Origin of the sequence: Siccibacter colletis (assembly GCF_025914095.1) — a bacterium.
In the GTDB taxonomy this organism is placed as follows: domain Bacteria; phylum Pseudomonadota; class Gammaproteobacteria; order Enterobacterales; family Enterobacteriaceae; genus Siccibacter; species Siccibacter colletis.
Genome location: NZ_CP074352.1, coordinates 1,380,421 through 1,609,945, shown reverse-complemented (window position 1 = coordinate 1,609,945; position 229,525 = coordinate 1,380,421). Strand labels below are relative to the sequence as shown.

General features: G+C 57.0%; 209 protein-coding genes, 3 tRNA genes and 3 pseudogenes (2 of these 215 running past the window's edge). 86 read left to right on the top strand and 129 right to left on the bottom strand.

Annotation, left to right across the window (positions count from 1 at the left end; all coding sequences use genetic code 11):
- The 3 genes in view from KFZ77_RS07665 to opgC are tightly spaced (at most 12 nt apart) and all read right to left on the bottom strand, a layout consistent with a single transcriptional unit that may run on beyond the window.
- Nucleotides 1-851 carry the 5' portion of a PP2C family protein-serine/threonine phosphatase gene (locus tag KFZ77_RS07665; protein ID WP_264385893.1) on the bottom strand. 373 nt of this gene lie to the left of the window's left edge, so 851 of the gene's 1,224 nt are visible here — the first part of the coding sequence; its start codon is at nt 849-851; its stop codon lies beyond the left edge, outside the window.
- A gap of 10 nt (nt 852-861) precedes the next feature.
- Nucleotides 862-1,776 carry a hypothetical protein gene (locus KFZ77_RS07660; RefSeq protein ID WP_264385892.1) on the bottom strand — a complete coding sequence of 305 codons (915 nt, stop codon included), beginning with the start codon at nt 1,774-1,776 and terminating at the stop codon, nt 862-864.
- Nucleotides 1,777-1,788: 12 nt separating this feature from the next.
- The gene (opgC, locus tag KFZ77_RS07655; protein ID WP_264385891.1) at nt 1,789-3,009 is read right to left on the bottom strand and encodes an OpgC domain-containing protein; all 1,221 of its coding nucleotides are present in this window, start codon (nt 3,007-3,009) and stop codon (nt 1,789-1,791) included.
- A 318-nt stretch (nt 3,010-3,327) separates the two neighbouring features.
- Between opgC and KFZ77_RS07650 the strand changes: the two genes are divergently transcribed.
- The 7 genes from KFZ77_RS07650 (at nt 3,328) to KFZ77_RS07620 (ending at nt 14,690) form a co-directional block, all read left to right on the top strand.
- Complete coding sequence (locus KFZ77_RS07650) at nt 3,328-5,151, top strand: glycosyltransferase family 2 protein (RefSeq protein WP_031519887.1); 1,824 nt, start codon at nt 3,328-3,330, stop codon at nt 5,149-5,151.
- The gene (locus KFZ77_RS07645; protein WP_264385890.1) at nt 5,148-6,515 is read left to right on the top strand and encodes a DUF3131 domain-containing protein; all 1,368 of its coding nucleotides are present in this window, start codon (nt 5,148-5,150) and stop codon (nt 6,513-6,515) included. The genes KFZ77_RS07650 and KFZ77_RS07645 overlap by 4 nt, the downstream gene beginning before the upstream one ends.
- Nucleotides 6,512-8,062 (top strand): DUF3131 domain-containing protein, encoded by a 1,551-nt coding sequence (locus KFZ77_RS07640; protein WP_264385889.1) that lies wholly within the window; start codon nt 6,512-6,514, stop codon nt 8,060-8,062. Before KFZ77_RS07645 ends, KFZ77_RS07640 begins: the two co-directional genes overlap by 4 nt.
- Nucleotides 8,047-9,441 (top strand): DUF3131 domain-containing protein, encoded by a 1,395-nt coding sequence (locus KFZ77_RS07635; RefSeq protein ID WP_264385888.1) that lies wholly within the window; start codon nt 8,047-8,049, stop codon nt 9,439-9,441. The genes KFZ77_RS07640 and KFZ77_RS07635 overlap by 16 nt, the downstream gene beginning before the upstream one ends.
- 18 nt (nt 9,442-9,459) lie before the next feature.
- Nucleotides 9,460-12,159, top strand: coding sequence for a hybrid sensor histidine kinase/response regulator (locus KFZ77_RS07630; protein WP_406678802.1), 2,700 nt, complete (start codon nt 9,460-9,462; stop codon nt 12,157-12,159).
- On the top strand, nt 12,156-14,354 hold the full coding sequence (locus KFZ77_RS07625; protein WP_264385887.1) for a glycoside hydrolase family 2 protein: 2,199 nt from the start codon (nt 12,156-12,158) through the stop codon (nt 14,352-14,354). Before KFZ77_RS07630 ends, KFZ77_RS07625 begins: the two co-directional genes overlap by 4 nt.
- Before the next feature lie 90 nt (nt 14,355-14,444).
- Entirely contained in the window at nt 14,445-14,690 is a 246-nt protein-coding gene (locus KFZ77_RS07620; protein ID WP_031519898.1) for a DinI-like family protein, read from the top strand.
- Nucleotides 14,691-14,716: 26 nt separating this feature from the next.
- Here KFZ77_RS07620 and KFZ77_RS07615 read toward each other — a convergent pair whose 3' ends face one another.
- A complete protein-coding gene (locus KFZ77_RS07615; RefSeq protein ID WP_031519900.1) occupies nt 14,717-14,911 on the bottom strand; it encodes a hypothetical protein in 195 nt (64 codons plus the stop codon).
- Nucleotides 14,912-15,139: 228 nt separating this feature from the next.
- Here KFZ77_RS07615 and KFZ77_RS07610 point away from each other — a divergent pair, with 228 nt between their 5' ends.
- Entirely contained in the window at nt 15,140-16,099 is a 960-nt protein-coding gene (locus KFZ77_RS07610; RefSeq protein ID WP_264385886.1) for a GGDEF domain-containing protein, read from the top strand.
- A 46-nt stretch (nt 16,100-16,145) separates the two neighbouring features.
- On the opposite strand, the gene KFZ77_RS07605 is transcribed toward KFZ77_RS07610, so the two are convergent.
- The gene (locus KFZ77_RS07605) at nt 16,146-17,606 is read right to left on the bottom strand and encodes a sugar porter family MFS transporter (RefSeq protein WP_264385885.1); all 1,461 of its coding nucleotides are present in this window, start codon (nt 17,604-17,606) and stop codon (nt 16,146-16,148) included.
- A 295-nt stretch (nt 17,607-17,901) separates the two neighbouring features.
- Between KFZ77_RS07605 and KFZ77_RS07600 the strand changes: the two genes are divergently transcribed.
- Nucleotides 17,902-19,866 (top strand): methyl-accepting chemotaxis protein, encoded by a 1,965-nt coding sequence (locus KFZ77_RS07600; RefSeq protein WP_264385884.1) that lies wholly within the window; start codon nt 17,902-17,904, stop codon nt 19,864-19,866.
- A 221-nt stretch (nt 19,867-20,087) separates the two neighbouring features.
- Here the strand turns inward: KFZ77_RS07600 and KFZ77_RS07595 are convergent, their stop codons facing one another.
- Nucleotides 20,088-20,591 (bottom strand): hypothetical protein, encoded by a 504-nt coding sequence (locus KFZ77_RS07595; RefSeq protein ID WP_264385883.1) that lies wholly within the window; start codon nt 20,589-20,591, stop codon nt 20,088-20,090.
- 109 nt (nt 20,592-20,700) lie between these two features.
- Nucleotides 20,701-21,951, bottom strand: coding sequence for an NADP-dependent isocitrate dehydrogenase (gene icd, locus KFZ77_RS07590; protein ID WP_031519918.1), 1,251 nt, complete (start codon nt 21,949-21,951; stop codon nt 20,701-20,703).
- 218 nt (nt 21,952-22,169) lie between these two features.
- On the opposite strand from icd, the gene rluE reads away from it, so the two are divergent.
- From rluE to KFZ77_RS07545, 9 genes are all read left to right on the top strand, one after another.
- Nucleotides 22,170-22,832, top strand: a complete 663-nt coding sequence (rluE, locus tag KFZ77_RS07585; RefSeq protein WP_264385882.1) for a 23S rRNA pseudouridine(2457) synthase RluE — start codon at nt 22,170-22,172, stop codon at nt 22,830-22,832.
- Between the two features lie 2 nt (nt 22,833-22,834).
- A complete protein-coding gene (locus KFZ77_RS07580) occupies nt 22,835-23,290 on the top strand; it encodes an NUDIX domain-containing protein (protein ID WP_031519922.1) in 456 nt (151 codons plus the stop codon).
- 271 nt (nt 23,291-23,561) lie between these two features.
- Nucleotides 23,562-25,511: a methyl-accepting chemotaxis protein gene (locus KFZ77_RS07575; RefSeq protein WP_264385881.1), complete on the top strand. Its 1,950-nt coding sequence runs from the start codon at nt 23,562-23,564 to the stop codon at nt 25,509-25,511.
- Between the two features lie 168 nt (nt 25,512-25,679).
- Nucleotides 25,680-26,801 carry a tRNA 2-thiouridine(34) synthase MnmA gene (mnmA, locus tag KFZ77_RS07570; protein ID WP_264385880.1) on the top strand — a complete coding sequence of 374 codons (1,122 nt, stop codon included), beginning with the start codon at nt 25,680-25,682 and terminating at the stop codon, nt 26,799-26,801.
- Nucleotides 26,802-26,877: 76 nt separating this feature from the next.
- Entirely contained in the window at nt 26,878-27,507 is a 630-nt protein-coding gene (gene hflD, locus KFZ77_RS07565; RefSeq protein WP_031519927.1) for a high frequency lysogenization protein HflD, read from the top strand.
- An 18-nt stretch (nt 27,508-27,525) separates the two neighbouring features.
- Nucleotides 27,526-28,896 (top strand): adenylosuccinate lyase, encoded by a 1,371-nt coding sequence (gene purB, locus KFZ77_RS07560; protein WP_264385879.1) that lies wholly within the window; start codon nt 27,526-27,528, stop codon nt 28,894-28,896.
- Between the two features lie 133 nt (nt 28,897-29,029).
- A complete protein-coding gene (gene phoP, locus KFZ77_RS07555) occupies nt 29,030-29,704 on the top strand; it encodes a two-component system response regulator PhoP (RefSeq protein WP_031519931.1) in 675 nt (224 codons plus the stop codon).
- Nucleotides 29,701-31,164, top strand: a complete 1,464-nt coding sequence (phoQ, locus tag KFZ77_RS07550; RefSeq protein ID WP_031519933.1) for a two-component system sensor histidine kinase PhoQ — start codon at nt 29,701-29,703, stop codon at nt 31,162-31,164. Before phoP ends, phoQ begins: the two co-directional genes overlap by 4 nt.
- A 135-nt stretch (nt 31,165-31,299) precedes the next feature.
- A complete protein-coding gene (locus KFZ77_RS07545) occupies nt 31,300-32,421 on the top strand; it encodes a ribosomal protein uL16 3-hydroxylase (protein ID WP_031519935.1) in 1,122 nt (373 codons plus the stop codon).
- A gap of 52 nt (nt 32,422-32,473) precedes the next feature.
- Here KFZ77_RS07545 and pepT read toward each other — a convergent pair whose 3' ends face one another.
- On the bottom strand, nt 32,474-33,697 hold the full coding sequence (gene pepT, locus KFZ77_RS07540; protein ID WP_031519936.1) for a peptidase T: 1,224 nt from the start codon (nt 33,695-33,697) through the stop codon (nt 32,474-32,476).
- A gap of 246 nt (nt 33,698-33,943) precedes the next feature.
- Between pepT and potA the strand changes: the two genes are divergently transcribed.
- From potA to potD, 4 genes are read left to right on the top strand one after another with little or no spacing between them, the layout of a single operon-like run.
- On the top strand, nt 33,944-35,122 hold the full coding sequence (gene potA, locus KFZ77_RS07535) for a spermidine/putrescine ABC transporter ATP-binding protein PotA (protein WP_152548357.1): 1,179 nt from the start codon (nt 33,944-33,946) through the stop codon (nt 35,120-35,122).
- On the top strand, nt 35,106-35,963 hold the full coding sequence (potB, locus tag KFZ77_RS07530; RefSeq protein ID WP_031519940.1) for a spermidine/putrescine ABC transporter permease PotB: 858 nt from the start codon (nt 35,106-35,108) through the stop codon (nt 35,961-35,963). Before potA ends, potB begins: the two co-directional genes overlap by 17 nt.
- Nucleotides 35,960-36,751, top strand: coding sequence for a spermidine/putrescine ABC transporter permease PotC (gene potC, locus KFZ77_RS07525; protein ID WP_031519941.1), 792 nt, complete (start codon nt 35,960-35,962; stop codon nt 36,749-36,751). The genes potB and potC overlap by 4 nt, the downstream gene beginning before the upstream one ends.
- Entirely contained in the window at nt 36,748-37,794 is a 1,047-nt protein-coding gene (gene potD, locus KFZ77_RS07520; RefSeq protein ID WP_264385878.1) for a spermidine/putrescine ABC transporter substrate-binding protein PotD, read from the top strand. The genes potC and potD overlap by 4 nt, the downstream gene beginning before the upstream one ends.
- Before the next feature lie 165 nt (nt 37,795-37,959).
- Here potD and KFZ77_RS07515 read toward each other — a convergent pair whose 3' ends face one another.
- Nucleotides 37,960-38,442 carry a hypothetical protein gene (locus tag KFZ77_RS07515; protein WP_264385877.1) on the bottom strand — a complete coding sequence of 161 codons (483 nt, stop codon included), beginning with the start codon at nt 38,440-38,442 and terminating at the stop codon, nt 37,960-37,962.
- A 216-nt stretch (nt 38,443-38,658) separates the two neighbouring features.
- Nucleotides 38,659-39,216, bottom strand: coding sequence for a histidine phosphatase family protein (locus KFZ77_RS07510; RefSeq protein WP_264385876.1), 558 nt, complete (start codon nt 39,214-39,216; stop codon nt 38,659-38,661).
- Nucleotides 39,217-39,265: 49 nt separating this feature from the next.
- Between KFZ77_RS07510 and KFZ77_RS07505 the strand changes: the two genes are divergently transcribed.
- A complete protein-coding gene (locus KFZ77_RS07505; RefSeq protein WP_264386159.1) occupies nt 39,266-39,745 on the top strand; it encodes a carbon-nitrogen hydrolase family protein in 480 nt (159 codons plus the stop codon).
- Between the two features lie 270 nt (nt 39,746-40,015).
- Here the strand turns inward: KFZ77_RS07505 and KFZ77_RS07500 are convergent, their stop codons facing one another.
- Together KFZ77_RS07500 and KFZ77_RS07495 are read right to left on the bottom strand one after the other, a co-directional pair.
- Nucleotides 40,016-40,558, bottom strand: a complete 543-nt coding sequence (locus KFZ77_RS07500; protein WP_264385875.1) for a DUF3916 domain-containing protein — start codon at nt 40,556-40,558, stop codon at nt 40,016-40,018.
- Nucleotides 40,559-40,789: 231 nt separating this feature from the next.
- Nucleotides 40,790-41,131, bottom strand: a complete 342-nt coding sequence (locus KFZ77_RS07495) for a DHCW motif cupin fold protein (RefSeq protein WP_264385874.1) — start codon at nt 41,129-41,131, stop codon at nt 40,790-40,792.
- Nucleotides 41,132-41,534: 403 nt separating this feature from the next.
- Between KFZ77_RS07495 and KFZ77_RS07490 the strand changes: the two genes are divergently transcribed.
- The gene (locus KFZ77_RS07490) at nt 41,535-42,194 is read left to right on the top strand and encodes a hypothetical protein (RefSeq protein WP_264385873.1); all 660 of its coding nucleotides are present in this window, start codon (nt 41,535-41,537) and stop codon (nt 42,192-42,194) included.
- A gap of 287 nt (nt 42,195-42,481) precedes the next feature.
- Here the strand turns inward: KFZ77_RS07490 and KFZ77_RS07485 are convergent, their stop codons facing one another.
- Nucleotides 42,482-44,146 carry a hypothetical protein gene (locus tag KFZ77_RS07485; protein ID WP_264385872.1) on the bottom strand — a complete coding sequence of 555 codons (1,665 nt, stop codon included), beginning with the start codon at nt 44,144-44,146 and terminating at the stop codon, nt 42,482-42,484.
- A gap of 258 nt (nt 44,147-44,404) precedes the next feature.
- On the opposite strand from KFZ77_RS07485, the pseudogene KFZ77_RS07480 reads away from it, so the two are divergent.
- Nucleotides 44,405-44,683: pseudogene (locus KFZ77_RS07480) on the top strand (transposase); the annotation flags it as partial.
- Nucleotides 44,684-44,860: 177 nt separating this feature from the next.
- Here the strand turns inward: KFZ77_RS07480 and KFZ77_RS07475 are convergent.
- From KFZ77_RS07475 to lolC, 6 genes are all read right to left on the bottom strand, one after another.
- Nucleotides 44,861-45,718: an alpha/beta hydrolase family protein gene (locus KFZ77_RS07475; RefSeq protein WP_264385871.1), complete on the bottom strand. Its 858-nt coding sequence runs from the start codon at nt 45,716-45,718 to the stop codon at nt 44,861-44,863.
- Between the two features lie 194 nt (nt 45,719-45,912).
- Complete coding sequence (gene cobB, locus KFZ77_RS07470) at nt 45,913-46,734, bottom strand: Sir2 family NAD+-dependent deacetylase (protein WP_031519951.1); 822 nt, start codon at nt 46,732-46,734, stop codon at nt 45,913-45,915.
- Between the two features lie 12 nt (nt 46,735-46,746).
- Entirely contained in the window at nt 46,747-47,658 is a 912-nt protein-coding gene (gene nagK / locus KFZ77_RS07465; protein ID WP_264385870.1) for an N-acetylglucosamine kinase, read from the bottom strand.
- Nucleotides 47,659-47,672: 14 nt separating this feature from the next.
- Nucleotides 47,673-48,920, bottom strand: a complete 1,248-nt coding sequence (gene lolE / locus KFZ77_RS07460) for a lipoprotein-releasing ABC transporter permease subunit LolE (RefSeq protein ID WP_264385869.1) — start codon at nt 48,918-48,920, stop codon at nt 47,673-47,675.
- A complete protein-coding gene (gene lolD, locus KFZ77_RS07455; RefSeq protein WP_264385868.1) occupies nt 48,920-49,618 on the bottom strand; it encodes a lipoprotein-releasing ABC transporter ATP-binding protein LolD in 699 nt (232 codons plus the stop codon). Before lolD ends, lolE begins: the two co-directional genes overlap by 1 nt.
- Complete coding sequence (gene lolC / locus KFZ77_RS07450; RefSeq protein WP_264385867.1) at nt 49,611-50,810, bottom strand: lipoprotein-releasing ABC transporter permease subunit LolC; 1,200 nt, start codon at nt 50,808-50,810, stop codon at nt 49,611-49,613. The genes lolD and lolC overlap by 8 nt, the downstream gene beginning before the upstream one ends.
- Before the next feature lie 64 nt (nt 50,811-50,874).
- On the opposite strand from lolC, the gene KFZ77_RS07445 reads away from it, so the two are divergent.
- The 4 genes from KFZ77_RS07445 to ldtC all read left to right on the top strand — a co-directional run bounded on the left by KFZ77_RS07445 (nt 50,875) and on the right by ldtC (nt 56,919).
- On the top strand, nt 50,875-51,141 hold the full coding sequence (locus KFZ77_RS07445; RefSeq protein WP_264385866.1) for a hypothetical protein: 267 nt from the start codon (nt 50,875-50,877) through the stop codon (nt 51,139-51,141).
- Nucleotides 51,107-52,186 carry an acyltransferase family protein gene (locus KFZ77_RS07440; RefSeq protein ID WP_264385865.1) on the top strand — a complete coding sequence of 360 codons (1,080 nt, stop codon included), beginning with the start codon at nt 51,107-51,109 and terminating at the stop codon, nt 52,184-52,186. The genes KFZ77_RS07445 and KFZ77_RS07440 overlap by 35 nt, the downstream gene beginning before the upstream one ends.
- A gap of 171 nt (nt 52,187-52,357) precedes the next feature.
- Nucleotides 52,358-55,804: a transcription-repair coupling factor gene (mfd, locus tag KFZ77_RS07435; protein WP_264385864.1), complete on the top strand. Its 3,447-nt coding sequence runs from the start codon at nt 52,358-52,360 to the stop codon at nt 55,802-55,804.
- A 143-nt stretch (nt 55,805-55,947) separates the two neighbouring features.
- Nucleotides 55,948-56,919 (top strand): L,D-transpeptidase LdtC, encoded by a 972-nt coding sequence (gene ldtC / locus KFZ77_RS07430; protein WP_264385863.1) that lies wholly within the window; start codon nt 55,948-55,950, stop codon nt 56,917-56,919.
- 66 nt (nt 56,920-56,985) lie between these two features.
- Here ldtC and bhsA read toward each other — a convergent pair whose 3' ends face one another.
- Entirely contained in the window at nt 56,986-57,243 is a 258-nt protein-coding gene (gene bhsA / locus KFZ77_RS07425) for a multiple stress resistance protein BhsA (protein WP_031519963.1), read from the bottom strand.
- Nucleotides 57,244-57,486: 243 nt separating this feature from the next.
- On the opposite strand from bhsA, the gene KFZ77_RS07420 reads away from it, so the two are divergent.
- Nucleotides 57,487-58,134, top strand: a complete 648-nt coding sequence (locus KFZ77_RS07420) for a TetR/AcrR family transcriptional regulator (RefSeq protein ID WP_264385862.1) — start codon at nt 57,487-57,489, stop codon at nt 58,132-58,134.
- A 667-nt stretch (nt 58,135-58,801) separates the two neighbouring features.
- Here the strand turns inward: KFZ77_RS07420 and KFZ77_RS07415 are convergent.
- The 8 genes from KFZ77_RS07415 to hinT form a co-directional block, all read right to left on the bottom strand.
- Nucleotides 58,802-59,341 carry a glycine zipper 2TM domain-containing protein gene (locus tag KFZ77_RS07415; RefSeq protein WP_031519967.1) on the bottom strand — a complete coding sequence of 180 codons (540 nt, stop codon included), beginning with the start codon at nt 59,339-59,341 and terminating at the stop codon, nt 58,802-58,804.
- A 191-nt stretch (nt 59,342-59,532) separates the two neighbouring features.
- Nucleotides 59,533-60,837: an NAD(P)/FAD-dependent oxidoreductase gene (locus KFZ77_RS07410; protein ID WP_264385861.1), complete on the bottom strand. Its 1,305-nt coding sequence runs from the start codon at nt 60,835-60,837 to the stop codon at nt 59,533-59,535.
- Between the two features lie 253 nt (nt 60,838-61,090).
- Entirely contained in the window at nt 61,091-61,633 is a 543-nt protein-coding gene (ycfP, locus tag KFZ77_RS07405) for an alpha/beta hydrolase YcfP (protein ID WP_264385860.1), read from the bottom strand.
- Nucleotides 61,634-61,671: 38 nt separating this feature from the next.
- On the bottom strand, nt 61,672-62,697 hold the full coding sequence (nagZ, locus tag KFZ77_RS07400; RefSeq protein WP_264385859.1) for a beta-N-acetylhexosaminidase: 1,026 nt from the start codon (nt 62,695-62,697) through the stop codon (nt 61,672-61,674).
- A 15-nt stretch (nt 62,698-62,712) separates the two neighbouring features.
- Entirely contained in the window at nt 62,713-63,537 is an 825-nt protein-coding gene (gene thiK / locus KFZ77_RS07395) for a thiamine kinase (protein ID WP_031519974.1), read from the bottom strand.
- A complete protein-coding gene (gene lpoB / locus KFZ77_RS07390; RefSeq protein WP_390901335.1) occupies nt 63,515-64,123 on the bottom strand; it encodes a penicillin-binding protein activator LpoB in 609 nt (202 codons plus the stop codon). Before lpoB ends, thiK begins: the two co-directional genes overlap by 23 nt.
- A 55-nt stretch (nt 64,124-64,178) precedes the next feature.
- A complete protein-coding gene (locus KFZ77_RS07385; RefSeq protein ID WP_035890898.1) occupies nt 64,179-64,553 on the bottom strand; it encodes a YcfL family protein in 375 nt (124 codons plus the stop codon).
- Nucleotide 64,554: 1 nt separating this feature from the next.
- Nucleotides 64,555-64,914, bottom strand: coding sequence for a purine nucleoside phosphoramidase (gene hinT, locus KFZ77_RS07380; protein ID WP_031519979.1), 360 nt, complete (start codon nt 64,912-64,914; stop codon nt 64,555-64,557).
- A gap of 339 nt (nt 64,915-65,253) precedes the next feature.
- On the opposite strand from hinT, the gene fhuE reads away from it, so the two are divergent.
- Nucleotides 65,254-67,428, top strand: a complete 2,175-nt coding sequence (gene fhuE, locus KFZ77_RS07375) for a ferric-rhodotorulic acid/ferric-coprogen receptor FhuE (RefSeq protein ID WP_264385858.1) — start codon at nt 65,254-65,256, stop codon at nt 67,426-67,428.
- A 196-nt stretch (nt 67,429-67,624) separates the two neighbouring features.
- Here fhuE and ptsG read toward each other — a convergent pair whose 3' ends face one another.
- The 14 genes from ptsG to yceD all read right to left on the bottom strand — a co-directional run bounded on the left by ptsG (nt 67,625) and on the right by yceD (nt 80,085).
- Entirely contained in the window at nt 67,625-69,058 is a 1,434-nt protein-coding gene (ptsG, locus tag KFZ77_RS07370) for a PTS glucose transporter subunit IIBC (RefSeq protein ID WP_031519983.1), read from the bottom strand.
- Nucleotides 69,059-69,353: 295 nt separating this feature from the next.
- The gene (locus tag KFZ77_RS07365) at nt 69,354-70,151 is read right to left on the bottom strand and encodes a metal-dependent hydrolase (protein ID WP_031519985.1); all 798 of its coding nucleotides are present in this window, start codon (nt 70,149-70,151) and stop codon (nt 69,354-69,356) included.
- 9 nt (nt 70,152-70,160) lie between these two features.
- Nucleotides 70,161-71,168 (bottom strand): DNA polymerase III subunit delta', encoded by a 1,008-nt coding sequence (gene holB, locus KFZ77_RS07360; RefSeq protein ID WP_031519987.1) that lies wholly within the window; start codon nt 71,166-71,168, stop codon nt 70,161-70,163.
- Nucleotides 71,168-71,806, bottom strand: a complete 639-nt coding sequence (gene tmk, locus KFZ77_RS07355; RefSeq protein ID WP_031519990.1) for a dTMP kinase — start codon at nt 71,804-71,806, stop codon at nt 71,168-71,170. Before tmk ends, holB begins: the two co-directional genes overlap by 1 nt.
- The gene (gene yceG, locus KFZ77_RS07350; RefSeq protein WP_031519992.1) at nt 71,796-72,818 is read right to left on the bottom strand and encodes a cell division protein YceG; all 1,023 of its coding nucleotides are present in this window, start codon (nt 72,816-72,818) and stop codon (nt 71,796-71,798) included. The genes tmk and yceG overlap by 11 nt, the downstream gene beginning before the upstream one ends.
- An 11-nt stretch (nt 72,819-72,829) precedes the next feature.
- Nucleotides 72,830-73,630 (bottom strand): aminodeoxychorismate lyase, encoded by an 801-nt coding sequence (pabC, locus tag KFZ77_RS07345; protein WP_031519994.1) that lies wholly within the window; start codon nt 73,628-73,630, stop codon nt 72,830-72,832.
- A gap of 105 nt (nt 73,631-73,735) precedes the next feature.
- Nucleotides 73,736-74,977, bottom strand: coding sequence for a beta-ketoacyl-ACP synthase II (fabF, locus tag KFZ77_RS07340; RefSeq protein ID WP_031519996.1), 1,242 nt, complete (start codon nt 74,975-74,977; stop codon nt 73,736-73,738).
- A gap of 86 nt (nt 74,978-75,063) precedes the next feature.
- A complete protein-coding gene (gene acpP / locus KFZ77_RS07335) occupies nt 75,064-75,300 on the bottom strand; it encodes an acyl carrier protein (protein ID WP_024549485.1) in 237 nt (78 codons plus the stop codon).
- A gap of 277 nt (nt 75,301-75,577) precedes the next feature.
- The gene (fabG, locus tag KFZ77_RS07330; RefSeq protein ID WP_031519998.1) at nt 75,578-76,312 is read right to left on the bottom strand and encodes a 3-oxoacyl-ACP reductase FabG; all 735 of its coding nucleotides are present in this window, start codon (nt 76,310-76,312) and stop codon (nt 75,578-75,580) included.
- A 13-nt stretch (nt 76,313-76,325) separates the two neighbouring features.
- Nucleotides 76,326-77,255: an ACP S-malonyltransferase gene (gene fabD / locus KFZ77_RS07325; RefSeq protein WP_031520000.1), complete on the bottom strand. Its 930-nt coding sequence runs from the start codon at nt 77,253-77,255 to the stop codon at nt 76,326-76,328.
- 18 nt (nt 77,256-77,273) lie between these two features.
- Entirely contained in the window at nt 77,274-78,227 is a 954-nt protein-coding gene (locus KFZ77_RS07320; RefSeq protein WP_031520001.1) for a beta-ketoacyl-ACP synthase III, read from the bottom strand.
- 10 nt (nt 78,228-78,237) lie between these two features.
- Nucleotides 78,238-79,305 (bottom strand): phosphate acyltransferase PlsX, encoded by a 1,068-nt coding sequence (gene plsX, locus KFZ77_RS07315; RefSeq protein ID WP_201770420.1) that lies wholly within the window; start codon nt 79,303-79,305, stop codon nt 78,238-78,240.
- Nucleotides 79,306-79,373: 68 nt separating this feature from the next.
- A complete protein-coding gene (gene rpmF, locus KFZ77_RS07310) occupies nt 79,374-79,547 on the bottom strand; it encodes a 50S ribosomal protein L32 (RefSeq protein ID WP_024549480.1) in 174 nt (57 codons plus the stop codon).
- 16 nt (nt 79,548-79,563) lie between these two features.
- Nucleotides 79,564-80,085 (bottom strand): 23S rRNA accumulation protein YceD, encoded by a 522-nt coding sequence (yceD, locus tag KFZ77_RS07305; protein WP_031520005.1) that lies wholly within the window; start codon nt 80,083-80,085, stop codon nt 79,564-79,566.
- A gap of 141 nt (nt 80,086-80,226) precedes the next feature.
- On the opposite strand from yceD, the gene KFZ77_RS07300 reads away from it, so the two are divergent.
- Entirely contained in the window at nt 80,227-80,811 is a 585-nt protein-coding gene (locus tag KFZ77_RS07300; RefSeq protein ID WP_264385857.1) for a Maf family protein, read from the top strand.
- Between the two features lie 27 nt (nt 80,812-80,838).
- Here the strand turns inward: KFZ77_RS07300 and rluC are convergent, their stop codons facing one another.
- Nucleotides 80,839-81,792, bottom strand: coding sequence for a 23S rRNA pseudouridine(955/2504/2580) synthase RluC (rluC, locus tag KFZ77_RS07295; RefSeq protein ID WP_264386158.1), 954 nt, complete (start codon nt 81,790-81,792; stop codon nt 80,839-80,841).
- Nucleotides 81,793-82,361: 569 nt separating this feature from the next.
- Here rluC and rne point away from each other — a divergent pair.
- Nucleotides 82,362-85,613, top strand: coding sequence for a ribonuclease E (rne, locus tag KFZ77_RS07290; RefSeq protein ID WP_264385856.1), 3,252 nt, complete (start codon nt 82,362-82,364; stop codon nt 85,611-85,613).
- 25 nt (nt 85,614-85,638) lie between these two features.
- Here rne and KFZ77_RS07285 read toward each other — a convergent pair whose 3' ends face one another.
- Nucleotides 85,639-86,580 (bottom strand): LysR family transcriptional regulator, encoded by a 942-nt coding sequence (locus tag KFZ77_RS07285; RefSeq protein ID WP_031520012.1) that lies wholly within the window; start codon nt 86,578-86,580, stop codon nt 85,639-85,641.
- A 110-nt stretch (nt 86,581-86,690) separates the two neighbouring features.
- On the opposite strand from KFZ77_RS07285, the gene KFZ77_RS07280 reads away from it, so the two are divergent.
- A complete protein-coding gene (locus KFZ77_RS07280; RefSeq protein ID WP_264385855.1) occupies nt 86,691-87,911 on the top strand; it encodes an MFS transporter in 1,221 nt (406 codons plus the stop codon).
- Nucleotides 87,912-87,989: 78 nt separating this feature from the next.
- On the opposite strand, the gene flgL is transcribed toward KFZ77_RS07280, so the two are convergent.
- The 11 genes from flgL to flgB form a co-directional block, all read right to left on the bottom strand.
- Nucleotides 87,990-88,952 (bottom strand): flagellar hook-associated protein FlgL, encoded by a 963-nt coding sequence (gene flgL / locus KFZ77_RS07275; protein WP_031520015.1) that lies wholly within the window; start codon nt 88,950-88,952, stop codon nt 87,990-87,992.
- 14 nt (nt 88,953-88,966) lie between these two features.
- Nucleotides 88,967-90,622 (bottom strand): flagellar hook-associated protein FlgK, encoded by a 1,656-nt coding sequence (gene flgK, locus KFZ77_RS07270; protein ID WP_264385854.1) that lies wholly within the window; start codon nt 90,620-90,622, stop codon nt 88,967-88,969.
- 76 nt (nt 90,623-90,698) lie between these two features.
- The gene (flgJ, locus tag KFZ77_RS07265) at nt 90,699-91,646 is read right to left on the bottom strand and encodes a flagellar assembly peptidoglycan hydrolase FlgJ (protein WP_031520019.1); all 948 of its coding nucleotides are present in this window, start codon (nt 91,644-91,646) and stop codon (nt 90,699-90,701) included.
- Nucleotides 91,646-92,743, bottom strand: coding sequence for a flagellar basal body P-ring protein FlgI (locus KFZ77_RS07260; RefSeq protein WP_031520021.1), 1,098 nt, complete (start codon nt 92,741-92,743; stop codon nt 91,646-91,648). Before KFZ77_RS07260 ends, flgJ begins: the two co-directional genes overlap by 1 nt.
- 12 nt (nt 92,744-92,755) lie before the next feature.
- Complete coding sequence (gene flgH / locus KFZ77_RS07255) at nt 92,756-93,454, bottom strand: flagellar basal body L-ring protein FlgH (RefSeq protein WP_201770421.1); 699 nt, start codon at nt 93,452-93,454, stop codon at nt 92,756-92,758.
- Nucleotides 93,455-93,513: 59 nt separating this feature from the next.
- Nucleotides 93,514-94,296 carry a flagellar basal-body rod protein FlgG gene (gene flgG, locus KFZ77_RS07250; protein WP_031520025.1) on the bottom strand — a complete coding sequence of 261 codons (783 nt, stop codon included), beginning with the start codon at nt 94,294-94,296 and terminating at the stop codon, nt 93,514-93,516.
- 15 nt (nt 94,297-94,311) lie between these two features.
- The gene (locus tag KFZ77_RS07245) at nt 94,312-95,067 is read right to left on the bottom strand and encodes a flagellar basal body rod protein FlgF (RefSeq protein WP_031520026.1); all 756 of its coding nucleotides are present in this window, start codon (nt 95,065-95,067) and stop codon (nt 94,312-94,314) included.
- Between the two features lie 20 nt (nt 95,068-95,087).
- Entirely contained in the window at nt 95,088-96,320 is a 1,233-nt protein-coding gene (gene flgE / locus KFZ77_RS07240) for a flagellar hook protein FlgE (protein ID WP_264385853.1), read from the bottom strand.
- 26 nt (nt 96,321-96,346) lie between these two features.
- The gene (gene flgD / locus KFZ77_RS07235; protein ID WP_031520029.1) at nt 96,347-97,024 is read right to left on the bottom strand and encodes a flagellar hook assembly protein FlgD; all 678 of its coding nucleotides are present in this window, start codon (nt 97,022-97,024) and stop codon (nt 96,347-96,349) included.
- A gap of 11 nt (nt 97,025-97,035) precedes the next feature.
- Entirely contained in the window at nt 97,036-97,440 is a 405-nt protein-coding gene (gene flgC, locus KFZ77_RS07230) for a flagellar basal body rod protein FlgC (protein WP_031520030.1), read from the bottom strand.
- A 3-nt stretch (nt 97,441-97,443) separates the two neighbouring features.
- Nucleotides 97,444-97,860 (bottom strand): flagellar basal body rod protein FlgB, encoded by a 417-nt coding sequence (gene flgB / locus KFZ77_RS07225; protein ID WP_031520032.1) that lies wholly within the window; start codon nt 97,858-97,860, stop codon nt 97,444-97,446.
- A 155-nt stretch (nt 97,861-98,015) separates the two neighbouring features.
- Between flgB and flgA the strand changes: the two genes are divergently transcribed.
- The 3 genes from flgA to flgN all read left to right on the top strand — a co-directional run bounded on the left by flgA (nt 98,016) and on the right by flgN (nt 99,494).
- Nucleotides 98,016-98,675, top strand: coding sequence for a flagellar basal body P-ring formation chaperone FlgA (gene flgA / locus KFZ77_RS07220; protein ID WP_264385852.1), 660 nt, complete (start codon nt 98,016-98,018; stop codon nt 98,673-98,675).
- 98 nt (nt 98,676-98,773) lie between these two features.
- Nucleotides 98,774-99,067 (top strand): flagellar biosynthesis anti-sigma factor FlgM, encoded by a 294-nt coding sequence (gene flgM, locus KFZ77_RS07215; protein WP_031520036.1) that lies wholly within the window; start codon nt 98,774-98,776, stop codon nt 99,065-99,067.
- Nucleotides 99,068-99,071: 4 nt separating this feature from the next.
- Entirely contained in the window at nt 99,072-99,494 is a 423-nt protein-coding gene (gene flgN, locus KFZ77_RS07210) for a flagella biosynthesis chaperone FlgN (protein ID WP_031520038.1), read from the top strand.
- 66 nt (nt 99,495-99,560) lie between these two features.
- Here the strand turns inward: flgN and murJ are convergent, their stop codons facing one another.
- The 4 genes from murJ to rimJ all read right to left on the bottom strand — a co-directional run bounded on the left by murJ (nt 99,561) and on the right by rimJ (nt 103,437).
- Nucleotides 99,561-101,096: a murein biosynthesis integral membrane protein MurJ gene (murJ, locus tag KFZ77_RS07205; protein ID WP_264385851.1), complete on the bottom strand. Its 1,536-nt coding sequence runs from the start codon at nt 101,094-101,096 to the stop codon at nt 99,561-99,563.
- Nucleotides 101,097-101,268: 172 nt separating this feature from the next.
- Nucleotides 101,269-102,192, bottom strand: a complete 924-nt coding sequence (locus KFZ77_RS07200; RefSeq protein ID WP_031520041.1) for a Gfo/Idh/MocA family protein — start codon at nt 102,190-102,192, stop codon at nt 101,269-101,271.
- A gap of 3 nt (nt 102,193-102,195) precedes the next feature.
- Nucleotides 102,196-102,843, bottom strand: coding sequence for a DUF480 domain-containing protein (locus KFZ77_RS07195; protein WP_031520042.1), 648 nt, complete (start codon nt 102,841-102,843; stop codon nt 102,196-102,198).
- Between the two features lie 9 nt (nt 102,844-102,852).
- Entirely contained in the window at nt 102,853-103,437 is a 585-nt protein-coding gene (gene rimJ, locus KFZ77_RS07190) for a ribosomal protein S5-alanine N-acetyltransferase (RefSeq protein ID WP_031520044.1), read from the bottom strand.
- A 265-nt stretch (nt 103,438-103,702) separates the two neighbouring features.
- Between rimJ and mdtH the strand changes: the two genes are divergently transcribed.
- From mdtH to KFZ77_RS07140, 10 genes are all read left to right on the top strand, one after another.
- Entirely contained in the window at nt 103,703-104,911 is a 1,209-nt protein-coding gene (mdtH, locus tag KFZ77_RS07185) for a multidrug efflux MFS transporter MdtH (protein WP_264385850.1), read from the top strand.
- A 63-nt stretch (nt 104,912-104,974) separates the two neighbouring features.
- Nucleotides 104,975-105,622, top strand: coding sequence for a glutaredoxin 2 (gene grxB, locus KFZ77_RS07180; protein WP_031520047.1), 648 nt, complete (start codon nt 104,975-104,977; stop codon nt 105,620-105,622).
- A gap of 114 nt (nt 105,623-105,736) precedes the next feature.
- Nucleotides 105,737-106,297, top strand: a complete 561-nt coding sequence (locus tag KFZ77_RS07175; RefSeq protein ID WP_031520049.1) for a lipoprotein — start codon at nt 105,737-105,739, stop codon at nt 106,295-106,297.
- Nucleotides 106,298-106,432: 135 nt separating this feature from the next.
- Complete coding sequence (gene pyrC / locus KFZ77_RS07170; protein ID WP_264385849.1) at nt 106,433-107,479, top strand: dihydroorotase; 1,047 nt, start codon at nt 106,433-106,435, stop codon at nt 107,477-107,479.
- An 81-nt stretch (nt 107,480-107,560) separates the two neighbouring features.
- Entirely contained in the window at nt 107,561-107,806 is a 246-nt protein-coding gene (gene dinI, locus KFZ77_RS07165) for a DNA damage-inducible protein I (protein ID WP_031520053.1), read from the top strand.
- A 397-nt stretch (nt 107,807-108,203) separates the two neighbouring features.
- The gene (gene bssS / locus KFZ77_RS07160) at nt 108,204-108,458 is read left to right on the top strand and encodes a biofilm formation regulator BssS (protein WP_029696377.1); all 255 of its coding nucleotides are present in this window, start codon (nt 108,204-108,206) and stop codon (nt 108,456-108,458) included.
- A 271-nt stretch (nt 108,459-108,729) separates the two neighbouring features.
- A complete protein-coding gene (gene solA / locus KFZ77_RS07155; RefSeq protein WP_264385848.1) occupies nt 108,730-109,845 on the top strand; it encodes an N-methyl-L-tryptophan oxidase in 1,116 nt (371 codons plus the stop codon).
- A 78-nt stretch (nt 109,846-109,923) separates the two neighbouring features.
- Nucleotides 109,924-110,037, top strand: a complete 114-nt coding sequence (locus tag KFZ77_RS07150; protein WP_072001966.1) for a DUF2770 family protein — start codon at nt 109,924-109,926, stop codon at nt 110,035-110,037.
- A gap of 319 nt (nt 110,038-110,356) precedes the next feature.
- Nucleotides 110,357-110,911 carry a cytochrome b gene (locus tag KFZ77_RS07145; protein ID WP_264385847.1) on the top strand — a complete coding sequence of 185 codons (555 nt, stop codon included), beginning with the start codon at nt 110,357-110,359 and terminating at the stop codon, nt 110,909-110,911.
- A 14-nt stretch (nt 110,912-110,925) separates the two neighbouring features.
- Nucleotides 110,926-111,501 carry a YceI family protein gene (locus tag KFZ77_RS07140; protein WP_264385846.1) on the top strand — a complete coding sequence of 192 codons (576 nt, stop codon included), beginning with the start codon at nt 110,926-110,928 and terminating at the stop codon, nt 111,499-111,501.
- 63 nt (nt 111,502-111,564) lie between these two features.
- Here KFZ77_RS07140 and trhO read toward each other — a convergent pair whose 3' ends face one another.
- Nucleotides 111,565-112,614 (bottom strand): oxygen-dependent tRNA uridine(34) hydroxylase TrhO, encoded by a 1,050-nt coding sequence (gene trhO / locus KFZ77_RS07135; protein WP_031520057.1) that lies wholly within the window; start codon nt 112,612-112,614, stop codon nt 111,565-111,567.
- Between the two features lie 226 nt (nt 112,615-112,840).
- On the opposite strand from trhO, the gene KFZ77_RS07130 reads away from it, so the two are divergent.
- Nucleotides 112,841-113,761 carry a Kdo(2)-lipid IV(A) acyltransferase gene (locus KFZ77_RS07130; protein ID WP_031520059.1) on the top strand — a complete coding sequence of 307 codons (921 nt, stop codon included), beginning with the start codon at nt 112,841-112,843 and terminating at the stop codon, nt 113,759-113,761.
- Between the two features lie 164 nt (nt 113,762-113,925).
- The gene (locus tag KFZ77_RS07125) at nt 113,926-114,300 is read left to right on the top strand and encodes a MysB family protein (protein ID WP_031520061.1); all 375 of its coding nucleotides are present in this window, start codon (nt 113,926-113,928) and stop codon (nt 114,298-114,300) included.
- A 3-nt stretch (nt 114,301-114,303) separates the two neighbouring features.
- On the opposite strand, the gene KFZ77_RS07120 is transcribed toward KFZ77_RS07125, so the two are convergent.
- From KFZ77_RS07120 to mdoG, 3 genes are all read right to left on the bottom strand, one after another.
- Nucleotides 114,304-114,531, bottom strand: coding sequence for a YceK/YidQ family lipoprotein (locus KFZ77_RS07120; RefSeq protein WP_031520063.1), 228 nt, complete (start codon nt 114,529-114,531; stop codon nt 114,304-114,306).
- A 91-nt stretch (nt 114,532-114,622) separates the two neighbouring features.
- Nucleotides 114,623-117,154, bottom strand: coding sequence for a glucans biosynthesis glucosyltransferase MdoH (gene mdoH, locus KFZ77_RS07115; protein WP_264385845.1), 2,532 nt, complete (start codon nt 117,152-117,154; stop codon nt 114,623-114,625).
- A complete protein-coding gene (gene mdoG, locus KFZ77_RS07110) occupies nt 117,147-118,682 on the bottom strand; it encodes a glucans biosynthesis protein MdoG (RefSeq protein ID WP_152548358.1) in 1,536 nt (511 codons plus the stop codon). Before mdoG ends, mdoH begins: the two co-directional genes overlap by 8 nt.
- Before the next feature lie 281 nt (nt 118,683-118,963).
- Between mdoG and mdoC the strand changes: the two genes are divergently transcribed.
- Nucleotides 118,964-120,121, top strand: coding sequence for a glucans biosynthesis protein MdoC (mdoC, locus tag KFZ77_RS07105; protein WP_264385844.1), 1,158 nt, complete (start codon nt 118,964-118,966; stop codon nt 120,119-120,121).
- Between the two features lie 39 nt (nt 120,122-120,160).
- Here the strand turns inward: mdoC and KFZ77_RS07100 are convergent, their stop codons facing one another.
- From KFZ77_RS07100 to ghrA, 8 genes are all read right to left on the bottom strand, one after another.
- Nucleotides 120,161-121,648 (bottom strand): phospholipase D family protein, encoded by a 1,488-nt coding sequence (locus KFZ77_RS07100; protein WP_264385843.1) that lies wholly within the window; start codon nt 121,646-121,648, stop codon nt 120,161-120,163.
- Nucleotides 121,593-122,123, bottom strand: a complete 531-nt coding sequence (gene ymdB / locus KFZ77_RS07095; RefSeq protein ID WP_031520072.1) for an O-acetyl-ADP-ribose deacetylase — start codon at nt 122,121-122,123, stop codon at nt 121,593-121,595. The genes KFZ77_RS07100 and ymdB overlap by 56 nt, the downstream gene beginning before the upstream one ends.
- A gap of 96 nt (nt 122,124-122,219) precedes the next feature.
- Nucleotides 122,220-124,403, bottom strand: a complete 2,184-nt coding sequence (locus KFZ77_RS07090) for a TonB-dependent receptor (RefSeq protein ID WP_264385842.1) — start codon at nt 124,401-124,403, stop codon at nt 122,220-122,222.
- A gap of 140 nt (nt 124,404-124,543) precedes the next feature.
- Nucleotides 124,544-124,837: a hypothetical protein gene (locus KFZ77_RS07085; RefSeq protein ID WP_264385841.1), complete on the bottom strand. Its 294-nt coding sequence runs from the start codon at nt 124,835-124,837 to the stop codon at nt 124,544-124,546.
- Nucleotides 124,838-125,019: 182 nt separating this feature from the next.
- Nucleotides 125,020-125,508, bottom strand: a complete 489-nt coding sequence (locus KFZ77_RS07080; RefSeq protein ID WP_031520078.1) for a DUF1097 domain-containing protein — start codon at nt 125,506-125,508, stop codon at nt 125,020-125,022.
- A gap of 97 nt (nt 125,509-125,605) precedes the next feature.
- The gene (locus KFZ77_RS07075; protein ID WP_264385840.1) at nt 125,606-126,175 is read right to left on the bottom strand and encodes a TorD/DmsD family molecular chaperone; all 570 of its coding nucleotides are present in this window, start codon (nt 126,173-126,175) and stop codon (nt 125,606-125,608) included.
- Nucleotides 126,176-126,198: 23 nt separating this feature from the next.
- A complete protein-coding gene (locus KFZ77_RS07070; RefSeq protein ID WP_031520082.1) occupies nt 126,199-126,936 on the bottom strand; it encodes a phosphatase in 738 nt (245 codons plus the stop codon).
- A gap of 63 nt (nt 126,937-126,999) precedes the next feature.
- Nucleotides 127,000-127,941, bottom strand: coding sequence for a glyoxylate/hydroxypyruvate reductase GhrA (gene ghrA / locus KFZ77_RS07065; RefSeq protein ID WP_264385839.1), 942 nt, complete (start codon nt 127,939-127,941; stop codon nt 127,000-127,002).
- A 201-nt stretch (nt 127,942-128,142) separates the two neighbouring features.
- Here ghrA and KFZ77_RS07060 point away from each other — a divergent pair.
- Together KFZ77_RS07060 and KFZ77_RS07055 are read left to right on the top strand one after the other, a co-directional pair.
- Nucleotides 128,143-128,230, top strand: a tRNA-Ser gene (locus KFZ77_RS07060).
- 814 nt (nt 128,231-129,044) lie between these two features.
- Nucleotides 129,045-129,132: transfer RNA gene (locus KFZ77_RS07055), tRNA-Ser, on the top strand.
- Between the two features lie 402 nt (nt 129,133-129,534).
- Here KFZ77_RS07055 and phoH read toward each other — a convergent pair.
- The 4 genes from phoH to efeU all read right to left on the bottom strand — a co-directional run bounded on the left by phoH (nt 129,535) and on the right by efeU (nt 134,164).
- Nucleotides 129,535-130,323: a phosphate starvation-inducible protein PhoH gene (phoH, locus tag KFZ77_RS07050; RefSeq protein WP_035890904.1), complete on the bottom strand. Its 789-nt coding sequence runs from the start codon at nt 130,321-130,323 to the stop codon at nt 129,535-129,537.
- 541 nt (nt 130,324-130,864) lie between these two features.
- Nucleotides 130,865-132,151 (bottom strand): iron uptake transporter deferrochelatase/peroxidase subunit, encoded by a 1,287-nt coding sequence (gene efeB / locus KFZ77_RS07045; protein ID WP_264385838.1) that lies wholly within the window; start codon nt 132,149-132,151, stop codon nt 130,865-130,867.
- 5 nt (nt 132,152-132,156) lie between these two features.
- On the bottom strand, nt 132,157-133,278 hold the full coding sequence (gene efeO / locus KFZ77_RS07040; protein ID WP_264385837.1) for an iron uptake system protein EfeO: 1,122 nt from the start codon (nt 133,276-133,278) through the stop codon (nt 132,157-132,159).
- A 55-nt stretch (nt 133,279-133,333) separates the two neighbouring features.
- Nucleotides 133,334-134,164 carry an iron uptake transporter permease EfeU gene (gene efeU / locus KFZ77_RS07035; protein ID WP_264385836.1) on the bottom strand — a complete coding sequence of 277 codons (831 nt, stop codon included), beginning with the start codon at nt 134,162-134,164 and terminating at the stop codon, nt 133,334-133,336.
- 241 nt (nt 134,165-134,405) lie between these two features.
- Here efeU and KFZ77_RS07030 point away from each other — a divergent pair, with 241 nt between their 5' ends.
- Nucleotides 134,406-135,590: a NupC/NupG family nucleoside CNT transporter gene (locus tag KFZ77_RS07030; RefSeq protein WP_264385835.1), complete on the top strand. Its 1,185-nt coding sequence runs from the start codon at nt 134,406-134,408 to the stop codon at nt 135,588-135,590.
- Nucleotides 135,591-135,620: 30 nt separating this feature from the next.
- Here the strand turns inward: KFZ77_RS07030 and KFZ77_RS07025 are convergent, their stop codons facing one another.
- From KFZ77_RS07025 to putP, 3 genes are all read right to left on the bottom strand, one after another.
- The gene (locus KFZ77_RS07025; protein ID WP_264385834.1) at nt 135,621-136,043 is read right to left on the bottom strand and encodes a DUF3574 domain-containing protein; all 423 of its coding nucleotides are present in this window, start codon (nt 136,041-136,043) and stop codon (nt 135,621-135,623) included.
- Between the two features lie 57 nt (nt 136,044-136,100).
- Nucleotides 136,101-137,366, bottom strand: a complete 1,266-nt coding sequence (locus tag KFZ77_RS07020) for a glycosyltransferase (RefSeq protein ID WP_264385833.1) — start codon at nt 137,364-137,366, stop codon at nt 136,101-136,103.
- A 142-nt stretch (nt 137,367-137,508) separates the two neighbouring features.
- A complete protein-coding gene (putP, locus tag KFZ77_RS07015; RefSeq protein ID WP_031520099.1) occupies nt 137,509-139,017 on the bottom strand; it encodes a sodium/proline symporter PutP in 1,509 nt (502 codons plus the stop codon).
- A gap of 433 nt (nt 139,018-139,450) precedes the next feature.
- Here putP and putA point away from each other — a divergent pair, with 433 nt between their 5' ends.
- Nucleotides 139,451-143,416, top strand: a complete 3,966-nt coding sequence (gene putA / locus KFZ77_RS07010; RefSeq protein WP_264385832.1) for a trifunctional transcriptional regulator/proline dehydrogenase/L-glutamate gamma-semialdehyde dehydrogenase — start codon at nt 139,451-139,453, stop codon at nt 143,414-143,416.
- 57 nt (nt 143,417-143,473) lie between these two features.
- Nucleotides 143,474-143,872 (top strand): lysozyme inhibitor LprI family protein, encoded by a 399-nt coding sequence (locus KFZ77_RS07005; protein WP_264385831.1) that lies wholly within the window; start codon nt 143,474-143,476, stop codon nt 143,870-143,872.
- Here KFZ77_RS07005 and rutR read toward each other — a convergent pair whose 3' ends face one another.
- Entirely contained in the window at nt 143,873-144,511 is a 639-nt protein-coding gene (gene rutR, locus KFZ77_RS07000; RefSeq protein WP_031520105.1) for an HTH-type transcriptional regulator RutR, read from the bottom strand.
- 231 nt (nt 144,512-144,742) lie between these two features.
- Complete coding sequence (locus tag KFZ77_RS06995; protein WP_031520107.1) at nt 144,743-144,916, bottom strand: con-10 family general stress protein; 174 nt, start codon at nt 144,914-144,916, stop codon at nt 144,743-144,745.
- Between the two features lie 392 nt (nt 144,917-145,308).
- Between KFZ77_RS06995 and wrbA the strand changes: the two genes are divergently transcribed.
- Nucleotides 145,309-145,905: an NAD(P)H:quinone oxidoreductase gene (gene wrbA, locus KFZ77_RS06990; protein WP_264385830.1), complete on the top strand. Its 597-nt coding sequence runs from the start codon at nt 145,309-145,311 to the stop codon at nt 145,903-145,905.
- Nucleotides 145,906-145,926: 21 nt separating this feature from the next.
- On the top strand, nt 145,927-146,154 hold the full coding sequence (locus tag KFZ77_RS06985) for a YccJ family protein (protein ID WP_031520111.1): 228 nt from the start codon (nt 145,927-145,929) through the stop codon (nt 146,152-146,154).
- Between the two features lie 37 nt (nt 146,155-146,191).
- Here KFZ77_RS06985 and KFZ77_RS06980 read toward each other — a convergent pair whose 3' ends face one another.
- The 7 genes from KFZ77_RS06980 to arsH all read right to left on the bottom strand — a co-directional run bounded on the left by KFZ77_RS06980 (nt 146,192) and on the right by arsH (nt 155,038).
- The gene (locus KFZ77_RS06980) at nt 146,192-149,296 is read right to left on the bottom strand and encodes an FKBP-type peptidyl-prolyl cis-trans isomerase N-terminal domain-containing protein (protein ID WP_264385829.1); all 3,105 of its coding nucleotides are present in this window, start codon (nt 149,294-149,296) and stop codon (nt 146,192-146,194) included.
- A gap of 47 nt (nt 149,297-149,343) precedes the next feature.
- Nucleotides 149,344-149,844: a hypothetical protein gene (locus KFZ77_RS06975; RefSeq protein ID WP_264385828.1), complete on the bottom strand. Its 501-nt coding sequence runs from the start codon at nt 149,842-149,844 to the stop codon at nt 149,344-149,346.
- 733 nt (nt 149,845-150,577) lie between these two features.
- Entirely contained in the window at nt 150,578-151,225 is a 648-nt protein-coding gene (locus KFZ77_RS06970) for a hypothetical protein (protein ID WP_264385827.1), read from the bottom strand.
- A gap of 77 nt (nt 151,226-151,302) precedes the next feature.
- On the bottom strand, nt 151,303-152,568 hold the full coding sequence (locus KFZ77_RS06965) for a Y-family DNA polymerase (protein ID WP_264385826.1): 1,266 nt from the start codon (nt 152,566-152,568) through the stop codon (nt 151,303-151,305).
- Complete coding sequence (locus KFZ77_RS19805; protein ID WP_455431293.1) at nt 152,568-152,954, bottom strand: HumD family translesion DNA polymerase; 387 nt, start codon at nt 152,952-152,954, stop codon at nt 152,568-152,570. The genes KFZ77_RS06965 and KFZ77_RS19805 overlap by 1 nt, the downstream gene beginning before the upstream one ends.
- A gap of 1 nt (nt 152,955) precedes the next feature.
- A complete protein-coding gene (locus KFZ77_RS06960; RefSeq protein WP_264384078.1) occupies nt 152,956-153,195 on the bottom strand; it encodes a DNA polymerase V in 240 nt (79 codons plus the stop codon).
- A gap of 1,144 nt (nt 153,196-154,339) precedes the next feature.
- Nucleotides 154,340-155,038: an arsenical resistance protein ArsH gene (arsH, locus tag KFZ77_RS06955; RefSeq protein ID WP_031523426.1), complete on the bottom strand. Its 699-nt coding sequence runs from the start codon at nt 155,036-155,038 to the stop codon at nt 154,340-154,342.
- Nucleotides 155,039-155,123: 85 nt separating this feature from the next.
- On the opposite strand from arsH, the gene KFZ77_RS06950 reads away from it, so the two are divergent.
- The 3 genes from KFZ77_RS06950 to arsC are packed head-to-tail and all read left to right on the top strand — an operon-like array spanning nt 155,124 to nt 157,216.
- Nucleotides 155,124-155,444, top strand: a complete 321-nt coding sequence (locus KFZ77_RS06950) for a transcriptional regulator (protein ID WP_072002037.1) — start codon at nt 155,124-155,126, stop codon at nt 155,442-155,444.
- A gap of 44 nt (nt 155,445-155,488) precedes the next feature.
- Entirely contained in the window at nt 155,489-156,778 is a 1,290-nt protein-coding gene (locus KFZ77_RS06945; protein ID WP_031523424.1) for an arsenic transporter, read from the top strand.
- Nucleotides 156,779-156,790: 12 nt separating this feature from the next.
- Entirely contained in the window at nt 156,791-157,216 is a 426-nt protein-coding gene (arsC, locus tag KFZ77_RS06940; RefSeq protein WP_031523422.1) for a glutaredoxin-dependent arsenate reductase, read from the top strand.
- Between the two features lie 102 nt (nt 157,217-157,318).
- On the opposite strand, the gene KFZ77_RS06935 is transcribed toward arsC, so the two are convergent.
- From KFZ77_RS06935 to KFZ77_RS06900, 8 genes and pseudogenes are all read right to left on the bottom strand, one after another.
- Nucleotides 157,319-157,543, bottom strand: coding sequence for a tail fiber assembly protein (locus tag KFZ77_RS06935; RefSeq protein ID WP_031523421.1), 225 nt, complete (start codon nt 157,541-157,543; stop codon nt 157,319-157,321).
- Complete coding sequence (locus KFZ77_RS06930; protein WP_051640552.1) at nt 157,536-157,772, bottom strand: hypothetical protein; 237 nt, start codon at nt 157,770-157,772, stop codon at nt 157,536-157,538. The genes KFZ77_RS06935 and KFZ77_RS06930 overlap by 8 nt, the downstream gene beginning before the upstream one ends.
- Before the next feature lie 60 nt (nt 157,773-157,832).
- Nucleotides 157,833-158,003 (bottom strand): annotated as a pseudogene (locus KFZ77_RS06925) (HNH endonuclease); the annotation flags it as partial.
- 193 nt (nt 158,004-158,196) lie between these two features.
- On the bottom strand, nt 158,197-158,454 hold the full coding sequence (locus KFZ77_RS06920; protein WP_264385825.1) for a hypothetical protein: 258 nt from the start codon (nt 158,452-158,454) through the stop codon (nt 158,197-158,199).
- Between the two features lie 69 nt (nt 158,455-158,523).
- A complete protein-coding gene (locus KFZ77_RS06915) occupies nt 158,524-158,697 on the bottom strand; it encodes a GnsA/GnsB family addiction module toxin (protein WP_264386157.1) in 174 nt (57 codons plus the stop codon).
- A 435-nt stretch (nt 158,698-159,132) separates the two neighbouring features.
- A complete protein-coding gene (locus KFZ77_RS06910; protein ID WP_264385824.1) occupies nt 159,133-159,360 on the bottom strand; it encodes a hypothetical protein in 228 nt (75 codons plus the stop codon).
- A 436-nt stretch (nt 159,361-159,796) separates the two neighbouring features.
- Nucleotides 159,797-160,267 (bottom strand): lysis protein, encoded by a 471-nt coding sequence (locus KFZ77_RS06905; RefSeq protein ID WP_264385823.1) that lies wholly within the window; start codon nt 160,265-160,267, stop codon nt 159,797-159,799.
- Nucleotides 160,257-160,598 (bottom strand): annotated as a pseudogene (locus KFZ77_RS06900) (lysozyme); the annotation flags it as partial. The gene KFZ77_RS06905 and the pseudogene KFZ77_RS06900, both read right to left, overlap by 11 nt.
- A 167-nt stretch (nt 160,599-160,765) precedes the next feature.
- Between KFZ77_RS06900 and KFZ77_RS06895 the strand changes: the two are divergent.
- The 4 genes from KFZ77_RS06895 to KFZ77_RS06880 all read left to right on the top strand — a co-directional run bounded on the left by KFZ77_RS06895 (nt 160,766) and on the right by KFZ77_RS06880 (nt 163,976).
- Nucleotides 160,766-161,413, top strand: coding sequence for a LexA family protein (locus KFZ77_RS06895; RefSeq protein ID WP_264385822.1), 648 nt, complete (start codon nt 160,766-160,768; stop codon nt 161,411-161,413).
- A 450-nt stretch (nt 161,414-161,863) separates the two neighbouring features.
- Nucleotides 161,864-162,691, top strand: coding sequence for a chromosome partitioning protein ParB (locus tag KFZ77_RS06890; RefSeq protein WP_264385821.1), 828 nt, complete (start codon nt 161,864-161,866; stop codon nt 162,689-162,691).
- Between the two features lie 38 nt (nt 162,692-162,729).
- Nucleotides 162,730-162,936 (top strand): DUF4224 domain-containing protein, encoded by a 207-nt coding sequence (locus KFZ77_RS06885; RefSeq protein WP_130099260.1) that lies wholly within the window; start codon nt 162,730-162,732, stop codon nt 162,934-162,936.
- Nucleotides 162,936-163,976, top strand: a complete 1,041-nt coding sequence (locus KFZ77_RS06880; RefSeq protein ID WP_264385820.1) for a tyrosine-type recombinase/integrase — start codon at nt 162,936-162,938, stop codon at nt 163,974-163,976. Before KFZ77_RS06885 ends, KFZ77_RS06880 begins: the two co-directional genes overlap by 1 nt.
- Before the next feature lie 55 nt (nt 163,977-164,031).
- On the opposite strand, the gene KFZ77_RS06875 is transcribed toward KFZ77_RS06880, so the two are convergent.
- Together KFZ77_RS06875 and KFZ77_RS06870 are read right to left on the bottom strand one after the other, a co-directional pair.
- Nucleotides 164,032-164,119: transfer RNA gene (locus KFZ77_RS06875), tRNA-Ser, on the bottom strand.
- 158 nt (nt 164,120-164,277) lie between these two features.
- A complete protein-coding gene (locus KFZ77_RS06870; RefSeq protein ID WP_406678806.1) occupies nt 164,278-165,846 on the bottom strand; it encodes an ABC transporter substrate-binding protein in 1,569 nt (522 codons plus the stop codon).
- 306 nt (nt 165,847-166,152) lie between these two features.
- Here KFZ77_RS06870 and yccA point away from each other — a divergent pair, with 306 nt between their 5' ends.
- A complete protein-coding gene (gene yccA, locus KFZ77_RS06865; RefSeq protein ID WP_031520118.1) occupies nt 166,153-166,812 on the top strand; it encodes an FtsH protease modulator YccA in 660 nt (219 codons plus the stop codon).
- A 138-nt stretch (nt 166,813-166,950) separates the two neighbouring features.
- Entirely contained in the window at nt 166,951-167,280 is a 330-nt protein-coding gene (gene tusE / locus KFZ77_RS06860; RefSeq protein ID WP_031520120.1) for a sulfurtransferase TusE, read from the top strand.
- Here tusE and yccX read toward each other — a convergent pair.
- On the bottom strand, nt 167,277-167,558 hold the full coding sequence (yccX, locus tag KFZ77_RS06855; protein WP_031520121.1) for an acylphosphatase: 282 nt from the start codon (nt 167,556-167,558) through the stop codon (nt 167,277-167,279). The two genes, tusE and yccX, sit on opposite strands and share 4 nt — an antisense overlap.
- Before the next feature lie 94 nt (nt 167,559-167,652).
- Between yccX and rlmI the strand changes: the two genes are divergently transcribed.
- Together rlmI and hspQ are read left to right on the top strand one after the other, a co-directional pair.
- Nucleotides 167,653-168,843 carry a 23S rRNA (cytosine(1962)-C(5))-methyltransferase RlmI gene (rlmI, locus tag KFZ77_RS06850; RefSeq protein ID WP_264385818.1) on the top strand — a complete coding sequence of 397 codons (1,191 nt, stop codon included), beginning with the start codon at nt 167,653-167,655 and terminating at the stop codon, nt 168,841-168,843.
- Nucleotides 168,844-168,904: 61 nt separating this feature from the next.
- Nucleotides 168,905-169,222 (top strand): heat shock protein HspQ, encoded by a 318-nt coding sequence (hspQ, locus tag KFZ77_RS06845; RefSeq protein WP_031520126.1) that lies wholly within the window; start codon nt 168,905-168,907, stop codon nt 169,220-169,222.
- Nucleotides 169,223-169,250: 28 nt separating this feature from the next.
- On the opposite strand, the gene KFZ77_RS06840 is transcribed toward hspQ, so the two are convergent.
- Nucleotides 169,251-169,664, bottom strand: coding sequence for a CoA-binding protein (locus KFZ77_RS06840; RefSeq protein ID WP_031520128.1), 414 nt, complete (start codon nt 169,662-169,664; stop codon nt 169,251-169,253).
- A 155-nt stretch (nt 169,665-169,819) separates the two neighbouring features.
- Between KFZ77_RS06840 and mgsA the strand changes: the two genes are divergently transcribed.
- Entirely contained in the window at nt 169,820-170,278 is a 459-nt protein-coding gene (mgsA, locus tag KFZ77_RS06835; protein WP_031520130.1) for a methylglyoxal synthase, read from the top strand.
- 15 nt (nt 170,279-170,293) lie between these two features.
- On the opposite strand, the gene helD is transcribed toward mgsA, so the two are convergent.
- Nucleotides 170,294-172,348, bottom strand: coding sequence for a DNA helicase IV (gene helD / locus KFZ77_RS06830; protein WP_264385817.1), 2,055 nt, complete (start codon nt 172,346-172,348; stop codon nt 170,294-170,296).
- A 128-nt stretch (nt 172,349-172,476) separates the two neighbouring features.
- Between helD and KFZ77_RS06825 the strand changes: the two genes are divergently transcribed.
- Nucleotides 172,477-172,923 (top strand): YccF domain-containing protein, encoded by a 447-nt coding sequence (locus KFZ77_RS06825; RefSeq protein ID WP_264385816.1) that lies wholly within the window; start codon nt 172,477-172,479, stop codon nt 172,921-172,923.
- Nucleotides 172,924-172,941: 18 nt separating this feature from the next.
- A complete protein-coding gene (gene yccS, locus KFZ77_RS06820) occupies nt 172,942-175,077 on the top strand; it encodes a YccS family putative transporter (RefSeq protein WP_264385815.1) in 2,136 nt (711 codons plus the stop codon).
- On the opposite strand, the gene KFZ77_RS06815 is transcribed toward yccS, so the two are convergent.
- Nucleotides 175,062-175,712, bottom strand: coding sequence for a TfoX/Sxy family DNA transformation protein (locus tag KFZ77_RS06815; protein ID WP_406678801.1), 651 nt, complete (start codon nt 175,710-175,712; stop codon nt 175,062-175,064). The genes yccS and KFZ77_RS06815 overlap by 16 nt on opposite strands.
- A gap of 194 nt (nt 175,713-175,906) precedes the next feature.
- On the opposite strand from KFZ77_RS06815, the gene sulA reads away from it, so the two are divergent.
- Both sulA and ompA read left to right on the top strand, forming a co-directional pair.
- The gene (gene sulA / locus KFZ77_RS06810; RefSeq protein ID WP_264386156.1) at nt 175,907-176,410 is read left to right on the top strand and encodes an SOS-induced cell division inhibitor SulA; all 504 of its coding nucleotides are present in this window, start codon (nt 175,907-175,909) and stop codon (nt 176,408-176,410) included.
- 354 nt (nt 176,411-176,764) lie between these two features.
- Complete coding sequence (ompA, locus tag KFZ77_RS06805; protein WP_152548355.1) at nt 176,765-177,841, top strand: porin OmpA; 1,077 nt, start codon at nt 176,765-176,767, stop codon at nt 177,839-177,841.
- A gap of 65 nt (nt 177,842-177,906) precedes the next feature.
- Here ompA and matP read toward each other — a convergent pair whose 3' ends face one another.
- Nucleotides 177,907-178,365, bottom strand: coding sequence for a macrodomain Ter protein MatP (gene matP / locus KFZ77_RS06800; protein WP_264385814.1), 459 nt, complete (start codon nt 178,363-178,365; stop codon nt 177,907-177,909).
- Between the two features lie 185 nt (nt 178,366-178,550).
- Here matP and KFZ77_RS06795 point away from each other — a divergent pair, with 185 nt between their 5' ends.
- Both KFZ77_RS06795 and fabA read left to right on the top strand, forming a co-directional pair.
- Complete coding sequence (locus KFZ77_RS06795; RefSeq protein WP_264385813.1) at nt 178,551-180,305, top strand: Lon protease family protein; 1,755 nt, start codon at nt 178,551-178,553, stop codon at nt 180,303-180,305.
- Nucleotides 180,306-180,373: 68 nt separating this feature from the next.
- Entirely contained in the window at nt 180,374-180,892 is a 519-nt protein-coding gene (fabA, locus tag KFZ77_RS06790; protein ID WP_031520146.1) for a bifunctional 3-hydroxydecanoyl-ACP dehydratase/trans-2-decenoyl-ACP isomerase, read from the top strand.
- Nucleotides 180,893-180,964: 72 nt separating this feature from the next.
- On the opposite strand, the gene rmf is transcribed toward fabA, so the two are convergent.
- The 6 genes from rmf to rlmKL all read right to left on the bottom strand — a co-directional run bounded on the left by rmf (nt 180,965) and on the right by rlmKL (nt 188,886).
- Nucleotides 180,965-181,132 (bottom strand): ribosome modulation factor, encoded by a 168-nt coding sequence (rmf, locus tag KFZ77_RS06785; RefSeq protein WP_072001969.1) that lies wholly within the window; start codon nt 181,130-181,132, stop codon nt 180,965-180,967.
- Nucleotides 181,133-181,375: 243 nt separating this feature from the next.
- Complete coding sequence (gene pqiC / locus KFZ77_RS06780; protein WP_031520148.1) at nt 181,376-181,942, bottom strand: membrane integrity-associated transporter subunit PqiC; 567 nt, start codon at nt 181,940-181,942, stop codon at nt 181,376-181,378.
- Entirely contained in the window at nt 181,939-183,579 is a 1,641-nt protein-coding gene (gene pqiB, locus KFZ77_RS06775) for an intermembrane transport protein PqiB (RefSeq protein ID WP_031520149.1), read from the bottom strand. The genes pqiC and pqiB overlap by 4 nt, the downstream gene beginning before the upstream one ends.
- On the bottom strand, nt 183,569-184,837 hold the full coding sequence (pqiA, locus tag KFZ77_RS06770) for a membrane integrity-associated transporter subunit PqiA (RefSeq protein ID WP_031520151.1): 1,269 nt from the start codon (nt 184,835-184,837) through the stop codon (nt 183,569-183,571). The genes pqiB and pqiA overlap by 11 nt, the downstream gene beginning before the upstream one ends.
- A gap of 15 nt (nt 184,838-184,852) precedes the next feature.
- Nucleotides 184,853-186,766 (bottom strand): ABC transporter ATP-binding protein, encoded by a 1,914-nt coding sequence (locus tag KFZ77_RS06765; RefSeq protein WP_264385812.1) that lies wholly within the window; start codon nt 186,764-186,766, stop codon nt 184,853-184,855.
- A 2-nt stretch (nt 186,767-186,768) separates the two neighbouring features.
- Nucleotides 186,769-188,886, bottom strand: coding sequence for a bifunctional 23S rRNA (guanine(2069)-N(7))-methyltransferase RlmK/23S rRNA (guanine(2445)-N(2))-methyltransferase RlmL (gene rlmKL / locus KFZ77_RS06760; protein ID WP_264385811.1), 2,118 nt, complete (start codon nt 188,884-188,886; stop codon nt 186,769-186,771).
- Nucleotides 188,887-188,988: 102 nt separating this feature from the next.
- Between rlmKL and KFZ77_RS06755 the strand changes: the two genes are divergently transcribed.
- A complete protein-coding gene (locus KFZ77_RS06755; protein WP_264385810.1) occupies nt 188,989-190,098 on the top strand; it encodes a YcbX family protein in 1,110 nt (369 codons plus the stop codon).
- Between the two features lie 4 nt (nt 190,099-190,102).
- On the opposite strand, the gene KFZ77_RS06750 is transcribed toward KFZ77_RS06755, so the two are convergent.
- Together KFZ77_RS06750 and pyrD are read right to left on the bottom strand one after the other, a co-directional pair.
- Nucleotides 190,103-190,645, bottom strand: a complete 543-nt coding sequence (locus KFZ77_RS06750; RefSeq protein ID WP_264386155.1) for a cell division protein ZapC — start codon at nt 190,643-190,645, stop codon at nt 190,103-190,105.
- A 324-nt stretch (nt 190,646-190,969) separates the two neighbouring features.
- Nucleotides 190,970-191,980, bottom strand: coding sequence for a quinone-dependent dihydroorotate dehydrogenase (pyrD, locus tag KFZ77_RS06745; RefSeq protein ID WP_264385809.1), 1,011 nt, complete (start codon nt 191,978-191,980; stop codon nt 190,970-190,972).
- 248 nt (nt 191,981-192,228) lie between these two features.
- On the opposite strand from pyrD, the gene ssuE reads away from it, so the two are divergent.
- The 5 genes from ssuE to ssuB are packed head-to-tail and all read left to right on the top strand — an operon-like array spanning nt 192,229 to nt 196,478.
- Nucleotides 192,229-192,801 (top strand): NADPH-dependent FMN reductase, encoded by a 573-nt coding sequence (gene ssuE / locus KFZ77_RS06740; RefSeq protein ID WP_264385808.1) that lies wholly within the window; start codon nt 192,229-192,231, stop codon nt 192,799-192,801.
- Entirely contained in the window at nt 192,794-193,771 is a 978-nt protein-coding gene (locus KFZ77_RS06735) for a sulfonate ABC transporter substrate-binding protein (protein ID WP_426445154.1), read from the top strand. Before ssuE ends, KFZ77_RS06735 begins: the two co-directional genes overlap by 8 nt.
- The gene (gene ssuD / locus KFZ77_RS06730) at nt 193,768-194,913 is read left to right on the top strand and encodes an FMNH2-dependent alkanesulfonate monooxygenase (RefSeq protein WP_264385807.1); all 1,146 of its coding nucleotides are present in this window, start codon (nt 193,768-193,770) and stop codon (nt 194,911-194,913) included. Before KFZ77_RS06735 ends, ssuD begins: the two co-directional genes overlap by 4 nt.
- Nucleotides 194,914-194,922: 9 nt before the next feature.
- Nucleotides 194,923-195,714 carry an aliphatic sulfonate ABC transporter permease SsuC gene (gene ssuC / locus KFZ77_RS06725; RefSeq protein WP_031520167.1) on the top strand — a complete coding sequence of 264 codons (792 nt, stop codon included), beginning with the start codon at nt 194,923-194,925 and terminating at the stop codon, nt 195,712-195,714.
- Nucleotides 195,711-196,478: an aliphatic sulfonates ABC transporter ATP-binding protein gene (ssuB, locus tag KFZ77_RS06720; RefSeq protein ID WP_264385806.1), complete on the top strand. Its 768-nt coding sequence runs from the start codon at nt 195,711-195,713 to the stop codon at nt 196,476-196,478. Before ssuC ends, ssuB begins: the two co-directional genes overlap by 4 nt.
- A gap of 48 nt (nt 196,479-196,526) precedes the next feature.
- Here the strand turns inward: ssuB and pepN are convergent, their stop codons facing one another.
- Nucleotides 196,527-199,139, bottom strand: a complete 2,613-nt coding sequence (gene pepN / locus KFZ77_RS06715; protein ID WP_264385805.1) for an aminopeptidase N — start codon at nt 199,137-199,139, stop codon at nt 196,527-196,529.
- Nucleotides 199,140-199,464: 325 nt separating this feature from the next.
- Between pepN and pncB the strand changes: the two genes are divergently transcribed.
- From pncB to KFZ77_RS06695, 4 genes are all read left to right on the top strand, one after another.
- Nucleotides 199,465-200,667, top strand: coding sequence for a nicotinate phosphoribosyltransferase (gene pncB, locus KFZ77_RS06710; RefSeq protein ID WP_264385804.1), 1,203 nt, complete (start codon nt 199,465-199,467; stop codon nt 200,665-200,667).
- 160 nt (nt 200,668-200,827) lie between these two features.
- The gene (gene asnS, locus KFZ77_RS06705) at nt 200,828-202,228 is read left to right on the top strand and encodes an asparagine--tRNA ligase (protein WP_264385803.1); all 1,401 of its coding nucleotides are present in this window, start codon (nt 200,828-200,830) and stop codon (nt 202,226-202,228) included.
- Nucleotides 202,229-202,791: 563 nt separating this feature from the next.
- Complete coding sequence (gene ompF / locus KFZ77_RS06700) at nt 202,792-203,919, top strand: porin OmpF (protein ID WP_319640965.1); 1,128 nt, start codon at nt 202,792-202,794, stop codon at nt 203,917-203,919.
- Nucleotides 203,920-204,093: 174 nt separating this feature from the next.
- Complete coding sequence (locus KFZ77_RS06695; RefSeq protein ID WP_264385802.1) at nt 204,094-205,284, top strand: amino acid aminotransferase; 1,191 nt, start codon at nt 204,094-204,096, stop codon at nt 205,282-205,284.
- 50 nt (nt 205,285-205,334) lie between these two features.
- Here the strand turns inward: KFZ77_RS06695 and KFZ77_RS06690 are convergent, their stop codons facing one another.
- The 7 genes from KFZ77_RS06690 to cmoM all read right to left on the bottom strand — a co-directional run bounded on the left by KFZ77_RS06690 (nt 205,335) and on the right by cmoM (nt 216,047).
- Complete coding sequence (locus KFZ77_RS06690) at nt 205,335-205,982, bottom strand: MBL fold metallo-hydrolase (protein WP_264385801.1); 648 nt, start codon at nt 205,980-205,982, stop codon at nt 205,335-205,337.
- 36 nt (nt 205,983-206,018) lie between these two features.
- Nucleotides 206,019-206,567, bottom strand: a complete 549-nt coding sequence (locus tag KFZ77_RS06685) for a YcbK family protein (protein WP_031520180.1) — start codon at nt 206,565-206,567, stop codon at nt 206,019-206,021.
- Between the two features lie 178 nt (nt 206,568-206,745).
- On the bottom strand, nt 206,746-208,590 hold the full coding sequence (gene ldtD, locus KFZ77_RS06680) for a L,D-transpeptidase (protein WP_264385800.1): 1,845 nt from the start codon (nt 208,588-208,590) through the stop codon (nt 206,746-206,748).
- A gap of 201 nt (nt 208,591-208,791) precedes the next feature.
- Complete coding sequence (gene mukB / locus KFZ77_RS06675; RefSeq protein WP_264385799.1) at nt 208,792-213,258, bottom strand: chromosome partition protein MukB; 4,467 nt, start codon at nt 213,256-213,258, stop codon at nt 208,792-208,794.
- Nucleotides 213,251-213,961 carry a chromosome partition protein MukE gene (mukE, locus tag KFZ77_RS06670; RefSeq protein WP_072001971.1) on the bottom strand — a complete coding sequence of 237 codons (711 nt, stop codon included), beginning with the start codon at nt 213,959-213,961 and terminating at the stop codon, nt 213,251-213,253. Before mukE ends, mukB begins: the two co-directional genes overlap by 8 nt.
- Nucleotides 213,942-215,264, bottom strand: a complete 1,323-nt coding sequence (gene mukF / locus KFZ77_RS06665) for a chromosome partition protein MukF (RefSeq protein WP_031520187.1) — start codon at nt 215,262-215,264, stop codon at nt 213,942-213,944. The genes mukE and mukF overlap by 20 nt, the downstream gene beginning before the upstream one ends.
- Before the next feature lie 3 nt (nt 215,265-215,267).
- A complete protein-coding gene (cmoM, locus tag KFZ77_RS06660; RefSeq protein ID WP_264385798.1) occupies nt 215,268-216,047 on the bottom strand; it encodes a tRNA uridine 5-oxyacetic acid(34) methyltransferase CmoM in 780 nt (259 codons plus the stop codon).
- A 135-nt stretch (nt 216,048-216,182) separates the two neighbouring features.
- Here cmoM and elyC point away from each other — a divergent pair, with 135 nt between their 5' ends.
- The gene (gene elyC, locus KFZ77_RS06655; RefSeq protein ID WP_264385797.1) at nt 216,183-216,962 is read left to right on the top strand and encodes an envelope biogenesis factor ElyC; all 780 of its coding nucleotides are present in this window, start codon (nt 216,183-216,185) and stop codon (nt 216,960-216,962) included.
- Here elyC and KFZ77_RS06650 read toward each other — a convergent pair.
- The 11 genes from KFZ77_RS06650 to aroA all read right to left on the bottom strand — a co-directional run.
- Nucleotides 216,939-217,832, bottom strand: a complete 894-nt coding sequence (locus KFZ77_RS06650; protein ID WP_264385796.1) for a YcbJ family phosphotransferase — start codon at nt 217,830-217,832, stop codon at nt 216,939-216,941. The two genes, elyC and KFZ77_RS06650, sit on opposite strands and share 24 nt — an antisense overlap.
- 149 nt (nt 217,833-217,981) lie before the next feature.
- Nucleotides 217,982-218,728 (bottom strand): 3-deoxy-manno-octulosonate cytidylyltransferase, encoded by a 747-nt coding sequence (gene kdsB, locus KFZ77_RS06645; RefSeq protein WP_031520191.1) that lies wholly within the window; start codon nt 218,726-218,728, stop codon nt 217,982-217,984.
- Entirely contained in the window at nt 218,725-218,907 is a 183-nt protein-coding gene (gene ycaR, locus KFZ77_RS06640; protein WP_031520192.1) for a protein YcaR, read from the bottom strand. The genes kdsB and ycaR overlap by 4 nt, the downstream gene beginning before the upstream one ends.
- A gap of 42 nt (nt 218,908-218,949) precedes the next feature.
- Nucleotides 218,950-220,191 (bottom strand): winged helix-turn-helix domain-containing protein, encoded by a 1,242-nt coding sequence (locus KFZ77_RS06635; RefSeq protein ID WP_031520194.1) that lies wholly within the window; start codon nt 220,189-220,191, stop codon nt 218,950-218,952.
- Nucleotides 220,192-220,227: 36 nt separating this feature from the next.
- Complete coding sequence (gene lpxK, locus KFZ77_RS06630; protein ID WP_264385795.1) at nt 220,228-221,205, bottom strand: tetraacyldisaccharide 4'-kinase; 978 nt, start codon at nt 221,203-221,205, stop codon at nt 220,228-220,230.
- Entirely contained in the window at nt 221,202-222,950 is a 1,749-nt protein-coding gene (gene msbA / locus KFZ77_RS06625; protein ID WP_264385794.1) for a lipid A ABC transporter ATP-binding protein/permease MsbA, read from the bottom strand. The genes lpxK and msbA overlap by 4 nt, the downstream gene beginning before the upstream one ends.
- Nucleotides 222,951-222,986: 36 nt before the next feature.
- Nucleotides 222,987-225,248, bottom strand: a complete 2,262-nt coding sequence (locus KFZ77_RS06620) for a ComEC family protein (RefSeq protein ID WP_264385793.1) — start codon at nt 225,246-225,248, stop codon at nt 222,987-222,989.
- Nucleotides 225,249-225,453: 205 nt separating this feature from the next.
- Entirely contained in the window at nt 225,454-225,738 is a 285-nt protein-coding gene (gene ihfB / locus KFZ77_RS06615; protein WP_031520200.1) for an integration host factor subunit beta, read from the bottom strand.
- A 115-nt stretch (nt 225,739-225,853) separates the two neighbouring features.
- Nucleotides 225,854-227,527, bottom strand: coding sequence for a 30S ribosomal protein S1 (gene rpsA / locus KFZ77_RS06610; protein ID WP_031520202.1), 1,674 nt, complete (start codon nt 227,525-227,527; stop codon nt 225,854-225,856).
- Between the two features lie 116 nt (nt 227,528-227,643).
- On the bottom strand, nt 227,644-228,327 hold the full coding sequence (gene cmk, locus KFZ77_RS06605; RefSeq protein ID WP_031520204.1) for a (d)CMP kinase: 684 nt from the start codon (nt 228,325-228,327) through the stop codon (nt 227,644-227,646).
- Between the two features lie 166 nt (nt 228,328-228,493).
- Nucleotides 228,494-229,525 carry the 3' portion of a 3-phosphoshikimate 1-carboxyvinyltransferase gene (gene aroA / locus KFZ77_RS06600; protein WP_264385792.1) on the bottom strand. It continues 255 nt past the right edge of the window, so only the last 1,032 of its 1,287 coding nucleotides appear in the window; the start codon falls outside the window, past its right edge — the gene reads right to left on this strand; the stop codon is at nt 228,494-228,496.

The window sequence follows — 229,525 nt, the reverse complement described above, 5'->3', positions numbered from 1 at the left end:
TGCCCGGCCTGGCACAGCACGCCCGCACCGGTGTCACACGCGATAACGCCGTAAACGAGGGTGAAGTAGCTCAGCACGTCATCGCTTTCAGCACAGAAACGCTGATTGAGGATGTGGACTACCTCGCTGGGCGCGCGGGCGTTCTCACCGTCAAACAGAAAGCGTTCCACGGTGCGACCGTGAGTGAACTGACGCGCCACCGCCACCGACATCATTGCCGCACTCACGCCGTGCCCGGAGACGTCCACGCTGTAAAACGCCACCGTGCGATCGTCGAGGGGAAAGAAATTAAACACGTCGCCGGAAACCCAGGCGGACGGCAAAAACAGCCAGTCGGCTTCCCAGCTGCCGTGGCGCAACGCGTGGGGCGGCAGAATGCTGCTTTGCAGACGGGCAGCCGCCTGTAAATCGAGTTCGATCTGCTTCAGGGCATCGGTCAGGCGGGCATTGCGCGTCGCCAGCGTCATCTCCAGCTGTAAAATACGCGCCCCGGCGTGCAGCCGCGCCTGAAGCTCAATCTGATTCACCGGCTTGCGCAGAAAATCGTCCGCCCCGGCGGCGAACCCGACGCGCAGATCGTCCACGCTGTCGCGAGCCGTCAGCAGGACGAGATAGATGTAACGGTCCTGGAACCGTTCGCGGATCGCCCGGCACAGCGTCACGCCATCCATCACCGGCATCTCCCAGTCGCTGAGTACCAGATTTATCGGGTGCGCTGCCAGCAGCGCCAGCGCCGCTTCGCCATCCTCCGCCTCATAGACGCAATAGCCCCACTGGGTCAGCAACCCGGTCAGCAGCCGACGCCATACCGGCGCATCATCCACCACCAGCACGGTCTGTTCGTTATCCATACGCGACTCCTCAGATCGGTAAAAACCAGATCAGGCTGATGGTCCCTTCCCGGAAGCGCGCATTGCCGCCGTTGCCGGGAAAACGCGTGCCGCTGTAGTTGCTGTACTGAATGGAGAACGATCCGGGGGTGTAGCCCGCATAGCCGAAGCTGTAGCTGTAGTCCCCGTTCCACGGCTGCTGCTGGCTACCGTCCGGGAACCAGAACGCGGTGGCGCGCAAAAAGAAGTGCTGTTTGAGGGTATACCCGCAGCCCCCCAGCACCACGTTTTTGTTGGCGCGAATGTCGTTATCCTTCAGCGAGTAGTAGCGCGGTACCCAGCTGTACCCGACCTGACAGATGATCGAATCCCCTTTGTTGATCAGCAGCGGCGCTTCCACCGCTTTGGGCAGCGAGAACTTGTAGGCGAAGGTAAACGCGCCCTGCTCGAAATAGGTGCGGCGGCTGTTGCCCGAGGGGAAGAAGTGGTTATCACCGTAGTTGCTGTAGACCGCGCTGAAGGTGTTAGCGTGCCAGTCGTCATACCCGAAACTATACCGAAAGTCAGCGGTATAGCGGCTGGCATCGGCGATCGGCACCCGGTTGGTGATGTTGGCGAACCAGTAGCTGTACGGCGAGTACTGCAAACTGAGATTAAGCAGCTGGTTTACCTTTCTCTTCTGCTGCGCGGATTCCGAGCCGTTAGGGATGGTCAACAGCTGCTCTTTCAGGCCGCTGGTGACGCTGAGCGCACCGGAAAACTTATCATCATTGCCGGAGAATAAACGCCCCCAGCGGCTGGTAAATACCCCCGCCTGAATCGGCTCGCCCTGTACCGCCGCCGTGTCGCTCTCTGTCGGGGCCGTCGTCTCTGCATGCAGCGACGCGCTGCACAGCACCCCGAGCAGTAGTGGAGAAAACCTGGTTGCGCACCCGCCCTGCGACATGTCGTGCTCCTCTTAATTGGGAATAAAACGTCCGCCAATCTCTTTTTTTGCCATCCACCACAGCACCCCGAGCGCTACAGCGTGTATCAGAGTGTTGCGTAACCATGCCTGCTGCCAGAGATCGAAATGCACGATTTGACTCACCGCCAGCACCACAAAGACGTGAATGATGAAGGTGTAGAGCGAGTGCTGGCCCAGCGGGATCAGGAACCAGCCCAGCGCCCGCTCCAGCGGATGCCAGCATAGGGTCAGTACCAGATACACCGTCACGATCAGGCAGAAATCATTCAGCACCCGGAACGGGCCGAGGCCGTTTTTGGCGGCCAGCATGTGATAGAACCAGTTGAAGTCCGCCGGCGGGATAACGTGCATCAGCAGGCCGGGCGGCATAAAGGGGTTAGTATGGTTCTGGGCAATGAACATCATCCCCAGCGCGAACAGCACCATCAGGCTAATGACGAGTCTGCCCGGCAGGGTGCGCGCCAGCGACATCAGTTCGTCTTTGTACCAGCCGCAGCTCATCCCCAGCACGTAGATGAGCTGCCAGGCCATTATCGGGAAAGCGAACTCAAACTCTGCATTGGTCAGCCGCACCGGCCAGAGCTGATAACTGATATAGATTGCAAGGGATAACACCACCAGCCAGGCGACGCGCCCGGCGTGTAAAAGCCATAAATAAACCGGGCTTATTAACAGCAGACAAATATAAAGCCCCAGTATTTGCGTCTGGTGTGGCCCTATCTGCAAAAATAAAATGATATTAAACCAGGTCTCTTTTATCTGCGGCGTGGTCGGGAAAAGCGACCAGGCGGTTCCGGAGTAGCGGTCAACAAAATGAGAAACCTCAAAGGTATTAATCCAGGGCAGATAAGACAGTAACAGAATAATTAAAATGATAACGATATTGACCTGATATATCTTAAAGGCGCGCCGCCACAGATTCCAGGATAGCGTCAGCAACACCTCCTTTTGCAGGCGCTGACGATTCAACATACCAAGCATAAATCCGGATAAAATAACGAACCCTTCGGCTCCGGTTGTTAATCCAAAACGCTCCCAGGTCAATATATTAAATAGCGACATAACTTCGGTATGCGCTACGACCATCATCACCAGTGCGATACCACGCAGCATATCGATACGGAGATCGCGCCGTCCAGGCACGGTATAACGCCAGCTGCGCACCCTCTCACGCACCGACTGGCGATGCGACACCGAAACCGTATCCACCATAATCCGTATTCCAGAAAAGAGCGCTGGCAGAAACCCTGTGTCGCGCTTCGCTTAATTATCAGACTTGTTAATATTAATGTAGTGCAGATGCGCAAAGTGTAAAGAGACAATTAATCATCACCCCTTAAACGTTTTTTAAATCGTCTTTCAACGGTTTAATAAAATTATTTAGCGCTTATTCTGCCGATTTCTTGCAAAGGCAATGCTTGCATCTATGATTTTCAATAATAACGTTTTCAGTAACCTGCCTTTTTGGCTACAGGATATATTCTTGTGGGTCAGGCGCTGAATATCACTTTCTTGTAAGTCGGGTGCTGGATGCCAAAGTATTATTTCTCACGATTCGAACACCGTAAGCCGCCTGAACCTCTGCGTACGCCGCCCTGGATGATGCGACTGTGGCAGGTGCTTGCCGTTGCGGGCCTGATCCTGGGTGCCAATTATATTCGCTGGCGCTGGATGGAATCGCTGAATATGGACGCCCTGTGGTATGCGGTGCCGCTGGCGTTGGCAGAAACTCTCGCCTGGATCGGCACCCTGCTGTTCACCATCAACATCTGGCAGGTGAAAGACCCGAAATGCCCTCCGCCGCCGGAGGATATTAATCAGTGCCTGGTCCCGCAGGATCGGGGTGAATCGCGTCCGCCTAAGGTCGATCTGTTTATCGCTACTTACTCTGAGGACGTGGAGCTGGTGCGGCTCTCGATCCAGGACGCGCTGAAAATGCGCTATCCGTCAGAAATTATTTACCGTATTCACGTGCTTGATGACGGTCGTCGCCCGGAGATGCGCGCGGTGTGCGAAGAGGAAGGGGTCAACTACATCACCCGCGACAATAATATCGGCTATAAGGCGGGCAATATCCGCAACGGCATGGAACATACCGACGGCGACTTTCTGGTTATCTGCGATGCCGATACGCGGGTGTTCCCTACCCTGCTCACCCATACGCTGGGCTATTTCCGCGACCCGGACGTCGCCTGGGTGCAGACCCCGCAGTGGTTTTTCGATCTCCCCGAAGGCGAGCGGCTTCACGCCTGGCTGAAGCGCAAAGTGGGCCTGCCGGGCTATCTGTTCGGGCGCGTAACCGAGGGTATTTTTGGCCGTCTGACCATCGGCAGCGACCCGTTCTTCAACGACCCGCGGATGTTTTACGATGTCATTCTGCGCCGCCGTAACTGGGCCAACGCGGCCTTCTGCTGCGGCGCGGCAAGCGTGCACCGCCGGGAGGCGGTAATGCAGGCGGCGCTGCGCGGCTACGTCTTTACGGTGGAAGAGGAGATCGCCCGCTACACCGGCACTATCCGCGATGAGGATACCCGCGCCGCGCTGAGCCGCGCCATGCTTCCTCACGTCATCAGCGATACCGAACTGACGCCTTACAAATTCCACGTCTCGGAGGATATTTACACCTCCATCGTGCTGCACGGCGACAGCGAGCGGCGCTGGCGCTCGGTGATGCACCCCACTATCGAATCGAAAATGCTCTCGCCGCAGGATCTGCTGACCTGGATGATCCAGCGCTTCAAATACGCCGCAGGCTCGCTGGACATTCTGTTTCACGACAAAGTCTTCAGCCGCCGTCGTTTCCGCCTCAGCCCCGGCCAGACCCTGATGTACGCTACCACCTTCTGGTCCTATCTGGCCTGCGTCTGGAATGCGGTATTCCTCATCTCGCCGTTAATTTACCTGTTCACCGGCATCCCACCGGTGTCGGCCTACTCCGAGCCGTTTTATCTGCACTTCCTGCCGTTTTTCATCATCAGCGAACTGGCATTTATGTTCGGCACCTGGGGGATTTCAGCCTGGGACGGGCGCGCCTCTTACCTCTCGTTCTTCTCGGTCAACCTGCGCGCGCTCAATACCGTGCTGCGCGGCGAGAAAATCAAATTTGATGTTACCCCGAAGGAGCGCCAGACCGGGCGCTTCCTGTACCTGGTGAAGCCGCAGATCGCCATTGTAGTGCTGACCCTGTTGGGACTGATCTGGGGGGGAATTCAGGTGGCACGCGGTCAGGTGGATGACCCGTCCGGCTACGTGATCAATATTTTCTGGGGCGGGGTAAACATCGCCGCCATGTTACCGATGATCATGGCCGCGATGTGGACGCCGCCTGAAACGCAGGAGGCGGAAAACGCATGAGTATCCGGCATGGGATCCGCAGCGCACGCAGCTACCTGACTATTCTTATCGGCTTTATGGTTGGCTTTGCCATTGTGCTGTGGGTGGAACAGCAGATGCCAAAGCGGATTGAAACCGCCGAGGGGATAGTGCTGAGCAAAGATTTCCCGGCCCTGCCCGCTACACGCGCCCTGACGCTGGACGAAGCGCTGTGGGCACGGGTGGCGTGGCAGTATTTTGTCAACAATACCCAGCCCAATGGCCTGGTGAACGCCGAGGCGTCGCAACCCTGGTTCAGCCTGTGGAGTACCGGCAGCTATCTGCTGGCCAGCATCTCGGCGTATCAGCTGCATATCATTTCCCGCAGTGAGTTGGACGACCGCATCCTCAGCGCGCTGGAGACACTAGGCACCCTGCCGCTGCTGGAGAACGGCCATCCCGCCACGTATTACCACGCCGAAACCCTGACACCGCTGACGCGCAGTAGTGACAATTCTGGTTCGGCTATCGACATGGGGCGGCTGATGATACCGCTGCAAATCCTGCTCTGGCGCTACCCGGAGCATGCGCTGGCGGTGCAGCAGTTACTGAGCAAATGGCATCTTGACGACCTGATTGCCGCAAGCGGGCCGCAAAATACCAACCTGCCGGTCACCCGCTGGGTAATGCGCGCAGACGAAAGCCGCAGCAGCTATGGCTACCGGCTTTATGCCAGCAGCATGTTACGCACCATCAATACCGCATCAGGCCTCGCGGTGACTCAGCCGCCGGACGGCCTGAAGATGATAGAGATCGACAGCATCATGGTGCCAGACGAGGGGCTGCGCACGCCCTGGGGCAAACAGCCGTCGCTGGTCACCCTGCCATATGTGCTCACCGGTCTGGAGCAGGGCTTTGACGCGCGCAGCGGCGAGATCGCCTGGCGCATCATGCAGATCCTGCAAAAACGCAGCCAGTACGAAGACCAGAGCGTCACCATTAACACCGACTATGCCGAGCAGGCACCGGACTACACCGCCAGCCAGCCGGACAGCCCGCCGCTGACCCGCACCGCGACGGAAAACGCGGTAGCACCCGATACCAATCCGGCCGCCAGAGCGCTGTTGTCCACCCGTGGCGCGTTTGGCTGGTATGCCCTGTTCCGTAACAACTGGAGCAACGCCATGCGCCAGCACATGCTGCCGATGCTGGAGCCGGGCCAGGGCTGGAAGTCTGGCTACAACATCGATGGCAGCGTGAACCCGAAAATCGAAGCGGATACCAATGCCGTCATTCTCGAAAGCCTGAACTACATCACCAGCGGACAGCTGCTCTGCCTCGGCTGCCTGTCAAGAGCGGGCGCGGCAGACACCGATAATGCACAAGAAGGAGTGACACCAGAATGAGATGCCTACCGCGACACTTAGGGCTGACAATCGCCCTGCTGATCTCGCTGCTGTTCACCCTTTCCGGCGCGCAGGCAGCCACCACGCTGCCGGCGTCAGACTACCCGGTGCGCCAGGGCGAGCTGAGCGAGCGTGAAATGGCGATGGCGAAGAACGCCTGGCAATATTTTGTCGCCAATACCCAGCCCACCACCGGGCTGGTGAACGCGGTAAACAAATATCCCTCTACCACCATGTGGGACAGCGCCTCCTATCTGGCTGCTATGACAGCCGCCCGCGAACTGGGAATAATCGATAAGGCCGAGTTTGACCGCCGCATGCTGCAGATTATGGCGACGCTGAACAAGCTCTCGCTGTTCCAGAATCAGGTGCCCAACAAGGCCTACAACACCATCACCGGGCAGAAGGTGAACTACCTGAACAAACCCGGTGAGATCGGTTTTTCCGCCATCGATATTGGTCGCATGATGGTGTGGCTGAAGATCATTAAGGAGCGTTACCCGGAATACAGCAACAGCATTGATAACGTGGTGCTGGGCTGGGATTTCACCCACGTGGTAGACGACTGCGGCACCCTCACCGGGGCCTACGTGGACGGACAGAAAAACGTGCAGTACGTGCAGGAAGGTCGTCTGGGCTATGAAGAGTATGCCGCCGCGGGCTATCAGCTGTGGGGCTTTTCCACCTGCCAGGCCAGCCGCCCTGAGCCTTACGCGCTGGCAGAGATCTACTGCGTGCTGGTGCCGTTTGACTCGCGCGATCCGCGTCTGACCCAGCAGCATAACTATGTAGTAACCGAATCCTATCTGCTGCACGGCCTGGAGCTGGGCTGGGATAACGCTGACGACCGCGACGATGACGTCAAAGACTTCAGCCATCCGTGGATGAAAAACTTTGCTGACCGCGTCTATCAGGCCCAGGAGAATCGCTACACCATTACCGGCATCTTATCGGCGCGCTCCGAGCACCAGCTCGATAAAGCGCCGTACTTCGTGTACGACACCGTCTACAGCGACGGCTTTAACTGGAACACCATTACCGATAAAGGCCAGTACGTGCCCAATGTCGCCGCCGTCTCGCTCAAGGCGGCGCTCGGTATGTGGGCGCTGTGGGAGTCGCCCTACACCGACCGCCTGTTTGATGCCATTGAAAATGCCGATGAACAGGGCAAAGGCTATTACGAAGGGCTGTATGAAAACGGCGACGGCCCGATCAAGGAGTTCACCGCCAACAACAACGGCATCATGCTCGAAGCGCTGCTGTTTAAAAAACAGGGCAAGCTGCTGCAGTTCAACAGCAACGATCCGCGCAAGAAAGGCTTTGCGCCGTCGATGTGGGAGAAGCGGCTGGTGGATACCTTTGAAGAGAACAACGGTCGCCGCAACCGCCCGTTCCTGGAGCCGACGCCGGGTATAAAAAACTGGTGTGAGCAGACCGGCACCGCGTTACGCACCGCACCCGCCTGCGCTGCCTGCAAATGCACGCGCTGCGACAGCAATGCCCCTGTGAAACTGCCTCCGGTAGCCGCGACATGCTTAAAACAGTAATCCGGCTGCTGCTGGTTGCGATCCTCGCTGTTGCCGCGTGGCTGCTGCTGCGCCAGGACGGAGCGGGCTGGCGCTGGCTGGTTAACGGCGGCTGGCACACCACCGCTCGCGTCGGGGCACTCACTCCGGAGGAGCAGCGCTGGGCGCGTGTTGCCTGGCGCTACTTTGAAAATAACACCCAGCCGCACAACGGGCTGGTCAACGGTAGCGACAAGCGTCCGGTGGTCAGCGTCTGGCAACTGGGTGACACGCTGATTGCCCTCACCGCCGCCCGCCAGCTTGGTCTGGTGGACGACGTCACCTTTGACCAGCGCATTACCCGGCTGCTCGGTACCCTGAACCGCCTGATGCTCACCAGCGACAGCCTGCCAAACCTGCTCTACAACACCCAGAGCGGGGCGATGATCGACTACAGCAATAAGCCGCGCGTACTGGGCTGGTCGTCGCGGGAGATCGCGCGCCTGATGGTAGGGCTGCGGCTGGTGGCGGCCTGGCATCCGGAGTACGCCGAGTATCTGGAGCGCATTCCGCTACGCTGGAATTTTTGCCGCATCGTCGATAAACAGGGGCAGCTTTTTGCCGGCCAGATGCAGCAGAACCAGCAGATGATCACGCGCCCCGAGGGCCGGCTCGGCGACAGCGAATACAGCGCCGCCGGCTTTGGCGAGTGGGGTTTCGCTAACCAGCTGTCGCTGGCCCCTCCCGCACAACCGGTCATCATCTACAATCTCTCGCTGGACGTGGATGCCCGCGATCCGCGCACCACCTGGACGCCCTCCGCCATTACCACCCTGCCCTCGGTGCTGAGCGGCATGGAGTACGGCTGGGAATTGCCGGGTGCCAGCCGCGATACCGTGCGCACCCTGCGTCACCGCGCCAGCGATGTATATCGCGTGCAGGAGATGCGCTGGCAGCAGGATAAGGTGCTGACCGCGCGCAGCGACTTTAACCTTGCTGAAGCCCCCTGGCATGTTAACGACACCATCTTCGCCAATGGCTATGCCTGGAACACCCTCGGCGATGACGGGAAATACTATCCGCGCCTCGCCCAGGTATCGACCCGGGCGGTGTTTGGCCTGTGGGTGCTGTGGGATACGCCCTTTACCGATGCGCTGATGAAGATGACGCGGCTGCAGCAGGATCGCGAACGCGGCTGGTATGAAGGCCGGGTTGAAAGCACCGGCGACTACAACCGGGCCATCACGCTCTCTACCAACGCGATGGTGCTGGAGGCGCTGTTCTATAAAGCCAACTACGGCCCGCTACTCGGCGAGCAAACGCCACGCCGGCCGGGCTATTTTGCCCGACAAATCGCGGACCCGTTCTCGCCCGCACTGCAACGCTGTCTGCCGGACCCCGTGCCGGTCGCCGCCCGCTGACCGCGGAAAGGAGGAAAGATGCCGCAAGGTAAAATGCCACAGGAACTCGATGCGCTCCGCGCCGCGCTGCTGGTTTATGACGCCGATGAGCGGCTGGTGGCCTTTAATGCCCGGGTTGAAGAGTTTTACCCGGGGATGACGAATCGTATCAAGACCGGAATGACGCTCACTGAGCTGGCTGAAGGGTTTATCGCCAGCGCCTATATGTCGGACGACAGCCAGAATAAACAGTCGATGATGAACAGCCTGCTGGCCCGCTGCCGCCTCGATAACCACAGCGAGCTGCGCGAGATGTCCGGTCGAACTCTCTACGTCCAGCATACCCGCACCCCGGACGGCGGCATTGTCAGCCTGCATACCGATATGTCCGGGCTGGATCTCATCACCCGCTCGCGCGAGCAGCTGCACCAGGATTTTCTGCTGGCCGCTGAGTCGACGCTTATCGGCATCTGGGACTGGCACAAGCAGAGCGATCTGCTGCAGGTTAACGATGCGCTGCTGACGCTGCTCGGCTACCCGCGTGAAACCTGGCACTATGCCGGGTCGCTGTTTGATACCATTATTCACCCCGACGATCGGCTGGCGCTTCAGCAGTTGCTGGCGGATGCCAGCAATCAGCAACAGCCGGTGTTTGAGCGGGAGATCCGCCTGCTGCACCGCAACGGCAGCTACCGCTGGATGCTGCTTTCCGGTCAGGTGATCAGCCTGAGCGTGGAGGGCGAAACCCTGCGGGTGATCGGCACCCTGCAGGACATCACCAAACGTAAAGAAGCAGAGCAGGTGTCGCTTCAGGCGGTGGCCGCAGCGCGCGCGGCTAACGAAGCAAAAAGCGCGTTTCTCGCCAATATGAGCCATGAGATCCGTACCCCGATGAACGGCATTCTCGGCATGACCCAGCTGTGTCTTGAAACGCCGCTGAGCGATGAGCAGCACGAGTATATGACGCTCGTGCAGCACTCCGCCCGTTCGCTGCTGCGTATCATCAACGACATCCTCGATTACTCGAAGATCGAGGCCGGTAAGGTGGAGCTTGACGAGGAGCGTTTCGAGCTGCGGCCGTTCCTGCAGTCGATGATGCGCGCCCTGATGCCCATCGCCTCGGAAAAAGATCTCGAACTGCTGCTCAACATTGCCCCGGATGTCCCGAATGTGCTCACCACCGACAACGTGCGCCTGCGCCAGGTACTGACCAATCTGGTGAGTAACGCCCTGAAGTTCACCCACAGCGGAGAGGTGGAGCTGTCGGTCACCCGCCAGGACGAGGCAGCGCGTCTGCGCTTCCAGGTGCGCGATACCGGGATTGGTATTCCGCAGGATAAACAGTCGCTCATCTTTGAATCCTTCAGCCAGGCGGATACCTCCACCACCCGGCGCTATGGTGGCACCGGGCTTGGCCTGACCATCTCCGCCAGGCTGGTGGAGATGATGGGCGGCGAGCTTAACGTCGAGAGTGAACCAGGCCGCGGCAGCGTGTTCCACTTCAGCCTGCCGCTGCCGGAGGTGCCGGTGGTCAGCCCGTCAGTACCGCCGCCGTCGCTGGTGGGCGTGACGGTGCTGGTGGTGGATGACAACGCCACTAACCGCCGCCTGATGAGCGATATGCTGCGCAACATGGGAATGAAACCGACCACCGCCGACAGCGCGGACGCCGCGCTGGCGCTGTTAGCGCAGAATCCGCACTTTGCCCTGATCCTGCTTGATGCCCAGATGCCGGAAAAGGACGGCATGACGCTGGCGCGGGAGATCAAAGCCGATGCCCGCCTCGCCGCCAGCAAAATCGTGATGCTCAGTTCGATGAGCCGCTTTATGGATTCCGGGCAGCTAAAACGCCTGGGTATCCAGTACTTTCTCAGCAAGCCCGTGGACCAGTATGAGCTGAAAGAGGCGATGCTTGCGGCGCTGGCTACCACCACGGCCTTCCCGGCCAGCACGCCGCAGCCAGCGCCAGCGCAGGTTGCCCCCCGGTGCAGCGGCCTGCGCATTCTGCTGGCGGAAGACAACCTGGTGAATCAGAAACTGGCGAGCCATTTTCTGACCCGGCTGGGGCATGAATTCGCCCTCGCCGATAATGGCCTGCAAGCGCTGGAGCAGCTTGATAACGGTCCGTGGGATGTGATCCTGATGGATCTGCAGATGCCGGAGATGGACGGGGAGCGCGCGACGCAGATTATCCGCGAGCGCGAACAGGTAAATCCGGCCTTCGCTCACCAGCGCATTATCGCCATGACGGCCCATGCCATGAAGGGCGACAAGGAGTTTTGCCTTGCGCACGGCTTCGATGGCTATGTGGCGAAACCCGTGACCCTCGACGTGCTGAGCAATGAAATCGATCGCGTCATGGGGCTAAACCTGAGTCCTGACCCGGTCACCGCCCCGGCGGATTCGCCGGACGCCGCAACCCTGTGCCAGCGCATCGGCGTCGATCCGCCGCTATTGCAGGAGCTGCTGGCCCTGTTTGACGACCACTTTACCGACACCGTACAGGCACTGGATGCTGCGCTGCACGCAGACGATCGCCAGGCCATCGGGCGTCTCGCCCATAAGCTGCGCGGCGAAGCGGGCACCTTCGGGTTCGACGAACTGGTCAGCCTGTTACAGCGCGCCGAAACCGCCGCGAAACAGGGTGAGCCCCTGGACGCCGGGCAGCTCAGTGCGCAGCTGCTGCAGGCCAGCAATGCGGTTACCGCCCGCCTGCAAGAACTTCGGGAGAGCCTATGAAGCGTCTGATTCTGCTGGCAAGCGCCCTGCTCGCCCTGCCCGTGCTGGCTGCGCCGCCGGTCCCGGTGAGCTGGTCCCTGGCGGGCCAGTGGCGCGCCCACGACGGCAACGATCCGGCTTTCGAGGGCTGGCGCGGCACGGATGCCAACTGGCGCAAACTGCGCGTGCCGGCCAACTGGTACAGCGCCGGCTGGGACCACCAGGGTGCGCTCTGGTATCGCACCGAATTTTCGCTGCCACAGCCCGCAGCCGACACCCTGGCGACGCTGGAGTTTGACGGCGTGGATTACTTTGCTGACGTCTGGCTCAACGGTAAGCGTCAGGCGAAGCACGAGGGCTATTTCCAGCGCTTCGCCATAGACATCACTGGCGATCTCACGCGTTACAACCGCCTTGCGGTGCGGGTGGACAGCCCGTTTGAAGATCCGAAGACGATATGGCCGCTGCATAAAAAACAGGTTAAAGGCATTCTTAACCAGCACGACTCGCGGCCCGGCGGTGCCTGGTCGCCGCAGGGGCAGGACGCCAACTCAGGCGGCATCTGGGCGCCGGTGCGCCTGCGCCTGAGCCGCGCCGTGGCTATTGATAATCTGATCCTGCGTCCCGACTGGTCGCAGGGGCTGGACAAGCCCACGCTCAGCGCCGAACTGGTGTATCGCGCTCCGGCGGATGTGCAGACCACCCTGACCCTGACCGCCGCGCCGGATAACTTCACCGGGACGCGCTATCAGCAGGCCTTCCCGATGAGCCTGAAAGCGACCGGCGACACCCCGCAGCGCATCGCGGTGTCGCTGCCGATGCCCGATGCGAAGCTGTGGTGGCCTGTGGGCTATGGCTTCCCGCATCTCTATCAGGTCACCGCCACCCTGCGCGACGACGCGGGAGTACTGGACCGCCGCCGCAGCCGCACCGGCCTGCGCCAGGTAATTGAACAACCCGATAATAAAGGCTGGACCGTCAACGGTACGCGGGTGTTCATCCGCGGCACCAACTACATCGGCTCCCCCTGGCTGAGCACCATGACAGCGCGCCGTTACGCCCGGGATTTTGCGCTGGTAGAGAAGATGAATGCCAATGCGATCCGCGTGCATGGTCACGTCGCTAATCGGTCGCTCTATCAGCAGGCCGACGAGCGCGGACTGATGATCTGGCAGGACGTGCCATTACAGTGGGGCTATGACGACAGCGACGCCTTTGCTGACAACGCTGCGCGTCAGAGCCGCGAGATGGTGGCGCAGTTCGGCAACTCGCCCTCCATCGTGGTATGGGGTGGTCAGAACGAACCGCCGTTCAACTCGCCGTGGATGGAGAAGCGCTTCCCTGACTGGCATAAAGATCTCAACCGCGTACTGATGCAGCGCGTCGCCGATGCGCTGGCCGAAGACAAGACGCGCATCGTCCACGCTTACTCTGCCGTCGAAGAGCACTACTGGGCGGGCTGGTATTTCGGAACGCTGCAGAACCTGCTGGAGCCGGCGAAAACCGCCATCATCACCGAATTTGGTGCCCAGGCACTGCCGAAGCTGAGCACGCTGAAAACCATAATTCCGCGTAAAGACTGGTGGCCTGCCAGCACCGAGCCGGGCGATCCGAAATGGACGAGCTGGAAGTACCACAACTTCCAGCCGATTCAGACGTTCAAAAATGCCGGTCTCTCCCGCGGCGATTCGATGGCAAGCTTCATCCATAACACCCAGCAATATCAGGCTGACCTCGTGGCGCTGGCGGCAGAAAGCTACCGGCGTCAACGCTACCAGCCGGTAACCGCCCTGTTCCAGTTTATGTTTGTTGAGACCTGGCCGTCGATAAACTGGGGCGTGGTGGACTACCTGCGCCAGCCGAAGGCCGGCTATTACGCCCTGCAGCGCGCCTATCAGCCGCTGCTGCCCTCCATCGACCCGGTTAACGTGCAGTGGAAAGCGGACCAGCCGGGGCAAATTCACCTGTGGATCGTCAACGACCAGCCATCCGGGCTCTCCGGCGCGCGCCTGGCCTGGCGCGTGAAACAGGGCGGGAAGCTGCTGGAACAGGGCGAGCAGCCCGTCACTATCCCGGCCGATAGCGGGAATAAAATTGTTAGTCTGCCAGTGACGCCAACGGGTACGCAGCCGTTGCAGGTGGAAAGCCGTATTCTCAACGCCGGGGGAAAAACCGTGGCGGACAACCGGCTGCGCATCGACGTGCTGCCCCGGTGAACAACGGGCGCGGTCACCCCCGTCGCGCCCTTGACATCCCGGGTCAAAGCAGGCAAGAATGCTGTACAAAAAAACAGTAAAGGCACTTTTATGTTCGTCGAACTCATTTACGATAAGCGCAACGTGGCAGGGTTACCCGGCGCGCGCGAGCTTATCCTTACTGAACTCACCAAACGTATCCACCGTATTTTCCCCGACGCTGACGTGCGCGTGAAGCCGATGATGACCAATCCGGCGATAAACACCGATGCGACCAAAAATGAGAAATCGATTATCAGCCAGGCGATTCAGGAGATGTTTGAAGAAGCCGATATGTGGCTGGTAGCAGAGGAGTAACCAGGCGCGGCCCCGCGCCTGTGGCACTATTTATTACGACGTGAAGCGTTATTATCGGCGGCCTCTTCCGGCCGGGGCGCTTCACCATGCTGATTCGGATTGCCCGTCACGCCCAGATCATCTTCTTCATACGCATTGCCGTGATTCGGTGCCGCCTCCGGCAGCCCCTTATGCACCTCACCCTCTTTTTTACGCTCGTCATTAGTATCGTGGTTAAACATTGCTGCCTCCCGGGAATGTGTGTTCAGTAAGTTTAGCTGAGCGTGGACGAGTTGCGTGGCGCGCTTCGCGCAGGCTTCGCCCGCAGGCCAGTGGTCACACCTTTTCCACGCGCCACAAACATCCCCTTTTTACCTCTATACTCAGTCATTTACTGAAGGATATATTTTGTCAGAATGCACGCTTTCAGAATGATGGCGGCCACGCCACCGCTGACGTCGAGGTAACAGATGAAGTTTCCCGGAATACCTGAAAATGAAGAAGAGCGGCTGAAGTCCCTGTACATGATCGACCTGCTCGATACCAGGGATGATGAGCGCTTCGAACGCTTAACGCGGCTTGCCAAAAAAATTTTTAAGGTGCCGGTGGCGATCATCAGCCTGCTGGACCGCGACCGTCAGTGGCTGCTTGCCTGCCAGGGGCTGAACACGCGGGAAACCACGCGCGACGTCTCATTTTGCGGCCACGCCATTTTGCAGGCGGGGCCGTTTATCGTGAACGACGCCCGTCTCGATGAACGCTTCCACGATAATCCGCTGGTGACGGGCGAGCCCTTCATCCGCTTCTATGCCGGTTACCCGGTGCGCCTGCCCGATGGCGCGGTGGTCGGCACCCTGTGCCTGATCGATGCCACGCCGCGCGACTTCTCCGATGAGGATATTACCTCCCTCAAGGATCTGGCGTTTATTCTCGAAGATGAGTTTCAGGTCATCAACATGGCGATGACCGACAGCCTGACCGGTATTCCCAACCGCCGCGGCTTCTATCGCAGCGGTGATAAGCGCTTTAAAGCGCTGCGTCAGGAAGCGGCGTCATTCAGCATCATCTATTTTGATATGGATAAGTTCAAACCGATCAACGACCTGTGGGGCCATGCCGAAGGAGATGAAGTGCTGAAGGTATTCGCGCGGCAGCTGCGTGAGCATGCGGGCGTGAGAGATATCGTTGGCCGCCTCGGCGGGGACGAATTTGCGGTGATGGTGGCCAGTGCGAGCGAGGTGCAACCTTTCCTCGACAAGCTGCGCGAAGGCATAGACGCGCATAACGCTAACGCCGGTAAGCCGTATAACATCAACTATTCATGGGGCATCATGCACAGCGACTACGATCGGTTTACCTCGCTGCTGGAGATGGTCAAAGAGAGCGACAGCGTGATGTACTCTGAGAAGCGCAGGAAAAACCTGCCCTGACCGCCTGCAGCCGTGAGGCACTCCCCACGGCTGCAGGGCCGCGCTATCACACGGCGGACGCAGACGCCTCACCTTTGTCACCGAAGCGCTCGCGCATATGCGTTTCGATCTGCTCCAGCGATTTGCCACGGGTTTCCGGGAGCACCAGTGCAACAAACACCAGCGACGCCACGTTAATGCCGGCAAAGATAAAGAACGCGTTGTTACCCACCAGCGACAGCAGCGGCGGGAAGGCAAACGCCACGGCGGCATTACAGATCCACTGGAACGACACCGCCGAGCCGGTTAACACCCCGCGCAGTTTCATCGGGAACAGCTCCGCCATCAGCAGCCAGTACACCGGCGAGATGCACATCTGCATAAAGAACAGGAATACCAGGATGCACGCCAGCGCCAGCAGGCTCTGCGTCATGCTGTTCGGCATAAACACCAGCACCGCACCCAGCGCCAGCTGCATGGCGATAACGATGGTCAGACCGGTCATCAGCATCGGGCGGCGGCCAAAGTGGCTGATGGCTTTGATACCGGCGAACGTCGCCAGCACGGACACCACGCCGTTGCCGATGGTGGCCGCGATGGAAGCGCTGGTGCCGAGACCGGTACTCTTCAGGATGATCGGCGTGTAATACATAAAGGCATTAACTCCGGTAAACTGCAGCACAATCCCCATGCCGCAGCCCATCACCAGCAAGCGAACGATCCATTTCTCCTTCAGCAGCTCGCGCGCGGACGGCCCCTGGCGTGCTTCGCGGGCATTCTGGCGCATGTCCGCCATCTCTTTTTTAATGTCCCGCGGGTTCTCACGCAGCTTACGCAAAATACGCAGCGCTTCGCTGAAGCGCCCTTCCGCCACCATCCAGTGCGGCGAGGCCGGCACAAAGAAGGTGCCGACGAACAGTAACGCACCCGGCACCATCGCCAGCGCCAGCATGTAGCGCCACATCTGCGGATCGTGCAGCAGCAGGCTCATTGAGGCGCTGACGATATAGGCCAGCAGCTGGCCTGACACGATCATCAGCTCGTTACGGCTCACCAGCGGCGCCCGGCGTTTCGGCCCGGCGATTTCGGCGATAAATACCGGCACGGTTGAAGAGCCGCCGCCGACGGCGATACCGAGAATAAAGCGCATCACCACCATGATTTCGATATTGGGGGCCACGGTGGTGCCGAGCGCCCCGGCGACAAACAGCAGCGCCAGACTGCGCAGGGTGATACGGCGACCAAAGCGGTCCGAGACATAACCGCTGAGAAACGCGCCGACCGCCGACCCGAAGGTCAGCGAGGAGGTCACCAGCCCTTCAGTAAAGGGAGTCAGGTTGAGGCCGCCCTGCGAGGCTGGCAGCGTCATGTATGGAAGCGCGCCGGAGATGATCCCGGTGTCGTAGCCATAGGCCAGCGCGCCCATGGTGGCGACCAGCACCACGAAGAACAGACGTTGCTGGACAGTGAAGTTAAGCGGCCCGCTGTCGTCCTGCGTAGTCGACGGGGTCGGGGAAGGGTTTTGCATAGTGGCATCCATGTTTAACGGCAAACACAGCAGGTCGCTGTGTAAAGAAAGGTATAAGTATAGGCATGAATCCAGAAATGAGATCTAAATCACAGACATAGCAGCTTTCACCAATGGCACTAATCACTGAAGCTCGTGCCAACGCCGCCGATAACGCTTCAGCACTGAAGGACTCAGTTCACAGATGAGGCTGAACTTCAGTGCTGAGTACTGATTGCGAACGGACCTGACAGTTAGCCCTCTTTTTTATCACCTGCACCGGCAGTAATTTATTAACTTCAGGAAAAACAATAACATGTCTTTTATTAAGACAATGCGCAAAGGCGTTCCAGGTTTCCGTTTTATCGGCGAGGCGAAGCCCGCTGATGGTATTTTCGACTGCCGCACCCTGCCGACATCCCTGTCTGATGCCGGGTTGAGTACGCGCGCCTCCGGCATTTTATTGACCTTCGTTCCCCCTGAGGCCGATTTCCATCAGGTGAGCCAGGCATGGCAGCGTTTCACCTCGGCGGATTTGACCGTCATCACCCTCTCCTCGAACGGCGCGCTGAGCGCCAGCGGCAGCCACACCACCTACTGTAAGGGTGACGGCCCGGAGGGAAGCTGGCTCTGGCTGCCCGACACCCTGATCGCTGAGCATGAGACACATATCGTCGATCTGCACCTTAACGACACCGCCACGGCAACAGAGCGCGTCAACGCCATTCAGCGTGAGCTGGCAGCGATGCCGCTGCGCATGCCGCTCTCCGCCGATCGTACCTTCGCCATGATCTACTGCGACGGCCTGTCGGCGTCGGAAGGCTTCCTGATGCAGGCCTGGTACAACAGCGGCCCGTTCCCCTGCCTCGCCATTGGCGGCTCTGCGGGCGGCCGCGTCAGCTTTGACGGCACATGGATTGGCGTTGGCGGCCGGGTGTTGCAGGGCAAAGCCGTGATTGTGTTCTGCCGCATGGCTGAGGGTAAGTCATTCGCGCCCTTCAAGAGCCAGAACTTCACGCCGCTGGATAAGAGCTGGCTGATTGCGGAAGCCGATCCCATCACCCGTACCGTGACCTCGGTGTTCAACAGCCAGGGCCAGCAGCAGCCGTTTACCCGGGCGCTGGCTGAACATCTGGGATGCAGTGAGCAGCGGCTCAGCGACGGACTCAAAGGCCTGACGTTTGCGGTAAAGGTGGGTGATGAGTATTTCATTCGCTCGGTAGCGAAAATGGACAGCGGCTGCGTGAGCTTCTTCTGCGATCTTGAATTTGGCGACCGGCTGTTCCTGATGCAGGAAACCGACTTCAAACAGGCCACACGGCAGGACTGGCAGCGATTTACCGCGCTACACGGCAAACCGGCGGCGATCATGATGAATGACTGTATCCTGCGCCGCATGGGTAACGTCGATCAGCTGCATGACGCACACTTTTTTAAAGGTATCCCGGCGGCAGGCTTCTCAAGCTTCGGCGAGATCCTCGGCGTGCCGATCAACCAGACGCTCTCGGCGCTGGTGTTTTTCAATCACGACGTCAAAGCGATGTCGCAGTTCCCGGTGGAGTATGCCAGCTATGCGGCCCACTACGCGCAGCGCGCGCTGCGCCGCTGGGAAGCGCTGAACCGCATACAGACCCGGGTGCTGGATCGCGTCGTGAGCTATCAGGAAGAGTTAGCCCCAGTGGTGAAGGCGCTACCCGCGCTGGAAGCCTCAACCCAGAGCCAGGGAAAAGCGCTCAGCATGGCGGAAAGCAGTATTCGCGCTATCAGCGACATCGCCACCGAAAGCCAGCGGGCGCAGGGTCGTTTAGGGGAAGGACTGGATGACCTGGAGAAAATTTCCAACGGCATCAACGTCATCACCCACGGCATCAGCAATATCGCGTTCCAGACCAATATCCTGGCGCTGAACGCGGCGGTGGAAGCCGCACGCGCGGGTGAAGCGGGACGTGGGTTTGCCGTGGTGGCGCAGGAGGTGCGCCGTCTGGCGCATCTGTCCAAAGAGCAGGCGGAAGCCACCGCCAGCAACATCGACGATGCGGTCAACACCATCTCGCGCATTCGCGGCGTTGCCAGCAACACCGTGGCCACCGCCACCGATATGGCGGAGCGCAGCATCCAGTCCGCCGATGCGATTGCCGAAATGAGCCATCAGACGCGCAACGAGCGCGCCGATATTGTGAAGCAGCTGGACAGCCTGCGCACCCTGACCGCCGGGATGGATGCCATGCAGGAAGCCGTTGCCGAGCTGAAAGTGCTGCAGGTGCTGTCTGCAGGCCGGTAACGTCTGCCTTGTAGGTTACTGCTGGCTTTGTCTGAGGCCAGCAGTAGTTTTAACAACAGATAATCAGGCTCTTTATAAAGTCACTCGGGAATGGAGAAGGCTCGATTTTTATAGTTAGCCCTTATTTAGAAGTCTCTTCGAACAGTTATGCATATTTATCTCAACGCACTAAACATTTCCGAATTATCTATTTAACCCTCACCACGGGATGTAATATTAATTTAATCTATAAGTAAGCAGTTAAAATTAAATTTGGTCAACATTATACCAATCAGGAAAATGATTAAAACAGCATGTAAGTATAATTGCAGCCCAGGACGTTTGAATATATCTAAATCGCTATTCGGTTTTTCAGGTGATTGTTGGCCGTGTCCATTTTTACAGCATGTTTCCCCTGATTTCTTCCCGTCATTGTATACCGCCGCTTTGAGCTCTGGATTATACTCACTTAAGATTATCCGTGCCCTTTTCTGATGAAACTTAATCCAATACCTTGACTTTCTGACAAATAAACATGCAAAAACATTAATAACTATTAAGAGAAAACACAAGCTAACAAATAGACCTGCCGTAATTTCATTATCTTTGGAAAAAATCACCGCAACGACCGCCAATGTAATGGTCAATACAAGACTACTAAACATCAGGCGTTGATTTTCATGCTGAGCTATTCGTTCATATTGTAATTTAAGCAAATCAATATAATGTAACTTTTCATTATCCATTAGCGTCTCCTTTTGAACTGAAAATAGAATTGCGTATTACCTATTTACCTGCAGCATTTAAAAAAACGGGAGCCGCTGGCTCCCGTTTTTATGCAACCCAACATCCGGATTACATATTTTCAATGATAGCGTCGCCAAACTCTGAACATTTCAGCAGCTTAGCGCCATCCATCAGGCGTTCGAAATCGTAGGTCACGGTCTTGTTGTTGATCGCGCCTTCCATCCCTTTAACAATCAGGTCTGCAGCTTCGAACCACTCCATGTGACGCAGCATCATTTCCGCGGAAAGGATGATGGAGCCTGGGTTCACTTTGTCCTGACCGGCGTATTTCGGTGCAGTACCGTGGGTCGCTTCGAACAGGGCGCACTCGTCACCGATGTTCGCGCCCGGTGCGATACCGATGCCGCCAACCTGCGCTGCCAGGGCGTCAGAGATGTAGTCGCCGTTGAGGTTCATACAGGCGATAACGTCATACTCCGCCGGACGCAGCAGGATCTGCTGCAGGAAGGCGTCAGCAATCACGTCTTTTACGACAATCTCTTTCCCGGTGTTCGGGTTTTTGATGGTCATCCACGGGCCGCCGTCGATTAGCTCGCCGCCGAACTCCTCTTTCGCCAGCTGGTAACCCCAGTCTTTGAAAGCGCCTTCGGTGAACTTCATGATGTTGCCTTTGTGAACCAGGGTCACGGAGTCACGGTCGTTGGTGATCGCATACTCGATGGCCGCACGCACCAGGCGTTTGGTACCCTCTTCAGAGCACGGCTTGATGCCGATACCACAGTGTTCCGGGAAGCGGATCTTCTTCACGCCCATTTCGTCGCGCAGGAATTTGATCACTTTCTCCGCCTCGGCAGAGTCGGCTTTCCACTCGATACCGGCGTAGATGTCTTCGGAGTTCTCACGGAAGATAACCATGTCGGTCAGTTCCGGGTGCTTAACCGGGCTTGGGGTGCCCTGGTAGTAACGTACCGGGCGCAGGCAGACGTACAGGTCCAGCTCCTGACGCAGGGCAACGTTCAGCGAACGAATACCGCCGCCGACCGGGGTGGTCAGTGGGCCTTTGATGGCAACGCGGTAGTCGCGGATCAGATCGAGGGTTTCAGCAGGCAGCCAGACGTCCTGGCCGTAAACGTGAGTGGATTTCTCACCGGTGAAAATTTCCATCCAGGAAATCTTACGCTCGCCCTTATAGGCTTTCTCAACGGCGGCATCCACCACTTTCAGCATCGCCGGGGTCACGTCCACGCCGATACCATCACCTTCAATGAAAGGGATAATCGGATTATTCGGAACGTTGAGCTTGCCGTTTTGCAGGGTGATCTTACTACCTTCCGCCGGAACAACTACTTTGCTTTCCATTCACCTCTCCTTCGAGCGCTTCTGATTATGATGCCTGTCATATTCACGCCGTAGATGCTTTGGCCTCTCGGCTACCCCGTACCGGAGCCGGGATTCGTCTCGTGCCGCCGTCCTGCAACGCGAATTATTCAGCGCATATTTTGTTAATGAATTGTAATGAGCCTGTCGATACTACCTTAAACTTTGCAACCATGCCAGGCAGTCGTGATTCCGCTATAATGCGGCAATCCCCACTGACTGAAAATAGTATGCCTGGAACTTCTTTTAGAAATCACCGCGTTAAGCGATTCAGCTCACGACAAGATACCGCCCGCCGCCGCGACACCGGGCCGAAACGGCTGGTGTTGTTCAATAAACCCTACGATGTGCTGCCGCAGTTCACCGACGAGGCCGGGCGCGCCACGCTGAAAGACTACATTCCGGTTTCCGGGGTGTATGCCGCCGGGCGGCTCGACCGCGACAGCGAGGGGCTACTGGTGCTCACTAACGACGGCGCGTTACAGGCGACGCTTACCCAGCCGGGTAAACGCACCGGAAAAATCTACTATGTGCAGGTGGAAGGCGAGCCGACGCCAGAGGCGCTGGCGGCCCTGCGCAGCGGCGTGACGCTCAACGACGGGCCAACGCTGCCGGCCGGGGTGGAGCAGGTGGAAGAGCCTTCATGGCTATGGCCGCGCCATCCGCCGGTGCGCGAGCGCAAATCCATTCCCACCGCCTGGCTCAAAATCACCCTGTACGAGGGGCGCAATCGCCAGGTGCGACGCATGACCGCGCACGTCGGCTTCCCTACCCTGCGCTTGATCCGCTACGCAATGGGGCCTTATACCCTCGACAATCTCGCCAGCGGCGAGTGGCGCGATGTCCCGCTAACCAAGGAGTAATGATGTTTAAGCCGCATGTCACCGTCGCCTGCGTGGTGCACGCTGCCGGGAAATTTCTGGTGGTGGAAGAGACCGTTAACGGCAAAGCGACCTGGAATCAGCCCGCCGGGCATCTGGAAGCGGACGAAACGCTGGTCGAGGCCGCGAGCCGCGAGCTGTATGAAGAGACCGGTATTGTCGCTGTGCCTGACACCTTTGTGCGCATGCACCAGTGGATCGCGCCGGACCGCACGCCGTTCCTGCGCTTTCTGTTCGCCATCGATCTGGATGCCGAGTGCGACACCACGCCTCACGACAGCGATATCGACCGCTGCCTGTGGGTCAGCGCCGACGAGATCCTGAACGCTGGCAACCTGCGCTCGCCGCTGGTGGCGGAGAGCATTCGCTGCTGGCAGGAGGGGACGCGCTATCCGCTGTCGGTCATCGGGGCATTTAACTGGTCCCCGGGTGGGGCATAACATCACGCCTTTACTGATTTGTTTCGCCGCGAAATAATTAACGGCAGCTTAACATGCTGCCGCTCATCGCTCCCCTGAACGCTTTCCTTCCTATCTGTCTCGCTCTCCCGCGCGCCCTGCTACCAGGATGCAAAAACCCCCGTTTTTATGCCAGCCACTGTCCTTTGCATGGAATTAAAGAACAAAAAATAAACGCCGATAGAGCATTGACCAGGAGGCGCTACGTGAAGGGACAGTGATGATAGTTTGTGGTTGATCCTGAGGAGCCGTGATGGCCAGACAATCCGTACAAAAAAAGATGAGTACCCGCACACAGATGCTGCTGACCGGCGCCTTAACCATCACGCTGGGGTTTGTGGTGACCATCGGCGTGCTGAGCTGGCAGTCCAGCAGTGAACAGAAATCGCTGGCAGAAAACTATCTGCAGCAGATAGCCCAGAGCGAGGCGCTGAAGATTCAGCAGGAGTTAAATTACGCGCGCGACGTGGCGCATAACCTCGGCCACAGCCTGGCGGCCCTGCCCCGCGCGGGCGTAACCGACCGTAAGGTCGTGGATACGCTGCTGGAAGGCGCACTGCGCGATAATCCGGATTACCTCTCCGTCTCGGTGATCTTCGAAGAAAATGCCTTTGACGGGCAGGATGCGGCGTTCGACGGGCAGCCAGGCCAGGCACCAAAAGGCCGGTACGCCTTCTTCGTTGACAGCGACAAGGCGGGTAATTATCAGCTTCATCCGCTACTCTCATACACCACGCCAGGCCAGGGCGACTACTACCTCGTGCCGCAAAAAAGCATGAAAGATACGCTGATCGAGCCTTACAGCTACAGCTATAACGGCGTGCCTACCCTGCTCACCTCGGTGGCTGCCCCCATCGTGACCGACAACAAGCTGCAGGCGGTGGTGACCTCTGATATCTCCCTGGCCCTGCTGCAGCAAAAAGTGAACCAGATTAAACCCTGGGAAGGGACTGGCTACGCCATGTTGCTCTCTACTACCGGGAAGGTGATCTCTTACCCGGATAAGTCCCTGACCAGTAAGCCCTTTACTGGGGAGACCGGCGGCTATAGCGCGAACGTCATGGAACAGAACGACCCGATCCTCGGCGAAGAGGCGTTAGTCACCTGGCAACCCATCAGCATTGGTAACAGCACCGACAAATGGTATCTGGGCATCGTGGCCCCGGTCAGTCAGGTCATGGCAGCCGCCAACCGACAGCTGATGAACGCCATTGTGCTGATGGTGGTGAGCATTCTGCTGGTGAGCGCGCTGCTGGGCATCGTCTTTAGCCGCAAAGTGCTGAAACCGCTCGGTGGAGAACCGCTGCACGCCGCGACTATCGCCCTGGCGGTGGCCGACGGCAAGCTGGATAACGCGATTGCGGTTAAATCGGGGGATCGCGGCAGCCTGTTTTATGCGCTTCACACCATGCAGGTGCAGCTGCGCGGGATCGTCGGGCAGATTAAAGAAGCCAGTGACTCCGTGCGCCAGGGGGCAGGCGAGATCGTGAGCGGCAATATCAACCTCTCCTCGCGCACCGAGCAGCAGGCGGCAGCGCTGGAGCAGACCGCGGCCAGCATGGAGCAGATCAGCGCCACCGTGAAGCACAACGCCACCAACGCGCATCATGCGACCGAGCTCACCGCTAACGCCACGCAGATTGCCAGCCGCGGCGAAACGCTGGTCGGCCAGGTGGTGCAGACAATGGCGCAGATTAACGACAGCGCGAAGAAGATCGGTGATATCACCACCATGATCAACAGCATTGCGTTCCAGACCAACATCCTGGCGCTCAACGCCGCGGTGGAAGCGGCACGGGCCGGGGAACAGGGCCGCGGCTTCGCGGTGGTGGCCAGCGAAGTGCGAAGCCTGGCCCAGCGCAGCGCCAATGCGGTGAAAGAGATCGCCGGGTTGATTGAGGAGTCGAGCCAGCGCGTGGAAAACGGCGTGCAGCTGGTGAATGATGCCGGGAAAACCATGCAGGAGATGACGCAGGCGGTAAATTCGGTGCAGACCATTATTGGCGAAATCGTCAGCGCGTCCGATGAGCAGTCGAAGGGCATCAGTCAGGTGACGATTGCCGTCAACGAGATGGATGGTGTTACCCAGCAGAACGCCGCTTTGGTGCAGCAGATGGCCGCCGCCGCCACCTCGCTCGAAGAACAAGCCCAGCAGCTGGCGCAAACCGTCGAGCAGTTCAGCCTCGACGAACGCGCCGCGTAAACCAGTATCGGGGCGCTGCCGCGCTCCGCTCCCCCTGCCCGCCACATACAGACGGGCAGGCCTGTTTTTTGCCGTTCGCGCCTTTTCTGCACGCCGGAGGGAAAACCCGGCGCGCTCGGGGGTGTTTGCGCCGCCAGTGCGTGATAGAATACGCCGCCTTGTTGTTCAATGCGTGAGTATTCCATGTCAGAAAGCCCAAAAAAAGTGATCGTCGGCATGTCCGGCGGTGTCGATTCCTCCGTTTCCGCTTACCTGCTGCAACAGCAGGGTTATAAGGTGGAAGGCCTGTTCATGAAGAACTGGGAAGAGGACGACGGCGAGGAATATTGTACTGCCGCCGAGGATCTTGCCGATGCGCAGGCCGTGTGCGATAAGCTCGGCATTGAACTGCACACCGTCAATTTCGCCGCAGAGTACTGGGATAACGTCTTCGAGCACTTCCTTGAAGAGTACAAAGCCGGCCGTACGCCGAATCCGGATATTCTGTGCAACAAAGAGATCAAATTTAAAGCCTTCCTCGAATTTGCCGCCGAAGATCTCGGTGCCGACTTCATCGCCACCGGGCATTACGTGCGCCGCGCTGACGTCGACGGCAAAAGCCGCCTGCTGCGCGGGCTGGATGGCAATAAAGACCAGAGCTACTTCCTCTATACCCTGAGCCACGAGCAGATTGCCCAGAGCCTGTTCCCGGTGGGCGAGCTGGAAAAACCGGAGGTGCGCCGCATCGCCGAACAGCTCGATCTGGTCACCGCGAAGAAAAAAGATTCCACCGGCATCTGCTTCATTGGCGAGCGCAAATTCCGCGACTTCCTCGGCCGCTACCTTCCTGCCCAGCCGGGTAAAATCATTACCGTCGACGGTGAAACCATCGGCGAGCATCAGGGGCTGATGTACCATACCCTCGGCCAGCGTAAAGGGCTGGGTATCGGCGGCACTAAAGAGGGCAGCGACGATCCGTGGTACGTGGTGGACAAAGACGTTGAGAACAACGTGCTTATCGTCGCGCAGGGTCACGATCATCCGCGTCTGATGTCGGTCGGGCTGATTGCCCAGCAGCTGCACTGGGTGGATCGTGAAAACTGGAAAGCGGAAAAACGCTGCACGGTGAAAACCCGCTATCGCCAGACCGATATTCCCTGCACCGTGATCCCGCTGGGCGACGACCGCATTGAAGTGCGTTTCGACGAGCCGGTTGCCGCGGTGACGCCGGGCCAGTCTGCGGTGTTCTACGACGGTGATGTCTGCCTCGGCGGCGGCATCATCGAGCAGCGTATCGGGCTGCCGGCATAACGGATTCTCTATTTTACCTTTTGGCTCGCCGTCGCCCTGCGACGGTTTACGAGCGCGGTCAGAACAAGGAGTTGGCGTGGCGAAGAACTATTATGACATCACTCTGGCGCTGGCGGGCATCTGCCAGTCGGCCCGTCTGGTGCAGGAGCTGGCGCATCAGGGTCACTGCGATACCGAAGCGCTGCACGTGTCGCTGCAGAGCGTCATCGATCAGAACCCTGACTCCACGCTCGGGGTGTTTGGCGGTCGCGAAGCCAACCTGAAACTGGGTCTGGAGACCCTGCTCGGCGTGCTCAACGCCGGCAACCGCCAGGGGCTGAACGCTGAGCTGACGCGCTATACCCTGAGCCTGATGGTGCTGGAGCGTAAGCTCGCCGGCACCAAGGGTGCTATGGATACCCTCGGCAGCAGCATCAGCGGCCTGCACCGCCAGCTCGACCATTTCGATCTTGAATCTGATACCCTGCTCAGCGCGATGGCCGGTATTTATGTTGACGTCATCAGCCCGCTCGGCCCGCGCATTCAGGTCACCGGCTCACCGGCCGTGCTGCAAAGCCCGCAGGTGCAGGCCAAAGTACGCGCCACGCTGCTGGCCGGTATCCGCGCCGCGGTGCTCTGGCAGCAGGTCGGCGGTGGCCGCTTCCAGCTTATGTTTTCCCGTAGCCGCCTGACCGCTCAGGCAAAAAATATTCTCGCTCATTGTTAACCTCCCGGAGTTGTGACTATGGAATTATCCTCCCTGACCGCCGTTTCCCCTGTCGATGGACGCTACGGCGATAAAGTCAGCCCGCTGCGCGCTATCTTCAGCGAATTTGGCCTGCTGAAATTCCGCGTACAGGTGGAAGTACGCTGGCTGCAAAAGCTGGCCGCGCACGCAGCAATCAAGGAAGTTCCTGCTTTTGCCAAAGAAGCAAACGATTACCTGGATACCATCGTGGCGAACTTCAGTGAAGAAGACGCCGCGCGTATCAAAACCATCGAGCGCACCACCAATCACGACGTTAAAGCGGTGGAGTACTTCCTGAAGGAGAAAGTGGCGGCGGTGCCTGAGCTGCACGCGGTCACCGAGTTTATTCACTTCGCCTGCACCTCCGAAGATATCAACAATCTCTCTCACGCCCTGATGCTGCAGACCGCGCGTACCGACGTGATCCTGCCGTACTGGCGCAAGCTGATTGACGGCGTGAAGGATCTGGCGCACCAGTACCGCGACATCCCGCTGCTCTCGCGCACCCACGGCCAGCCGGCAACCCCGTCTACTATGGGTAAAGAGATGGCGAACGTGGCGTACCGTATGGAGCGCCAGTATCGTCAGCTCGGCCAGGTGGAGATCCTCGGTAAAATCAACGGCGCGGTCGGGAACTATAACGCCCATATGGTCGCCTACCCGGAAATGGACTGGCACCAGTTCAGCGAAGAGTTCGTCACCTCGCTTGGCATCCAGTGGAACCCGTACACCACCCAGATTGAGCCGCACGACTACATTGCCGAGCTGTTTGACTGCATGGCGCGCTTCAACACTATCCTCATTGACTTCGACCGCGACGTCTGGGGTTACATCGCGCTGAACCACTTCAAACAGAAAACCATCGCCGGGGAGATCGGCTCCTCCACCATGCCGCACAAGGTGAACCCGATTGACTTCGAAAACTCCGAAGGCAACCTCGGCCTTGCGAATGCGATGCTGCAACACCTGGCAAGCAAGCTGCCGGTTTCCCGCTGGCAGCGCGACCTGACCGACTCCACGGTGCTGCGTAACCTCGGGGTCGGCGTCGGCTACGCGCTGATCGCCTACCAGTCCACCCTGAAAGGCGTGAGCAAACTGGAAGTGAACCGCGATCGCCTGCTGGACGAGCTGGATCACAACTGGGAAGTGCTGGCTGAGCCGATCCAGACGGTGATGCGTCGCTACGGCATCGAAAAGCCGTACGAGAAGCTGAAAGAGCTGACCCGCGGTAAGCGCGTCGATGCCGACGGCATGAAGCAGTTTATCGACGGTCTGGCGCTGCCGGAGGAGGAGAAAACCCGCCTTAAAGCGATGACCCCGGCAAATTACATCGGTCGTGCCATCCAGATGGTTGACGATCTGAAGTAATGCCCTGCCCCCTTGCCGCCCGGCAAGGGGGTTTCCCCGTCGCACCGTCCCACGGTTTAACTAATGTTTATCCCTTCGCTACCATAATTCGCGTTAAACTATTCAGGCCGTAAATTTATGAAGAGGAAGCGTCATGCGCGTGCTGGTCGTCGAGGATAATGCCCTGCTGCGTCACCATCTGAAGGTGCAACTGCAGGAGCTGGGTCATCAGGTCGATGCGGCCGAAGATGCCAGAGAAGCCGACTACTTCTTAAACGAGCACACCCCCGATATTGCGATTGTTGACCTTGGCCTGCCGGATGAGGATGGCCTGTCGCTGATCCGCCGCTGGCGCAGCCACGATGTGGGTCTGCCGGTGCTGGTGCTTACCGCGCGCGAAGGCTGGCAGGATAAGGTGGAAGTGCTGGGCGCGGGGGCTGATGATTACGTCACCAAGCCGTTCCACATTGAAGAGGTGATGGCGCGGATGCAGGCGCTGATGCGTCGCAACAGCGGCCTGGCCTCGCAGGTGATCTCCCTGCCGCCGTTCCAGGTGGATCTCTCGCGCCGCGAGTTCTCGGTCAATGAAGAGTTGATCAAGCTGACCGCCTTTGAGTACACCATCATCGAAACCCTGATCCGCAACGCCGGAAAAGTGGTGAGCAAGGATTCACTGATGCTGCAGCTCTATCCCGACGCCGAGCTGCGCGAAAGCCATACCATTGACGTACTGATGGGCCGCCTGCGCAAGAAAATCCAGGCGCTGTATCCGGATGAGGTGATCAACACCGTACGCGGTCAGGGCTACCGCTTCGACCTGCCGAAATGAAACGCCTGATGCGCCACTTCTTCCCGCTCTCGCTGCGGGTCCGCTTCCTGCTGGCCACCGCCGCGGTGGTGCTGGTGCTGTCACTGGCCTACGGGCTGGTGGCGCTGGTGGGTTACAGCGTCAGCTTCGACAAAACCACCTTCCGTCTGCTGCGCGGCGAGAGCAATCTCTGGTACACCCTGTCAAGCTGGGAAAATGGCAAAATCAGCGTCGATTTGCCGGAAAACCTCGATCTGCAAAGCCCCACCATCACGCTTATCTATAACGAAAAGGGCCAGCTGATGTGGTCCCAGCGTCAGGTGCCGTGGCTGGTTAAACAGATCCGTCCCGACTGGCTCACCGCCAACGGCTTCCACGAGCTGGAGGCGAAATACACCACCAGCCGCCAGCTCGTGGGCAATAACCACCCGGTGCAGGAGCAGCTGAGCGATTTCCACGAAGAGGACACCGACTACGAGATGACCCACTCGGTCGCGGTGAATCTCTACCCCGCCACACCGCGCATGCCGGCGCTGACCGTGGTGGTGGTGGATACTATCCCGGTCGAGCTGAAACGCTCCTATATGGTGTGGAACTGGTTTATATACGTGCTGATTGCCAACCTGCTGCTGGTCCTGCCTCTGCTGTGGCTGGCGGCCTGGTGGAGCCTGCGCCCCATCGCGGCGCTGGCGCGGGAAGTGCGCGAGCTGGAGGAGCATCACCGCGAACAGCTTAACCCGGCAACGACCCGGGAGCTGACCAGCCTGGTGCGCAACCTCAATCGCCTGCTGAAAAGCGAGCGCGAGCGCTACGACAAATACCGCACCACCCTCACCGACCTGACCCACAGCCTGAAAACGCCGCTGGCGGTGTTGCAGAGTACCCTGCGTTCGATGCGTACCAGCAAGCTGAGCGTTGAGCAGGCCGAACCGGTAATGCTGGAGCAGATAAGCCGTATTTCCCAGCAGATCGGTTACTTCCTCAACCGCGCCAGCATGCGCAGCGGCAGCATGATGCTGAGCCGGGAAGTGCACGCCGTCGGGCCACTGCTCGACAGCCTGACCTCGGCGCTGAACAAGGTATACCAGCGCAAGGGCGTGGACATCACCCTCGACATTTCGCCGGAGATTATTTTCGTCGGTGAGCAGAACGACTTTATGGAAGTGCTGGGTAATGTGCTGGATAACGCCTGTAAATACTGTCTGGAGTTTGTTGAAGTCAGCGCCCGCCCGGATGGCGAAGCGCTGATCCTGATCGTGGAAGACGACGGCCCCGGCATTCCGGAGAGCAAGCGCTCGCTGATCTTCGATCGCGGCCAGCGCGCCGACACCCTGCGCCCCGGCCAGGGCGTGGGTCTGTCGGTGGCGCGCGATATCGTTGCCCAGTACGGCGGGCATATCACCATCGGCGAAAGTCCGCTCGGCGGCGCGCGCATGGAGATCCTGTTTGGCCGCCAGCGTCCGGCCGGGGATGCGCTGTAGTCCTTCCTTGTGCTGTTTTATCCAGCAGGTGCGCCCGTAGCCTGCTTTTTTCCCGCCGCCCGGCACGACAAACGGGGGCGGGAGCGCTAAAATAGTGATTTGTTAGCTAGTTAACCTGCTGCCGGACACCCTCCTATGGATTACCACTTAGATATAAACTGGCCCGATTTTATTGAGCGCTACTGGCAGAAACGCCCGGTGGTGCTTAAACGCGGCTTCAAGAATTTCGTCGATCCGATCTCTCCGGATGAGCTGGCGGGTCTGGCAATGGAAAACGAGGTGGACAGCCGCCTGGTAAGCCATCAGGACGGCAAATGGCAGGTCGGCCACGGCCCGTTTGAGAGCTACGATCACCTGGGTGAGAACAACTGGTCACTGCTGGTGCAGGCGGTGGATCACTGGCATGAGCCGACCGCCGAGCTGATGCGGCCGTTCCGCGCCCTGCCGGACTGGCGCATCGACGATCTGATGATCTCCTTCTCGGTGCCGGGCGGCGGCGTCGGCCCGCATCTGGACCAGTATGACGTGTTTATCATTCAGGGCACCGGCCGTCGCCGCTGGCGCGTGGGGGAAAAGGTGCCGATGAAGCAGCACTGCCCGCACCCGGATCTGCTGCAGGTTGACCCCTTCGACGGCATCATTGACGAAGAAATGGAGCCGGGCGACATCCTCTATATTCCGCCAGGATTCCCGCATGAAGGCTATTCGCTGGAAAACTCGCTCAACTACTCGGTGGGCTTCCGCGCCCCCAGCGGCCGCGAGCTGATCAGCGGCTTTGCCGATTACGTGCTGCAGCGCGAGCTGGGCAGCCATCGCTACGCTGACCCGGACGTGCCGGCGCGTGAGCATCCGGCGGATATCGTGCCCGCCGAGCTGGACAAGCTGCGCGGCATGATGCTGGGCCTGATCAACGATCCGGAGCACTTCAATCAGTGGTTTGGAGAGTTTATCAGCCAGTCGCGTCATGAACTGGACGTGGCGCCGCCGGAGCCGCCGTACCAGCCGGATGAGATCTACGATGCGCTGAAACAGGGCGATTCGCTGGTACGCCTGGGTGGTCTGCGCGTGCTGCGCGTGGGCGATGCGGTGTTCGCTAACGGCGAGAAGATTGAGTCTCCGCACCGTCCGGCGCTGGAAGCGCTGGCCAGCAGCATGACGCTGAGCGGTGACAGCTTCGGCGATGCGCTTGACGATCCGTCGTTCCTCGCCATGCTGGCCGCACTGGTGAACAGCGGCTACTGGTATTTTGCCGACTGAGTGACGAGCATAAAAAAACCGCGCCGGGCGCGGTTTTTTTTGGTCGGCGGGTTTACTGCTCCGCCGTCAGCTCGGCGATACGCACAATTACCTGCACCGCCTTCTCCATCCCCTCCAGCGTCACAAACTCGTGCTTGCCGTGGTAGTTGTAGCCGCCGGTAAAGATGTTCGGGCACGGCAGGCCTTTGAACGAGAGCTGCGCCCCGTCGGTACCGCCGCGGATCGGCTTCATCACCGGCTCAATATCGCAGTCGATCATCGCCTGACGCGCGATATCGATGATGTGCGGGTGCTCAGCCACCTGCTCGCGCATGTTGTAGTAGCTGTCCTCAATCACCAGCTCAATATAGCAGTCCGGGTGCAGCCCTTTGCCAACCTTTTTAGCGATCTCCATCATGGTGCGTTTGCGCGCTTCGAAATTTTCGCGGTCAAAATCGCGAATGATATAGTGCATTTCGGCGCGATCGACGCTGCCTTTGATGCCGTGCAGATGGTAGAAGCCTTCGTAACCTTCGGTGCACTCCGGCGATTCGCTGGCCGGTACTTCGGCGTGGATACGCGCCGCCAGCGACAGGGCATTCACCATCACCCCTTTGGCGCTGCCGGGATGCACGTTGTTGCCGACGATTTTGATGGTCACCGACGCGGCGTTGAAGTTTTCAAACTCCAGCTCGCCGACGCCACCGCCGTCCACGGTATAAGCCCACTCGGCGTTAAACGCGCCAACGTCAAAGTGCAGCGCCCCTTTGCCGACTTCTTCATCCGGGGTAAAGGCGACGCGAATATCACCGTGGGGAATGTTTTCCTGTTTCATCACCGCCAGCGCGGTCATGATTTCCGCGACCCCCGCTTTATCATCAGCCCCGAGCAGGGTTTTGCCGTCGGTGGTGATCAGCGTCTGCCCGGTCAACTGGTGCAGCACCGGGAACATCACCGGGGATAACACCTCGTCGCCCATGCCCAGCGCGATATCACCGCCGCGATAGTTTTCAACAATTTGCGGATTGACGTTTTTACCGGTGAAGTCCGGCGCGGTATCCACATGGGAGATAAAGCCGATCGTCGGTACCGGTTTGGCGATATTGGACGGCAGCGTGCCCATCACCGTGCCGTGCTCGCTCAGGGTAACGTCCACCAGCCCCAGCTCAGTCAGCTGAGACTGCAGCAGGCGCAGCAGCTTCCATTGCCCTTCGGTGCTCGGCACCTGTTTCACGCCCGGTCTCGACTGGGTATCCAGCGAGACATAGGTTAAGAATCGCTCTAATAATTTATCCATACCGTCACCCCTGTTAATGTCACAACATTATCAATATGTTGTCTGAATCAAATATTGCGTCAGGTCACTTTACGTCGGCGCATGGATGAAATAAACCTGCCAGAAAATGACATAACGCCGGTCCCGAGCCGATCGCGTGCAGTGATAACCGTAGCGCATGAATAAATGGTTACAAGCATTGGCGATTTTGGCGCTTTGCCGTAGAATGCCTGCCCTTAATCAATGTGCCAGACCCAAAGGTGGTTCATCACAAACCCCGCATCCGATAAGCCATCCGATGCGTCAGTTACGGGACAGAGTAAAAAATTGAATACACAACCGCGTTCGCTTTCACCGCTGGTGCAACTGGCGGGGATCGGTAAAAGTTTTGATGGCAAAACGGTGATTTCCGATTTATCCCTGACCATCAATAACGGCGAATTCCTTACCCTTCTCGGCCCCTCCGGCTGCGGCAAAACCACGGTATTACGCCTGATTGCCGGTCTTGAGAATGTTGATACCGGCACGATCCACCTTGATAGCCAGGATATCACCGACGTTCCCGCCGAACATCGCCACGTCAACACGGTCTTCCAGAGCTACGCCCTGTTCCCGCACATGACGGTTTTTGAAAACGTCGCCTTCGGCCTGCGCATGCAGAAAACGCCGGCGGCAGAGATCGCCCCGCGTGTCACCGATGCCTTAAGAATGGTGCAGCTTGAAGAATTTGCCCAGCGCAAACCGCATCAGCTCTCCGGCGGGCAGCAGCAGCGCGTGGCGATTGCCCGCGCGGTGGTCAACAAGCCGCGCCTGTTGTTGCTGGATGAATCCCTGTCCGCGCTCGACTACAAGCTGCGTAAGCAGATGCAGAACGAGCTGAAAGCGCTGCAGCGCAAGCTCGGTATCACCTTCGTGTTTGTTACTCACGATCAGGAAGAAGCGCTGACCATGTCTGACCGCATCGTGGTGATGCGTAACGGGCGCATTGAGCAGGATGGCACCCCGCGTGAAATTTACGAGGAGCCGGAAAACCTGTTCGTGGCAAGCTTCATCGGCGAGATCAATATTTTCGACGCGACCGTGATTGAGCGTATCGACGCCGAGCGGGTGCGGGCCAACGTCGAAGGGCGCGAGTGCAATATCTACGTCAACTTCCCGGTGGAAGCGGGCCAGCAGCTGAAGGTGCTGCTGCGTCCGGAAGATCTGCGCGTGGAGGAGATCAACGACGTGCGCGATGTCGAAGGACTGATTGGTTACGTGCGCGAGCGCAACTATAAAGGCATGACGCTGGAGTCGGTGGTCGAGCTGGAAAACGGCAAGATGGTGATGGTCAGCGAGTTCTTTAACGAAGACGATCCTGACTTTGACCACTCGCTGGACCAGAAAATGGCGGTTACCTGGGTTGAGAGCTGGGAGGTGGTGCTCACCGATGAAGAGCTCGCGTAAATTTCAGAACCTGGTGATCGCCACCATCGTCGGCTGGCTGGTGCTGTTCGTCTTTCTGCCGAACCTGATGATCATCGGCACCAGCTTCCTCACCCGCGACGACGCGAACTTTGTCAGCCTGGTGTTTACCCTGGAGAACTACGCGCGTCTGCTTGACCCGCTCTACTTCCAGGTGCTGCTGCACTCGCTCAACATGGCGCTGATCGCCACCCTCGCCTGCCTGGCGCTGGGCTATCCGTTCGCCTGGTTCCTGGCGCGGTTACCGCAGAAGGTGCGCCCGCTGTTGCTGTTCCTGCTGATTGTGCCGTTCTGGACCAACTCGCTGATCCGCATCTACGGGCTGAAGATCTTTCTCAGCACCAAAGGGTACATGAACGAGTTTCTGCTCTGGACCGGGCTTATCGACACGCCGATCCGCATCATGTATACCCCGTCGGCGGTGATTATCGGGCTGGTCTATATTCTGCTGCCGTTTATGGTGATGCCGCTCTACTCCAGCATTGAGAAGCTTGATAAACCGCTGCTGGAAGCGGCGCGGGACCTGGGTGCCAGCAAGCTGCAGACGTTTATCCGCATCATTATTCCGCTTACCATGCCGGGCATTATCGCCGGCTGTCTGCTGGTGATGCTCCCGGCGATGGGGCTGTTCTTTGTCTCCGACCTGATGGGCGGCGCGAAAAATCTGCTGATCGGCAACGTCATCAAGAGCCAGTTCCTGAATATTCGCGACTGGCCGTTCGGCTCTGCCACCAGCATCACGCTGACGCTGGTGATGGGCCTGATGCTGCTGGTGTACTGGCGCGCCGCGCGGCTACTTAACAAGAAGGTGGAGCTGGAATGATCGGGCGGCTTCTTCGCGGCGGCTTTATGACCGCCATCTACGCTTACCTGTACATCCCAATCATTATTCTGATTGTGAACTCGTTCAACGGCTCGCGCTTCGGCATTAACTGGCAGGGCTTTACCACCAAATGGTACAGCCTGCTGATGAACAACGACAGCCTGCTGCAGGCCGCGCGCCACTCGCTGACCATGGCGGTATTCTCGGCGACGTTCGCCACGCTGATTGGCTCGCTCACGGCGGTGGCGCTCTACCGTTACCGCTTCCGCGGCAAGCCGTTTGTCAGCGGGATGCTGTTCGTGGTGATGATGTCGCCGGACATCGTGATGGCCATCTCGCTGCTGGTGCTGTTTATGCTGCTCGGGATTCAGCTCGGCTTCTGGTCGCTGCTGTTCTCGCACATCACGTTCTGCCTGCCGTTTGTGGTGGTCACCGTTTACTCGAGGCTGAAAGGGTTTGACGTGCGCATGCTGGAAGCGGCAAAGGATCTGGGTGCCAGCGAAATCACCATTCTGCGCAAAATCATTCTGCCGCTCGCCATGCCGGCGGTGGCGGCCGGCTGGGTGCTGAGCTTTACCCTGTCGATGGACGACGTGGTGGTCTCGTCGTTTGTTACCGGGCCGAGCTATGAAATTCTGCCGTTGAAGATCTACTCGATGGTGAAAGTCGGCGTCTCGCCTGAGGTGAACGCGCTGGCAACCATTCTGCTGCTTCTCTCGCTGGTTCTGGTGCTTGCCAGCCAGCTTATCCTTCGCGATAACACCAAAACTCAGGGGACGTTTAAATGAAAAAATGGTCACGCCACCTGCTTGCTGCCGGCGCGCTGGCGCTGGGCGTCAGCGCAGCACATGCCGACGACGGCAAAACCCTCTACTTCTACAACTGGACCGAGTATGTGCCGCCGGGCCTGCTGGAGCAGTTCACCAAAGAGACCGGCATCAAGGTGATCTATTCGACCTACGAGTCGAATGAAACCATGTACGCCAAGCTGAAAACCTACAAGGAAGGCGCGTACGATCTGGTGGTGCCGTCCACCTACTTTGTCGACAAGATGCGCAAAGAGGGGATGATTCAGAAGATCGATAAGCGCACGCTGACCAACTTCCACAATCTCGACCCGGCGATGCTCAACAAGCCGTTCGACCCGAACAATGACTATTCCATCCCGTACATCTGGGGTGCGACCGCCATCGGCGTTAACAGCGAAGAGATCGATCCGAAAACCATCACCAGCTGGGCTGACCTGTGGAAGCCGGATTACAAAAGCAGCCTGCTGCTGACCGACGATGCGCGCGAAGTATTCCAGATGGCGCTGCGCAAGCTCGGCTACTCCGGTAACACCACCGATGCGAAAGAGATCGAGGCGGCGTATCACGAGCTGCAAAAGCTGATGCCAAACGTGGCGGCCTTCAACTCCGATAACCCGGCTAACCCGTATATGGAAGGTGAAGTGAATCTGGGTATGGTGTGGAACGGTTCGGCGTGGGTGGCCCGTCAGGCCGGAACCCCGCTTGAGGTGGTCTGGCCGAAAGAAGGCGGTATCTTCTGGATGGACAGCCTGTCGATCCCGGCCAACGCGAAAAACGTGGACGGCGCGCTGAAGCTGATCAACTTCCTGCTGCGCCCGGACGTGGCAAAACAGGTCGCGGAAACCATCGGCTACCCGACGCCCAACCTCGAAGCGCGCAAGCTGTTAAGCCCGGACGTCGCCAACGATAAGTCGCTCTACCCGGATGCGGCAACTATCGAGAAAGGCGAGTGGCAGAACGACGTCGGCGACGCCAGCGCGATCTATGAGTCGTACTACCAGAAATTGAAAGCGGGACGTTAAAACCCCAGCGGCGGGTGAGCACGCTTGCCCGCCCTGGGGTTTAACTGATGTAACAGAACGGCGGGCATCCGCCGTTTGCTGTTTATGGTGTCGCTGTCAGGATTTGCCCCCTTCCCTCACCCTGCTCCCTCAGTAATGCCTTTCGTCAAATTCACCTGGTAGTTTTTAGGCCTGATATACCTTGCCTGAGTTATACGCATGCGTTAGCCCAGAAATAAATGTTATAACCCGTTGCACAAGGCATTTATGTGTAATCGGAGCATTACAAGCTCGGGTATTTCCCGTCTTCATCAACCAAAAAATTTGCGACAGATACCAGGTATTACTGTCTCTGAACAACTGATATTCATAAACCGGTGAGTAATATTGTTGTGATAATCTGGTCGTCACCACAGCATTATCGCCGGTGATTTTTGTCGACAGGATCTTTTCCTGCTCAGGGTCATGAGAGGACTCTGAGCCAAATGCAACGGGTTCGCCTTTAAAATCTGGTGCAGTGTATTTTTTCAGCAGTTCATTCCAGCTCTTCTGCGCAAGCTGCATAATATCTTTCGCGTCGTGAGTCTGGCTTTGCTGGAAAGTCTGGTCATTCCAGATTTTATAATCATGCTGGAAGGCTATCACGACCTGTTCCGGTGTGTTTGCCATTATCTCTCCCGCCCTGAATAAACTCACGCTTAACAGAATTAATTGAATCAATACTCGCTGCACAGTTCACTCACTTACCGGTAATATTTTTTTTAGTTTCCCCGGGTGGTGTGCTGAAGTCAACGAACCAGTCGCCATAGCCAACCAAAGAAATGTTCATTTGCGGATAATGGCAGATAGCGTTGTGAAACAGGGCAGTATCTTCAGAATGACCACTTACCCTGATTTGTAGATATTAGCGTTCCAGTAACCATGACCCTGCTGACGACAGGCTTTCCAGCCCAACGCTATAAGCTGCTTTGCAATCAGTCGATTCATCACCCCGTGCCCCATCAGCAGCACGGGCCCTTTTGATAGCTTTGCGGATGTTACGAGAATATCCGCAGCCTGAACGGCGCGTTGTTTCGCTATTCCCAGGGGCTCGGCATTACGGGAAAAGCCACAAAGCCACATAATGCGGAAAAAAGCAGCCCAGAGCGTGGGGGATAATTTTATACCGGGCAGGTGGAATATCGGCAGGCCCGCTTCTCTGAAAACGTCATCAATAAGGTCAGGCTTACGCCCTAATGCGTTCAGGGAAGAGAGTGCTCTGGGGAGCGGGCTACTGATAATATTTAATGCGCTTGAAGCTAATAATCTACTGGCCTCGGATGGCATATCGCCGCCGGTATCCGAGCGATCGTATTGTGCGATCCAATCGGCCATTTCACGACAGCTTACTCTCGCCGATTTGCTAAAGGCGGGCTTTCCATGACGCATCAAAATAATTTCCATACTGCACTTCTTTCTGTGTAATCCTCAAGATGCAGGGAGACTAACGTAAATACGGCAAAGTGTTCTACCACCAGATTTAGAGCAGCCTGTTACCTTTTACCGAAAAATGTATCTTCACCCCGGAGAGTCTGATTACTTTTCAGCCGGTGAAGCGGAGTGTGTTTTTATGGCACGCACATTTAATGTCGGCGTGGCTATATGCGCAGATCCAGGACAGCCGATGCATGCAGAACGAACGGTGCACAGGGGGGCTGAAATTTACCTTAATTCAGTGTTGAGCGCAGGTGGCTATGAGCAAGATACCGGCCTGCTGAAAAGTTATGCCGAACGCTACAGAATGCCTGTGCTGATGGCTAATTACTGTGGCCCGTCGGGTGGCTGGAAACCGGTCGGCAAAAGCGCCGCATGGAATGCACAAGGTGAACTTATTGGTCAGGCTCCAGAAGATCGCGCCGCCCTGGTCATCATGAAGCTCCAGGATCAGAAGTGCTCCGGACAGGTGATCTGTCTCAGTGAGCAAGAAAGCTGATCATATTTCTTCCATGCTCGCCAGGGATAGCCTGTAATTCAGCGCTGCTATACACGGTAAAGGCATCACGGGCGCTGTGATTTTATAGTACGAGGAATTAATGTCCGCTTATTCGCTCAAAGCGGACATTAACACTTGATATTCAGTACCTGGGCCACTGCTCCGCATAGAAAGGGGGTGAATGCCTGCTTTGTGCCTGAAGGGGGTTTTCGGCAAAAATAGCATTCACTTTGATAAGCAACTTATTTTGAGTGAAATGAAAGCAATTCTTTAAGTTACCTGACCATAATACCAGCGTTCTCCCTTAAACCATTCATCCTGGTCCTCGCTTCCATAATATTCGAGTGTGACACCTATTTCCTGTACGTTAGCTGGCAGAACGAGTCCCCATTCAGTAGCAAGGCTACGATCTTTGATCAAAGCAGAAGCACCACTTTCAGAACGATCTTCAGTTATGAAGCCTTGATAATATTCTTCGGAGCGATAAAGACAGACCTCACTTGTAAACATATCCGGAAGACATACAACAGCGGTAATCCGCAGGCTGTAATTGATTCCAGCAGTGGCCGTTATAAGGTTTGAACATGCATTAATTAAAGCTTGCGCACAAGTTGCTTTGGTTTCAATCGTGCTGTATTTCCCCTCAACGAGATTGATATCCACAGGAATTTTGAAATTCCAGTAATGCTCATCTTCTGAAAAAATACTACGTCCAGGGCTGTGAAAGGTATCAGCCCAACGGTTAAGCGCTTTTATACGTCGCGGAATATTTCTGACTTTAGTTCGATGATCTCTGTTAAGTCGCCTACTCATGAAAATTTACCTATTAGTTGCTCAAGCAGTTCATGTTGTCCCCCTACATAAGAACATTCTATCCTGAATTATTCAGCTTATAGTTACGTCTGTAATTTAACGCCGCGCAATCCGCTTACGAGAAATTATGTCCCCTCCTCGCTCAAAGCTGACATTAACACATCATAATTCAGCACCCGGGCCACTCGCCCGATGATGCTCCACATAAAAAGCACTGCCAGCGTAAACGTATTAATCAACAATAAAAAGCGTCGCACCAGTAGTTGTTCTGGACTGATGTTGTTCCGCATTATCGCCAACCTGGTAACTCATTCCCGCCTTTAACACAAATTCTCGTCCATCTTCGAGCACTGTTTCTAACTCCCCTTCCATACAAAAAAGGATATGCCCTTTTTGACACCAGTGGTCCGCAAGGTAGCCAGGCGTATACTCAACCATGCGTACACGGATTTGATTAGGCTTGTTACCAAAGAACTGTGTACGCCAGTAAGCGACGCCTGTTTCGCCTGGATGCTCGGTTCTTTTGACGTCATTCCAGTTCGTGGTGCCAAAAGCAAATGCGTCCATCTTCATTCTGTTACTCTCCGTGGGGATAAGACTTGTGACGTTCAGATATGAACGATTCGCGATTTGTATAATGTGTTACTGATGTGAATTGAGAATAACTGCTGATTAACGACTGTTAAAGCTATTCGTACCGGTAAACGTAGACCGCTAATATGACCACCGCTCAAAGCAGACATAAACACCTTCGTAATTCAGCCCGTGGAGCACCCCCTGCCTGATAACGCATCGCATAAAAATGAAGGTTAAATGTCTGCTTTGTACCAGAATCGGACAATACACAGGCCAATGTCATTCAATCGGGAGCAGGTCAGTATTTTAGCTGTACCCGCATCATTTTGTTGCGGAACTTTTCCTGAGGCAAACCCACATAAACTCACTTAATGAGGTTTCAGGAAAAAAGAAGGTCATAATGCAAGTAAATCGCTCAGGTGCATTAACGCACCACGCTCTGGCCGAAGCTGGTCAACCGTCATCTTCAGAAACCGTCTCCCTGAAAGGGCCTTTAAGCGGCCTGCACACTGGCGCTTCAGCTGTGCGAAGTTCTGAAGCCCCTGAAAACCTGAAAAAAGGATTACTGGGGATGGGACAGGTTGCCCTTTTAAAAGGCAACAACACAAAGATGGAAACCGGAGGATGTGGTCCCTGTATTGGAGTGGGCATCACTTACCGATCAAACAACGGGGAAGTCAGTGGATTACTTGCCCATCTTCAGCCCGAGGCCGACATCAGCGATTTTGCCTCTAATGTTCGGCATGCATTTGATGACCACTTTGAATCTGAAATGAAGCTCACTCTTGCCACTACGCTTGATCAAGATAAAAACGTCGCGAGTGACCAGCAGCTCAGGCTGGAAAAACTTCAAAATAGTCTTAAATCCCAGTATGACTTTCTTGATCTTGATGAAGAGAACATACATGTATCCACATCCCATTCATCACTGTCTGTAGATGCAGCTAAACAGGAAATCAGGCTCGGGCAAGATACAGATAATGATTTTAGTAAAGATGACATGGACTATATGCAACATCACATGCTTAACGACAGCAGTTCCTTGCGCTACTTTAGCTAGTTTGTAGTGGTCAGGTAAAACTGGCCACTGCTTCCGGGACATGCTGAACGATGCGATGGAATAATTTGCCAGGAGAGGAACGAGGCAAGCAAAAGCAGATAAAATTACTTAATTCTCTGGAAATAATAACGTCAGCTTTTCGCTCAAGCCGGTTAGCTTGTCCGCTCTGTGCCAAGAGCGGAAGTTGTGAACACCACGATGCGTTAGACCCGATTTGCCAAAAGTGGATGGTCCAGTGTTGCGGAATGTTTGTAATAAAAAAGGACGCCATAATGGCGTCCTTTTTATTATAAACCAAACTTTTTCATTCTTATTTCGTTCAATTTACTTTCAGAAGCAATTCTAATTAATGCATTACGTGCCTTACTGGCAATTGATTCCATTTTTTCGCTTCCATTGCTAAACCCACCAAATTTCAGACAAGTCGAAACATGAGCAGTTAAATGTGGGCCATTTATATTCTTAAAATAGTTATAGTAATCATCTTCAGTTGCCTCAGAAAGCACTTCCTCATCCTCATTCCCCCAACCATTTTTCCCTGAGATTCGAATAAGAACATCCTCTATAGTCTTCTTAGGTTTTTCGTCACTATAAACCACTTTGAATTTCTCAAGAATCTCAGCATCATTGATATTCCTTACGAAATTATAGTTGACGGGGTTAAATAATTCCACATTAGCCTTTCTTGCCTCAATATAATAATTAATAAGACTTGATGCTTTATCATTTTCATCCAATGCCCTTAAGGCTTGTACCAAAACATCCAAATCACTAGGATGTAAATGGGGCATACTCTGTAAAAAACTATCATATAATTGGTTAACAACCAATTGCTGATTATCACCAAAACTATCATGAAAAGTATCCCACGCTCTATGGTAACTATTGTTTTTCTTATTGGCGATTAATTTATCATTTGATTCCAATATGACGGAAAGAAAAGCATCTCTATCCACATAACCGCTACGTACTAGTTTCGATATCATCTTATCCAACTCATCAAAATCATTAAAACCATAATTGAGGAGTAGATTTTTCCACAATTTCTCTTGATCCGTTAGATTTTTAGAATCCATGTAAGCTTTACTGCCATCTGTTTCTATAAAATCTAACGTGGGTATATCTGCATCATGTGATGAACAATAGTATGCCCAACTAAACAATGCAGTAGTATGTAATAAATGGCTTATAAGCTCAGGCTCAACATCCTCGAATAGATTAATAGCAAGTTCAATGTATCTTTCTATTTTTGTGAGCACTCTAATATTTTTAACACCCAATGATATTGTAAACTTTGATAGTTCGTCATGGAACTTCTTAGAACTATTGTAGACTATTTGAGCACTTTCTTCAGGAGTAGGAGAAAATTCCAATTCAACATCAATTACTTTTTCTTTGTATTTTTCATAATCACTTGTCTCATCGGTTCCGGCATTTAGTAGCAATACAACCTTGCATTTCTTTTTTTCTTTCAACAACGAGACCAGACCCAATACATCTTTAAGATCGAGCCCCTTCCCCCTTCTTTCTAAATCATCTATACAAATAAGCGCATCCGTAATTGACATGAATGAAAAAGCTTCAATAGCTGGTGCTGCCGATTTGATGAAAGGCATATCTTTAAGTTTACTCCAAGAACCGCGCCCTAATATCTCAAGCATGCCAAAAGTATTGGTTCTTAAACTTTCTAAATTTGGTTCATGTCCTATTGAATCTTGTTGAATAGAGTTTTCAAATATAGTATATTTTAATTTATCCAATGAGGAAATCCCAAATAAAGAGGCATAAGAATATCTTTTCCCAGAAATCATATTTCCCTTTTTTGCTTCTAATAAAAGTGCTTCCCATCCAAAAGTCTTACCAACTCCCCATTCACCTTTGATAGCGATAACAGAAGGAGATGATTGAGAGATGAATTTTAAAACTTGTTCTCTAATAACTTTTAATGACATACGTAATTCCTTTCGAAAAAAAGTTAACGCGAAATGCCGAGGTGTTTTTTAAAAGATACTATATTTATTGTTATATTAAAACCCTGTTATGCTCGCTCGTAGCCATGCATGGCTATTTTATGTAGTGGTTCTTATGCACCTGCATGCCAAATGCAACAGCTCGCCATTACTGGCGGGAAACTGTTAAAACGACCCTTGAATCACCACGCTTTTAACAGCCACCTCAGAGTAATTTAATATGACTTAAAGAAGGTGCACATGAGCTGTAGGCATTATCCCGAAGAGTTTACAATTGAAGCGGTAAAACAGGTTGTTGAACGCGGTCATTCTGTTTCCAGCGTGGCAACACGTCACGTTATTATCCCACAGCCTTTATGCATGGATAAAGGCGTATGAGCCGGATTCTTCCACCAATAAAATTCTATCAGATAACGGCTCCAGAAGGAGCTAAAGCGGGTTACAGACGAATGGGACATATTAAAAAAAAGCCGCGGCGTACCTCATAAAGCTGTCCGACTTAGGTATGCCTTTATCCGTTACAGCACATGACATGTTGGAGCAACCACGCTCCGGTAGATGGCTTTGGTATGCTAACGCACAGTCAACGCTAATGTCCGCTCCTCGCTCAAAGCAAACAGCCCTTACTCTTAACCCCGGTTAATGCCATGTGAACATTAACCGGTGATTACTCCGGACGTAATGTCCACGCTTCGTTCAGTCGTGGCACTGGCTTTCCAGCCATTCACCGACGACGGGCCACAATTTATCCGCACATCGCGCACGGAAAAAACCCATGTGGCCAATGGCCGGAAGCTCAAACTCCGCGTGCCGTATCTCGCGGCGTTCGATTTTTGCTTTATGCACTGGCTCCATTAGCCGCGTGATAGCTTCAGAATTAGCCCAGGGGTCATCATCAAAACCCATCACCAGCACGGGTAACGTTATTTCACTTGCCCGCTGGCGTGCATCCCAGTCTGGATCGTCGTAGAAGTAACCTGGCATTGCGCTCCAGCGCCCCCACTGAAGCATCACGGGTGCCGGTAGATCTTCTCCCAGCCCCAGGAGCCGGGCAGGCATGTACCCGAAGATACGGCAAAGAACCGGGGCCAGAACACGCAGCAAACACCAGACACGCAGCTTCTCTGTTGTCTGTTTTATTGTGCTCGTCACGCCAGCATGTGAGGCTACGATGACGGCGGCCTGCAGGGCGTGGGTGGCTGACGAAAGCAGAACGGCATGCCCTCCTACACTGTGCCCTACCGCCAGCAGGCTAAGATCGGGGAAATGAGCTTTAGCCCATGCGGTTATGCATCCAACGTCCTGCTCTATCCAGTCTGACATTGAAACGCTGCAGTTACGGACTATCCCTGACGTTGAACGGCCAGTACCCCGATAATCGTAAGTGAGGACATTGAATCCCCTGTTAAAAAGGTACTCCGCGAATCCCTTATAAAACCCCTGCACAACCGCCGTTGCCGGGTGAAGGATAACCGTCGCTTTGGCATCGCTTCTTTCCCACATCGTGGCAGCCAGAAACCCGCCTTCATTTACCGGTACTATTATCGAATTCATTCGTTGAGCCTTAGCATATGGTCATACCAGTGACATCTGAATTCACTCTAGTCTTTACGAACACATCTGGCGATTTTTTGTTTTGAAACCTGACGGCCATGCACCCATTACGCAGCGCATAAAAAAAGGACCGCTGGCGTAAACCAGCAGTCCTCTGCATCCCGCATTGTTATTTCTGTTGCACTATGCCGGTATCACAACCCTTTCAGCATCCTGTCGACATACTCCGGCACCACGCTGCTGGCCAGTCCGTAATGCTTTTCGTCGAAGTCGCTGTTCACCTGGCTCGGTTCGAGGTTTAACTCGACGGTGTGCGCGCCCTGTAGTTTGGCTTCATGCACGAAGCCGGCCGCCGGATAGACGTGGCCGGAGGTGCCGATGGCGATAAACACGTCTGCCATAGCGATGGCGCTGTAGATCTCATCCATGCCGAGCGGCATCTCGCCGAACCACACCACGTGCGGGCGCAGCGGCTGCGGGAACTGGCAGCAGTGGCACTTGTCTTCCGGGGTGATGTCCCCGGTCCACTCCAGCACCTGGCCGCTCCAGTCGCAGCGCACTTTTAATAGCTCGCCGTGCATGTGAATCACATTTTTATTCCCGGCGCGCTCGTGCAGGTTATCGATATTCTGCGTCACCAGCAGAAAACGATCGCCCAGCTCCGCCTCTAACTGCGCCAGAGCATGATGCGCGGCGTTAGGCGCGATTTCAGCCTGCTGCAGCTGGCGGCGGCGCGCGTTGTAGAACGCCTGAACCAGCTGCGGGTTGCGCGAAAAGCCTTCCGGGGTCGCCACGTCTTCAACGCGGTGCTCTTCCCACAAGCCGTCTGCGGCGCGGAAGGTGCGAATACCGGACTCCGCGGAGATGCCCGCGCCGGTCAGTACGACAACTCTCGGTTTTTCCATCACTTCGGGTACCACCGTGTCTCTGAAGAAAATACGCTGACGCAACCGGTCGCGCAGCCTACGTTTATTTTTCTTGAAACGAATCAGACGGTGCGAACGACGCGATTGCATATCTACCTCAGTTTACTCGGTGAGATGAAGGAATGCCGCACCGCGCATTCCTCCGGCATCGCCGTGGCGCGCCCGCGCAATGCGCGGAACCTTTGCCACCGGCAGTAAGGCGCGTGGCAGACGCGACGGCAGGGCTTCAAACAGCGCATCAAAATGAGAAAGCCCGCCGCCGATCACCACCAGATGGGGATCGAGAATGGTCAGAATATTGCCCAGACAGACTGCCAGCAGATCGAGCCAGCGGTCAACAAACGCCCGCGCGCGTGTATCGCCAGCCTGCCACAGGGCGACGATCTGCTGCGCATTATGCGGCTGCGCGTAGTAGTGCTGCCACAGCCAGGCAAAGCCCGGCCCGGAGAGATAGCCTTCGATACAGCCGCGCTGCCCGCAGCCACAGGGGCGAAGCGGCACGTCGGCGCCGAGCGCGTCGAGTGCGTCAACCGGCAGGCGGGTATGGCCGAACTCGCCGGTGATATAGCTGCGCCCGGAGACCGGCTTGCCATTGACGACCAGCCCGCCGCCCACGCCGGTGCCGAGGATCAGGCCCATCACTACCGGCAGGTGGCGGAACTCATCATCCCAGGCTTCGGAGAGGGTAAAACAGTTGGCGTCGTTATCGACCCGTACCTCGCGTCCAAGACGGTCGCTGAGATCGGCCATGAAAGGACGACCGCTGGCAGCAGGCAGATTGGCAGCATAAAGCGTGCCGTCGTCGGTCTGCGGCATGCCGGGAATACCGACGCCAACGCTGCCCGCGGCACCAAAGCGCGTATCGGCCTCGGTCACCAGCCCGGCAATGGCATCGAGAAACGCACGGTAATCGTCGTGCGGCGTGGCGATGCGGCGCTCCCATTGCAAACGGCGGGCGTCATCATAGACGCCGAGGGCAATTTTGCTGCCGCCGATATCGAAGCCGTAGTACATCACCCCTCCCGTGATTACTGTCCGCCGCTCAGCACGCGCGCCGGATCGATGCGGCTGGCGCGTCGCGCCGGGTACCAGCTGGCAATCAGGCTCAGGACCAGCGCGGTGAGTAACACGTAGACCACATCCAGCCAGTGCAGTTCAGACGGCAGGAAGTCAATGAAATAGATGTCGCCCGACAGGAACTGATGCCCGGTGGCGCGCTGAATCGCATTGATAATGGTGGTCAGGTTAAAGGCCGCCAGCACACCGATAATCACGCCGATTACACTCCCCAGTAATCCTGCCAGCAGCCCGTACCAGACGAAAATGGCGCGGATCAGCCCGTCTTTGGCACCCAGCGTGCGCAGCACCGCGATGTCGCTGCTCTTGTCCTTCACCGCCATTACCAGCGTCGAGACGATGTTAAAACAGGCAACGCCGATTACCAGCACCATCGCCAGATACATAATGGCGCGGATCATCTGGATATCGCGATACATGTAGCCGTAGGTGCCGATCCAGCTCTTGATGTAGACGTAGGCGTCGGTCACCTGGCCGGCGTCACGCACCAGCTTGTTGGCGTTAAACACGTCCTGCACTTTGATGGCGATGCCGGTCACGCTGTTGCCCATATCGAGATACTGCTGGGCATCCGCCAGCGGCACCATCGCGAAGCTGTGGTCGAGCTGGCCGCTGAGCTGCAGAATGCCGGCGACGTGCAGGCGCACGCGTTTCGGCTGCAGCAGCTTGTGCTCGCTGTTGGCGTTCGGGATCATGATGGTCAGCCAGTCGCCCTGCTTCACTTTCAGCGCGTCGGCGACGCCTTTACCAATGATGATCTGCTGTTCCCCGGCTTTGAAGCTGGCCCAGGCGTTGTTCTGCACAAACGAGGGCAGCGCGCTGAGACGGGTCTCCTGCGCCGGGTCCACACCTTTTACCTGGATGGCGCGCAGGTTGACGCCGCTCTCCACCAGTCCGGTAAAGTTGACGTACGGCGCGGCGGCTTCAATGCCCTTCACCTGCTCGATGCGGCCAAGCACGTCCTGCCAGGCGTTGAACGGCTGCTCTACCGGCTCAATCTGCCCGTGCGGCACCACGGCGAGAATGCGGTTATTCAGTTCGCGCTCAAAACCGTTCATGGCGCTCAGGCCGACGATCAGCACCGCCACTCCCAGCGCAATGCCGATGGTGGAGATCACAGAGATAAGCGACACCATGCCGCTGCGGCGGCGTCCGCGGCTAAAGCGCAGGCCGATTAAAAGCGAAAGCGGAGACGCCATTACTGCGCCCCCATCAGGGTCAGTTCAGCATTCAGATGGCCGTCGCGCATCTCCAGCTGGCGCTGCATGCGTTTTGCCAGCTGCAGGTCATGCGTCACCACAAGGAAGGCGGTGCCCTGGGTGCGGTTCAGCTCGCCGAGCAGTTCAAAGATGCTGTCGGCGTTGCGGGCGTCGAGGTTACCGGTCGGTTCATCCGCCAGCACCAGCCGCGGGTTATTCACCAGCGCACGGGCGATAGCCACGCGCTGCCGCTCACCGCCGGACAGCTCGGACGGGCGATGGCTGCTGCGATGATCAAGACCCACTGCACGCAGCATCTCCAGCGCGCGCGCTTCCGGCTGCTTGTGCTTGCCAATCAGCAAGGGCATCGCGACGTTTTCCAGCGCGGTGAAGTCCGGCAGCAGGTGGTGGAACTGATAGATAAAGCCCAGCTCGCGGTTGCGCAGCTCGGCTTTCGCTGCCGCTGACAGCGAGCTCATCGCCTGGCCGTTAAAGATCACATCGCCGGACGTCGGCGTGTCCAGCCCGCCCAGCAGGTGCAACAGGGTACTTTTCCCCGAGCCGGAGCTGCCGACGATAGCCATCGTCTCCCCGGCGGCGATGCTGAAGCTCACGTTGTGCAATACGTCGGTCTGCACCTTACCTTCCTGGTAGCGTTTGCACAGGTTGTCGCACTGTAACAGCACAGAATTACTCATAACGTAAAGCCTCAGCGGGTTGGGTGGCGGCAGCGCGCCATGACGGGTAAAGCGTGGACAACAGGGCGATGGCCATCGCGGCCAGCGCGATCCCCACCACCTGCAAAGGTTCAATAGCCACCGGCAACGCCGCGCCATCCAGCAGCGCGCCGATAATCGGCATCAGGTTGTTAAGCTGGCTGGCAAGCAGTGCGCCGAGCACCGCCCCGAGCAGCGCGCCGACGATACCGGCGCTGGCGCCCTGGATCATAAACACCGCCATGATCTGGCGGCGGTTCAGCCCCTGGGTTTGCAGAATGGCAACTTCGCCCTGCTTCTCCATCACCATGAGGCCCAGCGAGGTGATGATATTAAACGCGGCGACGGCGATGATCAGGCTGAGCAGCAGGCCCATCATGTTCTTCTCCATGCGTACCGCCTGGAACAGCTCGCCCTTGCGCTCGCGCCAGTCTTTCCACACCGTGCCCTCCGGCAGGGTCTGCTGGCTCAGCTCGTCCACCTTCAGCGGTTCGTTAAGCCACAGACGCCAGCCAGTGATGTTCCCGGCCGGATAGCGCATCAGGCGCGAGGCGTCCTGAATGTTGACCAGCATCTGGTAGCCGTCCACTTCGCTGTTGGCGGCAAACGTACCCGCTACGGTGAACAGACGCTGGCTTGGCAGACGTCCCATCGGCGTAAACTGGCTGGCAGATGGCACCATCACGCGGATCTGATCGCCACGGTTCACCCCAAGCTGGCCCGCCAGCTGTTCGCCGAGGATGACGTTGTATTTACCCGGTGCCAGCACGCTTTGCTGGACGTTGCTGAGATAGGGGGTAAGCGGGTCGCGCTGCGCCGGGTCGATGCCAAGCATCACGCCCACCGACACGTTGCGGGCGCTCTGCAGCACCACATCCCCGGTAGTGAGCGGCGCGCTGCGGCTGACGCCCTGAAGGTTCAGGCTGTCTGCCGGACGCTGCTGGGGATTAAGAGAGCCGGAGGGCGACGTAACGATGGCCTGGGGCATCAGGCCGAGAATGTTGTTTTGCAGTTCGCGTTCGAATCCGTTCATCACGGAAAGCACCGTGACCAGCGCCAGTACGCCCAGCGTGATGCCGATGGTCGACAGCCATGAGACGAAACGACCGAAGCGGTCAGCTGCGCGGCCCCGCATGTAGCGTAAGCCAATGAATAAAGCGACAGGTTGGTACATGAAATCCGTCTTAAACCGTGTGCAAAGTGACTGGCAAGTATATAAGCGTAACCGGATTAAGTAAATGAAACGCCATTTCCAGGCCGACACATTCCTTAACAGAAAAACCCGAAAAATCAATTTGATATCATTTGTGATTGCGACAAACCCGGCGGCGTATCCGCCTTTCTGCCACCCTGCGGTTTTTCCTGAAATCGCCCAAACGGTGCAAAACCAGATTGATTCCGATGACCAATATATCCTTAGCCGCCAGGCTATAGGCTGTAATTGGCCAAAAAACGGGTGCGCGTTTTCGCATGAAACAGAAGCAACAAAAACAGTTATGGATTAACCAGATCAAAGGGATGTGTATTTGTCTGGTGGTGGTGTATCACTCGGTGATCACTTTCTACCCCAACCTCATGGGGCTTGAGAATCACCTGGCAATTATGGTGTCGAAGGCCTGGGTCTACTTTAACCTCTACCTCGCGCCGTTCCGCATGCCGGTCTTCTTCTTTATCTCCGGCTACCTGATCCGCCGCTATATCAGCGAGGTTCCCTGGAAGCAGTGCCTCGATAAGCGCGTGCTGAGCATCCTGTACGTGCTGATCCTCTGGGGAGCGGTGCAGTGGTTCGGCCTGCTTCATCTGAATGAGTGGCTGGCGCCGCAGCGTGACATCAGCGACATCAGCAACGCCGCCTACGCGGAATCCCCCGGCGAGTTTCTGGTGGGCATGCTCACCGCAAGCACCAGCCTGTGGTATCTCTATGCGCTGATCGTCTACTTCATCATCTTTAAGGCGTTTTACCGCTTCCGGGTGGCGCTGTTCGTGGTGCTGGTCGGGCTGAGTATCGCTATCAACTTCCTGCCGACGCCGTGGTGGGGGTTGAACAGCGTGATCCGCAACATGCCGTATTACAGTCTGGGCGCGTTCTTTGGCGGGCCGCTCATCGAGAGCGTCAAGCAGTGGCGACCGCGCCGCCTGCCAATCTTCGCGCTGCTGGCGGTGGCTTCGGTGCCGTTCTACTTCCTGAACGTGCCGCTGTTTATCTCAATGATATCAATTGTGGCGATCATGAAGGTGTTTTACCTGTATGAGCAGTGGCGTGGCGCGAACGAAAACTCCCTGTTCAACATCATTGGCTCGAATACCATCGCGGTTTACACCACGCACCGCATTCTGATTGAAGCGATGAGCCTGGTGCTGGTGGCGAAGATCAACCAGAAGGCGTTCAGCGATACGCTGCTGCTGGCCCTGCTGCTGACCTATCCGTTTATCAGCCTCGCACTCTGCACGCTGGTGGGACTCGCGGTACGCAAGTTCTCCACCACCTTTGTGAAGGACGCCCTGTTCTCTCCGCCTAAACCGCTGACGCTCAATTCCGACGCGCGTTAACCTCACAGCCCCGCATTTGCGGGGCTGACTTTGTCGCTTCCCGCTACACTGTTGACCGTTACTGCTTTCTGATTTGCTAATGTAAAGCGATGACGGATAATAATGAGCACGCCATCGCGCGCCGCCTTCTCCGTCACGCGAACTAAAACAAGCGAGAACCTGACACCGTCTATGCCTGAACAATATCGTTATTCCCTGCCAGTGAAAGCCGGCGATCTGCGCCAGCTGGGTCAGCTAACCGGCGCAGCCTGCGCAACCGAAGTGGCGGAAATTGCCGAACGTCATGCCGGCCCGGTGGTCCTCATCGCCCCGGACATGCAAAACGCCCTGCGCCTGCACGACGAAATCCAGCAGTTCACCGACAGCATGGTGATGAACCTGGCGGACTGGGAAACGCTGCCCTATGACAGCTTCTCGCCGCACCAGGAGATCATCTCCTCGCGTCTGTCGACGCTCTATCAGCTGCCGACGATGCAGCGCGGCGTGCTGATCATGCCGGTCAACACCCTGATGCAACGCGTCTGCCCGCACAGCTATCTGCACGGCCACGCGCTGGTGATGAAAAAGGGCCAGCGCCTGTCGCGCGACGGCCTGCGCGCCCAGCTCGACCAGGCCGGTTACCGCCACGTTGATCAGGTGATGGCACACGGCGAATACGCCACCCGCGGCGCGCTGCTCGATCTCTATCCGATGGGCAGCGAGCAGCCCTACCGCATCGACTTCTTTGATGACGAGATCGACAGCCTGCGCCTGTTCGACGTCGACAGCCAGCGTACGCTGGAAGAGGTTGAGGCCATTAATCTGCTGCCCGCCCACGAGTTTCCTACCGACAAAGCGGCTATCGAACTGTTCCGCAGCCAGTGGCGCGACCGCTTTGAGGTCAAGCGCGACGCGGAGCACATCTATCAGCAGGTGAGCAAAGGCACCCTGCCCGCCGGGATCGAGTACTGGCAGCCGCTGTTCTTCAGCGAGCCGCTGCCGCCGCTGTTCAGCTATCTGCCGAAAAATACCCTGCTTGTCAGCACCGGTGCGCTGGAAGCCAGCGCCGAGCGTTTCCAGAGCGATGCCCGGGCGCGCTACGAAAACCGTGGCGTGGACCCGATGCGTCCGCTGCTGCCGCCGGAACTGCTGTGGCTGCGTACCGATGAGCTGTTCGCCGAGCTGAAGCACTGGCCGCGCATGCACCTCGCGCACGAGGCGCTGGCGGAGAAAGCCGCCCATACCAATCTTGGCTATCAGACGCTGCCGGACCTGGCGGTACAGGCGCAGCAGAAATCACCGCTGGACGCCCTGCGTCAGTTCCTGGAATCCTTTACCGGGCCGGTGGTGTTCTCGGTAGAAAGCGAGGGGCGCCGCGAGGCGCTGGGGGAACTGCTGGCGCGTATTAAGGTGGCTCCGAAACGCATTCACCGCCTCGATGAAGCCACGGGCAATGGCCGTTTCCTGATGATCGGGGCGGCGGAGCGCGGCTACATTGATACCCTGCGTAACCTGGCGCTGATCTGCGAAAGCGATCTGCTGGGCGAGCGCGTAACGCGCCGTCGCCAGGAGAGCCGCCGCACCATCAACCCGGATACGTTGATCCGCAACCTCGCCGAGCTGCACCCCGGCCAGCCGGTGGTGCATCTGGAGCACGGCGTCGGGCGCTATGCGGGGCTGACCACCCTTGAAGCGGGCGGTATTACCGCTGAGTATCTGATGCTCACCTATGCCAACGACGCAAAGCTCTACGTGCCGGTGTCGTCCCTGCACCTCATCAGCCGCTATGCCGGTGGCGCGGAAGATAATGCGCCGCTGCATAAACTCGGCAGCGATGCCTGGACGCGCGCACGGCAGAAAGCCGCGGAAAAAGTGCGCGACGTGGCCGCCGAGCTGCTGGATATTTACGCCCAGCGCGCGGCTAAAGCGGGCTTCGCCTTTAAGCATGACAAAGAGCAGTATCGCCTGTTCTGCGAGGGTTTCCCGTTCGAAACCACACCGGACCAGGCCCAGGCCATCAATGCGGTGCTGAGCGACATGTGCCAGCCGCTGGCAATGGACCGGCTGGTGTGCGGCGACGTTGGTTTCGGAAAAACCGAAGTGGCGATGCGCGCCACTTTCCTCGCCATCGAGAATAACAAGCAGGTGGCGGTGCTGGTGCCGACCACGCTGCTGGCGCAGCAGCACTTCGATAACTTCCGTGACCGCTTCGCCAACTGGCCGGTGCGCATTGAGCTGCTGTCGCGTTTTCGCAGCGCCAAAGAGCAGGCGCAGGTGCTGGAGCAGGCTGCCGACGGCAAGGTCGATATTCTTATCGGCACCCACAAGCTGCTGCAGAGTGATGTGAAGATGAAGGATCTGGGGCTGCTGATCGTCGATGAGGAGCACCGCTTCGGGGTGCGCCACAAGGAGCGGATCAAGGCGATGCGCGCCGATGTGGATATCCTCACTCTTACCGCCACGCCGATCCCGCGTACCCTCAATATGGCGATGAGCGGCATGCGCGATCTGTCGATTATCGCTACCCCGCCGGCTCGCCGTCTGGCGGTAAAAACCTTCGTGCGCGAGTACGATAACCTGGTGGTGCGCGAGGCGATCCTGCGTGAGGTGCTGCGCGGCGGTCAGGTCTACTACCTGTTTAACGACGTGGAAAACATCCAGAAAGCCGCCGAGCGGCTGGCGACGCTGGTGCCGGAAGCGCGTATCGCTATCGGTCACGGCCAGATGCGCGAGCGCGAGCTGGAGCGGGTGATGAATGATTTCCACCACCAGCGCTTTAACGTACTGGTGTGTACCACCATCATCGAAACCGGGATCGATATCCCGACCGCTAACACCATTATCATCGAGCGCGCCGACCACTTCGGGCTGGCGCAGCTCCACCAGCTGCGCGGGCGCGTCGGACGCTCTCATCACCAGGCATACGCCTGGCTGCTGACGCCGCATCCGAAAGCGATGACCAGCGATGCCAAAAAACGCCTTGAGGCCATCGCCTCGCTGGAAGATCTGGGCGCGGGCTTTGCGCTGGCGACCCATGACCTCGAAATTCGCGGTGCCGGTGAGCTGTTGGGTGAGGATCAGAGCGGTCAGATGGAAACCATCGGCTTCTCGCTCTATATGGAGCTGCTGGAAAATGCGGTCGACGCGCTGAAAGAGGGCCGCGAGCCGTCGCTTGAGGATCTCACCAGCAGCCAGACTGAAGTGGAGCTGCGGATGCCGGCCCTGCTGCCGGAGGACTTCATTCCAGACGTCAATACGCGCCTGTCGTTCTACAAGCGCATCGCCAGCGCGAAGCAGTCTGCGGAGCTGGAGGAGCTGAAGGTGGAGCTGATCGACCGCTTCGGGCTGTTGCCGGACGCGGCGCGCAACCTGCTGGATATCGCCCATCTGCGGTTGCAGGCCCAGCAGCTTGGCGTACGGAAGATCGAGGGCAATGAGAAAGGCGGCATCATTGAGTTCGCGGAGAAAAACCATGTCGATCCGGTGTGGCTGATCGGTCTGTTGCAGAAGCAGCCGCAGCATTTCCGCCTCGACGGCCCGACCCGTCTGCGCTTTATGCAGGATCTGAGCGAGCGTAAAACCCGCATGGAGTGGGTACGTAACTTTATGAACCAGCTGGCGGAAAACCGCGCCGCGTAACCTGATGCGCACCCGTTCTGCGGGTGCGCTGCTTCACCTTTACAAACCCTTTCAAAGCGCCTGGATTTCCCTACACGGGCACCCGCCATAATTTATCTTCTATAAACAATAATTAAGCCCAATCTTTCTGGGAGATAAGGGTCATGATGAAAACTGTGCGATCGTCACACTGGCTGGCGACATTAACCCTGGCCGCGGTAGTAGCCTTAAGCGCCCTGCCCGCCCGGGCCAATACCTGGCCGCTGCCGCCAACCGGAAGCCGTCTGGTGGGAGAAAATGCTTATCACGTGGTGGAAAACGATGGCGGCTCGCTGGAAGCGATTGCCAAAAAATATAACGTCGGTTTTCTGGCGCTGCTGCAGGCCAACCCCGGCGTTGACCCCTATGTGCCACGTGCTGGTAGCGTGCTGACCATTCCGTTACAGACGCTGCTGCCGGACGTGCCGCGCGAAGGGATTGTGATTAACCTCGCCGAGCTGCGCCTCTATTACTATCCGCCGGGCAGTAATCAGGTGACCGTCTACCCTATCGGCATCGGCCAGCTCGACAGCGACACGCTGACGCCAACCATGGTCACCACCATCTCGGACAAGCGCGCTAACCCGACCTGGACGCCGACCGCGAACATTCGCGCCCGCTATAAAGCGAAAGGCATCGATCTGCCCGCCGTGGTTCCCGCCGGGCCGGATAACCCGATGGGGCACCACGCTATCCGCCTGGCGGCTTACGGCGGCGTCTACCTGATCCACGGCACCAATGCCGACTTCGGTATCGGGATGCGCGTCAGCTCGGGCTGCATTCGTCTGCGCGACGGCGATATTGCCGCCCTGTTCAGCGCGGTGAAACCGGGCACGAAGGTCAACATCATTAATACGCCGATTAAAGCGTCCGTAGAGCCGGATGGACGTCGCCTGGTGGAGGTGCATCAGCCGCTGTCGAAAACGCTGGAAGACGATCCGAAGACTCTGCCGATCGTGCTTAATGCGGCGATGACAGCCTTTAAAGACGATGCGGCCACCGACGCTGCGACCATGGAACATGCCATGGAGGTGCGCTCAGGGATGCCGGCTGACGTTGCCGCCCACCACCCGGAAAGCCCTGACCAGACGATTTAAGTCTGAAAACAAAAAAGCCCTGCGATTGCAGGGCTTTTTTTCAGGCATAAACAGCGGGCGAATTACTTATTTATAGATAACCGCGGTGCCGTGCAGGGTATTCGGACCGGTCACAGAGGTGATGCGGAAGGAGCTTGCGCCCATCTCTTCAGCTTTCTGTGCCAGCTGATCTTCCAGTGAACCCAGGTTGGTACCTGCGGTTGCGGAAATGGTGCCAACCGCCTGCTGATTCGCCGGGGTGGACTGAACTTCTACCGCAGCGAAGCTTGCGAAAGAAAGTGAACTTAACAGCGCGGCAGTAAACAAAGCAGTAATGGTTTTCATGTGTGTAACCCTTTTTGCAGATGAAAGAATGTCGTTAATCAATTAACTTAACGATCGATAAACAAATGATAGATGTGATCGTGGTCACACGTCAACCTAATTTTATAATGAGCATTAATTAAATTCAAAAAGATAATTTATTCATATAGATAGCGCTCAATTATTTTCCGGAATTGAGGCTGGAACCGGACGGATAAACTTGCAATAATGAATGACACATCATCAACAGGGGTTAACGGCACTATGAATACTGACGCACCACAATGCGCAAAAAAAAGCCGTGGCCGACCAAAAGTGTTCGACAGGGAAGCCGCGCTTGATAAGGCCATGACACTCTTCTGGCAGCACGGCTACGAAGCGACGTCGCTCTCAGACCTCGTGGAAGCGACCGGGGCGAAAGCGCCGACGCTGTATGCCGAGTTCACCAATAAAGAGGGGCTGTTCCGCGCGGTACTCGACCGCTACATTGCCCGCTTTGCCGCAAGGCAGGAAGCCGAGCTGTTCGGCAGTGATAAAACGCTGGCGCAGGCGCTGGCTGATTATTTCTCTGCGGTCGCGACCTGCTTTACCAGCAACGATACGCCGGCGGGCTGCTTTATCATCACCACTTCAGCAGGGCTGGCCGCCTCGTCTGAGCAGGTCGCCTGTACCATTAAGGCACGTCACGCGATGCAGGAGCAGACGCTGGTGCGTTTCCTCGATGAGCGCCAGCAGCAGGGTGAGTTACCCGGCGACTGCGACACCCAGGGTCTGGCACGCTATTTAGCCTGCCTGCTGCAGGGCATGTCGGTCAGCGCGCGCGAAGGCGCCTGTTTCGATACCCTGCATAAGGTCGCTGATACCACACTGCATATTCTGCCCGAGCTGATCCAGGCTTACCGCCCGCGTTAACCCTGTAGTCATCAGGGAATTGATAATCTGAAGTTATCTTTCGTGCTCCGCTACCGGAGCACGAATTTTTTGTGCCCTTTCTGCTTTTGCCCGTAAACCCGCCTCTGGACTGGCTCCAGCCTTTTGATAGCCTAAGGCTATCTCAACAATCGCCAAAACCTATTAAATATATTTTGATGGTTAACTATGCTTTTAAGCAGCTGATGATTATTTCACTGCTAACGAATCATTATTCAGGATGAGACAGGAAGAATATCGTCAGGAAGACGAGATTAACCGCAGCAAGGGCACCTGAAGTTCCGGGTCTGGCGGTGCTTTAGCCTTTCATTACGGACAACAAGGTTTGCAGTTTGACTATTCACATGCAGAAGGATTATGGAAATGATTATGCTATTACCATTATTTAAGGTGTTAATAGTAATAACATTGTTATTTGGACTCTGGTTGTTATGTGGTGGTTCAGTAATTTTTGCCTTTATTTCTGTTCTGATCACCGGATGCCTGCTTTTCCGCCAGCACAGTCTGATTTAAACGGCGCACTTTGGCCGCAGAGTGCAAAAACCCTTACGTCTGCCGCACCGGCATCCAGGCGTAAGGGTTTTTCTTTATACATAAAAAACGCCCCGCAGCCTGAGCGACAGAGGGGCGAATGCAGAGAACGTCTTTTTTACGCTTTTTTATTCAGGATCAGCTGACCATTGCTGTCGAGCGGGATCTGCGAGCCGGGATCGTTATCCATGCGGATTTTGCCCTGCTGTTCGCCAATGCGGTAGGTCACGTCGTAACCCAGCATTTTTTCTGACTTGTCATAGACTGTTTTGCAGCGCTGCTGGGTGCTGGTGTAGGTGTCGCCTTCCTGCAGTGCGCCCTGCACCTGGTTACCGGCATAGCCGCCTCCCAGCGCACCGACCACGGTTGCCACATCTTTGCCGCGGCCACCGCCGAACTGATGACCAATCACCCCGCCCGCGACGGCGCCCAGCACGGAACCCGCAATACGGTGCTCATCCTGCACCGGGCGGCGATGGGTGACGGTGACGTTGCGGCACTCCTGACGCGGCGTCTTCACGGTCTCTTTAATTGGCGTGGCGGAAACCACCTGCGCATACTGCGGGGAACGGTCAAACACATTCAGGCTGGCGACCGCAGCCACCCCCAGTGCGGCGGCTACGCCGATGCCGATACCGGCTAACATTGATTTATTCACAACAGAACCTCCTGCTTGCGCTAATGGTCATCATTCTGCAACCGACAGGGTGTAGTGGCAAATAAGAAACAAGCGTAAAAATGCGAGAATATGTGGAAAAAGACGCGTTTAGGAGAACTCCTATGCGTCACAGCAGTCCAGGCGGGATTTTGTGCTTTAAGCCCTGCCCTTTGCAGGACAGGGCTTATCGGTCAGTGCAGCTTGAGTCGCGGACGGATCACGCGGTTGATGCTGCCAACCAGCATCATCAGACCGGTTTTCATGTAACCGTGCAGCGCGATCTGATGCATACGGTAGAGCGAGATGTAGACGATACGCGCCATCCGCCCTTCCACCATCATTGAACCGCGCATCAGGTTACCCATCAGGCTGCCCACGGTAGAGAACTTCGAGAGCGACACCAGCGAGCCGTGGTCTTTATAGACGTAAGACTTCAGCGGCTTGCCTTTGAGCTGCGCCAGGATATTGGCCTGAGCGCAGGACGCCATCTGGTGTGCAGCCTGCGCACGCGGCGGCACGAAGCCACCTTCCGGACGGGCGCAGGAGGCGCAGTCGCCAATCGCGAAGATATCCGCATCGCGGGTCGTCTGCAGCGTCGGCTCCACCACCAGCTGATTGATACGGTTGGTTTCGAGGCCGCCAATCTCTTTCATAAAGTCCGGCGCTTTGATACCCGCAGCCCACACCATCAGATCGGCTTTGATGTACTCGCCCTCTTTGGTGTTCAGGCCACCTTCATCCGCGCTGGTCACCATGGTATTGGTCAGCACGCGCACGCCTAGCTTGGTCAGCTCGTTATGCGCGGCGCTGGAGATACGCGGCGGCAGCGCCGGCAGAATACGCTCGCCCGCTTCCACCAGCGTCACATTCAGCGCCTCGTTGGTCAGCCCTTTGTAGCCGTAGCTGTGCAGCTGTTTCACCGCGTTGTGCAGCTCTGCGGACAGCTCCACCCCGGTGGCGCCACCGCCGACGATAGCAATATTGACTTTGCCGCTGGCGCCGAGGTTAGCCGAGTACTTCAGGAACAGGTTGAGCATCTCCTGATGGAAGCGGCGCGCCTGGTGTGGGTTATCGAGGAAAATGCAGTGCTCTTTCACGCCCGGCGTGTTGAAGTCGTTGGAGGTACTTCCCAGCGCCATAACCAGCGTGTCGTAAGGGATTTTGCGTTCGGCGACCAGCAGTTCGCCCTTCTCATCGCGCAGCTCGGCGATGGTGAGGGTTTTGCTTTCGCGATTGATGTCCACGACGGAACCGAGCTGGAACTGGAAGTGGTGATTGCGGGCATGCGCCAGATAGCTCAGCGCGTCCACGCCCTCATCCAGCGAACCGGTCGCCACTTCGTGCAGCAGCGGTTTCCACAGGTGGCTGTGGTTGCGATCCACCAGCGTGACTTTGGCTTTTTTACTGCGACCGAGCTTATGCCCGAGCTGGGTTGCCAGCTCCAGCCCGCCGGCACCGCCGCCAACAATGACGATCTTTTTTAATGGCGTAGTCAACATGACCCCCTAAAATATTAACCAATTGTTAAGTTAAAGTTATAAAAATAACCCTGAATTAACAATGGTTTAGATACCTTAAATTTGTTAACACCGTTGAGAATAGCACGTCAGGTGCATTGGTCATACCAAATTTGACGTGCATCAATAATTATCGCTTAAAAGATAGACAGTAGACTAAAAAGGAGTTTCTGAGAGGCAAAAAAAGAAACGGGCCAGCGCAGGGCTGACCCGTTGTTGATCACGCCAGGCCTTAGCCCAGGGTTTTGAACGCCTTAATACGCTGCAGATGGGGCGAGATATTCTTGAACTTGTGGCCCTGCTCCTCATCCCAGACAATTTCATAGTAGTGATGCAGCAGCGAGGCGGTGCGCTGGCTATCGAGCGCCTCATCCTGGCGCGAAAGGATGGTCATGCAGCGATCGCGATTCTTTTCACGGAAGTTTTCCACGCACTTGGTCGCGATATTGAGATACTCCTCCGGACGGTCGATCTTGCCCTCCATGTTTTCCTCGGGAAACAGATTCGGATTGAAGATCACCTGGCGCATGTCGCACAGAAAGCCGATGCGTTCGGCCCAGAAACCGCCCAGCCCGACGCCGCAGATCAGCGGGCGATCGTCGACATTGAGCTGAAGCATTTTGTCCACTTCGCGCAGCAGGTGCTGCATGTCGTGCTTCGGATGCCGGGTGCTGTAGCTGATAAGCCGCACGTCCGGGTCGATGAACTGCAGCTGCAGCACTTTCTCGTGGTTACCGGGGCTGTTCGAGTCGAAACCGTGTAAGTAGATAATCATCGCTTCCTCACCATATCAACCGGGCCGTCAGGCAGGTTTCACCGGGTGGACTTCGCCGTTTCCCAGCGCTCATGCAGCTGCGTCAGCGCTGCGTTTGCCGCCTTCCAGCGCGGGGACGACATGAGTTCCTGACGGGTAAATGAGCCGGTATGATACAAATTTGTAACACGCTCAGCGTTGATCGCCGACAGGTTATCCAGCACGCTTACCGCACCCTTACGATTATTGCAGACGAGGATCATATCGCAACCCGCGTCCAGCGACGCCTGACCACGCTCGGCATAGCTGCCCATCACCGCCGCCCCTTCCATCGACAGATCGTCAGAGAAGATCACGCCGTTGAACCCCAGTTCGTTACGCAGAATGGTTTGCAGCCAGTACGGCGAACCGCTGGCCGGGCGCGCATCGGCTTCCGGATAAATAACGTGGGCCGGCATAATCGCATCGAGCTTGTTGTCGCTGATCAGACGCGTAAATATCGACATATCGTGGCGGCGGATGGTATCCAGCGGGCGCGGATCGACGGGCGTCTCTTTGTGTGAATCCGCCGTCACCGCGCCGTGGCCTGGGAAATGCTTGCCGGTGGTTTTCATCCCGGCTTCATGCATGCCATCGATAAAACGCGTTGCCATCGCCAGCGCCTGAGCGGGTTCATCATGCCAGGCGCGCTCGCCGATAGCGGCGCTGATATGGCCGACGTCAAGCACCGGGGCGAAGCTGATGTCGATGTCCTGGGCAATCATTTCGCAGGCCATCAGCCAGCCGGCTTCGTGCGCCAGCCGCCCTCCCTCTTCCGCGCCCAGCAGCGCCGCGAATGACTGCGCGGCAGGCAGACGCGTAAACCCCTCGCGGAAACGCTGGACGCGCCCGCCCTCCTGATCCACGGCGATCACCAGACGATGGCGCGACGCGGCACGGATCTGACGTACCAGCTCACGCAGCTGCGCCGGATCGTGATAGTTACGGGTAAACAGGATCAGCCCGCCCACCAGCGGATGATGTAAAATTTCACGCTCTTCGGCATCCAGCTCAAAGCCTGCCACATCCAACATTACCGGACCCACATCCACCTCTCTCTGTTACCTCGCCCGCGCCTGGCTCCAGGCCTCATCCGCGAGGGCGATAAATTGTTGTTCCTGCGTCTGCTGAAAGCGCTGTTCGTACCAGCCAGCTATCAGCATCTCTACCCACGGCTGCCAGCGGCGCACCTGGCTGCGCAGCGCAGAGGCATCGATACCGCTTAGCTGCGCATAGTGTTGCGTCAGCGCATCACGCACTGACGCGTCGGCCCACACCGCCGCCAGCTCCAGCGCGACATCGCCGTCGCCGGCGTATTCCCAGTCAATCAGGCGCGGCGTATCGCCCTGCCACACCAGATTGCCGGGATGAACATCCATATGCAGCGGCCTGAGGCGTAGCGGCCTGGGTTCCCCCTGCCGCGCCAGCGCGCGCAGGCGGCGTAGCCAGAACAGCGTTCGCCGCTGCGGAGCACTGGTCTGCCAGTAGTTTTGCAGCAGCGGCAGCAGCGTGATACGCCAGCCGAAGCGGGGTTGCCGGTGCAGATGATACAGTAACGCGGCGAGTTGCGGCACGGGGGGGAGCGAGGTTTTCACCTCGCCCGGCAGATAATCGAGCATCAGCCAGTCCCCCTCGCGGCACCAGACGTGCGGCGCGATGTCGGCAGGCAGCTGGCGCAGCGCCCGGTACTGGCGCGCGAATGCGGCACGGGTGACGAGACTGGCATTGCGCTGCCGCACCAGACGCTGGCCCTGCGGGGTGTCCACCAGCACGCTGCTGCCGCTTAATCCCCGGAGCGCAGATAGCGAACCGGCGGCTTGCGCCGCCGGAAAGTGTCGTGTCAAAAACGCATCCAGCGATGCATCACTGGGTTTGTTGTACTGCACCTTTACCTGACCAGATGATTTCGCCGGTTTGTACCAGCATCAGCTGCATCTGCAGCGTCGGGGCGTTGACGTTGCCAGTCGCGCTGCTGTACAGCACGTACTGCGCGCCCACGTTGCGGGCAATACCAATGGCTTTACTGCGCGAGCCGAGGCTGTCCTGAGCGGAGAGGCCGAGCTGCTGTTTGGCCTGCGCCAGCTGCTGCGCGGAGACCAGGGTAAACTTGCCGTTATTCCCGAGCGCGCCGTGCAGCGCTTCGGTCGCCGGACCGCTCTGCAGCGAGCCGTTGGTACGGTTGTTGACGCTATCCACCAGCAGTACGCTGCCCGCGTTCACGCCGTCGGCCTGGAGCATTTTGCCAACCATCGGCTGCATCGCCCCGTTCCAGTCGTAGTGACGCACCTTCGGTTCCGGAGTGGTCGGCTGCGGCTGTTCGGTGATCGGACCCGGCTGAGACGGCACCGGCGGGATCTCAGGCACGCCAGGCAGCGTCTGCTGCGGCGGCTGTGGTTGGGCAGTGCCGGGGCCCGCCTGATCGACCGGCGCAGGCTGCTGTTCGCCCTGCATAATACATCCCGATAAAAACATCGCTACCGTAGTCAGTAGCGCATAACGACGTAATTCCCTGATCAAGTTTCACCTCTTAGAGATAAAGATAAAGCCGGACTTTCCGCGCGCCCAGATAGTGGGAGCTGGCAAAGACGGATACCCCTGAATGCGCCGGAATGGTCACGGTGCGGGGGGCTTCAAGCGGGTGCATTTCCAGCCCTTTAGCGTCATACCAGTAAAAACGATAGCTCACCGTTACCGGTTTATCTCTTTCATTGTAAATTCTGGATGACGCAGAGGGGGTAATATTTTCGCTGGAATACTCCGGTTTTTCCGCCGTAATGCCTGCTGCCAGCACGGCTGACTCCAGCACCAGCGTCTGATCCTCATTCACCGGGATCTGCGGCGACGAGCCGCAACCGGCCAGCGTCAGAGCAAACAACAGCGCGACGAGGCGTGCAGGCGTCATATCACAGCCCTTTGTGAGACAGCATTGGACCCAGCGCGCGGCCACCCACCAGATGCATATGGATGTGGTAAACCTCCTGTCCGCCGTGACGGTTGCAGTTCATGATCAGACGATAGCCGTCTTCATCAATCCCTTCGTCGCGGGCAATTTTTGCTGCCACGGTGAACAGCCGGCCCAGCGCCTGCTCGTGATCGGCGGTGACATCATTCACTGTGGGAATGAGTACGTTTGGAACGATAAGAATGTGCGTGGGTGCCTGCGGGGAGATATCGCGAAAAGCGGTGACCAGCTCGTCCTGATAAACCACGTCCGCGGGAATTTCGCGGCGGATAATTTTACTGAAAATCGTTTCTTCGGCCATGTGTAATCCCTCTTTTGTAATCCATAGAGTATGAGCGAGATAATCCAGTCCTTTCAACCTTTGACCGGTTTTTCTTTATATGGCCTGCGCTTACTGTTTGCGGGTGTTCTGATTACCGCTCTGGCTAATTCACTCTGACGTTAATCTCCGCCGTTGTTGCTGTTACAGCTCTTACATTTGTTTACAGCGGTAAGACTAATGATTATAGTTCTCATTTTTATTGACACCGGAAAGTTCATTCAGTTATTCGCGATATCTATTCATCAGCAGCAGACGCCTCAGAAGAGAATCGCAATTTAATAACCAGATGCACAGCATCCTTCTTCTTAAGGGTAAAACATGGCTTTTGAAGCAACCCGCGTTCGTGGCTCGTCGCCGGCGTCGCACCTTCCTTCCCTGCTCGCATTAAGCATTGCCGCCGCGCTGACCAGCCAGGCGGTATTCGCGGCACCTAACGATACGATTGTGGTGGATGCGACGTCTGCCAGCGCTCCAGCTGATAACTCTCAGGATTACAGCGTCAAGGTGACCAGCGCCGGTACCAAAATGTCATTGATTCAGCGCGACATCCCGCAGTCGGTGAGCATCATCAGCGAGCAGCGTATGAAGGACCAGCAGTTGAATACGCTGGGCGATGTACTGTCTAACACCACGGGTATTACCGCAAATCAGGCCGACTCTGACCGCGTTTCATATTATTCGCGCGGGTTTGAGATCGATAACTATATGGTTGACGGTATTCCTACCTACTTCGAGTCGCGCTGGAATCTGGGCGATGCGCAGTCGGATACCGCATTGCTTGAGCGCATCGAAGTGGTACGTGGCGCTACCGGCCTGATGAGCGGAGCGGGTAATCCGTCTGCATCCATCAATATGGTACGTAAGCACGCTGACAGCCGTGAATTCAAAGGCAATGTCTCTGCAGAGTATGGCAGCTGGAATAAGCAGCGCTACGTAGTGGACGTACAGTCACCGCTGACAGGAGACGGACGTATTCGTGGTCGTGTTGTGACCGGTTACCAGGATAATGATAGCTGGCTCGACCGCTATAACCAGCAGAAAAAATTCTTCTACGGGGTACTTGATACCGATCTGACCGATGCAACCAGCCTGTCTGTAGGCTATGAATACCAGCAGGTCAATGTCAACAGCCCGACCTGGGGCGGCCTGCCGCGCTGGAATACGAATGGCGGCGCTATTCGCTACGATCGCAGCCGCAGCACCGCACCTGACTGGGCTTACAATGACAAAGACATGAATAAGGTCTTTGTGACGCTGAAGCAGCGTTTCGATAACAACTGGGAAGCGACCCTGAACGGCACGCATACCGAAACCAAACTTGACGGCCGCACCTCGTATATTGACGCCGTACTGGATGAGTCGACCGGCAATCTGGATAGCATTTACGGGCCAGGTTATATGGTGGGCGGTACCGGCTACAACACCGGCAAGCGTAAAGTGGATGCCTTAGACCTGTACGCCAGCGGGCCTTACGAGCTTCTCGGTCGTGAACATCAGCTGATGGTGGGTGCGAACTACAGTAAACAGCACAACCGTTACCTGAACTCCTGGGCAAACATTTACGCTGATGAAGTTGGCAATTTCGGCAATTACAACGGTAACATCCCGGAAACCAACTGGGGCGACCTCGCCCTGGCGCAGGAAGATAAGATCCACATCAAATCTGCCTATACCGCAACGCGTATCTCTCTGGCCGATCCGCTGCATCTTATTGTGGGTGCCCGTTACACCAAATGGAGTACGGACACGCTGACGGAGCATATGGAAAAAAATAACACCACGCCGTATGCCGGGCTGGTGTTGGACATCAACGATAACTGGTCAACCTACGCCAGCTATACCTCTATTTTCCAGCCGCAGACCGTGCGCGACATCAGCGGAAAATATCTGGCACCTATTACCGGTAAAAACTATGAACTGGGTGTGAAATCTGACTGGATGAACAGCCGTCTCACGACCTCCCTGGCAGTGTTCCGCATTGAGCAGGATAACCTTGGCGTCAGCATTGGTCAGCCGATCCCGGGCTCTTCTAACGAAACAGCTTATCGCGGCGAAGATGGCACAGTGAGCAAAGGCGTTGAGCTGGAAGTTAACGGCGCACTGACCGATAACTGGCAGATGACCTTTGGTGCCACCCGCTACGTTGCTACAGACAGCGAAGGTAAGGCGGTTAATGCCGACCTGCCGCGTACCAGCGTGAAGTTGTTTACCAGCTATCGCCTGCCGATGCTGCAGGATCTGACGCTGGGTGGTGGCGTGAACTGGCAGAACCATACCTATTCTTATGTCAGCACTGGCTTCGGCACGTTCCGCGCCGATCAGGGTAGCTATGCACTGGTAAATCTGTTCGGTCGTTATCAGGTCACCAAAGAGCTTTCTGTCCAGGCGAATCTGAACAACCTGCTGGATAAAAAGTACGACACTAACGTGGGCCAGTCTTATATCTACGGCGCGCCGCGTAACTTCTCGCTGACCGCGAACTACAGTTTCTGATAGTACCGCGTAACGAATTAAGGGAGCCTGATGGTTCCCTTTCTTTTTGTCTGGACATCAGCGCCCTGCTCTCAGCACGGTTCTGTGGCAGTGATGGCACGTAAACCTGCCCTGTGGCCGGAACAGCGCTTAATACAACGCCGCCCATAAAAAAGGGAGGCCATCGGCCTCCCTTAGTCTCCCCAACCTTTATGGCTTAGCTGTTACGGATGTACTCATCCATTTCCGTTTTCAGGTTATCGGATTTAGTACCGAAGATAGCCTGAACACCGGAACCAGCAACCACCACACCTGCCGCACCCAGCTTTTTCAGGCCGGACTGGTCAACTTTAGCCACGTCGGCCACGCTGACGCGCAGACGAGTGATACAGGCATCAAGGTTAGTGATGTTCTCTTTGCCACCGAAAGCAGCAACCAGAGCCGGAGCCATTTCACTGGTCGCGCCTGCTTTGGCATCTTCCGTCGCGTCTTCACGACCCGGCGTTTTCAGATCCAGCGCTTTAATCAGCACGCGGAACACGGTGTAGTAGATGGCCGCGTAGCACAGACCCACAACCGGGAACAGCCACAGGTTACTGCCGTTACCGCTCAGCACCACGAAGTCGATCAGGCCGTGGGAGAAGCTGGTACCGTCACGCATACCCAGCAGGATACAGATCGGGAACGCCAGGCCAGCCAGTACCGCGTGGATCACGTACAGGATCGGCGCAACGAACATGAAGGAGAACTCGATCGGCTCTGTGATACCGGTCAGGAACGAGGTCAGCGCCGCGGAGATCATGATCCCGCCCACTTTCGCGCGGTTCTCTGGTTTAGCAGAGTGCCAGATGGCGATAGCGGCAGCCGGCAGACCATACATTTTGAACAGGAAGCCACCGGAGAGTTTACCTGCGGTCGGGTCGCCTGCCATGTAACGCGGGATATCACCGTGGAACACCTGACCGGCAGCGTTGGTGAATTCACCAATCTGCATCTGGAAAGGTACGTTCCAGATATGGTGCAGGCCGAACGGCACCAGGCTACGCTCGATGAAGCCGTAGATACCAAACGCGACTACCGGGTTCTGATAAGCAGCCCACTGGGAGAAGGTCTGGATAGCGCTACCCACCGGCGGCCAGATGAAGGACAGCAGCACGCCCATGATGATAGCGGTCAGGCCGGAGATAATCGGCACAAAGCGTTTGCCCGCGAAGAAGCCCAGATACTCAGGGAGCTTAATACGGTAGAAACGGTTGAACATGTAAGCTGCGATAGCACCCGCGATGATACCGCCCAGCACACCGGTATCAGCCAGGTGTTGTGAGGCGATCTCTTCAGCCGGTAAGTGCAGCACCAGCGGCGCAACCACCGCCATGGTTTTCACCATGATGCCATACGCAACGACCGCGGCCAGGCCGGATACGCCGTCGTTATTGGTGAAGCCCAGCGCCACGCCGATGGCGAAGATCAGCGGCATGTTGGCGAACACGGAACCGCCCGCTTCCGCCATCACATGGGAAACCACTGCTGGCAGCCAGCTGAAGTTAGCGGAACCGACGCCCAGCAGGATACCTGCGATAGGCAGTACGGAGACCGGCAGCATCAGCGATTTACCCACCTTCTGCAGGTTAGCAAATGCATTCTTGAACATAATTGAGAGTGCTCCTGAGTATTTGTGCTTTTTTTACGCTTATCACGCATTGCCTGTGGGGAGAAACAGGCCATAAAACAGGGCATCTGAGCGCCCTTTATTTATTACGCAGAGTAAAATAAATCGCGTTTTTTTTGTTTGACGGTAGTCACGTTTCAGCAACCACCCTCAGAAAAAGTTAAATTTCTTTACAATCTGACGCTTAAGCAGGCCGCGAAAACAGCTTCACCGCCTGGATTTTGGCGGTGAACTCTACGCGCTTCACTACTTAATTACGAGCAATAAAATAATTAGGCTATTGGCTATTTTGCAGGCGGGACGGGTCGATATGAAACAGCGTGGCAAAGTTATGCGTGGTTGCCGATGCCAGCTCTTCCAGCGAAACGCCTTTCAGTACCGCCATATATTCTGCCACGTCGCGCACCAGGGCCGGCTGATTCTCTTTGCCACGATGCGGAACCGGCGCAAGGTATGGAGAATCGGTTTCAACCAGCAGCCGGTCCAGCGGCACGTAACGCGCTGCGTCACGCAGCTGCTCCGCATTGCGGAAAGTGACAATGCCTGAAAACGAAATATAGAATCCCATATCCAGCAGCTTGCCTGCGGTTTCCCGATCTTCAGTGAAACAGTGTAGTACGCCACCGCAATCCGTCACCTTTTCCTCGCGTAAAATCGCCAGCGTGTCTTCCCGGGCATCGCGCGTGTGTACAATTACCGGCTTGTTAAGCTCACGTCCAATGCGGATATGGTTGCGGAACGACGCCTGCTGGGTCGCTTTGGTTTCAGGGGTATAGAAGTAGTCGAGCCCGGTTTCACCCATCGCCACGACGCCCTCTTCCGCCGCCAGCCGACGCAGGGTGTCGACCTCATAAGGCTCATCCTGATTGAGCGGATGAACGCCACAGGAGAACACCACGTTGTCGCGCTGCCCCACCAGCTCGCGCATAGCGCTGTAGCCCGGCAGCGTAGTGGCAACGGCGAGGAAAAACTTCACGTCGCGCGCAGCGGCTTTTTCCAGCACGTCACCGACATTTTTATGCAGCGTCTGGTAATCCAGACCGTCGAGGTGGCAGTGGGAATCAACTAAAAACATAATCATTCTCTACAGATGAAAAAGGGGACGCTGTACGCCTGACGTGAGCATCTGCTCCCAGGATAACAGCAAATCGGTCAGCAGCAGTTCGCGGTTGACGCCCGCGACCCGCAGCAGCTGCTCGCGGGTGCGAAACAGCGAATGCAGGCAGTGCTGCAGTTGCGAAACGGTGAGCTGCGCGGCGAGACGCTCCACCAGCGGCTGTCTGTCGGGATTCGTCAGCCAGCGCGCGGCACCCTGCTGCCATTTCACTGCATCAAGCAGCAGCGCAGAGAGCCAGTACAGCCGCATCGGGGCGCTGTCGTGATTGAGCACGGTCAGCAGCGACAGAAAATCCTGCTGGCTGAGCGCGCCGTCTGTCGCCACGCACAGCTGATGACGCGCCTCGCGGGCCTGATCGTCCAATAGCGTCAGCGCTGCCGCGGGCGCACCGCCGCTCAGGCGCAGCGCTGCACTCAGCTCATCCGGAGTGGCGGGTTTTTCACGCGCCAGCCACGCCAGCGCGTAACGCTCTTCCGGCACCGGGATATGCCAGTAAAAACAGCGGCTGCGCAGGGTTGCCAGCAGATTTTCCGGCGTGCGGCAGCCCAGCAAAAACCAGGTATTTTCCGGCGGCTCTTCCAGGGTTTTCAGCAAGGCATTGGCCGCCGCCTCGGTCAGCTGCGCCGCATCGGCAATCCACACCACTTTTGCCCCACCCAGTCGCGCATGTTCGTAGAGCTTTTCGCTGACCGCACGGATGGCGTCAATCCCGAGGCTGGCTTTGCCCTTTTCCGGCTCGACCAGGTAATAGTCAGGATGGGTACTGGCCTGCATCAGCTGACAGCTCCGGCACTGGCCGCAGCTTTTCTGACCATCCGGTTGCTGACACATCAGCCAGCGGCCAAGGGCGTAAATCAGCGCCTCATCGCCCATGCCGGGCAGTGCGTGAATCAGTAACGCATGGTGCCCGCGCCCGGCCTGATGCTGGGACACCAGATGCTCAAACGACGGACGCAGCCACGGATACCATTTCATCAGGCCTGCGCCTCCATCCAGCGACACACGGTTTCGCGAATGTCGTGCGTCACCTCATCCAGCGAGCGCGTGGCATCGATGGTTTTGATGGATGGCGTAGCCGCCGCCAGTTCCAGGTAACGTGCGCGGGTGCGGTTGAAGAAGTCGAGCGACTCCTGCTCAATGCGATCCAGCTCTCCACGCGCGCGGGCGCGCTTCAGTCCGACCTCAGGGGTGACGTCGAGATAGAGCGTCAGATCGGGCGCAAAGTCGCCGAGCACGGTCTGGCGCAGGGTCGCCAGCATAGTCGGATCGATGCCGCGTCCGCCGCCCTGATAGGCCTGGGTGGAGAGATCGTGACGATCGCCGATCACGCAGGCACCGCGCGCCAGCGCGGGTTTGATCACCGTCTCAACCAGCTGAACGCGCGCAGCATAAAACAGCAGCACTTCCGCGTGGTCGGTAATGGTCTCTTCCCCTACCGACTTGATATCCAGCACCAGACTGCGCAGTTTCTCCGCCAGCACGGTGCCTCCCGGCTCGCGGGTGAAAACGAGGTCGGTAACACCCTGTGCTTTGAGGGTATCAATGACCACGTTGCGGGCGGTGGTTTTACCTGCACCTTCCAGCCCTTCGATAACGATAAATTTACTTCTCATTCTTGCCCTTAAGCGACTTCAGATAAGCCTGCACGGCCTGATTATGGCTGCTGAGATTGGTAGTGAATGCGTGTCCGCCTTTACCATCCGCAACGAAATAAAGGTAAGAGGTCTTCGCCGGATGCGCGGCGGCGGTCAATGACGCCTGACCCGGCATCGCGATCGGCCCGGGCGGCAGTCCGGAAATCACGTAAGTATTGTACGGCGTGGGTGTTTCGAGATCCTTGCGGGTGATATTCCCGTTATAGGTCTCCCCCATACCATAGATCACCGTCGGGTCGGTCTGCAGACGCATGCCGATGCGCAGACGGTTAATAAATACCGAGGCGACCCGATCGCGTTCGCTGGCTACTGCCGTCTCTTTCTCAATAATAGAGGCCATTGTCACCAGCTGGTTTTTGTCTTTATAAGGCAGACCCGGCGCTCGCCCTTCCCAGGCTTCATCAACGGCCTTCACCATTCTGGCATGAGCGCGCTTCAGGATGGTGACATCGGTGGTATGCGCGGTATAAGACCAGGTGTCTGGCCAGAACCAGCCCTCGACCCACTGCGGATTATCAATGCCGACCGCTTTGGCGACCGTCTCATAGTTCGCGTCCGGCAGGGTATGTTTGATGTGGGGGGCATCGTGCAACTGTTTCAGCCAGTCGCTCAGACGCATCCCTTCAACAAGGCGTAGCGGGAACTGCGCTTCTTTACCGCTGGCCAGCAACCGGAGTGCGTCACGCACCGTCATCTCCGGCGTCAGGCGGTAGGTTCCGGCTTTGAAGTTAGCCAGTTCGGGCTCTGCCCGCAGCAGCCACTGAAACACGCGCGGACGGGTGATGATTTTTTCATCGTAGAGCTGCTTGCCGAGGGCAATACGCCCGGTGCCCTGTTTGAGGGTAAAAATGGTTTCTTCTTTTACCGTAATTTTGCTGTCGGCAAGCTGGCGGACTTTCCATAAGCCAGCGCCTGCGGCTACCCCAAGGACAACCAGTACCAGCACAGCGAAACGTAACATCTTTTTCATGACGATATCGGTCACTCACAGTGTGGGGCTAAAAAGTGGTAAAGCTCACGCGCGGTCCAGCGTTTGCCGTCAAGCGCGTTAACCGGCACGAGGGGCATAAGGGCATTGCAGATCAGCACTTCTTCCGCCTCCTCAAGCGCCGCTGCGGTTGCGTTTACCTCGTGAACCTGCCATTCACTTTGCTGCAGGCAGGACAAAATATGCTGGCGCATCAGACCATTGACGCCAGCCTGATCGAGACGCGGCGTAAATACCTGATTCCTCTGGCGCCAGAATAAATTAGCCGCACAGCATTCCGTAACCCACCCTTCGCTGTCAAGCACCAGCGCCTCGTCGGCGTCAGACTGTTCAAGATGAGAACGGATCAGCACCTGCTCCAGGCGGTTGAGATGCTTGATGCCGGCGAGCTGAGGGTTACGGCCCAGACGCACCGGGCTGAGGGTAAGCGTGATGCCCTGCTCACGCCAGGCGGAATAGTGGGCCGGCGGCGGGGATATGCTCAGCAGACGCGTCGGGGCAAGGCAGCCAGCAGGGCTATAACCTCGCCCGCCACCGCCGCGGCTGATAATTACCTTCAGCACCCCATTGACCTGCCGGTTAGCCAACTCGACCATTTCGGTTTCCAGTGTTGACCAGGCATCAAAAGGGATGAATAACCGTTCACAGGCAAGACGCAGGCGTGCCAGATGCGCGTCCAGCAGCTGTACGCGACCTTCACGAATACGGGCGGTGGTGAAGCAGCCGTCACCAAACTGTATCGCTCTGTCATTCGCCGGGAGGGAGTCCTGCCATGCACCGTTTATCAAGAACATTGTCGCTCCTTTCGGTAAGCGAAATAGTGTCGCAGGATGACTAAGGGCGAGCAAGCGGAGATGTCTTATGAAAAAGGCCCGCAGCGCGGGCCTTCAGGGCAGGAATCAGATCTTTTTGAAGATCAGCGAGCCGTTAGTACCACCGAAGCCGAAAGAGTTACACAGGGTGTACTCCAGACCGCTTACCTGGCGGGCTTCGTGCGGAACGAAGTCCAGGTCACAACCTTCATCAGGGTTGTCCAGGTTGATGGTTGGCGGTACCGCCTGATCGCGCAGCGCCAGGATGGAGTAGATTGACTCTACCGCACCGGCTGCACCCAGCAGGTGGCCCGTCATGGATTTGGTGGAGCTGACCAGAATGCGTTTCGCATCCGCGCCAAATACCGATTTCACAGCCTGCGCTTCAGCAACGTCACCTGCCGGCGTGGAGGTACCGTGTGCGTTAACGTAGCCAATTTCACCGGCCGCGATACCCGCATCTTTCAGCGCGTTGGACATTGCCAGCGCAGCGCCAGCACCGTTTTCCGGCGGTGAAGTCATATGGTAAGCATCGCTGCTCATACCAAAGCCAACAATTTCACAATAGATTTTCGCGCCGCGTTTTTTCGCATGCTCGTACTCTTCAAGCACGATCATACCGGCACCGTCACCAAGGACGAAACCATCGCGATCTTTATCCCACGGACGGCTTGCCGCCTGCGGATTATCATTGCGAGTGGAGAGCGCACGCGCCGCGCCGAAACCACCAACGCCAAGCGGCGTACTGGCTTTCTCTGCACCGCCAGCAACCATTGCGTCGGCATCGCCATAGGCAATCATACGTGCAGCCTGGCCAATGTTATGCACACCAGACGTACAAGCCGTCGCAATAGAGATGCTCGGCCCACGCAGACCGTACATGATAGTCAGGTGACCTGCGACCATGTTTACGATTGTGGACGGAACAAAGAACGGGCTGATTTTACGAGGGCCACCCTGCGCAAGCGCGGTGTGGTTCTCTTCGATAAGGCCCAGTCCGCCGATACCGGAGCCGATTGCAGCACCGATACGGGTTGCATTCTCTTCGGTAATTTCAAGGCCAGAATCCTGCATGGCCTGGATGCCGGCGACAATTCCATATTGAATGAAGGCGTCCATCTTGCGCTGATCTTTGCGCGAGATGAAGTCATCACAGTTAAAATCCTTTACTAAGCCAGCAAATTTCGTTGCATAGGCGCTAGTATCGAAATGGTCGATTAGGCTGATGCCGCTCTGACCGGCAAGGAGAGCTTTCCAGGTAGACTCTACGGTATTGCCGACAGGAGACAACATGCCCAGTCCGGTCACAACTACACGACGCTTAGACACGTTTGTCCTCCAGGGAGGGAAAAAAGATACTTGTGGGACAAAAAGATAAAACTCAGGCGGTCGAATGACCGCCTGGAGATGTTCACTTACGCCTGGTGACCGTTGATGTAATCAATGGCAGCCTGAACGGTGGTGATTTTCTCAGCTTCTTCGTCCGGAATCTCAGTATCAAACTCTTCTTCCAGAGCCATTACCAGCTCAACGGTGTCAAGAGAATCAGCGCCCAGGTCTTCAACAAAAGAAGCACCGTTAGTAACTTCTTCCTGCTTAACGCCCAGCTGTTCGCCGATGATTTTCTTAACGCGTTCTTCGATAGTGCTCATACTCTTAAATTTCCTATCAAAACTCGCTTTCGCGATGGTTTTCGTAGTGTATAAAATGTTGAAAAAGATGCAACTAAATCCCGGCTGGTCGAACCACGATTTTACGCTATTTTGCGGGTAAGACCCCCGATAACGCAAATCATTTTGCTCCCGGTAACGTCAAAAACTTTAGCTTAAGTGGTTGTTAAGTCATATTTCAGGCGTTTTTTAATTACCACGCCTGAGGTTTGTCTCAATTGTAACCACGTCGCAAAATTATTTGTCCGGGAGCGTGCGGTCAGACCATATACATTCCGCCGTTGACGTGCAGAGTCTCACCAGAGATGTAACCTGCTTCGTCAGAGGCTAAAAATGCTACCGCGCTGGCGATTTCTTTTGCGTCGCCTAAGCGACCCGCAGGAACCTGCGCCAGAATACCCGCACGCTGATCTTCAGACAGCGCACGCGTCATGTCCGTTTCAATAAAGCCCGGAGCAACAACGTTTACAGTAATACCGCGCGACGCGACTTCACGCGCCAGCGATTTACTGAAACCGATAAGACCCGCTTTCGCCGCAGCGTAGTTGGCCTGACCGGCATTTCCCATGGTACCCACCACAGAACCGATAGTGATAATACGACCATGACGCTTCTTCATCATAGCCCGCATTACCGCTTTTGACAGACGGAATACAGATGACAGGTTGGTTTCGAGGATATCGTTCCACTCATCATCTTTCATTCGCATCAGAAGATTGTCGCGAGTGATACCGGCGTTATTAACCAGAATATCCACTTCACCAAACTCTGCACGAATATTTTCCATAACAGATTCGATAGATGCTGCATCAGTCACGTTCAGCATCAGACCTTTACCGTTAGCACCCAGATAATCGCTGATAGCCTGTGCGCCGCTTTCGCTGGTTGCAGTACCCACCACTTTCGCACCGCGCGCGACCAGGGTCTCGGCAATAGCGCGGCCAATGCCACGACTTGCACCGGTTACCAGCGCAACTTTTCCTTCAAAGCTCATGGTTTTCCTCTTTTTATTGTTCAAGCGCCGCTGACATCGCGTCCGGCTCATTGATTGCCGCCGCGCTCAGGGTGTCAACAATACGTTTGGTCAGGCCAGTCAGCACCTTGCCCGGACCAACTTCATAAAGCTGAGTTACGCCCTGGGACGCCATAAATTCTACGCTCTTCGTCCACTGAACCGGACTATAGAGCTGACGGACCAGCGCATCACGAATAGCATCAGGCGCAGTTTCACACTTCACGTCAACGTTGTTGACGACTGGCACCTGAGGCGCATTGAAAGTGATGTTTTGCAGCTCAACAGCCATTTTATCGGCGGCAGGCTTCATCAGTGCGCAGTGAGACGGAACGCTAACCGGCAGCGGCAGCGCACGTTTTGCGCCAGCAGCCTTACAGGCGGCACCGGCACGCTCTACCGCTTCTTTGTTACCCGCGATTACCACCTGCCCCGGAGAGTTAAAGTTCACCGGAGAGACAACCTGGCCCTGGGCAGACTCTTCACAGGCTTTCGCAATAGATGCATCGTCAAGCCCGATAATAGCGGACATTGCGCCAGTGCCTTCCGGCACCGCATCCTGCATCAGCTTACCGCGCAGCTCAACCAGACGCACCGCATCGGCGAAATCAATTACGCCCGCACAAACCAGCGCGGAGTATTCACCCAGGCTGTGACCGGCCATCAGGGCTGGGGTTTTCCCGCCCTGCTGCTGCCATACACGCCACAGGGCAACAGATGCCGTCAGCAGCGCAGGCTGGGTCTGCCAGGTTTTATTCAGTTCTTCAGCCGGGCCTTGCTGCGCCAGCGCCCAGAGGTCGTACCCTAAAACCGCAGAAGCCTCACGGAAGGTCTCTTCAATCACCGGATAGGTTGCCGCCATATCAGACAGCATGCCCACAGCCTGAGAGCCCTGCCCCGGGAAAACAAATGCAAATTGCGTCATGTTTTTAATCCTTATTAATCAAAAACGGACCAGCGCCGAACCCCAGGTGAAACCGCCGCCGAAGGCTTCGAGCAGCACCAGATGGCCGCGCTGAATGCGTCCGTCACGCACCGCTTCATCAAGCGCTGCCGGCACAGAGGCCGCAGAGGTGTTGCCATGACGGTCAAGCGTGACCACCACGTTGTCCATGGACATACTCAGCTTTTTCGCCGTCGCGCTGATAATACGCAGGTTCGCCTGATGCGGCACCAGCCAGTCAAGCGCTGCGCGGTCGAGGTTATTGGCTTCCAGCGTTTCATCAACGATGTGCGCCAGCTCAGTCACCGCCACCTTAAAGACTTCGTTGCCGGTCATGGTCAGGTACGCCTGACTTTCTGCATCCGCACGATCTTTATTCGGCAACGCCAGCAGCGCACCGTAGCTGCCGTCAGCGTGCAGATGCGTGGACATAATGCCCGGCTCTTCGGATGCGCCCAGCACGACTGCGCCCGCCGCATCGCCAAACAGAATAATGGTACCGCGATCTTCAGGATCGAGAGTACGGGACAGCGCGTCAGAGCCCACCACCAGCGCGTACTTCACCGCACCGCTTTTGATGTACTGATCGGCGATGCTGAGCGCGTAGGTAAAGCCCGCGCAGGCTGCAGCTACGTCAAATGCCGGGCAGCCTTTAATGCTGAGCATGTTCTGGATTTCGCATGCGGAGCTTGGGAAAGCGTTGCTGGCAGAGGTCGTTGCAACAATGATCAGGCCAATCTCATTTTTGTCGACGCCAGCCATCTCAAGCGCACGCAGCGATGCTTCATATCCCATCGTGGATACGGTCTCGCCTGGTGCGGCAATACGGCGCTCGCGAATACCTGTACGGGTGACAATCCACTCGTCAGAGGTATCCACCATTTTTTCCAGATCGGCGTTCGTCCGCACGTGCTCAGGCAGATAGCTGCCGGTGCCAATAATCTTCGTATACATGTACGCTCTGTCACTCTTGGGTAATATACTCGCTGCTTTCTGTTGCTAAGCCAGCCGGGTATAAACATTCCAGGCGAGTGGCAATCCGCTCGGGAAGTTGCCGCTCTACCGCCTGCACCGCCTGTTCGATAGCGACCGCAAATGCTCGCTGATTGGCGGCACCATGACTCTTAATCACGGTGCCGCGCAATCCTAACAGACAGGCGCCATTATACTGGTCGGGGTTGAGGTGACTGAATCGCCTTGAGAGGCTTTTTTGTAACCAACGCTTTAATAACAGCAGCCACCACGACTTTTTCTTCCCTTCGCTTTGAGATTTCAGTAGCGAAAGGAACATCCTGACCACGCCTTCCATCGTTTTCAACGTGACGTTTCCGACAAACCCGTCACACACCAGCACATCGGTCTTGCCGGTCAATAATTCGTTCGCTTCGAGATAACCAATATAGTTAATCGAAGGTGATGCTTTTAATAATGCCGAGGCGTCGCGGATGCTATCAAGACCTTTCGTCTCTTCTTCTCCAATATTGAGAAGCGCTACGCGGGGATGACTAATTGTCAGCACCTCTTCGGCCATGACCGAGCCCATTACGGCGAACTGCACCAGCATATTGCTGTCGCAGTCAACGTTAGCACCTAAATCCAGCACTACCGTTTTACCCTTCTGCTGATGCGGCAACACCGTCACCAGCGCCGGTCGCTCAATGCCGTCGATCGGCTTGAGCAAAAGTTTGGCAAGTCCCATCAATGCGCCGGTATTACCGGCACTGACGCAGGCCTGCGCGCGTCCTTCTTTTACTAACTCCAACGCAACCCGCATTGACGTTCCGCGACTGTTGCGAACCGCCTGGGACGGGCGAGCATCACTGGCGATAACCGACTGCGCAGGGATAATCTGCAAACGTGAACGTTGTTCAAAGTCAGCTTTAGCAAGTAATGGTGTTATAGCGTCGGGATCGCCGACTAAAAGAAGATGGAGCTGCGAATTAGAATTCAGTGCCTGCAAGGATGCAGGCACTGTCACGGATGGGCCAAAATCGCCCCCCATGGCATCTAACGCAAGGGTTAGACGTGTCAAGGTATCGTCGATGTCCGGTTATCCCCGCTTGCGCGGGAAAAGCACCAAAGCACCACGCTTGCGCGTGATTACTTGGTGATAACCTTACGACCGCGATAGTAACCGTCAGCGGTTACGTGGTGACGCAGGTGGGTCTCACCAGAAGTCTTGTCTACAGACAGGCTGGTAACAGCGGTCAGAGCGTCATGAGAACGACGCATACCGCGTTTGGAACGGGTTGGTTTATTCTGTTGTACGGCCATGGACCTTACTCCTCAATTACTTACGCTTTAAACTGGCTAATACGGCAAATGGGTTTGGCTTTTGCGCTTCTTCAGGCAGTTCACCAAAGACCATGTCCGCGTCGGACACTTCACAGTGTTCAGAATCATGCACCGGAACTACTGGTAAGGAGAGAATGATTTCATCCTCAACCATAGCAAGCAGATCGATTTCACCGAATTCGTTAACCTCAATCGGTTCATACGCTTCCGGGAGTGCTTCAGCCTGCTCGCTGTTCGCGATCGGGCTAAAACAATACGTTGTGTGAACATGATGCGGGAACGTTTTACCGCAACGCTGGCATTCGAGCGTTACCGATACCGTTGCATCGCCGGTTAATACCGCGAGGCGCTGGTTGTCGATAGCAAACGACATGGAGCATTCCACATCACTGTCCACACTGACCACAGATTCGGCGACACGCTCCGCCTGGTCCTGGGTATAGATACCCTGGTAATCGAGGCGTTTTTGAGCGGTACGAACCGGATCAAGAGTCAGGGGTAATTTTACCTTTTGCATAGGGCGCGCATATTAACTTTGTAATGTCATAGAGTCAAAGGAAAAGGCAGTCATGACCGCCTTTTGCCATTTATTCGCACACAATTGCGGCGCACAGTTTAAAATGCCTTTCACCGATTCGCTATATCTGGCAATAAAAAAATGACCGCGATTGTGCTCGCATCTACATCCCCGTTTCGCCGCGCGTTACTTGAAAAGCTCACGCTGCCTTTTATTACCGACGCGCCTGAAACTGACGAAGCGCCGCTGGCCGGCGAAACCGCTATTCAGCTGGTGCAGCGTCTGGCGCACGCTAAGGCTGAGGCGCTGGCAATGCGTTATCCATCTCATCTGATTATAGGCTCGGATCAGGTTTGCGTATTGAACGGCGTTATTACCGGCAAACCCCACACGCGGGAAAATGCCATTGCGCAACTGGCCCAGGCCAGTGGCAATATCATCACCTTCTATACCGGGCTTGCGTTATTAAACAGTGCCAGCGGGAAAGCGCAAATTCTCTGCGAACCATTTCACGTGCATTTCCGCACGCTCAGCGCTGCAGAGATTGAGGCTTACGTCGATAAAGAGCAGCCGCTCAACTGCGCCGGGAGTTTCAAGAGCGAGGGGCTCGGCATCACGCTGTTTGAGCGGCTTGAAGGGCGCGATCCGAATACGCTGGTCGGCCTGCCGCTTATTGCGCTCTGCGAGATGCTGCGCAACGAAGGCGTCACTCCGCTTCAGGCATAAAAAAGCTCCGCACGGCGGAGCTTCACGTTACTTCTGGTTGCGCAGCACGTTGAGGCAGCGCTTGAGCTTATCGTCGAGCGGCGCTTCAATGCGTATCGTTTCCCCGCTGGCGGGATGTTCAAACTTCAGCGCGGCGGCATGAAGGAACAGACGATTCAGCCCCGTGCCGTCGAGCTGCCTGTCAAACTCCCGGTCGCCATAGCGATCGTCAAACGCAATCGGATGGCCGGCATGCAACGTGTGAACGCGTATCTGGTGGGTACGACCGGTAACCGGGCTACAGCGCACCAGCGTGGCATGGGTATAGCGCTCTTCCACTTTGAAACGCGTTTCGGAGGGTTTGCCTTCGCTGCTCACGCGCACAATACGCTCTCCGCTCTGCAGAATATTTTTCAGTAGCGGCGCCTGCACGACCTTCACATGTGATTGCCACTGCCCGCGCACCAGCGCGAGATAATCCTTCTGCATACCTTTATTACGCAGCTGCTCGTGCAGCGAACGCAGCGCGGAACGTTTCTTGGCGACCAGCAATACGCCAGAGGTATCGCGGTCGAGACGGTGCACCAGCTCAAGGAAACGCGCTTCCGGGCGCAGAGCGCGCAGCCCTTCGATGACGCCGAAGCTCAGGCCGCTGCCGCCGTGTACCGCCGTACCGGAAGGTTTATTGAGCACAAGAATGTGGTCATCTTCATAGAGGATGACGTCGCTAAGCTGCGCAACCTTATTAAGGTGCGGCGACACCGCCTCTTCTTCACGCTCGGCCACGCGCACCGGCGGCACGCGCACTTCATCGCCCGCCTCGAGTTTGTACTCCGGCTTAATGCGCTTCTTGTTAACCCGCACCTCACCCTTACGGATGATGCGATAGATCATGCTTTTCGGCACGCCCTTGAGCTGGGTGCGCAAAAAGTTGTCGATACGCTGCCCGGCTTCTTCATCAGAAATGGCAACGGTTTTTACGGATGGACTCTCTGTTTTCATGGTCGGCGATTCTAATTGAGCCAACTGGCATAGCGCCACTCATTTTTCTGTGCTTATATTTACAATCTGCCCGCGCAGGTTGGCGATTTGCCACGACTGGTTGTTATTAGAACACTCGTTGTTAGCAGGTTGAAAAACTGTGAGTAAGCAGATGATAAATGGCAAAAGTCATCTTGCTATAACAAGGTTAGCAGTGAATAATGTTCTCGTTTTCCGTGTTAAAACTTGTTAAAACAAGATGTTTTGCGGAATTACCCATTTTGCCCGGCCGTTCACTCACGCAGCAATGGCGTAAGACGTTGTGAACTTTCAGGCAGTTAGCGGGCTGCGGGTTGCAGTCCTTACCGGTAAATGGAATCATCTCTGGCGATATTTTCCCAGGCTATTCCCCTGATAATTGCGCTGTTTTTCCTTATGAAAAACAGGCTACCGACACTCTGCGCCTCTTAAGCGAGCGATAACCGTGAGGTTGACGACGCAAATAGTCACGAGGCCATCGGTTCACACCCGGAAAGGCGTCACCATGCCCGCAGCTTAGTCGTCAATGCAAGAATAATGAGTAAGTTACGATGAAAAGAATGTTGATCAACGCAACTCAGCAAGAAGAGTTGCGTGTCGCCCTTGTGGATGGGCAGCGCCTGTACGACCTGGATATCGAAAGCCCAGGGCACGAGCAGAAAAAAGCGAACATTTACAAAGGTAAAATTACCCGTATCGAACCCAGTCTTGAAGCCGCGTTTGTTGACTACGGCGCTGAAAGACACGGTTTTCTCCCTCTTAAAGAAATCGCCCGCGAATACTTCCCTTCAAACTACTCGTCACACGGTCGTCCAAACATCAAAGACGTGCTGCGTGAAGGTCAGGAAGTCATTGTTCAGATCGATAAAGAAGAACGTGGTAACAAAGGTGCCGCGCTCACGACCTTTATCAGCCTGGCGGGTAGTTATCTGGTTCTGATGCCGAACAACCCGCGCGCCGGGGGTATCTCCCGCCGCATCGAAGGCGATGACCGCACCGAGCTGAAAGAAGCGCTGTCCAGCCTGGAACTGCCGGATGGCATGGGTCTTATCGTGCGTACCGCTGGCGTGGGCAAATCTGCCGAAGCGCTGCAGTGGGATCTGAGCTTCCGCCTTAAGCACTGGGAAGCTATTCAGAAAGCCGCGGAAAGCCGCCCTGCCCCGTTCCTGATCCATCAGGAAAGCAACGTTATCGTGCGTGCCTTCCGCGACTACCTGCGTCAGGACATCGGCGAAATCCTTATCGATAACCCGAAAGTGCTCGAACTTGCGCGCCAGCACATCGCCGCGCTGGGTCGTCCGGATTTCAGCAGCAAAATTAAGCTCTACACCGGTGAAATTCCGCTGTTCAGCCACTACCAGATCGAATCTCAGATTGAGTCTGCCTTCCAGCGCGAAGTGCGCCTGCCGTCCGGCGGCTCGATCGTTATTGACTCCACCGAAGCGCTGACCGCTATCGATATCAACTCCGCTCGCGCTACCCGCGGCGGCGATATCGAAGAGACCGCGTTCAATACCAACCTGGAAGCGGCAGATGAAATCGCCCGCCAGCTGCGTCTGCGCGACCTCGGCGGCCTGATCGTTATCGACTTCATCGACATGACGCCGGTACGCCACCAGCGCGCGGTTGAGAACCGTCTGCGTGAAGCGGTACGTCAGGATCGTGCGCGTATCCAGATTAGCCATATCTCCCGTTTCGGCCTGCTGGAAATGTCCCGTCAGCGCCTCAGCCCGTCACTGGGCGAGTCCAGCCATCACGTCTGCCCGCGCTGTAGCGGCACCGGCACCATCCGTGATAACGAATCGCTGGCGCTCTCTATTCTGCGTCTCATTGAAGAAGAAGCGCTGAAAGAGAACACCCAGGAAGTGCACGCTATCGTTCCGGTGCAGGTTGCCTCTTACCTGCTGAACGAAAAGCGCGAAGCCATCAGCGCCATCGAAAAACGCCAGGGCGGCGTGCGCTGCGTCATCGTGCCAAACGATCAGATGCAGACCCCGCACTACTCCGTCCTGCGCGTGCGCAAGGGCGAAGAGACGCATACCCTGAGCTACATGCTGCCGAAGCTGCATGAAGAAGCCATGGCACTGCCTTCTGACGACGAGTATGCCGAGCGTAAACGTCCGGAGCAGCCTGCACTGGCCACCTTCGTGATGCCTGACGTACCGCCTGCCCCTCAGGCTGAGCCGAAAGCTGCCGCGCTGCCTGAGAAGAAAGCCGACGCGAAGCCGCAGCCAGCCAGCGAGGCGCCGGGCCTGTTTGGCCGACTCGTTCGCTCGCTGAAATCGCTGTTTGCCTCTGAGCCTGCCGTTGAAGCTAAACCGGCTGCTGAAGAGAAGAAAGCCAACCCCGAAGGCAAGCAGAACGAACGTCGTAAACCGCGCCAGAACAATCGCCGCGATCGCAACAGCCGTGATAACCGCGACCGTGACCGCGACAACCGTGAAGGTCGTGACAACCGCGATAATCGTGATAACCGCAACGACAGCGCCGAAGGCCGCGAGTCTCGCGACGAGAACCGCCGCAACCGTCGTCAGGCGCAGCAGCAGAACGCCGAGACGCGTGATGCCCGCCAGCAGCCGGTCGCTGAAGAAGGTGACAAGCCGAAAGGGCGTGACGAGCAGCCGCGTCGTGAACGCAACCGTCGTCGCTCCGATGATAAGCGTCAGGCCCAGCAGGAAGTTAAAGCTCTGCAGCGCGACGAGCAGCCGCAGCCAGAGGTGGAAACTGAGCAGGACGATCGCGTTCAGACGCTGCCGCGCCGCAAGCCGCGTCAGCTGAGCCAGAAAGTGCGTATCACCTCTGAAGCCGATAACGCCGCTGTTGAAACCCAGCACGAGCCGGTTGCCGAGACCAGCACCGAAGTGGCAACGCGTCCGCTGCCGGTGGCTGTCGACAGCGCCGTCGAGCAGGATGAAAACGGTGAAGCGCGTACCGATGCCGCTGGCATGCCGCGTCGCTCACGCCGTTCCCCGCGTCACCTGCGCGTCAGCGGTCAGCGTCGTCGTCGTTACCGTGACGAGCGTTACCCGACCCAGTCGCCGATGCCGCTGACCGTCGCCTGCGCATCGCCGGAAATGGCCTCGGGTAAAGTGTGGATCCGCTATCCGGTTGCCAGCCTGCCAGAGCAAGCCTCTGAAGGTTTCGGCGAGATGGAAACCATCGTGGCCGAGCCGGTAGAAAACACCATTGCCGTGGCCGCACAGGCACTGACCGTGGAGCCAGAAGCACCGGTTGCACAGCCTGAAGCGCCGGTCGTTGAAACCACGCATCCGGAAGTGATTGCCGCACCGGTAGACGAGCAGCCCCAGATTGTGGCTGACGAAGACCAGGCGGTTGCCCGCACGGTAGCAGAAGAGGCGAAACCGGCGGAAAGCGAAACCGACCGTCGCGACGAGATCGCTGCTGAAATCGCGCAGATTGCACCGGCTATCGAAGACGCGACCGTAGAAGCACCGCAGGACGCCGAAGCAACTCAGGAAGCAGTAGCGCCTCAGGAAGCGGCAGCACCGCAGGAAGAGGTTAAGGCCGACGCGCCTGCCGCTGCAGCACCGGTTGTTGCTGAGCAAGCGCCGGTTGCGCCGGTAGCCACCTCTCCGGTACTGCCGAAAAATGCGCCAGCGGTCACGCGTCACGCCACGGCCCCAATGACCCGCGCGCCGGCACCGGAATATGTTCCGGAAGCGCCGCGTCACAGCGACTGGGTTCGTCCGGCGTTTGACTTCGAGGGTAAAGGCTCTGCGGGTGGTCATAGCGCGACTCACCAGGCTACCGCCCCGGCGACACGCCCACCGGCAGTGGAGTAATCCTCAGCCGCTTAAAAAGCCGACCTCAGGGTCGGCTTTTTTTTGGTGCCTGCATCCCGGATAACCCCGGCATCACCTCGCGCATCAGCGCCAGAAACCGGCACAGCCGCGCGGGCTGGTAGCGGGCATGGGGATAGACCAGCCGTACCGGCAGCATCGCGGCCTGCCACGCCGGCAGCAGATTCACCAGTCTGCCCTGCGCCAGCTCCTCCTGGACCACCCAGGCAGAGACCACCGCGGCCCCCAGCCCGGCCAGCGCCGCCCCTTTTATCGCATACAGGCTGTCTGAGCTAAGGCGCGGACTCATTGGCACCTGAACTGCCTCGCCTGTATCGGCATGGGTCAGCGTCACTTCATGGCGGTAAAAGGTGTTGAGGGCCACCCAGGGTAGCCGCGCCAGATCGTTTATCTCCTCAACCGCTGGCGAGCGGGCCAGCAGTTCCGGGGAAGCAATCACAATGCGCGGCACTTCGGCCAGCAGCACCGCCACGTTAGCGGGATCGCTCTCGACGCCAACCTGAATCGCGCAGTCGATGTTTTCCGCCAGAAAATCCACGCTCTTATCATTGAGCATCCACTCCACCGACAGCTTGCTGTGCTCCAGCAAAAACTGCGTCAGCGGCACCAGCAGTTGCTCCTGGCCAAACGCATGGGGCGCGCGCACCCGCAACACCCCCACCGGTTCTTCGTCAGCATGTTTCAGCTCATCCTCCATCGCCTGCCACCCGGCCAGCAGGATCTGACCGTGGTGGTAGCAGCGCTCGCCGTCGTCGGTAAGCTTCATGGCATGGGTGGAGCGCAGCAGCAGCTTCGCGCCGAGCAGCGTCTCCAGAGTCTGCAATCGTCGACTGACCGTCGCCTGAGTGGTTCCCAGTAGCCCCGCGGCAGCAGAGAGCGAACCACTCTCGACGATGCGCGCAAAGGTCATCATCAGCTCCAGCCGGTCTATACGCTCTTGTCGTTTCATAAAACCTTCATTCATACGTCAGACGTATAACTGTTTTACCACCGCCCGGGCTACCAGGCTATCCGTTAACAGGTAAAAATGCCGCCACAGACCTGATAAGGAATAAGACCATGAGTACAACCCGCACTGCCCCCGGCGCTTCGCTGGTTATTTTTATCCTTGCCCTGGCGGCAGGGCTGAGCGTTGCCTCCATCTATTATGCGCAGCCGATCCTGCCGCTGATGGGTAACGACCTGCATCTGAGCGTCAACGGTATGGGGCTGATCCCGACCCTCACCCAGGTCGGTTACGCCCTCGGCATTCTGTTTCTGCTGCCGCTCGGTGACCGCCACGACCGCCGGACGCTGATCCTGATAAAAAGCGGCGCGCTGGCCGGCATGCTGGCCCTGTGCAGCTTCGCCGGCGGCCTGAATGCGCTACTGGTGATCAGCCTGCTCATCGGTATGATGGCGACTATGGCGCAGGACATTGTTCCCGCCGCCGCCATGCTGGCCCCGGAAGGGAAACAGGGGAAAACCGTCGGCACCGTGATGACCGGGCTGCTGCTGGGTATCCTGCTGTCGCGTACCGTGAGCGGTTTGATCGGTGAAGGGTTCGGCTGGCGCGTGATGTATCAGCTTGCCGCCGCGAGCATTGCCTTTGTTGGCGTGCTGCTGTGGGCGGTACTGCCGCGCTTCCACGCCCATTCGACGCTGAGCTACCCGGCGCTGATGAAATCAATGGCGCACCTGTGGCTGCGCTATCCGGAACTGCGCAGCGCCGCGCTGGCCCAGGGGTTTCTCTCTGTTGCCTTCAGCGCGTTCTGGTCCACGCTGGCGCTGATGCTGCTGGAAAACTATCACCTCGGAAGTGCCGTTGCCGGTGGCTTCGGTATCGCCGGTGCGGCAGGCGCCCTGGCCGCGCCGCTGGCGGGTGCACTGGCTGACCGTACCGGCCCGGCGCGCGTAACCCAGTTAGGCTCGGCGCTGGTTATCGTCTCCTTTGCACTGATGTTCACCCTGCCCCTGCTCTCACCGCACTGGCAGCTGGTGGTTATCGCTATCAGCGCTGTTGGTTTTGACTTCGGCCTGCAGGCGTCGCTGGTGTCACACCAGACGCTGGTCTACAGCCTGGAGCCGGCTGCACGTGGCCGTCTGAATGCCCTGCTGTTTACCGTGGTGTTTGTCGGTATGGCGCTGGGTTCGGTGCTGGGTGCCCGGGCCTGGGAGATGGCGGGCTGGAACGCAGTGGTGGGACTTGCCGCGCTGATGGCGGCAATAGCGCTGGCGATTCGCCTGATGGACGCGGCGCGCGTGTCACGCACTGCCCGCCTCTGCGCCAGTCAACGCTAAAAAAAAGCCCGCTCCGGGGTGAAGGGAGCGGGCGTAAAAAACATGCCCAGTTTCAAGACATGTTTAAATTCGTTGTAATTATCGGTTTAACTGGAAAAGAGACATCCCTTGCATATCGCTGAAAGACTTATAGGAAGCCTGAAGCGCAGCCTGCTGCATGGTGTAGTTCGAGATGGTTTCGTTCCAGTCAACGTCTACCAGCGCGCTCATCTGCGCGGTCTGGATCAGTTTGCGGTCTTCACCCAGCGAGTCGAGGTTATCAAGCTCATTAAGCTGCGTACCCAGCTCAGCCTGAACGGTAGAGACATTGTTCAGGGAGTTCTTCAGGCCGCGCGAGGTTTTCGCTACCGCGTCCATCAGAGCCTGCTGATCGGCATCACTCAGCCCTTCACGCGGGGTGTTCAGGGCGGCAATCGCGGTATCCAGCATGTTGAACACGTTGGTTTCGCTCGGCGTACCGTCCGGCTCAGGAATGGCGTTGCTGGTGATACGGTCGAACACGTCGCTGCCGATATGGCCGATAACCATGGTGCGCGAGCTGTCCACGTTCTGGGTAATGTTCTCGGTGCCGCCGCCGTAGGTTACGCTGCCCGCCGCACCGGTAAACGGCGCGCTCTGGGTCTGGTAACCGGCGAAGATGTAGCGGCCGTTACCGTCAGTGCTGTTCGCGAGGTTCAGCAGCTGATCGCGCAGCCCCTGCAGCTCGGTGCCCAGCGAGGCACGGTCGTCATCGCTCAGGGTGCCGTTCGCCGCATAGACGATTTTTTCCGACGCGGACGTAATTACGGTGGTCGCCTGACTCAGCACGTTGGTCTCCAGGGAGACTTTCTGGTTGGCGAAATCACGCGCTACCGCGTACTGGCTGTTCTGCGCCTGGGCCTGAGAGAGCACCACGGCCTGCGCCGCGGCAATCGGATCGTCAGACGGACGGTTAACGCGTTTGCCGGTGGACATCTGCTCACCGTAGTTCAGCCAGGTGGTCTGCGCGTCGCTGATACCGCGCATGCTCTGCTGATACATCATTTGGGTACTGATACGCATCGTGCTGTTCCCTGTTAACGGATCTGGAGAATGGCATCAAACAGAGCTGATGCGGTTTGCAGAACCTGTGCGTTCGCCAGGTAGTACTGCTGATAGCGCTGCAGGTTGCCGTACTCTTCATCGAGGTTAACCCCGGAGACGGACTGCTGCTGGTTCGTCAGCTGGGTAACCACGTTGCCCTGAGTGGTGCTGGAAGTTTTCAGGGTGTTGGTGGTGTTACCTACGGTGCTGACCATCGCCGCATACGCATCGTTGAAGGTTTTGTTGCCACCCACTTTTTTGCTGTTCTGCAGATCGAGCAGCGCCTGGCCGTTACGGTTGTCGCTTTCGCCCGCTGCCGGATCGGCGGCCATGGCGATTTCGCTCTCTTCGGTAACGTTGACGTCCATTTCAATGACCGTCCCGTCGTAAGGCTTAACGATAAAGCTGTCTTTGTTGGCCGCCGCACCGGTGATATCCACCTTCAGGCCATCGAACTCCAGACCAGTGATATTGCCTGCGCCGTCATCCGTAACGGTCGCGGTCGCGGTGGTGTTGTCCGACAGACGGGTTACCGTCCAGTCAGTGCCGTTGAAAGAGAGCTTGTAGTCGGTAGCTTTCATCGCGCCGCTGTCGGTCATGCTGGTGGTCAGCGCTGCCGAGCCGGTGTTGCGCGCATTGGCCAGCGTGGTCGAGCCGCCGAAGTTGAAGAATGCTTTACCCGGGTTGCCTTCCGCATCGAAGCCCAGTTCGTGCTGCTTGTTAAACGAATCGGCAAAGGAGACTGCCAGCTGGCCGAGGCTGTTACGCGCCTGGTCCAGGTCCTGGGAACGGAAGGTCATCAGGCCGCCGAGTGAACCGGTGGTGATCAGCTTCTCAGGAATTTCGATGTTGCCGGCGATTTTATCCACGTAGGCGACCGCCATACGTGAAGGATCGGCGTTGGACGGCACGGCCGCCAGCTGGTTCGCAGTGGTGCCCTGCACCAGGGTATAGCCGTTCGCCATCGTCAGGTTGACGGTGCCGCCGTCCTGGACAGAAACGTCCACGCCCACGACGCGGTTCAGCTCGGTAATCAGCTGATCGCGCTGATCCAGCAGGTCGTTCGGCGTCTGGCCGCTGCCCATCGCGGTCATGCGGGTGATCTGGTTGTTCAGGTTGGCGATCTGCTTGGAGTAGTTGTTGATCTGCTCAACGCTTGAAGAAATCGCGGTATTCACCTGTTTCTCCTGCTCGCGCAGGTAGTTATCCACCACCTTGAACTGGCTGACCACGCCGTCGGCTTTGCCGAGCAGGGTCTGACGCGCGGCCGGATCTTCGGCGTTGCTCACCAGGGTCTGCATGGATTTGAAGAAATCCTGCATGGTGGTGGAGAGGTTATTGGTGGTGCCAGAGAGCATGTCGTTGATTTTTGACATCTGCTGATAGCGCGACGTCAGGCCGCTGCTCTGGTTTTCCGCTGCACGCAGCTGGTTGGTGACGAAGGTATCGTATTCGCGCTGCACGCCGGACACGTAAACACCGTTACCGATCCAGCCGCCGGAACTCAGGGTGCTGTTTGTTTGCCCCAGAACCGTGGTCTGACGGGTATAACCGGCAACGTTATAGTTAGAGATGTTATTACTCACCGTATTCAGTGCGTTTTGAGCCGCACCCAGCCCACTCATCGCACTATTAATCAAGCTAGACATGGAGGTTCCTTATGAACAATCAAGACAGTAGTCCTGATGAAATTTATCGGCAGGACCAGCGCAAACTTGAGAAATTTCAGAACAGATTCGACAGATCGTTGCTGTAGGTTTTGCTGACCTTGTCGCTCATCGCTTTCAGCTGCTGAATCATGGTGTTGAGCTTGCGTGCATAGTTCGGATCGGTCGCGTAACCGGCGCTCTGTAGCGCCTGCGCCCCCTGCTCCGGCGTAGCCGCGGTGGTCACCGCCGCGTAGCGCGGATTGCGGGTCAGCAGTCCGACGTAATCGGAGAGCGCTTCCAGATAGGAGCCGTAAACGCGGAACTTCGCCTTCACTTTCTTCGCTTCGCCGTTCTCGAATTCGGTGGTGGTGATCTCGGTGACCGGCCCCTTCCAGCTGCCGCTCGCCTTCACGCCGAACAGGTTGAAGCTTGGTTCGCCGCTTTCGGTCTTGATCTGACGCTGGCCCCAGCCCGACTCCAGCGCCGCCTGGGCCAGAATCAGGTGGTGCGGAATGCCGCTCTGCTGGCTGGCGAGACGCGCCGGCAGCGAGAGCTGCGCCAGGAAGTCCTTGCTGTCGCCGCTCAGCGGTTCGTCATTGCTCGGCGGCTTCGGCACGGCGCTGCGCACCAGCTGGGTCAGGGTCTGATTTTGATAACTGGTCACCGTTTCCAGCGGGAACTTCATTGGTACCTGCGGCGCCTCGTCGGCTGGCATCAGCGGCTGGCCGCTCATCTGCTTCACCATCTGCTCCGCAAGACCAAGTCCCTTGCCCGCCGTCATGTGCTGCGCAATCTGCTGGTCATACATGCTGGTATAAAGCCGCGTCTGCTCGCTGCTGAACATGCCGTCTTTCGGCAGCGCTTCACGCATGCTTTTCAGCATCATCTGGACAAACATCCCTTCCACCTGGCGGGCAACCTGCTTGAGATTGCCCTGTGGGTCTTTCCCGGCCTCGGCTTTCAGGTCGTTGAGCGAGCGGGCGTCAAACGCCGCGCTGGCCAGCAATTTGCTATCTGTCAGCATCAGATAATTTCCACTTTTGCACGCAGGCAGCCTGCGCTTTCCATCGCCTGGATCACCGACATCAGCTCCATCGGCGTAGCACCCAACGCATTCAGGGCGCGGACGACGCTGTTGAGGTTGGCGCTGGCGCGCACGCTCTGCAGCGAACCGCCTTCCTGACGCAGATCGATCTGGGTCTGCGGGGTCACCACGGTCTGACCGCCGCCAAACGGCGTATCCGGCTGGTTGACGTTCAGGTTCTGATTCACCGTCACCGACAGGTTACCCTGCGCCACAGCACAGCTGTCGAGGGAGACTTCGCGGTTCATTACCACCGAGCCGGTACGGGAGTTGATGATGATCTTCGCATCCTGCACCGCCACGTTCACCTGCAGGTTCTGGATGTCTGCCAGCATACGCACCTGGGAGCTGTTGCCGCCCGGGACGCGGATCTGCACGGTGCGGGCATCCAGCGCGGTGGCGCTGCCGTAGCCGCGCGCGCGGTTGATGGTGTCAGTGATCTGCTGCGCCAGGGTGAAGTCTTCGTTATTCAGCTGAAGATTGATGGTGTTGCCCGACCCAAACTGGCTCGGCAGCTCGCGCTCAATCATCGCCCCGCCGGTGATACGTCCACCGTTGAGCTGGTTAACCTGCACGCTACTGCCACCGGCCGCCGCGCCGGCACCGCCGACGAGGATGTTACCCTGAGCCAGGGCGTAAACCTGGTTGTCCACGCCTTTCAGCGGGGTCATCAGCAGCGTACCGCCGCGCAGGCTTTTGGCGTTACCCATCGACGAGACTACGACGTCAATGGCCTGCCCCTGGCGACCGAACGCCGGGAAGTTAGCCGTGACCATGACCGCAGCCACGTTCTTCAGCTGCATGTTGGTGCCGGTCGGGACGGTGATCCCAAGCTGGGACAGCATGTTGTTCAGCGTCTGGGTGGTAAATGGCGTCTGGGTGGTCTGGTCACCCGTGCCGTCCAGACCCACCACCAGGCCGTAGCCGATAAGGGAGTTCTGGCGCACGCCCTGTACGCTGGTGAGATCGCGAATGCGCTCTGCCTGGGACACCGTAGCGACCAGCAGCAGAACCATTCCGAGCAGTGATTTAACCATGTGTCACCCCGCTTACATCGGCGATAAATTGAGGAAGAAGCGCTGCAGCCAACCCATGTTCTGCGCTTCGTTGATATAGCCGTTGCCGACATATTCGATACGGGCATCCGCCACCTGGGTGGAAGGAACCGTATTGGTACCGCTGATGGTGCGCGGGTTAACCACGCCCGAGAAGCGGATAAATTCTGTGCCCTGATTGATGGCGATCTGCTTTTCACCCACCACGTGCAGGTTGCCGTTCGCCAGCACCTGATCGACGGTCACGGTCAGCGTGCCGCTGAAGGTGTTGTTGGCGTTAGCGCCGCCTTTGCCGTTAAAGCCGTTATCCCCGGACGCGCTCATGTCAGCGCGCGCGTTGCCAAACAGGCCTTCGAGATAGCGCGGCACGGCGTCGAAGCCGAATTTACTGGAGCTGGTGCGGCTGGCGTTAGCGGAGGAGCTTTTGCTCGCGCTGACGTTTTCCTGCAGCTGAATGGTCAGGGTATCGCCGACGTTACGCGGACGACGATCCTCAAACAGCGGCTGGTAGCCGTAGTTGATCGGTTGTACCGACTGGAAAATAGATCCGTTAACGACCGGCGCGGGCGCGGGTACGGGCTGAGCGGTCGTCGCCCCCTGGACCAGTGGTGTAGAAGGCACCCATGCGCAGCCTGTCAGGGCGAGCGTCAGAGTCATCACTAAAGGGCTGAATTGCGCACCGGTTTTTTGCATTGCTTTCATCTTCAGTTTAGGCGGTCGGCGTGACGAAACCCGTCACGCCGAACCCGGCCTTAGAGTTGCGTCAGTTTTTGCAGCATCTGGTCTGTGGTGGAGACCGCTTTACTGTTGATTTCGTAAGCGCGCTGAACCTGGATCATGTTCACCAGTTCTTCAGCGACGTTGACGTTAGAGGTTTCCACATACCCCTGATACAGCAGACCGGAACCGTTCAGGCCCGGCGTGCTCTCGTTCGGCGCGCCGGAGGCCAGGGTCTCGGTGTAGAGGTTTTCACCAATACTTTCCAGACCGCTGTCGTTCATGAAGGTGGTCAGGTTAATCTGGCCGACCTGCACCGGTGCCGCGGCGCCCTGTTGGGTGACGCTCACCACGCCGTCACGACCGACGGTGATGCTGAGGGAGTTCGCCGGGATGGTGATCGCAGGCTGCACCTGGAAACCACCGGCGGTCACCAGCTGACCGTTCTGATCAACCTGGAAGGAACCGTCGCGGGTATACGCGGAAGTGCCGTCCGGCAGCAGGATCTGGAAGAAGCCCTGGCCTTTGATCGCCACGTCTTTACTGTTGTTGGTCTGCGCGAGGTTGCCCTGACTGTGCAGACGCTCGGTCGCCACCGGACGCACACCGGTACCGATCTGCAGACCGGACGGCAGCGTTGTCTGCTCGGAGGACTGCGCCCCCGGCTGACGGATGGTTTGGTACAGCAGATCTTCAAATACCGCGCGCTGGCGCTTGAAACCATTGGTGCTCACGTTCGCCAGGTTGTTGGCGATGACGTCCATATTGGTTTGCTGCGCGTCCAGACCGGTTTTAGCGATCCATAATGAACTGATCATAGAAAGTCCTGTTTATTAGCTCATCGACAGGAGCTGATTCGCTCGCTGTTCGTTGTCATCGACGCTGGAGATGATTTTCATCTGCATCTCAAAGCGGCGCGCGTTGGCAATCATGTCGGTCATCGCTTCGACGGGCTTAACGTTGCTGCCCTCAAGCACGCCGGCCATTACGCGAATGGTCGGGTCCGGCTGGAGCACCGCACCACGCGCCTGCTGGGCCTGCGCGTTAAGACGGAACAGACCGTCGTCACCGCGCACCACCTCATTGGCTTCCGCCTTCACCAGCTTCAGACGCCCTACCGGTGCTACCGTGTTTGGCGCATCGCCCGGGTTGAGGGACGAGATAGTACCGTCGGCTGCGATAGTGACCTGCGCGCCTTCCGGCACAACGATCGGACCGCCGTCGCCCATTACCGGACGACCCTGAATGGTCAACTGGCCGGTGGCGCTCACCTGGATGTTACCGTTGCGGGTGTAAGCTTCCGCACCGTCTGCGCCCTGCACGGCCAGCCAGCCGTCCTGTTGCAGCGCCACGTCCAGCGGACGCGTGGTGTAATCCAGATCGCCCGGGGTCATGTTCGCCCCAGGCGTTGAGGCGGTGACCAGCGTGCGGGTTGGCAGCGACAGCCCTTCGACCGGTACCGCGCGCAGCGCATTGAGCTGCGCACGGAAACCCGGGGTGGAGGCGTTGGCCAGGTTGCTGGCCGTCACCGCCTGTTGATTCAGGGTCTGACTGGCCGCGCCCATGGCGGTATATATTGCGTGATCCATTAAGCCGTCCCGTTAGTCGCTTAGCGCAGGTTAACCAGGGTGTTGAGGATCGAGTCCTGGGTTTTGATGGTCTGCGCGTTCGACTGATAGTTACGCTGCGCGACGATCATATTCACCAGTTCTTTACTCAGATCCACGTTCGAGGCTTCCAGCGCACCGCTGGTCAGCTTACCGAGGTTGCCGGTACCGGCAGAACCCAGCAGCTCAACGCCGGAGGCAGTGGTAGCAGCCCAGACGTTGTCGCCTTGAGAGGTCAGGCCTTCCGGGTTCGCGAAGCCAGCCAGTACGATCTGACCCAGCAGCTGTTTCTGATCGTTGGAGTAGTTACCCACGATGGTGCCGTCGTCGTTGATGTCATAGCCCACCAGGTCGCCCGGCTTGTAGCCGTTCTGGTTGGAGCTCAACAGGGTGTTGGCACCGGTGTTCTGCTGGGTAGACCCGGCGAAGCTCAGGTTGAATGCACCGGCAGCAGAACCGTTCAGGGACGCCATCGGGATTGAGATCTGGGTCGAGCCTGCCGGTACTGCGCCTGCGACGGTATCCAGCGCACCGCTATTGGTGAAGGTCAGGGTAGTCAGCGGCGCGGTCGGTGCCGTGGTGGTCACGCTGGTGTCCATGTTGTAGACATCCCAGGTGTTGGCGCCGGTTTTCACGTAGTACAGCTTAACGTTGTGATCGTTACCCAGGCTGTCGTAAACGGTCAGCGGCACGCTTTTGTTAAAGGTATCGGAGTTAGCCGGGTCGAACGGGGTCTGGGTCGGAATGTCGTCAGACGAGTTCAGGTTCATTACCAGCTGCGCGCTGTTGGTGGCGCTGGCAGGCATCTGACCGGTCGGGATGGTCAGGGCAATCGGGTCAGCACCCTGCTGGATGGTCGGCGGGGTGCCAGCAGCCGGATAACCGGTCACGGACATGCCCTGCATGTTCACCAGGTTGCTGTTCTGGTCAACTTTAAACTGACCGTTACGGCTGTAGAACACGCCGCCGTTGCTATCGACCAGACGGAAGAAACCGTTCTGGCTAATCGCAACGTCCAGTTTACGACCGGTGTTGGTAGTCACGCCGTCGCCGAAGTCCTGAGTGATACCGGCAACCTTAACGCCCAGACCCGCTTTCGAACCGGCAAACATGTCGGCAAAAGAAACGGAACCGGATTTAAAGCCATAGGTGGCGGAGTTGGCAATGTTGTTACCAATTACGTCGAGGTTGGTGCTCGCAGCATTCAGGCCGCTGACCGCTTGTGAAAAGGCCATGTCTTACTCCCGATAAGATTAAAGGCTTAAATAATTTGACGAACGTCGTCTAAGGTTTTCGTCCCGTAGGTACCCAGATCCAGTAAGCTCTGACCGTTACTGCGGGTAATGCCGTTCACCATTGCAAAGTGAAGCGGCTGCGCGACCAGCTGAGTACCACTGCTGCTGGCACTGATCGAAACATTGTAAGAACCATCCGGGGCGGCGCTGCCGTCTGCCAGCGTGCCGTCCCAGCTAAAGGTATGAACCCCGGCGCTCAGGGCACCGATATCAATGGTACGCACCACGGCACCGCTCTTATCGGTAACGGTGGCGGTGACTTTATCGGCTGCCTGCACCAGCTCCACGCCAAACGGCGTCGTGGTTTTGTTGCCAGCCAGAATGGTGGAGCCAGGGATCATCACGCCGTGGCCGATGAGGGCGCTGGCCGCCAGCGACTGGGTGTTATCGATCTGACCGGAGATAGATCCGAGCGTGGTGTTCAGCTTCTCAATCCCGCTCACGGTGTTGATCTGCGCCAGCTGGGTGGTCAGCTCGTTGTTTTCCATCGGGTTGGTGGGGTCCTGGTTTTTCAACTGGGCCACCAGCAGCGTCAGGAAGCTGTTCTGCAGGTCAGCAGCACTGTTACTGGCCGCCGCGCCGGTTGAGGACGTACTGGTACTGGAAACGCCAGACGTGCTGCTCATGGTTGGATCAATTGCCATACCGCTCTCCTTTATTGACCAATGGTCAGCGTTTTAAGCATCATGCTTTTTACGGTGTTCAACACTTCCACGTTCGCCTGATAGCTGCGGGACGCGGACATGGAGTTCACCATCTCCCCAACGACATCAACGTTAGGCATGCGCACATAACCATTGGCATCAGCGAGCGGGTTGCCCGGCTCATACACCAGCTTGTCCGGCGCCTGGCTTTCTACTACCCCGGAAACCTTTACGCCGCCGGTTGCCGCACCGGTCGGCGCATCAACTTCAAACACCACCTGTTTGGCGCGGTACGGCTGTCCGTCCGGGCCGGTGACGCTGTCGGCGTTAGCGAGGTTACTCGCCGCCACGTTCATACGCTTGGACTGTGCGGTCATCGCAGAGCCGGCAATGTCAAAAATGTTCAGTAAAGCCATCGGTTAGCCACCATTCGAAAGTACGGACATCATGCTTTTGATCTGCCCACCGAGGAACTGGAGGTCCGACTGGTACTTCAGGCTGTTATCGGCAAACTGGGTACGCTCACGGTCCATATCGACGGTGTTACCATCCATCGAAGGCTGATCGGGAATGCGGTACTTCAGATCAAGCGCCGGGGCAGCATGGGTCTGGGCAGGAATATGGCGCGCGGAGGTCATCGACAGCGCCACACCACTGCCGTCTGCCCGTCCACGCTCCATTACTTTTTTGAGCTCGCTGGAAAAATCAATATCGCGCGCCTGATACCCGGGGGTATCCGCGTTCGCGATATTGGCTGACAGGATCTCCTGACGCTGGGCACGCAGGTTGAGCGCTTCTTGTTCAAAACGCAGCGTGGCGTCGAGTTTGTCGATCATGGTTCCTCCGCTGATTGCAAAGATATGGCCGACAGCTTAATTCGCCTTTCGCGCGCGTTATCGACGGAATAAACGCAAAATGCGTCGCTATTTATTGCGTTGAAGGTTTGACCAACCTTGTACACTCATGGCCATTCCTTTACCGGAGGACCACCATGAAAAACCTGCTCCGCCTTACTGCCGCAACCTTTATCCTGTTAAGTCAGGTGGCCTTTTCGTCCGCGCTTGAGCCGCAACTTACGCAGTTTTTTGCCACCCGCCTCTCCGGTATCAGCGATGAAATTAATGTCACGGTGCGTACTCCCGATAATTTATTGCCTGGCTGCGAGCAGCCGGAGCTGAGCATGCCGGGTAACGCGCGCCTGTGGGGCAACCTGAATGTCGTGGCGCGCTGCCCCGGCGAGAAGCGCTACATTCAGGTCACGGTGCAGGCGACGGGCAATTATGTTGTCGCCACTCAGGCTATCCCGCGCGGCACGTCCCTGAGTGCCGGCAGCGTGACGATCAAGCGCGGTCGCCTTGACCAGCTGCCACCGCGTGCCATGCTGGATATCAACCAGGCGCAGGATGCGGTAACATTGCGCGACCTCGCGCCGGGGCAAACGGTTATGCTGTCGATGGTGCGCCAGGCATGGCGTGTAAAAGCGGGCCAGCGGGTGATGGTGGTCGCCAGCGGCGACGGGTTTAGCGTGAACAGCGAAGGCCAGGCGCTGAACAATGCGGCGGTGGCGCAAAATGCCCGGGTCCGCATGGCGTCGGGTCAGGTCGTGAGCGGCACCGTCAATCCTGATGGGAATATTCTTATAAATCTGTAATGGTTTAAAGATTTCCAGAATGCTGCCGATAGAGATAATCAACTACTGATGATGACTGGCTCTGCTGCCCCCTGAGCCCCCTCAATGAGGACTAAAGAATGAGCATTGATCGTACCTCGCCGTTAAAACCGGTTAGCACTGTGCAGTCCCGTGAACCGAACGAAGCCCTGCCGCAGAAAACGCGTCTTGAAAAAGCGCTCACTGCCAGCAGCGCCAACGTGACCCTGAGCGATGCCCAGGCGACACTGATGCAGCCAGGCACCAACGATATCAACATGGAAAAAGTTGAGGCGTTAAAAACCGCTATCCGTAACGGCGAGCTGAAAATGGATACCGGTAAAATTGCAGACGCCCTGATTTCCGACGCCCAGAGTTTCCTGCAGGATAAATAATGGTATGAGCCGTCTGTCAGAAGTGTTGGACCAAATGACCACCATCCTCAACTCGCTGAAAGAGGTGATGGATGCCGAGCAGCTACATTTATCCGCCGGACAGATCAACAGCAGCACGCTACAACGAATCACCGAAGAAAAAAGTTCGCTGCTGGCGACCCTCGATTATCTGGAACAACAGCGTCGCGCTGAGCAAACGGCGACGCGTAACGCGGATGAAGACGTCGCGCAGCGCTGGCAGATGATCACGCGTAAAACTCAGCACCTGCGCGAGCTGAACCAACACAACGGCTGGCTGCTTGAAGGGCAGATTGCGCTTAATCAGCGCGCCCTTGAAGTGCTCAAGCCGCACCAGGAGCCTGGTCTCTATGGTGCAGACGGTCACGCCTCGACCCTGAGCCGCGGCGGCAAGAAGATTTCGATTTAATCCTCATGGTGCAGGAATACAAAAAAGCCCGGTTCATCCGGGCTTTTTTATGGGCGCTCTGCGGCGCTAGACGGTACGGCGGGCAAAGTCCCGCGGCCTGAAACCGAGCAGCGCCAGCGTCGCGAAGTAGCTGCCTGCCCCGATAACCACCACGCCCATCAGACGCAGCAGACGCCAGAGCATTGTGCCGTCCTCCCAGGCCGGCATCAGGTGCAGCACGCCAAACAGCACACCCGCCATCACTAATACCGCCGCTATCAGACGCAGCAGGAAACCGCGCCAGCCCGGCAGCGGGGTAAAGATATTGCGCTTGCGCAGTTGCCAGTAAAGCAGGCTGGCATTAAGACAGGCCGCCAGACCAATCGACAGCGACAGGCCCGCGTGCTTCAGCGGACCGATAAACGCGAGGTTCATCAGTTGGGTCATGATCAGCGTGACGATAGCGATGCGCACCGGAGTTTTAATGTCCTGGCGCGCATAGAAGCCCGGCGCCAGCACCTTCACCAGAATGATGCCGATAAGCCCCACGCAATAGGCCATTAGCGCCCGCTGGGTCATGGCAGCGTCAAACGCGGTGAATTTGCCGTACTGGAACAGCGACACCGTGAGCGGTTTCGCGAGGATCGCCAGCGCGACGGCGCACGGCAGCGCCAGTAAAAAGCACAGGCGTAGCCCCCAGTCCATCAGGCGGCAGTACTCGTCCTGATTGCCGCTGGAGACGGTTTTCGCCAGCGAGGGCAGCAGAATGGTGCCCAGCGCCACGCCCAGCACGCCGGAGGGGAACTCCATCAGGCGGTCGGCATAGTACATCCACGACACCGAGCCGGAGGCGAGGAAGGAGGCAAAAATGGTATTGATGATGAGCGAGATCTGCCCGACGGAGACGCCGAGGATCGCCGGCCCCATCTGCTTCACTACCCGCATCGCCCCGGCATCGCGCAGGTTGATGCGCGGCAGCACCAGCATGCCAATTTTCTTCAGGTGCGGAAGCTGATACACCAGCTGCAGCACCCCGCCAACCGTCACCGCCCAGGCCAGCGCCAGTACCGGCGGGTCAAAGTAGGGTGCGGCGAACAGCGCAAAGCCGATCATGCTGACGTTCAGGAAGGTAGGAGCAAACGCCGGGACCGAGAAGCGGTTCCAGGTATTGAGGATCGCCCCGGCCAGCGACGCCAGCGAGATCAGCAAAATATAGGGGAAGGTGATGCGCAGCAGCTGGGAGGTGAGCGTAAATTTATCCGGCGTATCGGCAAAGCCCGGCGCGGTAACCAGAATCACCCAGGGTGCTGCGAGCATACCGAGTACCGTGACCACCGCCAGCGCCAGCGTCAGCAGCCCGGACACGTAGGCCACGAACACCCGGGTGGCGTCTTCGCCCTGCTTGTTTTTGTACTCGGCAAGGATGGGGACAAACGCCTGAGAGAACGCCCCCTCGGCAAAGATGCGCCGCAGCAGGTTGGGCAGCTTGAACGCCACAAAGAAGGCGTCGGTCGCGACCCCGGCGCCAAACACGCGCGCCACAATGGCATCGCGGGCAAAGCCCAGCACGCGGGAAAACATGGTCATCGAGCTGACGGCGGCCAGCGATTTTAACAGATTCATTAGTGTCGGGATCCATAAACACAAACGCCCGTCATTCCCGGCCAGCAATCACCGCACAGGCACGCTGCGCGGGAGGTATCGACGGAAGAATGCGGGCAGACGCCTGCATTTACAGGCGTCGGTATCAGCGAAGCGCTTAGTCTACTCAGTTAAGGCGGAATTACTACTTGCCTTATTCGCTCATCGCCTCGCGCCAGAGCTTTTCCACTACCCGTTGCGCCAGCAGCGCCTGTTCGCCTGCGGTTTGCGGAACCGTCTGATTTGTGACGCAGTCGATGAAGTGCCGGGCGCAGCCGGCGAAACCGCGCTGCTCCAGCGTGCTTTGCCAGCCGGGAACCGGCTGTGTCACCACCCCGGCACCGCGCTCTTCACGCCATTCGCGCATATCGGTGACCTCAAACAGGCCGCCGTCCGTCACCGCCTGTACCCATTCACGCTGGCTGCCGGCGCGACGATGCATACTGGTGGTGATCTGCAGCGCGTCGCGGGCGAAGTGGTGCTCAGCGTAGAGCATCTGCCCCTGCTCATTGGTAAGCAGCGTCCCGCTGGCCAGCGCTGCGTCGCCGCCCGCCAGCCACAGCGCGGTGTCCACCACGTGCAGGTAATCATCCAGCAGCGTGAAACGCAGGTCGTGTGGCCCGACGCTGTCGCTGCGGTGTTTGTCCATGCGAATGGATGCCGCATCGCCCAGCGCCGCTTTCAGTGCCTGATAGCGCGGGGCGAAGCGACGGTTGAAGCCAACCATCAGCGTCAGCCGGCGCTTTGCTGCCAGCTCCACCAGCCGTTCAGCATCCGCCAGGTTCTCGGCCAGCGGCTTATCGACGCAGACGTGCACCCCGGCGTTAAGCAGCTCGCTCACCACCGCATAGTGGCTACTGGTCGCGCTGTGGACAAATACCGCATCGCAGCGCGCGGCAAGGTTCGCCAGCGAATCCACATAGGGCATCCGGTAGGCCGCGCACACCGGCAGTGCTTTGTCGCGGGTCGGGGAAAACGCCCCTTCCAGCGTCCAGTCGGTCGCGTGTGACAGCACCGGCAACCAGGCTTTCTGCGCGATGCCGCCCAGTCCTACTACCCCAATACGTAATGTCGCCATCGCTTATTCTCCCAGGTGTGCCAGCACATGCTGCAGCCGCGTTTTCAGCTCCGCGACTTCAGCTTCCAGCGCCTCGACGCGCGCCTCCAGCGCCCCGGCAGGGGCAGCGGTTACCGTGGCGGCAACTGTATCCGGTGCGGCATCGCCGCTGAACAGATGCATATAGCGGCTTTCACGTTTTCCCGGCTCGCGCGCCAGACGCGCCACAAACGGGCCATCCTCACGGTTCGCCAGCGCCTCAAGCGCGTTTTCCACCTCGGTAATATCGGCGAATTCATGCATGCGGGCGGCGCGGAAACGCAGCTCGCCGGCAGTCTGCGGGCCGCGCAGCAGCAGCGTGGTAATCAGCGCCACCTCGGCCGGCGTGAACTTCAGGTTGCCGAATTCGGAATTGCAGAAGCGCTGCTCATATTTGGTGACCCGGTTACCAAAGCCGCTGACGGTGCGCAGGAAGTGGCGCTTCACCAGCGCGTCGAGCAGATCCTGGACCTCCGCGTCCTCAAAGTTCAGCACCGGCTCGCGGTTGGTTTTCTGGTTGCAGCCGGTCACCACGGCGTTGAGCGACAGCGGATACTGCTCGGGGGTCGTGACCTGCTTTTCAAGTAGCACGCCAGTTACCCGCGCCTCTTCAGGCGATAGCTGATATTTCATTGAGTCTCCTTAACGGCCCGGGGTCCACTGGCGAGTGGTCAGCGCGGTCAGGACGTGATCGCGCCACTCGCCGTCAATCAACAGATAGTCTTTGGCGTAGCCCTCTTTCTCAAAGCCAAGACGCGCCAGCAAATCGCCGCTGCGCTGGTTGTGGGGCATGTAGTTCGCCATGATGCGGTGAATATGCTGGGTGCGCTGCATATAGCGAATGGCGCTGGTCAGGGCTTCGAACATCATCCCCTGCCCCTGCCACTTCTCCCCCAGCGAATAGCCGAGGTAGCAGGCGTGAAACGAGCCGCGCACCACGTTGGAAAAATTCGCTACGCCGCGGATCTCGGTTTCGTCCGGGTCGAGCAGCGCAAAGTAGAATGCATTACCCTGCTTGTGCAGTTCATTGATCATGCTGAGCCGCGCCTGCCAGCCGGAGGGGTAGCAGTGGCTGTCATCGCGCACCGGCTCCCAGGGCTTGAGAAACTGCCGGTTCTCGGCGTAGTAGTCCGCCAGACGCCATGCGTCGCGGTCATACACCAGACGCACTACCAGGCGGTCGGTTGTCAGTCTTACTTTCGGCGCATTACTGCGGTAGCCAAACATCGTGTGCTGCTCCTTCATTCACCGGAACCTCCCTTTACCTCGCCGGGCACCGGGCGCGTATCCTCTTCATTCAATTACTATACCTGCCGAAAAGAGAACAGGGAAAACCGTTACGCGTCATTTTTTCGCGGGCGGGCCCGGTATCGATGAATGTCGTCAATCAAAGCACGGGTTTGATGAAAAAATATTGTCGCCGCGCGGGTGGGAAAATAACCAGCGGCACCGCAGAATAGAGCTCTTTTCCTGTCACTTTCCCGGAGGGGAAATGGCCAGCGTTTCACAGGCAAGGAGCCTGGGTAAATATTTCCTGCTTATCGATAATATGTTGGTCGTGCTCGGCTTCTTCGTCGTCTTCCCGCTTATCTCCATTCGCTTCGTCGATCAACTGGGGTGGGCGGCGCTGATGGTGGGGATTGCGCTCGGCCTGCGCCAGTTTATTCAACAGGGGCTGGGGATCTTTGGCGGGGCCATCGCCGACCGCTTTGGCGCAAAACCGATGATCGTTACCGGGATGCTGCTGCGCGCAGCGGGCTTTGCCACTATGGCGGTGGCGGTAGAGCCCTGGATGCTGTGGTTCTCCTGCGTGCTGTCGGCGCTCGGCGGCACGCTGTTCGATCCGCCGCGTTCGGCGCTGGTGGTGAAGCTGGTGCCGCCTGCCCAGCGCGGACGCTTTTTCTCGCTGCTGATGATGCAGGACAGCGCCGGGGCGGTGATTGGTGCGCTGCTCGGCAGCTGGCTGCTGCAGTACGATTTCCGGCTGGTGTGCGCCGCCGGGGCACTGGTGTTTGTGCTCTGCGCGCTGTTTAACGCCATCTGGCTGCCGGCCTGGAAGCTGTCGACGGTGAAGATCCCGGTGCGCGAGGGGCTGGGTCGGGTGCTGCGCGATCGGCGTTTCGTGACTTACGTGCTGACCCTCACCGGCTACTACATGCTGGCGGTTCAGGTGATGCTGATGCTGCCAATCATGGTGAACGATCTGGCCGGTACCCCGGCGGCGGTGAAGTGGATGTACGCCATTGAGGCCACGCTCTCACTGACCCTGCTCTACCCGATCGCGCGCGTGACGGAAAAATATTTCCGGCTGGAGCACCGGCTGATGGCGGGTCTGCTGTTAATGACGCTGAGCCTGCTGCCGGTGGGGCTGACCAGTTCACTGCAGCAGCTGTTTACCCTTATCTGCCTGTTCTATCTTGGGTCGATTATTGCCGAGCCGGCGCGGGAAACCCTGAGCGCGTCGCTGGCGGATTACCGGGCGCGCGGCAGCTATATGGGCTTCAGCCGTCTGGGGCTGGCCTTTGGCGGCGCGCTGGGTTATGCGGGCGGCGGCTGGTTCTTTGATGCCGGTAAAGCCAGCGGCCAGCCCGAGCTGCCGTGGCTGATGCTCGGTATCATCGGCGGCATGACCTTCCTTGCGCTGTGGTGGCAGTTTAGCCAGAAACGCCCGGCGCCAACCATGTTCGAGCCAGGCACCTGATTTGCTGCCTGGTTTTTTCTCTCCCATACTGAAAGTCCGAAGGCAATCAACTGGAGGAGAAACGTGAAGCTTTATATTTACGAGCACTGCCCTTTCTGCGTGAAGGCCCGTATGATTTTCGGCCTGAAAAATATCCCGGTCGAGCTGGTGGTTCTGCTTAACGACGACGAGGCGACCCCGACCAGAATGATTGGCCAGAAGATGGCACCCATCCTGCAAAAAGATGACAGCCGCTATCTGCCGGAAAGCATGGACATCGTCCACTACGTGGATAATCTCGACCACCAGCCGCTGCTCACCGGCAAGCGCAACCCGGCGATTGAAGAGTGGCTGCGCAAGGTCAACGGCTACGTGAATCGTCTGCTGCTGCCGCGTATCGCTCAGGCTCCCTTCGATGAGTTTTCTACCCCGGAAGCCCGGGCGTACTTCGTTAACAAGAAGGAAGCGGCGATCGGCTCGTTTGAAGATCATCTGGCGCACTCCGCCGGGCTTATCAAAAACATCAGCGACGATCTCAGAAGCCTCGATAAGCTTATCCAGCAGCCGAACGCGGTAAACGGCGAGCTGTCCGAGGATGACATTCACCTGTTCCCGATCCTGCGCAACCTGACGCTGGTGGCGGGCGTCGATTTCCCGACCCGCGTGGCGGATTACCGCGACAATATGGCGAAACAGACCCAGGTTAATCTGCTGTCGTCGGTGGCCATCTGACTCTCAGGCCGGTGTCCGCACCGGCCTTTTAAGCCAATTCCGCTAGTAATCCCCCTCCTGTTACCCGATGATATGCCCCGTCATACGTTGACACCGACGTGCATCGAGGAACCCATGAAAAAAATTATTATTGCCGCCGCGCTGGTGTTGAGCGGCCTTGTTGTTGGCTGCAATCAGCTGACCCAGTACACCGTAAGCGAGCAGGAAATTAACCAGGCGCTGGAAAAGCGCAATAACTTCTCAAAAGATATTGGGCTGCCGGGTATCGCCGACGCGCATATCGTGCTGACTAACCTGACCAGCCAGATTGGTCGCGAAGAGCCGAATAAAGTGGTGTTATCGGGCGACGCGGCGCTGGACATGAAATCCCTGTTCGGCAACCAGAAGGCCGATGTCACCCTGAAGCTGAAAGCGCAGCCGGTGTTCAACAAAGAGAAAGGGGCTATCTTCCTGCAGGATATGGATATCGTGGATGCCACCGTGAAGCCGGAGAAGATGCAGGGCGTGATCAAAACCCTTCTACCCTATCTCAACCAGAGCCTGCGTGACTACTTCAACGCCCATCCGGCTTATGTGCTGAGCGAGGACCGCAGCGAAGGTGAAGCGCTGGCGAAAAAACACGCCACCGGTATTGACGTTAAGCCTGGCGAAATCATTATCCCCTTCTCGCTGTAATCGCATCTGCCGACGGGGGCGCTGCCCCCGTTAATTTCAGGAAAAGAGTGCAAACGAAAACGTTTCCCTCTATCCTTAGTGCCCGGCATAAATCCAGCCATGACTGACTGATTCCCCTAGCCGGAGCACATTCCAATGACTGCACAACCCCAGGTTATCACCCTTCGCCGTCCTGACGACTGGCACGTTCATCTGCGCGACGGCGATATGCTGCGCACCGTTGTTCCTTATACCAGTGAACACTACGCCCGCGCGATTGTGATGCCGAACCTGGTGCCGCCGGTGACCACCGTCGAGGCTGCGCGTGCTTATCGTCAGCGTATCCTTGATGCCGTGCCTGCCGGGCAGCGCTTCGAACCGCTGATGACCTGCTATCTCACCGACTCCCTCGATCCCAACGAAGTGGAGCGCGGTTTCCGCGAGAAGGTGTTTACCGCCGCCAAGCTCTATCCGGCCCATGCCACCACTAACTCCAGCCACGGGGTCACCAGCATCGACAGCATCATGCCGGTGCTGGAGCGCATGGAAAAACTGGGGATGCCGCTGCTGGTGCACGGTGAAGTGACGCATGCCGAGATCGATATTTTCGATCGCGAAGCGCGCTTTATTGAGACGGTCATGGAGCCGCTGCGTCAGCGCCTGCCGGCGCTGAAAGTGGTGTTTGAGCACATCACCACCAAAGATGCCGCCGACTACGTGCGCGACGGCAACTCGCTGCTGGCTGCGACCATCACCCCGCAGCATCTGATGTTCAACCGTAACCATATGCTGGTGGGCGGCGTGCGCCCACACCTGTACTGTTTGCCGATTCTCAAGCGCAACGTGCATCAGCAGGCGCTGCGTGAGCTGGTGGCCAGCGGCTTCGAGCGGGCGTTCCTCGGGACTGACTCTGCCCCGCACTCCCGCCTGCGCAAAGAGGCCAGCTGCGGCTGTGCGGGCTGCTTCAACGCCCCGACGGCGCTGGGCGCGTACGCCACGGTGTTTGAAGAGATGAACGCTCTGCATCATCTGGAAGCCTTCTGTTCGCTGAACGGCCCGCGCTTCTACGGCCTGCCGGTCAACGAGGAGACTATTGAGCTGGTGCGCGAAGAGAGCCAGGTGGAGGAGAGCATTGCGCTGGGCGATGACAGCATCATTCCGTTCCTCGCCGGGGAAACCGTGCGCTGGCGCGTAAAAGGCTAAGCAAAAAATATTTACCGCCCCCTGTTGCATGTCGCTGCGGCTAACTGTATATATATACAGTAAATTTAGCAGGGGGCAATTATGCGTGTAGAAGTCACCATTTCAAAACTGACCCAACTTCCACCCGGTGCGGCTGACGCGCTGGCCTGTGAACTCACCCGTCGTATTGACCAGCATTATCCGGACCTGCCCAATCAGGTCACGGTACGTTATGCCTCCGCCAATAACCTCTCCGTATTTGGCGGTGCGAAAGAAGACAAAGAGCGCGTCAGTGAAATCCTTCAGGAAACCTGGGAAAGCGCCGACGACTGGTTTAATGCCAGTTGACTTGCCCGTACGCCATGTAATGCTGATGCGATAACTGCGCCTTCCCCGCGGGCGGATGAATAATCCTGCCGGCAGCGCCGTTTCGCAACAGCATCATCTGGTGCAGGGTAACCCCCTCGTGATGTTCGCCGGGTACGCCACCCGGTTTTTTTTAATTTTCCTTTGCTGGTATTTTAAGCACTATTCTTATTGATCGTTCCCTTTCGCAAATTATTTCCGCCGTTTTGCCGCTTAAATGTGCAATTAAATCAGAAATCAGCAAATTTATGTTGCAAGGTATTTAATTGCTGCTGTTTTTCGTATAAACGTTGATATACTTAACAAGCTTCAATAAAACTGAAAACACGCATTGAACCTCAAAAGTCGTTGTCTTTTAACACGCATTAAGGGGGTTATAATGGTTAAGAATAATGAAGTAATCCAGACTCATCCCCTTGTTGGATGGGACATCAGCACCGTAGACAGTTACGATGCGCTGATGCTGCGCCTGCACTATCTGGCAGCCCCGCAGGACGATCATGATGAAACGGAAGTAGGCAGCACCCTGTGGCTTACCACAGATGTGGCACGACAATTTATCTCCATTCTTGAAGCCGGTATTGCAAAGATTGAGTCCGGTGAATACCAGGAAAATGATTATCGTAAGCACTGAGTTAACCGTGCTCTCTTCCCACCTCACAGGCACCCCATCGGGTGCCTGACTTATTTCTGGCGCCGCTTAATTATCATCGCGCACCGGGTAAATAACCGGCTGCGATCGCTGAATACGCTTATGATTTGCAGGGAGATATTTTCTCTGCTAATTGCCCGCTATATTCCTGATAAAAAATCCCGACGGCCGCGAATAATTTGACGTAGTTCTTGAGTATCGCGATCGCCTTAATTACTCTGCTAACCATCAGTTATTGCACAGAGAAAATCCCATGCACTATGACTTAATTATTGTCGGCAGCGGTTCAACGGGCGCAGCGGCAGGCTACTACGCCACGCGCGCCGGATTAAAGGTTCTGATGGTAGACAGCTTCCACCCGCCGCATCAGGAAGGCAGCCACCACGGCGATACCCGGCTTATCCGCCACGCCTATGGTGAAGGCGAGCGTTACGTACCGCTGGTGCTGCGCGCCCAGGCGCTGTGGGATGAATTGCAGGCGCAAACTGAAGAAACGATCTTCGAGCGCAGCGGCGTGGTTAACCTTGGCCCGGCTGAGTCTGATTTCCTCACCAACGTCGCGCAAAGCGCGCGCGAGTTCCAGCTGCCGCTGGAAACCCTCACGGCGGCGGAGATTGCTGCCCGCTGGCCGGAGATCGTGGTTCCGGACCACTACATCGCCCTGTTTGAACCTGACTCTGGCGTGCTGCACAGTGAAAACGCCGTCCGGGAGTGGATCCGCCTGGCGCGGGAAGCCGGGTGCGCGCAGCTGTTTAACTGCCCGGTCAGCGCCATTGAGTCTACCGCCGACGGCGTAAACGTGACCACCGCCGACGGCATCTACAGCGCGGCGAAAGTGCTGGTCAGCGCCGGAACCTGGGTCGGCAAGCTGCTGCCCGACCTGCCGATTACGCCGGTACGCAAGGTGTTCGGCTGGTTCCAGGCTGACGGGCGCTACAGCGTGAAGAATAACTTCCCGGCCTTTACCGGCGAGATGGACAACGGCGACCAGTTCTACGGCTTCCCGGCGGAGAACGACGCCCTGAAAATCGGCAAGCATAACGGCGGGCAGCCCATCTCCAGCGCTGAAGAGCGCAAGCCGTTTGGCGGCTACCCGGGCGACGGCTCCGAGGCGTTTGCGTTTCTGCGCCAGTTCCTGCCGGGCATCGGCGGCTGCCTGTACGGCGCAGCCTGCACCTATGACAACTCCCCGGACGAAGATTTCATCATTGACACCCTGCCCGACCAGCCAGCCATCATGGTGATCACCGGACTCAGCGGCCACGGCTTCAAGTTCGCCCCGGTGCTGGGTGAAATCGCCGCGCAGTTCGCCGCCGGTGAAACGCCGGCGCTGGATCTGGCCCCGTTTTCCCTGGCGCGTTTCCGCTAGCAACTTTCCCCGGCATCATGCCGGGGTACAACTCCGCCGCCGGGCGCGGCGTTCATCCTTAATCTGCGGTAACGCCTGATGCGTCGAGTTATTCAATTTTTAATCAATAATGTGCGTCAACACCTGATGCTGTATATCGTGCTGTGGGTAGTGCTGGCTATTCTGGATATATTTCTTATCGCCACGCTGTAATATTTCCCGCTGCGCTCACATTGACACCAGATGACTTATATTTACAGTAAGCTGACAAATAACTGAAAATTTATTTATATTCCAACAGATTATTAGAATAAATCACGCGCGTGACTAAATCGCCAAAAAACGCCATTTATCAGTATGGTGTGGTCAAAAAGCCATAAATCAATCGACGCTTTTGTCGATGACACCCATTACATCACCAAAAATTTCGAACCAAATAACATTCCCTTTCCAATAATTATTTTTTTATTGCTTTTCTTATTTTCACACGCCATTGTTATTTCCATTACTTTTTATTAACGGAAGAAGTGCTATGCAGTGGCGTAATTCTCCTGCGCGTTACGGTGTGGTCTCGGTGGCAATCCACTGGCTGGTTGCGGCAACGGTATACGGCATGTTTGGCCTGGGTTTATGGATGGTCACCCTCGGCTATTACGACAGCTGGTATCATCCGGCACCGGAGCTGCATAAAAGCATCGGCATCCTGCTGATGATGGTGATGGTCGTGCGCGTGATCTGGCGCTTCATCTCCCGTCCGCCCAGGGCGCTGGCCAGCTACTCCCGCCTCACCCACCTCAGCGCGGTGGCGGCCCATATTCTGCTGTACGTTATCCTGTTCTCAATTCTTATCAGCGGCTATCTGATCTCGACCGCTGACGGTAAACCAATTTCCGTTTTCGGTCTGTTTGAAGTGCCTGCGACCATTACCGATGCCGGGGTGCAGGCCGATCTGGCAGGACAAATTCATCTCTGGCTGGCCTGGAGCGTGGTGATCCTCTCCGTGCTGCACGGCCTCGCCGCCCTTAAACACCATTTCATCGATAAAGATGTCACCCTCAAGCGCATGCTGGGGAAAACGTCACGTTAACCATGGAGCGAAACATGAAAAAAAGCCTGCTGGGGGTTACTTTAGGTGCCCTGCTGTTCACTACCGGCTCTGCCGTAGCTGCTGATTACAAAATTGATAAAGAGGGCCAGCACGCCTTCGTTAACTTCCGCATTCAGCACCTGGGTTACAGCTGGCTGTACGGAACCTTCAATGATTTCGACGGTACCTTTACCTTCGATGAAAAAAATCCGGCGGCCGATAAGGTCAACGTGACCATCAACACCACCAGCGTGGATACTAACCACGCCGAGCGTGATAAGCACCTGCGCAGCGCTGACTTCCTGAACGTGGCGAAATTCCCGCAGGCGACCTTCGTCTCCACCGCCGTGAAGAAAGATGGCGACGAGCTGGACATCACCGGTAACCTGACGCTGAACGGCGTTACCAAACCGGTCACCCTTGAAGCGAAGCTGATGGGTCAGGGCGACGATCCGTGGGGCGGCGTGCGCGCTGGCTTTGAAGCGGAAGGCAAGATCCACCTGAAAGACTTCAACATCACCACCGATCTCGGCCCGGCGTCTCAGGACGTTGAGCTGATTATCTCTGTGGAAGGTGTGCGTCAGAAGTAAGACGCCAGAAACAACAAAGGGCAGCGGGGTTATCCCTCGCTGCCCTTTTTTTATCGCTGGCGCTTATTCCGGATCGGGAATACCCAGCCGGGTATTCAGACGCCCGCGGGATTTATTGAAGATCTTATTGCCGTTTTCACGGCCCGCGCGGCGGCGACGCTGCTCCTCTTCCGGCAGCACCGACTCTTCAGCGCACAGTTCGCTGCAGCAGCCGTTGAACTTCGCCGCGCACGACGGACACTGGATAAACAGCAGATGACAGCCGTCGTTCTTGCAGTTGGTGTGGCTGTCGCAGGGCGTACCGCACTGGTGGCAGTGCGCAATCACGTCATCGGAGATACGCTCGCCCATGCGCTCGTCAAACACGAAGTTTTTACCGACGAAGCGTACCGGCAACCCCTGTTCGCGGGCGCGGCGGGCGTACTCAATGATCCCGCCTTCGATGTGCCACACTTTGCTGAAGCCGTTGTGCCGCATCCAGGCGCTGGCTTTCTCGCAGCGAATGCCGCCGGTGCAGTACATGACGATTTTCTTGTCTTTATGTTCCTGCATCATCTCAACCGCTTTCGGCAGCTGCTCGCGGAAGGTATCCGCCGGGATCTCCAGCGCGTTCTCGAAATGGCCCACTTCGTACTCGTAGTGGTTGCGCATATCGATAAACACCGCGTCCGGATCGTCGAGCATGGCGTTCACTTCCGCCGCTTTGAGATAGTCGCCGACGTCACTGGCATCAAAATCCGGGTCGTCAATGCCGTCGGCTACGATGCGTTCGCGCACTTTCATGCGCAGCACCCAGAAGGATTTGCCGTCGTCATCCAGCGCGATGTTGAGACGCAGGCCGTCCAGCGCCGGGTCGAAGCCGTACAGCACGTCGCGGAACGCGTCGACTTTACTTTGCGGCACGCTTATCTGGGCGTTAATGCCTTCGTGGGCAAGATAGATGCGGCCAAACACGTCCAGCGCGGTAAACGCCTGCCAGAGCGCATCGCGCGTGGCTTTCGGATCGGCAATGGTGAAGTACTTATAGAATGAGATGGTAGTACGCGGCTCGGTTTCGGCGAGCATACGTTCTCTGAGCGCCTCATTCGAGATGCGGTTGTGTAACACTGGCATGGTGTACGTGGTCCTGCATTCGTGAGTGAAATGAATCGGCCGGCATGATATAGCAATTATCCATAATTTACATCCCTGCATTTTGCGCTACATTTGCATCACTTTAACGATAAAGCATCACAGATTGCCGGTTCTTTGCGCACTTGCCTGGCAGCGGTTTTGGCAAGCGGCAAAAAAGTGTCACAATACCCGGTAGCACTGAATTCGCTCATATAACAGGACTTTCATGACGCATTTACCTCAATTTTCCCGGGCACTGCTCCATCCGCGCTACTGGCTGACCTGGCTTGGCATCGGCCTGCTCTGGCTGATCGTGCTGCTGCCCTACCCGCTGCTGCGTCGTCTGGGCCGTCTGCTTGGCCGCATAGCCATGCGGGTGATGAAGCGCCGGGCGCGCATTGCGTATCGCAATCTGGAACTTTGCTTCCCGGAAATGGATGAAAAAGCCCGTCACGAGCTGGTGGTAAAAAACTTTGAATCCGTCGGTATGGGTCTCATTGAAACCGGCATGGCCTGGTTCTGGCCGGACTGGCGTATTCAGCGCTGGTTCAGCGTGCGCGGGCTGGAGAACATCAAAGCCATCCAGGCGCAGAAGCGCGGCATTCTGCTGCTCGGCGTGCACTTCCTGACTCTGGAACTGGGGGCGCGCATCTTTGGTATCAACGAGCCGGGCATTGGCGTCTATCGTCCGAACGACAACCCGCTGCTGGACTGGCTGCAGACCTGGGGCCGGATGCGCTCCAACAAGAGCATGATCGACCGCAAAGATCTCAAAGGCATGATCAAGGCGCTGAAGAAAGGCGAAGTGATCTGGTATGCACCGGACCACGACTACGGCCCGCGCGCCAGCGTGTTCGTGCCGTTCTTTGGTGTCGAGCAGGCGGCCACCACCACCGGCACCTGGATGCTGGCGAAAACCTCCGGGGCGGCTATCCTGCCGTTTGTGCCGCGCCGTAAGGCGGATGGCACCGGCTATGAAATGATCCTCATGGAACCAGAGTTCGATCCGCCGCTGGACGATGCCGAAACCACCGCCGCCTGGATGAACAAGGTGGTGGAGCGCTGCGTGATGATGGCCCCGGACCAGTACATGTGGCTGCATCGCCGCTTCAAAACGCGTCCGGAAGGCGTGCCCTCCCGCTACTGATCGCCCGCCCCCTGCCTGCTCAGGGGGCGTTTTTTTATGCTCATTCCCCCGTCCGGCTGCGAGCCGCGACAAACATCGTAAGATTTTTTATCCCCGCTCCTTGCTGTTTCGAATCTTCAGCTATCCTTTCCTGAAAACACACGTCTGTAATCAGGGAGAAACCTATGACCATGTATGCCACCTTAGAAGAAGCTATCGACGCGGCGCGCGAAGAGTTTCTCGCTAACAATCCTGGCATTGAAGAAGAGGATGCCAGCATTGAACAGTTCAACGTCCAGAAGTATGTATTACAGGATGGCGACATCATGTGGCAGGCCGAGTTTTTCGCCGAAGAGGGGGATGACGGTGAGTGTCTGTCGCTGCTGAGCGGTGAAGCGGCGCAGAGCGTCTTTGACGGCGACTTTGACGAGATTGAGCTGCGTCAGGAGTGGCTGGAAGAGAACACGCTGCACGAGTGGGATGAAGGCGAATTTCAGCTTGAGCCTCCCCTTGATACCGAAGAGGGCAAGGCTGCCGCTGACGAGTGGGACGAGCGCTAAGCGCTATTCATAAGGGCCGTGCGCGATATCCACCGGCAACAGTAGCGTATCGAACACCAGTGAAAACGGCAGATCGAGGATCGTTACATAGCGCCAGGCGGAATCACGCACGTCCCATTGCACGCCGGGGTAATACTGGTTGCCCTTGCCCTGCCCGGGAATGGTCCGGCTGATAATGCTGCCGCATCCCGAGAGCAAACAGGCAATTAACACCATCGCCACTGCTTTCATACCGCACCTCCCCTTTCTTCTGAGTATAACCACGCGTTAAAAAACCAAAAAAATACCGGCCCGAAGGCCGGTATGGTGTTGTGTACTGCGGTTAGCGCGTGTGGCGCAGCGCGTGCGGATTCATCTGCAGCGTATCGTAGTGGCTGACCCACGAGGAGTAGCGCTCCGGCGCAGACCAGACGCGATAATGCAGACGCGCCAGGGTTACCGGGTCGCTCAGCAGCACCAGGCGGCGGTCGCGATTCAGCTTTTCCGGGGTCTCGTTCAGCGCCTGCTCAACGTGACGATCGCGGGCAATCTCCAGCACCTGGCTGGCGCGGTGACGTGCGGTCGCCATACCGATTGCCAGAGCGTTGAATGCCGGGTTAAACACCGCATGCATAAAGCCGTCTTCCAGGGCGCGAGCGCGATTCATCTCCAGATAACGGTCAGTATCCACCAGCACCTGCGGCGGGTTGTACTCTTCCGGGATCAGGAACAGCTTCCAGCGTTTCGTGCGCAGGCCAACGGTAGCGCGGCTGGAAATCACCGACACGAACGGGGAGAGGATCAGCGAGAACACGATCGGTGCCAGCCAGAACAGGAAGCGCAGGTCGAGCCATGCCATACCGACCGCCCAGACCAGACCCAGCAGCATCTGCGAACCGTGGCGTTTGAAGGCTTCGATCCACGGCGTGGAGTCGTCATCACGCTGCGGCGAGTTCCAGACCACTTCCCAGCCGAGGAACGCGCTGACCACGAACACGGTATGGAACAGCATGCGCACCGGTGCCAGCAGCACTGAGAACAACACCTCAAGCAGCAGCGAGAGCGTAACGCGCAGGAAACCGCCGTACTCTTTCGAGCCTTTGAACCAGATCAGTACCACGCTCAGCAGCTTCGGCAGGAACAGCAGCACCATCGTTGAGGCGAACAGCGCAATGGCCAGCTCCGGACGCCACTGCGGCCATACCGGGAACAGCTGCCGTGGCTGCAGGAAGTACTGCGGCTCGGTCAGGGCATGCACCACCTGCAAGGCCGTAGAGAGCGCCAGGAACAGGAACCACAGCGGTGCCGAGAGGTAGGACATCACACCGGTCAGGAACACCGCGCGGTGCACCGGGTGCATACCTTTTACCAGGAACAGGCGGAAGTTCATCAGGTTGCCATGACACCAGCGGCGGTCGCGCTTCAGCTCGTCCAGCAGGTTCGGCGGCAGCTCCTCATAGGAACCCGGCAGATCGTAGGCGATCCACACGCCCCAGCCGGCGCGACGCATCAGCGCCGCTTCCACGAAGTCGTGCGACAGGATAGAGCCAGCAAATGACCCTTCACCCGGCAGCGGTGCCAGCGCGCAGTGCTCGATAAACGGCTTCACGCGGATAATGGCGTTATGGCCCCAGTAGTGCGACTCACCCAACTGCCAGAAGTGCAGGCCGGCGGTAAACAGCGGGCCGTAGACGCGGGTGGCAAACTGCTGGCAGCGCGCATAGAGCGTATCCATACCAGAGGCTTTCGGCGACGACTGGATGATCCCGGCGTTCGGGTTCGCTTCCATCAGGCGCACCAACCCGGTCAGGCAATCACCGGTCATCACCGAGTCGGCGTCCAGCACTACCATGTAGCTGTACTGATTGCCCCAGCGACGGCAGAAGTCATCGATGTTACCGCTTTTACGCTTCACGCGACGGCGGCGGCGACGGTAGAAGATCTGCCCTTCACCCTGCACTTCAGCGATAAGCTCCATCCAGGCTTTCTGCTCGGCAACGCAGATGTCCGGGTTATAGCTGTCGCTGAGAATGTAGACGTCGAAGTGCGCCTGCTGGCCAGTGGCTTTCACCGACTCCCAGGTGGCGCGCAGACCGGCAAACACGCGATCCACATCTTCATTACAGATTGGCATGATAAGCGCTGTACGGTGCGCCGGATCGATCGGCTCATCGCCCACCGTCGAGGCAGAGATGCTGTACTTATCCTTGCCAATCAGCAGCTGCAGGAAGCCCATCAGCGCGGTCCAGAAGCCCGCTGACACCCAGCAGAACAGGATGGCGAACAGGATCAGGATGCCGCTTTGCAGGATATACGGCAGCAGCTGCATGAAGGAGACCAGCAGATCCTGGCCCAGCATGTCGGACGGGTTAATCAGCGCCCAGCCCTGGTACGGCAGAATGGTTTTCATGTACCAGGTCGCGACCACGGTCTGAGAGAGCGTCAGCAGCAGCAGGATGTAGCGACGGATGGTGCCGACGATACGCCATTTCTGCTCCGCTTTTTGCTCCTCTTTGGAGAGACGCAGATAGCGCGGCGGTACGTCGCGACCGCGCAGACGATCCCAGAAGCGACCCACCGGGTTGGTGCGCCACGCTTCCGGGAACATCGACGAACGCGTCGCCTTCGGCATCGCCTGAATCTGCGTGCGCCCCTCATCATCAACGATGAGCTGCTCGCCGCGGGTGGCGTCGGGCCAGTTGTGCTCAAGGCGGGTCTTTACTGACCCGAGTGGAAAATCATCTTCACGAGAAAACGTCTGCCCTTCGCTGCTGAGCGCCTGATGAACGGCGCGGAGATCGTCCGCAGCCGCCACAATCACCTTCTGCTCAGCCGGAAGCGACAGCGCCTCGATATACTCAGTTTTCTTATTCATTGGCAGGTAGCTGGTAGCTCCAGGTTTCACTCAGTGGCTGCTCGCCGTTCACCAGAGCAGCACGCATTTCGGTGGTCTGCTTCGGATCTTTAAGTTTTACGCGCAGCATCAGACGCCAGCCTTTGGTGACCGGGTTATAGCGCACGCTGTTTTCAACGATTTCGCCATTGTCGCCAATGCTGGTCTGGGCGGTAACCGGGGTGTTTTCCGGCAGCTTTTTCATGGCCGCGCCGGCGAAGTCCACCACAAAGGCGATGGTGCCGTCCGGCTGACGGATCAGGTTCGACTGCTTGATATCACCGGTAGAGCGGCGGGTCTGCGTCACATACGCATTATCGGCAGCGTGGAGTTTATCTTCATCGCGGCTAAAGGTGATGGTGTACTTGAAGTTCATCTCCTTGCCGGCTTCAGGCAGCTGATCCGGTGTCCAGTAGGCCACGATGTTATCGTTGGTTTCGTCGTTGGTCGGAATTTCCACCAGCTCGACTTTCCCTTTGCCCCACTGACCCTGCGGCGTGATCCACGCGCTCGGACGTTTGTCGTAGCGGTCATCCAGATCTTCAAAGCGCGCAAACTCACGGCCGCGCTGCAGCAGACCAAAGCCCTGCGGGTTTTCGGTCGCGAAGGTGCTCACCGCCAGGTGTTTCGGGTTGTTCAGCGGACGCCAGATCCACTCGCCGTTACCGGCGTGAATCGACAGCCCGTTGGAGTCATGCAGCTCCGGGCGGAAATTGGTGGTCGGCGACGGCTGGTTTGGCCCGAACAGGAACATACTGGTCAGCGGCGCCACGCCCAGTTTGCCGACTTTATCGCGCAGATAGACTTTTGACTGCACGTCAACGGTGGTATCACGTCCCGGGGTGATCACGAAGCGATAGGCACCGGTAGCGCGCGGCGAATCAAGCAGCGCATAGATAGTCAGACGTTTATCAGCAGGTTTCGGACGCTCAATCCAGTACTCGCGGAAACGGGGGAACTCTTCGCCAGACGGCAGAGCGGTATCGATAGCCAGCCCGCGCGCCGAGAGGCCATACACCTGGCCGCCGCCGATAACGCGGAAATAGCTCGCGCCGAGCATGCTCAGAATTTCGTCGTTCTTATCTTTGCTGTTGATGGGATAAAGCACCTTAAAGCCGGCGAAGCCGAGATCTTTTACGGTGTCTTTATCATGCTGGACGTTGCCAAAATTGAAGTAGTCCGGGCTGTATTTGATACGGTTAACCGTGGTGCTGGTCACTTCATTGATTTTGACCGGCGTGTCGAAGTACATGCCCTGATGGTAGAATTCAAGCTTGAATGGGGTTTTGAGGGCGTTCCAGTACGCTTTATCGTGATTAAACTGGATCTGCTGGTAGTCCGCATATTTCATGTCGCGGAATACGGCAGGCAGGTTGCTTTTCGGCGCTTCATAGCCCTTGTCTGCCAGAGATTTTGCCTGTTTTGCGACATCATCGATAGTGAAGGCCCAAACCGAAGTGGTATAAAGGGACATCATCACTGCGGCGCCCAGCCAGCGCATTTTCAACATCTGTGTTTTATGTTTCATATAACTAAGCACTTCCCCCTTTGTGTGCTTAAATCAATCCAATCCATTTTAATGGAAACTTCCGCTTTCCGACAACACAATCCCCGCTTTGTTCACCGCACTGGCTCAGGGAATAAGCAGATTAAGCAAATGAAAGCGAATGAATTTCACTTTACGACTTTGTCCTGGAGACAGTGTGCGCTCGTTTGTGTAGGGTTGCCACCGAATGTAGACAGAAACTGTCTAAGGGATAAGACGATTAGTCCGAGAATATCCGGAGTTATATGACTGACACACCCGCCCAGCGCGAATACTTCCTCGACTCGATTCGCGCATGGTTAATGCTGCTGGGGATTCCGTTTCACATTTCTCTCATCTATTCGAGCCACGCCTGGCATGTGAACAGCGCCACGCCAACCTGGTGGCTTACCTTATTTAACGATTTTATTCACGCTTTCAGGATGCAGGTGTTTTTCGTTATTTCGGGTTATTTCTCTTACATGCTGTTTCTGCGCTATACGCGTAAGAAATGGTGGAAGGTGCGCGTTGAGCGCGTCGGCATTCCCATGCTCACCGCCATACCTCTACTGACGCTGCCGCAGTTTATTATGCTGCAGTACGTAAAAAGTAAAACCGCGGACTGGCAGGCGCTCTCGCTGTATGACAAATACAACACCCTGGTATGGGAACTCACCTCGCACCTCTGGTTCCTGCTGGTGCTGGTGATCCTGACCACCGTCAGCCTGTTTATCTTCCAGAAAATGCGCAATAGCGTGCGCTCGCCGCGCGCCGGTTTTTACGCCTCGCTGACGCCGCTGAAATTTATCGCGCTGTTTGCGCTGGCAGGCGTGCTGTATGGTGCGTTTCGCCGCGCCCTGCTGCTGGGCTGGGAACCGGTTCTGCGCGACGGGCTGTTTAACTTCACCGTAATGCAGACCCTGTTCTATCTGCCGTTCTTCCTGCTGGGCGCGCTGGTATTTAAGTATCCGGCGCTGAAAGCGAAGTTCCTGACGCTTTCGCCGACATACGCGGTGGGTGCGCTGCTGGCGTTTATTGCCTATCTGCTCAACCAGCGCTACGGCAGCGGCGATGCCTGGATGTATGAAACCGAGAGCGTCATTACTATGGTGATGGGCATCTGCATGGTTAACGTGGTGTTTGCCCTGGGCTATCGCCTGCTCAACTCACACTCGCCGCGCGTGACCTACTTCGTTAACGCCTCGCTGTTTATCTATCTGGTGCATCACCCGCTGACGCTGTTCTTCGGGGCGTACATCACGCCGCATATTGCGTCGAATACGCTTGGTTTCCTGTGCGGGCTGGTGTTTGTGGTCGGTCTGGCGACCGTGCTGTATGAACTGCATTTGCGGGTGCCGCTGCTGCGCTTCCTGTTTTCGGGCAAGCCGCAGAAGCGCCCTGCCCCCGCGCCGTCCGCCGGGTAACCGTCTACGCTCTCCTTGCTTATAAAGGAGAGCGTAGTCTCACAGCAGCCACTCCACCGGCAGCCGGTGGGCGAGACGCACCAGAATGCGCTGCCAGAGTCGGGTCTTCGGCTCCTTTTTCCACACCACCTCTTTCCCGTCCCGATCTTCGACCCAGTTGATACGTCCCCACTTATCGAGACGCAGCGCCCAGGCCGCTTCGCGCTGGCTGCGGGTAAAACGGGTGTGGATTTTGCCGGCCAGCTCTTCGCTCTCAATCACAAAGCCCATCTCGGTATTGAGCATCGCCGAGCGCGGATCGAAATTGAACGAGCCGATAAACACCTTATGGCGATCGACGCTGAAGGTTTTGGCATGCAGGCTGGAGCCGGAGTTACCGGTCAGCCCACGATCGTGCGGCAATGCGCCGGGCGGATGCTGCGGCTTCAGCTCGTAAAGCTCCACGCCGTGGCGCAACAGCTTTTTGCGCCAGCGCGCATATCCGGCGTGCACCACCGCCACATCGTTCGCCGCCAGCGAATTGGTGAGGATAGCGACCCGCACGCCTTTGCGCACCAGCCCCAGCAGCCAGGCTACTCCGGCCCGGGTCGGCACAAAATAGGACGAGATAATATCGATCTCCTCCTGCGGCTGGCCGATGCTGGTCAGCATACGCTGGGGCAGCAGCGTATGGCTGCGCGCTTTGCCCATGCCTTTGCGCGGATCGTCGCTCAGCAGGCGCGTCGGCGCCCACACCAGGCTCAGGGTGCCGGCTTCGAGATGCGTTGCGAAGGTGGAGGTTTCAAGGCGCTCAAGGTAGCGTTGGGTAACCGGGTCAGCTTCCCAGGCTTCCGGCAATTTGACGCGTCGGTCGATATCCGCCTCGTCAAGCTGCAGTACATCCTGCAGCGTTGAGACGCAGCGGCTGTTCCAGTAGCGCTCAAAATCTTTCGACACGTCTTCCACCACCGGACCAATGGCCAGCACGTCGAGATCGGAAAACAACGGCTGCTCGCCGGCGCCAAAGTAGGCATCCCCCACATTGCGCCCGCCGACTATCGTCACTTCGCCATCCACGGTAAAGCTCTTATTGTGCATACGCCGGTTAAGGCGGGCAAAGTCGGTGAGATAGCCCAGCGCACGCAGGGTGCGAAACGAGAACGGATTGAACAACCGCACGTCGATATTGGGATGCGCGTTCAGCGCGCGCAGAGCGTCATCCATGCCGATGGTGTTGTTGTCATCCAGCAGCAACCGGACGCGAACGCCGCGCTGCGCCGCCTCCAGCAGCGCCTGAAACAGCAGCCGCCCGGACATATCGTCCTCCCAGATGTAATACTGCACATCCAGGGTCTGCTCCGCCATGCCGGCCAGCAGATAGCGCGACGCAAACGCATCGAGGCTGTCGGCCAGCGGGTGCAGGCCGCACAGATCAGGGTGCGCACGTCGCGTAGGGGCGATGGCCCGCCCGAGACGCGTATTGTGCGCGGTGTCAGAGGGCAAGCTGGGCAAGTAAGCGCTGGTAAAGGCTGGTGTTTTCGTCGTCATAGCAGACAAAGTATACCTGCTCCGGTAGCGGATGCGTTGTCAGATAATCTGAAACCGTGTTGAAGGCAATCAGCGCCGCCGCGGCACGGGGATAGCCGTAAATGCCGGTGCTGATGGCGGGAAAGGCCACGCTGCGATAGTTGTTATCGCTGACCAGTTGCAGACTATTGCGGTAAGCATCCTGCAGCAGCTGTTCCTCCTGCATCTCGCCGCCGCGCCACACCGGGCCGACGGTATGGATCACCGCTTTCGCGGGTAGCTCTCCCGCCTCGGTGATCACCGCATGGCCGGGCGCGCACTCGCCCTGTTCCTGACGCACTTTCTTGCAGGCGGCCAGCAGTGCCGGTCCGGCTGCGCGATGGATAGCCCCATCGACACCGCCGCCGCCCAGTAAAGACGGGTTAGCGGCGTTAACAATCACGTCCACTTCCACCGTCGTGATATCTCCCTGCAAAATCTCAATTCGCGATTGCATAACAACGTCCTCAATAGGGTCTGCTATTGAGTGTAGATTACCGGCAAGGGAAGCGGTGGAAACAACGCGCCCGGCGTTAACCGGGCGCGTGAAGGGTCAGAAATCAACCGACATGGAGAGTTTGAGGGTACGCGGATCGCCCTGGGTGAGATAGGTCCCTGAATCGTCCACCGAGGCCCAGTATTTCTCATCGGTAACGTTCTCTACGGTAGCGCGCCAGGTCAGGGTCTGCTCATTAACCTTCATGCTGTAGCGCGCCCCGAGATCCAGCCGGGTCCAGGCATCGAGCTTGACGCTGTTGCTGGCATTAGCGTACTGAGAGCCGTTACGCAGCACCGCAGCGTTAAGCGTCACATTTTCCAGCGCCGGGACGTCCCATTCGCCGCCCAGCCGCAGCTGATAGCGCGGTACGCCGGGCGCATCATTGCCGTCGTTTGCGCCGCCCTGGGTTTTCGTTAATTCCGGTGCCAGCCACTGCGCGCTGCCCATCAGGCGCACGCCATACACCGGCTCGCCGAAGACGTTCAGCTCCATACCGCGGTTACGCTGTTCACCGTAGATACCGTAGTAGTTATTGCTGTCCATCATGCCGACCGGCTTTTCAATCTCAAACAGCGCCAGGCTGCCGCCAATACGGCCGTAATCCAGCTTGACGCCGACTTCATTTTGCTTAGTGCGAATCGCGCCCATTACCTGTCCGGCGTTGGTCGCTTTGCTGGACGCGGTCGGCCCCGGCTGCAGCGCTTCGATATGGTTCGCGTAGAGCGAAACGTTATCCCACGGCTTCACCACTACACCGTATACCGGCGTGACTTTCGTCGCGCTGAAGGTATCAGCTGGCTTCTCAACACCCTGATAGTCGTAGTTGTGGATCTCCACCTTCTGGCGGCGTAGCCCGGCGGTGATCAACAGGCGATCGTCAAACATGGAGAGCGTATCTGAAAGGGAGGTGCCCGTTGAACGGGTACGACTGGTGTAGTGCGGGTCGCCCATATTCCCGCCGCTGAATGCATCCTCCGACGGATAGGCAAGCACGCTCGGGTTATAGATATTAGAACCCGGAACAAAAGCCGACATGGTGTAGGAGGAGCCAGCTTTACGGTATACCCCGGAATAACCGAGGTTGATGCTGTGACCAACAAAACCGGTCTCGAATTTGCCCCGCACCCCGGTCATGCCTGAGACGCTGTCCGCGATATAGTGGCTATCCATGCGGCGGATCTGGGAATCTCCCTCATTATTGAGCAGAGTGGCGGAACCCGAGATCCCACGTTCATCAGTGTTTGCACCGCCCAGCCCCGCATACCACGTCCAGTCTGGTGCAAAGTCATACTCGCCGCGCAGCGCCGCAAAACGGCTGGACATATTGGTATTCACCCACGGCTGGCTGTAGTTGGTGCGGTTTTCCGGCACCTCGGGTGCCTGCGTCGCCTGACCCAGACCGACGCTGATACGACCGTAGCTACTGGTTATTTTCTGCCATCCGGCATCCAGAGAAGAACGGAAGCTGTCGCCTTTGTAATCCAACCCGATACTTGCCAGGCTGATGCGTTCCTTTTGCTCGTGCACCATGCTTTCACCTTCACGATGAAGCAAATTCACACGCACGCCGAATCGATCGTTCTCGCCGAAGCGACGACCAGAATCAATCGCTCCCCCCACCTGCCCACGCTGGGCGTAATCCACCGTCACGCGGTTAAGCGGTACGCTGCCAGCCCGCTTTGGTTCGATATTGATTGCACCACCCACCCCTGAACCGCCCGGGGTGACGCCATTCAGGAAGGCGTTAGACCCTTTGATAACTTCTATGCGCTCTGCGAGCTGCGAGCTGACAATCTGACGCGGTAGCACGCCGTACAGCCCACCAAAGGAGATATCATCGCCATCCAGCAGGAACCCACGGATGCGGTACGACTCGCCAAAGTTACCGTAGCTGCGCACCGGCTGTACCCCGGCATCGTAACGCAGAACGTCGCTCAGGGTGTTGGCCTGGGTATCTTCGATCATTTTCGCGGTATACCCGATGACGTTGAACGGCACGTTTTTCGCGTCCTGTTCACCGAGGCCGCCTAAACGCCCCCCGTTAGCCACCTGCCCGTCGAGATACGCCGGAACCAGCTCATCCCCCCCGGCGCGAAACGCGGCGTCAGGTGAAGCGGTAACGGTAATGGTGTCGTCAGGTTTGGTTTCCGCCGCCCAGGCGGGGGCGACGGCGAGGCTGACAGCCAGCGCCAGCAGGCGCGGACGTGCGCCGGGCCGGTTGAGAGGTAGTGAAATCATACATTTCCCTGCAAAAGTAATTAACAAGAACGATTATCATTTTGATCGTGATTATCATTAGCCAGTAATATTTTGCAAGGATTAATCGTATTCAGAAAAAAAACTGAACCACCTTTTCAGGGCTCAGACAATCCTGAGGATCAGTTGTAGTTAATGTCCACAATAGCGCGCGTGCGCTGGGGATTAAGCCAGCGCACATTGAAGGCGACGCTGGCATCGCTGGCCGCTGCGTAGTCATTAAGCCGGTTCAGGGCTACCTGGCGAGCAACCACTTTCCCACGATGAAAGCAGCTGACGTTCAGTCGCCTATTGTCAACCGGTCGGACGTCGCACGGGGGTTCAACGATACTGCCGCGAAAATGGATGGTGCCACTTCCGGCATGGGCAGCGGTCGTAATAAAAGAAAAAATCAGGGCTGAAATTATAGATTTCATGAATGACTCCAGCGAGTTAGCTCATCCATGAAAGCGATAACGGGTCCGGTCATTTTACTCTGGCACAGCCGCTGGGTTTTGCTGTGTCAGATCAGGATAATTTCTCAGAACCCTGCGTGGCTCACACTCCGGGCCGGTCATTCATTTATGTGGTAAATGTTTTGTTGAAGGCCTCGCTGGCGCTAGTCCGCCAGGCTTTTGGCATCGGGCTTTACATCGGCTGCCTTGCGCGGCCGCGCCAGCCAGCGTCCGCTGAAATTCATCGCCGCGCCAAACGCCACACCCAGCCACAGCGCCGGCAGCACGCTGTGCCAGTCGCCCTGCCCGGCAAAGGTCGCGCAGGCACCGATAAAGGTACCGGGAATAAAGGCCAGCAGCCTGCGCTGGGCCTGTATACACATCACGAACGCGATAACGCCGGTAAGGGCATAACCTGACCACTGCGCTGTCACCAGCGCACCCGCATGGATAATAACCTGCGCCCATACCACGCCGCTGGTGACGGTGGCGAAGGCGATAAGCAGCCCTTTTCGCCCCGGATGCGGACAGGCGAAAAAAGCGGTGCAGCCGAGGAAGCCCGCCCAGGATGGCAGGCTGAGCGCCACGGCGAGCCACGCCCAGAGGGCAGAGAGCAGGCCGGTGGTGAAAGCAAGGGAGAGAGGCGTTTTCATAGCGGCGTATCATAGCGATCGCCGCGCAATGAAATGTGATTGGCGTCACATAATTTTTAATAACGCACAGTGCGTTACATAATAAACGTGATTAATGTCACTCCTGTGACTCAGGCTGCTCGCCTTCTTCTTCCAGCTCGTCCCACATTGCGCCCAGCGCTTCGCGGGTGAGCAGCGCCAGCGTACGCCAGTATGGCGTGGTGGCATGGGCTTCAACCTTGCCGAGGAAGGTGCCGCACCAGGGCAGCAGGAACTCAGCGAACAGGGTTTCCAGCGCCTCGCTTTCGTCTTCAGCGGCATTATCTTCCAGCCAGGACGCGGCCAGCAGCAGAAAACCAAAGTGGTCGGCCGGGGTGCTGCCCATTGGCATGCCGCGCTCGGTAAGGAAGGCTTTCACCTCGCTTTCCGGGGCGTCGTCCAGCCACGCAGAGCGGAACGGTGACACGCGGCAGTCAGCGCCGACGAACAGCGCCGCATAATCCGCCGCCACGTTGCTGTCGTCCACGCTGTTTTGCAGACGTTCCAGCAGCCCGTCCTGCTCCAGCGGCCAGCTCTGGGCCAGCTTGCCTTCGCGGATCGCCGCCAGCAATGGAGCCAGCAGCGGATCCTGCGGCTGGCGATAGTAGAGGGAGCCAAGCACGCGGCAAATCATCGAAAACTCGTTCATAAATGTTCCAGTAAGGTGTGACGTTAAATATCGTTCAGTTCGGGAATCGGTGTCATGCCGCGAGACTCCAGGAAGCCCAGCAGGCGGCGCGGCGAGACGTTAAGAATACGATCTTCCGGGAAATCCACTTCGCGCAGCACCTTCAGCGCCTCGTCAAAATCGCCGAGGGTAAAGGCGGTGTGGGAATCGGAGCCAAGCGCGACCCGGCCTCCGGCGTCACGTACCGCTGCGGCAATGGCGCGGCAGTTTGGTCCGCTGCCTTTACGCGAATGAATAAATGAGGAGTTGTTGATCTCCAGCGCCACGTCGTATTTCGCTGCCGCCGCGGCGATGGCAGGAATATCTACCGGGAATTTCGGGTTGCCCGGATGGCTGATGATGTGCACGTTCCCGCTGGCCATCGTCGCGATCATCGCTTCGGTATGGGTGGCCTGATCCTGCGGCGGGAATACCGGCTCGTGGAAACCCGCCACGATCAGATCGAGCGAGTCGAGCATCGGCCCGGTGCAGTCGATCTCCCCGGCGGTATTTTTGATATTGGCTTCGATACCGCGCAGGATACCGACGCCATCCACTACGCGCGGCCAGATGCGCATATTAATGAAGTGCCAGTGGTGCGGGGCATCCGCCATATCCGGGCCGTGATCGGTAATGGCGAACAGCCGGATGCCTTTTTGCTTCGCGGCAGCAATATAGTCGTGCAGATTGCTGTAGGCGTGGGTGCTGGCAACGGTGTGCATATGCAGGTCAACAGGATACATAAGACGCTCCTTCTGTGATTTACCGCAAGAATAACAGGTATTGACCTGCATTTTTAGCAGTGGTCAGTAGCCGCGCGTCAGATCCACCTGCCCGGTGGTGGCCTCACCCCGCTCCAGCGCGCCGATAGTTTTTGCAATAAAGGCAATGGCTTCAAGCGGACGCGTTACCGCGGCGATATGGGGTGTGATAGCCACGCGCGGGTGCCGCCACAGGTCACTCTCCGGCGGCAGCGGCTCGCGGCGGAATACATCGAGCATGGCACCTTTCAGCTTGCCTGATTCCAGCGCCGCCAGCAGATCCTCATCCACGACGTGCACGCCGCGCGCCAGATTCAGCAGATAAGCGTCATCCGCCAGCTGCTCCAGCAGGGCGCGATTAATAATATTTTCGGTTTCCGGGGTGCTCGGCAGCAGGTTTATCAGCACGCGTGTGCCATGCAGGAAAGCGCCCAGCTCGTCCGGCCCGGCGAAGCTCTCAACACCCGACCAGGATTTGCGGCTGCGGCTCCAGCAGCGCACCGGGAAGCCCCACGCCTGCAGGCTTTGCGCCACGTTATTACCGAGCACGCCGGCCCCCATGATGCCAATGGTGAACTGCTCAGGCTGATAATCATCCAGCGGCTGCCACTGCGCCTGCTGCTTTTGCAGCTGGTAATCGTCAAAGCGGCGGAACCAGTGCAGCACCTGGCTTACGGCGTACTCCTGCATCTGGCGCGCCATACCGGTATCTTCGAGGCGGTAGAGCGGCACGTTACGCGGCAGCAGGTCGGGATGCGTTTTCAGGCGGCTAAGGATGGAATCCACGCCGGCCCCGAGGGCAAAGATGGCCTTCAGCGACTCACGTCCGGCGAGCATCTCGACCGGCGGGTGCCACACCAGCGCGTAATCCGCCGGATCGCTATCGCCGGGTTGCCAGATTCGGATGTTTGCCTCGGGGAGATGGTGTTGCAGATGGGACAGCCAGTATGCGTTATCAAATGTCGGGTGATAGAAAATGATATTCATTGCGTCTCCTTTTTCGCCAGCGTTACGCGAATTGCCATCTGATGCAAGCCTTTCATCAGAAAGAAAAAGCGGCGATTTGCTGATTTATAAAGCAAGTTGCGTGAAGTTTAGCTAAACGCGCCAGCAGGCGTTAAAAGAACGTTGACGCCCCGCGTGCTTTTCCCTACATTAGCGCCCGTCCCGTCAGCGGGATGACAATATGGTGAGGTGTCCGAGTGGCTGAAGGAGCACGCCTGGAAAGTGTGTATACGGCAACGTATCGGGGGTTCGAATCCCCCCCTCACCGCCATATTTGAAGAGAAAGCCTGAACTGACGTTCAGGCTTTTTTTTGCATGGTGCACCGTGAGGGGTGGATGAGAACCCCCGACGGGGTTCGACAGGCGGTTTACCGCCAGGACGACAGGACCGCTTGCGGTCATGTCGCCCGCAGGGCGAGCGCAGCGAGTCAATCCCCCCCTCACCGCCATATTTAAAGAGAAAGCCTGAACTCACGTTCAGGCTTTTTTTTGCATGGTGCACCGTGAGGGGTGGATGAGAAGCCCCGACGGGGTTCGACAGGCGGTTTACCGCCTGGACGACAGGACCGCTTGCGGTCATGTCGCCCGCAGGGCGAGCGCAGCGAGTCAATCCCCCCCTCACCGCCATATTTAAAGAAGAGCTCGCATTTATATGCGGGCTTTTTTTTACATGTTGCACCGTGAGGGGTGGATGAGAACCCCCGACGGGTTCGACAGGCGGTTTACCGCCTGGGCGAGCGCAGCGAGTCAATCCCCCCGATCCTGTCAACATCCGTGGTGCCTGCATGGTGGGTGCGCTGCGCTTACCCACCCTACAAATTCCCATCTTAACCATCGTTTATGGTGGGTGCGCTGCGCTTACCCACCCTACAAGAGCCCCATTTTTCCCCAACGTCGTAGGGCGGGTAAGCGACGCGCACCCGCCGCAGCGGGTTCCGGATTGCATCCAATCACAAATTGCGTAGCGAAACGTACAACCCTTAACCGAACGATAAGGAAAGGAAAAAATCTGCTTGACCCTTTTCGGTCGACTCCCTATAGTAGCGCCCCGTTGCCCCCTGCGGTATCGGGCAACAAGACAATATGGTGAGGTGTCCGAGTGGCTGAAGGAGCACGCCTGGAAAGTGTGTATACGGCAACGTATCGGGGGTTCGAATCCCCCCCTCACCGCCATATTTAAAGAAGAGCTCGCATTTATATGCGGGCTTTTTTTTACATGTAGCTCCGTGAGGGGCGGATGAGAACCCCCGACGGGGTTCGACAGGCGGTTTACCGCCTGGACGACAGGACCGCTTGCGGTCATGTCGCCCGCAGGGCGAGCGCAGCGAGTCAATCCCCCCCTCACCGCCATATTTGAAGAGAAAGCCTGAACTCACGTTCAGGCTTTTTTTTGCATTCAACATCCGTGCTGCCCGCATGGTGGGTGCGCGTTGCTTACCCACCCTACGAGTTCCTGCCGCACTGTTTAACTCTGGTGGGTGCGCTGCGCTTACCCCCCTCACGAATATCCCTGTCCGTACCCATAAAAAAACCCGATGCGGATAAGCGCACCGGGTTTCACAGAACGCAGGTAAATCAACTATAAGCGCTTAAGGTCCGCTGGCAGAGCGCCGAGCGCACGCAGTCTTCTTTGCTGAAGGTCACAACGCTTATCAGGTCATCCTCTTCAAAACGTGCCATGGCGTCGCTCAGACCGGACTTCACGCCCGACGGCAGATCGCACTGGGTGATATCACCGTTGACGATAACGGTCACGTTCTCCCCGAGGCGTGTCAGGAACATCTTCATCTGCGCAGCCGTCACGTTCTGGGCCTCGTCCAGAATCACCACGGCATTTTCAAATGTACGTCCGCGCATATAGGCGAACGGCGCAATTTCTACCTTACCAATCTCCGGACGCAGGCAGTACTGCATGAAGGAGGCACCCAGTCGTCGCACCAGTACGTCATAGACCGGGCGGAAATAGGGCGCGAACTTCTCCGAAATGTCACCGGGCAAGAAGCCGAGATCTTCGTCAGCTTGCAGGACCGGACGGGTAACGATAATCCTGTCAACGTCCTTATGTATCAGGGCCTCAGCGGCTTTTGCCGCAGCGATCCAGGTCTTACCGCACCCTGCTTCGCCGGTAGCAAAAATCAGCTGTTTGGTCTCTATTGCCTTGAGATAGTGCGCCTGAGCGTCGGTACGCGCGACAATCGGTGAGCTATCACGACTGTCACGCGCCATGCCAATTGATTCAACTCCGCTCATCTGCACAAGCGATGTGACCGATTCCTCTTCACGCTGTTTGTGACTGCGTGAATCCCGTCTCAGCACACGTTTGGCTTCACGGCGAGCTTTGATCACTGCTTTCTGTCTTCCCATGGATGGCACCTTGATAAGTTGGTTTACATCGTACGCGTCGCCCTGCGCGACGCGCTTATGCGCACGAACATTTGAGGTTTGGCTTCCTTGTAAGCCAGTTACTGCCGGTTGATAAGACATGACAATGCCGCCTGACGCGGCATCCGCCATGTCGGTTAAAAGGGTTTTTGCGGTGTGATGCGAATATTGAGGGGCGAAGATAGCGCTGCCGGAGGGTGCTCCTCCATGCCGGATGGTGCGGTTTCGGTTACTACGTTGTCCGTATGAGGACGCTACCATTCGCAATCTCCATCGTGATACAGCCACAGTCGGGGAAACAGCGTCTTATGGAGTAATTACAGCAAACGTTATCAAAATTACAACATCATTTTTACTAAATGATAACGAGCGCCGGTTCCGCCAGGTGCTTCTCGTTATGACAGAGAAATATTACAGAAATATATCAAGGCACTGGCATAGAAAATATTGATGCCTCAAAAAGCATCAATATTGTCAGTGAATGATTTATGCCGGGAAATGACCCGCCCTTACGGGCGAGTCATCAGGCATTGAGTAGCGCTTCACCCAGCCAGCCGTCTGCCGTCGCGACGCCCGGCAGGGCAAAGAAATAGCCGCCGCCGATGGGTTTGATGTACTCCTCCAGCGCCTCGCCGTTGAGCCGCTGCTGCACCGCCAGAAATCCCTTCTCCAGATCGTGCTGATAGCAGACAAACAACAGCCCCATATCGAGTTGTCCGGAGGCGGTGACGCCCAGCGAGTAACTGTAGCCGCGGCGCATCATCAGACTGGCGCGCGTCTGTGGGGTGCGCGGATTAGCCAGCCGGATGTGCGCATCAAGAGCAATCACCTCGCCGTCAGGATCGGCAGCATAGTCCGGCTCGTCGTGCTCGCGGGCCATCCCGAGCGGCGCGCCGGTCAGCTTGTCGCGGCCAAAAATCGTCTGCTGCTCTTTGAGCGGCGTTCGGTCCCAGAATTCGACGTGGAACTGAATGATACGCACCGCCTGATAGCTTCCACCCCGGGTCCAGGCCGGTTCGGGCTGGTCAGGGCTGACCCAGACGATCTGCTCCATCAGCGCGCTGTCTTTGCTGTCCGGGTTGGCAGTGCCATCCTTAAAGCCAAGCAGATTGATCGGGGTCTCTTTGCCACGGCTGCGCGCGGCGTGATCCGGGATAAACCCTTCCCGCCTCCAGCGCACGCTGAGCAAATCCGGGGTCTGCTTGATAATGTCGCGCAGGGCATGAATTACCGTATCCTGGGTATTGGCGCAGATCTGCAGCAGCAGATCGCCATGACACAGCGCCGCATCCAGCGAGTCGTTGGGAAAACGCGTCATTTTTTGCAGCTTCGCCGGTTTAAGTGCCGCAAGGCCAAAGCGCGCATCAAACAGCGACGCCCCGAGCGACACCGTAACAGTAAGGTTGTCCGGGGCGATCGTTGCCCCAAGAATACCGGAATCCGCCGGCGGCAGCCGTGGATTGGGCGTTGCCGGTGCCGGGCCGCCTTCGGTAAGGAAGGCAATACGCCGGGTCAGCAAGCGCAACAGCCGTTCGAGATCCTCCCGGCTGGTGGCCAGCACATCAAAGGCCACCAGCATCATCGCCGCCTGCTGCGGGGTCAGGATCCCGGCCTGATGCGGACCATAAAATGGCTGGCGCTGCTGACGCGCATCCGGCGCAAGCGTGCCGGGCGAGGTGGCAGGCACCGTGCCGTGGGCGGCCGGGCATCCCCCCGTGACGGCAAAAGCGCCGCCCAGCGCACCCAGCCCTTTCAGCAGTTGACGGCGCGAGGGTTCGCTCACGCCCGGGTTATGTTTCTTCCCCTGCATTACTGTTAATCCAGACCCAGCACGCCGCGCAGCAGAGAGAGATCTTCCGCCAGTGCGGTAATCGGCCCTTTCAGCGCGTTACGGTCCGCATCGGTCAGCTTGTCGTAGGTTTCGAAGCCGTCCGCAGTACGGTATTTTTTCAGGATCGCGTCCACTTTGACGAAATTACCATCCACTTTCGCCAGTAGCGCCGGGTCGGCTTTCTGCAACTGCGGACGCAGCAGGCTGACAATTTTCTGTGCGCCGTCAACGTTAGCCTGAAAATCCCACAGGTCGGTGTGGCTGTAACGATCCTCTTCGCCGCTGATTTTGCTGGCCGCCACTTCTTCAATCAGGCCGGCTGCACCGCCAACTACTTTTGACGGCGGAAACGCCAGTTCGTTGATGCGTTTTTGCAGATCGACAACATCGGTATAAAGCCTGCCGGCGTAATCGGTCATTCCCTGGGTGGTGTTATCCCCGAACAGGGCTTTTTCCAGGCGGTGGAATCCGGTGAATTTCGGGTCGGCGGCCTTTTGCTCGTAGTCATCTTCGCGGGCGTCAATGCTGCCATCGAGGTCGGAGAACAGCTCCGCGATGGGTTCGATACGTTCATAGTGCTGGCGGGTCGGGGCATACAGCGCTTTAGCTTTTTCCAGCTCGCCCGCTTTGATCGCTTCGGTGAAAGCTTTGGTTCCGGTTACCAGCGCTGCCGTTTCGCTGCTGACCCAGGTTTTGTAGTCGGTGATTGGCTGGGTGAGCGCCAGCAGATCGCTCTGCCCCGCCGTGGCGTCAGCGCCCGCCGCTTTCACCACCAGTTTCCCTTTCGGATTGCTGAGCAGCCCGCAGGTCATCTCGTATTCACCCGGCTGCAGGTTGGCGGTCATCTTCTGGGTGAAGCCGGGCGCGATGTTTTCGCGCTCTTCCACCACCATTACGCCCTTGAGGATCTCCCACTCCAGCGCTTTCTGGCTCTGGTTTTTAATGATGAACTGGGTTTTACCGGCGTTGACGGTCAGCGACATCGGCTCACACTGTTTATCGGTCACGGTCACACTGACCTTCGGGGTTTCTGCAGCCTGCACTGCCAGGCTGCCTGGCAACAACAGCGCCAGCGTCAGGGCGCGAAGGGTAAAGTTGTCGATCATAATCCTTCCCATTAATAAGTATGTTGTAACAATATGAGCAAAACGGCGCCAGGTATCAACGCGCGTTCTGCCGGTATACCGGTTTCCCTGCGGGCAGCAGGAACAGCGTCAGCGTCGGAATCAGATAGATAAACCAGACCGCCACTTCGCTGACCGTCGGGCTCTCCTGATAGCCGAAAATGCCTTCAAGCAGCGTGCCGAACAGCGTATGGGTGGAGAGCACGCCGCTCATATCAAAGGCGATAGTCTGGAAGTGGTTCCATAATCCCGCTTCATGGAAGGCCCGGACGGCCCCGGCGGCAAGTCCGGCGGCCACCAGCAGGATAAACAGACTGGTCCACCTGAAGAACTGGCCGAGGTTGAGCCGGATGCCGCCCCAGTAAATCAGGAAGCCGAGTATCGCAGCGCAGGCCAGGCCCAACAGCGCGCCCACTGGCGGCCAGATCCCGACGTCCTGCTGAAACGCCGCCAGCAGGAAAAACACCGACTCCAGCCCCTCGCGCGCTACGGCGAAAAACACCATCAGCACCAGCGCCCAGCCATGATTCCCCCGGCGTGCCAGCGCGTTATCCACCGCCTGCTCCAGCTCGGCCTTAACGTTACGCGCCACCTTACGCATCCAGAACACCATCCAGGTCAGCATCACTACCGCCACCAGCGCGACCAGGCCTTCAAACAGCTCCTGCTCTTTTTGCGGGAACTCGCCGGTGGTTTCATTGATGAGGATCCCGAGGCCGAGGCACAATCCGGCGGCAAGCAGCACCCCAACCCAGATTGCGCCCATCCATTGCCCGCGCTGGGTGCGCTTGAGATAGCTGGCAATCAGGCTGACGATCAGCGCCGCTTCCAGCCCTTCACGCAACATAATGAGAAAAGGAACAAACATTCCGCGCATCCTTAAATGTGAAGCAAGGTCAATTGCTGCAAAGTTAGGTAAAGATCAACTGATAGTGATTATCATTACGGCCAGAAGAAAGACAAGCGAATTTCACGCTGAATGATGACAAGATGTAAGGCGTTATCAGGCTAATCATTATGTGGCGAACCAACTTATGCATAAGCAATCGTTTACGCAGCGGCACAGTTATGGCTAAATAGCGCCCCCGTTTCTCTGCGATATGCTTAACATGATGACTTTTCTTCATTTCCTGCTGGCGCTGGCGGCGATCCTTGCCCTTGCCTGGCTTGCCAGTTTTGACCGCCGCAAAATTCGCGTGCGCTTTATTCTGCAGCTGATTGTGATTGAGGCCGCGCTGGCGTATTTCTTCCTGCACGCCGAAAGCGGCCTGTTTGTTATCAAATACATCTCCGGCTTCTTCGAAGCGCTGCTGAAATATGCGGCAGAAGGCACCGGATTCGTGTTTGGCGGCATGAGTGAGAAAGGCCTGGCGTTTATTTTCCTGGGCGTTCTGTGCCCGATTATCTTTATTTCCGCGCTGATTGGTATTCTGCAGCACTGGCGTATTCTGCCGATTTTCATTCGTCTTATCGGCTCGGCGCTGTCGAAAGTGAATGGCATGGGCAAGCTGGAGTCGTTCAATGCCGTCAGCTCGCTGATCCTCGGTCAGTCGGAAAACTTCATAGCTTACAAAGGGGTACTGGCCGACCTCTCCTCGCGTCGCCTGTTTACCATGGCGGCGACGGCGATGTCCACGGTATCGCTCTCCATTGTCGGCGCGTATATGACGATGCTGGATGCGAAATATGTGGTCGCGGCGCTGGTACTGAATATGTTCAGCACCTTTATTATTTTGTCGATTATCAACCCGACGCGCCCGGATGCCGAGCCGGAGATTAAGCTGGAAAAACTGCACGAATCCCAAAGTTTCTTCGAGATGCTGGGTGAGTATATTCTTGCCGGCTTTAAAGTGGCGATGATTATTCTGGCGATGCTGATTGGCTTTATTGCTTTAATCAGCGCGGTGAATGCGCTGTTCTCTGCGGTATTTGGTATCAGCTTCCAGGCGATCCTCGGCTACGTCTTCTATCCGCTGGCGTGGCTTATCGGCATTCCGCTGGACGATGCGCTTCAGGCAGGCAGCATCATGGCCACCAAGCTGGTTGCCAACGAGTTTGTCGCCATGATTGAACTGCAGAAGATCGCCGGCGAGATGACGCCGCGCGGGCTGGGCATTCTCTCAGTGTTCCTGGTGTCGTTCGCCAACTTCGCCTCAATTGGCATTGTGGCCGGGGCAATCAAAGGTCTTAACGAGCAACAGGGCAACGTGGTATCCCGCTTCGGTCTGCGCCTGGTGTATGGCGCGACGCTGGTAAGCCTGCTTTCAGCTGCGTTTGCCGGACTGGTGCTGTAAATAACACGGCGGGGAAACCCGCCGTTTTCATCAGAATTGTACGCACACCGGCTGGTCAACGCGCATCACCGACTCCTGCGCGAAGCGCGACTTATAGATCCCCCGCAGCGCCTCAATCCCGGCTTCACTCTGCGCATCATCCCCGTGGATCAGCATCAGCGCCTTACTCGGTTCACGCGCCACCTTGCCATCGTTCCCCAGCCACTGCCCACGAGCATCAAATACCGTCAGGCCATTACGAAAACGCGGCGTGACCTCGCCATCGACAAACTGCTGCCACTCCTGCGCCGTAATACCCGCCCCTGCCGGACGATTCAGGCCAAAATAGAGCGTGGTCTGCACCCTCTCATTATCCGCCGCACAGCGCAGCGGCGCATTTTTCTCAGGGGTGACGGTGGCACATCCGGCCAGCAGCATCGCCAGCGCAAGGGCCATTCCGGTGTTGCGTATCATCTGCGGTTATCCTCGTTGTTGTTTGTCCAACGATAACACACTGAATTGCTGAGTTTTTCAATAGTCTGTGTCGCGTAATACCGGGCGTTTGCTCGCCAGCGCCTGCTCGATGATGGCCGCCCCACGCGTCGCGCCACCGCCCTCTGAAACCTGCTGGCAGGCGGCCTCAAGCCGACGGCGAAAGCGGTCATCGTTCAGCAGAGCGGTGATGTGCCTGGCAAGGGAGCGGGAAGAGGCAAAGCGCGATACCCGCAGGCCCAGCCCGTGATGAACAATACGCGCCGCGATAGCCGGCTGATCGAACGCCACCGGCAGCAGGAGCAGCGGGCGCGCCGCCGCCACGGTTTCCAGCACGGTATTCAGCCCGGCGTGGCTGACCACCACGTCGGCACGGCGAATAAATTCCGGCTGGTCGATAAACGACTCCACCCAGGTTGCGCCGTGGTGATACAGCGACGCCACTTCGTCCTCAGACAGGCGATCGCAGTGGGTCACCATCACCTGCACCCCGGCGCGGCGGCAGGCGGCGGCCATCTTGCGCAGCAGCCTGTAAGGGTGCTCCTGCAGGGTACCGAGGGACGCATAGCCCAGCGGGGCAGCGCCCTGCTCCGACGGCGTAGCGGCTGGCGCGCCAGGTTTTTCCGGTTGCTTCATGGCACCGATGTAGTGAAAACAGTTCGGCAGCGCATGGCGCGGAAAATCCAGGCTGCGCGACCACTGGGCGATCTGCGCCAGCGGCGAAAGGCACTGGTCGGGACGGTCACGCGGCGTGAGGCCAAGGCGCAGGCTCTGGGCGCGAATAGCCCTGTAGAGCGGGCGCATAATCAGGTCGTAGACCCGCTCGCTGCCGCGATACAGCCGCTGCGCCCGCTCATCTTCGGCGTAGGCAAACGGCATCACCGACAGCGGGAGATGCGGCTCGCGATTGATGGGTAGCGCGCAGGCCACGGAGACAAACGGCAGGCCGAGGCTCTCACTCACCAGGCTGCCCGCCGGCTCCATCTGATCGACAATCACGCCATCGACTTTCAGGGTCCGCAGCAGCGCGGGCAGCTCGCGACACAGCGCCTCCGTGAGCGCCGCCATTGTACGGGCAATGCGCCAGATGGCGCGCCTGGCCGGGTTTTGCATATGGCGCTGCGCCGCAAGGATCGCCGCGGGCAGCGACGGGCAGGCGTGAATGTTGTGCAGGCCCGGCGTGACGGCGTCTTCCGGCAGGATAAACGTCAGGCGATGCCCGCGCTGGCTTAAGGCTGCGGCCAGCACTTCCAGGGTGCGGATATGGCTGAACAGAGGGGGAACAACGATGGCGTAGTGACTCATATCATCCTTAACACTGTCGCGGTCACCGGTAGCGTCCGGGCGCGTTCTCTATTAAGCAGGATAGTCGCGATCTGGCTTTTCGGGGTGCGGAAGGTAAAAAGGCCCGACGAGGATCGCCGGGCCTTTAGTGAAACAGAAACGCTTAGCGCGTCAGCGTCTTAGAGACCGGTGCGCTGTGGTAGTGCGCGTCGGCTTCCGCGAAGCGTGCGGTCATGGAAGTTGACGGGGCTTTACCCATCAGGCTCACCACCACGATACCGATGCTGGCAAACAGGAAGCCCGGAATGATTTCATACAGGCCAAGCAGCTCGAAATGTTTCCAGACGATCACCGTGACGGCACCGATTACCATGCCGGCCAGCGCGCCGTTGCGCGTCATGCGCGACCACATCACCGAGAACAGCACTACCGGACCAAAGGCCGCGCCGAAACCGGCCCAGGCGTAGCTCACCAGACCCAGCACGCGGTTTTCCGGGTTCGCCGCCAGGGCAATTGCCACCAGCGCCACCACCAGCACCATGATACGACCCACCCAGACCAGCTCGCGCTGGCTGGCACCCTTACGCAGGAAGGCTTTATACAGGTCTTCCGTGATAGCACTGGAGCACACCAGCAGCTGACAGCTCAGGGTGGACATCACCGCCGCCAGAATTGCCGACAGCAGGATACCGGCGATCCACGGGTTGAACAGGATCTGCGCCAGCTCGATAAACACACGCTCGCTGTTCTGGTTCACCGCACCGGCCAGCTCAGGATGGGTGGAGAAGTACGCAATACCGAAGAAGCCAACTGCGACCGCGCCGGCGAGGCAGAGGATCATCCAGGCCATGCTGATACGGCGCGCGCTGACGATAGTGTGATGCGAGTCGGCCGCCATAAAGCGTGCAAGGATATGCGGCTGACCGAAGTAGCCCAGCCCCCAGCCCAGCAGCGAGACGATAGCCACGAAGTTAAGCCCTTTGAGCATATCGACGTTTTCAATGCTCTTCTGCTTGATCACTTCCAGCGAATCGCCGAAACCGCCGACGGTTAATACCACGATCACCGGCGTCAGGATCAGCGCGAAAATCATCAGGCTGGCCTGCACGGTGTCGGTCCAGCTCACCGCAAGGAAGCCGCCGATGAAGGTATAGATAATGGTGGCTGCCGCCCCGGCCCACAGCGCGGTTTCGTAGCTCATGCCAAAGGTGCTTTCGAACAGGCGCGCACCCGCCACAATGCCGGAGGCACAGTAGATGGTGAAGAACAACAGGATCACCAGCGCCGAGATAATACGCAGCAGGCGGCTTTTGTCCTCAAAGCGGCCGGTGAAGTAGTCCGGCAGCGTCAGGGCGTTATTGTTGGCTTCGGTGTGCACGCGCAGACGCCCGGCCACCAGCTTCCAGTTGATCCACGCCCCGAGAGTCAGGCCGATGGCAATCCAGCTTTCGGAGATCCCGGAGATAAAAATGGCACCCGGCAGGCCCATCAACAGCCAGCCGCTCATATCAGACGCGCCAGCAGAGAGCGCCGTAACGAATGGCCCCAGGCTACGACCGCCTAAAATATAATCATCAAAGTTTTTGGTTGATCGCCATGCGATAAAGCCAATCAGGATCATGCCAAAGATATAAACAAGAAAAGTCACCATCATCGGTGTGCTTGCGGTCATGGACGTTCTCCAGGTTTTTATTATCCGATCCCGCTGCCGGAACCGGTTTTCCCTCTGCGGAACAGAGTGGTGTCGTTGTCGTTGTAATCTGTGGGGGCAGTATCCTGCCGGATGCGTTTTTCAATCACAATCGATTTAACACAACGTTTACAACAATTACATCCCCTACCCTATACAACTTTCATATAGGTTGTACCCGCTCACAATTTTTCCGGTTGCACCGTCGGAAAGTGTTAAGCAGCCCGTGAAATCTGACATGAGCTCGATTACCACATGGGTAAAAAATCAGTTAATCCGTTAACAATCCATTCATTTTTCAGCTTGCTGGCGACATCACACTTCCGCAGGTTGCACAAAGTTGCAACATGATAGATATTGCCTGCTATCCCAGTCTCTTCGGGGTTGAAGAGCATAAGAAACAGGAGCTACAGGCATGGGCACCACGACAATGGGTGTTAAGCTGGATGACGCGACGCGCGAACGTATTAAAGCGGCGGCATCAAAAATCGATCGCACGCCGCACTGGCTGATTAAGCAGGCGATTTTCAATTATCTTGAACGACTTGAAAGTAACGACGGCGTGCCGGAACTGCCGGCCCTGCTGGCGGGCGCAGGCGCAGAAGCGGAAGATGCGCAGTCCGCGCTGCCCGACGAGCCGCACCAACCGTTCCTCGATTTTGCCGAGCAAATTCTGCCGCAGTCGGTAACCCGCGCTGCCATTACCGCCGCCTGGCGTCGTCCGGAAACCGATGCCGTCTCCATGCTGCTGGAGCAGGCTCGCCTGCCGCAGGACGTGGCGGAAAAAACCCATAAGCTCGCCTGGAATCTTGCCGATAAGCTGCGCAGCCAGAAAACCGCCACCGGCCGTGCCGGGATGGTGCAGAGCCTGCTGCAGGAGTTCTCGCTCTCTTCCCAGGAAGGCGTGGCGCTGATGTGTCTGGCGGAAGCCCTGCTGCGTATTCCTGATAAGGCCACCCGCGACGCCCTGATCCGCGACAAAATCAGCACCGGCAACTGGCAGTCCCATATCGGGCGCAGCGCCTCGCTGTTCGTTAACGCTGCCACCTGGGGGCTGCTGTTTACCGGGCGCCTGGTGTCTACCCACAACGAAGCCAGCCTGTCGCGCTCCCTGAACCGCATCATCGGCAAGAGCGGCGAACCGCTGATCCGCAAAGGCGTGGATATGGCGATGCGCCTGATGGGCGAGCAGTTCGTTACCGGGGAGACCATCGCCGAAGCGCTGGCCAACGCCCGCAAGCTGGAAGATAAAGGTTTCCGCTACTCTTACGACATGCTGGGCGAAGCGGCGCTCACCGCAGCCGATGCCCAGGCCTATCTGGTATCGTATCAGCAGGCGATCCACGCCATCGGCAAAGCCTCCAACGGACGCGGCATCTATGAAGGGCCTGGCATCTCCATCAAGCTGTCGGCGCTGCACCCGCGCTACAGCCGCGCCCAGTACGATCGCGTGATGGAGGAGCTGTACCCTCGCCTGAAATCCCTGACCCTGCTGGCGCGCCAGTATGATATCGGTATCAACATCGACGCCGAAGAGGCCGACCGGCTGGAGATCTCTCTCGATCTGCTGGAGAAACTCTGCTTCGAGCCGGAGCTGGCGGGCTGGAATGGCATCGGGTTCGTTATCCAGGCCTACATGAAGCGCTGCCCGTTCGTGATTGATTACCTGATCGATCTCGCGACCCGCAGCCGTCGCCGCCTGATGATCCGTCTGGTGAAAGGCGCCTACTGGGACAGCGAGATCAAACGCGCCCAGATGGAAGGCCTTGAGGGCTATCCGGTCTACACCCGCAAGGTCTACACCGATATCTCCTATCTGGCCTGTGCGAAAAAACTGCTGGCGGTGCCGAACCTTATCTATCCGCAGTTCGCGACCCACAATGCCCACACCCTGTCCGCTATCTATAACCTCGCCGGACAGAACTACTACCCGGGACAGTATGAATTCCAGTGCCTGCACGGCATGGGCGAACCGCTGTACGAGCAGGTGGTAGGAAAAGTGGCTGACCGCAAGCTTAACCGTCCGTGCCGCATCTATGCCCCGGTGGGCACCCACGAGACGCTGCTGGCCTACCTGGTACGCCGTCTGCTGGAGAACGGGGCCAACACCTCGTTTGTGAACCGCATCGCCGACGCCACCTTGCCGCTGGATGAGCTGGTGGCGGACCCGGTGCAAGCGGTGGAAAAACTGGCGGCCCAGGAGGGCCAGGCCGGGGTTCCCCATCCGAAAATTCCGCTGCCGCGCGACCTGTACGGCAGCGAGCGCGTCAACTCCGCCGGGCTGGATCTGGCGAACGAACATCGTCTGGCCTCGCTCTCCTCTGCCCTGCTGAGCAGCGCGGCGCAGAAATGGGAAGCGAAACCGATGCTGGAAGCGCCGGTGGCGGACGCGGAGATGACCCCGGTGATTAACCCGGCAGAGCCGGGCGACATTGTGGGTTACACCCGTGAAACCAGCGCGGAAGAAGTGAGCCTGGCGCTGGATAACGCCGTGAACAGCGCGCCGATCTGGTTTGCGACGCCGCCCCAGGAGCGTGCTGCCATCCTGGAGCGCGCCGCGGTGCTGATGGAAGACCAGCTGCAGACCCTGATCGGCATTCTGGTACGCGAAGCCGGAAAAACCTTCAGCAACGCCATCGCCGAAGTGCGCGAAGCGGTGGACTTCCTGCACTACTACGCCGCCCAGGTGCGTGAAGATTTTGATAACGAGACCCACCGTCCGCTCGGCCCGGTAGTCTGTATCAGCCCGTGGAACTTCCCGCTGGCTATCTTCACCGGCCAGATTGCCGCCGCGCTGGCCGCAGGTAACAGCGTACTGGCGAAGCCCGCAGAGCAGACGCCGCTCATTGCCGCGCAGGGCGTAGCGATCCTGCTGGAAGCCGGTGTGCCGCCGGGGGTAGTTCAGCTGCTGCCGGGCCGCGGCGAGACCGTTGGCGCAGCGTTGACCGGAGATGAGCGCGTGCGGGCGGTAATGTTCACCGGCTCCACCGACGTAGCCACCCTGCTGCAGCGCAACATCGCAACCCGTCTCGATCCGCAGGGGCGTCCGACACCGCTTATCGCCGAAACCGGCGGGATGAACGCCATGATCGTTGACTCCTCGGCGCTCACCGAACAGGTGGTGGTGGATGTTGTGTCCTCGGCGTTCGACAGCGCCGGTCAGCGCTGCTCGGCGCTGCGCGTGCTCTGCCTGCAGGAGGAGATCGCCGACCACACCCTGACGATGCTGCGCGGGGCAATGGCGGAGTGCCGCATGGGCAATCCGGGCCGCATCACCACCGATATCGGGCCAGTGATCGATGCCGAAGCCAAAACCAACATTGAGCGTCATATTCAGGCGATGCGCGCCAAAGGCCGTACCGTGTTCCAGGCGGTACGCGAAAACAGCGCGGATGCCAAAGAGTGGCAGTCCGGCACCTTTGTGCCGCCAACCCTGATTGAGCTGGAAAGCTTTGACGAGCTGAAAAAAGAGATCTTCGGGCCAGTGCTGCACGTGGTGCGCTACTCCCGTAACCAGCTTGAGAGCCTGATGAAGCAGATCAACGCGGCGGGCTATGGCCTGACGCTGGGGGTGCATACCCGCATCGACGAAACCATCGCTCAGGTGACCGGGTCTGCACACGTCGGCAACCTCTACGTGAACCGCAACATGGTCGGTGCCGTGGTGGGCGTGCAGCCGTTCGGCGGCGAAGGGTTATCCGGTACCGGACCCAAAGCCGGCGGGCCGCTCTATCTCTATCGCCTGCTGGCCAGCCGCCCGGACGATGCGCTGCAAACCACGCTGAGCCGTCACGACAGCCAGCGCAGCGTTGACGCGCAGGTGAAAGCCGCGCTCCAGCAGCCGCTGGAGGCGCTGGTGAACTGGGCGGCGGATCGCCCGGCGCTGAAGGCCCTGTGCACACGCTTTGGCGAACTGGCGCAGGCCGGTACCCAGCGCGTACTGCCCGGCCCCACCGGGGAGCGCAACACCTTTATTCTGCTGCCGCGCGAGCGCGTACTTTGCCTTGCTGACAACGAAGAGGATGCGCTGGTTCAGCTCGCCGCCTGCTGTGCAGTCGGCAGCATGGTGCTGTGGCCGGAGGACGATCTGCATCGCCAGCTGGCGAAGCAGCTGCCGCCTGCGGTCAGCGCGCGCATCAGTCATGCCCGTCCGGATAGCCTGCTGAATATGCCGTTTGACGCTGTCATCTATCACGGCGATTCCGATCAGCTGCGCACCCTGTGCGAGCAGGTCGCGGCCCGCGAGGGGGCAATCGTCTCGGTACAGGGCTTCGCCCGCGGCGAAACCAACCTGCTGCTGGAGCGCCTCTACCTGGAGCGTTCCCTGAGCGTGAACACCGCCGCCGCCGGCGGTAACGCGAGCCTGATGACAATCGGGTAAGGCTTCGCTACTCTGACAAGGCTCCTGCAACGGAGCCTTTTTTTATGGAGATGCACAATGAAAACGATCGCCCCTCTTTTGCTGACGGGTCTGTTAATCAGCGGTACGGCGCTGGCTGATGACTGCGAAAATGCATCCACTCAACTGGAGCTGAACCAGTGCGCTGCTGGCGAGTATCAGCAGGCGGATAAAACCCTGAACGCGACGTACAAGAAAGTGATGGCGCGCGCCAGCGAAGCGCAGCGCGAGATGCTGAAGCAGGCGCAAAACGCCTGGCTGAAAGTGCGCGACGCGGACTGCACCTTTATCAGCTCGGGCGTGGAAGGCGGCAGCGTACAGCCGATGATCCACAGCCAGTGTCTGGCGGACAAAACCAACGAGCGCAACGCGTTTCTTGACTCGCTGATGCAGTGCGAAGAAGGCGATTTAAGCTGCCCGCTGCCGCCGCAGGGGTGATCAGCGCACGCGGATCCCTTCGATAATCATGCGCTGGACGTTGGCAACCGTCCGGCTGAAAAACGCCTCATCCTGCAACGTTACCCCGCTCACGGCCTCCACCTGGGTGGCGAAATCAGCGTAGTGCTGCGTCGTCGCCCAGATCATGAAGATCAGCGCGTGGGCGTCCACCGGCCCCAGTTGGCCGCGCGTTACCCAGCCGTCGATGATCGCGGTTTTCTCATCTATCAGCGCTTTCAGATCGCCGGTCAGCTCAGCCATCAGCAGCGGCGCACCCTGCAGCATCTCAAGGCAGAACAGCCGTGACGCCTGCGGGTAATCGCGGGATACCTCCAGCTTCAGCCGGATGTACTCCCCGATAGCCGCCAGCGGCTGCAGATCGCTGCGAAACGCTTTTAGCGGTGCCAGCCAGATATCAAGAATTTGTTTGAGGACGGCGACGTACAGCGCCTCTTTTGAGGGGTAGTAGTAGAGGAGATTGGTTTTCGAAATGCCCGCGCCTTCTGCGACCCGTTCAAGGCTGGTGCCGTGCAGGCCAAACTGGGAAAACAGCGCCAGCGCTGCGTCGAGAATAGCCCCTTTTTTTGCAGCCGTCGCCGCGCCGCGCTTACTGCCTGCTTTTTTTGCGCCTGATGACATGCGCTGACTCCCTGATGTGTTTCGAAAAGCATAGCAAAAGCCAGACGGTGAGACGACGGCTTATCCATTATTAAACGTGGCGGAAGTTGAGCGAATCATCAGGGGGATAATCAGAAAAGAAAAACAATTAAGCGGGAGACAAACAAAAACCGCCGGGATAACCCGGCGGCTGGGACGTGGCATCGTATCAGTATTGCTCCACGATGCCTGATTTCACCTGGTCAACGCACGCTAGCTGCTGCGTCCGCCGTGGCTACTTTTGCCCCCTTTTTTCCCAGCTTCTGAGGCGCGTTGCGGGTCATTTTTAAAGTTACCGCCGCTCTGCTGGCCACCTTTACGGCCTGCTTCTGATGCTCTGTCACGATCTTCAGCGAAATTACCTGAACCACCACGATGGTTTGCCATTTCGTACCTCCGGTTGTGTGAAACATTAGTCATCATATTGCATTCAGTAAAAGAGGATTCTTTCACCTCATGACGGCAGGTGATGCATTATCGCCGCCACGTGAACTAATCCTGGCTCAACCCGCGTAATCTGCCAGTCTGCGTTAATATTCTGCAACATCAAATTGCCCGATTCGTTGATTTTTCCGCGTCACGATTCATAAGCGATTCTTATCATTATTAAATTACGGCGTCAGGAAAATGTTTCTGAGTGCGACAACCAGACGGTAGCCAGATAAACCCTAATTATTTCAATTATTCAGCCATTTTTTTGGCACTCCTGGCGGAACGTCATATCTTTAAATGAGCGCAGCGCACTGCTGCCCCCCTTAATGCAACGCAGGAGAGAGCTGATGGCGAAGATTCTGGTGCTTTATTATTCCATGTACGGACACGTCGAGACGATGGCGCGTGCGGTAGCGGAAGGTGCGGAAAAGGTTACGGGTGCGGAAGTGACCATCAAGCGCGTTCCGGAAACCATGCCGGAAGATCTGTTCACCAAATCCGGCGGCAAAGCCCAAAACGTTCCGATAGCAACGCCGCAGGAGCTGGCTGATTACGATGCCATCATCTTCGGCACGCCAACCCGTTTCGGCAATATGTCGGGCCAGATGCGTACCTTCCTCGACCAGACCGGTGGCCTGTGGGCGTCCGGTGCGCTGCATGGAAAAATTGCCAGCGTCTTCAGCTCTACCGGCACAGGCGGCGGGGAAGAACTCACCATCACTTCAACATGGACTACCCTTGCACATCACGGGATGGTAATTGTGCCGATTGGATACGGCACTAAAGAGCTGTTTGATATTTCACAGGTCCGCGGCGGCACCCCCTACGGTGCCACCACTATCGCTGGCGGGGACGGTTCTCGTCAGCCGAGCCAGGAAGAGCTGGCCATTGCCCGCTATCAGGGCGAATACGTTGCGGATCTGACGGTAAAACTTAAGGGCTAACTGAAATCACAGGAGATAACTATGCCAACACAAGAGTCGAAAGCACATCGCGTCGGTGAATGGGCGACGCTTCGCAATACATCCCCTGAGATCGCAGAAGCGATTTTCGAGCTGGCGGATTACGATGAAGTCCTGGCGGAGAAAATCTGGGAAGAAGGCAGCGATGAAGTGCTGATCGAAGCCTTTAAGAAAACCGATAAGGACTCGCTGTTCTGGGGCGAGCAGACTATCGAACGTAAAAACGTTTGACGGTGTGAAAAAAAAGCGGGGCTAATCCCCGCTTTTTTTATTTTGCGACGCTGATGGTATATTTCAGCAGGTCAAAGCCGACCAGGCTGTCAGGCAGCATATCTGCCGGATACATGTCCGAGGCAAAACTGTAGACCTCGATTATTCCGCCTTTTTTTGCCATCTCGATTGCCTGTTTGAGCATGTAGGGTAATGAATCGTTGAACACCACCGGGAAAGTTTTCTGCGGTGCCACGGTTCGGCCATCAAGCCAGGCCTGGGTAAGCGTTACTTTTAGTTTGTCATCCTGTTTAACTGCCCTTCCGCCCTTTTTCTTCTCCACAAAGAACATAGTGCGGTTTTGTTTGAGCACGTTTTTTCCCGCCAGCGTGGACTGCAGCGTAGCGTAGCCGCGATCGTAAGCCGCTTTCTCTTTTGCCGACATTTTTTCTGCCAGCGCCTCATAGTTTTCATCCAGCTGCTTTGCGTTCATCTGGCTGGTGCCAGTGATGCTGTCATTCACCCCGGCCAGTAGTGCGGTTTTATCTACTTCAAGTCCAAGGGCTTTTTGTAGCTTAAGCGACTTTTCAATGCCTTCTGAGAGAATGATCCCCGCCGCATACGAATGACGCTGCAGTGGTGTGTTAATGCTGGCCGGCGCAGCTTTAGGTGGCTGGTTGACCTCTTCTGGTTTTGTTTTCAACGCAGCCAGCTCGGCCTTCAGCGCCGTTGCTTCGTCCTGACTGGCTTTCAGGCTGGCCGCACGTTCGTTATCCTTTGCGACAGCTTGTGTCTGCAGATCTGCGTTCTGTTTAGTACGCTCATCCAGCTGTTGCTGCAGCGCCGCCAGCTTCTGCATGCTGGTTTTTTCGTTATTTTTCGCAGCTTCTAGCTGCGGAGTAAGCTGAGCAAGCTGCGCGGAAAGGTCGGCAAGCTGAGTCTCTTTTTGCTTCATGTCCTGTTGCGCGGCGGCTTGCGCCGTTTTCTGCTCATCCCGGAGTCTGGACAGTTCACCCTGAGTCGTTTTCAGGGACTGTTGCGCCGCGGCGAGCTGCTGTTCTATCTCATCGCGCTGCTTCGCCAGCTGCTGCGCGCTGCTGCTCCCAGCGCTGAGCTGGGATTCGCTCTCTTTGAGTTTTGCGGTCAGGGTTTTGATGTCCTGCTGCGCCGCAGCGAGCTGCTGTTCCATCTCGTCGCGCTGTTTCGCCAGCTGCTGCGCACTGCTGCTCCCGGCGCTGAGCTGCGATTCGCTCTCTTTCAGCTTCGCGGTCAGGGTTTTGATGTCCTGCTGCGCCGCAGCGAGCTGCTGTTCCATCTCGTCGCGCTGTTTCGCCAGCTGCTGCGCACTGCTGCTCCCGGCGCTGAGCTGCGATTCGCTCTCTTTCAGCTTCGCGGTCAGGGTTTTGATGTCCTGCTGCGCCGCAGCGAGCTGCTGTTCCATCTCGTCGCGCTGCTTAGCCAGCTGCTGCGCACTGCTGCTCCCGGCACTGAGCTGAGATTCGCTCTCTTTGAGTTTTGCGGTCAGGGTTTTGATAGTGTTTTGCGCGGCGGCGAGCTGCTGCTCCATCTCATCGCGCTGCTTAATCAGCTGCTGCGCGCTGCTGTTCCCGGCACTGAGCTGGGATTCGCTCTCTTTGAGTTTTGCGGTCAGGGTTTTGATATTGTTTTGCGCGGCGGCGAGCTGCTGTTCCATCTCGTCGCGCTGCTTAATCAGCTGCTGCGCGCTGCTGTTCCCGGCACTGAGCTGGGATTCGCTCTCTTTGAGTTTTGCGGTCAGGGTTTTGATGTCCTGCTGCGCCGCAGCGAGCTGCTGTTCCATCTCGTCGCGCTGCTTAGCCAGCTGCTGCGCGCTGCTGCTCCCGGCGCTGAGCTGGGATTCGCTCTCTTTGAGTTTTGCGGTCAGGGTTTTGATGTCCTGCTGCGCCGCAGCGAGCTGCTGTTCCATCTCGTCGCGCTGCTTAGCCAGCTGCAGCGCGCTGCTGCTTCCGGCGCTGAGCTGGGATTCGCTCTCTTTAAGTTTTGCGGTCAGGGTTTTGATGCCCTGCTGCGCCGCAGCGAGCTGCTGTTCCATCTCGTCGCGCTGCTTAGCCAGCTGCTGCGCGCTGCTGCTCCCGGCGCTGAGCTGGGCCTCGCTCTCTTTCAGTTTTGCGGTCAGGGTTTTGATAGTGTTTTGCGCTGCGGCCAGAGATTTCTCGAGCTCGTCGCGGCGGCCGTTTAACTGTTGTGCCCCGGTGTGCTCGCTCTGAAGTTTTGCCTGAAGCGCTGTCAATTTATCATTGAGGGAGTAGTTTTCCTCCTGTGCTTCCCTCAACGACTCCTCAAGCTCACTGTGCCGGGCTTCCATACGCTCAACAGCATCCGCCCGTGAACCTGATGTTTTCTGTGCCTGGATTAACTGAGCACTAAGCGCTTTGTTATTTGCCTGCTCAGTTGCCAGCGCCTTTTCCAGCTCGCGGCGGCGCGCGTCATCCTGCCGTTTTCCTGTGGTTGCGTTCGATTCAAACTCGGCGATTTTTTTGCGCAGCGCCTCGTTATCAGCCTTTGCAGCAGCTAAAGATGCCCGCAGAGTAGTTTCCTGCGATTTGACCGTTGCGCCACCGCGTTTCGCGGACGCCAGGTCTGCGGCCATCTGCTGATTCTCTTTTTGTAGCGCGCCCAGTTTTTGCTGTAAGCCAGCAGCATCGGTACGCTGCAGCATTAACGCATCCAGACGGGCCTGCAGCGTTCGGTTCTCAATCTGTAGCTGCTGCAACGCCTTATCAGCACCGGCTTTTTGCGGCGGGACGGCGGACTGCTCGCGTTGTTTGATTTTTCGCTGCAGCGTATCGATCTCATGTTGTAGCGCCTCGCGTTCAGCCGCTGCATCGGCACCATCACGCTGGCTTAATTCGGCGACCTGATTTTCCAGCCCGGCGACTTGCTTTTTGAGCCCATTATTTTGATTACGCAGCCGTTGTAGCTCCTGCTTCGCACCAGGCGCAGCAGATGAGGACGAGCGTGTCGGGGTAGCTGGCAGCGGCTTGACTTGCTCAATATCAAGCCCCTGCACAGTCGAGAGGAAGGCGTTGTCCGCCTGGGCTGCAATCGCCTGGCCGAACGGAAATGCAGGCACGACAAGCGCGCCCACGACTATCATGCGGATATGCCAACTTAAGATTTTCATCCCTGCTCCTGCCCGACCATCCTGGCCTTTTATTTACAAAGTAGTGTTTAGTTTGCGCTGATCATGGCGCCTTTCTTCAGCTCTTTTAACAGCAGCTGCGAAATCGTGTTACAGCTGTCATTCACGCGATACTGATAAAGCGGCGTCATCAGGTCGGTAGTAGATGTTGAGAGCTCACCGGCGATGCTGGCGTATGACTGCGTGGCCCGCAGATTACGATAGAGTTCATCAACGGAGGCGCGATATGCGCCGTTACGCAATTTCGCCAGCTGCTTTGCTTCAACCAGACAGCTGCTCAGACGGGCTTTAGTCGCCGGATCGACCTGCGCACTTCCTGCAGTTACGGTGCTTTCACTGCCGGCCAGTGCTGGTTGTGGAAGCGGAGAAGACGTGGCAGAAGCGGTACGGGCGGGCGTGGTGCTGGAAGAGGTATGGGTTACCGCAGGTTTCGGCGTTGACTGACGGGATGCCGATGACGTGGAACTGCCAGTATGTGCGCACCCGGTCGCAGCTAACGCCAGTACCATCGCAAGCATTTTTATTTTCATCGTTAAAATGTTCCCTTCGACCCTATTTGCAATAGACGCAACAATCACAAATGCGATAGCGCATTTGTGACTGAAAACCAACATCAGATTTAATTAAAGCCAGCTAACTCGTTGAAATGTGGTGCTTCTGGTTATACTAATACAAACATATAACATTCAGGTAGTTACTGAAGGCAAAAGATAACCTGGCGCCCTGGCAAAAACAATGCCGATATTATTAAAATAGTAAACTATCAGATTTGTTTTACATTTTCTCCGGCCTGGAAATTATGGCGCAGGCGGATATTGGCATTCCCGGCAGCCAGAATACATCGCTTCACAGTTAAATATCTATTATTTGATAAGTAATAATTAACAATGCTGTCGAGTGAGAAATTAATTTTTAATAATTTGCTGTGACCTACTCCTCAGAATGAAAATAAACTTAATTTTTCATTATAAGAAACAGAGGGTAATGAGCAGACAATAAAACGGAGAGGGAAAGCAGAAAAGAAAAAGGGCCTGACATAATGTCAGGCCCTGTTCCGCATCTGGCGGAAGCGCAGAGATTCGAACTCTGGAACCCTTTCGGGTCGCCGGTTTTCAAGACCGGACATTTTACTTGCAATTACATGGACTTAGCTCTTAGTACTGGAATAACATCACCATGAAAAAATCATATTTATCATTCAGTTAAAATTTCACTCCCTTCGTTATTCCAATGTTTTCCGAGCACCTATAGGCTGAATGATTTCTAACTCATGCTTATAAATAAAACCACAACCAGTAAAAAGGCTATGTAGAACAGCGCTTGAAATAATAGCGCAATCGACTGATAAACCACCCCGTGCACAGCTGGCTTGTTTCCGGAATGAGGCTGTGAGCTGTGTGCCGCAATAGCCATACGTATCTTTAACCTAAGTCTTTTAAAGGGGAACAGAGAAATATAAGCTTCGTAAAAATCATTTATATTGATTTGATGAATGCTTTCATACCCTATCTCTTTAGCTAGTCCATCCCTCAACTCTATGCTTTTTTCATATGCTGCTTGCTTTTCCTTTGCCAACTCATCCATCCTCACAGTTACTGCCGCTGAGATTGATACAACAATTGCATAATACTTTGCAATGAATCCCGCTAGTGCGGATAGAGTCAGAAAGAAAACAGCCAGGTTAAAACCTATTGCACCTAAATATGGTAAGATCTTATCAATATTCGAAATTATAAGTGTTGCTGTTGCTCCAACTCCTACAAGCATCCATATGCTGAACTTATCTAAAGTAGTAGTGGATTCAATAGTTGCCAAGCTTGCACTATCTATAAGCCCTTTATGAAAGTTTTGATGAATAATTTCGTCATATGCTCTCAGATCTTCCTCAACTTTTTTGATATATTCGTCCATTGGGAACAGCCTTATATTTGATTTATGAATATTTACACCAACGAATGTTAATAAAACTGATGTTTCTTGCTTTTTAATTATCTCACAACAGGTATATCTGTTAGCTTAGTTGTATATGCTGGTGAAAGCATCTTTCTTTTCATCTGCCAGGGCTGCTCTATGCCCTGCCCTGCAAACTGAAGTGTTCCCCTGCCGTAACGATGATTCATACCATCAAGCAATTTCATCAAAGCTTCGCTGTTCTCTTTCGGGGCGTTATCGTCAAACAGATTCAGCTGTGCAATGCCCTGGCTATAGAAGTCACCGAGCATAACACCGGCTTTTTGATACTGGTGTCCATCTTCCCAGATTCGATCCAGGCATGCGGTCGCCGCACCGATAATGTCACGCGTATCCTGAGTAGGCACCTGCAGCTGTGTAGCTGCGCTATTGCCATAATAAACCTCGCCGGCAGCAAAGGGACTAGTTTTCACGAATACCGAGATATAACGACAGAATTGATGCTCGCCACGCATCTTCTCAGCAGCGCGGCTGGCATACGTGCAAATCGCTTCTCGCATATCTTTGTAATCGCCTATACGTTCACCGAATGATCTGCTATTAACGATCTCCTGCTTTAAAGGTGCGAATTCTTCGAGTCCGAGACAAGATTCACCGCGAAGCTCGCGAACGGTACGCTCAAGCACGACACTGAAATGCTTCCTGATGAAACTAAGATCGGTATCTGCCAACTGCAGCGCTGTACTTATGCCCATAGAGCTCAGCTTCATGGCAATGCGTCGACCAACGCCCCAGACTTCTTCCACCGGGAGCAGGTGCATCAATTTCCGTTGACGCTCTATGTTAGATAGATCGACGACTCCCCCCGTCGCTTTCCATGTTTTAGCAGCGTGGTTCGCTAATTTTGCTAGTGTTTTTGTCTGAGCTATGCCGACGCCCACCCGAAGCATGGTGTGTTGATAGACTTTGTCTTTCAGTTCTTTACCGAAGTCGTGCAGGTCGCGGCAATTTCTCACTCCCGACAGATCACAAAAAGCCTCATCGATGCTATACACCTCCACTCGCGGGCAAAGCTGCTCCAGTGTTGTCATTACTCGCTGGCTCATGTCGCCGTACAAGGCATAGTTAGAGCTAAAGCAGATAACTCCGCTGCGCCGAAATTGCTCTTTCATTTTGAAATAAGGCTCCCCCATCTTAATCCCGAGAGCCTTAGCCTCAACTGAGCGCGCAATCACGCAGCCGTCGTTGTTCGAAAGAACCACTACCGGTTTGCCGAGCAGATCGGGCCGCCAGACTGTTTCGCAGCTGCAGTAGAATGAGTTAACGTCAACGAGCGCAAACATCACATTACCGGGCAGTCATCTACGAACTCGCCCGACCTCGCGTCATTGATAATGTGGGTGATCACGCCCTTTACCACCGCGTGAGATGTGTCGTCTTCAGCATCGTAATGCTCAAACTGTGATGGGAAATCGAGGTCTTCTAGCCGAGGTGATGGAGAGAGACGCAGACGTCTGATAGCTATCTGCCCGCCTAAATGGCACATCACGATTGACCCGTCGTATGGCGTGGCCGAGCAGTCGAGAATAAGCAGAGCGTCTTTGCTAATAGATGCACGCCAGGAGCTTACCTCAGACTTCAGAATGTATGTATACGGCTTGTTGAGCTGACACAAATCATCGATTGAAAGCGGCTTATCTACATAATCCTGCGCGGGAGACTGAAACATATCAATGCCCCCCGTTCGGATTGAAGAGCATGAAGGTTCTGTTCTCACCTTCTGTTTTCGAGACATCACGGAATGTAGAGACGGACATCTCGATCCACTGATTGGCCTCGCGACAGCTCCATTCGTAATTGACTTTTTTAAGCTGCGCAACGAAATCGTCTGTCGTTACTGTCCGGCGACCGTTAGCCTCAATTTTCACTGCCGCATCAAAAGCGCACCCTATCTCGTATCTTCTGCCCATACCGACCTCCTCATTTGTCATTGCTGTATACATATACAGTAGATTTACTCATTGAGGAGATCAATACGAAGCGGCCTATCAATTCGAAGCGCAGTCCGATAGGTTTGGCGTAGGTGTTATTGCCAAAAACAACGTCCGACAAGTTTGTGCCACAAGCAGACGTTGCTTGGGGAGCAGGTCACTTATTTGAGCGGGCTAAAGAAAGAATGAGACTAGTGGCAGATTGTATGATTTGTAAACTAAAAAAAAGCGCAACTTCTAAGATCGCCTCTCAACACCCGCCATATATAGCGTCAGAAGTTAACTTTGTTCTGGGTCAAAAAAAACGTAAACATGATTGATGCAAATCACTATATATAGAACATAGAATGCAGACGAACCCAACAAATAGTTCAACACATACGTTTGTAGGTAGGACCTCTACCGGTGATTTTGCCAGAGATCACTCATCAGTTCGTAGAGGCAGAATATGGTGGTAAGGCATTACTCGAATTTGCCCCTCCGGAGTACTAAGTGATGATAACAATGGAAACCACCCTCATGCGGAATAAAACGAATGAAGATTCGAAGTTTGACCTGCGTGTTAATCCTCGCCATTGTGGGAAATCTCATGGCCGGGCAGGGTAATTGGTCTGTAGAAGTCAATTCTATCAAAGTACATATCAGCAAGAAGTGATTGTTAAAGATACAAAAAAACCACCTGCCAGGGTGGTTTTTTTGCACCTTCTCTCTCGATGCGAGGAAAGCTTGGTAAGGCATTACTCGAAAAAGATTATGCCTCTCTGACCTTCGTGGGCGCAATGCAAAATTTTGGATTGCACAATCCAAAATGTTGATCTGGTTCAACACTCACTCAGTATTTCAATACATCCTCATGATTAAAAATACTTTTTCTAATTTATATTTTCCTGATTAACTGATCTGTTCCCGGTTAACTATTACATGCCAATGTTAGTCCGACGTCCCTGCGGTTATGACAAATGCGAACTTCCGCTCCTCGCTCAAAGCGGACATTAACACATCATAATTCAGCACCTGGGCACTCGCCTGATGACGCACCGCTAAAAAAAGTGTTTAACATCTGCTCTGTGCCAATAGCGGACGTTGTTAGGCTCATGCAGTATGGATTCACGAAGAACAGACGTTATATTTTGTCCTGATTGACACGGGATGAAAGCTCCTGATGGCTCTCTTTTCGCTCGCTGTAACGATCCGCAAGATAACCGGTTTGTCCCTTAAGCAGCAGTGTGATTTTAAACAGCTCCTCGGCTACATCGACGATGCGGTCATACCATGACGAAGGTTTCATTCGGCCGTTTTCGTCGAACTCTTGCCATGCCTTGGCTACGGAAGACTGGTTGGGGATCGTAAACATCCGCATCCAGCGGCCCAGAATACGCATCTGGTTCACTGCATTGAAGGACTGGGAACCACCGCAGACCTGCATTACCGCAAGTGTTTTGCCCTGCGAAGGACGAACCGCGCCTTCACTTAAGGGTATCCAGTCAATCTGCGCCTTCATAACTGCGCTCATAGCCCCGTGCCGTTCCGGAGAACTCCACACCATCCCGTCACACCATCTGACCAGGCCGCGTAGCTCGGTGACTTTAGGGTGCGTGTCCGGCGCATCATCCGGCAGGGGTAAACCGGAGGGGTTAAAGAGTTTTACCTCCGCGCCCATCGCCGTCAGCAGGCGACCAGCTTCTTCCGCGGCAAAACGGCTGTAGGAGCGCTCTCTTACTGAGCCATACAGGATCAGAATCCGTGGCGGCTCCTGCAGGTGCAGGCGTTCCGTGATGTGTTGATCAAAGCATTCGGTGTTCAGGGCAGGAAATTGTTCCATTTTTCTCCTCCGGAGAGAACAGGTGATTTTAAAATTGATACATATGATTTAACATATATGTATTCTAAAGGGAACGGAGTGATAAATGCTACAACCTGTTCAGCTTTTCAAAATCCTCTCGGATGAAACACGGCTTGCCATCGTCATGCTTCTCCGAGAGTCCGGTGAACTGTGCGTCTGCGATATCTGCGCGGCCACCTCCGAATCGCAGCCAAAAATCTCGCGACATATGGCTATCCTTCGCGATGCTGGGCTGGTTCTTGACCGTCGTGAAGGCAAATGGATCCACTATCGTCTGTCACCCCACATACCGGCGTGGGCAGCTGAGACAATCACAACGTCCTGGCAGTGTATGCGGGAGGATGTGCGTGAATGGCTGGATAAATCAGCCTGCACCTCCTGCTGAGGTAGGAAAACATATTTACATAATCATATATGATGGAGTCTGAGATGCTTTTGGCAGGGAGTATATTTTTTCTGACGCTGGTACTGGTGATCTGGCAACCCGGAGGCCTGAGTATTGGCTGGAGCGCGAGTATCGGCGCTGTGCTGGCGCTGGGAGCCGGTGTCATCCATGTCGCTGATATTCCCGTTGTCTGGAATATCGTCTGGAACGCGACAGCGGCATTTATTGCGGTCATCATCATCAGCCTGCTGCTCGATGAGTCCGGCTTCTTTGAATGGGCCGCACTGCACGTCTCCCGCTGGGGTAACGGACGTGGCCGCCTGCTGTTCACCTGGATAGTCTTGCTCGGTGCCGCTGTTGCTGCGTTGTTTGCCAATGACGGCGCCGCGCTGATCCTGACGCCGATTGTGATTGCGATGCTGCTCGCACTGGGGTTCAGCCAGGGCACGACACTGGCCTTTGTCATGGCTGCAGGATTTATTGCAGATACGGCCAGCCTGCCGCTCATTGTTTCTAACCTGGTTAATATCGTCTCGGCGGACTTCTTCGGTCTGGGCTTTACGCAGTACGCTTCCGTTATGATCCCCGTGGATGCGGCAGCGATTGCGGCCACGCTGATCATGCTGCATTTCTTCTTCCGCAGGGATATTCCGGCAACGTATGACGTTTCGCTGCTGAAGAAGCCTTCCAGTGCAATCAAGGATCCGGCAACCTTCAGGGCGGGCTGGATTGTCCTGTTATTGCTGCTTGTCGGTTTCTTTGTTCTGGAGCCGCTGGGGATCCCGGTCAGTGCAATAGCGGCGGCTGGCGCAGCAGTGCTGTTTGTGGTGGCGAAACGAGGCCATGCCATCAACACCGGGAAAGTCCTGCGCGGTGCGCCATGGCAGATCGTTATTTTCTCGCTGGGCATGTACCTCGTGGTCTATGGCCTGCGCAATGCAGGGCTCACGGAGTACCTGTCTGGTGTGCTGAATCTGCTGGCAGACAAGGGGTTATGGGCAGCGACGTTCGGCACCGGCTTCCTGACGGCATTTCTCTCATCAGTGATGAACAATATGCCGACGGTGCTGATTGGCGCGCTGTCGATTGACGGTAGTACGGCGACTGGCGTCGTCAAAGAGGCAATGATTTATGCCAATGTGATTGGCTGTGATTTAGGCCCGAAAATCACCCCGATAGGCAGTCTGGCAACCCTGCTGTGGCTGCATGTGCTTGCCCGGAAAAATATGACGATCACCTGGGGATATTACTTCCGTACCGGCATTGTCATGACTGTGCCCGTGCTTTTTGTCACCCTGGCCGCTCTGGCGTGGCGGCTCTCTGTCACTTTGTAATGAGATACTGATATGAGCAATATTACCATCTATCACAACCCGGCCTGTGGCACCTCACGCAACACGCTGGAGATGATCCGTAACAGCGGCAACGAACCGATGATAATTCATTATCTCGATACGCCACCGACCCGTGATGAGCTGATTAATCTTATTTCAGATATGGGAATTACGGTGCGTGCATTACTGCGTAAGAATGTTGAGCCTTATGAACACCTGGGTCTTAATGAAGAGAAATTTAGTGATGAGCAGTTGATTGATTTCATGCTTCAACATCCGATCCTGATTAATCGGCCGATTGTCGTTACGCCGCTTGGCACTCGTCTTTGCCGCCCTTCAGAAATAGTGCTGGATATTCTACCGGAAGGCCAGAAAGGAGCGTTTACCAAAGAGGATGGCGAGAAGGTCATTGACGAAACGGGGAAGCGGGTTAATTAATCTACCCACTTCAAAATATCGGACGCCTGTTTACGCTATGCGGGCGTCCGCTTTTCGCTCAAAGCGGACATTAATCAGCTTTTACAGGGCTGGGAGTATCATTCACTTCTCAGCGCTGGTCGGTGCGCTGGGCCAGACTGGATCAAGCGGAAACGTATGTTGCTGTGGAACATCGCGAAGCGCCTGGCGGTAAGCCGCCCACGCCTCTTTATCCGTGGGCGCGTCCGGCATCATTGCCCAGTCACACTCGGCGATCCGGCGGTCACGCTCGGCGCGAATTTCCTCCGCCTTAATTTCTGCCAGCTTGTCCTGATTGATTTTAATCATTGCCCGCTACCTCACGATACGTTCCGCCAATGCCGCTCGGCTCACCCAGTGCAGCCTCGTCCAACTCCCAGGCTTCCTGGGGAATATCCAGCGGCAGAACGGCTTCATTAACTAACCAGAATGGCAGACCTGCCGGCACGTCTTTCTGACCGATTTCCAGGACAGTAAGTCCGCAATCTGCGGGTGATAAAACGGCTACGCCATACTCTGACTGATAAATAATCTTCATTAAATTGCTCCCTTACCAAAGATGGCTACCGTTGTGGCTACTGAGTTAGACCAGTCGCGACCGTCTCCGGCTAATGTCCCACTTACTTCCGTAGCCGCGTTGGTGGCGGTTAAGTCCTCGCTGGTGCTGCTGCCATCCTTCGTTGCGGTGCGCCTCGCAGTATCCAGAGCGGTCCGTTGTTGTGCCAGAACAACCTCGCTTACGACATGCGCGGGGGATAGCGGATGGCATGTAGTTATCTCCAATAAAGAAGCCACCAGCAAACGTCAGTAGTTCACGAATGAACGACCATTTTTGACATTTGAGCGACGCGTGTAAAAAGGCTCCGCAGATGCGAAGCCTTGGCTTTTGAGGCTTACTGATGAACTGACTTATCTGCGGAAATATTTTTCCATAACTCGTCGGATGTGGTCCTTACAGGCACTCAAAATTGCATTAGCTCGCAATTGCTTGAATGATCATCCAAAGTGCACATATCTTCCGTTGGCAGAATGAAATACCATCGCACTTCACTGCTGCCCATCAGGCTGACGCTCTGCTTTGCAAAAAGGGTATGACCATTCCTTAAATGAAGCGGTGCTGCTGGGGCAGTTGATTGCCACAGGTAACATTTCCATAGGTACATAACACGGCTGATGCCAGCTTTACCGTTGATGGCAAAAAAGCGTAGTTGCAATTCCACACGATGGGCCTGCTCACTGTTAAGGCAATAAAAAAGGCCGCAATAGCGACCTTGTCTGTATAGGGAATGTTAAATAACTTTAATTGTCACTTCATAACCTTCAAGACCGGCCATCGTTTCGCGAGCAACAAACTGAATTTCAGAAACTTCTTTTCCGGTTTTCTTTCGTAGTTCTGAAATTTTTTTTGCTATCAGAGCGGCAACTTCTTCTTCTGCCTTTTGCGTTAGAGCTTCAACTTTCATTTTTACCTCTTCTGGTTCATCAACTGTTCCCATTTCCAGCAAGGTGACAATTGTTGATTAACTGTCCTTAACCATAACTGTCTATAAATTATAGACTACCGAGGTTACTGGTGCTGCATGCTCATAGGCTTTGCTTGCTACTTCCTTCAAATGGTATCCCAACATGAAGGATGCTTTCGTTGCAGGCAATAAAAAGCCCCTGCATTTCTACAGGGGCTTTGGGTATATGATGCCGGGTGCCTCCCGGTGAGCCTTTGGGTTAACCACCCATGACCCGCTGCTTCAGATGTTCACGATTAGCGCCAGTGAAGAGGAGCCATCAGGTTACTTAGCCCCACCGCTAAGGGGGATTCACCATAATCTTCAACTGTAGATCCTAATTTCAACACACTCATTAACAGGTTGAGAGGGTTTTCGAAGCTGCATGCGTTCTCGTTAAAGATATTTTTTCGCTGCACTTACCACTTCTTTTTGGGAGAATTCCCGATCAGAAGCAACACAAATCTCAACGTGATCGCCTGTTAATGAATGTATTCCTGTGGTCATTATTTTTAATGATACTTCATCACCGTTTGGATAATTCCGCGTGACAGATGTTACAGGTTTAAGCACATCTACCACTTCTACCGGCTGCGAGTTGAAGAAGACCAATACCTTTTTCATCAATTTGCCTTAATCCTTAAGCGTTTGTTTTAAGGTAATTGCCGCCTTGGCTTCAAAAAAACGCTGATACTTAGAAAAGGCCATGCTATCGCATGGCCTTTATTTGCACCGCTTATCTTCCAGATCATAATGCTCTGGAGCCACCCGGAGAGCTACGATTGACAAACAAGCAATACACCCTCCTGATAATCATTTCAGGAGGGTGGGTTGAGTCTATACATAAAAAAAAATTAAGCACGGCCCAAACACCAATGATTGTGAATGTGTCGCTGAATGGCACATTGCTACGCGAGAAACGCGGCACGGCAGCATAATCGACTAGTTATGAGCCTGATATCTCGATGTAGCCATTATCGAGTCTACCAGCAAGATGCTCCAATCACTTGCGAAGTTTAAACTCTGAGGAGGGAATTTACTGAACCTCAGGGATGGTGATCTATTTCAAGCACTGCGTATTAATGTACTCCTGCAGAGCCATTAGTGCGGACTGGTCTTTTTTGATGCCTGATCTGATACCGAGAACGTTTCGTCCAGCAATGTCAGAGAGTTCGATGGTGGCATCATTGCCCATGCCGGCGGGGCCGGAGCTTTTAGTGTCGGTTGGCACTGGACATCGGCCATTGACGAGCACCCGACCACCATTATCAAGCTTACGCTGCAGAACATCATTTTCAGCTTTTGCATCTGCTAATTCCTGCGTGTACTTCGCATCCAGCGCCGCAACGTCACGCTGGCGCTTCTGCATGTCTGCGATGTCATCTTTAGCAAGCTTTAATTCACGATTAACTTTGGTTAAAGATGAGCGGGTTTCTGTGAGCTGTGTGTGGTAATAGTTCGCCAGTTTTCCGGCAACAACCAGTCCCACCACCAGCAAGCCAGCGAGCATGGTTTTCCAGCTAAAGGCCATCTTTGCCCTCCGCCAGGCACATGGAGCGCTCCATCTCCCGCCGGTTCTGCAGTCCTTTCCATTTCATGCCACCAGCGTAAACCCACCGGCGCATTTCATCGCATGCCCCGGCGTGGTCACCTTTGTTGAGTTTGCGCAGAAGCGTTGATTTAGAGAACGCGTCAGACCCAACGTTGAAAACGAAGCTATAAAGCGCGGCCCGTTGATACTCACCCCGAGACGCTTTAACCAGACGGTCGACGGTGCGCTTCGCCGGCTGCAGGTCTTTACGCAGCAGGGCATCGCATTCTCGGTCGGTGTAGGTCTTACCGATGATGATGTCACGCCCTGTGGTGATACTCCAAAAAACTCGGCTGCTTTGTTTGGTGAACCGAAGTAATGCTCAAGCTCAGTTGTCGTCATAACTTCCTCCTAAGTTTTTTTAGATATTATTATCTAATTTTTTTTAGGTCAAATAAAACTAAGATTACTTAGGTTTAATTTATTAAGGTCAGAACCGTGGCAACACTTGGCAGTCGTCTTAGAACACTTCGCAAGGACAGGAAGTTGACTCAGGGTCAACTTGGAAAAGCGCTTGGAGTATCTGATGTAACAGTGGGCTACTGGGAAAGAGACTTGAATATACCGGGTGGAAAATCCTTAACGAAGCTTGCACATTATCTTGGTGTCAGTGAAGGGTTCCTTTTGTATGGACAGGAAGGCGAAGTTAACGTAGCCCCGGCCCCCATGACAGGACAGCAAATCCCTATCATTAGTTACGTTCAGGCTGGTGCTTGGTCTCCTGAGTGCGATGCACGAAACCTTGATGGAACAGTAGAGTACATTTTGACTTCAGATTTTCATTCTCACTCGACTTTTGCCTTGAAGGTGAAAGGGAAATCTATGGAGCCTGAATTCGTGGAAGGGGACGTGATAATCGTTGATCCTGAACTGCAACCAGGCCCAGGCGATTACGTTGTAGCAAAAAATGGTGGTGACGAAGCTACCTTCAAGAAGTACCGAGCCAGAGGCGTAAGTGACAATGGCCAGGAAATTTTTGAATTAGTTCCACTTAACGAAGATTACGCTATACGAAACTCTCTCAAGGAAAAAATTTCTATCATTGGTGTCGTCGTAGAGCATCGTCGAGCCATGCGTCGCAAGTAGCCTGTCCTAAATCGAGGAGCTAAAAATATTTAGCTTTCTCGCTTGATCTTAAATCTAAGTTAATTTAGATTCTAAGCATTCCTTGGGAGCATTACTGATGATTCCAAAGCCTTAGCGAAGGTAATGACTAAAGCGACCCTAAAAATTTTTATCCCCGTTGGCGAGGATTTCGTACAACCAAAATTCAGCGCTGTGCAGAGCGCCAAAACACGGAGAACTAACGATGCAAAACCTAAATCGGCAGGAAACTTTGCGGTTGCCTGTTGAGCAACTGATAGCTGCGGCACACGTGGCTGCTAAATACCTTCCTGCAGCGTCCAGTGCACTAATGACTGAGCTTGCTGTTCGTTTGGACGTTACGAAGACTGTATTGCGTGAAGTAATAGCTGAACGCGATCAACTGAACACGGAGCACAAAGCTCTCAAACAACGTTGTGGGGAGGCAATGTGATGGCGGCTAACTCTTTTAAGCAGATGATCAAAGCCGGTGAAATCAAACGCACTGATTCAGGCATGTTCATCTGCCTTAACGATATTCACGTGAAAGACGGCTTCAATAAGCGTGACGATGCCGACGAGCGCACCCTAAAAGCTGATGAAGACCTGTTCCAATTCCTAATGAACGGAGGCACCGTTCCACCGTTAGAGGTAGTAGCGCGTGACGAAGGAGGTGTTTGGGTTGTAGAAGGTCATCGCCGTCGCCGCTGCTATGAGCGTTGCCGTGAAGCAGGCAAGCCGGTAGAACGCATCCATATCGTGCCGTTCGTTGGCAATGACATTCAGCGCCTGGCACGCATCATGACCAGTAATAATCAGCTGCCCCTCTCCTCAGTAGAACAGGCTGCAGTAGTTCAGGAGTTAGCAACCACCTTTAATCTGACCACCAGCGAAATATCAAAACTGGTTCACAAGTCAATTCCTACAGTTGAGAACCTGCTAACTCTGAGCACGGCAAGCCACTCAGTACAGCAAAAGGTTAAGTCCGGTGCTGTTTCGGTAGATGTAGCGGTGGACCGCGTTAAAGAGCATGGAGAAAACGCTGAACAAGTACTGAAGAAAGATGAAGAACGCGCAGCCGCTGTGGGCAAGAAAAAGGTTACTCGAAGCGTAATCGCCCCGGAAATCAGCGTAAAGAAGGCTCGCCGCCTCGTTGAATTGATCAGCCTTGTCGGGGTAAGTAATGACGGGGTGATCAAGCTTGAAGGTCAGGCACTGGCTGAAGTTTTCGAAATCATTGATGAGCAAAATTTAATTGCTAGGCAGCGTCTAGCAAACTGAGCATGGCCGGGTGCAGCCGGGAATTAGTGGAGGAGATGATGAGCGAACTCTTTTTAACGAATGAGGAACTGAAAGACCTGACTGGTTACTGCTATGCACGACAACAATGCAAATGGCTTTCTAAAGAGGGTATCCCCTTTCGTATGAACCGTATGGGCCACCCTAAAGTTAATCGCTGCCTTTTTGTTAACTCTAACGTAAGTATTCAGCCGAGGGATGAAGAACCCAATTTCGGAGCAATTTAATGGGTAGAAGGCGTTTGAACCCGGAGGATTTGAAACTTCCTCCGCGTGTTTATCCAAACAAATACAGTTATGTATGGAAACCAACATCAAAAGAGTCTGTAACCCTCACGAGGATTGAGGATGGCCTGGCGAAACTGTGGCAGAAGTATGAAGAGGAAGCCAACCAAAGAAGCACGGCTATGACCTTCGAAAGGCTTTGGAAAAAGTTTTTACAAAGCGCTTATTACACCGATCTTAAACCTCGGACTCAGAAAGATTATCTACAACACGAAAAGAAATTATTGGCGGTATTTGGAAAAGTCCTTGCTGATAATATCCGGCCAGAGCATGTAAGAGCCTTCATGGACAAACGTGGATTGCAAAGTAAAACCCAGGCTAATCATGAAATGTCGAGTATGTCTCGTGTATACCGATGGGGATATGAGCGTGGTTATGTTAAGCGCAACCCTTGCTCAGGCGTCAGCAAATTCAAAGCGGCTGTGCGTGACCGCTATGTTACAGATAAAGAATACGAAGCCATCTATGCCGAGGCTGATGATGTTGTGCGTGTCGCTATGGAAATTGCATATCTTTGTGCGGCCCGCCTATCCGATGTACTCGGTATGAAATGGATTCAGGCCACCAGTGATGGTTTATTCGTGCAACAGGGGAAGACGGGGACTAAGCAAATAAAACTTTGGACACCGAGGTTGAAGCAGGCATTTGAGTTAGCAAGAACGTTTTCAAACCCCAATAACTTAAATTCGCATGTTGTGCTTGGCTTACATGGGGCAGGATTCACGAAGAGAGGATTCAGTAACAGATGGGATAAAGCCAGAACAGCAGCATCGTTAAAGCTCGGCTATTCACTGGATTGTACTTTTCATGATCTTAAAGCAAAAGGGATATCAGATTACGAGGGGAGCAGTAGGGACAAACAGCTGTTTAGTGGGCATAAGACTGAGACGCAGGTGCTAATTTACGACCGTAAAATCAAGAAGTCACCAACACTGGACAAGCCCCCTATCGCTACAAATATTCCAGGTGCTTATTCCAAGTAATTCCAACCCGCTAGAAAAACAAAGGGGTTACCTGATGGTAACCCCTTGTTTAATCTGGCGGAAGCGCAGAGATTCGAACTCTGGAACCCTTTCGGGTCGCCGGTTTTCAAGACCGGTGCCTTCAACCGCTCGGCCACACTTCCGGAATGACGCGAACTATAAACATCCCGTGCCTGCCTGTAAAGCCCGAATATGTTCAATCGCTTTAAAAACAGTCAAATTACGGCTAATCGGCTGAAATTGAAACAATATGCTCAGTTTAACAACAGATTCGGCGGGCCTTTCACCCGCCGTCATCCGGTTAATGCGCTTTGATGTACAGGTCTTTGGTTGCAAAGCGCCCCATCGCATCCGGAGCAAAGCCGCCAACATACGGCTTCACCAGTTGGGAACGCACATAATGGTAGACCGGTATCGCGGGCACATCAGTACTGAGGATATCCTCTGCCTGCTGATAATATTTGCCGCGCGTCGCGCTGTCCGTCGCTTTCGCCGCATTCAACAGCGTCTCGTCGTAAGCCGGATTAGCGTAAAGCGAGGTATTTTCGCTGTTGCCGGTGCGGAAGTTGTTCAGGAATGTCGAGGCGTCATCGTAATCGGCAATCCACGCATAGCGCACGGCGTCAAAGTTACCGGTGTGCATGGTGTCCAGCATGGTTTTCCACTCCTGGTTTTGCAGCACGGCCTGCACACCAAGATTCTTCTTCCACATTGAGCTGGCAGCAATGGCGATACGCTGATGAGATTCCATGGTGTTGTAGAGCAGATTAAACTTCAGCGGGTGTGACTCATTAAAACCGGCCTCGTTCAGCAGGCGTTTCGCCTCAGCGAGACGTTTATCCCGCGGCCAGCTGGCGTAGTCAGGATTTTTCAGCGTGATACCGCCAATTTCAGGCTGGCTTATCAGCCATGCCGGACGCTGCCCCTGCCCCAGCACTTTTTCAGCGATGATGTCTTTATCAAGACCCATATTCAGCGCGCGACGCACCCGGGGATCGTTGAACGGCGCTTTGGTGGTATTGAACTCGTAGTAATAGGTGGCGAGCTGCGGATCGGTATGCACTTCGCTGCCCAGAGACTTCTTCAGCTGGGCGTACTGGTTCAGCGGCACGCTGTAGGTAATATCAATCTCACCCGCTTTATAACGATTCACGTCTGCGGTCTGAGAGGTGACCGCCAGCCAGGTCACTTTATTAATCACCGTATGCGCATTGTCCCAGTAGCGCGTGTTGCGCTCACCCACGACACGTTCATTCACTTTCCAGTCCACCACGCGATAAGCGCCGCTGCCCACAAAATGTTCCGGACGCGTCCAGCGATCGCCGAAGCGTTCTACCGCGGTTTTATCCACCGGCACCATCGACGGGTGCGCCAGCATATTCAGAAACGCGGCGGTCGGCTGGGTCAGGGTCACTTCAACAGTGTTGTCGTCCAGCGCTTTGACGCCCAGCGTATCGGGTGATTTCTTGCCTTCGGCAATGTCAGCCGCGTTAACGATATGCATACTGCCGGGATAACTGGCGTAGGGTGAGGCAATGTCCGGGGTGACGAGGCGGCGCCAGCTCCACACGACGTCTTCCGCAGTGATGGGTTCGCCGTCGGACCAGGTAATCCCCGGACGCAGATGGAACACCCACACCGTGCCGTCTTTATTTTCCCAGCGCTCAGCGAGACGTGGTTCGATGGTGCCGTCTTTACGCACGGCAATGAGCCCGTCGAAGGTATCAGTGATGATGTTGAACTCGACGTCGCTCTCCACTTTATGCGGGTCGAGCGTTGCCGGTTCACTGCCGTTATTGCGTACCAGCTCCTGCTTCTGCGCAAGTTTTGTGCCCGCCGGCACTTCTGCCGCCTGAACGCTGATGGCCATGACGCTCAGTGCCAGCACCGACACGACGCCTGCACTCCGTTTTCCTTTCATAGATTGCCTTTATAGTTGTGTTGTGGTGTCTCTCATTTCTTAGACCGCTAACTAACCAAAAGCAATGCATTTCATGGGCATATAAGATGTTGATCTGATATTCGATGAAAAACGTCAAAACCGCAGGAATAAACAGTTTCACCCCGGAATATTTTCACTAAGTCACTGAGTAAAGATGGGTAAACCCCCTTTTACCCTTCCCGTCCCGCCCGTATCCTCACAGACTAACTACACCTGTAATGAGAGAGTGACGATATGGATCGCTTAATTACCTCCTCACGCGACAGCGCATCGCTGCTGAGCACCCATAAAGTTCTGCGCAATACCTATTTTCTGCTGAGCCTGACGCTGGCGTTTTCCGCCCTGACGGCGACCGCAAGCACCCTGCTGGCGCTGCCTTCTCCTGGCCTGATTATTACGCTGGTGGGTATGTATGGCCTGATGTTCCTGACTTACCGTCTGGCCAATAAACCGACCGGTATTATCGCCGCCTTTGCTTTCACCGGTTTCCTGGGCTACATCCTCGGGCCGATGCTGAACACTTATCTTTCTGCTGGCATGGGTGATGTAATTGCCCTGGCGCTGGGCGGTACGGCGCTGGTGTTCTTCTCCTGCTCGGCCTACGTACTGACCACCCGTAAGGACATGTCCTTCCTTGGCGGTATGCTGATGGCGGGTATCGTGGTAGTGCTGGTCGGTATGGTGGCAAATATTTTCCTGCAGCTGCCGGCGCTTCATCTGGCCATCAGTGCGGTGTTTATCCTGATCTCTACCGGCGCAATCCTGTTTGAGACCAGCAACATCATCCACGGCGGGGAAACCAACTACATTCGCGCGACGGTAAGCCTGTACGTATCCATCTACAACATCTTCGTCAGCCTACTGAGCATTCTGGGCTTCGCAAGCCGCGATTAACCCTTCCGGGCTGCGCGCCCGAAGGTAAAACAGGCACTGCCGCTGCTCGTCAGCCAGTGCCTGTTTTTTTTACCGCTTTTGGCTCTCCCCCACGCTTTTGTTACACTGCCGCCAGTTTTACTATTCAGATGAGTGCGTATGTTAACGTTTGAAGGCAACACCTTTGAAACCGATGGCGAAGGCTATCTCAAGGACTTTAACGCGTGGAGCGAAGGCCTGGCGGAGGTCATCGCCGGAAATGAGGCAATTACCCTGACGCCGGAACACTGGGAGGTGGTGCGCTTTGTGCGTAACTTTTATCAGGAGTTCAACACCTCACCAGCAATTCGCATGCTGGTGAAGGCGATGGCGCAGAAGTTCGGTGAAGAAAAAGGCAACAGCCGCTATCTCTATCGCCTGTTCCCGAAAGGCCCGGCCAAACAGGCCACCAAAATTGCCGGCCTGCCGAAACCGGTGAAGTGCATTTAATAGCGGATCCCGAAGTCGCGCCCGGCTTCTGACGCCTGGCGTGGCTCGGTAAGAACGCGGTCAACCTGTGCGCTGCGCGGCCCGCCCGCTTTCAGCCAGGCGATAAGTTCTTCAACCTTGTCCTGTTCACCGCAGATCAGCACTTCCACGCTGCCATCATCCAGATTTTTTGCATAACCGGTTAATCCGAGGCGTTTTGCCTCATGCTGTGTGCTGTAGCGAAACCCCACGCCCTGCACGCGGCCATGAACCCAGGCTATGGTACATACTGTAGTCATCTCGTTTTTCTCCTGCTGGTGAGGCCGCGTTGCATTTCCCGGCTGAAGTCGGGAGAATGGCGCCCATTTTCGATTAAGAGCAGCATAGCAAATTATGAGTGTACGTTTAGTGTTAGCCAAAGGGCGCGAGAAGTCGTTACTGCGCCGCCACCCGTGGGTCTTTTCTGGTGCCGTCGCCCGTCTGGAAGGCAAAGCGGGTCTCGGGGAGACCGTGGATATTGTCGACCATCAGGGCAAGTGGCTGGCACGCGGCGCATACTCGCCGTCGTCACAGATCCGGGCGCGCGTCTGGACTTTCGACAAAAACGAAACCATTGATATCGCCTTCTTTACCCGCCGTCTGCAGCAGGCTCAGCAGTGGCGCGACTGGCTGGCGGAAAAAGACGGGCTGGACAGCTACCGTCTGATTGCCGGGGAATCCGACGGCCTGCCGGGCATCACCATTGACCGCTTCGGTAACTTCCTCGTGCTGCAACTGCTCTCCGCGGGGGCTGAATACCAGCGTCCGGCGCTACTGAGCGCGCTGGGTTCGCTTTATCCTGAATGCGCCATCTATGACCGCTCAGACGTAGCGGTGCGTAAAAAAGAGGGGCTGGAGCTGACCCAGGGGCCGGTAAGCGGCGAGCTGCCGCCGGACCTGCTGCCCATTGAAGAGCACGGCATGAAGCTGCTGGTGGATATCAAGGGCGGCCACAAAACCGGCTACTATCTCGACCAGCGCGACAGCCGTTTTGCGACTCGTCGCTACGTGCAGGATAAGCGCGTGCTGAACTGCTTCTCCTATACCGGCGGTTTCGCCGTTTCGGCCCTGATGGGCGGTTGCCGCCAGGTGGTGAGCGTCGATACGTCTCAGGAAGCGCTGGATATCGCGCGTAAAAATGTGGAGCTGAACCAGCTGGATCTCAGTAAAGCGGATTTCGTGCGTGACGACGTGTTTAAGCTGCTGCGCAAATACCGCGACCAGGGCGAAACCTTTGATGTGATCGTCATGGACCCGCCTAAATTTGTCGAAAACAAGAATCAGCTGATGGGTGCCTGCCGCGGTTATAAAGACATCAATATGCTCGCGATTCAGTTGCTTAACCCGGGCGGCTTGCTGATGACCTACTCCTGCTCTGGCCTGATGACCACCGATTTATTCCAGAAAATCATCGCTGACGCCGCTGTAGATGCCGGTCGTGATGTACAATTTATAGAGCAGTTCCGTCAGGCTGCGGATCACCCGGTGATCGCGCCCTACCCGGAAGGACTCTATCTGAAAGGGTTTGCCTGTCGCGTCATGTAACTTGAAATGAGAAAAATTGCCCGCATATCTTTTGCAGTGCAATTTTTCCCGGGAGGTGACTATGAATGCCAGCAAATTCGGTATCGGCCAACAGGTTCGTCACTCGCTGTTGGGTTATCTGGGCGTCGTGGTCGATATCGACCCCGAGTACTCCCTTGATGAGCCAGAAGAGGACGATCTGGCAGTCAACGCCGATCTGCGTGCTGCGCCCTGGTATCACGTGGTGATGGAAGACGATGACGGCGAGCCCGTCCACACGTACCTGGCAGAAGCGCAGCTGAGCGGTGAGCCTCAGGACGAACACCCTGAACAGCCTTCACTCGATGAACTCGCTCGCACCATACGTCAACAGTTACAGGCTCCGCGCCTGCGTAACTAAAAAAAACCGGCTGACGCCGGGTTTTTTATTAGCGGCTCAGGCCCAGCCGTGGAATTTCAATCGCCGGGCATTTATCCATCACCACCTTCAACCCCGCATCCCGCGCCAGCACCGCCGCCTGATCGTTTATCACGCCAAGCTGAAGCCACAGGGTTTTCGCCCCGATAGCAATCGCTTCCTGCGCCACGCCCCAGGCCGCTTCTGAATTGCGGAATACGTCAACCATGTCCACTTTCTCCGGCACCTCAGCCAGCGTGCCGTAGCCCTGCTGTCCGAGCAGGGTTTTACCCGCCACCTTTGGCGACACCGGGATTACGTGGTAACCCTGGTCAAGCAGATAGGACATCACCCGGTAACTCGGGCGGTCGGGCTTGTCACTGGCCCCCACCAGCGCAATGGTGCGCGTCGATTTGAGTATCTCTGCAATATCAGTCTCTTTCATAACGACCTCCGGCGAATAATTCATAAAGTGTATGACATAGCCTCGCGGTGCACCACGTTGTGTGACTGACTGCGCCTCGCGTTTTTTCCCGTTACGGCTTGCAGCAATAATTACTTTCAGTAATCTGTCTGCATCAAATCATTCAGGGAAAAAATATGGAACTGACAACCCGGACGCTGGAACCCCGTAAACACATTGCGCTGGTCGCCCACGATCACTGTAAAGCGCTGCTGATGAAATGGGTCGAGCGTCATCATGAGATACTTTCCCGCCACACGCTCTATGCTACCGGCACCACCGGCAACCTGATCCAGCGCAACTGCGATTTGAACGTCAACGCGATGCTGAGCGGCCCGATGGGAGGCGATCAGCAGGTCGGCGCGCTGATTGCCGAAGGTAAAATCGATGTGCTGATCTTCTTCTGGGACCCGCTTAACGCCGTGCCGCACGACCCGGATGTGAAAGCCCTGCTGCGCCTGGCAACCGTGTGGAATATTCCCGTGGCGACCAACGTCTCCACTGCCGACCTGATCATCGAATCGGCGCAGTTTAGCCAGAGCATTGAGATTGGCATCCCCGACTATCAGCGCTATTTGTCAGAGCGCCTGAAGTAGCCGCCGCCGTCGCCCTCAGGGTTTGCGGGCGACGGGAACATCAAGCCGTTTGAGAATATCGACAAACGACGACGGCTGCGCTTTATCGAACAGTAACCACACCTTCTGCCTGGCGCGCGTCAGCGCCACGTACAGCAAACGCCGCTCCTCGGCATCGGGAAAATCTTCTGTCTCCGGCAGCAGCGCCTGCTCCATAATTGACTCTCGCGCCGGGGCCGGGAAACCATCCCTGCCCGCATTCAGTCCGAGGATAATGGCGTAGTCCGCCTGCTGGCCTTTGCTGGCGTGAATGGTCATAAAGTCGACATTCAGCTTCGGCCAGCGGGTGGCCGCCTTTTCCAGCGCCGCCGGGCGCAAATGGTGGTAGCGTGCCATTACCAGAATCCGCTCATCGGGTTTTGCATAGCCGCTCAGCTTGTCGAGCAGAGGCTCAAGCTGGTCCTCTCCCAGCAGCGTAACGGCTTTTTTATCCCCTGCGGTCAGGCTATTGAGCGGCTTCGTCAGCTGATGAGGGTTTTGCTGAATGAAGCGGTTGGCGATCTCACCGATGCGGCTGTTGAAACGGTACGTGGTATCCAGCGCCGTCTGATCCCCTTCGCCAAAATGGTGGCTGAATGCTGTGGTAAGAGACAGCTGTGCCCCGCTGAAGCGGTAGATAGCCTGCCAGTCATCACCCACCGCGAACAGCGTGGTGTGCGCATTCTGGCGACGCAGCGCGGCAAGCAGCGCGGCACGCTGGGGCGAGATATCCTGAAACTCATCCACCAGGATATGTTTCCAGGGACTGACGAAACGCCCCTTGTCCAGCACGTTGATCGCCTGATGAATCAATCCGGCAAAATCGACCGCGTTTTCAGCTTTCAGCGCAGTCTTCCAGGCCTTGAGCAGCGGAGCCATTAATTTGACCCGTTTGCCAAACAGATCGCGCACCGCCTCCGGCGCATCGGCAATCATCTGCGCCTGCGCTCCGCCGTGGGTACGCATCAGACCAAGCCAGCGATCGAGCCGCGGAGCAATGCGCTTGATAACCCCCGCATCCTGCCAGAATTCGCCTTCCGGCAACGTCCATTCCAGCTCCTCTTCCAGCCACTGGCGCCAGCCCTTAAGCTGCGCCTTCTTCTCGCGACACTGCGTCTGCCACGCCTCGATCAGCAGCGCGTGGCGGGCTGCAGTATCATTTTCCAGCGCCGTCAGGGTCGGCGCTTTACGGCTTCCCTGGCTGATGATGTAGAGCGCCAGCGAGTGGAAGGTGCGCGCGGTGATGTCGCTGGTGTGCAGTCGCGAAGCGATGCGCTCATCCATCTCCTGCGCAGCTTTACGGCCAAACGCCAGCAGCAGGATCTGCTCGGCGCTGGCTTGCTGACGCAGCAGCAGCCAGCCCGCGCGGGCCACCAGCACCGACGTTTTGCCGCTCCCGGCACCCGCGAGCACCAGCAACGCATCTTCGACATTCACCACCGCCCTGGCCTGCGCCGGATTAAGCGGGGAGCTCTCTACGCTGGTGAAAAAGTCGTCGTAGCGCGCCAGCATCGCAGCGGTATATTCCTGATTATGCGCAGCGCGTCGTTGCTCACTGTCGCTGAGCCATGCCTGGCATTTCTGCCAGGGTTCACGAGTGATGTCGAATTCGTTCAGTCGCGCCTGAGGCAGCGGCAAGGCTGCGCAAGCCGCCTGAATGCGCTGGGCTATTCCCTCAATATCACGTCGTCTGAGCCACTGCTCGTTGCCGACCAGCTGGTCGATGGCGTCCAGCGCTTCGTTCAGCACCCGGGCAGCGATGTCGCTCATCTCCTCGCTCCAGCTGTTCCACAACGCAGAAAGCTGCTGATAAAAGCGCTGGGTATCAGTCCACTCGGTGCCATGCAAACGCACAACTTTCTCATCCGGCAGCACGAATTCCAGTTCGCCCCAGACCAGACCGCGTTTGCAGTTTATCGCCAGCAACTGATTGAACGGGATCAGATATTCGTGCTTATCGCCGGCCACTTTCACCCCTGCCGTAAGCAGCGTGACGCGATCGTAGGGGTGCTGCGCGAGACGTTTGCCAAGAGACGTTGCTTTGAGTTCCATGTCGATGCCAGAGTAAACGCAAAATGAGCCGTCAGTTTACCCGTCACAGAGATCACGCTCCAGAGCAAAAACGCGTTACAATTGCTGCGGTTAGTGATTTGGCTCAGACGACACGCCGGGGAGGCGATATGCGCACCGTTCTTAATATCCTTAATTTTGTTCTGGGTGGGTTTGCCACCACGCTGTCATGGCTGCTGGCGACGCTGGTCAGCATCATCTGTATCGTCACGCTGCCGCTTACCCGCTCGTGCTGGGAAATTACTAAACTGTCGCTGGTACCCTACGGCAATGAACCGATCCACGTTGATGAACTGAACCCGAACAGTAAAAATGTGCTGCTCAACACCGGCGGTACGCTGCTGAACGTGTTATGGGTGATTTTTTTCGGCTGGTGGCTGTGCGTGATGCATATTGTGGTAGGCATTGCCCAGTGCGTTACGCTTATCGGCATCCCGGTGGGCATTGCCAACTTTAAGATTGCCGGCATTGCGCTCTGGCCGGTTGGACGCCGCGTAGTCAGCGTTGAAACCGCACGCGCAGCCCGGGAAGCCAACGCCCGTCGTCGTTTCGGGTAACACAAGGAACGCCCGCTTATGCTCAGCCCCCTGCTACGCCGTTATACATGGAACAGCGCCTGGCTCTATAACCTACGGATCTTTATTGCGCTCAGCGGCACCGCTGCGCTGCCGTGGTGGCTGGGCGAGGTAAAGCTGACCATCCCGCTCACCCTCGGGGTGGTTGCCGCCGCACTGGCGGATCTGGACGACCGGTTAAGTGGGCGGCTACGCAATCTGCTGATCACCCTGATCAGCTTTTTTATCGCCTCGGCCTCCGTCGAGCTGTTATTTGACTGGCCGTGGCTGTTTGCTTTTGGTCTGACGCTATCCACCAGCGGATTTATTCTGCTCGGCGGCCTTGGCCAGCGCTATGCCACCATCGCTTTTGGCGCCCTGCTGATCGCGATCTACACCATGCTCGGGGTCTCGCTCTACGATCACTGGTATCAGCAACCGCTGCTGCTGATTGCCGGTGCGGTCTGGTACAACCTGCTGACGCTGGCCGGGCATTTACTGTTTCCTATCCGCCCGCTGCAGGACAATCTTGCCCGCTGCTTTGAGCAGCTTGCCGCCTATCTTGAGATTAAATCACACCTGTATGACCCGGATATCGAAAGCGACCGCGATGCACCGGTTGTCGAGCTGGCGCTGGCTAACAGCAAGCTGGTTACCACCCTTAATCAGACCAAAGCCTCGTTACTGACACGGCTGCGAGGCGATCGGGGCCAACGCGGTACCCGGCGCACGCTGCACTATTATTTCGTCGCCCAGGATATTCACGAGCGTGCCAGCTCGTCGCACATCCAGTACCAGGCCCTGCGTGAAAAATTTCGCTACAGCGACGTCATGTTCCGCTTCCAGCGCCTGCTTTCCATGCAGTCCCAGGCGTGCGCACAGTTATCACGCTCTATTTTACTGCGAACGCCCTATCAGCATAACCCACGCTTCGAACGCGTATTCAGCCACCTGGATGCCGCGCTCGACCGCATCCGCGCCAGCGGAACCTCTCCCGCAGAGATGAAAGCGGTGGGCTATCTGATAAGCAACCTCAAGGCTATCGACGCGCAACTGGCAACCATTGAATCGGAACAGGCACTGGCCGCGCCGCGCGTCGAATCTGAGCATCAGCTCGCCGACGACGGCCTGAACGGCTTCAGCGATGTCTGGCTGCGCCTGAGCCGTAATTTCACCCCGGAATCAGCGCTGTTCCGCCACGCGGTGCGCATGTCCATCGTATTGTGCGTCGGCTATGCCTTTATTCAGCTTACCGGCCTTGAGCATGGCTACTGGATATTGCTGACCAGCCTGTTTGTCTGCCAGCCCAACTACAACGCCACGCGGCACAGGCTGCGGCTGCGCGTGCTCGGGACGCTGATTGGTGTCGCCATCGGCATTCCGGTGCTGTACTTCGTTCCCTCGCTTGAAGGACAGCTTATTTTGATCGTTATTACCGGCGTGCTGTTTTTTGCCTTCCGTAACGTGCAGTACGCCCACGCCACGATGTTCATCACGCTGCTGGTACTGTTGTGCTTCAACCTGCTGGGCGAAGGCTTTGTGGTAGCGATGCCGCGCATCTTTGATACGCTGGTGGGCTGTGCTATTGCCTGGGCGGCGGTCAGTTTTATCTGGCCAGACTGGCAGTTCCGCCGCCTGCCGCAGGTGATTAGCCAGGCGCTTAATGCTAACTGCCGTTACCTGGATGCCATTCTGGAGCAGTATCACCAGGGGCGTGATAACCGCCTGCAATACCGTATCGCCCGCCGCGATGCTCATAACCGCGATGCGGAGCTGGCCTCGGTAGTGTCGAACATGGCTACAGAACCGCAGGCCAGCGCCACGCTACGTGAAACCGCGTTTCGCCTGTTATGCCTGAATCATACCTTCACCAGCTATATTTCTGCGCTCGGTGCGCACCGTGAAAAACTGACCAATACGGCGATCCTGCAACTGCTGGACGATGCCGTATGCTACGTCGATGATGCGCTGCACCACGCGCCTGCAGACAAACAGCGCTTGCAGACAGCACTTGCTGACCTGGCGCAGCGCATCAGCCACCTTGAGCCGCGCGCAGACAGTAAAGAGCCGCTGGTTCTTCAGCAGATTGGATTACTGATCTCGCTCCTGCCGGAACTCAGCTCCCTGCAACAGCAGATCGATCACTCGCCAGCATGAGTCTGATCACCGCGCGTGACACGGTGATACCACTCATGCAGGGCGTTACGTGTGTCAGAGGGCAGCGCGGCGGAGTGGAGCCCTGCCACCGCGCCCGCCAGCGCCATCAGCGCCCGGAGTCCGGCATGTTTGTTAATTTGACGAATACGCAGCCAGGCTTCCTGAGGACCACAGGCCTGTAGGGTTTGGGCGTCGCGAATCTCAGCCGCGCACAGCTGCGCCTCAAGCTGAAAAGTAATATTTGGCAGATCCTTCAGCCGCTTTATCGATTCGCGTTTGAACTTTTCCCGGCGGGCATCCTGTAAGGCGCGCGTTGAAAGCTGCAATAGCGTTGCTGGTTCCTGCCACAGCTGCTCCTCCACCAGAAAATAATTGAGTGAGATGCGTCTGCCCCGCTTGGGCAAGCACAGCAATTTTGGCTTTGTACCCACATGGTATTCGGCGCAAGCTTCGCAGGCCCGCAGATAGAGCTCGCCTTCACAGACCATCGCGAACACGGTGTTGTCGATGGCCAGACTGTAGCCCCCAAACAGCGCCCGACAGTCAATCTTGCCCAGCGACTTGAGGTATTCCCGAGATTTATTGATTCTGTCATAAGATAAAGATTTCATGATAATTTCCTTATTAATCATCATATAAGACTCTTTTCATGTAATTAGTAGAGCCTTTAACAGGAAAATATTTAACTTAGGGGATAACAGCAACCGGAATTTAATCTGTTCCGAAAGTAGCGATGAATTTTGCGAGCCGCTTCCGAAATTTTTGATTGATCTTTATGCGAAGCAGCAGTACTGTATATGCATACAGTAACCCACAGGCGGGATTCATTATGTACGTATCTGGTTATGAAACACACCCTGACCACAAACAACCTCTTTCGCAGGATCGTCACGCTTCCGGCGAGACGGTAAAAGGTATGATCAGTGAAGTGGTTTACCGTGAAGACCAGCCGTGGGTAACGCAGATGGTGCTGCTGCCGCTGCTGCAACAGCTTGGTAAGCAATCGCGCTGGCAGCTGTGGTTAACGCCGCAGCAAAAGCTGAGCCGTTCATGGGTGCAAACCGCTGGTCTGCCGTTAACTAAAGTGATGCAGGTGAGCCAGATGGCTCCGGAATTTACGGTAGAGACGATGGCGCGCGCGTTACGTACCGGTAACTACAGCGTCGTGATTGGCTGGCTGCCTCATGAGCTCACCCGCGATGAGCAAAAAATACTCACTGAAGCGGCAGAAATGGGTAATGCGGTAGGCTTTGTGATGCGCCCTTTGCAGAGCACATCGTACAGCCACGGACCACTTTCTGGCCTAAAGATTCATTCGAGTTTGTATCATTAAGTAAATTTAAGAGAATTCCCACGTAATATTTTTGTCACGGCCAGGCCATTAACAATTAAGCAATAGTTCCCTTCCTGCTTAGGTTTGCTGGGGTTTTCATCAAAATGCGTTGTCCAAAAAAAAGGCATAAATGTTAAAAAATATGTTTGCAATCTGTTTTTTTTCATATGCCTGACGGGGTTCACACTTGTAAGTTTCCAACTACGTTGTAGACTTTACATCGCCAGGGTTGCTCATCATAAACCGAACTTATCGGTAGAGTTACAAATGAGCCAATAACCCCGGTGTAAGGATTTAACCGTGAGCTCTTTTAAGGCGTTCATGGCCATTTTGGATGATAACGAGGCGCAAAAAATGAAAAAGACAGCTATCGCGATTGCAGTGGCACTGGCTGGCTTCGCTACCGTAGCGCAAGCCGCTCCGAAAGATAACACCTGGTACACTGGTGCTAAGCTGGGTTGGTCCCAGTACCACGACACCGGTTTCGACGGTAACGGCTACGACAATGGTATCGGTAGTGGTCCGACCCACGAAAACCAGCTGGGCGCAGGTGCCTTCGCAGGTTACCAGGTTAACCCGTATGTTGGTTTCGAAATCGGCTACGACTGGCTGGGACGCATGGAGTATAAAGGTCAGCCAGAAAACGGCGCGCTGAAAGCTCAGGGCATCCAGCTGACTACCAAACTTAGCTACCCGGTTACTGACGAGCTGGACGTTTACACCCGTCTCGGTGGTATGGTATGGCGTGCAGACGCTACCGCTGTTAACGCGGAAGGCGTTCGTCTGAAAGACCACGACACCGGCGTATCCCCGCTGGCTGCTGGTGGTGTTGAGTGGGCAGTTACCCGCGACATCGCTACCCGTCTGGAATACCAGTGGACCAACAACATCGGTGACCGTAACACCGTTGGTACCCGTCCGGACAACGGCATGCTGAGCGTTGGCGTTTCCTACCGTTTCGGTCAGGAAGAAGCTCCGGCTCCAGTTGTAGCTCCGGCTCCGGCTCCGGCTCCGGAAGTACAGACCAAGCACTTCACTCTGAAGTCTGACGTTCTGTTCAACTTCAACAAAGCAACCCTGAAACCGGAAGGTCAGCAGGCGCTGGATCAGATGTACACCCAGCTGAGCAACCTGGATCCGAAAGACGGTTCTGTAGTGGTTCTGGGCTTCACTGACCGCATCGGTTCTGACTCCTACAACCAGGGTCTGTCTGAGAAACGTGCTCAGTCCGTAGTTGACTACCTCGTTTCTAAAGGTATCCCGTCTAACAAGATCTCTGCACGTGGCATGGGTGAATCCAACCCGGTTACTGGCAACACCTGTGACAACGTGAAAGCGCGTGCTGCGCTGATCGATTGCCTGGCGCCGGACCGTCGCGTAGAAATCGAAGTTAAAGGCATCAAAGACGTTGTAACTCAGCCGCAGGCTTAAGTTACCCGCTCTTAAAAAAACCCCGCTTCGGCGGGGTTTTTTATTTCGGGTCGTCGGTAAAAACGTTAAGGCTTCTCTTTACCCAACATCGCCTTTAGATCCTGCTTGAGCGTGGACATCTGCGACGCGTATTTCTCTTTGCGCTCCGCATCTTCAATCAACTGGACGATGGTTTCTGATAGCGTCACACCGCGTCGCTGTGCCAGACCGGCGAGCCGCTGCCAGACCATAAATTCAAGGTCGATAGATTTTTTGCGGGTGTGCTGATGTTCAGCATTGAAATGACGTTTGCGGCGCGCACGAATGGTCTGCTTCATCCGGTTCGCGAGTTGCGGATTCATGTGCTTATCAATCCATCCCAGCACTTTTACCGGCTCGTTCTCCATGCTGAGTAACAGATCAACTGCCTCTTTCGCCGCGCTGGATTCAATATAGCGAGTAATAAGCTCACCTTCCCGGTGCTTTTTCACCAGATATTTCCATTTCCAGCCGCTCTCGAGATTTTCTAGTTGTTGATATTTCATCGTAATCTCAGTGTGACCGCGTAACTCATTTCAGAATATCAGTTTTTTAGCATTTCGCTGAGCATAAATCGTCTGGATGTGAAACCGCGTAAGAATCTTAGCGTCGGGTGGCGCTTTAGCGGTGTGCTGCCTCGCCGGTTACGGTATAATCCCGCTTTTGAAATCTGACTGAAAAAACATCGACTTTGACCATTACCCGATTAGACTGGCAGGCGCTCAAGCCGGACACCGACAGCTTTGCTGAAGTGTTGACCACGCCGACAACGCATGATGATGACGTTGATTTCACCGCTATCCAGCCGCGTTTATGCTATGGACTTGAACAGTTCAATCAGCCCCGGGCGTCCTCATCATGGATGCTGGTTAAAGCGCTGGAAGCCTCTGAATACCTTCACCTGGTGGCGCAGTTAGCCGAACAGTATGCCTCCCCGAATACGGCGGCTGCTGGCGGACGCTATGTTATTAATGGCCATCAGGTTACCCTTCACACCGCACTGTCCCCTGCAGATGATTTCGCCGCTAAAGGCGACGTGGTGGTTGCTGACTGGATCGAAAGCGAGCAGCTGTTTGGCTGTGTGCGTCAGTTTGGGGCCGAGCTGAGCCTGCAACCAGGCCTGATCCATCGCGCTAACGGCGGCACACTGGTGCTTTCCCTGCGTGCTGTACTGGCGCAGCCGCTGCTGTGGTTGCGTCTCAAGCAGATGGTGATCCAGCGTCGTTTCGACTGGCTGCCCATCGATGAAAGTCGCCCGCTGCCGGTCGCGGTCCCTTCCCTGCCGCTGGATCTGAAAGTCATTCTGGTTGGTGACCGCGAATCGCTGGCTGATTTCCAGGAAACAGAGCCAATGCTCGCCGAGCAGGCCATCTACAGCGAATATGAGGATACGCTGCAGATTGCTGAAGAGAGCGACATGGCGCTCTGGGCTGGCTGGGTGTGCGCTACCGCGCGGCTGCATCAGCTGCCGTTGCCCGGCGATGATAGCTGGCCGGTGCTGATCCACGAAGCCGTGCGCTATACCGGCGACCAGCAAACGCTACCGCTCTGTCCGCTCTGGCTGACGCGCCAGCTGCGCGATGTCGTTGCTTTCAGCGGCAGTGAACCTTTCACCGCCTCGCATCTTACAGAGATGCTGACTGCCCGGGAATGGCGCGAAGGCTTCCTTGCCGAGCGCATGCAGGACGAAATCCTGCTCGATCAGATCCTGATTGAAACCGAAGGCGAACGTGTTGGCCAGATAAACGCCCTGTCGGTGGTGGAATTCCCCGGTCATCCGCGCGCCTTCGGCGAACCCTCGCGCATCAGTTGCGTGGTGCACATCGGCGACGGCGAGTTTAACGATATCGAACGCAAAGCCGAACTGGGCGGCAACATCCACGCCAAAGGCATGATGATCATGCAGGCGTTCCTGATGACCGAGCTGCAGCTCGACCAGCAGATCCCGTTCTCCGCGTCGTTGACCTTCGAGCAGTCCTATAGCGAAGTGGATGGTGACAGCGCATCAATGGCTGAGCTTTGCGCTCTCATCAGCGCGCTGGCGGAAGTTCCGGTTAAACAGAGCGTGGCGATCACCGGTTCGGTGGACCAGTTTGGCCGCGCTCAGCCGGTCGGCGGTCTGAACGAAAAAATCGAAGGGTTTTTCACCATCTGTGAAGCCCGCGGTCTTACCGGCGAGCAGGGCGTGATTATTCCTGCTGCAAACGTGCGTCATCTCAGCCTGAGCCAGAGCGTACTCGACGCGGTAAAAGAGGAAAAATTCTCTGTCTGGGCCATAGAAGACGTGCGCGATGCGCTACCTTTACTGACAACCCTGCCGTGGGATAGCGAAGGGCAAACCACCCTTCTGCAAGCCATTCAGGAGCGAATTAATCAGGCTACGCAGCAGGACGCGCGTGTGCGTCCCTGGCCGTTACGCTGGCTAAACTGGTTCAACCACAACTGATCGGACTTGTTCAGCGTACACGTGTTAGCTAACCTGCGTCCTTCACTAAAATAAGGCATACTTTAAACATGGTAGATAAACGCGAATCCTATACAAAAGAAGATCTTCTTGCCTCTGGCCGTGGTGAGCTGTTCGGTGCTGAAGGCCCGCAGTTGCCAGCTCCCAGCATGCTGATGATGGACCGCGTGGTCAAAATGACCGAAGACGGCGGTAACTTCGATAAAGGCTATGTTGAAGCCGAGCTCGATATCAATCCGGATTTGTGGTTCTTTGGTTGCCACTTTATTGGCGATCCGGTGATGCCGGGTTGTCTTGGTCTTGACGCCATGTGGCAGCTGGTTGGTTTTTACCTCGGCTGGCTGGGCGGCGAAGGCAAAGGCCGTGCCCTGGGCGTTGGTGAAGTGAAATTCACCGGTCAGGTTCTGCCGACCGCGAAAAAAGTTACCTACCGTATTCACTTCAAGCGTGTGGTAAACCGCCGCCTGATCATGGGCGTTGCCGATGGCGAAGTGCTGGTAGATGGCAACCTGATCTATACCGCTAACGATCTTAAAGTCGGCCTGTTCAAAGATACTTCAGCGTTCTGATCCCGCGTTAGTGGCAGGTCTCATAAAGGCGAAACCTCCGCAGTGCGGAGGTTTCTTTTTAAAGAGACTGAGTCAGGCGATTAAAGCCCTGTCCTCCATGGCTTCTCGCCAGCCTCCCATCCAGTAAGATCTTTGGTTCAGAGTCTGATACGGACACATCTCTTTTGACCGTCCGGTGATCCCGGCCTGATATCCACGATGATGAGCCCGTTCCAGGCGATCTCTTTTTTGTCTCTTCATGCCTCGTTTCCCTCATGCGTTAGTCTGGTGGAAAAGAAAACAGTGATTACAAAATGCGCAATCACGCTTAAGCAATACGCGGAAAAGAGGTGATGGTCAATGCGCAAAATTCACGCCAATGTCATAAATGTGAAGTATGCACGGGACAAATTTTGCTGAAATATGCATGGCACAGGCTAACTGCCGGAGATAAAAAGAAAAGCCGCAACCCGAGGGCTGCGGCTTTTTTTCTATAGCATTTTTTTATGGCAGACGCGTAAGCTCGCGAGCAATCGACTGCGCTTCCTGTTGCCAGGCGGCAGCCAGCTGTTTCACCATGGCGTCGTAGCCATCTTCCTGCTGAGTCAGCTCAACGTGGAACGGGCGTTTGGTCAGCGTGCCGCGATGATTAAGCAGCCACTCCCCACTGACGATCACATGCCCGTCGTAGCGCCCGTGGAAGCCGGTGACGTTAACGTTCAGCGTATCCTGGGTCGCGCCGAGCGGCTGGGAGGAGACGACCCAGCCCGGCAGGGCGCTACTCAGATTAGCAACCAGCGTATTGCGCAGCTGCTGATCCAGCGGGCTGGCCCACAGGTTGCTGTTGGCGATAACGTACTGCACGTCGGTGGTCTGATACACCACGCCGTTACCGGCGAGATAGTCCGGCACCGAGACCTGCTCAACCCACAGCAGGCGGTTGTCCTGAGCAGTCTGGTTTGCCGCGTAGCTCTGCGTTGCCGACGGCAGCTGGTAGTACGTCTTATCCTCTTCGCTGCTGCTACAGGCGCTCAGCAGCATAGCGGCCACTACGGGAAGCCATTTCTTCATTGTTTCGCCCTCTTCGGCTGCGGATCCTTTTTATCCTTCGCTTCAAACACCAGCGCGTTGCTCTTCTCGTTGAGCGTACGCAGCACCGGCTGCAGTTCGCGCAGCACCTGATCAAGACGCTGCATATCCGCCACCATCTTGTTATAGGCGGCCGAACCTGGCTGGAAGCCCTGCATGCTGCGGTTCAGCTCACGGAGCGTGGACTGCATATCCTGCGGCAGCTGCTGCGCCGACTGGCTGGCGGTGATCTTGTTCAGATTATCCAGCGTCTGCTGCAGATGACGCATGGTGCGCTGGCTTTCAGACAGCGAATTGGTCGCCTGTTCAATCATCGGATTCAGCGGCAGGTTGTTGATCTTATCCAGGGTATCCATCAGGCGCTGCTGGATCTGCGCCAGCCCGCTACTTTCGGTCGGGATAACCTTATAGCCGTTGAAGGTGATGCGCTCATCCTTACTTTTGGCGTTTGGATAGAAGTCGAGATCGACATACAGCGCCCCGGTCACCAGGTTCCCGGTTTTCAGCGACGCGCGCAGACCCTGCTTAAGCAGATCCTGCAGATGCTTATCGACTTCCGGATTCTCCCCCAGCTGCTGCTTGAGGCGCTCCGGCTCAATGCGGATCAGCACCGGAATACGGTAGTCGCCGTGCAGCGCCTGGCGCAGGCCCGGCACAAAGAACGGCACCTGTCCTACGGTACCCAGACGGATGCCGCGGAACTCAACCGGCGCACCCGGCTGCAGGCCGCGAATCGAATCTTTGAAGAACAGCAGATAGTCAATGTGATCGGTATACAGCGACTCCTGAATGCTCTTCTGATCGTCGTAAAGACGGAATTCGCTCTTCTCTGCCACCGGCTGACCCAGCTCCATGCCGTCCGGCACGTCGAAGCTGACGCCGCCGGAGAACAGCGTGGTCAGCGACCCCATCTCTACGCGCATCCCGGCGGCGGTAAGATCCACCGCAATGCCGCTGTCTTTCCAGAAGCGCACGTTGCTGGTCACCAGCCGATCGTTCGGCGCGTTGATAAACAGCTGATAGCTCATGGCGCGTTTCTGGGGATCGAAGGTGCTGGTCTCTACCGAACCAACGCGATACCCGCGGAACAGCACCGGATCGCCGGGATTCAGCTGCCCTGCTTTGGCGCTGTCGAGCACCACGCGGATACCTTTCGCATCCGGCGGTGCCAGCGGCGGCGAATCCAGCAGCTTATACTGTTCCGGCTGGCTGCCCTTGCTGCCCGGCTGCAGCTCGATATAGGCACCCGACAGCAGCGTGTTCAGCCCGGACACCCCTTCGCGGCCAATCTGCGGTTTTACCACCCAGAACACCGAGTCGCCGTGCAGCAGTTTTTCCATACCCGCATGCAGCCGCGCTTTAATTTCAACATGATGCAGATCGTCGCTCAGCACCGCGCTCTCTACCACGCCAACATCAACGCTCCGGCTCTTGATGGTGGTTTTCCCGCCTTCAATGCCTTCGGCGTTGGTGGTAATGAGCGTGACTTCCGGCCCCTGATTACTGTAGTGATAGAAGAGGATCCAGGCACCAATAAGCGCCGTGACGATGGGGAAGATCCATACCGGTGACCAGTTTCTCACCTTCTGCACCTTCGCGTCCCCGCTGTTATTTTCCATGCTTTGTAGGCTCCTCATGGCCTGGGTCTGCTGCACGATCCCATGACAAACGCGGATCAAATGTCATCGCTGCAAACATTGTCAAAATTACTACCAGTGCAAACATCACCGCGCCAATGGCCGGATAGATATTCATCAGTCCGCCGATGCGTACCAGCGCAGAGAGCACGGCAATTACAAATACATCAATCATTGACCAGCGGCCAACGAACTCCACCACTTCATAAATCAGATGCATACGTTCGCTGTCGCGCTTGCCGTGGCCCCTGGCATCCCAGCATAGCCAGGCGATGGCGATCATTTTCAGCGTTGGCACCATAATGCTGGCGATAAAAATCACCAGCGCCACCGGATACGAGCCGTCGCTCCACAGCAGCACAACCCCGGCAATTATGGTCGAGGGCATGTCGTCCCCCAGCAGGCTGGTGATCATGATCGGCAGCATATTGGCCGGGAAGTAGAGCATGATAGAGGTGACCAACAGCGCCATGGTCCACTGAATACTATTCTTACGTCGCACCCGGCCCTTCACACCGCAGCGCGGGCAGATTTTTTGTTCCGCGGGCAGAATGGCCGTGCAGCAGGCGCAGGAGCGTAGCCCCTGACGGATGCCCGGCACGCCAACGCGCAGCGGCCGCTCGACCACCGGCATCGGTTCGATGTCATCCCACAGCCAGCGCCGATCCACGCACTGCATCGCCCGCAGCTGGGCAAAGCAGAACAGACACCAGGGCACAAAACTGCTGCCTACGCCGATATCGCCGTAGGCCATCAGCTTAACGAAGCTCACCAGCACGCCGGCGAGAAAAATCTCCGCCATGCCCCAGCTTTTCAGGCTAAACAGTGAACGGGCGAGGAAATGGCTGACGCTGCGCGGCAGCGAGGCGCGGTTGACCAGCAGCAGGATTGAGATAAGACAGAAAACCGGCACCCCCTGCACAAACAGCATGAAGAAGGTACCGAGGCTGGCGTAATCCTCAGAGAACATGACGCCGGGGATCTCCAGCAGCGTCACTTCGCTGACGATGCCGCCCACTTTCATATTCACGAAAGGGAACAGGTTCGACAGCAGCAGCATGAACAGCGCCACCAGCGCCCAGGCGGTGGGACGCTGACGCGGCGCTTCCCAGCGCGTAGTCAGCGTGGTGCCGCAGCGCGGGCAGTTGGCTTTATGCCCGTGCGGCAGCGACGGCAGGGTCACCATCATGTCGCATTGTGGGCACAAAATATGCTTTGCGGCGTGGTGGTGTTCACACATGCCCGTTCTCCCTAATTAGCTACCGTTTTTGAGTGACTCAAGCTCTTCCCAGCGCACAAACGCGGCTTCCAGTTCCGCTTCGGTGGCTGCGAGTTTGTCCAGCATGGCCTGAGTGACATCATGCGGCTGGCTGAAAAATGACGGGTCGCTGACCTGCGACTGCAACGTGTCCAGCTCGGCCTCCAGCGTTTCAAGACGCTGCGGCAGCTGGTCCAGTTCGCGCTGCATGTTATAGCTTAGTTTGTTGCTGCTGCGTTTTACAGTTTGTGGTTTGCTGACCGCGTCATCTTCCGATTTTTTTGCGACAGGCTGGCTCTGGCGATGCGCCTGAGAAGCCGCCTGCTGACCGCGCGCGTCGTGATAGCCGCCCACGTACTGGCCGATATGCCCTTCGCCTTCGAAGATCCAGCACTCGGTCACGGTATTATCAACGAACTCACGATCGTGGCTCACCAGCAGGACCGTGCCCTGATAACCGTCGATCAGCTCTTCGAGCAGTTCCAGGGTTTCGACGTCAAGGTCGTTGGTCGGTTCATCGAGGATCAGCAGGTTGCTGGGCTTGAGGAACAGACGCGCCAGCAGCAGGCGGTTACGCTCACCGCCCGACAGCGCACGCACCGGCGTCATAGCGCGTTTCGGGTGGAACAGGAAGTCCTGCAGATAGCCGAGCACGTGGCGCGGTTTACCGTTGACCATCACCTCCTGCTTGCCTTCCGCGAGGTTGTCCATCACGGTGCGATCCGGGTCCAGCTCGGCGCGGTGCTGGTCAAAGTAGGCCACTTCCAGTTTAGTTCCGACGTGCACGCGTCCGCTGTCAGCCTTAAGCTGACCGAGCATCAGTTTCAGCAGCGTGGTTTTACCGCAGCCGTTCGGGCCAACCAGCGCAATTTTGTCGCTGCGTTGCACCTGAGCGGAGAGATCTTTCACCAGCTGTTTGCCGGCCATCGCGTAATCGACGTTCTCCATCTCAAACACGATTTTTCCAGAGCGGGAGGCTTCTTCCACCTGCATCTTCGCACTGCCCATCACTTCCCGGCGCTCGCCGCGTTCGCGACGCATCGCCTTCAGCGCGCGCACGCGTCCTTCATTACGGGTGCGACGTGCCTTGATGCCCTGGCGGATCCACACCTCTTCCTGCGCCAGCTTGCGGTCGAACTCGGCGTTCTGCAGCTCTTCAACGCGCAGCGCTTCTTCTTTTGCCAGCAGGTATTTATCGTAGTCGCCCGGATAAGAAACCAGCTTACCGCGGTCGAGATCGACGATGCGGGTCGCCATGTTGCGGATAAACGAACGGTCGTGCGAGATAAAGATAATGGTGCCGGGGAAGGTTTTCAGGAAGCCCTCCAGCCAGTCGATGGTTTCGATATCGAGGTGGTTGGTGGGTTCGTCGAGCAGCAGCACCTTCGGGTTGCTCACCAGCGCGCGGCCCAGCGCCGCTTTACGCAGCCAGCCGCCGGAGAGCGAGGCCAGCGCGGTATCGGCATCGAGACCGAGCTGAAGCAGCACTTCGTTGATACGGCTTTCCAGCTGCCACAGGTTGTGGTGATCCAGCTGCTCCTGCACTTTCGCCAGCTCGTTGAGATTGCGCTCGCTCGGGTCGGTCATTACCGTGTGGGAGAGTTCGTGGTAACGCTTGAGATAGACCGCCTGCTCTTCGATGCCTTCGGCAACGAAATCATAGACGCTGCCCGCCACGTTACGCGGTGGGTCCTGCTGCAGACGCGCCACCACCAGATCCTGCTCGTACACGATGCGGCCATCGTCCAGACCCTGTTCGCGGTTGATGATTTTCATCAGCGTCGATTTACCGGCGCCGTTGCGCCCTACCAGACAGACGCGTTCGCTGTTTTCGATGTGCAGTTCAGCGTTATCCAGAAGCGGCGAGTCGCTGAATGAGAGCCAGGCGCCGTGCATACTAATTAAAGACATTCTTATTCCTTCCCGGCATGGGTAACGAGCCAGCAGTTATGGATCTGGCGATTGCGGGCAAAATCGGGTGACAGGGTTTTCTGGGTGATCTCCTGAGCGCTAAGGCCCAGCGCCGCCATACCTTCATGATCGAGTTTGAAGCCGCGCTTGTTGTTGGAGAACATAATGGTGCCGCCGCGTTTCAGCAGACGTTTCAGATCGCGCATCAGCGTCAGGTGATCGCGCTGCACGTCGAACGAGTCTTCCATACGCTTGGAGTTAGAGAAGGTCGGCGGATCGATAAAGATCAGATCGAACTGCTCGGTGGACTCACGCAGCCAGCCGAGGCAGTCGGCCTGGATCAGGCGGTGCGCGCGGCCGCTCAGGCCGTTAAGACGCAGGTTGCGCTCGGCCCACTCCAGGTAGGTGCGCGACATATCCACGGTCGTGGTGCTGTTGGCCCCGCCCAGCCCGGCGTGCACGCTGGCGCTGCCGGTGTAGGAGAAGAGGTTGAGGAAATCTTTCCCTTTGCTCATCTCGCCGAGCATGCGGCGCGCGATGCGATGGTCAAGGAACAGGCCGGTATCGAGATAATCAGTGAGGTTGACCCACAGGCGCGCGTCATATTCACGCACTTCCATAAACTCGCCCTTCTCGCCCATCTTCTGATACTGGCTGCTGCCTTTCTGGCGCTCGCGGGTTTTCAGTACCAGCTTATTGGTCGGCAGGTTCAGCACTGACAGGGTGGCGGCAATGATATCGAACAGGCGCTGACGCGCTTTCGCCGGATCGACGGTTTTCGGCGGAGCATACTCCTGAACAACCACCCAGTCGGCGTAGCGATCCACCGCCACGTTATATTCCGGCAGATCGGCGTCGTACAGGCGATAGCACTCAATGCCCTCCTGACGCGCCCACTTGTCGAGCTTCTTAATGTTTTTGCGCAGGCGGTTGGCGTAGTCTTCCGCCAGCTGGCCCGGCACCGCGCCGCTGGTGTTTTCCGCCAGCTGATAGTTTTTCTGTACGCAGTCGAGCGGACCGTTTTTCGCTTTGAACTGGCGGTCGGCGCGCAGCTGCAGACAGCTCAGTAGTTCTGGTGAGGCGCTGAACAGTGACAGGTTCCAGCCGCCAAACTGGCTTTTCATAATGCGGCCAAGAATGCTGTGCAGCGCGATCAGCGCCGGTTCGCTCTCCAGACGCTCGCCGTAAGGCGGGTTGCTGATGACGGTGCCATGCGGGCCTTCCGGCTGCGGGTTGCGCAGGTTTGCCACATCGCTCACCGCGAAGGTAATCACGTCACCCAGGCCGGCGCGTCGGGCGTTAGTGCGCGCGCGCTCGATGACGCGGGCATCATTATCTGAACCGTAGAAGCGGCCCTGATAGTCGCTCAGACCGCGGCGAGCGCGCAGCTGGGCTTCCGTTTTCACGCTCTTCCACAGGGTTTCATCGTGCTGTGCCCAGCCGTTAAAGCCCCAGTGGGTGCGGTGCAGGCCCGGCGCGCGATCGGTGGCGAGCATTGCCGCTTCAATCAGCAGCGTACCGGAGCCACACATCGGATCGAGCAGCGGCGTACCCGCTTCCCAGCCAGAGCGCATTACGATGGCGGCGGCGAGGTTCTCTTTGATCGGTGCCTGGCCGGTACGATCGCGGTAGCCACGCTGATGCAGACCTTCACCGCTGAGATCGATGGCGATGCTGGCGGTATCTTTGTTCAGCCAGACGTTAATGCGCAGATCCGGCATCTCGCGATCGACGTTCGGACGCGGCAGGTTTTTACGGGTAAAGACGTCAACGATGGCGTCCTTGACCTTCAGCGCGCCGTACTGGCTGTTGCGGATGGTGTCGTTCAGGCCGCTGAAGTGCACCGCGAAGGTGGCATCCGGGGCGAAGAGTTCGGTCCAGTTAATGGCCTGCACGCCGAGGTAGAGGTCAAGATCGCTGTAGACCTTGCATTCGCTCAGCGGCATTAAGATTCGTGACGCAAGCCGGCTCCACATCAGGCTCTGGTAGAGCAGGTGCGCATCACCTTCAAAATGCACCCCCCCCTGAACTACCTGGCACTGGCTGGCGCCCAGGGTTTCAAGTTCAGTTTTTAGCAGCTCTTCCAGGCCACGGGCAGTACTGGCAAACAGAGAAATCATATCGTCACTTACTTAGATAAAGAAAATTGTTGCGCATTATAGCTAATCCGCAACGCATGTCATAAAGTTGCCCCGCTTATTTCATTCTGCACGGAGGCCGCAGTGCTCACTCTGACTCGTCTTTATGTCCATCCTGTTAAATCCATGCGCGGAATTCAGCAATCTCACGCCCTGGCGACGGAGAGCGGCTTCGCGTTCGATCGAATTTTTATGGTGACGGAAACCGATGGCACCTTTATTACCGCCCGTCAGCATCCGCAGATGGTGCTGTTCACCCCGGCACCGCTGCACGATGGTCTGCACCTCACAGCCCCGGATGGCAGCAGCGCCATCGTGCGCTTTGCCGACTTTGATGCCAGCGGCGCGCCCACCGAGGTGTGGGGCAACCATTTCACCGCGCTGATTGCCCCTGAGGCCATTAACCGCTGGCTGAGCGGCTTCTTTGGTCGCGACGTCCAGCTGCGCTGGGTCGGGCCGGAACTGACGCGCCGGGTCAAAAACCATGCGGCGGTGCCGCTCTCCTTCGCCGACGGCTATCCCTATCTACTGACCAGCGAGGCCTCACTGCGTGATTTACAGAACCGCTGCCCCGCGGGCGTACGCATGGATCAGTTCCGCCCGAATCTGGTGGTGTCCGGGGCCAGCGCGTGGGATGAAGATACCTGGCAGACAGTGCGTATCGGCGAGGTGACTTTTGACGTGGTGAAACCGTGCAGCCGCTGTATCTTCACCACCGTCAGTCCCGAGAAGGGCCGCAAGCACCCGTCCGGCGAGCCGCTGGCCACGCTGCAGCGTTTTCGTACCGCTCAGGATAACGGCGACGTCGATTTCGGGCTTAACCTGATCGCCCGGGCAAGCGGCGTTATCCGCAGCGGCGATAGCGTGGAGGTGCTGGCGCGTAAACCGGCGCGTCTCTACGGGGCCGGCCCGGAAAGTGAAGCCATGGAGGTGGAAGCGCAGCCGGAAAGCGCGCTTGAAATCGCCTGGCAGAGCCAGACCTTCCGCGGTAACAATCAGCAGGTGCTGCTGGAGCAGCTGGAGCAACAGGGCATTCGCATCCCCTACTCCTGCCGGGCAGGCATCTGCGGCAGCTGTCGCGTGCGTTTAGTCGAAGGGGAAGTGACGCCGCTCAAGCAGAGCGCCATCAGAGATGACGGCACCATTCTGAGCTGCAGCTGTATTCCGGCGGGAAATATTCGTTTAGACGTGTAGTGCGTCAGACGGCCTGGTCGAGCGCCACGCGCTCGACGCCCGCTAACGGGCGCAAACGGTCGTTCATGATTTTAATCGCGTCGCCAAGCTGCATACTGCGCCCGGCCAGCGTCAGTTCCGGCTGGGCAACCAGACAGAGCGTGGCGTTATCGCCCGCTTCCACCACCAGCAGATTCACCTGTTCGAGGTTATCGCTCAGCCATACCGCGGCAGCGTCAGCGCAGGCGGGCTGCCAGTAATCGTCATGAGCGGTAAAGTGCCAGCTTTTCGGCATCTGCGGTTTCAGGAAACGAATCGCCACCAGCGCATTCAGCACCAGTTCCGCGCGCTGGGCGTGGCTTAATGCCATCTCGCGGCAGCGCTCATCGAACGCATAGTAAAGCGCTGCGTCGTCCACGCAAAAACCTGATGGATTGAAGGCATCCGGCGTGAGCATTTTTCGGGCGAAGCGCGAGCGAAACACCATACCATTGGCCAGATCGAGCATCATACGATCGTGCTCTTCATCAAAATACCAGCGCCAATTATCGTCCGGTTTTATTCGCATCACATTCTCTCCGCCACCCAATCGCCGACTAATTATCGTCCCTGTCGCCGTTTCGTTTACTGCCAAAATAAGAAAAGCGCAATATGTTCAAATTTGCAACATCAGCGGAATATAAAACAACCAGATATAAAAATAAAGCACTCAGCAGCCTGAGTGATAATTCAGGCAGCAAATCGTTATTTTTGCACCAATAACGAAGCGGTAAATTTACAAACCGGTAAATAAATGTAACGGAAAGCGGATAAAAGCAGGCGGGAGAAAATTTACGTTAAGGATATAAACGGCCCGCACGGGCCGAATATCATTGCTGGAGGCGGGCAAATATCAGAGGTGAGTGACGATCTCTTTTACCAGCGGCGGCCCTTTATAAATGAAGCCGGAATAGATCTGCACCAGACTCGCGCCGGCGGCCATTTTCTCCCGCGCGGCCATTACCGAATCAATTCCCCCTACGCCAATAATGGGTAAGCGTCCGGCTAATTCGCCAGAGAGCCGACGAATAATCTCGGTGCTTTTTAGCTGCAGCGGACGCCCACTCAGACCACCGGCTTCACTGGCATAATTCATCCCTTCCACCAGTGAACGATCGAGGGTGGTATTGGTGGCAATAACGCCGTCGATATTATGTCGGACGAGGCTATCTGCCACCTGGATCAATTCTTCTTCGCTCAGATCCGGGGCGATCTTCACCGCGACGGGCACATATTTATGGTGTTTTTCTGCCAGCGCCTGCTGTTTATTTTTAATGGCCACCAGTAGATCGTCCAGTGCGTCGCCATATTGCAGGGTGCGTAATCCCGGGGTGTTAGGCGACGATATATTGATGGCAATATAACCGGCATAGGCATAGACCTTATCCATACAGATCAGATAGTCATCCTTACCCTGCTCCACCGGCGTATCTTTGTTTTTGCCGATATTGATTCCCAGCACCCCATCGAAATGGGCTTTTTTGACGTTCTCGACCAGGTTGTCAACGCCGAGATTATTGAAGCCCATGCGGTTGATCAGCCCTTCGGCCGCCACCAGCCGGAAAATACGCGGCTTATCGTTACCCGGCTGCGGACGCGGCGTCACGGTACCGATCTCAATCGATCCAAACCCCATCGCAGCAAACGCGTCGATGCACTCGCCGTTTTTATCGAGGCCTGCTGCAAGGCCAAGCGGATTTTTAAAATTCAGCCCCATGCAGGTCACCGGCTTAGCGGGAACCTTCTGGCGCACCAGAAACTCCAGCGGGGTGCCGGTAACACGACGAAGCTGCGAAAACGTCATTTCATGCGCGCGCTCTGGGTCGAGCTGGAAAAGGGCTTTACGAACGAAGGGGTAGTACATGAACTCTCCTGGATTCCCGGTGTGCAAACCGGGGCGGTATTATCTGCGATCTCACGCCCGAAGGGAATTGACTCAGGGCAAAAAACGCCCCCGCGAAGCAAACGTTTTCCTCGCCGACCACCACTTATTCAAAATCCGGCATAAAAACGCCAGATAAATCATTTAGTGGAACCTCGCGCCTCTGCCAGGATAACTCAAATTGTTATCAATGTGTTTCATATGCAAACTTTTGGTTATAAGGAGCCGCCATGCGCGTTATTACACTGGCGGGAAGCCCGCGCTTCCCCTCCCGCTCCAGCGCCCTGCTGGAATATGCCCGGGATAAGCTCAGCGCCCGCGATGTTGAGGTGTGCCACTGGCATCTGCAAAATTTCGCGCCGGAGGATCTGCTTTATGCCCGCTTCGATAGTCCGGCTCTGCTCGCGCTTATTGAGCAACTCCAGGACGCCGACGGGCTTATCGTCGCGACGCCCATCTATAAAGCGTCCTTTTCCGGAGCGCTAAAAACCCTGCTCGATCTGCTCCCTGAACGCGCCCTGCAAAATAAAGTGGTGCTGCCGCTGGCTACCGGCGGCACGGTCGCCCATCTGCTGGCAGTGGATTACGCCCTGAAACCGGTCCTCAACGCGCTGAAAGCGCAGGAGATCCTGCACGGGGTCTACGCCGATGACAGCCAGATCGCCGATTACCAGTACACGCCGGCGTTTACGCCGTCTCTCCAGCTGCGCCTCGATAACGCGCTGGAAACCTTCTGGCAGGCGCTGCACCGCCCGCAAGCTGTTGTTCCGTCCCTGACAACGCAAGGAGCTGTCCATGTTTAGTTCCCTTTCACGCCGTGCCGTCGGGCTGGCGCTTGGTGCCCTTTTGGGCGTTAGTACCCTAAGCCAGGCCGCTGAACCGGCGGCACCCGAGGCGCTGCGCATCGGCTATCAGAAAGGCAGCGTCAGCATGGTGCTGGCGAAAAGCCATAAATTCCTCGAACAGCGCTACCCCAACACCCGCATCACCTGGGTCGAGTTCCCGGCCGGGCCACAGATGCTGGAAGCGCTGAACGTCGGCAGCATTGATGTCGGCAGCACCGGGGATATTCCGCCGATCTTTGCCCAGGCGGCAGGCGCGGACCTGGTGTATATCGGCTCCGAACCGGCGAAACCGAAAGCCGAAGTGATTCTGGTGCCGGAGAACAGCGCGCTGAAAAATGTCGCCGATCTGAAAGGCAAAAAGGTCGCCTTCCAGAAAGGCTCCAGCTCCCACAACCTGGTGCTGCGTGCCCTTCAGCAGGCCGGGCTGACCTTTAAGGATATTCAGCCGATTTATCTGTCGCCGGCCGATGCCCGCGCCGCCTTCCAGCAGGGCAACGTCGATGCCTGGGCCATCTGGGACCCGTACTATTCTGCGGCACTGCTGCACGGCGGCGTGCGGGTGCTGAAGGACGGTGAAGGGCTCAAGCAGACCGGCTCCTTCTATTTAGCCGCGCGCCCTTACGCTGAGGCCAACGGCGATTTCCTGCTCGGGGTACTGAAAACCTTCAGCGATGCCGATGCCCTGACCCTTTCACAGCGTCAGCAAAGCATCACGCTGCTGGCGACCAGCATGGGGCTGCCGGAAAAGGTGATCGCCACCTATCTCGATCATCGGCCGCCGACATCGATTACCCCAGTAAATGAAGAAACCACCGCGCGTCAGCAGCAAACCGCCGATCTGTTCTATGAGAACCGCCTGGTGCCGAAGCAGCTCGACATCCGCGACCGCATCTGGCACCCCACCCTCACGAAAGGAGCGAAATCATGAGTCTGAATCTGTTCTGGTTTTTACCGACCCACGGCGATGGCCACTATCTGGGCAGCGATGAGGGCGCACGCCCGGTGGATCACAGTTACCTGCAGCAGATTGCGCAGACTGCGGATCGCTTTGGTTTTACCGGCGTGCTGATCCCGACCGGGCGCTCCTGCGAGGATGCCTGGCTGGTGGCCGCTTCCCTGATCCCGGTGACACAGCGACTGAAGTTCCTTGTAGCCCTTCGACCCAGCGTGATTTCCCCCACCGTGGCGGCGCGTCAGGCGGCGACGCTGGATCGCCTCTCGAATGGCCGCACGCTGTTCAACCTGGTCACCGGCAGCGATCCGCAGGAGCTGGCTGCCGACGGCGTGTTCCTCGACCATACCGAGCGCTACGAGGCGTCGGCGGAATTTACCCGCGTCTGGCGTCGCCTGTTGGAAGGCGAGACGGTGGACTTTGACGGCAAGCATATTCAGGTGCGCGGCGCGAAGCTGCTGTTCCCGCCGGTGCAGCAGCCACGGCCGCCGCTCTACTTTGGCGGATCGTCGGACGTGGCACAGGAGCTGGCCGCTGAGCAGGTCGATCTGTACCTCACCTGGGGCGAGCCGCCGGCGCTGGTGAAAGAAAAAATCGCCCAGGTGCGGGCCAAAGCCGCCGCCCACGGGCGCAAGGTCCGCTTCGGTATTCGCCTGCACGTTATCGTGCGTGAAACTACCGAAGAGGCGTGGCAGGCCGCGGATCGGCTTATCTCGCATCTTGATGACGATACCATCGCCAAAGCGCAGGCGGCGTTCGCCCGCCAGGACTCAGTCGGTCAGCAGCGTATGGCGGCCCTGCATAACGGCAGCCGTGAAGGGCTTGAGATTGCGCCGAACCTGTGGGCCGGGGTCGGCCTGGTGCGCGGCGGTGCGGGCACGGCGCTGGTGGGCGACGGCCCCACCGTGGCGGCACGCATCAATGAGTATGCCGATCTCGGCATCGACAGCTTTATCCTTTCCGGTTATCCGCATCTGGAAGAGGCGTGGCGCGTCGGCGAACTGCTGTTCCCGCATCTGGATGTCGCTATCCCGGACGTGCCGCAGTCGCAGCCGTTGAAGGCGCAGGGTGAAGCGGTAGCAAACGAGTTTATTCCGCGCAACGTGGCGCAGAGTTAAGGAGGCGCTATGTCACTTACCGCACGCCGGCTGCTGCAGCGCCTTGCGCCCTGGCTGCTGCCGCTGACGATTATCGTCGTCTGGCAGGTCGCTTCTCAGACCGGCTGGCTGTCGACGCGCATCCTGCCCTCTCCGGAGGGCGTGGTGAAAGCGTTCTGGAGCCTGTCGGCCAGCGGCGAGCTGTGGCAGCACCTGACCATCAGTTCCTGGCGGGCGCTGATCGGCTTCTCGATTGGCGGCTCGCTCGGCCTGCTGCTGGGGCTTATCAGCGGCCTGTCGCGCTGGGGTGAGCGCCTGCTTGATACCTCGATTCAGATGCTGCGTAACGTGCCGCATCTGGCGCTGATCCCGCTGGTGATCCTCTGGTTCGGCATCGATGAGAGCGCGAAGATCTTTCTCGTGGCGCTGGGTACGCTGTTCCCGGTCTATATCAACACCTGGCACGGCATCCGCAATATCGATCGCGGCCTGCTGGAGATGGCGCGCAGCTATGGCCTGTCGGGTTTCAGCCTGTTTGTGCACGTCATCCTGCCCGGCGCGCTGCCGTCGATCATGGTCGGGGTGCGCTTCGCGCTGGGGCTGATGTGGCTGACGCTGATCGTCGCCGAAACCATCTCTGCCAACTCAGGCATTGGCTATCTGGCGATGAATGCCCGTGAATTTCTGCAAACCGATGTGGTGGTGGTCGCCATCATACTTTACGCCCTGCTCGGCAAGCTGGCGGACGTCAGCGCCCAGCTGCTGGAGCGTATCTGGCTGCGCTGGCACCCGGCGTGGCAGAAGAAGGAGGAAGCCGCATGAATACAGCACGACTCACCCCTGGCACGCCGCTGCTGGTCAGCGGGGTCTCCAGACGGTACGGCAGTAAAACCGTACTTGATAACCTCAACCTGCACATTCCCGCCGGGCAGTTCGTGGCGGTGGTGGGCCGCAGCGGCTGCGGGAAAAGCACCCTGCTGCGCCTGCTGGCAGGGCTGGAAAATCCCAATGACGGCGAGCTGCTGGCGGGCAACACGCCCCTGCGCCAGACCCAGGACGATACCCGCCTGATGTTTCAGGATGCGCGCCTGCTGCCGTGGAAGAAAGTGATCGACAACGTGGGCCTCGGACTGAAAGGCAACTGGCGCCAGGACGCGCTTAACGCGCTGGCGGCGGTGGGGCTGGAAAACCGCGCCGCCGAGTGGCCTGCTGCGCTATCCGGCGGGCAGAAGCAGCGCGTGGCGCTGGCTCGCGCGCTGATCCATCGCCCGCGTCTGCTGCTGCTGGACGAACCGCTTGGCGCACTGGATGCGCTGACGCGCCTGGAGATGCAGGCGCTGATCGAATCCCTGTGGCTGGAGCATGGCTTTACCGTGCTGCTGGTCACGCACGATGTGAGCGAGGCGGTCGCGCTGGCGGATCGGGTGCTGCTGATAGAGGATGGACGGATCGGCCTGGATCTGACGGTGGACATCGCGCGTCCGCGTCGTCATGGCTCGGTGCGTCTGGCGGAGCTGGAGGCGGAAGTGCTGGATCGGGTGATGCGCAAGGCGCCGCAACCGGTGCGGGAAGTCAAAGCGGGATAAAAAAAAGCGGGTGCGCAATGCACCCGCCTATGAACCACGGGTGCCGGATTACGCCAGCGCTTTACTGATTTTCTCGTACAGATCCCCGGACAGGTTTGGCAGCGCTTTCAGCTGCTCCAGCGCGTTACGCATCAGCGCCTGACGTTTTTCGTCGTAGCGCTTGAGGCGGATCAGCGGCTCAATCAGACGCGAGGCCACCTGCGGGTTGCGGCTGTTAAGCTCGCTCAGCATCTCCACCATAAACTGGTAGCCGCTGCCGTCTTCCGCATGGAACGCCGCCGGGTTGCTGCTGGCGAAAGTGCCGATCAGCGCGCGTACGCGGTTCGGGTTGCCGAAAGTGAACGAGCGGTGGTTGAGCAGCCCACGCACGGTGTTCAGCACGTCCGTCGCCGGGCTGGTGGCCTGCAGTACAAACCACTTATCCATCACCAGACCATCCTTATGCCACTGCTCATCGTACTCAGCGAGCAGCGCTTCACGGCACGGCAGCTGCGCCGCCACGGCGGCAGAGAGCGCGGCCATCGCATCGGTCATGTTGTCCGCTTCCTGATACTGGGTGGTGACCAGTTTGTCAGCCAGCTGCGCGTCGCCGAAGGCGAGATAACGCAAGCAGGTATTGCGCAGCGCGCGTTGCCCGATGTCGGCGTGATCGACGCGGTACTCATCCAGCTTAGTGGCGTTGTAAACCGCCAGGCACTCATCCGCCAGCTCTTTCGCCAGTGTACGGGTCAGGGCTTCACGCACGGCGGCAATCGCCACCGGATCGATGATCTGGAACAGCTCCGCCATTTCATTGGCTGACGGCAGGGTCAGGATCTCGGCTTTCAGCGCCGGGCTGAGCTGATCATCCAGCAGGATCGCGCGGAACGCATCGGCCACGTGCAGCGGCAGAGAGAGTGGCAGCCCCTGCTGATGACGAGCAACGTTGAGCTTGATGTAGGTGGTCAGCAGGCTCTGCGCTGCATCCCAGCGGGAGAAGTCGTTGCGGGCATGACGCATCAGGAAGGTCAGCTGCTGGTCGCTCCATTTATACTCCAGCTTCACCGGGGCGGAAAACTCGCGCAGCAGCGACGGCACCGGCTGGAAGTAGACGTTGTCGAAGACGAAAGTCTGCTCCGCCTGGGTCAGGTTCAGCACGTTGTGCACCGGATGACCGCCCTTTTGCAGCGGGATCACCTTGCCTTCATTGTCATATAGTTCGATATCGAACGGGATATGCAGCGGCAGCTTCTCAGCCTGGTCGGCGGTGGGCGGCGTGTGCTGGCTGATGGTCAGGGTGTACTGTTCGGTTTCCGGGTTGTAGTCGTCGCGCACGCTGACAACAGGCGTACCGGACTGGCTGTACCAGCGGCGGAAATGCGAGAGATCGACGTTGGAGGCATCTTCCATCGCCTGCACGAAGTCGTCGCAGGTGGCTGCGCTGCCGTCGTGACGTTCGAAATAGAGCTGCATCCCCTTCTGGAAGTTCGCTTCTCCGAGCAGAGTGTGCAGCATACGAATCACTTCCGACCCTTTCTCATACACCGTCAGGGTATAGAAGTTATTCATTTCGATAACCATATCCGGGCGGATCGGGTGCGCCATCGGGCTGGCATCTTCGGCGAACTGCATACCGCGCATGGTGCGCACGTTGTTGATGCGGTTCACGGCGCGGGAGCCGAGGTCGGAGCTGAACTCCTGATCGCGGAACACCGTCAGCCCCTCTTTCAGGCTGAGCTGGAACCAGTCGCGGCAGGTGACGCGGTTGCCGGTCCAGTTATGGAAATATTCGTGGCCGATGACGCGTTCGATATCGAGGTAGTCTTTATCGGTGGCGGTCTGGGCGCGAGCCAGCACGAATTTGGAGTTAAAGACGTTCAGCCCTTTGTTCTCCATCGCGCCCATATTAAAGAAGTCGACGGCGACGATCATATAGATGTCGAGATCGTATTCGAGGCCGAAACGGTCTTCGTCCCACTTCATGGAATTTTTCAGCGAGGTCATCGCCCAGGAGGCGCGATCGAGATTGCCGCGATCGACATACAGCTCCAGTGCCACGTCGCGCCCGGAGCGGGTGACGAAGTTGTCGCGCAGCACGTCGAAATCGCCCGCGACCAGCGCAAACAGGTAGCAGGGTTTCGGGAACGGGTCTTCCCACTGCACCCAGTGTTGGCCGTTGTCCAGCTCGCCCTGGGCGATGCGGTTACCGTTTGCCAGCAGGTACGGGTAGCGGGTTTTATCCGCAATCAGTTTCGTGGTGAAGCGGGCCAGCACGTCCGGGCGGTCGAGATACCAGGTGATGTGGCGGAAGCCTTCTGCTTCGCACTGGGTGCAGAGCGCATCCCCGGACTGGTACAGCCCTTCCAGCGCGGTGTTGGTTGCCGGGCTGATGTCGTTAACGATGCGTAACGTGAAGCGCTCGGGCAGGTTTTCCAGCACCAGCGCGCCTTCATCAAGGCGGTAATCCTGCCAGGGGGCGTCATTCACCTCCAGTGAGACGAGGGTAAGATCTTCCCCATCAAGACGCAGCGGCGCATCAGCTGCGCCCTGGCGGGTAATCTGGCTGACGGCGGTAACCCGCGTACTGGCGGCATCGAGTTCAAAGGTCAAGTCAATATCGCTGATCTGGTAATCCGGCGCACGATAGTCGTGGCGGTATTTGGCTTGTGGCTGTTGTGTCATAGAAAACCTTTTTACATCATCCGTAAGATTGAACCCGATTGTTCTTACCACGCGCGTGGCGGTGACGCCGTGGCAGATGAAGGGCTTAGCATTCCAGTCTATTCCTGTTGCAACAATGTTGCCATGCAGAATAATTATCTTTTAAGCCTGACGGTGCGGCAGCCCTGGTTTTCACCGTAATGAGGCACAAATAGCCCTCGACCCGGTTACAGGGTTATGTTGTGATCCTGCTTCAATAAACCGATAATCAGGGTATACTCCTGCGTCTTTATCTGCTTTCGCCACTGATGGAAACGCTCCTGTTAGAGGATGCCAGTAACGCACCATGACACAATACGCTTCCCCTGTTTTACACTCGCTGCTGGATACCGACGCCTATAAATTGCACATGCAGCAGGCGGTTTTTCACCACTATGCCGATGTGCACGTTGCGGCGGAGTTCCGCTGCCGTGGTGATGACCTGTTAGGCATTTATGCTGATGCCATCCGCGAGCAGATTGAGGCGATGCAGCAGCTCGCCCTCAGCGACAGCGAGTACCAGTGGCTCGCCTCCCTGCCCTTCTTCAGACAGGATTATCTCGACTGGCTGCGCGATTTCCGCTACGACGCCTCGCAGGTCACCGTGCGCAACGTCAACGGCAAGCTTGATATCCGCCTTGCCGGCCCTTGGCGGGAAGTGATTATGTGGGAAGTGCCGCTGCTGGCGGTGATAAGCGAACTGGTGCACCACTACCGCTCGCCGGAGGCCACGGTGGAGATGGCGCTGGCGCACCTTGACGCCAAGCTGGATAACTTCGCCCACTTTACTTCTGACGTCGATCTCAGTGCGTTTCGCCTGATGGATTTTGGCACCCGCCGCCGCTTCTCCCGCGACGTGCAGCAGGCCATTGTTGAGCGCCTGCAGCAGGAGCCCTGGTTTGTGGGCACCAGCAACTACGATCTTGCCCGCCGCCTCAACCTGACGCCAATGGGCACCCAGGCCCACGAGTGGTTCCAGGCCCATCAGCAGATCAGCCCCAGCCTGGCGTCAAGCCAGCGTGCGGCCCTGCAGGCGTGGCTGGATGAGTACCCGGACATGCTCGGCATCGCCCTCACCGACTGCATCACAATGGACGCCTTCCTGCGCGACTTCGGGCCGGAATTTGCTACCCGCTATCAGGGGCTGCGCCACGACTCCGGCGACCCGGTGCAGTGGGGCGAAAAAGCCATTGCGCACTATGCGTCGCTCGGTATCGATCCGATGAGCAAAACCCTGGTGTTCTCCGATAACCTCGATCTGCCGAAGGCAGTCGATCTCTACCGCCACTTTGCCGACCGCGTGAACCTCGGGTTTGGTATCGGCACGCGCCTCACCTGCGATATTCCCGGCGTGAAGCCGCTCAATATCGTGATCAAACTGGTGGAGTGCAACGGTAAACCGGTGGCGAAGCTCTCCGACAGCCCCGGCAAGACCATCTGCCACGATAAAGCCTTTGTGCGCGCCCTGCGCGAGGCCTTTGATTTGCCCCAGGTTAAAAAAGCCAGCTGATCCCGGTGGGAGCGCGCTGCTCCCGCCCATTCCCCCCTAAAATTTTCTTCCCGTCTGGTATGAATTCTGCTTGTCTGATGGCGCACGCCAGGTAACATAGATAACCCCCCTCCGGGTGGGATAATGAATTTACATTTCACCATTACACAGAGAGAACATTATGAGCGTTGTGCCTGTAGCCGACGTACTCCAGGGCCGCGTAGCCGTTGACAGTGAAGTCACCGTGCGCGGATGGGTACGTACTCGCCGAGATTCAAAAGCTGGCATCTCCTTCCTCGCCGTTTATGACGGTTCCTGCTTTGATCCTGTACAGGCTGTCATCAATAATTCTCTGCCCAATTACAATGATGAAATTCTGCGTCTGACCACCGGCTGCTCGGTGATCGTCACCGGGAAAGTGGTGGAGTCGCCGGGCGAAGGCCAGAGCTTCGAGCTGCAGGCAAGCCACGTGGAAGTGACCGGCTGGGTTGAAGATCCGGACACCTACCCGATGGCGGCGAAGCGCCACAGCATCGAATACCTGCGTGAAGTTGCGCACCTGCGTCCGCGTACCAACATGATCGGCGCGGTGGCCCGCGTACGTCACACTCTGGCCCAGGCGCTGCACCGTTTCTTCCACGAGCAGGGCTACTTCTGGGTATCCACTCCGCTGATCACCGCGTCTGATACCGAAGGTGCTGGTGAGATGTTCCGCGTCTCCACGCTGGACATGGAAAACCTGCCGCGTAACGACCAGGGCAAAGTGGATTACGATCAGGACTTCTTCGGAAAAGAAGCGTTCCTCACCGTTTCCGGCCAGCTCAACGGCGAAACCTACGCCTGTGCGCTGTCGAAGGTGTACACCTTCGGCCCGACCTTCCGCGCAGAAAACTCCAACACCAGCCGCCACCTGGCGGAGTTCTGGATGCTGGAGCCGGAAGTGGCGTTCGCCAGTCTCAATGACGTCGCCGGCCTCGCCGAAGCGATGCTGAAGTACGTGTTCAAAGCGGTACTGGATGAGCGTATGGACGACATGCAGTTCTTCGCCCAGCGCGTGGATAAAGAAGCCATCGAACGTCTGGAGCGCTTCATTTCCGCTGACTTCGCCCAGGTGGATTACACCGATGCGGTCGCCATCCTTGAGAAGTGCGGTGAGAAATTCGAAAACCCGGTGTACTGGGGTGTCGATCTCTCCTCCGAGCACGAGCGCTATCTGGCTGAAAAACACTTCAAAGCGCCGGTGGTGGTGAAAAACTACCCGAAAGACATTAAAGCGTTCTATATGCGGCTTAACGACGATGGCAAAACCGTGGCGGCGATGGACGTGCTGGCACCGGGTATCGGTGAAATCATCGGCGGCTCGCAGCGTGAAGAGCGTCTTGACGTGCTGGATGCGCGTATGGCCGAGATGGGCCTCAATAAAGAGGACTACTGGTGGTATCGCGATCTGCGTCGCTACGGCACGGTGCCGCACTCCGGCTTCGGTCTTGGCTTCGAGCGTCTTATCGCTTACGTCACCGGCGTGCAGAACGTCCGCGACGTCATCCCGTTCCCGAGAACGCCGCGAAACGCGAGCTTCTGATGATTTAAGGCCAGCCGCGTGCTGGCCTTTTTTTGCACTTAAGACGCCTTGTCAAAAAATCCTGACGCCTGCCCTCTTCCGTTAATCCCTGAAACATCCTTCTGAAATTTTTACGCCAGCTCCCCATTGCAAATTTCTCGCCGGGTTTGACTTAGCACAATTTGGCTAATTTACCCTGGCGGCGTTCTACAACAAATTTACACTATAAGAAAAACTGCGCGGTGCCCGGCCGGAGCATAAGAAAAGGGGTTATCTGGATTAATTATAAGTAATTCATATATATATAGATGCTTCGCGCGAATAACGACCGGTTACAAGGTGAAATTTGAGGTGGTTCACAAAGTTCCCCAAAATTCACACAATGTTACACATTATTTCTTTTGGTTACCTGTTTTAGACATTTGTAGCACTTTCATGGTAGCGAAACATGGTTTTGAATGGAAAGATGCCTTTCAGACACAGAAAGACACCAAACTTTCATCAATAGTTCCGTAAACATTTATTGACGGAATTTATTGGCGGCAGTGGCAGGTGTTCATAAAAACCAATGAGGGTAATAAATAATGATGAAGCGCAATATTCTGGCAGTGGTTATCCCTGCACTGCTGGCTGCTGGCACCGTAAACGCCGCTGAAGTTTATAATAAAGACGGCAATAAAATTGATATCTACGGTAAAGCGGTTGGCCTGCACTACTTCTCTGATGATGATGGTTATGCAAGCGATGGCGATAAAACCTATGCTCGTCTTGGCTTCAAAGGCGAAACGCAGATCAACGACCAGCTGACCGGTTACGGCCAGTGGGAATATAACTTCCAGGGCAACCGTTCTGAAGGCGGTAGCGATGCACAGGCTGGTAACAAAACCCGTCTGGCATTTGCTGGTCTGAAATTCGGTGATTTCGGCTCCTTCGACTATGGTCGTAACTACGGTCTGGTTTATGACGCGCTGGGTTACACCGATATGCTGCCAGAATTCGGCGGCGACACTGCTGGCTCTGACCAGTTCTTCGCTGGCCGTCAGGGTGGCCTCGCTACCTACCGCAACTCGAACTTCTTCGGTCTGGTTGACGGCCTGAGCTTCGGCGTGCAGTACCTGGGCAAAAATGAGCGTGCAAGCAGCCTCGCGATTGATGAAGAGACTGGCGACGTTACTAACCTGAGCGATGTTCAGCGTTCTAACGGCGACGGCTGGGCAACCTCTCTCGCTTACGAGATGAACGGCTTCGGTATCGTTGGTGCTTATGGCGCGGCTGACCGCACCAATGCTCAGGAAGCTCTGGCAATGGGTAGCGGCGCGAAAGCTGAGCAGTGGGGCACGTCTATCAAGTATGATGCCAACAACCTGTACCTGGCAGCGACCTACAGCGAAACCCGTAACGCTACCCCAATTTCGCTTTCTGACAGCATCAACGGTTACGCGAACAAAACTAAAGACTACTTCATCGTTGCTCAGTACCAGTTCGATTTCGGTCTGCGCCCGTCTATCTCCTATAACAAGTCTGAAGGTAAAGACATCGACGGTATCGGCAGTGTTGACCTCGTAGAATACTTCGAAGTTGGCGCTACCTACTACTTCAACAAAAACATGTCTACCTATGTTGATTACATCATCAACCAGATCGACAGCGACAACGCCCTGGGCGTAGCGTCTGACGACACCGTTGCAGTGGGTATCGTTTACCAGTTCTAATCACTATCCTTCGATAGTTGATACTAAGAAACAGGGCTTCGGCCCTGTTTTTTTACGCCTGAAATTTGAATGATGATGAATCCCGCTCTTTTCATGGCAAACGGTTGGCATTTACGGTGACACCCGTTAACCTGATAGCGGAATTCCCTTCTGCAATCACAATGGAACCTCGTCATGTTTGAGAACATAACTGCCGCTCCGGCCGATCCTATCTTAGGTCTGGCCGATCTGTTTCGTGCCGACGATCGCCCTACCAAAATCAACCTGGGTATTGGGGTTTATAAAGATGAAACCGGTAAAACACCGGTGCTCACCAGCGTAAAAAAAGCAGAACAATATTTGCTGGAAAATGAAACCACCAAAAACTACCTCGGTATCGACGGTATTCCCGAATTTGGTCGCTGCACCCAGGAGCTGCTGTTCGGCAAAGGTAGCGCCCTGATTGATGCGAAACGCGCCCGCACGGCGCAAACCCCTGGCGGTACCGGTGCCCTGCGCGTGGCGGCAGATTTTCTCGCTAAAAACACCGAGGTGAAGCGCATCTGGGTATCGAACCCAAGCTGGCCGAACCACAAAGGCGTGTTCAACTCTGCCTGTCTGGAAGTGCGCGAGTACGCTTACTACGACGCGGCTAACCACGCGCTGGATTTTGACGGTCTGGTAAGCAGCCTGAACGAAGCTCAGGCGGGCGACGTGGTGCTGTTCCACGGCTGCTGCCACAACCCGACCGGCATCGATCCAACGCTTGAGCAGTGGGAACAGCTGGCGAAGCTGTCGGTAGAGAAAGGCTGGCTGCCGCTGTTCGATTTCGCCTACCAGGGCTTTGCCCGCGGGCTGGAAGAGGATGCGGAAGGCCTGCGTGCTTTCGCCGCGCTGCATCAGGAACTGATTGTTGCCAGCTCCTTCTCAAAGAACTTTGGCCTGTACAATGAGCGCGTGGGTGCCTGCACGCTGGTAGCTGCCGATGCTGACGCGGCCGATCGCGCCTTCAGCCAGATGAAGTCCTGCATTCGCGCTAACTACTCTAACCCGCCGGCACACGGCGCAGCGGTGGTCGCGACCATTCTCAGCAACGACGCCCTGCGTACCATCTGGGAACAGGAGCTGAACGATATGCGCCAGCGCATTCAGCGTATGCGTCAGCTGTTCGTCAACACCCTGGCAGAGAAAGGCGCTAACCGCGATTTCAGCTTTATCACGAAGCAGAACGGCATGTTCTCGTTCAGCGGCCTGACCAAAGAGCAGGTGCTGCGTCTGCGTGAGGAGTTTGGCGTGTATGCGGTAGCATCAGGGCGTGTGAACGTAGCGGGGATGACGCCGGACAACATGGCGCCGCTGTGCGAAGCTATCGTTGCCGTGCTGTAATCGCGACAGAAACAATAAGGGCCGCATTATGCGGCCCTTTTTTATGGGGATCACCAGACGGGCTGTTCATCCTGCAGGAACGGATTGTGCAGCCGCTCATAGCCGAGGGTGGACATCGGCCCGTGGCCGGGAATAAAGGTGACGTCATCGCCGAGCGGTAACAGCTTACGCTTAATGGCATCAATCAGCTGGCCGTGGTCGCCGCGCGGGAAATCGCTGCGCCCGACACCGCCCTTAAACACCACGTCGCCGGACACCAGCAGACGCGACGCCCGGTCAAAGAACACGATGTGGCCTGGCGTATGGCCCGGGCAGTGCAGCACCTCAAGGGTGATGTTACCCAACGCGACGCTGTCGCCCTCTTCCAGCCAGCGATCCGGCGTCAGCGGCTGGCACTCTTCCAGGCCGAACATACGGCTCTGGTCGGGCAGTCCCTGCAGCCAGAATTCGTCTTCTTTCTGCGGGCCGATCACCGGAACGTTATAGTACTGCGCCAGTTCCGCCGCCGCACCGACGTGGTCGAGATGACCGTGAGTGAGCAGGATCTGCGTGACGGTGACTGGCTTGCCGGCCACTTCCTGTTTGATACGTGCCGCATCACCGCCGGGATCGACCAGCGCCGCCTGCTGTGTCTCTTCACACCAGATAAGCGAGCAGTTCTGGGCGAACGCCGTCACGGGAATAATATGGTAATTCATGCCGCTCCTTTAGCCTGCCTGAGCAGGATACCGTACTTACCAGTGCCGCACGGGCCCGGTATCAATATGCACAAAGTTGCTACGAGGGTAATATCCTACACCACCCGCGCGCATTGATAACGCCGCTTTGCGAATATTGCTTAAAGAGATGCCTTCGATATGGAAATCCATCGCCTGGCCTTTGGTGTGATAGCTATTTTTCGCTACACCGCGGCTGTGGGAGCGCAACTCTTTGTTGGTATCAACGGAGCGATAGCCGGAAATCAACTGCACCGGCTTATGGGTATCCAACAGGCTTTGCAGACGATAGAGCTGATCGAATAATGAGGTATCAATCGCTTTAATTTTATTAGAGCGATAGTCCCTGAAAAAATGATTAAGCTTTGCTAATTCTTCCTGAATATAGCCTTTGCCATCGAAAAACTGGGCTTTAATGGATTCGCCCGTATTCAGATTGCTGAGCGTTAATATACGCGGACGCGGCGTGGAGAGGGTGGCGAATGCGGTTCCCGGCAGCAGAGAAGCTCCCAGAGCAGCGCCGCCCCACGCCAGCAGTTTGCGGCGAGTAGCGTTAAATTGGTCCATAATATTCAGGTCTACTGGTAAGTGAAAACAAGATGCACTTCTGGCGCACGAAAGGCACATTAACTGCCATAACCTGGCGAGTCAAGGCACCGTTCCCCTGATATAAACGAGCCCGGAACGGTCGCCGGGCGCGTTTATCGTCATGGTGTTGACCATTAATACATTAGAAATGCTGCATTTACCTGATGAGTTTTTCCGCTTTTTCGAGGATCTGTGCACCCGATCGCGCCGTGAGATCGTAATTGTAAATATCTGTACGATATTGCGGGCGACCGTCCTCGCCAATAAACGCCGTCAGGTAATACAGGTTTACCGGAATATTTTGTGGAATATTGACGTAGCGCGTATTGCCCTGCTTCAGGGCATCAGAAATGCGCGTGTCATTCCAGCCAGCATCCTGCAACAGCATATTCGCCAGTTCAGAGGCTTTATTCACCCTCACGCAGCCCGAACTCAGCGCGCGCTCATCCTTCTGGAACAGCGTGTGGTTTGGCGTGTCGTGCAGATAGATCGCATCGGAGCTGGGCATGTTGAACTTGTAGCGCCCCAGTGAGTTGTGCGCGCCCGGTGCCTGCTGGAAGCGGAACGGCAGGTTAGATGGCGTAATGGTCGCCCAGTCCACCATCCACGGGTCGATGGTTTCATTGCTGCTCCAGCCCCGCAGCACGGTGTAGTTATGCCGCTCCAGATAGCCGGGGTCATTCCACACCTTCGGCAGAATATCCTTGCGCGCCAGGGTCGGCGGCACATTCCACGGCGGGTTTACCACCACATTATTCAGCGCACTGCTCATCAGCGGCGTTTTACGATCCGGACGCCCGACGATGACCCGCGAGGCCAGCGCCTGGTTACCGTTGAGGTAGTAGACCAGCGAATATTCCGGGATGTTCACCATAATGCCGGTGTTCACTTTGCGCGGCAGCAGGCGCAGACGCTGGATATTGAGCGCCAGCAGCGAGGCGCGCTGGGCCGGGGTGACGTTCAGCCACTGGCGCGTCGAGGCACCGATGACGCCGTCCGCCGACAGCCCCTGCCATTTCTGGAAACGCTTCACCGCCGCGACCAGCTCGCGATCGTATACCCCACGCGCGCCAGAGCGCGCTTTTGCCGGCGCGGTGCGTGGCGTATCGCTCTGGGTGACAATCGCCGCTGACGGGCTCACCACCTCATTATTGCGCTGCGGTGCGCTGTCGCCCGGCAGTACGATGTCCGGGGACCTGTCCATCATGCCGGTGCGCTGTAATATTTCGCGCAGCGCGCCGATATCATTGCTCGCCTGACCGGGGCGCAGCTTCGCGCTGTCGTTCAGCGTCGGCCACGGACGGGTGTCCGCCACCAGCGTCAGCAGCGAGGCGTGCATCGCGCTGTACTGCGGATGGGACGGAGCCAGCGCGGTAACGAATGCGCTCAGGCTGCCGTTATCCAGGGCGACCTGCCACTGATTAATCACCGATAGCGGCGGCGTGGTCAGCTTGTAGGGTTTGCTGCTGTAAAGCCAGCGGGTGCCGTTGGTTGCCAGCCCGGAAACGTAGTGCAGATAGCCCAGCATAGCATCGGAGAGCACCAGATCGCGGGACATGCCGCTGACGGCGGGATCGGTAAGCAGCTCCACCCAGCGGGTAAACTGCGGCTGGAAGCCGGCAATCGCCACTTCGGCCAGCTGCTGCTGGAACGCCTGCACCGCGTCGCGGTTTTCCCACATCGGCTTCAGGTCGCGTTCACCGTAGAGCGCCACCAGCGCATTCATGTACACCGGGGTATAACCGGAGGGCAAAAGCGCCGTCAGGCTGGCGCGATGTTGCTCAGCGTCAGCGTCCGGCGCACTGCCGGAGAGCGCCACCATCGCCGCAGAGGGTGCCAGCGGCTGAACCAGTACGCCAGGCTGCTCCACGCTCTGCGCAGAGCTGTCCATCGGCACAGCCTCAGGCTCGTCAGCCTGGACGGAAAACAGCGGAGCAACGCCTAACCCCAGACACACGCTCAGTGCCAGCAGTTGGCGACCACGTAAATTCTTTAGCAACATCCCTTGCCCCCTGTTCTTTATTTTTCAACGGCGTCCGCTACGTGCGAACATGGTTTAAGTATATAAATTCTGCACATCATTTTCCTTACCTTATGTAAAGAAAGTTAAACCCGCAGCAGGGTTATCGGCTTGCGGCGGTGAAACCTGAAAAACAGGCAAAAAAAAGCGCGGCCAGGCCGCGCTTGTGACTGATGCTGATGGTCAGGAGATCTCTTCCGTCTCGTCCGGCAGCGCCTGCTGAGGTTGCGGCTCCGCTTGTGGCGTAGCGAAACCGCGCAGCCCCACCACGTGCACATGCTCGGTGTTCTGGAACACCTTACGCACCAGTTTGTAGGTAGTGCCTTTCTCAGGGCTGATGTTTTCCGGCGCGGCGATGATCAGCTGCATATCCAGACGCTCGCACAGTTCGAATAGCGTGGCGATAGAGCGGGCATCCAGACGCGCAGCTTCATCGAGGAACAGCAGGCGGCACGGCGAAATATCCTTGCCGCGCAGACGACGGGATTCGTCTTCCCAGCTCTGCACCACCATCACCAGAATCGACATCCCGGTCCCGATCGCTTCCCCGGTAGAGAGCGCCCCGCTCTCTGCACGCAGCCAGCCGTCGGAGCCACGGTTAACTTCCACTTCCATCTCAAGATAGTTGCGGTAGTCGAGCAGCTCCTCGCCGATGGTCTGCGGCGTGCGCTGCCCCATGTCCACCTGCGGATTCAGGCGCTGGTAAAGCTTCGCCAGCGCTTCCGAGAAGGTCAGGCGGTTGCTGTTAAACAGATCCTGATGCTGCTCGTGTTGCTCGGAGAGCACATCCAGCAGCGTGGCGTGGCTTTCACGCACGTTGACGTTCAGCCGCACGCTGTTTACCTGGCCGAAGGAGACGCTCTGCAGCCCCTGGTTGAGCATACGAATACGGTTCTGCTCGCGCTGAATGGTTTTACGGATGATGTTCGCCACGCTGCGGGAGCTGATCGCCAGCTTCTGCTCGCGGGAAGTCAGCTCTTCGGTCAGGCGGCCCAGTTCGATTTCCATCTGTTCGATGGCTTCCACCGGATCGTCGGTGCGGATGATGTCCTGACGGATACGCTCGCGCAGATGTTGATAGACCGCGACGAAGAACTGAATTTTACGCTCCGGCCGTTTCGGATCTTCGGACATGCGCAGCACATCGCGCAGATGCTCATTATCCGCCACCGCCAGGCGCAGCGCGCCGAGCGCCTTATCCGACATCGAGCGCAGCTCATCCCCGGAGAGATACGCCAGCTCGCGACGGTGCAGGCGACGTTCGACGCCGTTATCTTTCACCATGCGCATCACCGCGCACCAGCCCGCTTTCGCGGTGACAACATGCTCGCGGGTTTCGTGATAGTCCCGCTCCAGACGCTTAAGCTTGCGGGTCAGGTTATCCATCTCCGCTTCGCAATAGGTCAGCTGTTTCTCAAGCTGGTTACGACGGCTGCGGTTGCCGGAAAGCCGCGTGTGCAGCTCGTCGCGGCGCAGACGGGCGCGCTCTTCTGCCCCGCTGTCGGCGCGCACGCCGATATCCTGCAGCTCTTTATGCAGATCGTTGAGCAGCTCTTTTTTGGTGTCGAACGAACTTTTCAGCGACGCCAGCACCTGGTTGTACTGTCCAAGCTGGCTGCTGTGGGTACGCAGCGCTTCACGGGCGCGGGCGCGCTCGGCCTCGGCCTGCTCCAGACGCTGACGCAGTTTTTCGTTGAGATCGCTGTTACCGCTCATCATTTCCGCCGAATCGGTGTAGCTGAAGTGCGCCCGACGCTGTACCACTTCACTCAGGGCGAAGGACTGCTGGCGTGCCTCGCGCTGGGTCGCCCGCGCCTGCTCGTAATCCTCTTTCAGCTGTTCATACTGCTCCGGGTCGCTCTGCAGCACCGACACCACCGGCTCCAGCTTCGCCAGCTGATTGCCGTATTGCTGGATGAAGCGCGCGGCTTCCTGCGCCTCATCGAGACGTTCCTGAATCTCTTCAACCCGGTCAGCCAGCGTCTCGTCAGTCAACAGGCTAAGACGCGGCAGCAGACGGTTGAGTTGTCCGACCGCTTCTTTTGCCTGATCGTACTGGGTGCGCTGCTGCTGATTGTCGTTTTCATGATTGCTGATGGCGCGCTCAACTTCGCCGCGGCGGGTGTTCAGCGTGCGGATCTCCATCTCCGGGTCGGCATCAAAAGCTACCGCCAGATGGCTGCCGATGAAGCGGCTGAACGCCTGATGAAGGCGCTGGGTTTTTTGCACGTCAAACGACAGCGTGGCGTAGCGTTCAGAGAGCGCTTCGCGTTCGCTGTGCAGGATCTCAATACGGCTCTCCCGCGCCGCGCGGCCAAACAGCGGCACCGCCGGGAAGCGCGAGTAGCGCCACTGACGGTCGGCAACCTTCACCACCACCGCTTTTTCCAGCTCATCGGCGGCGAACACGCTGTCATCAAAGGACTGCGGGTCCCCTTCAATGAGATAGAGATCTTCCGGGCATTCGTCGAGGCCATCGAGCAGATCGCGCACCCGGGACAGGTCCGGCACGACGATGGCGTGACGAGACGGGCCGTAAAGTGCGGAGAAGTACGGCGCATCTTCAAAGCTGACGTCGTCGTAGATTTCCGACAGCAGCACGCCGCCGAAACGTTCCGCCAGCGCGTTCAGGCGCTGATCTTCTGCGCCGCCCGGCTGGCTCAGGCGTTCGATTTCCTCATCTACCGCACGCTTGCTGGCACCGACTTCATCACGCTCAACGATGGCTTCGCGCTCGCGCTCCAGCAGCTGCTGCAGATACTCGGTCACCTCCTGGGAGGATTCGAAGGTTTCGCCGCTCTGCTCGCTCAGCTGGGTCAGGCTGCTCTGCGCGGCCAGCCAGACCGGGGCGCGCTGGGTCAGCGTTTTGATGCTGGCCTGCAGCTGCTCCAGCTCCTGGCGCAGCGCCACGCGCTGTTCACCGGCCTGAGAGACGCTGTCAGACAGCGCGGCGATGCGCTCTTCGTACTCCTGGTGCAGCGCTTCCAGCTCATCGGGATCGACGTTTTTGCCCTGTCGCTTGCAAAACTCAGCCAGCATGCGCTCGGCTTCCTGCTGCTCGCGCAGGCGCTGTTCCAGCTCGTTAAGACGTCCGCGCAGCGACGCCACCTGCTCCGCCTGGTGACGCTGGTTGCTGGCATCGCGCAGCAGATCCCGCGCTACGTCCCAGGCCTCGCTGCGGCTCACCGGTCCGTTAATGGCGGCGACCAGCTGATACGCCTGTTCAAACTGGCTGTGCGCGGTCTGGGCCACGCTCATCTTCTGCTCAAGCGACAGCAGGCGTTCGGTGGCCTCCTGCTCTTTCGCCTGGAAGGTGTCGAGCCATTCTTCTGCGCTGTCCGCCGTCAGATCCGGGAGATGACACAGCTCGCGGGCGCGCGTCAGCGCCTGCATCGCCTGCTGATACTGAATGGCGCGCGTCTGCTGCACGTCGAGCGCCTGCTGGTAGTCGGCCAGCTGGTTTTTCAGCTCGTCCACTTCCAGTTCGGCGGCTTCGGCGCGCGCTTCGTTTTCATGCTGAAGTTCAGCGGCTTCGGCCACCACTTCATTTTGCTCTTCGAGGCGGATCTGCAGCTCATCGAGATCCGCTTCGTAGCGCTCAATTTTTTCCTGCTGGCGGATGGCGGTCTGCACCAGGTTGAGGTGATCGCTGGCGGCCTGATAGTCGGTCTCCAGATCCCCTTCTGCTCCGGCGTGCTCGCTCAGCTCACGCGCCATATCGACGTGCTTGTACTGCTCGGCGGCCAGCTGCTGGCGGCTGGTAAACAGCTCGCGCCGATACTCCAGCGCTTTGTCGAGATGAATGCGCCGCTCGTTGGCATGGCGCATATAGTCCGCCGCCACGTAGTTGGTGGCTTCGGAAATAAGATGCTTGAAAAGATCGCGGTCGGACTGGGTAACGCGAATCGCTTCCAGCGTCATGCGGTTTTCACGCAGCGCCGCTTCCATATCCTGGAACGCTTTACGCACACCGCTGTTTTCCGGCAGCAGGTAGTCGCGCAGCGAGCGGGTAATAGCGCTGGAGATCCCGCCGTACAGCGAGGCCTCAATCAGGCGATAGTACTTGCTACGGTCCGAAGCGGTACGCAGGCGGCGCGCCACCACGCCGAGATCGAACATCAGCGAGTGGTAGTCGGTGATGGAGTTGAACTGTTTGAACTGCACCCCTTCCATCGCGTCGAGCTTGTCTTTCAGCTCCTGCAGCGACAGCACGCGCGCCTGGCGCTCGTTCAGCGTTTCGGTCAGCAGCTCGGTCGGCTGGATCGCCGTTGGCAGTCCCTGAATGGCGAAGGGTTTGATATCGACTTTACGATCGCGCCCGGCGACCTGCTGCAGACGCACGCCGACCACCACGCGCTGATGGCGGGAGTTGACGACGTCCAGCACCGAATAACAGACGCCCGCTTTCAGCTTACCGTGCAGCCCTTTATCGCGTGACCCGCTGGTAGCGCCCGCTTCCGTGGTGTTACGGAAGTGCAGCAGCGTCAGATCCGGGATCAGGGCCGTCACGAACGCCGCCATGGTCGTGGATTTCCCCGCCCCGTTACCGCCGGAAAGCGTGGTGACCAGCGCATCGAGATCGAAGGTACGAGCGAAGAAGCCGTTCCAGTTAACCAGCGTCAGGGAACGGAATTTACCGCGTTCAATCATTGTCTTCCTCCGCGTTTTCCGCCTGTTGTTCATCGCTCTCATCATTGAGCTGCAGATGGTTTTCTACCGGCATCGCTTCGCCATCGCGGATCATGCGCAGCTGCGCTTCCCGGGCATCATCCCCGGCGCGCACGTCAGCACCGAAGCGGAACACCGACTCGGTGATGCGGAATTTGCTGCTGTCATGCCCCATAAACCAGATCATGCCCAGACGGCGCAGGCGCGTCAGCGATGAGCGCACTTTTTCCTGCAGCTTCTGGCGATCGAGATCCGAGCCGGTGGAGCGGTTATTGACCAGCTTCAGCAGTTTGTTCTCGTCAGCCAAAGTCAGCAGCTCGTCGTACAGCTCCTGCTGGGTGAAAATACCTTCGTTGGCCAGACGCTCCGGGCTGAGATAGAGGTAGCACAGGATTTTGCCGACCATCATGTCGAGCTCAGAGAGCACCGAGCGCGGGATAAGCGTGGTGGAGCGCGGACGCAGGTAGAAGAACCCTTCCGGCGCGCGGATCAGCTCCACGTTGTACCGGGCATAAAACTCTTCCAGGTACTCCTGGAAATCCATCAAAAAGGCGTGGTTGTCCAGCTCGTCGAGGCCGATATGGCGTCCGGCGCGCAGCTGGCTGTCGAGCGCCGGAAATAACGGATTCGCCAGCGCCTGTGCCAGTTTTACCGGCATCGCTTGTTCAATATTTGTCAATGACATGCGCCTGTACCTTGGCTCCGTAATCATTAATGGTCTGCCATTTTGCCGGCAGGCCAGAGAAATCTGCTTCTGCCACCCCGAGGCGCACGGCCTGGTCGATGACAATACGCGCGAGGTCGAAGTGACGCGCCCGCGGATGCTGCGCCAGATAGTCACGCATCACCACGCTGAGATCCAGCGGCCGTTTCTCGGTTTTGAAGATCGCCAGCTGCGCTTCGATCATCGCCGCCAGCTGTTCGCGGATCTCGTTAAATTCTTCGTATTCCAGGTCCGGCGGCAGTTCACCGGTAACTTCGTCATCGCGCAGCGTCATCTCTTCGTCGCGCATATCGAGCAGGCGCTCGGCGCTGGCGTAGGTGAGCGTCCAGGGTGCGTCGAAGTAAGTCTGTACCGACTGGCGCAGGCGCTGGGCGAAGACGCGGTTTTTATCCATATCGATAGCGGTACGGATAAACTTGTGCACGTGGCGGTCGTAACCGATCCACAGGTCGATGGCCTGCTGGCCCCAGCTGACAATGCGGTCGAGTTTACTCTGCAGATCGAACACCAGACGATCGACCAGATCGAGATCGTGACGTCCTAACGTCGCGTCCTGAATCTGCAACAGGTTGGTCTGCAGCTTATCGCCGGCAGCATCCAGGGTGTCCTGCAGTTCGCGCAGCGTGCCGGAGGTTTCCGAAAGCAGCAGTTCGCAGCTGGAGATCGCCGCGCGCCAGTCCTTGTTAAGCAGCTGCGCAATATCATCTTTGACCTGCTGCTGCTGCTCGTCCATCACACGCTGGGTGAGATCGATGCTGTCGAAAATCTCTGCCACGGAGTACTTCAGCGGCGCAAACACATTGCGGTGCCAGTGGAACTCATCCCCGCCTTCGACGGCCGCATCGGCGGCGCGTTTCAGCTCGCTTGCCACAATGGAAAGCTGCATCGACAGGCGCAGGGTGGAAAATTCGCGCTGGCGAATGTAGTAGTCGGTGATACCGATCCCAAGCGGCGTCAGACGATAGATAGCGTTGCCTTCAGCCTGTTCGCTGGTAAAGCGGTTGAGCAGACGCTGGCGCACCATGTCATTGATGGCATTGTTGGCACGCACGCCAATCGTCTCGCTGGTCTGCTCAAAAGCCTCGCTGACGTGTCGGAACGCGTCAATCAGCACGCCTTCGCTCATCTCGCCGTCCATGCGCTCGCCGTTCAGGGTGGCGATAGCAAGCAAAAAAGCCAGTCTGTCGACCGGCAGCGAGATGGAAAAATCATTTTTTCTGGCCCAGGCAACCAGTTCGGGGACTGTCTGGGAAAAATCACTCATATCTTATCCTTGGCTCTGCGGCTTCAACGCGGTGACGTGGATATAACGCCCGAGTTCGATCCAGGGTTGCTGCCGGCAGTAGCGGGTCTCCAGCGCCAGCAGCTCGTCATAGCACTCTCGCTGCTTATTTTTCTCGCGCAGATAGTCATGAAACACGCGTACGCCGGTTTTGCCGACGATCTGAAAGCCGGTTTGCTCCAGCCAGCGGTAAACGTCATGCGGCTGACGCGGGTAGTCCGGCGACAGCGTGCGCTTTTTGCGCTTGGGCATTCCCTGCTCAACGTAGGGGAAATTCCCCGCCACCATGTTGTGTAACAGCAGCCCGTTGGCATTGTAAAACATCAGCGACAGCGCGCCGCCGGGCTTAAGGTTTTGCCACAAAATGTTGAGCATCGCTTCCGGGTCGGCGACCCATTCCAGCACAGCGTGAAACAATATCAGATCAACCGGGCATTCCAAATGCTGACCGATGTCCTGAGCGGCGCATTGTATAAAATGCATGTTGCCGCTCACACCTTTATCGGCAGCAAACTGCTGCGCCCTGAGGATCATTTCACCGGACAGGTCACACAGGGTAACGTGATGCCCGCGCTCTGCCATGCGACAGGCAGTTTGCCCCTCCCCGCCGCCGGCATCCAGCACCCGCAGCGGACCGGCGGGCAGCGTCGCCAGCAGCGCATCCAGATCCTGCCACAGGATGGCCTGCCGCAGCTGCCCTTTCGTTGTACCGTAAATGTTGCGCGAAAATTTTTCCGCGATGTCATCAAAATTGCGATCCCGCATGGGTACAACTCCACAACGTAATGGGGGGAGAATGGCAAAAGCGCTATTTTGTCACAGCCAGACGGAGAATGAACCCGTCTGGTGTAATATCAGCACTGTTTACCCGCCGTATGGTTAAAAAAGGAACCGGATAAGATGCTTTTCACGCTGAAGAAAGTGACAGGAGGCCTGTTGCTGCCGTTACCCTTTCTGCTGTTAATGATGGGCCTGGCCATTGCGCTGCTCTGGTTCAGCCGTTTTCAGAAAACCGGCAAGGGGTTGATGACCGCGAGCTGGGTGATATTGCTGCTGCTTAGCCTGCAACCGGTGGCTGACGGACTACTGAAACCGATCGAAAATCGCTACCCGACGCTGCACACCAGCCAGCCGGTGAAGTACATCGTGGTACTGGGCGGGGGCTACACCTGGAATCCGGACTGGGCGCCCAGCTCTAACCTGATCGGTAACAGCCTGCCGCGGGTCACCGAGGGCGTACGCCTGTGGCTGGCTAATCCCGGTGCGAAGATGATTTTCACCGGCGCGCCGGCCCGCACTAACCCGGTAAGTACCGCCGAAGCGGGGGCGCGCGTGGCCGAAAGTCTTGGCGTACCGCGCAGCAGCATCCTGACGCTGGATACGCCGAAAGACACCGAGGAGGAAGCGGCTGCGGTGGCAGCGGCGATTGGTAAGGAACCTTTCATTCTCATTACCTCTGCGTCACACCTGCCGCGGGCCATGATCTTCTTCCGTCAGCAGGGGCTAAACCCGATCCCGGCCCCGGCAAATCAGCTGGCGATCGCCTCACCGCTTAACTTCTGGGAACGCATTATTCCGTCACCCACCTGGCTGATGCACAGCGATCGCGTTGCCTATGAAACGCTGGGACGCATCTGGCAGTGGCTGAAAGGAGTATCAGGTGAGCCAGGGGAGAAGTGATTTTGAGGCGGTGTCAAAGGCCTGGCGGTTCATGCGCCCGGTCTGCAGCAGCTGCGCAATCTCATCCCACAGCACATAGAGCCAGCGCCGCCACATAAAGGATTCTGCTACCGGCGCGCGCTGGAGATAGGACCAGAACAGACTCTCTGACAGGCCATCGTCCAGCAGACGAAACAGATCGTACTCGCGCGGCGCCCAGAGCATAACGCCGGGATTGACTACCGCCAGCAACTGGTCGCTGCGCGCGTCTTTCAGCATGTTGCGCAGGGTAAAGTTGCCGTGCACCAGCACGCTGTTATCGTTGAAGCCGGCAAACAGCTGGCTCAGGCACTCCCGGCTGCGAAACAGCAGCCGTTTATCCTGCATCGTCAGGCCGGTATTGTGGTACTGATTCAGCGTGCTCCACAGCACTTCCACCCGCTGGCGATACCACGACGGCCAGATGTTCTCCTGGGTGCTGTCCACTACCCCTACACAGCCGTGGCTGTCCACCCGATGCCACGCCAGCAGCGCCTCGACGATCTGCTCTTTAAGCTGCTCCCAGCGTTCCGGGGTACGGGCCGGGGCTTCAACCGGCACGCCGCGCAGGCGCTCAATCAGCAGCACGTCCTGCCCCGGATGATCCTCATGCGTCAGCACGCCGTACACCACCGGCATACGCACGTTGCCCGATCGGGCCAGCAGCGAGATTTTCCAGGCTACCTGCTTTGCCACGCCCGGCGAGCTAAAGCTGCGCGCCAGCAGCGGCATGGCATGCCCCTGACTGTCATACAGCGCCCAGAGCGCGGTATCCGCTTTTTCATTGATGCATTCGAGACGACTGAGTTTTTCACCCAGCAGATGGCTAAGTTCTGCGCGAAGTCGATCCATTTGCCGTTACCCTTACAAAGCACAATGCTTTTAATAATGAGCGCCTGTGGCAGGGATGTCACCCGGTGGAGATCAATAAGCAGCCAGAAAGGGAGGAAAGGACCAGAAAAGCAGTACGTGGCACCCCGTGAGCGGGGTGCCAGGCGGGATTAACGCATTTCGAGACGCACGCGCTCCAGATCTTCCGCGGTGTCTACGCCAGTGCCTGGTACCGCTTTCGCAACGGCGACGTGAATTTTCTCGCCGTACCACAGCACGCGCAGCTGTTCGAGCATTTCGATCTGCTCCAGCTGGCTCGGCTGCCAGGTGACGTAGCGGCGGATAAATCCGGCGCGGTAGCCGTAGATGCCGATATGACGCAGGAAGCTGTCGCCGATGGTTTCGCGCGACTGCGCAAAGCGGTCGCGATCCCACGGAATGGTGGCGCGTGAGAAGTAGAGCGCGTAGCCGTTCGCGTCGGTCACCACTTTTACCGCGTTAGGGTTGAACGCCTCTTCAGCAGAGTGCACCGGCACGGCCAGCGTCGCCATACCGGCTTCGCTGGCAGCGAGATTTTCTGCCACCTGACGCACAATCACTGGCGGGATCATCGGCTCGTCGCCCTGCACGTTGACGATTACCGTGTCATCGCTGAAGCCGCAGGCCTCAATCACTTCCGCCAGACGCTCGGTACCGGACTGGTGATCGGCGCGGGTCATGCACACTTCGCCCCCGGCGGCTTCGACGGCGCGCGCCACGTCCGGGTGGTCAGTCGCGACGATAATACGCTCAGCCCCGGACTCGCGGGCGCGCTCCAGCACGTGCACGACCATCGGTTTGCCGTTGATATCCACCAGCGGTTTCCCCGGCAAACGGGTTGAAGCATAGCGGGCGGGAATAATGACCACAAAACTCATGGCTTGCTCTCTTCCAGATTTAACGAACGGGCCTCATTTTCCAGCAGTACCGGAATGCCGTCACGCAGCGGGAACGCCAGGGCGTCGGGCTTGCAAATGAGTTCCTGATTTTCCTGATTGAAATAGAGTTTGCCGTTGCACACGGGGCAGGCAATGATTTCGAGAAGGCGATGATCCATAAATCCTCCGGATAAACCCGATAAGTCAGTGCGGGGAGAATATCATAACCCGCCTGAGGGTGACGTAATTTCCCATCCCGGCCCCCACTCGGCCTCCAACGCGGCAGGAAGCCGTTTACAGTCAACGCGCAACGCGCCCTGCCAGCGGGCAAAGTCGCTGATAGCCGCGTGCAGGCCCGCAGCCAGACCAGAGGTGACGCTAACGCCCTCTTCCAGCCACAGCGCGATAACCTCCAGCGTGCCGGTCTTGCGGTGCATCTTTGCATCCATGCGGCCAGCCAGCGTCCCTTTGTGCAGCAGCGGCAGGACAAAATAGCCGTACTTGCGCTTTGGCGCCGGGGTATAGCATTCAAGGCGGTATGCGAAATCAAAGAGCTGTTCGGCCCGCCGGCGATCCCACACCACCGGATCAAACGGCGACAGCACGGCGCTGTGGCTGGCATGGAGTTTGTCCTGTTCAGCCAGCGCCAGCTCGGGCTGCCAGTCGCGATGGACCCACATCGCACCCAGCCCCTCGACCTGCACCGGCAGCGCTGTCCCCTGCTCCTGCCAGTGGGTTACCGTTGCTTTGGCATCGATTTTTTTCAGGCGATAGTAATCCGCCAGCCACTCGGGGCGAAAAATGCCCAGGCTACGCGCGCTGTTCTCCAGCATCACGGCCTGAGCAGCGGCCTCATCGGAAAGATGCAGCGCATCGTCCCAGTGCGGCATAACGCGGGAGGTTAAATCATAGACGCGCTGAAAATTGCGGCGTTCCACCACCATTACCCGGCCTGAGGTAAACAATCCTTCCAGGTGGCGCTTGTGCGGTTTCCACTCCCACCAGCCGCTGGCACCTTTGCGCGGATGCTCGAAATCCGCAGAGCGCACCGGGCCGTTTTGCTCAATATGGGTAAGCAGATGGGCGATTTCCTCGGCGTTATCCTCCATCCAGCCTGGGCGATATTTCCAGCCCATGTTTTCCGGGCTGAGCATGCGGTGACGCACCAGACCAAAATCGCTGCGCGGCAGGAAACACGCCTCGTGCGCCCAGTACTCCATCAGTTCGCCGCGCGCCAGCGCCTCATCAAGCCAGCGTTGAGGATAATCACCTAACCGACTGAACAGCACCAGATAAGGGCTACGCGCCACGATATGAATGGTGTCGATCTGCAGCAGCGACATGCGGGTAATGGTGGCGAGAATATCATCGGGTCGCGCGCGACGGCGCGGTTTTTTCAGCAGCCCCTGAGCGGCAAGATGGAGATGGCGCGCAGCGCGCAGGGAAAGGTATGGCACGGGCATATCAGCATCCTGTCAGTGATGTCCCGCGCCACGCTCTCAGTGAAGCAGCGCCAGGATGTCGTCAAGCAAACGGTCGGCTTCAGGCTGACTAAGCGTTGCCTCCACCGGCAGATACCACCAGTTAGTGTGGGCAAAACCCCGGCACTTAACGGCATCTTTCTCAGTCATGATCAGCGTCTGGGTGTCATGCGCCAGCGCCTGCACATCTGACTCGGTCAACGCCTGATGATCGGCGAGGCCGATACAGTGAACCGGCTCCACACCGCAGGCCCGCAGCGTGGCGAAAAAGCGCGGCGGATGCCCAATGCCCGCCATCGCGACGACCTCAGGCAGGCTCGCGACCGGGCGCTGCTCGCCGGTCAGCAGATTGACGGCAAGGCCTGGCTGCAGGCGCATGGCGATCTCACCCGGCTGCGCCTTACCGCCGTTGGTTATCACCGCATCCACGGATTTCAGGCGACCAGCACGCTCGCGCATCGGCCCAGCGGGGAGCCACCAGCCGTTGCCGAAGCGGCGCTCGCCATCTACCACCACAATCTCTTTGTCACGCGCCAGCGCGTAATGCTGCAGGCCATCATCGGTAATAATAATTTGCGGTTTAGCTTCGTCCAGCAGCGCCTGCACTGCCTCAGCGCGCTTTGGCGATACCGCCACCGGCGCACCGGTACGCTGATAGATAAGCACCGGCTCGTCACCCGCTTCGGCGGTGGTGGTGTCGGGCGTCAGGATCAGCGGATAGCGTGCCGCTTTACCGCCGTAGCCGCGTGAGACGACTGCGGGCCTGATGCCGCGCTGCTGAAGTTGCTCCACCAGCCAGATCACCACCGGGGTTTTGCCGTTGCCCCCGGCCGTGAGATTCCCCACCACCACTACCGGCACCGGGGCGCGCCAGGCGCGACGCCAGCCGGCGCGATAGCTCAGACGAATCACACTGCTCACCAGTCCGTATAGCCAGGAAAGCGGCAACAGGAGTAGCCAGAGCGGGGATTTCCCCGACCAGATCTTATCGATCATTCGCCGAACTGCATTCTGTGCAGCTGCGCGTAGACGCCACCGTTCGCCAGCAGATCGCCGTGCGAGCCGCGTTCAACGATGCGGCCATCTTCCACCACCACGATTTCATCGGCCTGCTCAATGGTCGACAGACGGTGGGCGATAACCAGCGAGGTACGGTTTTTCTGCAGCTCATCCAGCGCCGCCTGAATGGCGCGTTCGGACTCGGTATCCAGCGCCGAGGTGGCTTCATCAAGGATAAGGATCGGGCTATCGCGCAGCAGCGCGCGCGCAATCGCGATACGCTGGCGCTGACCGCCGGAGAGCAGCACGCCGTTCTCGCCAATCACCGTGTCGAGGCCGTTATCCATTTTGTTGATAAAGTCCATGGCATACGCCATGCGCGCCGCCTGCTCGATCTCTTCGCGCGAGTATTGCTCGTTTCGCGCGTAGGCAATGTTATTGGCAATGGTGTCGTTAAACAGATGCACGTTCTGGGAGACCAGCGCTACCTGATTACGCAGGGATGACAGGGTATATTCCCGCAGATCGTGCCCGTCCAGCAGGATTTCCCCGCTGTCGATGTCGTAGAAGCGCGTGATCAGGCTCGCCATCGTGGATTTACCCGAACCGGAGCGACCCACCAGCGCAACGGTTTTACCTGCCGGCAGGCTGAGGTTGATATCACGCAGCGCCGGGATCTCACGCCCCGGATAGGTGAAGGTTACGTTGCGGAACTCAAGATCGCCTTTGGCGCGCTCGATAACGCGGGTGCCTTCATCTTTCTCCTGCTCGGTATCAAGGATTGAGAACAGGGTCTGGCATGCCGCCATCCCGCGCTGAAACTGAGCGTTGACGTTAGTCAGGGATTTTAGCGGACGCATCAGGGCAATCATGGATGAGAACACGACGGTGATGGTACCTGCAGAGAGCGTTTCCATCACGCTTGGGAAGCTCGCCGCATAGAGTACAAACGCCAGCGCCAGCGAGGCGATGAGCTGAATAATCGGGTCGGAAATGGCGGTGGCAGAGACCAGCTTCATCCCCTGATGGCGCATGCGGTTACTGACTTTGTCGAAGCGATCGCTTTCAACTTTTTGCCCACCGAAAATCAGCACCTCTTTGTGCCCTTTCAGCATCTGCTCTGCGCTGGTAGTCACCTGACCCATGGTGTTCTGCATGTTCTTGCTGATGTTACGAAAACGCTTAGACACAAAGCGAATAGCAAAAGAAACCAGTGGTGCAATCACGATAAGGATCAGCGAGAGCTGCCAGCTGTAATAGAACATCATAATGAACAGGCCAATGATCGATGCCCCTTCACGCACCACGGTAATCAGGGCGCTGGAAGATGAAGAGGCGACCTGTTCTGAATCGTAGGTAATGCGTGAGAGCAGCGTACCGGTGGACTGCTTATCGAAGAACGCCACCGGCATCCCCATCATATGGCTGAACAGGCGACGGCGCATGTTCATCACCACCTGACCCGAGACCCAGGAGATGCAGTAGCTTGAGATATAGCTGGTGATGCCGCGCAGTACCATCAGACCGATAACCACCAGCGGCATCCAGATAAGCACCGAGCGGTCGGCTTTACCAAAACCGTCATCCAGCAAGGGTTTCAGAAGCGATAACATGAACGTATCGCTGGCTGCGTTGAGAATTAACGCCACCCCAGCCACTATCAGACCTGCTTTAAAAGGGGCAATCATCGGCCAGAGTCGGCGGAAGGTCTGCCAGGTGGAGAGATCTTTGTCGTTATGCATTCAAAAAACCAGCTTGTGTTGAAATAGCCGCACATTCTACCCGCTTACAGCGGACACGCCAAACCACTGATGGTACCAGCGCGGTAAAATGTGCTCCCGATAGCGTGCTATTTGCCAGCCATGCGCACTAAAATTGACAGAAATTTGCCCCGCGTGAGCGGTATCGCTCCAGCGATAGCCACGCCGGAGATAGCGCTCTATTACCTTCTCTGAAGGCAGACGCCACGCGTTGTACCGTGCTACCGACGCAAGCGCCGCGCTGCCATCAACCTGCCCCAGCAGGGCAGCGGTGGAGGACGTTCGGCTGCCGTGATGCGGCACCTGAATAATGTCGGCCCGCATAAACTGCCAGTGATGTTTGAGCATAGCTAACTCTGCGTCGGCTTCAATATCGCCCGTGAGTAACATGCTGTGCTGGCCATCGTCTACCGTGACCACACAGGAACCGTTGTTGCCGGTCCGCCGTTGACCAGGCAGCGGCCAGTGCACGGTAAACGACAGTTCCTGCCAGCGCCAGGCCTGACCTCGTTCACAGGGCAGATGTCCGGCCCATCCCAGCGGGCTTCGCACCGGTAACATTGGCCATGTCGTGAGAATGGAATCAAGCCCACCGCGGTGATCGAGATGCTCATGGCTGAGAATGATCCCTTCGGGCTGTAAATGGTGCCAGTGTAACCAGGGAATAATGGTTTGCTTACCGCTGTCCCCCCCGGCCCAGGAGTTCCCGGTGTCGTAGAGTATGGCCCTGCCATTGCGTTCAATAACCATCGCCAGCCCGTGACCAACATCTAGCATATGAACCGTCCAGCGTCCTTGCTCCGCCGGGCGAAAAAGCGGGAACAGCGCGGCGCACAACAGAGATGCCGTCACGCCCGGCAGCGCGGCTGCAAGCTTTAGCCGCCATAACACAATGGCACACCAGGGCGCGAATGCCAGCCACTGCCAGCGCTCGTCGACATCCAGCCAGCCTGTCGGGAGAGAGCCGAGAGCAGAAAACAGTAGCTCCAGCGAAGAGTCAGCGAGCCACCAGATACCCTGCTCTGCTGCGGGCAACGGCAGCAGGTGGAGTACCATTCCGCCCAGGATCAGCGGTACGCTGACAAAAGTAATGCCCGGCACCGCGATAAGATTGGCAAGCAATGACGTCAGGCTGATGCCATGAAAAATAGCAATTTGCAGCGGGATGAGCAGCAGCGTGATGCCGGCCTGAAGATGCAACATGCCATAGAGAATACGCACCGGACGGCAGCATGCTCCTGGCCTGAACGGCACCCACTGATACCAGAATAACAGTGCCGCTACCGCCAGTGCAGACAGCCACAGGCTCTGTGATAAAGCAGTCAGCGGGTCAATCAACAAAATGCCGCCGATGCAGCACAGCCAGCGCTGCCATCCGCTCCATTGACGCCCGCTAAGACTGATTGCGCCGCAAATCGTTAATGCGATAAAGGTCCTGAGCGCTGGCGGATTCCCGCCTGCAAGCCAGGTATACAGGGCGGACAAAACAAGGCCTGCAATGAGTGGAAACCGATGGCCTATCCGCCGGGCGGGCAATCCTCGCTGCAGCAGTCGCGCCCCTCCCCACCCTATCCCTCCGGCAAGCGCGATATGCAGCCCCGATATCGCCATCAGATGTGCGGTACCGGTATCGCGCATCAGCGTTTTAACCTCGTCGCTGACGTTGAGCCGCTCGCCAAAGCCGAGCGCCAGTATCACATCACGCCACTCATAGCGCGCCAGCGCCGATGAAACGGAGGCGATATAGCCACCGCGCAGACTACAGCTGGCGTCGAGGACAGAAGCATGCAGCATGCGCCCCGTCAGCGTTCTCCCCTGTGACAGTGCGTGACGCTGGTTATCGAAGCCGCCTTCATTGAGCTGACCATGCACCGGACGAAGCGCAACAGACATTGCCCACCGCTGCCCCGGGCAGGCTGGTTCAGGCAGATAACTTCCGTAGAGCGTGACCGGGATAGCGCCAGGTAGCCATCTGCCTTCTCGCTTGATGATGTTAACCGTATGCGTGGTCGCACCATCCGTCGCGAGAATAACGGCCTCCACCTGCTGGTTTCGCCAGGTATTATCGTTGGCTGGTTCAAGGGACTGGTGAGCTATAAAGACGCCCCAGCAACCAGCCAGCAGCGTTGCGCCCACATAGCGCAGCGGCAGCGGCCCGCGCAGAGCGATCAGCGCGGCAGCCGTAGCCGCCACCAGCCAGCCGACGGAGGGCAGAGCTGGCAGTATCAGCAGCGGCATCATACCGAGGATTATACAGAGTGCTGTTGCCGGAATTGTCACGCGCCACCTCCATGTCGTAAGGCGTAGCGTGCGCCGAAATGCAGCCAGAGTCAGCACCAGGCTTCCGGGTATGCGAGACGTTATCAGCACTATCTATAAATTTGCTGTCGTTACATTTGTTGTTGCGATCGCCTTTGCACAGGCAAAATTAAGGCAAAAAAAACGGCACCCGAAGATGCCGTTTTTCCTGACGTAGCCATAAGGCTTAGCCATAAATATTTGCGCGGTCACGCAGCTCTTTGCCGGGTTTGAAGTGGGGAACGTATTTACCTTCCAGATCCACTTTATCGCCGGTTTTCGGATTACGTCCGGTGCGAGGTGCACGATAGTGTAAGGAGAAGCTGCCAAAGCCACGAATCTCAATACGCTCGCCCTGGGCAAGGGTAGAGGCCATATGTTCCAGCATCTCTTTGACTGCATCTTCCACGGCTTTCGCAGGGATATGCGACTGCTGGCTTGCAAGTCTTTCAATGAGTTCTGACTTGGTCATGATTCCTCCGGTTTCCTTAAAGGCAAAATTATCGTACAGCTAAGATGGAACAAGGGCGGCCGGAGCCGCCCTTAGCGCTAGATTACAGGCCTAAGCCCTTAATCTGTCAAGACGATTATTCGCCTTTAGCTGCTTTGAACGCTTCAGCCATAGCGTTAGAGAAATTGCCTTCTTCCTGTTTGTTGTTAACAGTTGCGATTGCATCTTTCTCGTCAGCTTCGTCTTTCGCACGAACAGACAGGCTTACTACGCGGTTCTTACGATCAACGCCGGTGAATTTAGCTTCAACGTCGTCACCAACGCTCAGAACCAGAGTAGCGTCTTCTACGCGGTCACGAGAAGCTTCAGAAGCGCGCAGGTAACCTTCAACGCCGTCTGCTAATTCAACTGTAGCACCTTTAGCGTCAACTGCAGTTACTTTACCAGTAACGATGGCGCCTTTCTTGTTCAGTGCAACGTAGTTGTTGAACGGATCTTCCGCCAGCTGCTTAACACCCAGGGAGATACGCTCACGCTCTGCGTCAACCTGCAGTACAACGGCAGCGATTTCGTCGCCTTTTTTGTACTCACGAACGGCTTCTTCGCCAGCAACGTTCCAGGAGATGTCAGACAAGTGAACCAGACCGTCGATGCCACCGTCCAGGCCGATGAAGATACCGAAGTCAGTGATTGACTTGATTTTACCTTCAACGCGATCGCCTTTGTTGTGGGTTTCAGCAAACAGCTGCCACGGGTTGGATTTGCACTGCTTCAGACCCAGAGAGATACGACGACGTTCTTCGTCGATGTCCAGAACCATAACTTCCACTACGTCACCAACGTTAACAACTTTGGATGGGTGGATGTTTTTGTTGGTCCAGTCCATTTCGGAAACGTGTACCAGGCCTTCAACGCCTTCTTCGATTTCAACGAAGCAGCCGTAGTCAGTCAGGTTGGTTACACGACCGGTCAGTTTGGTACCTTCCGGATAACGCTTAGCGATAGCTACCCACGGATCTTCGCCCAGCTGTTTCAGGCCGAGGGACACACGGGTACGCTCGCGGTCGAACTTCAGCACTTTAACAGTGATTTCGTCGCCCACGTTCACGATTTCGCTCGGATGCTTAACGCGTTTCCAGGCCATATCAGTGATGTGCAGCAGACCGTCAACGCCGCCCAGATCAACGAATGCACCGTAGTCAGTGAGGTTCTTAACGATACCTTTAACTTCCATGCCTTCCTGCAGGTTTTCGAGCAGCTGATCGCGCTCAGCGCTGTTCTCAGACTCGATAACCGCACGACGGGAAACCACAACGTTGTTACGTTTCTGGTCAAGCTTGATCACTTTGAATTCAAGCTCTTTGCCTTCGAGGTGCAGGGTGTCGCGAACCGGACGCACGTCAACCAGGGAACCTGGCAGGAACGCACGAATACCGTTCAGCTCAACAGTGAAGCCACCTTTAACTTTGCCGTTGATAACACCGGTAACAGTTTCAGCGTCTTCGTAAGCTTTTTCCAGCGTGATCCAAGCTTCATGACGTTTAGCTTTCTCACGGGACAGCAGGGTTTCACCGAAGCCGTCTTCCACTGCATCCAGGGCAACGTCAACTTCGTCACCAACCTGAATTTCCAGTTCGCCGGCTGCGTTCTTGAACTGCTCTGCAGGGATTGCAGATTCAGATTTCAGACCCGCATCAACCAGAACAACGTCTTTGTCGATAGAGACAACGACGCCACGAACGATGGAACCCGGGCGGGTTTCGATTTCTTTCAGGGACTCTTCAAAGAGTTGAGCAAAAGATTCAGTCATATTGATAATCTTCAGGATTCTTCAATTTAACGTCCACCTGGCTTCACTGCCGGATGGGGTTGTTTAACATGCCCACTCACACTCCATTGCAGTGGGTACTTCAGAATGTGGTCGCGTTATGCGAGTGCCAGTTTCTCTCTGGCATATTCCAGCGCCTTTTCAATCACTTGCTCGATACTCAGACTGGTTGAGTCCAGTACCAGCGCGTCGGCTGCCGGCACTAATGGCGCTACGGGACGGTTGCGATCGCGGTCGTCACGCTCTTTTATCTCGGCCAAAAGGCGTTCAAAGTTAACACTAAAGCCCTTCTCCTGCAACTGTAGCATGCGGCGATGCGCGCGCTCTTCCGAAGAGGCGTCGAGAAAAATTTTTACCGGCGCGTCAGGGAACACCACGGTACCCATATCGCGACCGTCAGCGATAAGACCCGGCGCATCACGGAATGCGCGCTGGCGGCGTAACAGGGCTTCTCGCACGCGTGGAAACGCCGCGACCTGCGAGGCGGCGTTAGCAACGTCCTGAGTGCGGATTTCCGCGCTGACGTCTTCACCTTCGAGAATAACTTCGAGATTGCCGTTAGTTGATACAAAGCGCACATCAAGATGGGCAGCCAGCGGAACCAGCGCTTCTTCGGAGGTCACATCCACATGGTGATGCAACGCCGCCAGCGCCAGTACGCGATAGATAGCGCCGGAGTCCAGCAGGTGCCACTGCAGGGATTCCGCCATGGCTTTACACAGCGTTCCTTTGCCTGCACCGCTTGGGCCATCAATGGTGATTACCGGGGCTAATGCCGTCATCTTCTTCTCCTTTATTATCAGGCGTACCTGAACGTGAACGCCGCGCATTATACGCCGCAACGCCACAGACTGTTATCTTTACCGCGAAATATAGACGGGAATAGCAGCGAGTGCAGAAGAATTGGCCAGGAAAGCGGGGCCGACTTTCGTAAGCCCCTGTAAGGTATCAGGCTGGACGGCTGATGCGGGCCAGCTGTTCGAAGTAATCCGGGAAGGTTTTGGCGGTGCACTTCGGATCGAGAATGGTGACCGGGGTATCGGATAGCGCCACCAGCGAGAAACACATGGCCATACGGTGATCGTTATAGGTGTCGATCTCGGCAACATTCAGCGTGGCCGGCGGCGTGACGCGGATGTAGTCATGCCCCTCTTCCACTTCGGCCCCCACTTTGCGCAGCTCGGTGGCCATAGCGAACAGACGGTCGGTCTCTTTTACGCGCCAGTTATAGATGTTGCGCAGCGTGGTCGTGCCGTTGGCGAACAGCGCGGTGGTGGCGATAGTCATCGCCGCATCAGGGATATGGTTCATATCCATATCGATACCGTTCAGTGCGCCGCGGGTGCAGGCAATATAATCATCACCCCAGGTGATGGTTGCGCCCATCTTTTCCAGCACGTCAGCAAAACGAATATCGCCCTGCACGCTGTTGCGACCAATACCAGTCACCTTTACGGTGCCGCCTTTAATGGCTGCTGCAGCAAGGAAATAGGAGGCTGACGACGCGTCCCCTTCCACCAGGTAGTGGCCCGGTGACTGGTACTGCTGGCCGCCGCGCACCACGAAACGCTGATAATTCTGGTTTTCGACCTCAACCCCGAAGGTCTTCATCAGATGCAGCGTGATGTCGATATAGGGTTTCGACACCAGTTCGCCCTTGATGGCGATATGGGTATCTTTTTCCGCCAGCGGTGCGGTCATCAGCAGCGCCGTGAGGAACTGGCTGGAGACGCTGCCGTCGACCTCCACGTCACCGCCGGTAAAGCCTCCGCGCAGCCGCAGCGGCGGATAGTTTTCCTGCTCCAGATAGTCGATCTGCGCGCCGCCCTGACGCAGCGCGTCAGCCAGATGCCCAATCGGGCGCTCTTTCATGCGCGGCTCGCCGGTGAGCACGATATCGTTATGGCCGAGGCACAGCGCGGCGGCAAGCGGACGCATCGCGGTACCCGCGTTACCAAGGAACAGCTCCAGGCTGCCCTG

What these genes read in the sequence shown, in the direction of transcription:
- KFZ77_RS07195 (WP_031520042.1), bottom strand. Translation starts at nt 102,843, where the DNA reads ATGAAATATCAGCTATCGCCTGAAGAGGCGCGGGTAACTGGCGTGCTA.
- flgC (WP_031520030.1), bottom strand. Translation starts at nt 97,440, where the DNA reads ATGGCTTTACTGAACATTTTTGACATTGCCGGCTCTGCGATGACCGCA.
- bhsA (WP_031519963.1), bottom strand. Translation starts at nt 57,243, where the DNA reads ATGAAAACCATTACTGCTTTGTTTACTGCCGCGCTGTTAAGTTCACTT.
- ihfB (WP_031520200.1), bottom strand. Translation starts at nt 225,738, where the DNA reads ATGACCAAGTCAGAACTCATTGAAAGACTTGCAAGCCAGCAGTCGCAT.
- rlmI (WP_264385818.1), top strand. Translation starts at nt 167,653, where the DNA reads ATGAGTGTACGTTTAGTGTTAGCCAAAGGGCGCGAGAAGTCGTTACTG.
- icd (WP_031519918.1), bottom strand. Translation starts at nt 21,951, where the DNA reads ATGGAAAGCAAAGTAGTTGTTCCGGCGGAAGGTAGTAAGATCACCCTG.
- flgB (WP_031520032.1), bottom strand. Translation starts at nt 97,860, where the DNA reads ATGATCGACAAACTCGACGCCACGCTGCGTTTTGAACAAGAAGCGCTC.
- KFZ77_RS06870 (WP_406678806.1), bottom strand. Translation starts at nt 165,846, where the DNA reads ATGGCCATCAGCGTTCAGGCGGCAGAAGTGCCGGCGGGCACAAAACTT.
- KFZ77_RS07440 (WP_264385865.1), top strand. Translation starts at nt 51,107, where the DNA reads ATGAAACAGAAGCAACAAAAACAGTTATGGATTAACCAGATCAAAGGG.
- phoP (WP_031519931.1), top strand. Translation starts at nt 29,030, where the DNA reads ATGCGCGTGCTGGTCGTCGAGGATAATGCCCTGCTGCGTCACCATCTG.
- KFZ77_RS06915 (WP_264386157.1), bottom strand. Translation starts at nt 158,697, where the DNA reads ATGAAAGTTGAAGCTCTAACGCAAAAGGCAGAAGAAGAAGTTGCCGCT.
- hspQ (WP_031520126.1), top strand. Translation starts at nt 168,905, where the DNA reads ATGAATGCCAGCAAATTCGGTATCGGCCAACAGGTTCGTCACTCGCTG.
- KFZ77_RS06905 (WP_264385823.1), bottom strand. Translation starts at nt 160,267, where the DNA reads ATGGCCTTTAGCTGGAAAACCATGCTCGCTGGCTTGCTGGTGGTGGGA.
- efeU (WP_264385836.1), bottom strand. Translation starts at nt 134,164, where the DNA reads ATGTTTGTTCCTTTTCTCATTATGTTGCGTGAAGGGCTGGAAGCGGCG.
- KFZ77_RS07200 (WP_031520041.1), bottom strand. Translation starts at nt 102,192, where the DNA reads ATGGCGACATTACGTATTGGGGTAGTAGGACTGGGCGGCATCGCGCAG.
- KFZ77_RS07490 (WP_264385873.1), top strand. Translation starts at nt 41,535, where the DNA reads ATGCAAGTAAATCGCTCAGGTGCATTAACGCACCACGCTCTGGCCGAA.
- mdoC (WP_264385844.1), top strand. Translation starts at nt 118,964, where the DNA reads ATGACTGACACACCCGCCCAGCGCGAATACTTCCTCGACTCGATTCGC.
- rne (WP_264385856.1), top strand. Translation starts at nt 82,362, where the DNA reads ATGAAAAGAATGTTGATCAACGCAACTCAGCAAGAAGAGTTGCGTGTC.
- ldtD (WP_264385800.1), bottom strand. Translation starts at nt 208,590, where the DNA reads ATGTTGCTAAAGAATTTACGTGGTCGCCAACTGCTGGCACTGAGCGTG.
- KFZ77_RS07500 (WP_264385875.1), bottom strand. Translation starts at nt 40,558, where the DNA reads ATGAGTAGGCGACTTAACAGAGATCATCGAACTAAAGTCAGAAATATT.
- ldtC (WP_264385863.1), top strand. Translation starts at nt 55,948, where the DNA reads ATGATGAAAACTGTGCGATCGTCACACTGGCTGGCGACATTAACCCTG.
- flgA (WP_264385852.1), top strand. Translation starts at nt 98,016, where the DNA reads ATGAAAAACCTGCTCCGCCTTACTGCCGCAACCTTTATCCTGTTAAGT.
- KFZ77_RS07630 (WP_406678802.1), top strand. Translation starts at nt 9,460, where the DNA reads ATGCCGCAAGGTAAAATGCCACAGGAACTCGATGCGCTCCGCGCCGCG.
- flgG (WP_031520025.1), bottom strand. Translation starts at nt 94,296, where the DNA reads ATGATCAGTTCATTATGGATCGCTAAAACCGGTCTGGACGCGCAGCAA.
- phoQ (WP_031519933.1), top strand. Translation starts at nt 29,701, where the DNA reads ATGAAACGCCTGATGCGCCACTTCTTCCCGCTCTCGCTGCGGGTCCGC.
- KFZ77_RS07080 (WP_031520078.1), bottom strand. Translation starts at nt 125,508, where the DNA reads ATGAAAACGCCTCTCTCCCTTGCTTTCACCACCGGCCTGCTCTCTGCC.
- KFZ77_RS07620 (WP_031519898.1), top strand. Translation starts at nt 14,445, where the DNA reads ATGTTCGTCGAACTCATTTACGATAAGCGCAACGTGGCAGGGTTACCC.
- KFZ77_RS07545 (WP_031519935.1), top strand. Translation starts at nt 31,300, where the DNA reads ATGGATTACCACTTAGATATAAACTGGCCCGATTTTATTGAGCGCTAC.
- pqiA (WP_031520151.1), bottom strand. Translation starts at nt 184,837, where the DNA reads ATGTGTGAACACCACCACGCCGCAAAGCATATTTTGTGCCCACAATGC.
- wrbA (WP_264385830.1), top strand. Translation starts at nt 145,309, where the DNA reads ATGGCGAAGATTCTGGTGCTTTATTATTCCATGTACGGACACGTCGAG.
- KFZ77_RS19805 (WP_455431293.1), bottom strand. Translation starts at nt 152,954, where the DNA reads ATGTTTCAGTCTCCCGCGCAGGATTATGTAGATAAGCCGCTTTCAATC.
- flgE (WP_264385853.1), bottom strand. Translation starts at nt 96,320, where the DNA reads ATGGCCTTTTCACAAGCGGTCAGCGGCCTGAATGCTGCGAGCACCAAC.
- yceD (WP_031520005.1), bottom strand. Translation starts at nt 80,085, where the DNA reads ATGCAAAAGGTAAAATTACCCCTGACTCTTGATCCGGTTCGTACCGCT.
- yccA (WP_031520118.1), top strand. Translation starts at nt 166,153, where the DNA reads ATGGATCGCTTAATTACCTCCTCACGCGACAGCGCATCGCTGCTGAGC.
- fabD (WP_031520000.1), bottom strand. Translation starts at nt 77,255, where the DNA reads ATGACGCAATTTGCATTTGTTTTCCCGGGGCAGGGCTCTCAGGCTGTG.
- KFZ77_RS07445 (WP_264385866.1), top strand. Translation starts at nt 50,875, where the DNA reads ATGAAACGCCATTTCCAGGCCGACACATTCCTTAACAGAAAAACCCGA.
- KFZ77_RS06910 (WP_264385824.1), bottom strand. Translation starts at nt 159,360, where the DNA reads ATGAAAAAGGTATTGGTCTTCTTCAACTCGCAGCCGGTAGAAGTGGTA.
- KFZ77_RS06935 (WP_031523421.1), bottom strand. Translation starts at nt 157,543, where the DNA reads ATGATTAAAATCAATCAGGACAAGCTGGCAGAAATTAAGGCGGAGGAA.
- KFZ77_RS07260 (WP_031520021.1), bottom strand. Translation starts at nt 92,743, where the DNA reads ATGGTTAAATCACTGCTCGGAATGGTTCTGCTGCTGGTCGCTACGGTG.
- KFZ77_RS07300 (WP_264385857.1), top strand. Translation starts at nt 80,227, where the DNA reads ATGACCGCGATTGTGCTCGCATCTACATCCCCGTTTCGCCGCGCGTTA.
- msbA (WP_264385794.1), bottom strand. Translation starts at nt 222,950, where the DNA reads ATGCATAACGACAAAGATCTCTCCACCTGGCAGACCTTCCGCCGACTC.
- mfd (WP_264385864.1), top strand. Translation starts at nt 52,358, where the DNA reads ATGCCTGAACAATATCGTTATTCCCTGCCAGTGAAAGCCGGCGATCTG.
- KFZ77_RS07615 (WP_031519900.1), bottom strand. Translation starts at nt 14,911, where the DNA reads ATGTTTAACCACGATACTAATGACGAGCGTAAAAAAGAGGGTGAGGTG.
- KFZ77_RS06970 (WP_264385827.1), bottom strand. Translation starts at nt 151,225, where the DNA reads ATGGACGAATATATCAAAAAAGTTGAGGAAGATCTGAGAGCATATGAC.
- KFZ77_RS06735 (WP_426445154.1), top strand. Translation starts at nt 192,794, where the DNA reads ATGTTTAGTTCCCTTTCACGCCGTGCCGTCGGGCTGGCGCTTGGTGCC.
- fabG (WP_031519998.1), bottom strand. Translation starts at nt 76,312, where the DNA reads ATGAGCTTTGAAGGAAAAGTTGCGCTGGTAACCGGTGCAAGTCGTGGC.
- pyrC (WP_264385849.1), top strand. Translation starts at nt 106,433, where the DNA reads ATGACTGCACAACCCCAGGTTATCACCCTTCGCCGTCCTGACGACTGG.
- KFZ77_RS07030 (WP_264385835.1), top strand. Translation starts at nt 134,406, where the DNA reads ATGATGACTTTTCTTCATTTCCTGCTGGCGCTGGCGGCGATCCTTGCC.
- ssuE (WP_264385808.1), top strand. Translation starts at nt 192,229, where the DNA reads ATGCGCGTTATTACACTGGCGGGAAGCCCGCGCTTCCCCTCCCGCTCC.
- KFZ77_RS06825 (WP_264385816.1), top strand. Translation starts at nt 172,477, where the DNA reads ATGCGCACCGTTCTTAATATCCTTAATTTTGTTCTGGGTGGGTTTGCC.
- lolD (WP_264385868.1), bottom strand. Translation starts at nt 49,618, where the DNA reads ATGAGTAATTCTGTGCTGTTACAGTGCGACAACCTGTGCAAACGCTAC.
- rmf (WP_072001969.1), bottom strand. Translation starts at nt 181,132, where the DNA reads ATGAAGAGACAAAAAAGAGATCGCCTGGAACGGGCTCATCATCGTGGA.
- pqiB (WP_031520149.1), bottom strand. Translation starts at nt 183,579, where the DNA reads ATGGAAAATAACAGCGGGGACGCGAAGGTGCAGAAGGTGAGAAACTGG.
- potB (WP_031519940.1), top strand. Translation starts at nt 35,106, where the DNA reads ATGAAGAGCTCGCGTAAATTTCAGAACCTGGTGATCGCCACCATCGTC.
- KFZ77_RS07145 (WP_264385847.1), top strand. Translation starts at nt 110,357, where the DNA reads ATGCAGTGGCGTAATTCTCCTGCGCGTTACGGTGTGGTCTCGGTGGCA.
- KFZ77_RS07650 (WP_031519887.1), top strand. Translation starts at nt 3,328, where the DNA reads ATGCCAAAGTATTATTTCTCACGATTCGAACACCGTAAGCCGCCTGAA.
- arsH (WP_031523426.1), bottom strand. Translation starts at nt 155,038, where the DNA reads ATGGAACAATTTCCTGCCCTGAACACCGAATGCTTTGATCAACACATC.
- KFZ77_RS06960 (WP_264384078.1), bottom strand. Translation starts at nt 153,195, where the DNA reads ATGGGCAGAAGATACGAGATAGGGTGCGCTTTTGATGCGGCAGTGAAA.
- KFZ77_RS07100 (WP_264385843.1), bottom strand. Translation starts at nt 121,648, where the DNA reads ATGACGACGAAAACACCAGCCTTTACCAGCGCTTACTTGCCCAGCTTG.
- KFZ77_RS06975 (WP_264385828.1), bottom strand. Translation starts at nt 149,844, where the DNA reads ATGAAAATAAAAATGCTTGCGATGGTACTGGCGTTAGCTGCGACCGGG.
- pyrD (WP_264385809.1), bottom strand. Translation starts at nt 191,980, where the DNA reads ATGTACTACCCCTTCGTTCGTAAAGCCCTTTTCCAGCTCGACCCAGAG.
- potC (WP_031519941.1), top strand. Translation starts at nt 35,960, where the DNA reads ATGATCGGGCGGCTTCTTCGCGGCGGCTTTATGACCGCCATCTACGCT.
- KFZ77_RS07595 (WP_264385883.1), bottom strand. Translation starts at nt 20,591, where the DNA reads ATGGATAATGAAAAGTTACATTATATTGATTTGCTTAAATTACAATAT.
- mdoH (WP_264385845.1), bottom strand. Translation starts at nt 117,154, where the DNA reads ATGAATAAGAAAACTGAGTATATCGAGGCGCTGTCGCTTCCGGCTGAG.
- KFZ77_RS06885 (WP_130099260.1), top strand. Translation starts at nt 162,730, where the DNA reads ATGAGCGAACTCTTTTTAACGAATGAGGAACTGAAAGACCTGACTGGT.
- yccX (WP_031520121.1), bottom strand. Translation starts at nt 167,558, where the DNA reads ATGACTACAGTATGTACCATAGCCTGGGTTCATGGCCGCGTGCAGGGC.
- ycaR (WP_031520192.1), bottom strand. Translation starts at nt 218,907, where the DNA reads ATGGATCATCGCCTTCTCGAAATCATTGCCTGCCCCGTGTGCAACGGC.
- acpP (WP_024549485.1), bottom strand. Translation starts at nt 75,300, where the DNA reads ATGAGCACTATCGAAGAACGCGTTAAGAAAATCATCGGCGAACAGCTG.
- KFZ77_RS06650 (WP_264385796.1), bottom strand. Translation starts at nt 217,832, where the DNA reads ATGGATCGACTTCGCGCAGAACTTAGCCATCTGCTGGGTGAAAAACTC.
- holB (WP_031519987.1), bottom strand. Translation starts at nt 71,168, where the DNA reads ATGAAATGGTATCCGTGGCTGCGTCCGTCGTTTGAGCATCTGGTGTCC.
- flgL (WP_031520015.1), bottom strand. Translation starts at nt 88,952, where the DNA reads ATGCGTATCAGTACCCAAATGATGTATCAGCAGAGCATGCGCGGTATC.
- KFZ77_RS07075 (WP_264385840.1), bottom strand. Translation starts at nt 126,175, where the DNA reads ATGAACGAGTTTTCGATGATTTGCCGCGTGCTTGGCTCCCTCTACTAT.
- KFZ77_RS07510 (WP_264385876.1), bottom strand. Translation starts at nt 39,216, where the DNA reads ATGGAAATTATTTTGATGCGTCATGGAAAGCCCGCCTTTAGCAAATCG.
- tmk (WP_031519990.1), bottom strand. Translation starts at nt 71,806, where the DNA reads ATGAGAAGTAAATTTATCGTTATCGAAGGGCTGGAAGGTGCAGGTAAA.
- KFZ77_RS07625 (WP_264385887.1), top strand. Translation starts at nt 12,156, where the DNA reads ATGAAGCGTCTGATTCTGCTGGCAAGCGCCCTGCTCGCCCTGCCCGTG.
- putP (WP_031520099.1), bottom strand. Translation starts at nt 139,017, where the DNA reads ATGACCGCAAGCACACCGATGATGGTGACTTTTCTTGTTTATATCTTT.
- KFZ77_RS06840 (WP_031520128.1), bottom strand. Translation starts at nt 169,664, where the DNA reads ATGAAAGAGACTGATATTGCAGAGATACTCAAATCGACGCGCACCATT.
- phoH (WP_035890904.1), bottom strand. Translation starts at nt 130,323, where the DNA reads ATGGGAAGACAGAAAGCAGTGATCAAAGCTCGCCGTGAAGCCAAACGT.
- KFZ77_RS07005 (WP_264385831.1), top strand. Translation starts at nt 143,474, where the DNA reads ATGAAAACGATCGCCCCTCTTTTGCTGACGGGTCTGTTAATCAGCGGT.
- KFZ77_RS06690 (WP_264385801.1), bottom strand. Translation starts at nt 205,982, where the DNA reads ATGAATTACCATATTATTCCCGTGACGGCGTTCGCCCAGAACTGCTCG.
- helD (WP_264385817.1), bottom strand. Translation starts at nt 172,348, where the DNA reads ATGGAACTCAAAGCAACGTCTCTTGGCAAACGTCTCGCGCAGCACCCC.
- tusE (WP_031520120.1), top strand. Translation starts at nt 166,951, where the DNA reads ATGTTAACGTTTGAAGGCAACACCTTTGAAACCGATGGCGAAGGCTAT.
- matP (WP_264385814.1), bottom strand. Translation starts at nt 178,365, where the DNA reads ATGAAATATCAACAACTAGAAAATCTCGAGAGCGGCTGGAAATGGAAA.
- KFZ77_RS07645 (WP_264385890.1), top strand. Translation starts at nt 5,148, where the DNA reads ATGAGTATCCGGCATGGGATCCGCAGCGCACGCAGCTACCTGACTATT.
- arsC (WP_031523422.1), top strand. Translation starts at nt 156,791, where the DNA reads ATGAGCAATATTACCATCTATCACAACCCGGCCTGTGGCACCTCACGC.
- KFZ77_RS07175 (WP_031520049.1), top strand. Translation starts at nt 105,737, where the DNA reads ATGAAAAAAATTATTATTGCCGCCGCGCTGGTGTTGAGCGGCCTTGTT.
- rutR (WP_031520105.1), bottom strand. Translation starts at nt 144,511, where the DNA reads ATGTCATCAGGCGCAAAAAAAGCAGGCAGTAAGCGCGGCGCGGCGACG.
- lolE (WP_264385869.1), bottom strand. Translation starts at nt 48,920, where the DNA reads ATGGCGTCTCCGCTTTCGCTTTTAATCGGCCTGCGCTTTAGCCGCGGA.
- dinI (WP_031520053.1), top strand. Translation starts at nt 107,561, where the DNA reads ATGCGTGTAGAAGTCACCATTTCAAAACTGACCCAACTTCCACCCGGT.
- rpmF (WP_024549480.1), bottom strand. Translation starts at nt 79,547, where the DNA reads ATGGCCGTACAACAGAATAAACCAACCCGTTCCAAACGCGGTATGCGT.
- flgH (WP_201770421.1), bottom strand. Translation starts at nt 93,454, where the DNA reads ATGCAAAAAACCGGTGCGCAATTCAGCCCTTTAGTGATGACTCTGACG.
- rlmKL (WP_264385811.1), bottom strand. Translation starts at nt 188,886, where the DNA reads ATGATTTCTCTGTTTGCCAGTACTGCCCGTGGCCTGGAAGAGCTGCTA.
- KFZ77_RS07495 (WP_264385874.1), bottom strand. Translation starts at nt 41,131, where the DNA reads ATGAAGATGGACGCATTTGCTTTTGGCACCACGAACTGGAATGACGTC.
- KFZ77_RS07640 (WP_264385889.1), top strand. Translation starts at nt 6,512, where the DNA reads ATGAGATGCCTACCGCGACACTTAGGGCTGACAATCGCCCTGCTGATC.
- mdoG (WP_152548358.1), bottom strand. Translation starts at nt 118,682, where the DNA reads ATGTTGAAAATGCGCTGGCTGGGCGCCGCAGTGATGATGTCCCTTTAT.
- KFZ77_RS06995 (WP_031520107.1), bottom strand. Translation starts at nt 144,916, where the DNA reads ATGGCAAACCATCGTGGTGGTTCAGGTAATTTCGCTGAAGATCGTGAC.
- KFZ77_RS07150 (WP_072001966.1), top strand. Translation starts at nt 109,924, where the DNA reads ATGCGTCGAGTTATTCAATTTTTAATCAATAATGTGCGTCAACACCTG.
- kdsB (WP_031520191.1), bottom strand. Translation starts at nt 218,728, where the DNA reads ATGAGTTTTGTGGTCATTATTCCCGCCCGCTATGCTTCAACCCGTTTG.
- ghrA (WP_264385839.1), bottom strand. Translation starts at nt 127,941, where the DNA reads ATGAATATCATTTTCTATCACCCGACATTTGATAACGCATACTGGCTG.
- yceG (WP_031519992.1), bottom strand. Translation starts at nt 72,818, where the DNA reads ATGAAAAAGATGTTACGTTTCGCTGTGCTGGTACTGGTTGTCCTTGGG.
- KFZ77_RS06945 (WP_031523424.1), top strand. Translation starts at nt 155,489, where the DNA reads ATGCTTTTGGCAGGGAGTATATTTTTTCTGACGCTGGTACTGGTGATC.
- KFZ77_RS06890 (WP_264385821.1), top strand. Translation starts at nt 161,864, where the DNA reads ATGGCGGCTAACTCTTTTAAGCAGATGATCAAAGCCGGTGAAATCAAA.
- cobB (WP_031519951.1), bottom strand. Translation starts at nt 46,734, where the DNA reads ATGCAATCGCGTCGTTCGCACCGTCTGATTCGTTTCAAGAAAAATAAA.
- KFZ77_RS06950 (WP_072002037.1), top strand. Translation starts at nt 155,124, where the DNA reads ATGCTACAACCTGTTCAGCTTTTCAAAATCCTCTCGGATGAAACACGG.
- KFZ77_RS07580 (WP_031519922.1), top strand. Translation starts at nt 22,835, where the DNA reads ATGTTTAAGCCGCATGTCACCGTCGCCTGCGTGGTGCACGCTGCCGGG.
- KFZ77_RS07070 (WP_031520082.1), bottom strand. Translation starts at nt 126,936, where the DNA reads ATGTATCCTGTTGACCTGCATATGCACACCGTTGCCAGCACCCACGCC.
- KFZ77_RS07485 (WP_264385872.1), bottom strand. Translation starts at nt 44,146, where the DNA reads ATGTCATTAAAAGTTATTAGAGAACAAGTTTTAAAATTCATCTCTCAA.
- KFZ77_RS07635 (WP_264385888.1), top strand. Translation starts at nt 8,047, where the DNA reads ATGCTTAAAACAGTAATCCGGCTGCTGCTGGTTGCGATCCTCGCTGTT.
- KFZ77_RS07600 (WP_264385884.1), top strand. Translation starts at nt 17,902, where the DNA reads ATGTCTTTTATTAAGACAATGCGCAAAGGCGTTCCAGGTTTCCGTTTT.
- KFZ77_RS06685 (WP_031520180.1), bottom strand. Translation starts at nt 206,567, where the DNA reads ATGGACCAATTTAACGCTACTCGCCGCAAACTGCTGGCGTGGGGCGGC.
- KFZ77_RS07020 (WP_264385833.1), bottom strand. Translation starts at nt 137,366, where the DNA reads ATGAGTCACTACGCCATCGTTGTTCCCCCTCTGTTCAGCCATATCCGC.
- flgD (WP_031520029.1), bottom strand. Translation starts at nt 97,024, where the DNA reads ATGGCAATTGATCCAACCATGAGCAGCACGTCTGGCGTTTCCAGTACC.
- mdtH (WP_264385850.1), top strand. Translation starts at nt 103,703, where the DNA reads ATGGCCAGCGTTTCACAGGCAAGGAGCCTGGGTAAATATTTCCTGCTT.
- lpxK (WP_264385795.1), bottom strand. Translation starts at nt 221,205, where the DNA reads ATGATCGATAAGATCTGGTCGGGGAAATCCCCGCTCTGGCTACTCCTG.
- yccS (WP_264385815.1), top strand. Translation starts at nt 172,942, where the DNA reads ATGCTCAGCCCCCTGCTACGCCGTTATACATGGAACAGCGCCTGGCTC.
- KFZ77_RS07605 (WP_264385885.1), bottom strand. Translation starts at nt 17,606, where the DNA reads ATGCAAAACCCTTCCCCGACCCCGTCGACTACGCAGGACGACAGCGGG.
- KFZ77_RS07245 (WP_031520026.1), bottom strand. Translation starts at nt 95,067, where the DNA reads ATGGATCACGCAATATATACCGCCATGGGCGCGGCCAGTCAGACCCTG.
- efeO (WP_264385837.1), bottom strand. Translation starts at nt 133,278, where the DNA reads ATGATCGACAACTTTACCCTTCGCGCCCTGACGCTGGCGCTGTTGTTG.
- KFZ77_RS07140 (WP_264385846.1), top strand. Translation starts at nt 110,926, where the DNA reads ATGAAAAAAAGCCTGCTGGGGGTTACTTTAGGTGCCCTGCTGTTCACT.
- ssuD (WP_264385807.1), top strand. Translation starts at nt 193,768, where the DNA reads ATGAGTCTGAATCTGTTCTGGTTTTTACCGACCCACGGCGATGGCCAC.
- rluC (WP_264386158.1), bottom strand. Translation starts at nt 81,792, where the DNA reads ATGAAAACAGAGAGTCCATCCGTAAAAACCGTTGCCATTTCTGATGAA.
- cmoM (WP_264385798.1), bottom strand. Translation starts at nt 216,047, where the DNA reads ATGCGGGATCGCAATTTTGATGACATCGCGGAAAAATTTTCGCGCAAC.
- KFZ77_RS06815 (WP_406678801.1), bottom strand. Translation starts at nt 175,712, where the DNA reads ATGATGATTAATAAGGAAATTATCATGAAATCTTTATCTTATGACAGA.
- flgN (WP_031520038.1), top strand. Translation starts at nt 99,072, where the DNA reads ATGAGCCGTCTGTCAGAAGTGTTGGACCAAATGACCACCATCCTCAAC.
- KFZ77_RS06750 (WP_264386155.1), bottom strand. Translation starts at nt 190,645, where the DNA reads ATGCGAATAAAACCGGACGATAATTGGCGCTGGTATTTTGATGAAGAG.
- rimJ (WP_031520044.1), bottom strand. Translation starts at nt 103,437, where the DNA reads ATGTTTGGCTACCGCAGTAATGCGCCGAAAGTAAGACTGACAACCGAC.
- rluE (WP_264385882.1), top strand. Translation starts at nt 22,170, where the DNA reads ATGCGGCAATCCCCACTGACTGAAAATAGTATGCCTGGAACTTCTTTT.
- KFZ77_RS07130 (WP_031520059.1), top strand. Translation starts at nt 112,841, where the DNA reads ATGACGCATTTACCTCAATTTTCCCGGGCACTGCTCCATCCGCGCTAC.
- KFZ77_RS06980 (WP_264385829.1), bottom strand. Translation starts at nt 149,296, where the DNA reads ATGAAAATCTTAAGTTGGCATATCCGCATGATAGTCGTGGGCGCGCTT.
- KFZ77_RS07420 (WP_264385862.1), top strand. Translation starts at nt 57,487, where the DNA reads ATGAATACTGACGCACCACAATGCGCAAAAAAAAGCCGTGGCCGACCA.
- rpsA (WP_031520202.1), bottom strand. Translation starts at nt 227,527, where the DNA reads ATGACTGAATCTTTTGCTCAACTCTTTGAAGAGTCCCTGAAAGAAATC.
- mgsA (WP_031520130.1), top strand. Translation starts at nt 169,820, where the DNA reads ATGGAACTGACAACCCGGACGCTGGAACCCCGTAAACACATTGCGCTG.
- mukB (WP_264385799.1), bottom strand. Translation starts at nt 213,258, where the DNA reads ATGATTGAACGCGGTAAATTCCGTTCCCTGACGCTGGTTAACTGGAAC.
- KFZ77_RS07120 (WP_031520063.1), bottom strand. Translation starts at nt 114,531, where the DNA reads ATGAAAGCAGTGGCGATGGTGTTAATTGCCTGTTTGCTCTCGGGATGC.
- hinT (WP_031519979.1), bottom strand. Translation starts at nt 64,914, where the DNA reads ATGGCCGAAGAAACGATTTTCAGTAAAATTATCCGCCGCGAAATTCCC.
- ymdB (WP_031520072.1), bottom strand. Translation starts at nt 122,123, where the DNA reads ATGCAATCGCGAATTGAGATTTTGCAGGGAGATATCACGACGGTGGAA.
- KFZ77_RS07610 (WP_264385886.1), top strand. Translation starts at nt 15,140, where the DNA reads ATGAAGTTTCCCGGAATACCTGAAAATGAAGAAGAGCGGCTGAAGTCC.
- flgK (WP_264385854.1), bottom strand. Translation starts at nt 90,622, where the DNA reads ATGTCTAGCTTGATTAATAGTGCGATGAGTGGGCTGGGTGCGGCTCAA.
- ssuB (WP_264385806.1), top strand. Translation starts at nt 195,711, where the DNA reads ATGAATACAGCACGACTCACCCCTGGCACGCCGCTGCTGGTCAGCGGG.
- flgJ (WP_031520019.1), bottom strand. Translation starts at nt 91,646, where the DNA reads ATGCTGACAGATAGCAAATTGCTGGCCAGCGCGGCGTTTGACGCCCGC.
- KFZ77_RS07365 (WP_031519985.1), bottom strand. Translation starts at nt 70,151, where the DNA reads ATGTTTTTAGTTGATTCCCACTGCCACCTCGACGGTCTGGATTACCAG.
- nagK (WP_264385870.1), bottom strand. Translation starts at nt 47,658, where the DNA reads ATGTACTACGGCTTCGATATCGGCGGCAGCAAAATTGCCCTCGGCGTC.
- solA (WP_264385848.1), top strand. Translation starts at nt 108,730, where the DNA reads ATGCACTATGACTTAATTATTGTCGGCAGCGGTTCAACGGGCGCAGCG.
- ycfP (WP_264385860.1), bottom strand. Translation starts at nt 61,633, where the DNA reads ATGATTATCTACTTACACGGTTTCGACTCGAACAGCCCCGGTAACCAC.
- KFZ77_RS07475 (WP_264385871.1), bottom strand. Translation starts at nt 45,718, where the DNA reads ATGAATTCGATAATAGTACCGGTAAATGAAGGCGGGTTTCTGGCTGCC.
- KFZ77_RS07280 (WP_264385855.1), top strand. Translation starts at nt 86,691, where the DNA reads ATGAGTACAACCCGCACTGCCCCCGGCGCTTCGCTGGTTATTTTTATC.
- KFZ77_RS06965 (WP_264385826.1), bottom strand. Translation starts at nt 152,568, where the DNA reads ATGTTTGCGCTCGTTGACGTTAACTCATTCTACTGCAGCTGCGAAACA.
- trhO (WP_031520057.1), bottom strand. Translation starts at nt 112,614, where the DNA reads ATGCCAGTGTTACACAACCGCATCTCGAATGAGGCGCTCAGAGAACGT.
- ssuC (WP_031520167.1), top strand. Translation starts at nt 194,923, where the DNA reads ATGTCACTTACCGCACGCCGGCTGCTGCAGCGCCTTGCGCCCTGGCTG.
- KFZ77_RS06985 (WP_031520111.1), top strand. Translation starts at nt 145,927, where the DNA reads ATGCCAACACAAGAGTCGAAAGCACATCGCGTCGGTGAATGGGCGACG.
- pepN (WP_264385805.1), bottom strand. Translation starts at nt 199,139, where the DNA reads ATGACACAACAGCCACAAGCCAAATACCGCCACGACTATCGTGCGCCG.
- mukE (WP_072001971.1), bottom strand. Translation starts at nt 213,961, where the DNA reads ATGTCATTGACAAATATTGAACAAGCGATGCCGGTAAAACTGGCACAG.
- murJ (WP_264385851.1), bottom strand. Translation starts at nt 101,096, where the DNA reads ATGAATCTGTTAAAATCGCTGGCCGCCGTCAGCTCGATGACCATGTTT.
- KFZ77_RS07385 (WP_035890898.1), bottom strand. Translation starts at nt 64,553, where the DNA reads ATGACGCCTGCACGCCTCGTCGCGCTGTTGTTTGCTCTGACGCTGGCC.
- KFZ77_RS07285 (WP_031520012.1), bottom strand. Translation starts at nt 86,580, where the DNA reads ATGAAACGACAAGAGCGTATAGACCGGCTGGAGCTGATGATGACCTTT.
- asnS (WP_264385803.1), top strand. Translation starts at nt 200,828, where the DNA reads ATGAGCGTTGTGCCTGTAGCCGACGTACTCCAGGGCCGCGTAGCCGTT.
- KFZ77_RS07660 (WP_264385892.1), bottom strand. Translation starts at nt 1,776, where the DNA reads ATGTCGCAGGGCGGGTGCGCAACCAGGTTTTCTCCACTACTGCTCGGG.
- sulA (WP_264386156.1), top strand. Translation starts at nt 175,907, where the DNA reads ATGTACGTATCTGGTTATGAAACACACCCTGACCACAAACAACCTCTT.
- KFZ77_RS07025 (WP_264385834.1), bottom strand. Translation starts at nt 136,043, where the DNA reads ATGATACGCAACACCGGAATGGCCCTTGCGCTGGCGATGCTGCTGGCC.
- pabC (WP_031519994.1), bottom strand. Translation starts at nt 73,630, where the DNA reads ATGTTCTTGATAAACGGTGCATGGCAGGACTCCCTCCCGGCGAATGAC.
- KFZ77_RS07125 (WP_031520061.1), top strand. Translation starts at nt 113,926, where the DNA reads ATGACCATGTATGCCACCTTAGAAGAAGCTATCGACGCGGCGCGCGAA.
- ompF (WP_319640965.1), top strand. Translation starts at nt 202,792, where the DNA reads ATGATGAAGCGCAATATTCTGGCAGTGGTTATCCCTGCACTGCTGGCT.
- lpoB (WP_390901335.1), bottom strand. Translation starts at nt 64,123, where the DNA reads ATGTTTTTATCGGGATGTATTATGCAGGGCGAACAGCAGCCTGCGCCG.
- efeB (WP_264385838.1), bottom strand. Translation starts at nt 132,151, where the DNA reads ATGCAGGGGAAGAAACATAACCCGGGCGTGAGCGAACCCTCGCGCCGT.
- lolC (WP_264385867.1), bottom strand. Translation starts at nt 50,810, where the DNA reads ATGTACCAACCTGTCGCTTTATTCATTGGCTTACGCTACATGCGGGGC.
- bssS (WP_029696377.1), top strand. Translation starts at nt 108,204, where the DNA reads ATGGTTAAGAATAATGAAGTAATCCAGACTCATCCCCTTGTTGGATGG.
- KFZ77_RS06765 (WP_264385812.1), bottom strand. Translation starts at nt 186,766, where the DNA reads ATGTCTTTAATTAGTATGCACGGCGCCTGGCTCTCATTCAGCGACTCG.
- opgC (WP_264385891.1), bottom strand. Translation starts at nt 3,009, where the DNA reads ATGGTGGATACGGTTTCGGTGTCGCATCGCCAGTCGGTGCGTGAGAGG.
- KFZ77_RS07515 (WP_264385877.1), bottom strand. Translation starts at nt 38,442, where the DNA reads ATGGCAAACACACCGGAACAGGTCGTGATAGCCTTCCAGCATGATTAT.
- KFZ77_RS06930 (WP_051640552.1), bottom strand. Translation starts at nt 157,772, where the DNA reads ATGAAGATTATTTATCAGTCAGAGTATGGCGTAGCCGTTTTATCACCC.
- fhuE (WP_264385858.1), top strand. Translation starts at nt 65,254, where the DNA reads ATGGCTTTTGAAGCAACCCGCGTTCGTGGCTCGTCGCCGGCGTCGCAC.
- KFZ77_RS07085 (WP_264385841.1), bottom strand. Translation starts at nt 124,837, where the DNA reads ATGAAATCTATAATTTCAGCCCTGATTTTTTCTTTTATTACGACCGCT.
- KFZ77_RS06635 (WP_031520194.1), bottom strand. Translation starts at nt 220,191, where the DNA reads ATGCCCGTGCCATACCTTTCCCTGCGCGCTGCGCGCCATCTCCATCTT.
- purB (WP_264385879.1), top strand. Translation starts at nt 27,526, where the DNA reads ATGGAATTATCCTCCCTGACCGCCGTTTCCCCTGTCGATGGACGCTAC.
- pncB (WP_264385804.1), top strand. Translation starts at nt 199,465, where the DNA reads ATGACACAATACGCTTCCCCTGTTTTACACTCGCTGCTGGATACCGAC.
- cmk (WP_031520204.1), bottom strand. Translation starts at nt 228,327, where the DNA reads ATGACGGCATTAGCCCCGGTAATCACCATTGATGGCCCAAGCGGTGCA.
- pepT (WP_031519936.1), bottom strand. Translation starts at nt 33,697, where the DNA reads ATGGATAAATTATTAGAGCGATTCTTAACCTATGTCTCGCTGGATACC.
- elyC (WP_264385797.1), top strand. Translation starts at nt 216,183, where the DNA reads ATGCTTTTCACGCTGAAGAAAGTGACAGGAGGCCTGTTGCTGCCGTTA.
- KFZ77_RS06695 (WP_264385802.1), top strand. Translation starts at nt 204,094, where the DNA reads ATGTTTGAGAACATAACTGCCGCTCCGGCCGATCCTATCTTAGGTCTG.
- flgM (WP_031520036.1), top strand. Translation starts at nt 98,774, where the DNA reads ATGAGCATTGATCGTACCTCGCCGTTAAAACCGGTTAGCACTGTGCAG.
- ompA (WP_152548355.1), top strand. Translation starts at nt 176,765, where the DNA reads ATGAAAAAGACAGCTATCGCGATTGCAGTGGCACTGGCTGGCTTCGCT.
- pqiC (WP_031520148.1), bottom strand. Translation starts at nt 181,942, where the DNA reads ATGAAGAAATGGCTTCCCGTAGTGGCCGCTATGCTGCTGAGCGCCTGT.
- mnmA (WP_264385880.1), top strand. Translation starts at nt 25,680, where the DNA reads ATGCGTGAGTATTCCATGTCAGAAAGCCCAAAAAAAGTGATCGTCGGC.
- KFZ77_RS06880 (WP_264385820.1), top strand. Translation starts at nt 162,936, where the DNA reads ATGGGTAGAAGGCGTTTGAACCCGGAGGATTTGAAACTTCCTCCGCGT.
- mukF (WP_031520187.1), bottom strand. Translation starts at nt 215,264, where the DNA reads ATGAGTGATTTTTCCCAGACAGTCCCCGAACTGGTTGCCTGGGCCAGA.
- fabA (WP_031520146.1), top strand. Translation starts at nt 180,374, where the DNA reads ATGGTAGATAAACGCGAATCCTATACAAAAGAAGATCTTCTTGCCTCT.
- KFZ77_RS07320 (WP_031520001.1), bottom strand. Translation starts at nt 78,227, where the DNA reads ATGTATACGAAGATTATTGGCACCGGCAGCTATCTGCCTGAGCACGTG.
- KFZ77_RS07090 (WP_264385842.1), bottom strand. Translation starts at nt 124,403, where the DNA reads ATGATTTCACTACCTCTCAACCGGCCCGGCGCACGTCCGCGCCTGCTG.
- potD (WP_264385878.1), top strand. Translation starts at nt 36,748, where the DNA reads ATGAAAAAATGGTCACGCCACCTGCTTGCTGCCGGCGCGCTGGCGCTG.
- KFZ77_RS07575 (WP_264385881.1), top strand. Translation starts at nt 23,562, where the DNA reads ATGGCCAGACAATCCGTACAAAAAAAGATGAGTACCCGCACACAGATG.
- ptsG (WP_031519983.1), bottom strand. Translation starts at nt 69,058, where the DNA reads ATGTTCAAGAATGCATTTGCTAACCTGCAGAAGGTGGGTAAATCGCTG.
- putA (WP_264385832.1), top strand. Translation starts at nt 139,451, where the DNA reads ATGGGCACCACGACAATGGGTGTTAAGCTGGATGACGCGACGCGCGAA.